General features: G+C 67.6%; 229 protein-coding genes, 1 pseudogene and 1 riboswitch (2 of these 231 only partly in view). Of the genes and pseudogenes, 114 read left to right on the top strand and 116 right to left on the bottom strand.

The genetic code is table 11. The features are described from left to right. The 6 genes in view from QF040_RS11840 to QF040_RS11815 are tightly spaced (at most 43 nt apart) and all read left to right on the top strand, a layout consistent with a single transcriptional unit that may run on beyond the window. Positions 1-1,981: the 3' portion of an alpha/beta fold hydrolase gene (locus QF040_RS11840; protein ID WP_429611194.1), read on the top strand. It extends 386 nt beyond the left edge of the window; 1,981 of the gene's 2,367 nt are visible here — the last part of the coding sequence; its start codon lies beyond the left edge, outside the window; its stop codon occupies positions 1,979-1,981. Continuing rightward, positions 1,978-3,144, top strand: a complete 1,167-nt coding sequence (locus tag QF040_RS11835; protein ID WP_429611193.1) for an alanine racemase — start codon at positions 1,978-1,980, stop codon at positions 3,142-3,144. Before QF040_RS11840 ends, QF040_RS11835 begins: the two co-directional genes overlap by 4 nt. A gap of 31 nt (positions 3,145-3,175) precedes the next feature. Continuing rightward, positions 3,176-4,042 carry a MotA/TolQ/ExbB proton channel family protein gene (locus tag QF040_RS11830; RefSeq protein ID WP_429611192.1) on the top strand — a complete coding sequence of 289 codons (867 nt, stop codon included), beginning with the start codon at positions 3,176-3,178 and terminating at the stop codon, positions 4,040-4,042. A gap of 43 nt (positions 4,043-4,085) precedes the next feature. Continuing rightward, positions 4,086-4,514 (top strand): ExbD/TolR family protein, encoded by a 429-nt coding sequence (locus tag QF040_RS11825; protein WP_429611191.1) that lies wholly within the window; start codon positions 4,086-4,088, stop codon positions 4,512-4,514. A gap of 25 nt (positions 4,515-4,539) precedes the next feature. Further along, positions 4,540-4,977, top strand: a complete 438-nt coding sequence (locus QF040_RS11820; protein WP_429611190.1) for an ExbD/TolR family protein — start codon at positions 4,540-4,542, stop codon at positions 4,975-4,977. Further along, a complete protein-coding gene (locus tag QF040_RS11815; protein ID WP_429611189.1) occupies positions 4,974-5,630 on the top strand; it encodes an energy transducer TonB in 657 nt (218 codons plus the stop codon). Before QF040_RS11820 ends, QF040_RS11815 begins: the two co-directional genes overlap by 4 nt. Positions 5,631-5,676: 46 nt before the next feature. Here the strand turns inward: QF040_RS11815 and QF040_RS11810 are convergent, their stop codons facing one another. Next, on the bottom strand, positions 5,677-6,387 hold the full coding sequence (locus QF040_RS11810) for an HD domain-containing protein (protein WP_429611188.1): 711 nt from the start codon (positions 6,385-6,387) through the stop codon (positions 5,677-5,679). A 396-nt stretch (positions 6,388-6,783) separates the two neighbouring features. Between QF040_RS11810 and QF040_RS11805 the strand changes: the two genes are divergently transcribed. After that, the gene (locus QF040_RS11805; protein WP_307504630.1) at positions 6,784-7,503 is read left to right on the top strand and encodes a hypothetical protein; all 720 of its coding nucleotides are present in this window, start codon (positions 6,784-6,786) and stop codon (positions 7,501-7,503) included. 59 nt (positions 7,504-7,562) lie between these two features. Beyond that, positions 7,563-8,036, top strand: coding sequence for a hypothetical protein (locus QF040_RS11800; RefSeq protein ID WP_306882269.1), 474 nt, complete (start codon positions 7,563-7,565; stop codon positions 8,034-8,036). A 97-nt stretch (positions 8,037-8,133) separates the two neighbouring features. On the opposite strand, the gene QF040_RS11795 is transcribed toward QF040_RS11800, so the two are convergent. Then, a complete protein-coding gene (locus tag QF040_RS11795) occupies positions 8,134-8,823 on the bottom strand; it encodes a GntR family transcriptional regulator (protein WP_429611187.1) in 690 nt (229 codons plus the stop codon). 103 nt (positions 8,824-8,926) lie between these two features. On the opposite strand from QF040_RS11795, the gene araD reads away from it, so the two are divergent. Genes araD through QF040_RS11780 form a run of 3 tightly spaced genes read left to right on the top strand, consistent with a single transcriptional unit; the run spans position 8,927 to position 12,432 of the window. Then, positions 8,927-10,654 (top strand): L-arabinonate dehydratase, encoded by a 1,728-nt coding sequence (araD, locus tag QF040_RS11790; protein WP_429611186.1) that lies wholly within the window; start codon positions 8,927-8,929, stop codon positions 10,652-10,654. A 55-nt stretch (positions 10,655-10,709) separates the two neighbouring features. Beyond that, positions 10,710-11,420, top strand: a complete 711-nt coding sequence (locus QF040_RS11785) for a ribonuclease activity regulator RraA (protein ID WP_429611185.1) — start codon at positions 10,710-10,712, stop codon at positions 11,418-11,420. A 31-nt stretch (positions 11,421-11,451) separates the two neighbouring features. Continuing rightward, positions 11,452-12,432 (top strand): Bug family tripartite tricarboxylate transporter substrate binding protein, encoded by a 981-nt coding sequence (locus QF040_RS11780; RefSeq protein ID WP_429611184.1) that lies wholly within the window; start codon positions 11,452-11,454, stop codon positions 12,430-12,432. An 81-nt stretch (positions 12,433-12,513) separates the two neighbouring features. On the opposite strand, the gene QF040_RS11775 is transcribed toward QF040_RS11780, so the two are convergent. Then, on the bottom strand, positions 12,514-12,771 hold the full coding sequence (locus QF040_RS11775; RefSeq protein ID WP_429611183.1) for a hypothetical protein: 258 nt from the start codon (positions 12,769-12,771) through the stop codon (positions 12,514-12,516). Positions 12,772-12,885: 114 nt separating this feature from the next. On the opposite strand from QF040_RS11775, the gene QF040_RS11770 reads away from it, so the two are divergent. The 4 genes from QF040_RS11770 to QF040_RS11755 all read left to right on the top strand — a co-directional run bounded on the left by QF040_RS11770 (position 12,886) and on the right by QF040_RS11755 (position 17,260). Beyond that, positions 12,886-13,401 carry a DUF1579 domain-containing protein gene (locus QF040_RS11770; RefSeq protein WP_429611182.1) on the top strand — a complete coding sequence of 172 codons (516 nt, stop codon included), beginning with the start codon at positions 12,886-12,888 and terminating at the stop codon, positions 13,399-13,401. A gap of 262 nt (positions 13,402-13,663) precedes the next feature. Then, entirely contained in the window at positions 13,664-16,084 is a 2,421-nt protein-coding gene (locus tag QF040_RS11765) for a catalase (protein WP_429611181.1), read from the top strand. Positions 16,085-16,290: 206 nt separating this feature from the next. Beyond that, positions 16,291-16,620, top strand: a complete 330-nt coding sequence (locus QF040_RS11760) for a proteophosphoglycan ppg4 (RefSeq protein ID WP_429611180.1) — start codon at positions 16,291-16,293, stop codon at positions 16,618-16,620. Positions 16,621-16,627: 7 nt separating this feature from the next. Continuing rightward, entirely contained in the window at positions 16,628-17,260 is a 633-nt protein-coding gene (locus QF040_RS11755; protein WP_429611179.1) for a L,D-transpeptidase, read from the top strand. Here QF040_RS11755 and QF040_RS11750 read toward each other — a convergent pair. Then, positions 17,244-18,455 (bottom strand): zinc-dependent alcohol dehydrogenase, encoded by a 1,212-nt coding sequence (locus QF040_RS11750; protein ID WP_429611178.1) that lies wholly within the window; start codon positions 18,453-18,455, stop codon positions 17,244-17,246. The genes QF040_RS11755 and QF040_RS11750 overlap by 17 nt on opposite strands. A gap of 266 nt (positions 18,456-18,721) precedes the next feature. Between QF040_RS11750 and QF040_RS11745 the strand changes: the two genes are divergently transcribed. Genes QF040_RS11745 through QF040_RS11735 form a run of 3 tightly spaced genes read left to right on the top strand, consistent with a single transcriptional unit; the run spans position 18,722 to position 19,985 of the window. Then, complete coding sequence (locus tag QF040_RS11745) at positions 18,722-19,057, top strand: hypothetical protein (protein ID WP_429611177.1); 336 nt, start codon at positions 18,722-18,724, stop codon at positions 19,055-19,057. A 51-nt stretch (positions 19,058-19,108) separates the two neighbouring features. Then, complete coding sequence (locus QF040_RS11740; RefSeq protein WP_429611176.1) at positions 19,109-19,546, top strand: Hsp20/alpha crystallin family protein; 438 nt, start codon at positions 19,109-19,111, stop codon at positions 19,544-19,546. Positions 19,547-19,565: 19 nt separating this feature from the next. Then, the gene (locus tag QF040_RS11735) at positions 19,566-19,985 is read left to right on the top strand and encodes an Hsp20/alpha crystallin family protein (protein ID WP_307600112.1); all 420 of its coding nucleotides are present in this window, start codon (positions 19,566-19,568) and stop codon (positions 19,983-19,985) included. A gap of 83 nt (positions 19,986-20,068) precedes the next feature. On the opposite strand, the gene QF040_RS11730 is transcribed toward QF040_RS11735, so the two are convergent. The 3 genes from QF040_RS11730 to QF040_RS11720 are packed head-to-tail and all read right to left on the bottom strand — an operon-like array spanning position 20,069 to position 21,433. Beyond that, on the bottom strand, positions 20,069-20,272 hold the full coding sequence (locus QF040_RS11730; RefSeq protein WP_429611175.1) for a hypothetical protein: 204 nt from the start codon (positions 20,270-20,272) through the stop codon (positions 20,069-20,071). Beyond that, positions 20,269-20,493 carry a hypothetical protein gene (locus tag QF040_RS11725; protein ID WP_429611174.1) on the bottom strand — a complete coding sequence of 75 codons (225 nt, stop codon included), beginning with the start codon at positions 20,491-20,493 and terminating at the stop codon, positions 20,269-20,271. The genes QF040_RS11730 and QF040_RS11725 overlap by 4 nt, the downstream gene beginning before the upstream one ends. Before the next feature lie 31 nt (positions 20,494-20,524). Further along, positions 20,525-21,433, bottom strand: coding sequence for an SDR family oxidoreductase (locus QF040_RS11720; RefSeq protein WP_429611173.1), 909 nt, complete (start codon positions 21,431-21,433; stop codon positions 20,525-20,527). Between the two features lie 258 nt (positions 21,434-21,691). On the opposite strand from QF040_RS11720, the gene QF040_RS11715 reads away from it, so the two are divergent. Further along, positions 21,692-22,849, top strand: a complete 1,158-nt coding sequence (locus QF040_RS11715) for a zinc-dependent alcohol dehydrogenase (RefSeq protein ID WP_429614644.1) — start codon at positions 21,692-21,694, stop codon at positions 22,847-22,849. Positions 22,850-22,905: 56 nt separating this feature from the next. Continuing rightward, complete coding sequence (locus tag QF040_RS11710) at positions 22,906-23,412, top strand: hypothetical protein (RefSeq protein WP_429611172.1); 507 nt, start codon at positions 22,906-22,908, stop codon at positions 23,410-23,412. A gap of 20 nt (positions 23,413-23,432) precedes the next feature. On the opposite strand, the gene QF040_RS11705 is transcribed toward QF040_RS11710, so the two are convergent. The 5 genes from QF040_RS11705 to QF040_RS11685 form a co-directional block, all read right to left on the bottom strand. Continuing rightward, positions 23,433-23,600 (bottom strand): DUF2474 domain-containing protein, encoded by a 168-nt coding sequence (locus QF040_RS11705; protein ID WP_429611171.1) that lies wholly within the window; start codon positions 23,598-23,600, stop codon positions 23,433-23,435. After that, positions 23,581-24,588 (bottom strand): cytochrome d ubiquinol oxidase subunit II, encoded by a 1,008-nt coding sequence (cydB, locus tag QF040_RS11700; protein WP_429611170.1) that lies wholly within the window; start codon positions 24,586-24,588, stop codon positions 23,581-23,583. The genes QF040_RS11705 and cydB overlap by 20 nt, the downstream gene beginning before the upstream one ends. Next, positions 24,578-26,032 (bottom strand): cytochrome ubiquinol oxidase subunit I, encoded by a 1,455-nt coding sequence (locus QF040_RS11695; protein ID WP_429611169.1) that lies wholly within the window; start codon positions 26,030-26,032, stop codon positions 24,578-24,580. The genes cydB and QF040_RS11695 overlap by 11 nt, the downstream gene beginning before the upstream one ends. 178 nt (positions 26,033-26,210) lie before the next feature. After that, positions 26,211-26,390 carry a hypothetical protein gene (locus QF040_RS11690; protein ID WP_429611168.1) on the bottom strand — a complete coding sequence of 60 codons (180 nt, stop codon included), beginning with the start codon at positions 26,388-26,390 and terminating at the stop codon, positions 26,211-26,213. Positions 26,391-26,513: 123 nt separating this feature from the next. Next, positions 26,514-28,622: an ATP-binding protein gene (locus QF040_RS11685; RefSeq protein ID WP_429611167.1), complete on the bottom strand. Its 2,109-nt coding sequence runs from the start codon at positions 28,620-28,622 to the stop codon at positions 26,514-26,516. Between the two features lie 254 nt (positions 28,623-28,876). Between QF040_RS11685 and QF040_RS11680 the strand changes: the two genes are divergently transcribed. Beyond that, positions 28,877-29,653 (top strand): GDSL-type esterase/lipase family protein, encoded by a 777-nt coding sequence (locus QF040_RS11680; protein ID WP_429611166.1) that lies wholly within the window; start codon positions 28,877-28,879, stop codon positions 29,651-29,653. 73 nt (positions 29,654-29,726) lie between these two features. Here QF040_RS11680 and QF040_RS11675 read toward each other — a convergent pair whose 3' ends face one another. Then, positions 29,727-29,948, bottom strand: coding sequence for a hypothetical protein (locus tag QF040_RS11675; protein WP_429611165.1), 222 nt, complete (start codon positions 29,946-29,948; stop codon positions 29,727-29,729). A gap of 78 nt (positions 29,949-30,026) precedes the next feature. Continuing rightward, on the bottom strand, positions 30,027-30,281 hold the full coding sequence (locus QF040_RS11670) for a hypothetical protein (RefSeq protein ID WP_429611164.1): 255 nt from the start codon (positions 30,279-30,281) through the stop codon (positions 30,027-30,029). Between the two features lie 279 nt (positions 30,282-30,560). Here QF040_RS11670 and QF040_RS11665 point away from each other — a divergent pair, with 279 nt between their 5' ends. Next, positions 30,561-30,779: a hypothetical protein gene (locus QF040_RS11665; protein ID WP_429611163.1), complete on the top strand. Its 219-nt coding sequence runs from the start codon at positions 30,561-30,563 to the stop codon at positions 30,777-30,779. 70 nt (positions 30,780-30,849) lie between these two features. Here the strand turns inward: QF040_RS11665 and QF040_RS11660 are convergent, their stop codons facing one another. After that, positions 30,850-31,098 (bottom strand): DUF378 domain-containing protein, encoded by a 249-nt coding sequence (locus tag QF040_RS11660; RefSeq protein ID WP_013541461.1) that lies wholly within the window; start codon positions 31,096-31,098, stop codon positions 30,850-30,852. A gap of 196 nt (positions 31,099-31,294) precedes the next feature. Between QF040_RS11660 and QF040_RS11655 the strand changes: the two genes are divergently transcribed. Beyond that, positions 31,295-31,591, top strand: a complete 297-nt coding sequence (locus QF040_RS11655) for a hypothetical protein (protein ID WP_429611162.1) — start codon at positions 31,295-31,297, stop codon at positions 31,589-31,591. Positions 31,592-31,645: 54 nt separating this feature from the next. On the opposite strand, the gene QF040_RS11650 is transcribed toward QF040_RS11655, so the two are convergent. Further along, a complete protein-coding gene (locus QF040_RS11650; RefSeq protein ID WP_429611161.1) occupies positions 31,646-33,406 on the bottom strand; it encodes a hypothetical protein in 1,761 nt (586 codons plus the stop codon). A gap of 1 nt (position 33,407) precedes the next feature. After that, positions 33,408-33,938: a protein-tyrosine phosphatase family protein gene (locus QF040_RS11645; protein WP_429611160.1), complete on the bottom strand. Its 531-nt coding sequence runs from the start codon at positions 33,936-33,938 to the stop codon at positions 33,408-33,410. Positions 33,939-34,169: 231 nt separating this feature from the next. Between QF040_RS11645 and QF040_RS11640 the strand changes: the two genes are divergently transcribed. Continuing rightward, on the top strand, positions 34,170-35,555 hold the full coding sequence (locus QF040_RS11640; RefSeq protein ID WP_429611159.1) for a UDP-glucose dehydrogenase family protein: 1,386 nt from the start codon (positions 34,170-34,172) through the stop codon (positions 35,553-35,555). Between the two features lie 58 nt (positions 35,556-35,613). Beyond that, positions 35,614-36,666: a UDP-glucuronic acid decarboxylase family protein gene (locus tag QF040_RS11635; protein WP_429611158.1), complete on the top strand. Its 1,053-nt coding sequence runs from the start codon at positions 35,614-35,616 to the stop codon at positions 36,664-36,666. Here QF040_RS11635 and QF040_RS11630 read toward each other — a convergent pair. Both QF040_RS11630 and QF040_RS11625 read right to left on the bottom strand, forming a co-directional pair. Further along, positions 36,585-37,541, bottom strand: coding sequence for a beta-xylosidase (locus tag QF040_RS11630; protein ID WP_429611157.1), 957 nt, complete (start codon positions 37,539-37,541; stop codon positions 36,585-36,587). The genes QF040_RS11635 and QF040_RS11630 overlap by 82 nt on opposite strands. Beyond that, positions 37,538-38,701, bottom strand: a complete 1,164-nt coding sequence (locus tag QF040_RS11625; protein WP_429611156.1) for an inositol-3-phosphate synthase — start codon at positions 38,699-38,701, stop codon at positions 37,538-37,540. The genes QF040_RS11630 and QF040_RS11625 overlap by 4 nt, the downstream gene beginning before the upstream one ends. Before the next feature lie 289 nt (positions 38,702-38,990). Here QF040_RS11625 and QF040_RS11620 point away from each other — a divergent pair, with 289 nt between their 5' ends. Genes QF040_RS11620 through QF040_RS11575 form a run of 10 tightly spaced genes read left to right on the top strand, consistent with a single transcriptional unit; the run spans position 38,991 to position 49,188 of the window. Next, positions 38,991-40,109 (top strand): NAD-dependent epimerase/dehydratase family protein, encoded by a 1,119-nt coding sequence (locus QF040_RS11620; RefSeq protein WP_013541469.1) that lies wholly within the window; start codon positions 38,991-38,993, stop codon positions 40,107-40,109. After that, entirely contained in the window at positions 40,106-41,257 is a 1,152-nt protein-coding gene (locus QF040_RS11615; RefSeq protein ID WP_429611155.1) for an NAD-dependent epimerase/dehydratase family protein, read from the top strand. Before QF040_RS11620 ends, QF040_RS11615 begins: the two co-directional genes overlap by 4 nt. 2 nt (positions 41,258-41,259) lie before the next feature. Further along, on the top strand, positions 41,260-42,213 hold the full coding sequence (locus tag QF040_RS11610; protein ID WP_429611154.1) for an MDR/zinc-dependent alcohol dehydrogenase-like family protein: 954 nt from the start codon (positions 41,260-41,262) through the stop codon (positions 42,211-42,213). Beyond that, positions 42,210-43,265: a Gfo/Idh/MocA family protein gene (locus QF040_RS11605; protein ID WP_429611153.1), complete on the top strand. Its 1,056-nt coding sequence runs from the start codon at positions 42,210-42,212 to the stop codon at positions 43,263-43,265. The genes QF040_RS11610 and QF040_RS11605 overlap by 4 nt, the downstream gene beginning before the upstream one ends. Further along, positions 43,255-44,430: a glycosyltransferase family 4 protein gene (locus tag QF040_RS11600; RefSeq protein WP_429611152.1), complete on the top strand. Its 1,176-nt coding sequence runs from the start codon at positions 43,255-43,257 to the stop codon at positions 44,428-44,430. The genes QF040_RS11605 and QF040_RS11600 overlap by 11 nt, the downstream gene beginning before the upstream one ends. Then, on the top strand, positions 44,418-45,539 hold the full coding sequence (locus QF040_RS11595) for a CgeB family protein (protein WP_429611151.1): 1,122 nt from the start codon (positions 44,418-44,420) through the stop codon (positions 45,537-45,539). The genes QF040_RS11600 and QF040_RS11595 overlap by 13 nt, the downstream gene beginning before the upstream one ends. Then, positions 45,536-46,657: a CgeB family protein gene (locus tag QF040_RS11590; protein WP_429611150.1), complete on the top strand. Its 1,122-nt coding sequence runs from the start codon at positions 45,536-45,538 to the stop codon at positions 46,655-46,657. Before QF040_RS11595 ends, QF040_RS11590 begins: the two co-directional genes overlap by 4 nt. Then, positions 46,654-47,772: a CgeB family protein gene (locus QF040_RS11585; protein ID WP_429611149.1), complete on the top strand. Its 1,119-nt coding sequence runs from the start codon at positions 46,654-46,656 to the stop codon at positions 47,770-47,772. The genes QF040_RS11590 and QF040_RS11585 overlap by 4 nt, the downstream gene beginning before the upstream one ends. 14 nt (positions 47,773-47,786) lie before the next feature. Next, positions 47,787-48,626 carry a TIGR04290 family methyltransferase gene (locus QF040_RS11580; RefSeq protein WP_429611148.1) on the top strand — a complete coding sequence of 280 codons (840 nt, stop codon included), beginning with the start codon at positions 47,787-47,789 and terminating at the stop codon, positions 48,624-48,626. Then, positions 48,613-49,188 (top strand): DUF1003 domain-containing protein, encoded by a 576-nt coding sequence (locus QF040_RS11575; protein WP_429611147.1) that lies wholly within the window; start codon positions 48,613-48,615, stop codon positions 49,186-49,188. Before QF040_RS11580 ends, QF040_RS11575 begins: the two co-directional genes overlap by 14 nt. A gap of 22 nt (positions 49,189-49,210) precedes the next feature. Here QF040_RS11575 and QF040_RS11570 read toward each other — a convergent pair whose 3' ends face one another. Both QF040_RS11570 and rpoN read right to left on the bottom strand, forming a co-directional pair. Then, positions 49,211-49,444 carry a hypothetical protein gene (locus QF040_RS11570; RefSeq protein WP_429611146.1) on the bottom strand — a complete coding sequence of 78 codons (234 nt, stop codon included), beginning with the start codon at positions 49,442-49,444 and terminating at the stop codon, positions 49,211-49,213. Positions 49,445-49,480: 36 nt separating this feature from the next. Then, positions 49,481-50,908, bottom strand: a complete 1,428-nt coding sequence (gene rpoN / locus QF040_RS11565) for an RNA polymerase factor sigma-54 (protein ID WP_429611145.1) — start codon at positions 50,906-50,908, stop codon at positions 49,481-49,483. 174 nt (positions 50,909-51,082) lie between these two features. Between rpoN and QF040_RS11560 the strand changes: the two genes are divergently transcribed. From QF040_RS11560 to QF040_RS11545, 4 genes are all read left to right on the top strand, one after another. Beyond that, complete coding sequence (locus QF040_RS11560; RefSeq protein WP_429611144.1) at positions 51,083-51,463, top strand: histidine kinase dimerization/phospho-acceptor domain-containing protein; 381 nt, start codon at positions 51,083-51,085, stop codon at positions 51,461-51,463. 112 nt (positions 51,464-51,575) lie between these two features. Continuing rightward, positions 51,576-53,030 (top strand): sigma-54-dependent transcriptional regulator, encoded by a 1,455-nt coding sequence (locus QF040_RS11555; protein ID WP_429611143.1) that lies wholly within the window; start codon positions 51,576-51,578, stop codon positions 53,028-53,030. A 43-nt stretch (positions 53,031-53,073) separates the two neighbouring features. After that, positions 53,074-57,768: a PAS domain S-box protein gene (locus QF040_RS11550; protein WP_429611142.1), complete on the top strand. Its 4,695-nt coding sequence runs from the start codon at positions 53,074-53,076 to the stop codon at positions 57,766-57,768. Positions 57,769-57,831: 63 nt separating this feature from the next. Next, a complete protein-coding gene (locus tag QF040_RS11545) occupies positions 57,832-58,872 on the top strand; it encodes a chemotaxis protein CheB (RefSeq protein ID WP_429611141.1) in 1,041 nt (346 codons plus the stop codon). 35 nt (positions 58,873-58,907) lie between these two features. Here QF040_RS11545 and QF040_RS11540 read toward each other — a convergent pair whose 3' ends face one another. Then, a complete protein-coding gene (locus QF040_RS11540) occupies positions 58,908-59,321 on the bottom strand; it encodes a hypothetical protein (RefSeq protein WP_429611140.1) in 414 nt (137 codons plus the stop codon). Beyond that, a complete protein-coding gene (locus QF040_RS11535) occupies positions 59,318-60,268 on the bottom strand; it encodes a manganese catalase family protein (RefSeq protein ID WP_429611139.1) in 951 nt (316 codons plus the stop codon). Before QF040_RS11535 ends, QF040_RS11540 begins: the two co-directional genes overlap by 4 nt. Positions 60,269-60,489: 221 nt before the next feature. Between QF040_RS11535 and QF040_RS11530 the strand changes: the two genes are divergently transcribed. The 4 genes from QF040_RS11530 (at position 60,490) to QF040_RS11515 (ending at position 62,730) form a co-directional block, all read left to right on the top strand. After that, a complete protein-coding gene (locus tag QF040_RS11530; protein ID WP_429611138.1) occupies positions 60,490-61,005 on the top strand; it encodes a CinA family protein in 516 nt (171 codons plus the stop codon). Between the two features lie 64 nt (positions 61,006-61,069). Continuing rightward, positions 61,070-61,489 (top strand): TraR/DksA family transcriptional regulator, encoded by a 420-nt coding sequence (locus tag QF040_RS11525; protein ID WP_429611137.1) that lies wholly within the window; start codon positions 61,070-61,072, stop codon positions 61,487-61,489. A gap of 25 nt (positions 61,490-61,514) precedes the next feature. Then, positions 61,515-62,417, top strand: coding sequence for an NAD(P)/FAD-dependent oxidoreductase (locus QF040_RS11520; protein WP_429611136.1), 903 nt, complete (start codon positions 61,515-61,517; stop codon positions 62,415-62,417). 103 nt (positions 62,418-62,520) lie between these two features. Next, the gene (locus QF040_RS11515; RefSeq protein ID WP_429611135.1) at positions 62,521-62,730 is read left to right on the top strand and encodes a KGG domain-containing protein; all 210 of its coding nucleotides are present in this window, start codon (positions 62,521-62,523) and stop codon (positions 62,728-62,730) included. A gap of 33 nt (positions 62,731-62,763) precedes the next feature. On the opposite strand, the gene QF040_RS11510 is transcribed toward QF040_RS11515, so the two are convergent. Next, positions 62,764-63,363 (bottom strand): hypothetical protein, encoded by a 600-nt coding sequence (locus QF040_RS11510; protein WP_429611134.1) that lies wholly within the window; start codon positions 63,361-63,363, stop codon positions 62,764-62,766. A gap of 261 nt (positions 63,364-63,624) precedes the next feature. Here QF040_RS11510 and QF040_RS11505 point away from each other — a divergent pair, with 261 nt between their 5' ends. The 3 genes from QF040_RS11505 to QF040_RS11495 are packed head-to-tail and all read left to right on the top strand — an operon-like array spanning position 63,625 to position 64,611. Then, a complete protein-coding gene (locus QF040_RS11505; protein ID WP_429611133.1) occupies positions 63,625-64,128 on the top strand; it encodes a ferritin-like domain-containing protein in 504 nt (167 codons plus the stop codon). A 16-nt stretch (positions 64,129-64,144) separates the two neighbouring features. Continuing rightward, a complete protein-coding gene (locus QF040_RS11500; protein WP_429611132.1) occupies positions 64,145-64,339 on the top strand; it encodes a hypothetical protein in 195 nt (64 codons plus the stop codon). A 17-nt stretch (positions 64,340-64,356) separates the two neighbouring features. Continuing rightward, complete coding sequence (locus QF040_RS11495) at positions 64,357-64,611, top strand: hypothetical protein (RefSeq protein WP_429611131.1); 255 nt, start codon at positions 64,357-64,359, stop codon at positions 64,609-64,611. A gap of 24 nt (positions 64,612-64,635) precedes the next feature. On the opposite strand, the gene QF040_RS11490 is transcribed toward QF040_RS11495, so the two are convergent. Together QF040_RS11490 and QF040_RS11485 are read right to left on the bottom strand one after the other, a co-directional pair. Next, positions 64,636-66,048 carry a Coenzyme F420 hydrogenase/dehydrogenase, beta subunit C-terminal domain gene (locus QF040_RS11490; RefSeq protein ID WP_429611130.1) on the bottom strand — a complete coding sequence of 471 codons (1,413 nt, stop codon included), beginning with the start codon at positions 66,046-66,048 and terminating at the stop codon, positions 64,636-64,638. After that, positions 66,041-67,162, bottom strand: coding sequence for a polysaccharide pyruvyl transferase family protein (locus QF040_RS11485; RefSeq protein ID WP_429611129.1), 1,122 nt, complete (start codon positions 67,160-67,162; stop codon positions 66,041-66,043). The genes QF040_RS11490 and QF040_RS11485 overlap by 8 nt, the downstream gene beginning before the upstream one ends. Positions 67,163-67,350: 188 nt before the next feature. On the opposite strand from QF040_RS11485, the gene QF040_RS11480 reads away from it, so the two are divergent. Next, the gene (locus QF040_RS11480) at positions 67,351-67,587 is read left to right on the top strand and encodes a hypothetical protein (protein WP_429611127.1); all 237 of its coding nucleotides are present in this window, start codon (positions 67,351-67,353) and stop codon (positions 67,585-67,587) included. Positions 67,588-67,595: 8 nt separating this feature from the next. On the opposite strand, the gene QF040_RS11475 is transcribed toward QF040_RS11480, so the two are convergent. From QF040_RS11475 to QF040_RS11450, 6 genes are all read right to left on the bottom strand, one after another. Next, positions 67,596-68,366: an OBAP family protein gene (locus QF040_RS11475; RefSeq protein WP_429611126.1), complete on the bottom strand. Its 771-nt coding sequence runs from the start codon at positions 68,364-68,366 to the stop codon at positions 67,596-67,598. A 13-nt stretch (positions 68,367-68,379) separates the two neighbouring features. Next, entirely contained in the window at positions 68,380-69,252 is an 873-nt protein-coding gene (locus QF040_RS11470) for an SDR family oxidoreductase (RefSeq protein WP_429611125.1), read from the bottom strand. A 61-nt stretch (positions 69,253-69,313) separates the two neighbouring features. After that, on the bottom strand, positions 69,314-69,562 hold the full coding sequence (locus QF040_RS11465; protein ID WP_429611124.1) for a hypothetical protein: 249 nt from the start codon (positions 69,560-69,562) through the stop codon (positions 69,314-69,316). Further along, positions 69,559-70,626, bottom strand: a complete 1,068-nt coding sequence (locus tag QF040_RS11460) for an SDR family oxidoreductase (RefSeq protein ID WP_429611123.1) — start codon at positions 70,624-70,626, stop codon at positions 69,559-69,561. Before QF040_RS11460 ends, QF040_RS11465 begins: the two co-directional genes overlap by 4 nt. A 194-nt stretch (positions 70,627-70,820) precedes the next feature. Beyond that, the gene (locus QF040_RS11455; protein WP_429611122.1) at positions 70,821-71,087 is read right to left on the bottom strand and encodes a hypothetical protein; all 267 of its coding nucleotides are present in this window, start codon (positions 71,085-71,087) and stop codon (positions 70,821-70,823) included. Further along, complete coding sequence (locus QF040_RS11450) at positions 71,084-71,392, bottom strand: hypothetical protein (protein ID WP_429611121.1); 309 nt, start codon at positions 71,390-71,392, stop codon at positions 71,084-71,086. Before QF040_RS11450 ends, QF040_RS11455 begins: the two co-directional genes overlap by 4 nt. Before the next feature lie 218 nt (positions 71,393-71,610). On the opposite strand from QF040_RS11450, the gene QF040_RS11445 reads away from it, so the two are divergent. Further along, the gene (locus tag QF040_RS11445) at positions 71,611-71,814 is read left to right on the top strand and encodes a hypothetical protein (protein WP_429611120.1); all 204 of its coding nucleotides are present in this window, start codon (positions 71,611-71,613) and stop codon (positions 71,812-71,814) included. A 21-nt stretch (positions 71,815-71,835) separates the two neighbouring features. Here the strand turns inward: QF040_RS11445 and QF040_RS11440 are convergent, their stop codons facing one another. After that, complete coding sequence (locus QF040_RS11440) at positions 71,836-72,132, bottom strand: DUF2934 domain-containing protein (RefSeq protein WP_429611119.1); 297 nt, start codon at positions 72,130-72,132, stop codon at positions 71,836-71,838. A 220-nt stretch (positions 72,133-72,352) separates the two neighbouring features. Between QF040_RS11440 and QF040_RS11435 the strand changes: the two genes are divergently transcribed. Beyond that, entirely contained in the window at positions 72,353-72,883 is a 531-nt protein-coding gene (locus QF040_RS11435; protein WP_013541506.1) for a DUF4142 domain-containing protein, read from the top strand. 130 nt (positions 72,884-73,013) lie between these two features. Here QF040_RS11435 and QF040_RS11430 read toward each other — a convergent pair whose 3' ends face one another. The 6 genes from QF040_RS11430 to QF040_RS11405 all read right to left on the bottom strand — a co-directional run bounded on the left by QF040_RS11430 (position 73,014) and on the right by QF040_RS11405 (position 76,790). After that, on the bottom strand, positions 73,014-73,289 hold the full coding sequence (locus QF040_RS11430) for a hypothetical protein (RefSeq protein ID WP_429611118.1): 276 nt from the start codon (positions 73,287-73,289) through the stop codon (positions 73,014-73,016). A gap of 22 nt (positions 73,290-73,311) precedes the next feature. Continuing rightward, positions 73,312-73,803, bottom strand: a complete 492-nt coding sequence (locus tag QF040_RS11425) for a ferritin-like domain-containing protein (protein ID WP_429611117.1) — start codon at positions 73,801-73,803, stop codon at positions 73,312-73,314. 119 nt (positions 73,804-73,922) lie between these two features. Further along, positions 73,923-74,837, bottom strand: coding sequence for an alpha/beta fold hydrolase (locus QF040_RS11420; protein WP_429611116.1), 915 nt, complete (start codon positions 74,835-74,837; stop codon positions 73,923-73,925). Further along, positions 74,834-75,733, bottom strand: coding sequence for a ZIP family metal transporter (locus tag QF040_RS11415; protein WP_429611115.1), 900 nt, complete (start codon positions 75,731-75,733; stop codon positions 74,834-74,836). Before QF040_RS11415 ends, QF040_RS11420 begins: the two co-directional genes overlap by 4 nt. 254 nt (positions 75,734-75,987) lie before the next feature. After that, positions 75,988-76,416 carry a DUF6766 family protein gene (locus QF040_RS11410; protein WP_429611114.1) on the bottom strand — a complete coding sequence of 143 codons (429 nt, stop codon included), beginning with the start codon at positions 76,414-76,416 and terminating at the stop codon, positions 75,988-75,990. Positions 76,417-76,568: 152 nt separating this feature from the next. Next, positions 76,569-76,790 (bottom strand): hypothetical protein, encoded by a 222-nt coding sequence (locus QF040_RS11405; protein ID WP_429611113.1) that lies wholly within the window; start codon positions 76,788-76,790, stop codon positions 76,569-76,571. A 176-nt stretch (positions 76,791-76,966) separates the two neighbouring features. Between QF040_RS11405 and QF040_RS11400 the strand changes: the two genes are divergently transcribed. Continuing rightward, positions 76,967-77,164, top strand: coding sequence for an aminoglycoside phosphotransferase (locus QF040_RS11400; RefSeq protein WP_429611112.1), 198 nt, complete (start codon positions 76,967-76,969; stop codon positions 77,162-77,164). Here the strand turns inward: QF040_RS11400 and QF040_RS11395 are convergent. The 6 genes from QF040_RS11395 to QF040_RS11370 all read right to left on the bottom strand — a co-directional run bounded on the left by QF040_RS11395 (position 77,142) and on the right by QF040_RS11370 (position 82,255). Beyond that, on the bottom strand, positions 77,142-78,446 hold the full coding sequence (locus tag QF040_RS11395; protein WP_429611111.1) for an NAD(P)/FAD-dependent oxidoreductase: 1,305 nt from the start codon (positions 78,444-78,446) through the stop codon (positions 77,142-77,144). The genes QF040_RS11400 and QF040_RS11395 overlap by 23 nt on opposite strands. Position 78,447: 1 nt before the next feature. Next, positions 78,448-79,875 carry a homospermidine synthase gene (locus QF040_RS11390; RefSeq protein ID WP_429611110.1) on the bottom strand — a complete coding sequence of 476 codons (1,428 nt, stop codon included), beginning with the start codon at positions 79,873-79,875 and terminating at the stop codon, positions 78,448-78,450. A gap of 161 nt (positions 79,876-80,036) precedes the next feature. Beyond that, positions 80,037-80,819, bottom strand: coding sequence for an exodeoxyribonuclease III (locus QF040_RS11385; protein ID WP_429611109.1), 783 nt, complete (start codon positions 80,817-80,819; stop codon positions 80,037-80,039). Positions 80,820-80,912: 93 nt separating this feature from the next. Further along, entirely contained in the window at positions 80,913-81,227 is a 315-nt protein-coding gene (locus QF040_RS11380; RefSeq protein WP_429611108.1) for a hypothetical protein, read from the bottom strand. 150 nt (positions 81,228-81,377) lie between these two features. Next, entirely contained in the window at positions 81,378-81,815 is a 438-nt protein-coding gene (locus tag QF040_RS11375; protein WP_429611107.1) for a PPC domain-containing DNA-binding protein, read from the bottom strand. Positions 81,816-81,868: 53 nt separating this feature from the next. Next, positions 81,869-82,255, bottom strand: a complete 387-nt coding sequence (locus QF040_RS11370) for a hypothetical protein (protein WP_429611106.1) — start codon at positions 82,253-82,255, stop codon at positions 81,869-81,871. 445 nt (positions 82,256-82,700) lie between these two features. Between QF040_RS11370 and QF040_RS11365 the strand changes: the two genes are divergently transcribed. Beyond that, positions 82,701-86,813 carry a CheR family methyltransferase gene (locus tag QF040_RS11365; protein ID WP_429611105.1) on the top strand — a complete coding sequence of 1,371 codons (4,113 nt, stop codon included), beginning with the start codon at positions 82,701-82,703 and terminating at the stop codon, positions 86,811-86,813. Between the two features lie 39 nt (positions 86,814-86,852). Here QF040_RS11365 and QF040_RS11360 read toward each other — a convergent pair whose 3' ends face one another. Beyond that, positions 86,853-87,191: a PRC-barrel domain-containing protein gene (locus QF040_RS11360; RefSeq protein ID WP_306878635.1), complete on the bottom strand. Its 339-nt coding sequence runs from the start codon at positions 87,189-87,191 to the stop codon at positions 86,853-86,855. Positions 87,192-87,436: 245 nt separating this feature from the next. On the opposite strand from QF040_RS11360, the gene QF040_RS11355 reads away from it, so the two are divergent. Further along, complete coding sequence (locus QF040_RS11355) at positions 87,437-87,817, top strand: hypothetical protein (protein WP_429611104.1); 381 nt, start codon at positions 87,437-87,439, stop codon at positions 87,815-87,817. Between the two features lie 93 nt (positions 87,818-87,910). Continuing rightward, positions 87,911-88,693 carry a MauE/DoxX family redox-associated membrane protein gene (locus tag QF040_RS11350; RefSeq protein ID WP_429611103.1) on the top strand — a complete coding sequence of 261 codons (783 nt, stop codon included), beginning with the start codon at positions 87,911-87,913 and terminating at the stop codon, positions 88,691-88,693. Between the two features lie 37 nt (positions 88,694-88,730). Here QF040_RS11350 and QF040_RS11345 read toward each other — a convergent pair whose 3' ends face one another. Continuing rightward, a complete protein-coding gene (locus tag QF040_RS11345; protein WP_429611102.1) occupies positions 88,731-89,513 on the bottom strand; it encodes a metallophosphoesterase family protein in 783 nt (260 codons plus the stop codon). 170 nt (positions 89,514-89,683) lie between these two features. On the opposite strand from QF040_RS11345, the gene QF040_RS11340 reads away from it, so the two are divergent. After that, positions 89,684-90,583, top strand: a complete 900-nt coding sequence (locus tag QF040_RS11340; RefSeq protein WP_429611101.1) for a nucleotidyltransferase — start codon at positions 89,684-89,686, stop codon at positions 90,581-90,583. A gap of 52 nt (positions 90,584-90,635) precedes the next feature. Here QF040_RS11340 and QF040_RS11335 read toward each other — a convergent pair whose 3' ends face one another. Beyond that, positions 90,636-90,917 carry a hypothetical protein gene (locus tag QF040_RS11335; RefSeq protein WP_429611100.1) on the bottom strand — a complete coding sequence of 94 codons (282 nt, stop codon included), beginning with the start codon at positions 90,915-90,917 and terminating at the stop codon, positions 90,636-90,638. 292 nt (positions 90,918-91,209) lie between these two features. Here QF040_RS11335 and QF040_RS11330 point away from each other — a divergent pair, with 292 nt between their 5' ends. Together QF040_RS11330 and QF040_RS11325 are read left to right on the top strand one after the other, a co-directional pair. Then, complete coding sequence (locus tag QF040_RS11330) at positions 91,210-91,635, top strand: CBS domain-containing protein (RefSeq protein WP_429611099.1); 426 nt, start codon at positions 91,210-91,212, stop codon at positions 91,633-91,635. An 85-nt stretch (positions 91,636-91,720) separates the two neighbouring features. Continuing rightward, positions 91,721-92,344 carry a BPSL1445 family SYLF domain-containing lipoprotein gene (locus QF040_RS11325; protein ID WP_429611098.1) on the top strand — a complete coding sequence of 208 codons (624 nt, stop codon included), beginning with the start codon at positions 91,721-91,723 and terminating at the stop codon, positions 92,342-92,344. Positions 92,345-92,393: 49 nt separating this feature from the next. Here QF040_RS11325 and QF040_RS11320 read toward each other — a convergent pair whose 3' ends face one another. After that, complete coding sequence (locus QF040_RS11320) at positions 92,394-92,642, bottom strand: hypothetical protein (protein WP_429611097.1); 249 nt, start codon at positions 92,640-92,642, stop codon at positions 92,394-92,396. 384 nt (positions 92,643-93,026) lie between these two features. Between QF040_RS11320 and QF040_RS11315 the strand changes: the two genes are divergently transcribed. Together QF040_RS11315 and QF040_RS11310 are read left to right on the top strand one after the other, a co-directional pair. Further along, positions 93,027-94,022: a Bug family tripartite tricarboxylate transporter substrate binding protein gene (locus QF040_RS11315; RefSeq protein ID WP_429611096.1), complete on the top strand. Its 996-nt coding sequence runs from the start codon at positions 93,027-93,029 to the stop codon at positions 94,020-94,022. Between the two features lie 20 nt (positions 94,023-94,042). Continuing rightward, positions 94,043-95,027, top strand: a pseudogene (locus QF040_RS11310) (D-2-hydroxyacid dehydrogenase family protein). A 20-nt stretch (positions 95,028-95,047) separates the two neighbouring features. On the opposite strand, the gene QF040_RS11305 reads toward QF040_RS11310, so the two are convergent. Genes QF040_RS11305 through QF040_RS11295 form a run of 3 tightly spaced genes read right to left on the bottom strand, consistent with a single transcriptional unit; the run spans position 95,048 to position 98,964 of the window. Then, a complete protein-coding gene (locus QF040_RS11305) occupies positions 95,048-97,168 on the bottom strand; it encodes an acetate--CoA ligase family protein (protein ID WP_429611095.1) in 2,121 nt (706 codons plus the stop codon). Then, complete coding sequence (locus QF040_RS11300) at positions 97,165-97,983, bottom strand: enoyl-CoA hydratase/isomerase family protein (RefSeq protein ID WP_429611094.1); 819 nt, start codon at positions 97,981-97,983, stop codon at positions 97,165-97,167. Before QF040_RS11300 ends, QF040_RS11305 begins: the two co-directional genes overlap by 4 nt. 12 nt (positions 97,984-97,995) lie before the next feature. Next, a complete protein-coding gene (locus QF040_RS11295) occupies positions 97,996-98,964 on the bottom strand; it encodes a tripartite tricarboxylate transporter substrate binding protein (protein WP_429611093.1) in 969 nt (322 codons plus the stop codon). A 135-nt stretch (positions 98,965-99,099) separates the two neighbouring features. Between QF040_RS11295 and QF040_RS11290 the strand changes: the two genes are divergently transcribed. Beyond that, complete coding sequence (locus tag QF040_RS11290) at positions 99,100-99,870, top strand: IclR family transcriptional regulator (RefSeq protein ID WP_429611092.1); 771 nt, start codon at positions 99,100-99,102, stop codon at positions 99,868-99,870. A gap of 16 nt (positions 99,871-99,886) precedes the next feature. Here QF040_RS11290 and QF040_RS11285 read toward each other — a convergent pair whose 3' ends face one another. Together QF040_RS11285 and QF040_RS11280 are read right to left on the bottom strand one after the other, a co-directional pair. Beyond that, positions 99,887-101,032, bottom strand: a complete 1,146-nt coding sequence (locus QF040_RS11285) for an ABC transporter substrate-binding protein (protein ID WP_429611091.1) — start codon at positions 101,030-101,032, stop codon at positions 99,887-99,889. 119 nt (positions 101,033-101,151) lie between these two features. Then, positions 101,152-102,048, bottom strand: a complete 897-nt coding sequence (locus QF040_RS11280; protein WP_429611090.1) for an amidohydrolase family protein — start codon at positions 102,046-102,048, stop codon at positions 101,152-101,154. Positions 102,049-102,127: 79 nt separating this feature from the next. Between QF040_RS11280 and QF040_RS11275 the strand changes: the two genes are divergently transcribed. Next, positions 102,128-103,831, top strand: coding sequence for a M14 family zinc carboxypeptidase (locus tag QF040_RS11275; RefSeq protein WP_429611089.1), 1,704 nt, complete (start codon positions 102,128-102,130; stop codon positions 103,829-103,831). A gap of 12 nt (positions 103,832-103,843) precedes the next feature. Here the strand turns inward: QF040_RS11275 and QF040_RS11270 are convergent, their stop codons facing one another. Then, entirely contained in the window at positions 103,844-104,089 is a 246-nt protein-coding gene (locus QF040_RS11270) for a putative hemolysin (RefSeq protein ID WP_429611088.1), read from the bottom strand. Next, on the bottom strand, positions 104,086-105,774 hold the full coding sequence (locus tag QF040_RS11265) for a hypothetical protein (RefSeq protein WP_429611087.1): 1,689 nt from the start codon (positions 105,772-105,774) through the stop codon (positions 104,086-104,088). The genes QF040_RS11270 and QF040_RS11265 overlap by 4 nt, the downstream gene beginning before the upstream one ends. A 233-nt stretch (positions 105,775-106,007) precedes the next feature. Between QF040_RS11265 and QF040_RS11260 the strand changes: the two genes are divergently transcribed. After that, the gene (locus QF040_RS11260) at positions 106,008-106,238 is read left to right on the top strand and encodes a hypothetical protein (protein ID WP_429611086.1); all 231 of its coding nucleotides are present in this window, start codon (positions 106,008-106,010) and stop codon (positions 106,236-106,238) included. Between the two features lie 80 nt (positions 106,239-106,318). On the opposite strand, the gene QF040_RS11255 is transcribed toward QF040_RS11260, so the two are convergent. The 4 genes from QF040_RS11255 to QF040_RS11240 all read right to left on the bottom strand — a co-directional run bounded on the left by QF040_RS11255 (position 106,319) and on the right by QF040_RS11240 (position 110,016). After that, a complete protein-coding gene (locus QF040_RS11255; protein WP_429611085.1) occupies positions 106,319-108,562 on the bottom strand; it encodes a hypothetical protein in 2,244 nt (747 codons plus the stop codon). Further along, a complete protein-coding gene (locus QF040_RS11250) occupies positions 108,562-109,062 on the bottom strand; it encodes a pyridoxamine 5'-phosphate oxidase family protein (protein ID WP_429611084.1) in 501 nt (166 codons plus the stop codon). Before QF040_RS11250 ends, QF040_RS11255 begins: the two co-directional genes overlap by 1 nt. Before the next feature lie 78 nt (positions 109,063-109,140). Then, a complete protein-coding gene (locus QF040_RS11245) occupies positions 109,141-109,635 on the bottom strand; it encodes a hemerythrin domain-containing protein (RefSeq protein ID WP_307600031.1) in 495 nt (164 codons plus the stop codon). Positions 109,636-109,770: 135 nt separating this feature from the next. Beyond that, positions 109,771-110,016, bottom strand: a complete 246-nt coding sequence (locus tag QF040_RS11240) for a hypothetical protein (RefSeq protein ID WP_429611083.1) — start codon at positions 110,014-110,016, stop codon at positions 109,771-109,773. A gap of 164 nt (positions 110,017-110,180) precedes the next feature. Here QF040_RS11240 and QF040_RS11235 point away from each other — a divergent pair, with 164 nt between their 5' ends. Continuing rightward, complete coding sequence (locus QF040_RS11235; RefSeq protein ID WP_429611082.1) at positions 110,181-110,459, top strand: hypothetical protein; 279 nt, start codon at positions 110,181-110,183, stop codon at positions 110,457-110,459. A gap of 28 nt (positions 110,460-110,487) precedes the next feature. On the opposite strand, the gene QF040_RS11230 is transcribed toward QF040_RS11235, so the two are convergent. The 5 genes from QF040_RS11230 to QF040_RS11210 are packed head-to-tail and all read right to left on the bottom strand — an operon-like array spanning position 110,488 to position 116,587. Further along, on the bottom strand, positions 110,488-111,813 hold the full coding sequence (locus QF040_RS11230; RefSeq protein ID WP_429611081.1) for a four-carbon acid sugar kinase family protein: 1,326 nt from the start codon (positions 111,811-111,813) through the stop codon (positions 110,488-110,490). Continuing rightward, positions 111,810-113,078 carry a ribulose-bisphosphate carboxylase large subunit family protein gene (locus QF040_RS11225; RefSeq protein WP_429611080.1) on the bottom strand — a complete coding sequence of 423 codons (1,269 nt, stop codon included), beginning with the start codon at positions 113,076-113,078 and terminating at the stop codon, positions 111,810-111,812. Before QF040_RS11225 ends, QF040_RS11230 begins: the two co-directional genes overlap by 4 nt. 2 nt (positions 113,079-113,080) lie before the next feature. Next, on the bottom strand, positions 113,081-113,620 hold the full coding sequence (locus QF040_RS11220) for a VOC family protein (RefSeq protein ID WP_101490957.1): 540 nt from the start codon (positions 113,618-113,620) through the stop codon (positions 113,081-113,083). 35 nt (positions 113,621-113,655) lie between these two features. After that, a complete protein-coding gene (locus QF040_RS11215) occupies positions 113,656-115,551 on the bottom strand; it encodes a TRAP transporter large permease subunit (protein WP_429611079.1) in 1,896 nt (631 codons plus the stop codon). A 7-nt stretch (positions 115,552-115,558) separates the two neighbouring features. Beyond that, the gene (locus QF040_RS11210; protein WP_429611078.1) at positions 115,559-116,587 is read right to left on the bottom strand and encodes a TRAP transporter substrate-binding protein; all 1,029 of its coding nucleotides are present in this window, start codon (positions 116,585-116,587) and stop codon (positions 115,559-115,561) included. A gap of 125 nt (positions 116,588-116,712) precedes the next feature. On the opposite strand from QF040_RS11210, the gene QF040_RS11205 reads away from it, so the two are divergent. Beyond that, the gene (locus tag QF040_RS11205) at positions 116,713-117,783 is read left to right on the top strand and encodes a LacI family DNA-binding transcriptional regulator (RefSeq protein ID WP_429611077.1); all 1,071 of its coding nucleotides are present in this window, start codon (positions 116,713-116,715) and stop codon (positions 117,781-117,783) included. A gap of 166 nt (positions 117,784-117,949) precedes the next feature. Here the strand turns inward: QF040_RS11205 and QF040_RS11200 are convergent, their stop codons facing one another. Genes QF040_RS11200 through QF040_RS11190 form a run of 3 tightly spaced genes read right to left on the bottom strand, consistent with a single transcriptional unit; the run spans position 117,950 to position 120,864 of the window. After that, positions 117,950-119,755: an ABC transporter ATP-binding protein gene (locus tag QF040_RS11200; protein WP_429611076.1), complete on the bottom strand. Its 1,806-nt coding sequence runs from the start codon at positions 119,753-119,755 to the stop codon at positions 117,950-117,952. A 6-nt stretch (positions 119,756-119,761) separates the two neighbouring features. After that, the gene (gene alkB / locus QF040_RS11195; RefSeq protein WP_429611075.1) at positions 119,762-120,409 is read right to left on the bottom strand and encodes a DNA oxidative demethylase AlkB; all 648 of its coding nucleotides are present in this window, start codon (positions 120,407-120,409) and stop codon (positions 119,762-119,764) included. A 41-nt stretch (positions 120,410-120,450) separates the two neighbouring features. Next, entirely contained in the window at positions 120,451-120,864 is a 414-nt protein-coding gene (locus QF040_RS11190; RefSeq protein WP_429611074.1) for a hypothetical protein, read from the bottom strand. 287 nt (positions 120,865-121,151) lie between these two features. On the opposite strand from QF040_RS11190, the gene QF040_RS11185 reads away from it, so the two are divergent. Together QF040_RS11185 and QF040_RS11180 are read left to right on the top strand one after the other, a co-directional pair. Further along, positions 121,152-121,436 carry a hypothetical protein gene (locus tag QF040_RS11185; protein ID WP_429611073.1) on the top strand — a complete coding sequence of 95 codons (285 nt, stop codon included), beginning with the start codon at positions 121,152-121,154 and terminating at the stop codon, positions 121,434-121,436. Between the two features lie 185 nt (positions 121,437-121,621). Beyond that, positions 121,622-123,166, top strand: a complete 1,545-nt coding sequence (locus QF040_RS11180) for a phospholipase D family protein (RefSeq protein ID WP_429611072.1) — start codon at positions 121,622-121,624, stop codon at positions 123,164-123,166. On the opposite strand, the gene QF040_RS11175 is transcribed toward QF040_RS11180, so the two are convergent. The 5 genes from QF040_RS11175 to QF040_RS11155 form a co-directional block, all read right to left on the bottom strand. Continuing rightward, on the bottom strand, positions 123,163-123,447 hold the full coding sequence (locus tag QF040_RS11175; RefSeq protein WP_429611071.1) for a hypothetical protein: 285 nt from the start codon (positions 123,445-123,447) through the stop codon (positions 123,163-123,165). The two genes, QF040_RS11180 and QF040_RS11175, sit on opposite strands and share 4 nt — an antisense overlap. Before the next feature lie 108 nt (positions 123,448-123,555). Continuing rightward, on the bottom strand, positions 123,556-124,062 hold the full coding sequence (locus QF040_RS11170) for a murein hydrolase activator EnvC family protein (RefSeq protein WP_429611070.1): 507 nt from the start codon (positions 124,060-124,062) through the stop codon (positions 123,556-123,558). Between the two features lie 124 nt (positions 124,063-124,186). Next, positions 124,187-124,675 carry a CreA family protein gene (locus tag QF040_RS11165; protein WP_307504858.1) on the bottom strand — a complete coding sequence of 163 codons (489 nt, stop codon included), beginning with the start codon at positions 124,673-124,675 and terminating at the stop codon, positions 124,187-124,189. Positions 124,676-124,685: 10 nt separating this feature from the next. Beyond that, positions 124,686-125,237, bottom strand: coding sequence for an NUDIX hydrolase (locus QF040_RS11160; RefSeq protein WP_306878597.1), 552 nt, complete (start codon positions 125,235-125,237; stop codon positions 124,686-124,688). Positions 125,238-125,254: 17 nt separating this feature from the next. Then, on the bottom strand, positions 125,255-125,956 hold the full coding sequence (locus tag QF040_RS11155) for a fumarylacetoacetate hydrolase family protein (protein ID WP_429611069.1): 702 nt from the start codon (positions 125,954-125,956) through the stop codon (positions 125,255-125,257). Positions 125,957-126,115: 159 nt separating this feature from the next. Between QF040_RS11155 and QF040_RS11150 the strand changes: the two genes are divergently transcribed. From QF040_RS11150 to pgeF, 3 genes are read left to right on the top strand one after another with little or no spacing between them, the layout of a single operon-like run. Then, positions 126,116-127,033 carry a tetratricopeptide repeat protein gene (locus tag QF040_RS11150; RefSeq protein WP_429611068.1) on the top strand — a complete coding sequence of 306 codons (918 nt, stop codon included), beginning with the start codon at positions 126,116-126,118 and terminating at the stop codon, positions 127,031-127,033. A gap of 22 nt (positions 127,034-127,055) precedes the next feature. After that, positions 127,056-127,694, top strand: coding sequence for a maleylacetoacetate isomerase (gene maiA, locus QF040_RS11145; protein WP_429611067.1), 639 nt, complete (start codon positions 127,056-127,058; stop codon positions 127,692-127,694). Positions 127,695-127,696: 2 nt separating this feature from the next. After that, positions 127,697-128,491, top strand: a complete 795-nt coding sequence (gene pgeF, locus QF040_RS11140) for a peptidoglycan editing factor PgeF (protein ID WP_429611066.1) — start codon at positions 127,697-127,699, stop codon at positions 128,489-128,491. Here pgeF and QF040_RS11135 read toward each other — a convergent pair. Then, a complete protein-coding gene (locus QF040_RS11135) occupies positions 128,423-128,758 on the bottom strand; it encodes a hypothetical protein (protein ID WP_429614643.1) in 336 nt (111 codons plus the stop codon). The two genes, pgeF and QF040_RS11135, sit on opposite strands and share 69 nt — an antisense overlap. 113 nt (positions 128,759-128,871) lie before the next feature. On the opposite strand from QF040_RS11135, the gene phaC reads away from it, so the two are divergent. Together phaC and QF040_RS11125 are read left to right on the top strand one after the other, a co-directional pair. Continuing rightward, entirely contained in the window at positions 128,872-130,653 is a 1,782-nt protein-coding gene (gene phaC, locus QF040_RS11130) for a class I poly(R)-hydroxyalkanoic acid synthase (protein ID WP_429611065.1), read from the top strand. 53 nt (positions 130,654-130,706) lie between these two features. Then, positions 130,707-131,885 (top strand): acetyl-CoA C-acetyltransferase, encoded by a 1,179-nt coding sequence (locus tag QF040_RS11125; RefSeq protein ID WP_013542271.1) that lies wholly within the window; start codon positions 130,707-130,709, stop codon positions 131,883-131,885. Between the two features lie 119 nt (positions 131,886-132,004). Here QF040_RS11125 and QF040_RS11120 read toward each other — a convergent pair whose 3' ends face one another. Then, positions 132,005-132,637, bottom strand: a complete 633-nt coding sequence (locus QF040_RS11120; protein ID WP_429611064.1) for a glutathione S-transferase family protein — start codon at positions 132,635-132,637, stop codon at positions 132,005-132,007. A gap of 28 nt (positions 132,638-132,665) precedes the next feature. On the opposite strand from QF040_RS11120, the gene yghU reads away from it, so the two are divergent. Continuing rightward, positions 132,666-133,544, top strand: coding sequence for a glutathione-dependent disulfide-bond oxidoreductase (gene yghU / locus QF040_RS11115; protein WP_429611063.1), 879 nt, complete (start codon positions 132,666-132,668; stop codon positions 133,542-133,544). Positions 133,545-133,760: 216 nt separating this feature from the next. Here yghU and QF040_RS11110 read toward each other — a convergent pair whose 3' ends face one another. Continuing rightward, on the bottom strand, positions 133,761-134,678 hold the full coding sequence (locus tag QF040_RS11110) for a LysR family transcriptional regulator (protein ID WP_429611062.1): 918 nt from the start codon (positions 134,676-134,678) through the stop codon (positions 133,761-133,763). Between the two features lie 148 nt (positions 134,679-134,826). On the opposite strand from QF040_RS11110, the gene QF040_RS11105 reads away from it, so the two are divergent. The 5 genes from QF040_RS11105 (at position 134,827) to QF040_RS11085 (ending at position 139,938) form a co-directional block, all read left to right on the top strand. Then, positions 134,827-135,807, top strand: a complete 981-nt coding sequence (locus tag QF040_RS11105) for a Bug family tripartite tricarboxylate transporter substrate binding protein (RefSeq protein WP_429611061.1) — start codon at positions 134,827-134,829, stop codon at positions 135,805-135,807. A 130-nt stretch (positions 135,808-135,937) separates the two neighbouring features. Further along, positions 135,938-136,837, top strand: a complete 900-nt coding sequence (locus QF040_RS11100; protein WP_429611060.1) for an FAS1-like dehydratase domain-containing protein — start codon at positions 135,938-135,940, stop codon at positions 136,835-136,837. A 14-nt stretch (positions 136,838-136,851) separates the two neighbouring features. After that, positions 136,852-138,033 carry a CaiB/BaiF CoA transferase family protein gene (locus QF040_RS11095; RefSeq protein WP_429611059.1) on the top strand — a complete coding sequence of 394 codons (1,182 nt, stop codon included), beginning with the start codon at positions 136,852-136,854 and terminating at the stop codon, positions 138,031-138,033. Further along, positions 138,030-138,890, top strand: coding sequence for an HpcH/HpaI aldolase/citrate lyase family protein (locus QF040_RS11090; protein ID WP_429611058.1), 861 nt, complete (start codon positions 138,030-138,032; stop codon positions 138,888-138,890). The genes QF040_RS11095 and QF040_RS11090 overlap by 4 nt, the downstream gene beginning before the upstream one ends. A gap of 43 nt (positions 138,891-138,933) precedes the next feature. After that, positions 138,934-139,938, top strand: coding sequence for a tripartite tricarboxylate transporter substrate-binding protein (locus QF040_RS11085; RefSeq protein WP_013542263.1), 1,005 nt, complete (start codon positions 138,934-138,936; stop codon positions 139,936-139,938). A 316-nt stretch (positions 139,939-140,254) separates the two neighbouring features. On the opposite strand, the gene QF040_RS11080 is transcribed toward QF040_RS11085, so the two are convergent. Genes QF040_RS11080 through QF040_RS11070 form a run of 3 tightly spaced genes read right to left on the bottom strand, consistent with a single transcriptional unit; the run spans position 140,255 to position 143,323 of the window. Beyond that, positions 140,255-142,132 carry an ATP-binding response regulator gene (locus QF040_RS11080; RefSeq protein WP_429611057.1) on the bottom strand — a complete coding sequence of 626 codons (1,878 nt, stop codon included), beginning with the start codon at positions 142,130-142,132 and terminating at the stop codon, positions 140,255-140,257. Positions 142,133-142,158: 26 nt separating this feature from the next. Then, positions 142,159-142,686 (bottom strand): CinA family protein, encoded by a 528-nt coding sequence (locus QF040_RS11075; RefSeq protein ID WP_429611056.1) that lies wholly within the window; start codon positions 142,684-142,686, stop codon positions 142,159-142,161. Beyond that, positions 142,676-143,323 (bottom strand): DJ-1/PfpI family protein, encoded by a 648-nt coding sequence (locus QF040_RS11070; protein WP_429611055.1) that lies wholly within the window; start codon positions 143,321-143,323, stop codon positions 142,676-142,678. The genes QF040_RS11075 and QF040_RS11070 overlap by 11 nt, the downstream gene beginning before the upstream one ends. Positions 143,324-143,677: 354 nt before the next feature. Between QF040_RS11070 and phbB the strand changes: the two genes are divergently transcribed. The 4 genes from phbB (at position 143,678) to ybaL (ending at position 147,950) form a co-directional block, all read left to right on the top strand. Then, positions 143,678-144,415, top strand: coding sequence for an acetoacetyl-CoA reductase (gene phbB / locus QF040_RS11065; protein WP_042579370.1), 738 nt, complete (start codon positions 143,678-143,680; stop codon positions 144,413-144,415). A gap of 6 nt (positions 144,416-144,421) precedes the next feature. Beyond that, positions 144,422-144,577 carry a hypothetical protein gene (locus QF040_RS11060; protein WP_429611054.1) on the top strand — a complete coding sequence of 52 codons (156 nt, stop codon included), beginning with the start codon at positions 144,422-144,424 and terminating at the stop codon, positions 144,575-144,577. Positions 144,578-144,700: 123 nt separating this feature from the next. Beyond that, positions 144,701-146,044, top strand: a complete 1,344-nt coding sequence (locus QF040_RS11055; RefSeq protein ID WP_013542259.1) for a dicarboxylate/amino acid:cation symporter — start codon at positions 144,701-144,703, stop codon at positions 146,042-146,044. A 196-nt stretch (positions 146,045-146,240) separates the two neighbouring features. Further along, positions 146,241-147,950, top strand: a complete 1,710-nt coding sequence (gene ybaL / locus QF040_RS11050) for a YbaL family putative K(+) efflux transporter (RefSeq protein ID WP_429614642.1) — start codon at positions 146,241-146,243, stop codon at positions 147,948-147,950. Between the two features lie 22 nt (positions 147,951-147,972). Here ybaL and QF040_RS11045 read toward each other — a convergent pair whose 3' ends face one another. Then, on the bottom strand, positions 147,973-148,377 hold the full coding sequence (locus QF040_RS11045) for a hypothetical protein (protein ID WP_429611053.1): 405 nt from the start codon (positions 148,375-148,377) through the stop codon (positions 147,973-147,975). A 148-nt stretch (positions 148,378-148,525) separates the two neighbouring features. On the opposite strand from QF040_RS11045, the gene QF040_RS11040 reads away from it, so the two are divergent. The 8 genes from QF040_RS11040 to QF040_RS11005 all read left to right on the top strand — a co-directional run bounded on the left by QF040_RS11040 (position 148,526) and on the right by QF040_RS11005 (position 159,450). Then, positions 148,526-148,756, top strand: coding sequence for a hypothetical protein (locus QF040_RS11040; RefSeq protein WP_429611052.1), 231 nt, complete (start codon positions 148,526-148,528; stop codon positions 148,754-148,756). 83 nt (positions 148,757-148,839) lie between these two features. After that, a riboswitch (cobalamin riboswitch) is annotated at positions 148,840-149,117 on the top strand. Between the two features lie 129 nt (positions 149,118-149,246). Beyond that, on the top strand, positions 149,247-151,451 hold the full coding sequence (locus QF040_RS11035; RefSeq protein WP_429611051.1) for a TonB-dependent receptor: 2,205 nt from the start codon (positions 149,247-149,249) through the stop codon (positions 151,449-151,451). 166 nt (positions 151,452-151,617) lie between these two features. Beyond that, positions 151,618-152,295: an energy-coupling factor ABC transporter permease gene (locus QF040_RS11030; RefSeq protein WP_429611050.1), complete on the top strand. Its 678-nt coding sequence runs from the start codon at positions 151,618-151,620 to the stop codon at positions 152,293-152,295. Between the two features lie 106 nt (positions 152,296-152,401). After that, positions 152,402-153,466 carry a cobalamin biosynthesis protein CobW gene (gene cobW, locus QF040_RS11025; RefSeq protein WP_429611049.1) on the top strand — a complete coding sequence of 355 codons (1,065 nt, stop codon included), beginning with the start codon at positions 152,402-152,404 and terminating at the stop codon, positions 153,464-153,466. A gap of 21 nt (positions 153,467-153,487) precedes the next feature. Continuing rightward, complete coding sequence (gene cobN / locus QF040_RS11020; protein WP_429611048.1) at positions 153,488-157,300, top strand: cobaltochelatase subunit CobN; 3,813 nt, start codon at positions 153,488-153,490, stop codon at positions 157,298-157,300. Beyond that, positions 157,297-158,373 carry an ATP-binding protein gene (locus QF040_RS11015; RefSeq protein WP_429611047.1) on the top strand — a complete coding sequence of 359 codons (1,077 nt, stop codon included), beginning with the start codon at positions 157,297-157,299 and terminating at the stop codon, positions 158,371-158,373. Before cobN ends, QF040_RS11015 begins: the two co-directional genes overlap by 4 nt. Continuing rightward, positions 158,370-159,026 carry a vWA domain-containing protein gene (locus QF040_RS11010; protein ID WP_429611046.1) on the top strand — a complete coding sequence of 219 codons (657 nt, stop codon included), beginning with the start codon at positions 158,370-158,372 and terminating at the stop codon, positions 159,024-159,026. Before QF040_RS11015 ends, QF040_RS11010 begins: the two co-directional genes overlap by 4 nt. Before the next feature lie 85 nt (positions 159,027-159,111). Then, positions 159,112-159,450: a DUF1090 family protein gene (locus QF040_RS11005; protein WP_429611045.1), complete on the top strand. Its 339-nt coding sequence runs from the start codon at positions 159,112-159,114 to the stop codon at positions 159,448-159,450. Between the two features lie 17 nt (positions 159,451-159,467). On the opposite strand, the gene QF040_RS11000 is transcribed toward QF040_RS11005, so the two are convergent. The 5 genes from QF040_RS11000 to QF040_RS10980 are packed head-to-tail and all read right to left on the bottom strand — an operon-like array spanning position 159,468 to position 163,791. Continuing rightward, a complete protein-coding gene (locus QF040_RS11000) occupies positions 159,468-160,010 on the bottom strand; it encodes an SET domain-containing protein (RefSeq protein WP_429611044.1) in 543 nt (180 codons plus the stop codon). Next, positions 160,007-160,855, bottom strand: a complete 849-nt coding sequence (locus QF040_RS10995; RefSeq protein ID WP_429611043.1) for a GNAT family N-acetyltransferase — start codon at positions 160,853-160,855, stop codon at positions 160,007-160,009. Before QF040_RS10995 ends, QF040_RS11000 begins: the two co-directional genes overlap by 4 nt. Before the next feature lie 29 nt (positions 160,856-160,884). Then, entirely contained in the window at positions 160,885-161,823 is a 939-nt protein-coding gene (locus QF040_RS10990) for an ABC transporter substrate-binding protein (RefSeq protein WP_429611042.1), read from the bottom strand. A gap of 22 nt (positions 161,824-161,845) precedes the next feature. Beyond that, positions 161,846-162,697, bottom strand: coding sequence for a PA4780 family RIO1-like protein kinase (locus tag QF040_RS10985; RefSeq protein WP_429611041.1), 852 nt, complete (start codon positions 162,695-162,697; stop codon positions 161,846-161,848). Continuing rightward, a complete protein-coding gene (locus QF040_RS10980; RefSeq protein WP_429611040.1) occupies positions 162,694-163,791 on the bottom strand; it encodes an N-acetyltransferase family protein in 1,098 nt (365 codons plus the stop codon). Before QF040_RS10980 ends, QF040_RS10985 begins: the two co-directional genes overlap by 4 nt. Positions 163,792-164,160: 369 nt before the next feature. Between QF040_RS10980 and QF040_RS10975 the strand changes: the two genes are divergently transcribed. Further along, entirely contained in the window at positions 164,161-166,125 is a 1,965-nt protein-coding gene (locus QF040_RS10975) for a DUF6891 domain-containing protein (RefSeq protein ID WP_429611039.1), read from the top strand. Between the two features lie 46 nt (positions 166,126-166,171). Here QF040_RS10975 and QF040_RS10970 read toward each other — a convergent pair whose 3' ends face one another. Both QF040_RS10970 and QF040_RS10965 read right to left on the bottom strand, forming a co-directional pair. Continuing rightward, complete coding sequence (locus QF040_RS10970) at positions 166,172-166,606, bottom strand: VOC family protein (RefSeq protein ID WP_429611038.1); 435 nt, start codon at positions 166,604-166,606, stop codon at positions 166,172-166,174. Positions 166,607-166,701: 95 nt separating this feature from the next. Beyond that, entirely contained in the window at positions 166,702-168,144 is a 1,443-nt protein-coding gene (locus QF040_RS10965; protein ID WP_429611037.1) for a PLP-dependent aminotransferase family protein, read from the bottom strand. Positions 168,145-168,242: 98 nt separating this feature from the next. On the opposite strand from QF040_RS10965, the gene QF040_RS10960 reads away from it, so the two are divergent. From QF040_RS10960 to QF040_RS10940, 5 genes are all read left to right on the top strand, one after another. Then, on the top strand, positions 168,243-168,986 hold the full coding sequence (locus QF040_RS10960) for an NAD-dependent epimerase/dehydratase family protein (protein ID WP_429611036.1): 744 nt from the start codon (positions 168,243-168,245) through the stop codon (positions 168,984-168,986). Beyond that, on the top strand, positions 168,983-169,516 hold the full coding sequence (locus QF040_RS10955; RefSeq protein WP_429611035.1) for a cupin domain-containing protein: 534 nt from the start codon (positions 168,983-168,985) through the stop codon (positions 169,514-169,516). Before QF040_RS10960 ends, QF040_RS10955 begins: the two co-directional genes overlap by 4 nt. An 84-nt stretch (positions 169,517-169,600) precedes the next feature. Next, on the top strand, positions 169,601-169,936 hold the full coding sequence (locus QF040_RS10950; RefSeq protein WP_429611034.1) for an SMR family transporter: 336 nt from the start codon (positions 169,601-169,603) through the stop codon (positions 169,934-169,936). Between the two features lie 6 nt (positions 169,937-169,942). Beyond that, positions 169,943-170,743 (top strand): APH(3'') family aminoglycoside O-phosphotransferase, encoded by an 801-nt coding sequence (locus tag QF040_RS10945; protein ID WP_429611033.1) that lies wholly within the window; start codon positions 169,943-169,945, stop codon positions 170,741-170,743. Positions 170,744-170,991: 248 nt separating this feature from the next. Continuing rightward, entirely contained in the window at positions 170,992-171,372 is a 381-nt protein-coding gene (locus QF040_RS10940) for a helicase SNF2 (protein ID WP_429611032.1), read from the top strand. A gap of 106 nt (positions 171,373-171,478) precedes the next feature. Here the strand turns inward: QF040_RS10940 and QF040_RS10935 are convergent, their stop codons facing one another. From QF040_RS10935 to QF040_RS10920, 4 genes are all read right to left on the bottom strand, one after another. Beyond that, complete coding sequence (locus tag QF040_RS10935; RefSeq protein WP_307504996.1) at positions 171,479-171,868, bottom strand: DUF427 domain-containing protein; 390 nt, start codon at positions 171,866-171,868, stop codon at positions 171,479-171,481. 272 nt (positions 171,869-172,140) lie between these two features. Beyond that, positions 172,141-173,100 (bottom strand): ABC transporter substrate-binding protein, encoded by a 960-nt coding sequence (locus QF040_RS10930; RefSeq protein WP_013542232.1) that lies wholly within the window; start codon positions 173,098-173,100, stop codon positions 172,141-172,143. A 54-nt stretch (positions 173,101-173,154) separates the two neighbouring features. Then, complete coding sequence (locus QF040_RS10925) at positions 173,155-174,237, bottom strand: sugar phosphate isomerase/epimerase family protein (RefSeq protein WP_429611031.1); 1,083 nt, start codon at positions 174,235-174,237, stop codon at positions 173,155-173,157. A 54-nt stretch (positions 174,238-174,291) separates the two neighbouring features. Beyond that, the gene (locus tag QF040_RS10920; RefSeq protein ID WP_429611030.1) at positions 174,292-175,350 is read right to left on the bottom strand and encodes a LacI family DNA-binding transcriptional regulator; all 1,059 of its coding nucleotides are present in this window, start codon (positions 175,348-175,350) and stop codon (positions 174,292-174,294) included. 241 nt (positions 175,351-175,591) lie between these two features. Here QF040_RS10920 and QF040_RS10915 point away from each other — a divergent pair, with 241 nt between their 5' ends. Continuing rightward, complete coding sequence (locus QF040_RS10915; protein ID WP_306878521.1) at positions 175,592-176,257, top strand: FABP family protein; 666 nt, start codon at positions 175,592-175,594, stop codon at positions 176,255-176,257. Here QF040_RS10915 and QF040_RS10910 read toward each other — a convergent pair. Both QF040_RS10910 and QF040_RS10905 read right to left on the bottom strand, forming a co-directional pair. Beyond that, complete coding sequence (locus tag QF040_RS10910; RefSeq protein ID WP_429611029.1) at positions 176,227-177,372, bottom strand: aromatic ring-hydroxylating oxygenase subunit alpha; 1,146 nt, start codon at positions 177,370-177,372, stop codon at positions 176,227-176,229. The two genes, QF040_RS10915 and QF040_RS10910, sit on opposite strands and share 31 nt — an antisense overlap. Positions 177,373-177,474: 102 nt before the next feature. After that, the gene (locus tag QF040_RS10905) at positions 177,475-178,386 is read right to left on the bottom strand and encodes a LysR family transcriptional regulator (RefSeq protein WP_429611028.1); all 912 of its coding nucleotides are present in this window, start codon (positions 178,384-178,386) and stop codon (positions 177,475-177,477) included. Between the two features lie 88 nt (positions 178,387-178,474). Here QF040_RS10905 and QF040_RS10900 point away from each other — a divergent pair, with 88 nt between their 5' ends. From QF040_RS10900 to QF040_RS10885, 4 genes are all read left to right on the top strand, one after another. Beyond that, the gene (locus tag QF040_RS10900) at positions 178,475-179,866 is read left to right on the top strand and encodes an acyclic terpene utilization AtuA family protein (RefSeq protein ID WP_429611027.1); all 1,392 of its coding nucleotides are present in this window, start codon (positions 178,475-178,477) and stop codon (positions 179,864-179,866) included. 145 nt (positions 179,867-180,011) lie between these two features. Next, positions 180,012-180,377 (top strand): AtuA-related protein, encoded by a 366-nt coding sequence (locus QF040_RS10895; protein WP_429611026.1) that lies wholly within the window; start codon positions 180,012-180,014, stop codon positions 180,375-180,377. A gap of 48 nt (positions 180,378-180,425) precedes the next feature. After that, positions 180,426-181,391, top strand: coding sequence for a Bug family tripartite tricarboxylate transporter substrate binding protein (locus QF040_RS10890; RefSeq protein ID WP_429611025.1), 966 nt, complete (start codon positions 180,426-180,428; stop codon positions 181,389-181,391). Between the two features lie 76 nt (positions 181,392-181,467). Further along, the gene (locus tag QF040_RS10885) at positions 181,468-183,564 is read left to right on the top strand and encodes an alpha/beta hydrolase domain-containing protein (protein WP_429611024.1); all 2,097 of its coding nucleotides are present in this window, start codon (positions 181,468-181,470) and stop codon (positions 183,562-183,564) included. Here the strand turns inward: QF040_RS10885 and QF040_RS10880 are convergent, their stop codons facing one another. Then, positions 183,565-184,353, bottom strand: coding sequence for an NAD(P)H-dependent oxidoreductase (locus QF040_RS10880; protein ID WP_429611023.1), 789 nt, complete (start codon positions 184,351-184,353; stop codon positions 183,565-183,567). It lies immediately after the preceding gene. Positions 184,354-184,445: 92 nt separating this feature from the next. Here QF040_RS10880 and QF040_RS10875 point away from each other — a divergent pair, with 92 nt between their 5' ends. Together QF040_RS10875 and QF040_RS10870 are read left to right on the top strand one after the other, a co-directional pair. Then, positions 184,446-185,345 carry a LysR family transcriptional regulator gene (locus tag QF040_RS10875; protein WP_429611022.1) on the top strand — a complete coding sequence of 300 codons (900 nt, stop codon included), beginning with the start codon at positions 184,446-184,448 and terminating at the stop codon, positions 185,343-185,345. 202 nt (positions 185,346-185,547) lie between these two features. Beyond that, the gene (locus tag QF040_RS10870; protein ID WP_429611021.1) at positions 185,548-186,111 is read left to right on the top strand and encodes a hypothetical protein; all 564 of its coding nucleotides are present in this window, start codon (positions 185,548-185,550) and stop codon (positions 186,109-186,111) included. Positions 186,112-186,351: 240 nt separating this feature from the next. Here QF040_RS10870 and QF040_RS10865 read toward each other — a convergent pair whose 3' ends face one another. Continuing rightward, complete coding sequence (locus QF040_RS10865) at positions 186,352-187,248, bottom strand: AraC family transcriptional regulator (RefSeq protein WP_429614641.1); 897 nt, start codon at positions 187,246-187,248, stop codon at positions 186,352-186,354. Between the two features lie 165 nt (positions 187,249-187,413). On the opposite strand from QF040_RS10865, the gene QF040_RS10860 reads away from it, so the two are divergent. Further along, positions 187,414-187,806: an ester cyclase gene (locus tag QF040_RS10860; RefSeq protein ID WP_307644161.1), complete on the top strand. Its 393-nt coding sequence runs from the start codon at positions 187,414-187,416 to the stop codon at positions 187,804-187,806. Between the two features lie 242 nt (positions 187,807-188,048). Here the strand turns inward: QF040_RS10860 and QF040_RS10855 are convergent, their stop codons facing one another. From QF040_RS10855 to QF040_RS10845, 3 genes are all read right to left on the bottom strand, one after another. After that, the gene (locus QF040_RS10855; RefSeq protein ID WP_307599927.1) at positions 188,049-188,492 is read right to left on the bottom strand and encodes a cupin domain-containing protein; all 444 of its coding nucleotides are present in this window, start codon (positions 188,490-188,492) and stop codon (positions 188,049-188,051) included. Between the two features lie 161 nt (positions 188,493-188,653). After that, positions 188,654-189,298 carry a dihydrofolate reductase family protein gene (locus QF040_RS10850; protein WP_429611020.1) on the bottom strand — a complete coding sequence of 215 codons (645 nt, stop codon included), beginning with the start codon at positions 189,296-189,298 and terminating at the stop codon, positions 188,654-188,656. 187 nt (positions 189,299-189,485) lie between these two features. Further along, positions 189,486-190,412 carry a LysR family transcriptional regulator gene (locus tag QF040_RS10845; RefSeq protein ID WP_429611019.1) on the bottom strand — a complete coding sequence of 309 codons (927 nt, stop codon included), beginning with the start codon at positions 190,410-190,412 and terminating at the stop codon, positions 189,486-189,488. A 141-nt stretch (positions 190,413-190,553) separates the two neighbouring features. Here QF040_RS10845 and QF040_RS10840 point away from each other — a divergent pair, with 141 nt between their 5' ends. The 3 genes from QF040_RS10840 to QF040_RS10830 all read left to right on the top strand — a co-directional run bounded on the left by QF040_RS10840 (position 190,554) and on the right by QF040_RS10830 (position 193,204). Continuing rightward, positions 190,554-191,993 carry an MFS transporter gene (locus QF040_RS10840; RefSeq protein WP_429611018.1) on the top strand — a complete coding sequence of 480 codons (1,440 nt, stop codon included), beginning with the start codon at positions 190,554-190,556 and terminating at the stop codon, positions 191,991-191,993. 125 nt (positions 191,994-192,118) lie between these two features. Beyond that, entirely contained in the window at positions 192,119-192,475 is a 357-nt protein-coding gene (locus tag QF040_RS10835) for a hypothetical protein (RefSeq protein WP_429611017.1), read from the top strand. A gap of 54 nt (positions 192,476-192,529) precedes the next feature. Beyond that, positions 192,530-193,204 carry a tRNA-uridine aminocarboxypropyltransferase gene (locus QF040_RS10830; RefSeq protein WP_429611016.1) on the top strand — a complete coding sequence of 225 codons (675 nt, stop codon included), beginning with the start codon at positions 192,530-192,532 and terminating at the stop codon, positions 193,202-193,204. 135 nt (positions 193,205-193,339) lie between these two features. On the opposite strand, the gene QF040_RS10825 is transcribed toward QF040_RS10830, so the two are convergent. Then, positions 193,340-194,233 (bottom strand): DMT family transporter, encoded by an 894-nt coding sequence (locus QF040_RS10825; protein ID WP_429611015.1) that lies wholly within the window; start codon positions 194,231-194,233, stop codon positions 193,340-193,342. 250 nt (positions 194,234-194,483) lie between these two features. Here QF040_RS10825 and QF040_RS10820 point away from each other — a divergent pair, with 250 nt between their 5' ends. Then, positions 194,484-195,893 (top strand): DUF2130 domain-containing protein, encoded by a 1,410-nt coding sequence (locus tag QF040_RS10820; protein WP_429611014.1) that lies wholly within the window; start codon positions 194,484-194,486, stop codon positions 195,891-195,893. A gap of 67 nt (positions 195,894-195,960) precedes the next feature. On the opposite strand, the gene QF040_RS10815 is transcribed toward QF040_RS10820, so the two are convergent. The 5 genes from QF040_RS10815 to QF040_RS10795 form a co-directional block, all read right to left on the bottom strand. Further along, entirely contained in the window at positions 195,961-196,443 is a 483-nt protein-coding gene (locus QF040_RS10815) for a hypothetical protein (protein ID WP_013542197.1), read from the bottom strand. A 126-nt stretch (positions 196,444-196,569) separates the two neighbouring features. Beyond that, the gene (locus QF040_RS10810; RefSeq protein ID WP_429611013.1) at positions 196,570-197,313 is read right to left on the bottom strand and encodes a phytanoyl-CoA dioxygenase family protein; all 744 of its coding nucleotides are present in this window, start codon (positions 197,311-197,313) and stop codon (positions 196,570-196,572) included. A gap of 478 nt (positions 197,314-197,791) precedes the next feature. After that, positions 197,792-198,178, bottom strand: coding sequence for a VOC family protein (locus tag QF040_RS10805; RefSeq protein WP_307505081.1), 387 nt, complete (start codon positions 198,176-198,178; stop codon positions 197,792-197,794). Positions 198,179-198,365: 187 nt separating this feature from the next. After that, on the bottom strand, positions 198,366-199,781 hold the full coding sequence (locus tag QF040_RS10800; protein WP_429611012.1) for an alkaline phosphatase PhoX: 1,416 nt from the start codon (positions 199,779-199,781) through the stop codon (positions 198,366-198,368). Between the two features lie 227 nt (positions 199,782-200,008). Next, the gene (locus tag QF040_RS10795) at positions 200,009-201,502 is read right to left on the bottom strand and encodes an HD domain-containing phosphohydrolase (RefSeq protein ID WP_429611011.1); all 1,494 of its coding nucleotides are present in this window, start codon (positions 201,500-201,502) and stop codon (positions 200,009-200,011) included. A gap of 197 nt (positions 201,503-201,699) precedes the next feature. On the opposite strand from QF040_RS10795, the gene QF040_RS10790 reads away from it, so the two are divergent. Further along, entirely contained in the window at positions 201,700-202,305 is a 606-nt protein-coding gene (locus QF040_RS10790) for a DUF308 domain-containing protein (protein ID WP_429611010.1), read from the top strand. 68 nt (positions 202,306-202,373) lie between these two features. Here QF040_RS10790 and QF040_RS10785 read toward each other — a convergent pair whose 3' ends face one another. The 6 genes from QF040_RS10785 to QF040_RS10760 form a co-directional block, all read right to left on the bottom strand. Next, on the bottom strand, positions 202,374-203,456 hold the full coding sequence (locus QF040_RS10785) for a hypothetical protein (protein ID WP_429611009.1): 1,083 nt from the start codon (positions 203,454-203,456) through the stop codon (positions 202,374-202,376). Between the two features lie 247 nt (positions 203,457-203,703). Continuing rightward, entirely contained in the window at positions 203,704-204,762 is a 1,059-nt protein-coding gene (locus QF040_RS10780) for a hypothetical protein (protein WP_429611008.1), read from the bottom strand. Then, positions 204,759-205,376, bottom strand: a complete 618-nt coding sequence (locus QF040_RS10775) for a hypothetical protein (protein ID WP_429611007.1) — start codon at positions 205,374-205,376, stop codon at positions 204,759-204,761. The genes QF040_RS10780 and QF040_RS10775 overlap by 4 nt, the downstream gene beginning before the upstream one ends. A gap of 130 nt (positions 205,377-205,506) precedes the next feature. Beyond that, positions 205,507-205,770, bottom strand: coding sequence for a hypothetical protein (locus QF040_RS10770; protein ID WP_429611006.1), 264 nt, complete (start codon positions 205,768-205,770; stop codon positions 205,507-205,509). A 119-nt stretch (positions 205,771-205,889) separates the two neighbouring features. After that, positions 205,890-206,177 carry a hypothetical protein gene (locus QF040_RS10765; RefSeq protein WP_429611005.1) on the bottom strand — a complete coding sequence of 96 codons (288 nt, stop codon included), beginning with the start codon at positions 206,175-206,177 and terminating at the stop codon, positions 205,890-205,892. A 433-nt stretch (positions 206,178-206,610) separates the two neighbouring features. Next, entirely contained in the window at positions 206,611-207,480 is an 870-nt protein-coding gene (locus tag QF040_RS10760; RefSeq protein ID WP_307644546.1) for a helix-turn-helix domain-containing protein, read from the bottom strand. 192 nt (positions 207,481-207,672) lie between these two features. Between QF040_RS10760 and QF040_RS10755 the strand changes: the two genes are divergently transcribed. The 3 genes from QF040_RS10755 (at position 207,673) to QF040_RS10745 (ending at position 210,745) form a co-directional block, all read left to right on the top strand. Continuing rightward, positions 207,673-208,542 carry a fumarylacetoacetate hydrolase family protein gene (locus tag QF040_RS10755; RefSeq protein ID WP_429611004.1) on the top strand — a complete coding sequence of 290 codons (870 nt, stop codon included), beginning with the start codon at positions 207,673-207,675 and terminating at the stop codon, positions 208,540-208,542. A gap of 11 nt (positions 208,543-208,553) precedes the next feature. After that, positions 208,554-209,342 carry an alpha/beta fold hydrolase gene (locus QF040_RS10750; protein ID WP_429611003.1) on the top strand — a complete coding sequence of 263 codons (789 nt, stop codon included), beginning with the start codon at positions 208,554-208,556 and terminating at the stop codon, positions 209,340-209,342. Between the two features lie 62 nt (positions 209,343-209,404). Next, entirely contained in the window at positions 209,405-210,745 is a 1,341-nt protein-coding gene (locus tag QF040_RS10745; RefSeq protein ID WP_429611002.1) for an amidohydrolase family protein, read from the top strand. 46 nt (positions 210,746-210,791) lie between these two features. On the opposite strand, the gene QF040_RS10740 is transcribed toward QF040_RS10745, so the two are convergent. Beyond that, on the bottom strand, positions 210,792-211,166 hold the full coding sequence (locus QF040_RS10740) for a nuclear transport factor 2 family protein (protein ID WP_429611001.1): 375 nt from the start codon (positions 211,164-211,166) through the stop codon (positions 210,792-210,794). A gap of 256 nt (positions 211,167-211,422) precedes the next feature. Here QF040_RS10740 and QF040_RS10735 point away from each other — a divergent pair, with 256 nt between their 5' ends. Beyond that, entirely contained in the window at positions 211,423-212,418 is a 996-nt protein-coding gene (locus QF040_RS10735) for an OmpA family protein (RefSeq protein ID WP_429611000.1), read from the top strand. 6 nt (positions 212,419-212,424) lie between these two features. Here the strand turns inward: QF040_RS10735 and QF040_RS10730 are convergent, their stop codons facing one another. Both QF040_RS10730 and QF040_RS10725 read right to left on the bottom strand, forming a co-directional pair. Continuing rightward, positions 212,425-213,054 carry a hypothetical protein gene (locus QF040_RS10730; RefSeq protein WP_429610999.1) on the bottom strand — a complete coding sequence of 210 codons (630 nt, stop codon included), beginning with the start codon at positions 213,052-213,054 and terminating at the stop codon, positions 212,425-212,427. A 50-nt stretch (positions 213,055-213,104) separates the two neighbouring features. Then, positions 213,105-213,599 carry an Lrp/AsnC family transcriptional regulator gene (locus QF040_RS10725; RefSeq protein WP_307683785.1) on the bottom strand — a complete coding sequence of 165 codons (495 nt, stop codon included), beginning with the start codon at positions 213,597-213,599 and terminating at the stop codon, positions 213,105-213,107. 65 nt (positions 213,600-213,664) lie between these two features. Between QF040_RS10725 and ilvB the strand changes: the two genes are divergently transcribed. Then, positions 213,665-215,461, top strand: a complete 1,797-nt coding sequence (ilvB, locus tag QF040_RS10720) for a biosynthetic-type acetolactate synthase large subunit (protein WP_429610998.1) — start codon at positions 213,665-213,667, stop codon at positions 215,459-215,461. A gap of 270 nt (positions 215,462-215,731) precedes the next feature. On the opposite strand, the gene QF040_RS10715 is transcribed toward ilvB, so the two are convergent. The 3 genes from QF040_RS10715 to QF040_RS10705 form a co-directional block, all read right to left on the bottom strand. Further along, positions 215,732-216,745: an alpha/beta fold hydrolase gene (locus QF040_RS10715; protein WP_429610997.1), complete on the bottom strand. Its 1,014-nt coding sequence runs from the start codon at positions 216,743-216,745 to the stop codon at positions 215,732-215,734. Positions 216,746-216,873: 128 nt separating this feature from the next. After that, a complete protein-coding gene (locus QF040_RS10710; RefSeq protein ID WP_306878464.1) occupies positions 216,874-217,350 on the bottom strand; it encodes a MarR family winged helix-turn-helix transcriptional regulator in 477 nt (158 codons plus the stop codon). Positions 217,351-217,415: 65 nt separating this feature from the next. Then, the gene (locus QF040_RS10705; RefSeq protein ID WP_429610996.1) at positions 217,416-218,402 is read right to left on the bottom strand and encodes a helix-turn-helix domain-containing protein; all 987 of its coding nucleotides are present in this window, start codon (positions 218,400-218,402) and stop codon (positions 217,416-217,418) included. 128 nt (positions 218,403-218,530) lie between these two features. Between QF040_RS10705 and QF040_RS10700 the strand changes: the two genes are divergently transcribed. Then, the gene (locus tag QF040_RS10700; protein WP_429610995.1) at positions 218,531-218,941 is read left to right on the top strand and encodes a PaaI family thioesterase; all 411 of its coding nucleotides are present in this window, start codon (positions 218,531-218,533) and stop codon (positions 218,939-218,941) included. Between the two features lie 106 nt (positions 218,942-219,047). Further along, positions 219,048-219,159 carry the beginning of an aldolase gene (locus tag QF040_RS10695; RefSeq protein ID WP_429610994.1) on the top strand. It continues 644 nt past the right edge of the window, so 112 of the gene's 756 nt are visible here — the first part of the coding sequence; its start codon is at positions 219,048-219,050; its stop codon lies off the right edge, out of view.

The raw sequence follows: 219,159 nt of genomic DNA, 5'->3' as shown, positions 1-219,159 counted from the left end.
GCCGAACGTGCCCATCGGCGTCTCGCTCGACCTGCACTGCCACCTGACGCAGAAGATGCTGGACGCGGCCGACACGATCATTTGCTACAAGGAATATCCGCACACCGACGCATTCGATCGCCTGCGCGAGCTGATCCGCATCGTGGTCGACACCGCGCAAGGCCGCGTGCGGCCGGTGACGGCGGTGCACGACTGCCGCATGGTCGGCAAGTGGCACACCACGCGCGAACCGATGGCCGGTTTCGTGCGCCGCATGCAGGCCGCCGAACAGCTGCCGGGCGTGCTCTCGGTGTCGCTCGGCCATGGCTTCCCGTGGGCCGACGTGCCCGAGTCGGGCGCCAAGATGTGGGTGGTGACCGACAACGATCCCGCGCTCGCCGCCAGGCTCGCCGAAGAACTGGGCCGCGCCTTCTGGGACCTGCGCCACGAGACCGGTGTGCCCTCGCTCTCGATCGAGGAGACGCTCGCCCGTGCCATGGCCGTGCCCGACGGCCCCGTGGTCATTGCCGACACCGCCGACAACGCCGGCGGCGGCGCCACCAGCGACAGCACCTTCATGCTGCGCGCCGTGATCGATCGCGGCATCGGCGACGTGGCCTTCGGCGGCGTGTGGGACCTGGGCGCGGTGCAGCTGTGCCGCGACGCCGGCGTGAGTGCGAGCTTCGAGCTGCGCCTGGGCGGCAAGTGCGGCCCGGCCTCGGGCGACCCCATCGACCTGCACGTGACCGTGATGAACGTGGTGGAAGCGCATTCGCAGGGCGGCCTCTCGGGCGTGCGCACGCCCATGGGCCCGTGCGTGTGGGTGCAGGCGGCCGACGGCGTGGACATCGTGCTCATCAGCAAGCGCAACCAGGTCATCGGCGCCGATCTCTTCACGGGCCTGGGCATCGATCTGGCCGCCAAGAAGCTGGTCATCGTGAAGTCGGCGCAGCACTTCCATGCGGAGTTCGGCCCGCTCGCGAAAGCGGTGCTGTATGTGTCGACGCCGTCCTCGCTGAGCACCGACTTCGCCCACCTGCCATACCGCGTGCGCGACCTCGACTACTGGCCGCGCGTGGAACAGCCGGGCCGTCCGCACCACATGGCCGCGCCCGGCGAGCTCTACACCATTGACGGCCGGCGCATGCACCTGCAGCGCAGCGGCCCCGCGCCCGCCAACGCGTCGCAGCCCACGCTCGTCATCGAAGCCGGCGGCGGCTGTGCTTCGCCGACCTACGCGCGGCTGCAGCAGGCGCTCGCGGCAAAGTACCCAGTGATCAGCTATGACCGCGCCGGCATGGGCTGGAGCGAGGCCGACGACGCGCCCTTCGACGGCGAGCGCACCGCGCACCGACTGCATGCGCTGCTCGAAGCAGCCGGCGTGACGGGCCCGGTCGTGCTGGTCGGCCACTCGCTCGGCGGCCTGCTGAACCGGGTCTATGCCGGCCTGTATCCGGAGCAGGTGACCGGCGTCGTGATGCTCGACGCGAGCCACCCCGACCAGTTCACGATGTACGACGCACCGCCCGAATCGCAGTTCGCGGCCGAGCGCGAGAAGCGCGCGAACTTCCAGGCCGGCGGTCCGCCGCCGCCGGAGCAGGCGCCCATCGAGGCGCTGTTCGCCGACATGCCGCAGGTGCTGCGCCAGATGAAGGCGACCTACACGCCCGAAGCGCTCGACACCATGCTGGCCGAGGTGCGCGGCCTGCCGCATGTCGCGCGCCAGGCGGCTGCCTCGCCTGGTTTCGGTTCGCGTCCGCTCGCCGTGCTGTGGGCCAAGCAGCAACCGCTGCCGGCCGGCGCCGACCCGGCGATTGCCGCGGTGCAGCAGCGCTGGCCCGAGTTCCAGGAATCGATTGCAGCGCTGTCGACGCAGCGCCGCCTCGCGTGCATCGATGGCGCCGCGCACATGACGCTGGTGCTGCTGCCGCCGCTGGTGCAGCGCGTGGTCGAGGAAATCGACAGCGTGATGGTGCAGATCGCGTCGGGAACCGGCCGATGACGCCGCTGGCCGAACTCACCACGCCCGCGCTGCTGCTCGACGTCGGCGTGCTCGAACGCAACTGCGAGGCGATGGCAGAGCGCGCGGCGCGCCTCGGCGTGGCGCTGCGCCCGCACCTGAAGACCGCCAAGTCGGCCGAGGTGGCGCGGCGGGCCACGCGAGGGCAGGGCGGTGGGCTCACGGTGTCGACCGTGGCCGAGGCAGCCTACTTCGCGCGCCACGGCTTCACCGACCTGACCTACGCCGTCGGCATCGACGCGAACAAGATCGAGGCGCTGCACGGCATCCAGCGCACGAGTGGCGCACGCATCACACTGCTGGCCGATCGCATCGACGCCGTGCAGGCCGCCGACTCGCGCGCGCGGGTGCTGGGCGCCACGTTCCGCCTGCTCCTCGAAATCGACACGGGCGGCGGCCGCGGCGGCGTCGCCCCGAACGACGACGAGTTGCTGTCGCTCGCGCACGAAGTGCAGCGCAGTGAATCCTTGTCGCTGGCCGGCGTGCTCACGCATGCGGGCCACAGCTACCACGCGCAGGGCGGCACGGCGATCCGCGCCATTGCCGAGGCCGAGCGCGCCGGCGCCGTGCATGCGGCCGGGCGGCTGCGCGCGGCGGGCATGCCGGTCGATGTGGTGAGCGTGGGTTCCACGCCCACCGCGGTGTGCGCGTTGACGCTCGAAGGCGTCACCGAGATGCGCCCCGGCGTCTACACCTTCTGCGACCTCGACCAGGTGGCGCGCGGCATCTGCGGCGTGGAAGACATCGCGCTGTCGGTGCTGGCCACCGTGATCGGCCACAACCCGCGCTCGCGCCGCGTGCTCATCGACGCCGGCGCGCTCGCGCTGTCGAAGGACCAGTCGGCGGCCGAGTTCCGCGGCGGCCTGGGCTTCGGCCTCGTGTGCCATGCCGGGGGCACCGTGCCGCTGCCCGGCTTGTGCGTGGCCGAGTTGCACCAGGAGCACGGGCTGATCGCTTGCGACGGCGACGACGACGGCGTGCAAGCCATGTTCCGCGCGCTGCCGGTGGGCAGCCGCGTGCGCGTGCTGCCGCACCACGCCTGCATGACCGCCGCGCCCTACGACCGCTACCACGTGGTCGAAGGCGCGGGCAGCGGCGTGCAGGCGGTCTGGGACAAGGCGAACGGCTGGTACGCCGGTGCCTGAAGCGAATCCATTTTTTTCGGAGAAGACAACGATGACGAAGACATTCCTTGCGCGGCTCGCGGCCGTGGCCGCTTTCGTTCTGGCCTTTGGCCTCGGCAGCGCGCCGCAACTGGCGGGCGCCCAGACCCAGACTCCGGCCGCACCGCAAGCCGCAGCCAGCGCTGCTGCTGCGCCGGCACCCGTGGCCGTGCCCGAGAAGCCCGCCACACCCGCTGCCGCACCTTCTGCCGCGGCCAAGGTCGACAACCCCTACGGCATCGGCGCGCTCTGGTCGCAGAGCGATGCCGTGGCCAAGGCGGTGCTCGCCATCCTGGCGATCATGTCGATGGGCAGCTGGTACGTGATCGTCACCAAGCTGCTCGAGCAGATGCGCATGGGCCGCCAGGCGCGCGCGGTCGACAGCGAGTTCTGGAATGCGGGCACGGTGCAGGCCGGCACCGCACGGCTGGCCGAGGGCAGCCCGTTCCGCTTCATTGCCGATGCCGGCATGCAGGCCACGCAGAAGCACGACGGCCTGCGCGGCAAGGTCGACTTCGCCGACTTCGTCGACCTGTGCATCCACCGCGCCACCGAGCGCGTGCAGCGGCGGCTGGGCAACGGCATGTCGCTGCTGGCCACCGTGGGTTCGACGGCGCCGTTCGTCGGGCTGTTCGGCACGGTCTGGGGCATCTACCACGCGCTCACCGCCATCGGCGTGGCGGGGCAGGCGTCGATCGACAAGGTGGCGGGCCCGGTGGGCGAGGCGCTCATCATGACCGCCATCGGCCTGGCCGTGGCCGTACCCGCGGTGCTGGGCTACAACTGGCTCCTGCGCCGCAACATCGCGGTGATGGACGACGTGCGCGAGTTCAGTGGCGAGCTGCACTCCGTGATCCTGGCCGGCAGCGCCTCGGCCTGACGCGCGCACACGCAAGCCAACAGACAAGCGAGCGAAGCGCGCCATGGCGATGAACATCCCGGCCGCCGGGGGAGACGAGGAACAGGCCATCGCGGCCATCAACACCACGCCGCTGGTCGACGTGATGCTGGTGCTGCTGATCATCTTCCTCATCACCATTCCGGTGGTCAATTACTCGGTGCCCGTCGCGGTGCCGAAGGAACGCAACGAGGTGCGCGAGAGCAAGCCCGAGACCGTCGTGATCTCGGTGGATGCCGCCGGCCGCACCTACTGGTACGACACGCCGGTGCAGGGCACGCCCGCGCTGGTCGCGCGGCTCACCAAGGTGGCGGCGATGAGCCCGCAGCCCGAGGTGCACATCCGCGGCGACTGGCATGCCGACTATGAGCCGGTGGGCCGGATCGTCTACGCCTGCCAGGCGGCCGGGATCGCCAAGGTCGGCTTCATCACCGAACCGCCCGCGCGGAACTAGGCCGAGCACACAGCGAGACAAAGCCATGCCAAGAAAAGAAAAGCAGGGGCGGCGCAGCAGCGCACCCTCGGACGAGCCCCTGATGGACATCAACACCACGCCGCTCATCGACGTGATGCTGGTGCTGCTGATCATGCTGATCATCACCATCCCGATCCAGCTGCACGCGGTCAACCTGAACATGCCGACGGGCAACCCGCCGCCCAGCGACATGAAGCCCGAGGTGCTGCGCATCGACATCGATGCGCTGGGCGTCGTGCAATGGAACGGCGAGCTGCTGGCGGACCGCGGCGAGATCGAGCGGCGCTTCGAACAGGTCGCCGCGCAGGCCGTGCAACCCGAGGTGCACCTGCGCCCCGACCGACGCGCCAAATACGAAGTGGTGGCCGGCGTGATGGCCTCGGCGCAGCGCACGGGCGTGAGCAAGCTGGGCATCGTCGGTGCGGAGCAGTTCGTCCCATGAAGCGCGCCCGCCAGGATTTCAACCCCAAGTCGCGCTTCGGGCCCGTCGGCATCGCCGTGATGGTGCTGTTCCATGTCGGCGTGGGCTATGCGCTCGTGTCGGGGCTCGCGCGCCAGACGGTCGAGGCGATCAAGAAGCCGATGGAGGCGACCATCATCAGCGAGATCAAGCCGCCACCTCCGCCGCCGCCACCACCGCCGCCACCGAAGAAGATCGTGCGGCAGGAGACGCCCAAGCCACCGCCGCCACCGCGCCCGGCCTACGTGCCGCCGCCCGCAGTGACGCCGCCGGCCACGTCCGCCCCCGCGATCACCGCCGTGCAGAACACCGAGCCCGTGTCGCCGCCGCCGGCCGCACCGCCAGCGCCGCCAGCGCCGCCCGCGCCGCCGAAGGCGACCACCACCGACATCGCGGTGGCCTGCCCGCGGCAGGTCAAACCCGAGATGCCGCGCAAGGCGCTGGACGAAGGCATCGGCGGCGTCGTGAAGGCCGAGGTGCGCATCAAGGGCGGCCATGTGCAGGAAGTGCGCATCCTGTCGGGGCCGCGTGTCTATCACTCGGCCGTGCGGGCGGCTGTGATGCGATACGAATGCCAGAGCACGGGGGATGCGGAAGTGCTGGCGACGCAGGAGTTCGTATTCCGCATCGAGTAGGCCGCATGCGATGGCCGCTTCGTTCGAGCGCGCAGGCCGCGGCGATTCATTCGTGCTTGTGTCCCGCGTCGTGGTGGCCATGACGCGCACAGCCGCCTACGGGATCGCAGCCGGCCCGGCGGTTCCAGCTCGAAGCCAGAATGACCGTGCACATGTCGATCCGTTGAAAACCCGGGTCCTTGAACGCCAGCACATCGTCGTTGAAGGTTCCGAAGGTGCTGTCCGGGCGGTGCTTCATGCCCTGGTGGAAGGCATCGATGATTCCGTGCGCAAAGTCGGTTTCCCGGGGAAACGCGGCGACGACGGCCTCGCGCTGCGCATCAGTGAACTGGTCGTAGCCGCGGCCCGCCACGTCCATGCCGGCGCCCGCCTGCACCAGCGCAATTTCGGGACGCATGAACTGCGGGATGCCGGGCGTCGTGTGGAGCGCAACGGCGTTCCAGACCGTCTCGATGTCGCGCTCCGAGATGCCATGTCCCCGAAGAAAATCGCGCGCGGCGTTCGCGCTGTCCACCTCGAAGCGAAGCTGGCTCTGTTCATAGCGCGCAGTGAGGCCGACGTCGTGGAACATGGACGCCGCGTACAGCAGCTCGGGATCGAACGTCGATCCGGTGCGTGCGCCGGTCAAGGCGCCCCAGCAATAGACACGAGCGGAGTGGTGAAAGAGCAGGTCGCTTTCGGTGTCGCGGACGAACTCGGTCATCTCGCGGGCGAGCTGGCTGTCGGGGAGGCGTATGCCGGCGATTTCGTTCTGCATGATGAATGCTCCGTGGGTCAGTCGAAAGGACGGCTCGCGATCCTGGCTTCGGTGCGTGCACTGGGCTGTCCGCTTGGACACGATCATGGGCAAACGTTGAGTCGAATGGAACTGATGTGTCTGCAACTCCACAATGCAGCGCATTCATCGGGCGCCACCATTTGCGGGCATCGACACGGCGGACTTGTGGACCTTGCCGCTGTGCTGCGATGCCGTTCGGCCGTCGGGGGAAAGGGAAGTTAAACCTTTCGTATGGCATCCATTTTTTTACTCTCAGAATGAGACACACACAGCCGCATCGAGCGTCATGAAACGCGCATTGCGCTGCTATGGTGCGCGGGCTGTTTTCCATTGCCCGCACTGCCCGTCGTTCTTGCGCCGGGTGCGACATCCCACATGAGCCACGCCAAAGTCTTTCCCCGCCATTCCTTCTATTGCGTGCTCGCCGGCATTGCTGCCCTCTACGTCTTCAGCGCCATGATGCTGGTGCCGGCCAAGGTCTACATCCTTCCGTACCTCATCACGCCGGACTTCATTCATCACAGGGGCGCGATCGTCGTTCTCTTCCTGGCCGTTCCCGCCGCGATCTACTTGATCTGCTGGCAGGGCAGCGACTTCTTCGCATGGCTGCGCGCGCCGGGGCAGCTTTCCGTGGGCGGGCAAGGCCTTCGGCTCGGCGACCGCACGCTCGCCTTCGCGGACGTCACGCGCTTTCGCCACCGCCACAACCGCAACCATGTGCTGCTCGGCACCCGCGACGGCAGGACGCTGCGCCTGCGCCTGAACCTGTGGGACGCACCGGATGCCTTGCTCGCCGAAGTGGAAGAGGCCGTCGGCGCCACGATGGCGCACGATGTCGAGCGCCGCCTGCATGCCGGCGAGACGGTGAAGTTCGGCGCGCTCGGACTGCAGGCCGAAGGCCTGGTGCACAAGGGCCAGCTGATTGCGTGGTCGAGCATCGACACCATCCGTACGCAGTCCGACGAGGAAGGCATGGAGGTGGACGAACACCTGGTCATCGTCGCGCACGGCAAGTCCCGAAAGATCGACCGCTCCAAGATCGACAACGAGCCCGTGCTGATGGCCTGCCTGATGCAGCGCCTGCCCGCGCACTGAGTTTTCCCCTCCCTCCCGCTTTTTTTCACTCCAACACGCGCACAGCGCATCAGACAAAAATGGAAATCTACAGCTCCGCCGCCCAGCAAGAGAAGACCCGCCAGGACCGCCCCGTGTTCTATTCCCGCACGCGCCTCGTCGCCGGCACCGCGCTCTGGGCGGTGGTGACCGTGGTGCTGGCGGTGCTGTGCATCCGCGCGCAGGACAAGAACATCGGCATCCTCATCGCTGCCTGCTTCGGGTTGCTCACCGCATGGCTCACGTTCAAGTGCCTCAACACGCTGCGCAACATCGACCAGCCCGCGTTCGTCATCGGCCACCAGGGCCTGACCTTCGAGAACGGCATGCTGCTGCCGTGGGACAACATCGTCGAAAACACCTGGGTCAACCAGAACTACATGGGCATTCCCATCGGCAAGCAGATCCAGATCAAGACCGACCTGCCCAAGCCGCGGGCACGCGTGCTGCGCCGGGCCATGGGGCTGGAGATTTCGGGCGACGAGTACCTGGCGCTGTGCGACGCCTATCGATAAGGCGGCGCGCTGGAACGGAGGCGTTGGCGAAAGCCTTCAGTTGTGAGTTCACGCAAGCGACTGCACCGCAGTCAAGCCTGAGGCCGGCTGCGGTCGGTCAGGCGAGCACGTAGTCTGGAAACTGCCGGCAGATCTCGTTCACCGCGCTGAGCGTGCCCGACAGATGCTTGCGAAGCGCGGCCTGGGCGGCGGCCGGGTCTTGGGCCTCGATGGCGCGCACGATGGCGCGGTGGTCGCGCAGGATCGCCTCGGTCTTGCCGGCGGTGGGAAGGTGCAGGCGCCGCAGCCGGTCGACATGTCCGGAGACGCGGCCCACGAGATCCCAGAGGCCCAGCACACCGCCGGCTTCATACATCAGGCGGTGAAACGACCGATCGGCGTTGACGAAATCGCCGTAGCGCTGCGACGTTGCAAGCGCCGCCTGCTGTGCGATGACGCCTTTCAGTTGCTCGACCAGCCCCGGCGATTCCTGCTGTGCCAATTGGTGCACCAGCTCCAGCTCGATCGACCGCCGCAGGAAGTGCGCCTCGCGCGCCGCCGCGATGTCGATGCGGCTGACCAGCGTGGCGTGCTGCGGGAACACATCGACCAGTGCTTCTTCGCTCAGGCGCAGCAGGGCCTCGCGAACGGGTGTTTGGCTCACGCCGAAACGGTCGGCCAGTTCTTGCCGCGCGAGCACGGTTCCGGGAACGAGTTCGAGCGAGAGGATGGCTTCCCGCAATTTTTCCAGCACCTGGGGTGCGGCCAGGCGGGTGCGGTCGAGTCGGATCTTGGGAGGGGCGCTCATCGCCGGCGATTGTGTCATTGACGCACTAATATACTAGTGTTTTAATTTCGATATTGCCATGGCTAGGCGGCGTCCGCCACGCGACGCCCCTGGAGACAACCTGATGAAACGCCCCTACGAATCCCTTCGCAGCGCCCGCTGGTTTGCGCCCGACGACTTCCGCTCCTTCGGCCATCGCTCGCGCGTGCTGCAGATGGGCTACAGCTATGCCGACTGGATGGGCAAGCCGGTGATCGCCATCGTCAACACCTGGAGCGACGCCAACCAGTGCCACGCGCACTTCAAGCAGCGCGTGGATGACGTGAAGCGCGGCGTGCTGCAGGCGGGCGGCTTCCCGCTCGAGCTTCCGGCCATTTCGCTGTCGGAGAGCATGGTCAAGCCCACCACCATGCTGTATCGCAACTTCCTCGCGATGGAAACGGAAGAGCTGCTGCGCAGCCATCCGATCGACGGCGCGGTGCTGATGGGCGGCTGCGACAAGACGACGCCCGGCCTCGTGATGGGCGCGCTCAGCATGGACATCCCCTTCATCTATCTTCCCGCCGGCCCCATGCTGCGCGGCAACTGGAAGGGCAAGGTGCTGGGCTCGGGCTCCGACGCCTTCAAGTACTGGGACGAGCGCCGCGCCGGCCGGCTGGGCGAGCAGGCCTGGGCCGAGATGGAGGCCGGCATCGCGCGCAGCCACGGCACCTGCATGACCATGGGCACGGCCGCCACCATGATGGGCATCGCCGAAGCGGTGGGCCTGAGCTTGCCGGGCGCCTCCAGCATTCCCGCGGCCGACGCCAACCACATCCGCATGAGCGCCGACTGCGGCCGCCGCATCGTCGAAATGGTGTGGGAAGACCTTGCGCCCTCGAAGATGCTCACGCGCGCCAACTTCGAGAACGGCATCGCCTGCGCGATGGCCATGGGCTGCAGCACCAATGCGGTCGTGCACCTGATCGCGATGTCGCGCCGCGCCGGCCATGCGGTGAGCCTGGACGATTTCGACGCCTTCAGCCGCCGCGTGCCCGTCATCGCCAACATCCGGCCGAGCGGCGACGCCTACCTGATGGAAGACTTCTTCTACGCCGGCGGCCTGCCTGCGATGCTGGAGCGCATCCGCGGGCATCTGCACACCGACGCTCGCACCGTCAATGGCCGCACGCTCGGCGAGAACATCGAAGGCGCCGAGGTCTACGACGACGACGTCATCCGGCCGCTCGCCAACCCCATCTACGCCGAAGGCGCGCTGGCCGTGTTGCGCGGCAACCTCGCGCCCGACGGCGTGGTGATCAAGCCCAGCGCCTGCGCGCCGCACCTTCTGCAGCACAGCGGCCGTGCGCTGGTGTTCGATGACTACCCCGCGCTCAAGAAGGCGGTGGAAGACCCCGACCTCGACGTGACCGCCGACGACATCCTCGTGCTGCGCAATGCCGGCCCGCGCGGCGCCGGCATGCCGGAGTGGGGCATGTTGCCGATCCCGACCAAGCTGCTGAAACAGGGCGTGAAGGACATGCTGCGCCTCTCGGACGCACGCATGAGCGGCACCAGCTACGGCGGCTGCCTGCTGCACTGTTCGCCCGAAGCGGCCGTCGGCGGGCCGCTCGCGCTGGTGCGGACAGGCGACCGCATCACCGTGGATGTGCCTGCGCGGCGCATCCATCTCGACATCAGCGACGAGGAACTTGCCGGCCGCAAGGCTCTGTGGATGCCGCCGCCGCCGCGCTACGAGCGCGGCTACGGATGGATGTTCGGCCGCCACATCCTGCAGGCCAACGAAGGCTGCGACTTCGACTTCCTGGAGACCAGCTTCGGCAAGCCGGTGCCGGAGCCCGACATCTTCTGATCGGCCCTCCAGCCCCTCATTCATTCCCATTTCATTTCAAGAACGGAGACGACACGTGAATCCCGCCACCCGCGAGCAGCTCATGAAGGTGAGCACCGCCACCCTGTGCACGGCCCTTTTCAAGCGCGGCCTGCGCAACCAGTTCATCCAGGACGTGCGGCCGCTCGACGCGGGCCTGCCCAACATGGTGGGCGAGGCCTTCACGCTGCGCTACATGCCGGCGCGCGAAGACCTGAACCCGATCAGCGTTTTTCTCGACCGCGATCATCCGCAGCGCCAGGCGGTGGAGCAGTGCCCCGAAGGTGCCGTGCTGGTCATCGACAGCCGCAAGGACGCGCGCGCCGCCTCGGCCGGCGGCATCCTGGTGACGCGGCTGATGAAGCGCGGCGTGGCCGGCGTGGTCACCGACGGCGGTTTCCGCGACAGCCCCGACATCGCCAAGCTCGGCTTCCCGGCCTACCACCATCGCCCGAGCGCGCCGACCAATCTCACGCTGCACCAGGCCATCGACATCAACGTGCCCATCGGCTGCGGCGATGCGCCGGTGTTTCCGGGCGACGTGATCGTGGGCGATGCCGAAGGCGTGATCGTGCTCCCGGCCCACATGGCCGACGAGTTGGCGGCCGAGGCTGTAGAGATGACCGCCTTCGAGGACTTCGTGCAGGAACAGGTGCTCCAGGGCCGCTCCATCCTCGGCCTCTATCCACCCACCGAAGAGCAAAGCCGCAACGACTTCGCCGCGTGGCGCCAGGCCAAGGGCCGCTGAGCCCGTCGACAAGAATCCAAGGAGACAAGACATGCGTTTCATCCGCTTCGCCGCGGCGCTGCTTTCGGCCGCGCTCGCCCCCGCAGCCGCATGGGCCCAGGCCCCCGAATGGCCGGCCGCCAAGCCCATCGTCTACGTCGTGCCGTTCACGCCCGGCGGCTCCACCGACATCGTGGGCCGCACGCTCGCGCAGAAGCTGGGCGAGAGCCTCAAGCAGTCGGTGGTGGTCGACAACAAGCCCGGCCAGGCCGGCGGCATCGGCGCCGCCTACGTGGCCAGGGCGGTGCCCGACGGCTACACGCTCTTCGGCGGGACCATCAGCACCCATGCCATCAACGCCAGCCTGTACAAGAAGCTGCCCTACGACCCGATGAAGGACTTCGAGCCCGTCTCGCTGGTCGCGCGCCTGCCCAACGTGCTCATCGTCAACAGCCAGCTCGGCGTGAACTCGGTGGCCGAACTGGTGGCGCTGCTGAAGAAGGACGAGAGCAAGCGCATCTTCGCTTCCTCCGGCGCCGGCACGTCGACGCATCTGGCCGGCGAGATGTTCGCCGACCTCATCGGCGTCAAGCTCACCCATGTGCCGTACAAGGGCACGCCGCCGGCCCTGACCGACGTGGCCGCGGGGCAGGTGCCCTTCATGTTCGATCAGGTGACGGCCGCGTTGCCGATGGTCAAGAGCGGCAAGCTCAAGCTGCTGGCCGTGACCACGGCCAAGCGCATCGCGCTGGTGCCCGACTTGCCGACCATGATCGAGTCGGGCATTCCCGGCTTCGAGATGTCGTCGTGGCAGGCGGTGTATGCGCCCAAGGGCACGCCCAAGCCAATCGTGCAGCGCCTCAACGCCGAGATCGTGAAGGCGCTCAAGGAGCCCGACGTGAAGGCCAGGCTCTCGGACCAGTTGGCGATGGAGATCGTGGGCAGCACGCCGGAAGAACTGCGCGACTTCATGGCCAGGGAAATTCCGCGCTGGGCCGAACTGGTGAAGAAGTCGGGCGCAGTGGCCGATTGAGTTTTCACAGCCCCATGGGGGGCTTTGTGGGGGCGATCCTCCCGACTCGTTGGCCTCTTGGGCTTCGAGCCGGGCTGCCGGCTACTTGCGCCGATTCAGCCAATAGCGGATCAGCCCAAGTACGCACAGGCCGACAAGCCAGCCCAGAACGGTCGGATTGATGAAATCGAGATTCAAGTGAATTCCTTGTTCCGCAACGATGCGTTTCAAATTTGAGTGAGGCGACCAGGCATTCGGATTGCCTGGCGCGGCGGCGTCGAAGAGCAGCCGCGATGAAGAATCGAGCTTGACACAAGGCAAGGCGAGATGAATCCAATGACCTACGGCACGCAGGCTCACACTGGATAGCAAGCTCGAATCCACCCCGATTCGCAGTGGTGTTCCGAGTTGACGAGTTCTCTCCACATGGCAGAGTTCGTCCCTCGCACACATCACTGCCTTGAAGGAGAACGCATGGGTCGCAAGGATTTCGAAGCGTCGCTGGCCAACGGCGTGCACGCGCAGTTGGCGCGCATGGCGGGGCAGTGGGAGGGCCGCTTCCGCCTCTGGTTCGAGCCCGGCGAGCCGGCCGAGGAATCGGTGCAGCGAGGCAGCATCCGCGTGCTGTTGGGTGGTCGGGTGCTGTTGCACGAATACACCGGCAGCTGTGCCGGCGAGCCGATGGAAGGTGTCGCACTGATCGCCCACCACCTGGACGAGCGCCGGTACGAATCGGCCTGGGCCGAGAGTTTCGGCACCGGCACTTCCATCATGTTCAGCACGGGTGACGGTGGCGATCCGCGCCTGTCGATGCTGGGCAGCTACGCCGATGGACAAGGCGGCTCGCGCTGGGGCTGGCGCACGGTCATCGAGCAGCCTGACGACAACACGCTCGACCTGCGCATGTACAACATCACGCCAGCCGGCGACGAGGCTCTGGCGGTCGAAGTGAATTACCGCCGGGTGCAGCCCCGGGCGGGGAGCGCCTGAGATGCTCTTTACAGGATGAAATAACTTTCGAGCGGGTCGCTGTGGTCGTGATCGGTTTCACACAATAAAAACGATAAAAACGTTACGCAGATCAACGGGTCGACGCCGCAAGCTCCGACCCGTTTTCTTTGGCGTGGCAACCCGCCGATGACCCGGATCGCTGCCGATCTTTCACGCCGAATTCGCTGCAGCGTCCTACAAAAAGCCCTGATTCGCCGCACTAGGTTGGAGGCTCCCTCGAACCCAACCGGACGACAGATACATGGCCAAACAACCCCGAGCGAGCGCGCCGCCTTCCGCCGCGCTCGACGCCGCCCGCTCCGCGGCACGCAACACCGACAGCGGTCCCGCGCACCCGGCGCCGCCCGCGGCAGGCAAGGGAGACATCCCCGCACAGAAGGCAATCGATACGCAGGCGCTCGCCGCGGCGATGCCCGCCAACCTCGACAAGCCGCTGGAGCACACGCCGCAGGCGCCGGTCGGCCAAAGCGCCAAGCCGCCATCGCGGCTTCCGACCGGCAGCACGCCCTCGGAATTGAACGCCTCGGCCAAGACCGGTTCGGTGGCGCCCGAGGGCATCAACGCCACCATCGGCACGCTGGACCGGGTGCGTGTGGATTCCGGCGGCCAGCGGCTCACCACCAACCAGGGCGTGCCGATCGCGGACAACCAGAACTCGCTGAAGGCGGGTGCGCGCGGCCCGGTGCTGCTCGAAGACTTCATCCTGCGCGAGAAGATCACGCACTTCGACCACGAGCGCATTCCCGAGCGCATCGTCCATGCCCGGGGCTCGGGCGCGCACGGCTTCTTCGAGTGCTACGAGCCGCTCACCGAATACACGCGGGCCGCGCCGTTCAAGGAAGCCGGCAAGGTCACGCCGGTGTTCGTGCGCTTCTCGACGGTGGCCGGCGAGCGCGGCTCCAAGGACACGGCGCGCGACGTGCGCGGCTTCGCCGTCAAGTTCTATACCGACGAAGGCAACTGGGACCTGGTGGGCAACAACATGCCGGTGTTCTTCATCCAGGACGCGATGAAGTTCCCCGACCTCGTGCATGCCGTGAAGCCCGAGCCGCACCATGCGATGCCGCAGGCCGCATCAGCGCACGACACCTACTGGGACTTCGTCTCGCTCATGCCCGAATCCACCCACATGCTGATGTGGCAGATGAGCGACCGCGCCATTCCGCGCAGCTACCGGATGATGCAGGGCTTCGGCGTGCACACCTTCCGGCTCGTGAACGAGGCGGGCGAATCGGTGCTGGTGAAGTTCCACTGGCAGCCCAAGCTCGGCACGCACTCGCTGGTGTGGGACGAGGCCGTGAAGATCTCCGGCGCCGACCCCGACTTCCACCGCCGCGACCTCTGGGAAGCCATCGACGCGGGCGAGTACCCCGAGTGGGAGTTGGGCCTGCAGATCTTCACGGAAGAGCAGGCCGCGCAGTTCAGCTTCGACATCCTCGATGCCACCAAGATCGTGCCCGAGGAGCTGGTGCCGATCCGCATCGTCGGGCGCATGGTGCTGAACCGCAACCCCGACAACTTCTTCGCCGAAACCGAACAGGCCGCCTTCTGCGCCGCGCACGTGGTGCCGGGCATCGACTTCACCAACGATCCGCTGCTCGCGGGGCGCATCCATTCCTACGTCGACACGCAGATCACGCGCCTGGGCGGGCCGAACTTCCACGAACTGCCGATCAACGCGCCCGTGGCCCCGGTACACAACAACCAGCGCGACGGCATGCACCGCCAGGCGATCCATCGCGGGCGTTCGGCCTACGAGCCCAATTCGCTGGGCGGCGGCTGTCCGTTCCAGGCCGGCGCGGCGCAGGGCTTCGAGAGCGTGGCGCGGCGGCTCGACGCGAAGGAGAGCAGTGACAAGGTGCGCGTGAAGCCCGAAAAATTTGCCGACCACTACACGCAGGCCACGCTCTTCTACGAAAGCCAGACGCCCGAAGAGCAGGCGCACATCGCCGCGGCCTTCCGCTTCGAGTTGTCGAAGGTGACGGTGCCCGCGGTGCGCGAGCGCGTGGTGGCGAGCCTGCTGAATGCGTCGCCCGATCTCGCGGCGAAGGTGGCGAAAGGGCTCGGCATGGAACTGCCCCAGCCGCTGCCCAAGGTGCTGGAAACGCCGGCCGCGCCCGAGGTCGACCAATCGCCCGCGCTCTCGCTCATGGCGCGGCCGGGCGATGGCGGCATCCGCACGCGCAAGATCGCGATCCTTGTCGCCGACGGCGCGGAAGGCACGTCCATCGGCAAGCTGGTCACGGCGCTGGTGCAGGCGGGCGCGGTGCCGCGGCTGGTCGGTCCGCGCCTGGGCACGTACCTCGGAATGGGCGGCGAGAAGATCGAGGCCGACGCCAGCATGGAGAACAGCCCCGGCTTCCTCTTCGATGCGCTGGTGCTGCCCGACGGCCTCGCGGCGGTGGAGGCGCTGGTCTCCGACGGCCACTCGATGGAGTTCGTGAAAGACCAGTACCGGCACTGCAAGACCATCCTTGCGCTCGGCGCATCGCAGGCGCTGCTCGCGGAGGCCGGTATTCCGATGAGCCTGCCCGATGGCTCGCACGACCCCGGCCTCATCCTCGCGGACGCCGCGCATGCCGACGACGCGGCCATCGATTTCATCGCCGCGGTGGGCATGCATCGCCATCTCGCGCGCGATTCCGATCCGCCGCGCGTTTAAGCGCCATCACTCGCACCGTTGACTGCGCCCCGGCTTCTCACGGCCGGGGCCAGCGGACGCGTGCGGGGCCGACGAGGTCGGCCGCCGTGCCGTGTTGCTGTTTCCTACAGCCGCCTGCGCCGTCCACCGACCCGATGCAGTCCGCGAACTTCTAGGTTGAACAGCGTCGGGCAACCGCCCGGCACAACCATCCAAAGGAGATAACCATGAACCGCACCTCCAGCCTGCTTGCAGCCCTCGCACTCGGCGCCGCCGGCGTCGCTTTTGCCCAAGGCAATCCCCCCACCACCGCACCCGCGAATCCCGCCACGGCCGCAGGCCAGCAAAGCCCTGCGGGCGGCGCGATGGGAACCACCGGCACCACGCCGCAGAACACGTCGCCTTCGGGCTCCACATCCTCGGGTTCGATGTCATCGGGGCCGTCGTCCTCGTCCTCGGGCTCGACCATGTCGCAAGGATCGCAAGGCAACATGGGCAGCGGCTCCACGATGGGCACCGAACAGCCCATGCGCCAGGCCCGCGCCGACCGCAACTGACCACCGCATGCGCTTGCCTTCATCCCAAGCGGGCATCGCGGGCCACGGGCTCGCGATGCTTCTTGCCGGCACCCTTGCCGCGGCTTGCTCCACCGCCGCGGCGGCGCAGGCCGATGCGCTCAGGCTCGCGAAGGCCGCCGTTGCAGCGGCCGACAACCAGGGCCAGGCCTTCGCAGTGGTCGACAAGAGGAACGCACGCGTCTTCGTCTTCGACGGCGCGGGAAAGCTGCGCGGCGATTCGCCCGTGTTGCTGGGCCTGGCGCACGGCGACGATTCCGTGCCGGGCATCGGCGAACGCAAGATGTCCGAGATCCGGCCCGACGAGCGCACCACGCCCGCGGGCCGCTTCGCGAGCGAGCCCGGCCGCAACCTTCAGGGCGAGGACATCGTGTGGATCGACTACGACGCCGCCGTTTCCATGCACCGCGTGCGCGCGACCAACAAGGCCGAGCGCCGCCTGGAACGGCTTGCCACGCCCACCGTGGCCGACAACCGAATTTCCTATGGCTGCATCAACGTGCCGGCCGGCTTCTACGACGCCCACATCCGGCCCGTGCTCGGTGGCCGCAAGGGCGTGGTCTACGTGCTGCCGGAGACCACGCCGATGCAGGCGCGCTTCAGCTTCATGGCACCGGGGTAGCGGCGGTAGCGACCCTGTGCTGCGCGGGGCCGGAGGGCGTGAGCACGACCTTGCGGCATTCCTCCTCGGCCTTCTCGAAGACCTCGTAGCCGCGCGCCGCGTCATCGAGCGCCATGTGGTGCGTGATGATCACCTCGGGCTTCAACTGCCCGGCCTGGATGTGCTCGAGCAGCTTGGGCATGTGCTGCTGCGCATGCGTCTGGCCCATCTTGAAGGTGAGGCCCTTCTCGAACGCATCGCCGAACATGAAGCCGTGGATGAAGCCCGCGTACACGCCCGGCACACTCACCACGCCGCCGCGCCGCGTGGCTGCAATCGCCTGGCGCAGCGCCTTGCCGCTGGAGCCTTCGAGCTTCAGGTCGGTGAGCACCGTCTCGACCGCGCTGCCCTTGGCCTCGAAGCCGACCGCGTCGATCGACGCATCGACACCGCGAAAGTCGGTGCGTTCGACGATCGCGCCGGCGGGGTCGTCGATGTCCCTGAAGTTGATCGGATCGACGCCGTAGGTGGCCTGCGCAAACGCGAGCCGGTGCGGGTGCTCGTCGACCATGAAGATGCGCTCGGCACCCAGCAACCGCGCCGACGCGGCGGCCATCAGCCCCACCGGGCCGGCGCCGAAGATGGCCACGCTCGAGCCCGGCCCCACGTTGCCGTTCACCACCGCCTGGTAGCCGGTCGGCAGGATGTCCGAGAGAAACAGCACCTGCTCGTCGGCCAGTCCGGGCGGGATCACGAGCGGGCCGGTGTTCGCCTTGGGCACGCGCACGTATTCGGCCTGGCCGCCGGGATAGCCGCCATACAGGTGCGAGTAGCCGAAGAGGCCCGCGCCCGAGCGCAGGTTCTTCTTGTTGAGGATGGCGCCGCGCCCGGGGTTGGTGGTTTCGCAGGCGGCGAAGAGGGCCTTGGCGCAGAAGAAGCACTGGCCGCAGGCGATGGTGAAGGGCACCACCACGCGGTCGCCTTTCTGCACGCGCGTCACGGCCTTGCCGGTGTCTTCCACGATGCCCATGAACTCGTGGCCGAGGATGTCGCCCGATTCCATGTCGGGAATCTTGCCGCGGTAGATGTGCAGGTCGGAGCCGCAGATGGCGGTGGCGGTCACGCGCAACACGATGTCCTCGTCCTCCTGGAGGATGGGGTCGGGCACCGTCTCCACGCGGACGTTTTTCGAGGATTGGTAGGTGAGGGCTTTCATGCGGTTTCCTTTTTTCCGGGGGTGGTGATGCGCGCACGATTTGCGCGTGCGTGCGCCGCGTGCGCGGGCACCGCGCCTGTCCACGGGTCGGACGATTTCCCGTCGTGGCGGCGTGGCGCTTGCGTCGCATCGGGCCCACATTCCCGGCCGTCGCGGCTCGCCGGACGAGCGATGCAGATGTCGAAAATTTCCCTCTTGAAATCCGCGAGGGCCCGCCTATCTTTTCTTCCGTCGGAAATTGGTCGACCGAAAAAGGAGGTATTGAAATGACCATGAACTTGCTCAAGCAAATCGCCGGCTCCCGCCTGCCAGTCACGTTCTATCGCGACGAAGACATCGACGGTGTCAGGCTGCTCCGCGCCGCCGGCCTCGTCGTGGCGCTCGTGCCATCGCCCTCGAACCCGCTGTCGCTGTCGGGCTCTCCCTCGGCCGCACAGGTGCTGGCGGTGACCCAGAAGGGACGCGAGGAACTGGCGAAATTCAGCTATCCGGAATCCCGACCGCCGCGCTGGCGGAACCGCTCCCCGCGGATCACCGCGTGGCGCCGCTCGAACGCCAGCGGCCCGCCGCGATCGGCCGATGCGCACACCTTGCCGCAATAGGCCCCGGCCCGAAACCAGTCTTTCTGATTCCAGATATTTGGAGGTTCCAACATGTACCGATCTTTCTTTCCACGCGACATGCTCGCCGAGATGGATCGCCTGCAGCGGGACATGCAGCAGGCATTCGACCTGGCACCCACCATCCGCGGCTTCGGCAGCAACGGATTTCCCGCGCTGAACGTCGGCGCGACGCCGCAGGCCGTGGAGATCTATGCGTTTGCGCCCGGCGTCGATCCGGCCACGCTCGAAGTCAACCTCGAGCGCGGCCTGCTGACCATCGCGGGCGAGCGCAAGAGCGTGCTGCCGGCAGCCGAGGCGAAGGCGGCGGTGCACATCAACGAGCGTTTCGAGGGCGCGTTCCGCCGCATGCTCACGCTGCCCGACGATGCCGACCCGGAGGCGGTCGACGCCAAGCTGCGCGACGGCGTGCTGCGCATCACCGTTCGCCGGCGCGCGTCGGCCCAGCCGCGCCGCATTTCCGTTCAGTGAGATCAAGGAGATGAACACCATGAGCAACGACATCCAGACCCAACGCGCCGGCGCGCCGGGTGCGCCCGAACAGGCCGACCGCAAGCAGGCAACGCCTCGCTATGGCAATGCGGCCTTGACGCCACCCGTGGACGTGGTCGAGGACGCGGGCGGCATCACCCTGTACGCGGACCTGCCCGGCGTTTCGCGCGAGAACCTGAACCTTCATGTGGAGGCCGAGACCCTGACCATCGAGGCGGAGTCGGGCCTGACCGTGCCCGACGGCTTGAAGACCAGCCATACCGAGGTCGGGCTCGGGCGCTTCCGCCGCGTGTTCACGCTCAGCAAGGAGTTGGACACCGAGAAGGTTTCGGCCGAACTCGCGCAAGGCGTGCTGACGCTGCGGATTCCCAAGGCCGAGCATGCCAAGCCGAGGAGGATCGAAGTCCAGGTCGCCTGAGCACCCGGCCGGTCGAGCGCCCCTCGGCGGCATCCGGCAACCTTCGACGGCGGTGGTCCTTCAGGCCGCCGCCGTCCTTGTCTTTATTTCTTCGGCGGCGCAAGCCCGCCGTCGTCCTGCATCGGTGCCGTGGCGCCTCCGGGCGGCAGGTTGCCCGGCCCCTGCTCGGGCTCCTTGAAGCCGAAGAAGAACAGCACCACCACGACGATGACCGCCAGGCAGCCCAGCAGCGTCCACATCAGGCGGCGGCCGATGTCGCCCTGCTTGTCGCGCTGTTTCGGGTTCATGCGCCGCGGCCGCGCGATTCCCGCGCGGCAAGCGCGCTGCGCCCGGCGGGCGTCAACGCCAGCACTTCGCCGAACTGGCCGTCGCGCGCGTCCGGCGGATAGAAGCGCGCCTCCACATGGCCGACGGCGGCCAGGCGGCGCAGGTGCCGCAACCGCGAGGGCGTGGTCACGAACATGGGAAGGCGGCGCGAGGCCAGCTTGGCGAGGTATCTGTGGGACATAAGGCGATTCCTTCGAGCTGCCTGGTGGTTTTCAATGCGAAGCCTCTTTCGCCGGGATGCCGTGCGTGCGCCCCGAGTTGCCCGCGCGGTACAGCGCGCCCTCGGGGTCGCGCACCCGGGCGCTCTCGTCCTTCTGCTGCCGCTCGGCCTGCTTGGCCGACATGCGGTCGGCCACCGACGGCAGCACCTTGGAAAGCACGGTGTTCATCACCGCCATGCCGCCCACCTTCACATCGCGCCCGCCGCTCACGGCGGCTTTCAGGATCGCCTCGGCGACCTGCAGCGGATCGATCATCGGCGTGGGGAGCTTGGGCTCCTTGTCCATGTAGTTGCGCGCGTGCTCGGGGTAGGGCGTGTCCACCGCGGTGGGCTGGATCAGCGTCACCGTCACACCGCTTTTGTCGACGTCTTCCAGCTCCACGCGCAGCGCGTCGGTGAAGCCCTTCACCGCATGCTTGGAGGCCGAGTACATGCCCTGCAGCGGAATCACCGCGTCCGACACTTCGCTGCCCACGTTCATCAGCGTGCCCTTCACCAGCTTGAGATAGGGCAGCGCAGCGAGCGATCCGTTCACCACGCCCCAGAAGTTGGTGTCGAACAGGCGGCGGCTGTCGGCCTCGCTCACCTCGTCGAGCCGGCCGTAGATGGAAATGCCCGCATCGTTCACCCAGGTGTCGATGCGTCCGAAGTGGCCGACCGCCAGCAGCGCGACGCGATCGAGTTGCTCGCGGTCGGCCACGTCGGCCTCGGCCGCCACGGCATGGCCGCCCTGCGCCTTGATGTCTTCGGCGAGCTGGCGCAAGACCTCGCCGCTGCGCGCGACGAGTACGAGGCTCGCGCCCTGCTGCGCGGCGAGCTGGGCGGTGCACAGGCCGATGCCGCTGGAGGCGCCGGTGATGACGATGACCTGCTGGTCGAGCGGTCGGTCTGGGTTGGACATGAGAAAGCTCCTTCGGTGAATTTCGCGATGACTTCTTCCGGCAATCGGCATTCCCGCGAGCCCTCGTCGAAGGACGGCATCGGCGCCAACAAATACAAACAACTTCGGTGATGCACGTGCGAGCGCTTCGACACGGTGCAGGCTCTGTCGCAGGCATACGCCTTGCCGGCTAAAGGCCAGGGCGCCGAGCCTCGCAGGCGGCAAGAAAAAGCCGCCGATGGCGCCTGTCCCATGCAACCCACAAGGAGCGACACCACCATGCTGGCCATGAACTACCGCGGGCCCTACCGAGTGCGCGCCGCGCACAAGGCCGAGCCCGAGATCGAGCATCCGGGCGACGCGATCGTGCGCGTCACGCGTTCGTGCATCTGCGGTTCCGATCTGCATCTCTATCACGGGCTGGTGCCCGACACGCGCGTGGGCACCACGTTCGGCCACGAGTTCACCGGCGTGGTCGAGGCGGTCGGCTCGGCGGTGCAGCACCTGAAGCCGGGCGACCATGTGCTGGTGCCTTTCAACATCTTTTGCGGCAATTGCTACTTCTGCCAGAAGGAGCTGTACAGCAACTGCCACGACACCAATCCCGAGGCCACGGCCGTCGGCGGCATCTACGGCTACTCGCACACCACCGGCGGCTACGACGGCGGGCAGGCCGAGTACGTGCGCGTGCCCATGGCCGACGTCGGCCCCACGGTGATCCCGCCCGACATGAACGTGGACGACGCGGTGCTGCTCACCGACGCGCTGCCCACCGGCTACCAGGCCGCGGAGATGGGCGACATCGAGGAGGGCGACACCGTCGTGATCTTCGGCGCGGGGCCGATCGGCATCTTTGCCGCCAAGTCGGCGTGGCTGCTGGGCGCGGGCCGCGTGATCGTGGTCGACCACATCGAGTACCGGCTCGACTTCGTGCACCGCTACGCGCAGTGCGAGGTGGTCGATTTCAAGCAGGTGGGCGACATGGCGATCCACATCAAGAAGATGACCGACGGCCTCGGTGCCGACGTGTGCATCGACTGCGTGGGCTGCGAAGCCGCGGGCAGTTTCGCGCACACGCTGCTGGGCGTGAAGCTCAAGCTGCAGGGCGGCGCGGCGACCGTGCTGCACTGGTGCATCAACTCGGTCCGCAAGGGCGGGCGGGTGTCGATCGTGGGCGTGTACGGGCCGACCTTCAATGCGGTGCCGATCGGCAACGCGCTCAACAAGGGCCTCACGCTGCGCATGAATCAGGCGAGCGTGAAGCGGCACCTGCCGCGGCTCATCGAACACATCCAGGCGGGGCGCATCCGGCCGAGCGAAATCATCACGCACCGCATCGACCTGCGCGACGTGGCCGATGCCTACCACCTGTTCTCCAGCAAGCTGGACAACTGCATCAAGACGGTGCTGGTGCCGCCTTCGGCGCTGGCCGGTTGACGGCCTGCCAACGACCGGCTGAAGGCCGGGATGCCACCCTCATTGGAGCGATCCGCATGATCATCACAGACGCACAACAGAACCCGCCGCGCAGCCAGGCCGAACGCCATGCGCACATCGTCGGCTGGGGCGCCGACCTCGACCACGCCCATCGGCCGGCCTATCCGATGGAGCGCACGCCGCCGCGGCTGCCGCATGCGATGCCGCCGCCCGAGCAGCAGCATTCGCATGCCGAAGTGCTGGTGTCCACCGAGCGCCCGCGCATCACGCCGATCTACGGCACCACGCTGCCGCCCAAGGGGCTGAGCGGCTGGCTGCGCCGCCAGGCCTTCAGGCACTCCGAGAACGACCTGCGCCACTGGATGATGCTGCTGCTGGCCGACCGGGTGAACATGGGCGAGGGCCTCATCGAAGACCTCTCGCGCGGCCACGTGCCCAATCTCTATGCCGAGATGGGTGGGCGCGCGGAGCTCATGCACAACCCGATGGGCGCGGCGCGCAAGGCCGCGATCGGCATCGCGGCGCTGGCGCTGATCGCCATCGCACTGAAGAGACGGCGCTGAAGGGAAGAGGGCGGGCGCCGTTACCGCGAGAGGCCGACCGCGGCCATCAGGAAGCGGAAGACCAGCGCCACCACGAACATCACGGCAACGCTTGCGAGCCAGATGCCCGCGAGCCAGCCGAGGCGCCGCCGCCAGGTGCGCGGTGAGCGTGGCGGGCGCGCGGGAGCTTCAGTGGTATCCGTCGCCATGCCGCACCTTGCCGCGAAAGACCCAATAGCTCCAGGCCGTGTACATGAGGATGACCGGAATGATCAGCAGCGCGCCCACCAGCGCGAAGCCCAGGCTCTCCGGCGGCCCGGCCGCCTGCCAGATCGAGATGTCCGGCGGAATCACGTTCGGCCAGAGGCTGATGCCCAGGCCCGTGTAGCCGAGGAAGAGCAGCGCGAGCGTCAGCACGAAGGGCGCGGCATGGCCGTCGCCGCGCAGCGTGTGCACCAGACGCCAGGTGACCACGCCCACCAGCAGCGGCACCGGCAAGAAGTACAGCAGGTTCGGCAGCGTGAACCAGCGCCGCGAAATGGCCTCGTGCGCGAGCGGCGTCCAGACGCTCAGCACGCCGATGACCGCGAGCATTGCCCACACCAGCGGCCGCGCGAGCGCGCGCATGCGCTGCTGCAGTTCGCCTTCGGTCTTCATCACGAGCCAGGTGGCGCCGAGCAGTGCGTACGCGGCGACCAGCGCGAGGCCGGTGAAGATCGAGAAGGGCGAGACCCAGTCGAACGGACCGCCCGAGAAGTTGCCGTCGACCACCTTCAGCCCGTTGAGAAACGCACCCAGCGTCACGCCCTGGAAGAAGGTGGCGGTGAACGAGCCGCCGATGAACGCCGCGTCCCACCAGCGGCGCTTTCCGGCCCGCGCCTTGAAGCGGAACTCGAAGGCCACGCCGCGAAAAACCAGCCCGACCAGCATGAGGATGAGCGGCAGGTAGAACGCGCTCAAGATCACCGCATAGGCCAGCGGAAACGCCGCCAGCAAGCCCGCGCCGCCGAGCACCAGCCAGGTCTCGTTGCCGTCCCACACGGGCGCGACGGTGTTCATCATCACGTCGCGGTCTTCCTTGGCGGGCACGAACGGAAAGAGGATGCCGATGCCCAGGTCGAAGCCATCCATCACCACGTACATCATGATCCCGAACAGGATGATCACGGCCCAGATCAGGGGAAGGTCAATGCCCATGGCCAGCCTCCGGTGCGGCGAGATCGCCTTCCGCATCCACGCCTTCGCGCGCGGCCGACAGCGGCCGCATCGGGTGGCGCGGCTCGCCCGGCCCGCCATGCACGGGCGCCTCGGGCGGTTCGTGGTCGTCGTCGGGCGGACCCTTGGCGATCAGCCGCAAACCATACGCAGTGCCGGCACCGAACACCGCGAGGTAGACCAGCACGAACAGCGCGAGCGTGAAGCCGACCTGTGACGCCGAATGCTGCGGCGAGACCGCGTCCGCGGTGCGCATGAGGCCGTACACCACCCAGGGCTGCCGGCCGATCTCGGTCGTGTACCAGCCGGCGAGGATGGCCACCAGCCCGGCCGGCGACAGCAGCAGCGCGAAGCGCAGGAAGAGCCGGTTCGAAAACACGCGCTCGCGCCTTCGCAGCCACAGGCCCCAGAACGCGAGCGCGATCATCAGCACGCCCAGGCCGACCATGAGGCGGAAGGTCCAGAACACGATGGTGGAGTTCGGCCGGTCCTCGGGCGGAAAGTCCTTCAAGGCCGGGATCTGTCCGTCCCAGCTGTGCGCGAGCAGCAGGCTGCCGGCACGCGGAATCTCGATGGCGTAGCGCGTCGTCTCGGCCGCCATGTCGGGCCAGCCGAACAGGATGAGCGGCACGCCTTCGCCCTCGGGCGTGCGCTCCCAGTGGCCTTCGATGGCCGCGAGCTTGGCCGGCTGGTGCTCCATGGTGTTCAGGCCGTGCTGGTCGCCGATGAGCGCCTGTATCGGCGCGGCCGCCAGCAGCATCCACAGCGCCATCGAGAGCATCGTGCGAACCCGCGTGTTGTCGTGCCCGCGCAGCAGGTGCCAGGCCGCCGCGCCGCCGACCATCAGCGCGGTCGCGATGTACGAAGCAACCACGGTGTGCGCAAGGCGGTAGGGGAACGACGGGTTGAAGATCACCCGCAGCCAGTCGACCGGCACCACCCGGCCGTCGATGATCTCGTGGCCCTGCGGCGTCTGCATCCAGCTGTTCGAGGCGAGGATCCAGGTGGCCGAGATCAGCGTGCCGATCGCCACGGCCAGCGTCGAGACGAAATGCAGCCCCGGCCCGACGCGGTCGCGCCCGAAGAGCATCACGCCGAGGAAGCCGGCTTCGAGAAAGAACGCGGTGAGCACCTCGTAGGCGAGCAGCGGCCCGGTCACGCCGCCCGCGAAGCGCGAGAAGTTGCTCCAGTTGGTGCCGAACTGGTAGGCCATGACGAGGCCCGACACCACGCCCATGCCGAAGGCGACTGCGAACACCTTGATCCAGAACTGGTAGAGGTCGATGTAGACCTTGCGCCCGGTGCGCAGCCACAGGCCCTCCAGCACCGCGAGGTAGCTTGCGAGCCCGATGGTGAGCGCCGGAAAGACGATGTGGAACGAGATCGTGAAACCGAACTGGATGCGCGCCAGCGTGAGGGAGTCCATGGCTTGTGCGTTTTCGTTGGTTGCGGCGCATCGGTTCTGTGCCTGACGTCATTGGACGCCCGGCAGCGGCATTTGGGAATAGGACAGTTCGCCCTTGGACATTTCGTCCTGCCGCGCCTGCGTGGAACGATCTCGTCGCATCCGGCGCGGCGACAGATGCGCGAGCGACCTGGCCGCGCTAGTTCTTTTCAGGCTTCAGGAAGCCGGGCGCGTTCTCACCCTTGCCGGGTCGCGTTTCGGGATCGTCGGTGTTCCCGTCCGGATCGGGCGAGGGCGTCTCGAGGTCTTCGGTCCGGACCTGAGCTTCGTCCGGGCGAACCGGGGAGGGCGAGGTGGCCGGCTTGGCATCGGTGGGCATGGCTTCTCCTTGTGCGACGGGGACCGCGAATGGCGGAACGTCGGCGCACCTTGCACAAGGCCGCGCCTGCCCGCTGTAGTCATTGGGCGCACGCCATGGTGCGAAGCCGGCTTGTCGCCGGTCTCAAGCCGCCGGCGCAGCCCCGCCATCCCCGGCCTGCGTCGTCACCTTGTTCTGGATGACGGCCAGCAGCTCTTCCGGATCGAAGGGCTTGATGAAATGCGCGTCGAAGCCCGCGGACTTCGCGCGTTCCTTGTCGGCCTCCTGCCCCCAGCCCGTGGCGGCGAGCAGAAACGCCTGCTGCCCCCACGGCGTGCGGCGCACCGCCTGCGCCACTTCGTAGCCGGTGAGCTTGGGCATGCCGATGTCCAGGATCAGCACCGACGGCTGCACGGCCTGCGCCACGGCCAGCGCCTGCGCGCCGTCGGTGGCGACGTGCACGCGATGGCCCTCCATGCGCAGCAGCTCGGCCAGCAGCGTGACCGCGCTCACGTTGTCGTCGGCCACGACGATGCTGAGCGAAGAAGTCGCCGCGCCGGCGGGCAGGGCATTGCCGGCCGCGGGAACGTCCGCGGCGTTCCCCCTGGGCAGCCGCACCACGAAACGGCTGCCTTTTCCGAGGCCTTCGCTCTCGGCCACGATGGTTCCACCGTGCGCCGTGACGATCGCCCGCGCCAGCGCGAGGCCGATGCCCAGGCCGCCCTCGGGCCGGTGCAGCACGGTGTCTTCCTGCGAGAACATCTCGAAGATGCGTTCGAGCGAGCCGGGCTTCAGGCCCATGCCGTTGTCGCTCACCACGAACTCGCAGGCCTCGCTGCCGGCGGCGGACGCGGTGATGCCGATGAGGCCGCCCACCGGCGTGTACTTCGCGGCATTCGTCAGCAGGTTGGCGATGACCTGCGCCAGCCGCACCGGGTCGGCCTCCAGCGCGAGGTGCTCCTCGACCTGCACCGTCGTCTTGTGCTTGCGGCTGCGCAGCAGCGGGCCGGCGTTCTGCAGCGCGAGCTCGACCGCCGCGCGCGCCTGCACGCGCTCCTTCTTCATGTTGAGACGGCCGCTCTTGATGCGGCTGGTGTCCAGCAGGTCGTCCAGCAGCCGCGACATCTGGTGCACCTGCGAGCGGATCAGCTCGGCGGTGCGGTGGGTGGACGCATCGGGCGCGCGCTTGAGCAATTGCGCCGCCAGGCCGATGGGCGCGAGCGGATTGCGCAGCTCGTGCGCCAGCACCGCGAGAAATTCGTCCTTGCGGTGGTCGGCCTCCTGCAGTTCGAGCGCCTGCACGCGAAGCTCGTGCTCCATGCGCTTGCGCTCCGACGATTCCTGCAGCACGCCCAGGATGCCCACCACGCGCCCCGCGTCGTCGGTCTGCGGCGTGCCCCACACCGCCAGCCAGCGCTGCGGCACCGTGCCGGCCAGGCGGTATTCCTCGCGATAGGTTTCGCCGCTCTGCAGGCTCGCCTCGACGGCGCGCACCGTGCGTTCGCGGTCGTCCTCGTGGATCAGCAGGGCCAGCTCGCGCCAGGTGATCGGCGCCGCCGGAATGCCGAAGAGCGCAGCCGCGCGCGGCGAGAGCGTCACCAGGTCGGTGGCCGAGCTCCAGCTCCAGTCGCCCATCTGCGCGGCGGCCAGCGCGATGCCCAGGCGCTCGTTGGTGAGCTGCAGCGCGTGCTGCGTGCGGGTGCGCAGCAGGCTCTCCCAGCAGCGGCTGCCCACCATCTGCACCAGTTCGATGTCGCTCTCGTGCCATTGCCGGGGCGTTCGCTGGTGCACCGCCATGGCCGCGACGAAGCGCCCGTCCTTGTGCAGCGGAATGCAGATGACGGCCTGGATCGCGGTGAGCCGGTAGGCGTCCAGGTCCATGCCGGCGGCGCGCGGATCGGTGTCGATGTCGTGCACCACGTAGGGCTCGTTGGCGCGCATGAGGCGAAGGCAATCGGCGCCGAACTGCGAGAAGCTGTAGCGGCCCACGATGGAATCCACGCCCTGGCTGTAGTCGCCGGTCAGGGTGAAGTGGTCCTCGTCGGTATCGACCTCGGCGTAGGCGCAGCGGTTCACGCCCATGTGCGTTCCGAGGAGGCGGGCGGTGAGCTGCATCACCTCGGCCGGGTCGCTCAGCGGCTGCGTCGCCTTCGCGAGGCGGTCCAGAAATTCGATCTGAAGGCCCGGACCCGGGCGTGCCGCGGCGGCGCCCCTTTCGGCAGACTGACGGGGCGGGACTGCATCAAGGGTCACGGCATGGCCTCGAAAGCTCGGAAAAAAAGAGAAAACTCAAGCGGGGCGGGGCATTCCCACTGTTGAGTCGGGACTGTCGCCGCCGTGGACATTGCGACCCTGTCAGCGAACTTCGCCCGCCGGGGGCGGCGGAGTTCCCGCGCCCGCGTGCGCCGTCTGCCCATGCCGCCACCTGTGCGCGTGGGCCGGTGACTGACACCGCATCCCATGACTTGCCGACCCTGCCAGCGGTCATCGGTGCAAGGGTGGCAGCGATGTCGAACCCACTCGACCTGCAGATACCGCCGCTCGCGCAGCGCCCCCGTTCCGCCACGGCCCTGGCCGTCGGCGCGGCGGCGCTGGCGTTGTGCGCGGCCGCCGCCTCCAGCACGCTCGTTCAATGGGCGCGCGTGCGGAACGCCTTGCGCACGGCCCCGGCGAAGCGGGCCGAGGCGCACGATGCGCCGGAGCCCGCATCGACGCCTTCGATGCGCCTCCTGCTCGTGGGCGACAGCGCCGCGCTCGGCGTAGGCGCCGGTGGCCCGCGGCATTCGCTTGCCGGACTCATCGCAGCCGATTTCCCCGATGCAGAGGTGCGCAACCTCGCCCGCAGCGGCGCGATGCTCGCCGACGTGCAGGCCCAAGTGCAAGCCGCCGGCGCCGGCTTCGATGTGGCCGTGATCGTCGCAGGCGGCAACGACATCCTGCGCCGCCGCCGCATGGCGCAGATCGCGCGCGACGCCGATGCCGTCATGGCCGACCTCGCACCGCGTGCGCGGACGGTCGTGTGGCTCGGCGTCGCGAACATGGGCCTGGCGCCGCTTTTCGTGCCGCCCTGGTCATGGTGGGTCAGCGCGCGGGTGCGCCGTGCGCGCCGGCTGTTCTTCGCGGCGGCGCAGCGCCACGACGGGTGCTATCTGGACTTTTTCCGCGAGGCGCGCGACGACGTGTTCTCGCGCGACCCGCTGCGCTATTTCGCCGCCGACGGCATTCATCCGAGCAGCAGCACCTACCGCCACTGCTACGAGGTGCTGCGCGGCAAGCTCGGTTGAAGCGAAGGATTCACGGCGTCTTCCGGCCCTGTCGGCATGCGCCACACGCTCGCCGAATGCGGTCTCGCATGAGCTAGGAGGGGCAGCTTTTGCGCGGGTGCCTTTGTTCCAGGAAGCGCTGCAGCTTTTCGGACGCGACGCGCTTGAGGCGCTGCACTTCCTCCATCTCGGCCTCGCGCTGCATCGAGGGCATCGCAAGGTGCAGGCCGAGGCTCAAGCGGAAGTCGGCCTCGGCGGCCTTGCAATGCGCTTCCTTCCAGGCGAGGAATGCGGTGTCGTCTTTGCGCTCACTCATGGTGTCTGCGTGGGTAGCGTGCCATGGCCGGCTTGCGGCAAGCGGCGTTCCTGCGCCACCGCTCGGCCATGCGAAGACTCAGGGCTCGCGCTGCGCTTTTTCCGTCCGGCTCCGATCGCCATACGGCGAACTCCCCTGGTTGTCCGTCTCGCCCACGCCGGCATCGCCGGGGCGGGTGCCCTCGGGTTTGTTGCGTTGGGTCAGCGCCGGGCCGTCGTTCGGGCCGACGGGCTCGTTGCGTTCGGCAGGTGTTTTCTGGAACTGCTTCATGGCCTTCTGCGCGGGCAGTTGGCCTGTGTTGGACGGGTCGTCGGAAGTGGGCTTGTTGCTCATGGATGCTCCAGGTGAGGTGTGCGATGTGTCTCCACGCTAGCCAGCCCTGCGCGAGCGCTGTGTAGGAGGGCGCGCTTTCGAGTTCGCATCCTCCGGACGATCGCTCCATGGGGCGCACCCGCGCGCCGAGCCCTGCGCGAGCGAGCCTTTTCCGTCGGCCGCCGTCGAAGATTTCCTACAAGGCGCGCACCAGCGAAAACTACGGTTTCTCTTGCGCGCGGCAATGGTGCGGCGCGTTTTCCTTCTTCTACTTCCATACCGAAACCGAAAGGAGCTTCCATGGCCAACAAGAGTTCGCAGGACAACAGCAACAGCCAGCAGCAGCAGCAGGGTGGCGGCACCCGCGGCGGCTCGCACGAGCAGCACGTCAAGGCGGGGCAGCAAAGCCACAAGAACAGTTCGGGCCAGCAGACCCAGCAGGAGCAGTCGGGCGGCACACGCGGCGGCACTTCGCAGCAGCATGCCGACGCCGGACGCCAGAGCCACAAGAACTCATGAGCCCGCGCGCGAGCGCAGGCAACTTGATGAAAAAAGCGGACCGGCGGTCCGCTTTTTTTTTGCGCCGCGATCAGTGCACCCGCGGTGCGAGCCGCATCGGCATGCTCAGGCCGTACAGGCCGGCGAGCCCGACCAGCACGTAGACGATGCGGCTGGCCATGGACATCTCTCCGAAGAGGGCGGCCACGAGGTCGAAGCCGAAGGCGCCGACAAGGCCCCAGTTGATGGCGCCGACGATCATCAGGATCAAGGCGATCCAATCGGCAATGCCGAGGGCGCGGGCCTCGGTCGTCGCGTTGCTGCGCAAGGTGGTGCTCATGAAATTTCTCCTGGGTGGGGTGGTGGTCGAAAAGGCCTGGTGGAACGCCGCCAGACCGACGCATGCTCTAGGCAGAAGGCGCCCGCCGCGTAGGAAGAGCGCTGATGCGCTCGTCGGTCCCGCATGCGATGCGCCGCGCCGTCCGTAGGCACGCGCGTTGCTCTGCCGTTTGCACACCAATGCAGAGGAGACCGCCATGAACACCGCCGCCTGTCTGTCGCAGCTTGCGAAAGGGCCGCTGCCCCACGTCGAAGACAACCCCGAGCGGGTCGCGATGCTGCAGGCGATGCAGCGCATGGGACACATCCGCGCGCACACCGAGCAGCGCGAGGGGCGAACGGTCGTGGTCGTCGAGGCGCTGACGCCCCTGGGCCGCAAGATCGAGAGCTGCCTGGACGGCGGCGTGCCCCGCCGGCTCACGACGGCGTTCTGGGCTTTCAGGGTTCAGGAGACCGTGCCGCGCGAGCCGACGAAGCTCGCCGGGCTTGCATGAAAGAGCGCCATCGCAGGTAAAACTTGCGGCAGCGATGCCCGCACGGGTTGCCGATCAGCGCGGCGGCTGCGCGAGGCGGGCCTGCAGCGCGCCGGTGAGCTGGCGCAACCGACGCTCCAGGCGCTCGCGGTCTGCGGCATCCGCGGTGTCGCGCGACGCAAGGCTTGCATGGCCGAGCTGGAAGGCCGGATAGGCGACCGAATAAACATCGATCAGCGCGGCGTCCACCGGGCGGCCGCGCGCGGCCATGGCCTGCAGCAACTCCCCGATTTCATCGTCGCCGAGTGCGTATTCGGTTCGCGCACCAGCCACGTCCCAGGCCACGTCCTGGCAGCCGATGAGGTCGTGGCCGGCGTGGTGGTCGATGGCGTCGGTCTTCAGCAGGCGAACGCCGTCGTCGAGCCACTCCCAAGGCTGCAGGCGGCTGTCGGTGCGCACCGGGCGCACGCGCGCCTGCAGCCGTGCGGCCGCGGCGAGATGGCGCTCCCAGGGCGCATCCGATCCGGTGCCGAGCGCTTCGACGGTGTTGTGCCGGCCCATGTCGCACAGCGCGCGCAATGAAGCGCCGCTCTGCGGCATGGCCAAGGTGCGTGCGCGGAATGCGAGGTAGTCGGCGGTGCGCGCGAGCAGCCGCGTGCGCAGGGCCGGCTCATGCAGCCGCTCTTGCGAGAGCGGCGTCATGCCGCCGTGCCAGCGCTCGATGAGAAAGCCGTGGCAGGCGCCCGCGACCTCGGGGCAGAAACCCGCGCGGGCCAACGCCTCGGCGCATGCGATCCGTTCTTCCGCGCGATGGCCGAGGCCCGCGAACTTCACGAGCCAGGTGCCGCTCTCGGCCTCTGCGAGGAACTTTCGGCGCTCCTGCCAGGGATGGACCGGCGGCCACGATGCCTCGGCCATGCGGTGCGCCTGGCGCCAGCCGCCGCCATCGATTGCGCGAAGCGGTGCGCGCAACGATCCCACGCACGCCTCCACCCAGGTCTGCAACCGGTGCGCGGGCTCGGCGGCATGCAGGATCACCGCATCGAAATCGGCCGCATGCGAAGTCGCCTGCGCCCACAGCGCACGCACCTGCGGGCTCGCCTCTGCACCGGGCCCGCGCGCATGCGCCGTGAACAGGTGGATGCGCTGCGGCGCCACGCCTTCCTCTTCGCGCAGCAGCCGGATCACCGCCGCCATCGAGGAGCCTGAGAGGCCCGGCCCTTCGTCGACGATGGCGTGGTGCAGCGAAGGTTCGGTGCGCGGCGCGGCGCGCCATGCCACCCGCCGCCCGAAGGGATGGCCCACCGGCCGCAGCGTGACCGGCCGCGGATCGCCGAGCGCCGCGGCCGCGATGGCCGCGAGGCTGGTGCCGATGCTGCGCAGGCCGATGACCCGCCACGGCCCGGCGCCCAGTTGGCACGCGGCCGCGAGATAGCACTCGGGATAAAGCGCATAGAACGCATAGCCTTCGGGCTGCCGCACCTCGATGTCCATGGCCGGCAGGTGCGCCGCCCAGCCTTCGATCGACGGCATGCGCGAAGGGAGCGCACCGCGCAAACCGCTGTGCCAGGAGTGCGCGCACAGGCGCGCGAGCATCAGCGCGATGGCCATGGCCGCGTCCACGTCCTGCGAGGGCGCATCGTGTCCGCCGTTCGCATGGAAGTGCGCATCGGCGATGCCCTGGGCGAGCTCGCCGGCCTCGATCAGCGCGGCGACCAGCCGTGCATGGCGCTCGATGCCAAGCGGCGAACCCTGCGCTTGCGCCAGCATCGTCCGCAGCCGGTCGAGCTTGCAAGCGACGGTTTCGCGCTGCGTGGCATCGCCGAAGACCAGCATCTCAGCCGGTCCGCAGGTGCCGGTAGGCGATGGCCTGGAAGGCGTCGAATTCGGGCACGCGCCATGCGGCGCGCAGCCGCATGCGGTGTTGCTCGAGCCAGCCGCACCAGCAGGCGAACTGCTCGGGCGAGGGCGACACCAGCGCGCGGCGCGTCTTCATCTGCTCCAGCGCATCGAGCGGCGCCGCGCCCCGGCTCACCATCACGCAGAGCGCGAGCGTGGCCGAACGGCCGATGCCGTGCTCGCAGTGGATGAGCACCCGCTCGCCGCGGTCGATCCATTCGCAGGCGAAGGCCACGCCGTCGTCCAGGTGCGCCGGCGCCACGCCGCACATGTCGGGCGTGGGCAGGTGCAGCAGCGCGATGCCGTGGCGGCGCATGAGCACCTCGTCGTCCTGCGCTTCACCGCGCAGGTCGACCACCGCGCGGATGCCGTGCTCGGTGGCCAGGCGCTCGGCATGCGCCGCGGGAAAGCTGCCGCCCACCGCGAGCTGCGGCGTGATCCAGCTGAAGTTGGGTGTCCAGGTGTCCATCGATGGTGTGTGTCCCTCGCAGGCAATCCGGATGCCCGCGTGCGCGATGCGCCGCTGTGTTGCGCCGATGCTGCGCTCATCAATGCGAACCCGAACGCGCGAAGGCACCGTCCTGCTTGCCGCGCGATTTTTTTCTGCTAGGTTTTTTCCATCGCGGCACAACTGCAACGCAGATGCGGTTTTGCCGGCGCAACGAATGCATCGCAACCTCTTGTCCAGGCATTGTTCTTCATGAAAATCTCGGTACTCGGCACCGGCTATGTCGGCCTCGTCACAGGCAGCTGCCTCGCGGAAATCGGCAACGAAGTGGTCTGCTTCGACGTGGACGAACGCAAGGTCGGCATTCTTCGCTCGGGCGGCGTCCCGATCCACGAGGACGGGCTGCCGCAGCTCATCGAGCGCAACGTGCGCACCGGCCGCCTGCACTTCACCACCGACGTGGCGCGCGCGGTGCACCACGGGGACCTGATCTTCATCGCCGCGGGCACGCCGCCCGGCGAAGACGGCAGCGCCGACCTGCAGTACGTGCTCGCGGCCGGCCGCAGCATCGGGCGGCACATGCAGGGCTTCAAGGTGGTGGTCGAGAAGTCCACCGTGCCGGTCGGCACCGCCGGCAAGCTGCGCGCGGCCATCGAGGAAGAGCTGTCGAAGCGCCGCAGCGACGGCGACCATGCCGCGGGCAGCGGCCTGCTCGCGCTGCCGGTGGCCATCGTGTCGAACCCGGAGTTCCTGAAGGAGGGTGCGGCGGTGGACGATTTCATGCGGCCCGACCGCATCGTCGTCGGCACCGAACCGGGCGAAGCGGGCCAGCAGGCGCGCGAGGTGATGACGCGGCTGTACGCGCCGTTCAATCGCCAGCGCGACCGCATGATCCACATGGACGTGAAGGCCGCGGAGTTCACCAAGTACGCCGCCAACGCCATGCTGGCCACGCGCATCAGCTTCATGAACGAGCTCGCCAACCTCGCGGAGAAGGTCGGCGTCGACATCGAGCAGGTGCGCCGCGGCGTCGGCTCGGACCCGCGCATCGGCTACAGCTTTCTCTATGCGGGCCTGGGCTATGGCGGCAGCTGCTTTCCGAAGGACGTGCAGGCGCTGGTGCACACCGCGGCCGTGCACGGCCAGCGCCTGAAGGTGCTGGAGGCGGTGCGCGCGGTCAACGATGCGCAGAAGCACGTGCTGGTCGACAAGATCGTGCAGCGTTTCGGCCAGGACCTGCGCGGCCGGCGCTTCGGCGTGTGGGGCCTGGCCTTCAAGCCCGACACCGACGACATGCGCGAGGCACCCAGCCGCGTGGTGGTGAAGGCGCTGCTGCAGCGCGGCGCCGAGGTGGTGGCGCACGACCCGGTGGCGATGGCGCAGGCCCGCGAGGCGCTCGCCGGCGACCTGGACGGCATGCCCGAGCTGCTTGCGCGGCTGCGCTATGTCGATGCGCCGATGGAGGCCGTGGCGGATGCCGATGCGCTGGTGATCCTCACCGACTGGAAGGTCTTCAAGAGCCCGAGCTTCAGCGCGCTCAAGGCGGCGCTGCGCCAGCCGGTGATCTTCGACGGCCGCAACCTCTACGAGCCCGAGATCCGCACCCAGGGTTTCGACTACCTGGCCATCGGTCGCTGACGCGACGCACACACCCGGCCTCACTCGCAACACACACCAACAAGAAGGAGCAAACACCATGCGTCTCTACAACAACCAACGCCGCGTGCTGGTCACCGGCGGCGCCGGCTTCCTCGGCAGTCACTTGTGCGAGCGCCTGCTCGCGCGCGGCCACGAGGTGCTGTGCGCCGACAACTTCTTCACCGGCACGCGCCGCAACATCGAGCACCTGCTCGGCGATCCGCGTTTCGAGCTCATGCGCCACGATGTGACGCTGCCGCTGTACGTGGAGGTCGACCAGATCTACAACCTCGCATGTCCCGCCTCGCCGGTGCACTACCAGCACGATCCGGTGCAGACCACCAAGACCAGCGTGCACGGCGCGATCAACATGCTGGGCCTTGCCAAGCGGGTGCATGCGCGCATCCTGCAGGCCTCGACCAGCGAGGTGTACGGCGACCCCGACGTGCATCCGCAGCCCGAGAGCTACTGGGGCAAGGTCAACCCCATCGGCGTGCGCAGCTGCTACGACGAAGGCAAGCGCTGCGCCGAGACGCTCTTCTTCGACTACCACCGCCAGCATGGCGTGGACATCCGCGTGGCGCGCATCTTCAACACCTACGGCCCGCGCATGCATCCGCGCGACGGGCGCGTGGTGTCGAACTTCATCGTGCAGGCGCTGCGCGGCGACCCGATCACCGTGTACGGCGACGGCCTGCAGACGCGCAGCTTCTGCTTCGTGGACGACCTCGTCGAAGGGCTGCTGCGGTTCATGGAGGCGGAGCCGGGCGCACCCGGGCCGGTGAACATCGGCAACCCCGGCGAATTCACCGTGCGCGAACTGGCCGAGGAGGTGATCCGCCTGACCGGCTCGACCTCGCGCATCGCCTTTGCGCCGCTGCCTTCGGACGACCCGATGCAGCGCCGCCCCGACGTGCGCCTGGCGCGCTCGATGTTCGGCTGGGAGCCGCACATCCAGCTGCAGGAGGGCCTGCGCAAGACCATCGACTACTTCGATGGCCTGCTCTCGGCCGGCGAGCTGCCGCCCGCTCAGCGCAGCGCGAGGCGCTCGGGTGTCGTGCCGGCCACCTCGACCGGCGGCGCCACCGTGCATGCGCGGCTGGACGCATAGCGCCGCACCATCCGCGCGCAGAACTCCGCGAACTCTTCGGGCTGCTGCGGCGGGCTCGTGTGGTGCGGCGCGATGCCGCGGTGCTCGGGCGTGAAGCAGAAGGTGAGCGTCACGTCGAAGCCTTCGAGCGCGCGCATCTGGCGGTCGAACCAGCGGTCGGCATCGGGGCGGAAGCTGTCGGCCCAACTCAAGCCGGTGCGCAGGCGCCGCACGCCGAGCTGGTTGAGCCAGCGCACCGCGTCGTCGAGGCGGTGGTCCTCGAAGTGGAACCACTGGCAGATGCCGAACTCGGGCGTGAAGGCCGCGAACTGGTCGCAGGCCAGCTTGGGCGTGCCGTCCTCGCGCAGCAGGCCCATGTGGAAGTGGCGGTAGTAGCTCGAGCCCTCGGCCTCGCGGTGCCGCGTGGTCGCGGGCCAGGCCGCGGGCAGGTCGTAGAGCGAATACCAGAAGATGCGCGGCACGCGGCCCATCAGCAACTGCGCGGTGCGGCGAAGGCCGAACTCCTGCACCTCCTCGGCGCCGAAGGTCGACACGCCCACCTCGGTCACCCATACCGGCAGGTGCGTGACCGCCTCGATCTCGGCAATGCGCCGCGGCCATTCGTCGATCGGCCAGTGATTCCAGTCGAGCGGAAAGCCGTGCACCGCCACCGCATCGAGCCCGTCGAGCACGCCGCGGTCGCGCAGGCTCGCCATGAACACCGCATCGATCGGCGAGATGCCGCCAAGCACCTGCGTGAGCGCGCCGTTCTCCGCACGCACCGCGGCGGAGGCGAGCGTCACCATGCGCGCGTAGGCCGACCAGTCGGGGTCGAGCTCCAGGTCCCAGTGCGACTTGTTGTTGGGCTCGTTCCAGAACTTGACGGCTTCGATCATGCGACCTTGCTCCTGCGGCGGGCATGGGCGGACGGCGCGTCGGCACTTGCAGCAGCAGCCGGACGGCCCGCGGCCGCACCCTGGCCGGCCGCATCGCCGCGGATGAAGGCCTCGACCAGCTCGCGCGCCTCGTCGTCGGTGAACTGTTGCGGCGGCGACTTCATGAAGTAGCTCGACGGCGCGAGCACCGCGCCGCCGATGCCGCGGTCGAGCGCGAGCTTCGCGCAGCGCACCGCATCGATCACCACGCCCGCGGAGTTGGGCGAGTCCCACACCTCCAGCTTCACCTCGCACTGCAGCGGCACGTTGCCGAAGGTGGTGCCCTCCATGCGGATGTAGCACCACTTGCGGTCGTCCAGCCACGGCACATGGTCGCTCGGGCCCACGTGCACGTCGCTTGCGCGCATCGGGTGGCCCAGTTGGCTGGTCACCGCCTGGGTCTTGGAGATCTTCTTGGAGAGCAGCCGCTCGCGCTCCAGCATGTTGAGGAAGTCGGTGTTGCCGCCGAAGTTCAACTGATAGGTGCGGTCCAGCCGCACGCCGCGCTTGCGGAAGAGGTCGGTGAGGATGCGGTGCACGATGGTCGCGCCCACCTGCGACTTGATGTCGTCGCCGATCACCGGCAGGCCGCGCGCCGCAAAGCGCTGCTCCCACGCAGGGCGCGAAGCAATGAACACCGGCACGCAGTTGACGAAGGCGCAGCCCGCCTCGATGACCTGCCCGGCATACCACTCGGTGGCTTTCTGCGAGCCGACAGGCAGGTAGGAAACCACCACGTCGGTGCCGGTGTCGCGCAGGATCTTCGCCACATTGCCCGCCTTGCCGCGTGCGACCGGCACCACGTTCTTCAGGTACGCGCCGATGCCGTCGTGCAGCGCGCCGCGCTGCACCGTGACGCCCAGCGGCGGCACGTCGGCAAAGCGCATCGTGTTGTTGGGGGCGGTGTAGATGGCCTCGCCGAGGTCGCGGCCCACCTTCTGTGCATGCACGTCGAAGGCGGCGCTGAACTCGATGTCGCCGGGGTGATAGCCGGCGAGGTCGGGGTGCATCAGGCCCGGAATGAAGTCGGTGCCCTTGGCATCGCCGTAGAAGTGAACGCCCTGCACGAGGGACGAGGCGCAGTTGCCCACACCGATGATCGCGACGCGTATCTTGCTCATGTTGAAGACCCTTGGTGATGCCGCGGCGCGGAGCGCGCGGCGTGGTGCCGTGGAGAAAAAAAGGAAGCTTTGTTCCTTGGCAATCTACGCGCCTGCGCGCACAAATCCGGCACTGATGCAAAGACCCAACTCAGCCGTGGCGTAACAGGGAAAAGGACCTACACACAGGTAAGTACCTTCGCACATGCGCGCTCGATGGCGGCTGCGAATTTGAAGCTTCGCCGCCGTCACAACGACCCGTTTTTTTTCCGATGGCCACGACGGCGAACTCAAAGCACGAAGGGGTTCCATGTCTCAGCACATTCTCATCACCGGCGGGGCCGGTTTCATCGGCTCGCACCTTGCGGACGAGCTGCTCTCCCATGGCTACCGCGTCCGCGTTCTGGACAACCTCGCGCCGCAGGTGCACGGCGAAGACGCGAAGCGGCCCGACTACCTGGAGCCCGACGTCGAGCTGGTGACCGGCGACGTGTGCGATCCCGCGGCGGTGCGCAACGCGCTGCGCGGCATCGACGCGGTCTACCACCTCGCTTCGGCCGTGGGCGTCGGGCAGAGCATGTACGAGGTCGCGCACTACACGCGGGTGAACAACCTCGGGACCGCGGTACTGATGGAAGCGCTGATCGAGCGGCCGGTCAAGCGCCTGGTGGTCGCGTCGAGCATGAGCCTCTACGGCGAAGGCCTCTACCGCACCGCCGGCGGCGAACTGCGCACGGTGCAGGAGCGCAGCCTGGAGCAACTGCGCCGCGGCGACTGGGAATGGCGCGACGAAGACGGCATCGCGCTGCAGCCCGCGCCCACGCCCGAGGACAAGGCGCCCGCGCTCGCCTCGGTGTATGCGCTGTCCAAGTTCGACCAGGAGCGCATGGGCCTCATGACCGGCCGCGCCTACGGCATTCCGACGGTGGCGCTGCGCTTCTTCAACGCCTATGGGCCGCGCCAGGCGCTCTCGAATCCCTACACCGGCGTGCTCGCGATCTTCGCGGCGCGCCTCCTGAACGACAGCCCGCCGAAGATCTTCGAAGACGGCCACCAGCAGCGCGACTTCGTGAGCGTGTACGACATCGCGCGCGCCTGCCGCCTCGCGCTGGAAATGCCGGCCGCCGCGGGCGAGGTCTTCAACGTCGGCAGCGGCGAGGCGCGCAGCGTGCGCGACATCGCGCAGCGCGTGGCGCAGGCCGTCGGCAAGGAGCACCTCGCGCCCGAGATCACCGGCAAGTACCGCGTCGGCGACATCCGCCATTGCTATGCCGACATCGCCAAGGCGCGCAAGGTGCTCGGCTACACGCCGCGCGTGACGCTGGAAGACGGCCTGGCCGAACTCGCCGCCTGGCTCGAAGGCCAGGCCGCCGTGGACCGCGTGGCGCAGGCCAGCGCCGAACTCACCGCACGCGGGCTCGCCATATGAACGGCCGCGATGCAATCGATTCGGCGGCGGCTTCGCGGCGTCGCGCGCTGAACGGCGGCGGGCGCGCCACGCTCATCACCGGCGGCGCGGGCTTCGTGGGCGCGAACCTGGCGCACCGGCTCTTGTCCGAAGGGCAGCGCGTGCTGGTGTTCGACAACCTCTCGCGGCCCGGCGTTGAACGCAACCTGGCGTGGCTGCAGCAGACGCATCCGCACGGCCTCGACGTGATGGTGGCCGACGTGCGCGATGCCGATGCGGTCGAGCGCGCCGTGGCTCGCGCGGACCACGTCTTCCACTTCGCCGCGCAGGTGGCGGTGACCACCAGCCTGGACGATCCGCGCGAGGACTTCGCCGTCAACGCGCTGGGCACGCTCAATGTGCTGGAGGCCGCGCGCGCGCAGCCGGCGCCGCCCTCGCTGGTCATGACCTCGACCAACAAGGTGTATGGCGGCCTGGACGACGTGGCGCTGGAACTGGACGGCCAGCGCTACGGCCCGGCCGATGCGGACATCGCCGCGCACGGCATCGCCGAGACGCGCCCGCTGGATTTCCACAGCCCCTACGGCTGCTCCAAGGGCACCGCCGATCAGTACGTGCGCGACTACGCGCGCAGCTACGGCCTGCGCACCGTGGTGTTCCGCATGAGCTGCATCTACGGCTGGCGCCAGTTCGGCACCGAGGACCAGGGCTGGGTCGCGCACTTTTTGCTGCGCGCGCTGGCGGGCGAACCGATCACGCTGTTCGGCGACGGCCGGCAGGTGCGCGACATCCTCTTCGTCGACGATCTCGTCGATGCCTTCCTGCGCGCACGCCGCGGCATCGATGCGCTCGCGGGGCGCGTGTTCAACATCGGCGGCGGGCCGGGCAATGTGGTGAGCCTGCTGGAACTCATCGACATGATCGGCGCGCTCGAAGGGCAGCGGCCCGAGACCGCGCACGAGGGCTGGCGCACCGGCGACCAGCGCTACTACGTCTCGGACACGCGCGCCTTCCAGGCGGCCACCGGCTGGCGGCCGGCGGTCGATGCGCGCCAGGGCGTGGAGCGGCTGCATGGCTGGCTGCGCGAGATGCGTGCGCAGCCGTTGCCGCAGGCGGCGTTGCGCCAACCCACGTCGCGACGGCCGACGCTGGCTGTCACGGGGAGGTGAGCATGTACGCAAGCGTCATCACCTCGCCGCGCCAGGTTGCGCTGCAACGCGTGCCGGTGCCCGAGCCCGGACCCGGCCAGTTGCTGCTCAAGCTGGAGGGCTCGGGCGTCTGCGCATCGAGCCTTCCGCTCTGGGAAGGCCGCGAATGGTTCGACTATCCGCAACCGGCCGGTGCGCCGGGCCACGAAGGCTGGGGCCGCGTGGCCGCGGTGGGCGAGGGCGTGCAGGGCGTCGCGGTGGGCGACCGCGTGGCCGCGCTCACCTACCGCGCGCATGCGGAGTACGACATCGCCGATGCGGGCGCCGTCGTGCCGCTGCCCGCCGCGCTGGCCGATGCCGCGATGCCCGGCGAGCCGCTGGGCTGCGCGGTCAACATCTTCCGGCGCAGCGACATCCGCGCGGGCCAGACGGTGGCGATCGTCGGCATCGGGTTTCTGGGCGCGATCCTCACGCGGCTCGCCGCGCGCGCCGATGCGCGGGTCATCGCGATCTCGCGGCGGCCGTTCTCGCTGGAGGTGGCGCGCAGCATGGGCGCGGCGCACACCATCGCGATGGAAGACCACCACCGCATCGTCGAGGAAGTGCGGCGCCTCACCGGCGGCGCGATGTGCGAGCGCACCATCGAGGCCGTGGGCCTGCAGTGGCCGCTCGACCTCGCGGGCGAGATCACCGGCGAGCGCGGCCGCCTCGTGGTCGCGGGCTACCACCAGGACGGCAAGCGCGAGGTCAACATGCAGATGTGGAACTGGCGCGGCATCGACGTCATCAATGCGCACGAGCGCGATCCGCGCGCCTATGTGCAGGGCATCCGCGAGGCGGTAGATCTCATGGCCTCGGGCGTGCTCGACCCAGCGCCGCTGTTCACGCACCGCCTGCCGCTGGACCGCCTCGGCGAAGCGCTCGAACTCACGCGCACGCGGCCCGATGGTTTTCTGAAAGCGGTGGTGACCGCATGAGCGCCGATCCGATCGCGGTGATGGAAGCCGCGCAACCTACTGCGAGCTCGCCCCGCACGCGCATGCCGCACCGGCCGCGTCTGGGCTTCCTCGGCGTCGGCTGGATCGGCCGCAACCGCATGGAGGCGATCGCGATGGATGGCGCCGCCGAAATCGTCGCCATCGCCGATGCCGATGCGCAGATGCGCGACGCGGCGCGCGAACTCGAACCGGGCGCCGCATCGCTCGCCTCCATCGACGCGCTGCTCGACCTGCCGCTGGATGGCCTGGTCATCGCCACGCCCAGCGCGCTGCATGCGCAGCAGGCCGAGGCGGCGCTCGCGCGCGGCATCGCGGTGTTCTGCCAGAAGCCACTCGCGCGCACCGCCGCCGAGACGCGCGGCGTGATCGATGCCGCGCGGCGCGCCGACCGGCTGCTGGGCGTGGACCTGTCGTACCGGCGCACGCAGGCGATGCAGCGGGTGCGCGAATGCGTGGAGGCCGGCACGATTGGCGAGGTGTACGCGGTCGACCTGGTCTTTCACAACGCCTACGGGCCCGACAAGCCCTGGTTCCGCGACCCGAAGCTCTCGGGCGGCGGCTGCGTCATCGACCTGGGCATCCACATGGTGGACCTCGCGCTGTGGACGCTGGGCTTTCCGCGCGTGCAGTCGGTCTCCAGTTCCCTGCATGCCGGCGGCCGCAAGCTCGTGCTGCCCAGCGCGGAGGTCGAGGACCATGCGGTCGCGCAGATCGAGCTGGCCAACGGCTGCGTGGTGCGGCTGGCCTGCTCGTGGAACCTGCCAGCGGGGCGCGATGCGGTCATCGAGGCGCACTTTCATGGCACCCGTGGCGGCGCCGCGATGCGCAACATCGATGGGTCGTTCTACGACTTCATCGCCGAACGCTTCGAGGGCACGCGCGCGCTGCCGCTCGCCGTGCCGCCCGATGCCTGGGGCGGCCGCGCGGCGGTGCACTGGGCGCGCGTGCTGGCGGCGGGCGGGCGCTTCGATCCCGAAGTCGCGCGGCTCGCGCAAGTCGCCGAGGTGCTGGATGCGATCTATGCACGCTGAATCCAACGGGCATGTGTTGATGACGGTCGATACCGTCGGCGGCGTCTGGCATCAAGGTCTGGAGCTTGCGGCGGGCCTGGTGCGGCGCGGCATGCGCGTGTCGCTCGCGACCATGGGCGCGCGGCTCTCGCCGGCTCAGCGCACGCAAGCGGCCGCGCTGCGCGGGGTGGAACTGCATGAAAGCAGTTGGCGCCTCGAATGGATGGACGATGCCCGCGACGACGTGTGCCATGCGGGCGACTGGCTGCTGGGCCTGGAGGCGCGGCTGCGGCCCGACGTGGTTCACCTGAACCAGTTCGCGTTCGGCGCCTGGCCCTTTGCTGCGCCCACGCTGGTGGTCGCGCATTCGTGCGTGCTCTCCTGGTGGCGCGCGGTGCACGGCGAGCGCGCGCCCGCGGCATGGGACGCCTACCGCGACATCGTGCGCCGCGGCCTCGCCGGCGCCACGCTGGTGGGTGCGCCCACGCAGGCGATGCTCGATGCACTGGCCTTCGAGCACGGCCATGTGCGCGGCGGGGTGGTGCTGCCGAACGGACGCAGCCCCGCGGACTTCCGGCCGGGCGAGAAGCAGCCCGTGATCCTTGCGGCCGGGCGCCTCTGGGACCCGGCCAAGAACCTTGCCGCGCTGGAAGCGGTGGCGCCGCGCCTGCCGTGGCCGGTGCGCGTGGCGGGCGCGCGCGTGGAGCCGGGGCGCACGGCGCCATCCAACGCGGCGGCGGTACGGGCCTCGGCCGTGCAATGGCTCGGCGAGCTCGCGCCGACGGAGCTGGCCGCGCAGTTCGCCGAGGCATCGATCTATGCACTGCCGGCGCGCTACGAGCCCTTCGGCCTCTCGGCCCTCGAAGCGGCGCTCTCCGGCTGCGCGCTGGTGCTCGGCGACGTGCCGAGCCTGCGCGAGGTGTGGGGCGATGCCGCCGTGTACGTGCCGCCGGGCAATGCGGGCGCCTTGCGCGCGGCGCTGATGCAGCTCATCGACGGCCCGCAGCAGCGCGAGCAGATGGCGCAGCGCGCCCGCATCCGCGCCCGTTGCTTCACGCCCTCGCGCATGGTGCAGGCCTACCTCGGCGCCTATGCGCGGCTGTGTGCGCCGAAGCAAGCGGTGGCCGATGCGGCAATGCCGGCGCCGGTGCAACGACAACCGGAGGCGATCCCATGCGATTCGTGATCTTCTGCCATTCGCTCGTGTCCGACTGGAACCACGGCAACGCCCATTTCCTGCGCGGCATCTGCAGCGAGCTGATGGCGCGCGGCCACGAGGTGGCTGTGTACGAGCCGCGCGGCGCATGGAGCCGCGTGAATCTCGAAGCCGAGCATGCCCACGCGCTGGAGGGCTTCGCGCGCGCCTATCCGGAGCTGCACAGCACCGTGTTCGACCCCGACACGCTGGACCTCGACGAAGCGCTGGCCGGTGCCGACATGGTGCTCGTGCATGAATGGAATCCGCATGCGCTGGTGCGCCGCATCGGCCTGCACCGCCGCGACGGCGGCCGCTACCGGCTGCTGTTCCACGACACCCACCACCGCTCGGTGAGCGATGCCGAGGGCATGGCCGCCTACGACCTCTCGCACTACGACGGCGTGCTCGCCTTCGGCGAAGTGATCCGCGAGCTCTACCGCCGCCGCGGCTGGGGCCGCCGCGCGTGGACCTGGCACGAGGCGGCCGATGTGCGGCGCTTTCATCCGTTGGACGACGTGGCGCCCGAGAGCGACCTGGTGTGGATCGGCAACTGGGGCGACGACGAGCGCGCCGCCGAACTGGAGGAGTTTCTGTTCGCGCCGGTGCGCGCGCTCGGCCTCAGCGCCTGCGTGCATGGCGTGCGCTATCCGGTGGAGGCGCTTGAGCGGCTGAAGAGCGCCGGCATCGACTACGGCGGCTGGCTCCCCAACTACCGCGTGCCGCAGGTCTTCGCGCGCCACCGCGTCACGGTGCACGTGCCGCGCCGGCCCTATGTGCAGGCGCTGCCGGGCATACCGACGATCCGTGTGTTCGAAGCGTTGGCCTGCGGCATTCCGCTGGTGAGCGCGCCCTGGCGCGACAGCGAAGGCCTGTTCGTGCCGGGCCGGGACTTCCTGGTGGCGAACGACGGCGCCGCGATGCAGCGCCACCTGCGCGATCTCTTGAACGACCCGGCGCTCGCACGCGCGCTCATCGCGCAGGGCCTGGACACCGTGCGCGCCCGCCACACCTGCGCCCACCGCGTCGACGAACTGCTCGCCATCCATGCGCAGCTGGACGGCGAACGCACCCACAACCTCCGGAGCATTCCCGCATGACCCAGCCAGCAAGCCCGCCCATGAACATCGCCTTCTTCGCCTCCAGCCTGGTCTCGGCCTACTGGAACGGCGCGGCCACCTACTACCGGGGCATCGTGCGCGCGCTGCATGCGCGCGGCCACCGCGTGCGCTTCTACGAACCCGATGCCTTCGGCCGACAGCAGCACCGCGACATCGACGATCCGCCCTGGGCCGAGGTCATCGTCTATCCGGGCGAGGGCGACGCGAACGCGCGCCGCATGGTCGAGCATGCGCGCGGCGCCGACCTCGTGGTGAAGGCCAGCGGCGTGGGCGTGTTCGACGAACTGCTCGAGGAAGCCGTGCTCGACCTGCGCGGCCCGAACACCCGCGTCGTGTTCTGGGACGTGGATGCACCCGCCACGCTCGACCGCCTCGCGGCCGACTTCGCCGACCCGTTCCATGCGCTGGTGCCGCGCTACGACATGGTGCTCACCTACGGCGGCGGCGATCCGGTGGTCGAGGCCTACCGCCGCTTTGGCGCGCGCGACTGCGTGCCCATCTACAACGCGCTCGATCCCGACACCCACCATCCGGTCGAGGCCGATCCGCGCTTCGCGGCCGACCTCGGCTTTCTCGGCAACCGGCTGCCCGACCGCGAAGCCCGCGTCGATGCCTTCTTCCTGCGCGCGGCCGGGCTCCTGCCCGAGCGGCGCTTCCTGCTCGGCGGCAGCGGCTGGGACGACAAGGCCTTGCCCGCGAACGTGCGCAACGTCGGCCATGTCTACACCGCCGACCACAACGCCTTCAACCGCTCGCCGATGGCGGTGCTCAACGTCAGCCGCGACAGCATGGCGCGCTACGGCTTCTCGCCGGCCACGCGCGTCTTCGAGGCCGCGGGTTCGGCCGCCTGCCTCATCACCGATGCGTGGGAAGGCATCGAGCTTTTCCTGGAGCCGGGGCGCGAAGTGCTGGTGGCGCGCAACGGCGAGGAGGTCGCGGCGCACGTCGAGCGGCTCGATCCGGTGCGCGCCCGCCGCATCGGCGAGGCGGCGTACCGGCGCGTGCTGGCGGAGCACACCTATGCGCACCGCGCCGCACAACTCGAAGCGCTGCTCGAAGGCCGCGACGCCGCGCGGGCGGTGGAGGTGGCGGCATGAGCGCGGCATCGACCGAACCGTTGAAGATCGTCGTCCTCGGGCTCTCGATCACGTCCTCCTGGGGCAACGGCCACGCCACCACCTATCGCGGCCTCGTGCGCGAACTGGCGCGGCGCGGCCACGACGTGCTGTTCCTGGAGCGCGACGTGCCCTGGTATGCGAGCCACCGCGACCTGCCCGAGCGGCCAGATTCGAGCCATGGACGCACCGTGCTCTATGCGGACCTGCCGGCGCTGCAACGCGCGCATGCACGGGACGTCGGCGAGGCCGACCTCGTGATCGTCGGCTCCTTCGTGCCCGACGGCATCGCCGTCGGCGACTGGGTGCAGTCGCAGGCCTCGGGCTGCACCGCGTTCTACGACATCGACACGCCCGTAACGCTCGCGGCACTCGGCCGTGACGGCACGAGCTACATCGAGGCGCGGCAGATCGCCGGCTACGACCTCTACCTGTCGTTCACCGGCGGTCCGACGCTGGAGCGGCTGCAGCGCGAGTTCGGTTCGCCGGCCGCGCGGCAGCTTTACTGCTCGGTCGATCCTGCCCTGTATTTCCCCGAGCCGGTGGCGCAGGACTGCGACCTCGGCTACATGGGGACCTACAGCGACGACCGGCAGCCCACACTGGAGGCGCTGCTGCTCGAGCCCGCGCGCCAGTGGCAGGGGGGCCGGTTCGAGGTGGCCGGCGCGCAGTATCCAGACGGCATCGTGTGGCCCGCCAACGTGCGCTACACCGCGCACCTGCCGCCCGCGCAGCACCGCGCGTTCTACAACCGCCAGCGCTTCACGTTGAACGTGACGCGCGCCGACATGATCCGCGCGGGCTGGTCGCCGAGCGTGCGGCTCTTCGAGGCGGCGGCCTGCGGTACGCCGATCGTGAGCGACCGCTGGGACGGCATCGAGTCGTTGCTGGTGCCGGGCCGCGAGATCTTCCTGGCCGATTCGCCGCGCGAGGTGACGCGGCTGCTGCGTGAGCTGCCCGAGGAAGAGCGGCGCGCGGTGGGCGAGCGCGCGCGGCAACGCATCCTGGCCGAGCACACGGCCGCGCACCGCGCCGCCGAGCTGGAAGCGCATGCGCGCATGGCGCTCCTGCGGATGCCGGTGCGCGAGGCGGCATGAAAGAAGGAGACCGCATGCAGCATCCATCGTCCGTTTCCCTGTCCGACACGGTGGCCGCCTTCGATGCGGCCGGCCGCGAGCCCTCGGTGCGAGAGCAGATCGAGGCGCTCGGCCCGTGGTTCCACAACCTGCACCTGCCGGGCGGCGTGCAGACGACGCCCGAGCACTTTCTGGGCGGCGATTTCCCGAACTTCAAGTGGCAGGAAATCCGCCCCTTCGTGCCCGAGGATCTGAGCGGCTGGCGCGTGCTCGACGTGGGCTGCAACGCGGGCTTCTACAGCTTCGAGCTCGCGCGGCGCGGCGCCTCGGTGCTCGGCATCGACGTCGACGAGCACTATCTCGCGCAGGCGCGCTGGGCGGCCAAGCAGCTCGGGCTGGGCGCGCAGGTGGAGTTCCGCAAGATGCAGGTCTATGACCTCGCGCGCACCGATGCGAGCTTCGACCTCGTCTGGTTCATGGGCGTCTTCTATCACCTGCGCTATCCGCTGCTCGCGCTCGACCTGCTGGCCGAGCGCACCCGCCGCATGCTGATGTTCCAGACGCTCACCATGCCGGGGGATTCGGTCTACGGGCCGGTAGAGGACTGTTCCATCGACGATCGCGCGCCGCTGCTGGAAAGCGGCTGGCCGCGCATGGCCTTCATCGAGCACCGGCTGGCCGGCGACCCGACGAACTGGTGGGCGCCCAACCATGCGGGCGTCGAGGCGATGCTGCGAAGCAGCGGCCTGCGCGTGGAAGCGCGCCCGGGCCATGAGATCTACCTGTGCGTGCCCGATGCGGAGGCGCGGCGCGGCCGGGCGATGTTCGAATCGCAGTACGCCGCGGCCACGGGAGCCATCGGTGAAGGACGCTGACCGCGAGCGCGAAGCAGGCGAAGAGAAAGAAGAGAGCGAAGGGCGGGCCCGCGAGTCGCCGGTCGGCCAGGTGGTCGACCGCAACATCGCCGCGCTGATGCGCCGTCGGCGCGAAAAGACCCAGGCCGCGAGCCTGCAGGACCGCGCGGCCGATGCGATCACAGCGTTCGCGGGCAGCATGAAGTTCGTGTACCTGCACCTCCTCGTCTACGGCGGCTGGATCGTGGTCAACCTCGGCTGGCTGCCGCCGCTGCGGCCCTTCGACCCGACCTTCGTGGTGCTGGCGATGGTGGCTTCGGTGGAGGCGATCTTCATCTCGACTTTCGTGCTCATCAGCCAGAACCGCATGGCCGCGCTGGCCGACCAGCGCGCAGACCTCGACCTGCAGATCAGCCTGCTCGGCGAGCACGAGATCACCAAGATCGTGTCGCTGGTGGCCGAGATCGCCAAGCGCATGGACATCCCGGCCGCGAACGATCCCGAACTGGGCGAACTGCGGCGCAACGTGTCGCCCGAGCGCGTGCTCGACCGCATCGAGGAGCCGGGCACCGACGCGCCTTGACGTGCCGCGATTGCGCCGCGGGTCAGCCGTCGCAGGTACTGCTGCGGCTGCCGTCCGCCAGCGCCGCGCGGCCCGCCGGCGTCACCGTGAGAAAGCGGCCCCATTCGCGGGACTCGCCATCCCGCACGGAGCGCAGCGTGAACGCGGCGACGAAGCCGGCCGCGCGCAGCACCACGAGGTTGTTGATCTCGTCGGGCTGCGTGAGCGTGAGCGGTGCCTTGGAGCGGCTCAGCCGGTCGAGGAATTCGATGCACATGGTCTTCGCGTCTTCTTTCTGCGGTCGCACACCTTGTCAGGCTGCTGTGGCCGTAAGCCGGGCGCCGCGCGCGCGGCGTCGCTCCACCGGGTCGATGTCCAGCGTCTGCCGGTATTTGGTGATGGTGCGGCGGGCGATGTGAAAGCCCTGCTGCGCGAGCTGCCGCGCGAGCGCGGCGTCGCTCAGCGGCGCGGTCGGCGGCTCGATCGCGATGAGCTCGCGAATCAGCTGCTGCACCGCCACCGGCGCGCTCGCGCCGCCGGCCGTGTGCTGCAGGCCGCGCGAGAAGAAGTACTGCAGCTCGAACACGCCCGCGGGCGTGGCGATGTACTTGTTGTTCACCGTGCGCGAGACGGTCGAGGCATGCACGCCCACCTCGTCGGCGATTTCCTTCAGGCCCAGCGGCTTCATCGCGAGCGGCCCGTGCTCCAGGAACATCTGCTGGCGCGCCACGATGGCACGCGCCACATCCAGGATGGTCGAGGTGCGCTGCGCCACGGTGCCCACCATCCAGCGCGCCTGTTCGAGGTAGGCCTTGAGTGCGCCGGTGTGGGCGCCGCGCCGCGTGTCGAGCAGTTGCGCGCAGGCGGTGTTCAGGCGCACGCGCGGCACCGCATGCGGGTTGAGCGAGGTGCGCCAGGCGCCGCGCACCTTCTTCACGGTGACGTCGGCAACGACCAGGCGCGCGCCGGTCTCGCCATGGCCCCAGCCCGGGCGCGGGTTGAGCCGCCGGATGCCGGCGACCGCGCACTGCACCTCGGCGAGCGGCGCGCCGGCTGCGCGCGCGATGCCGGCGAAGTCCTGCGCGGCGAGCAGGTCGATGTGCCGCTCCAGGATGCGCTGCGCGAGCGCGCGCACCGGCAACGGCCCGATCGCATCGAGCTGCAGGCAGAGGCATTCGGGCACGTTGCGGGCACCCACGCCGGCCGGATCCAGCGCCTGCACGCGGCGCAGCGCGGTGCGCATTTCGTCTTCGGTGTCGTCGGGGTTTTCGCCAAGGGCGAGGGCGATGTCGCCGAGCGGCATGCGCAGGTAGCCGTCGTCGTCCAGCGCCTCGACCACCGCATGGGCCAGCGCCGCATCGCGCTCGCCAAGGCGCAGCACGCCGAGCTGCGCATGCAGGTGCGCCGACAGCGACTCCGGCAGCGCCAGGCGCTGCATCGCATCGAGGCTTTCGTCGTGCGAGAGGTGGCGCGTGCCCGCGGGCGGCGCCGCGGTGATGCGGTCGAACGCGGCCTCGGCCTCGAAGCTCGCTTCAGACCGCACCGGCTCTACCACCGCTTCGGGCGAGGCGCCCGCCGAGGGTTCGTCGACTTCGAGAAAAGGGTTCAGCTCCGCCGCGTCGCGAAGGGCCTCTGCATATTCCTGCGATGAAAGCTGGAGCAGCCGCACGGCATGCTGCAGCCGGGGAGAGAAGATGGCGGCCTGCGCCTGGCGCGCCTGCATGGCGATGGATGGATTCATGGCCGTGGCCACGCGCAATGGTCGTGCCAGCCACGCGCAGGAAAAAACCCGGCGCGAAGGACGTCGAAAGTATGCAATTCGATGCGCCCGTGCCCGGCGCCCAGAACGCCTTGCAGCAAATCTTGCAACCCGCGCCGGCTGACAGCGCGGCTTCGTTGGCCCACACTCGGCGGGATGAAAAACATTCGAAACGGCATGCAAAGACCCGCGGGACCATGGGCGGCGGGCGTGTTGACCGGCGCGTTCGCGAGCATCGTCGGCGTGGCGCTCGGCACCGGCCTCAGGCGCCAGGGCAGGGCGCGGGGCGCCTCGTCCATCGAGCAGCAATTGGCCGCGCTGCGCGCGCACACGGCGCGTCAGGCGCAGGCGGCGCGGCAACTCGACCACGACCTGCGCGCACCGGTCGGCGCGATGGCCGTCGCACTCGAACTCATGAGCACCACCGACGATCCTTCGTTGAGGCAAGAGGCGATGCAGGTGCTCGAGCGGCAGATCGCGCGTATGAATACGCTGACACATCGAGTGCACGAATTCTCACGCGACTTCAACGGTTGAACCGTCGGCCGCGAGTGCCAGGCTGGAGAACCATCGGCTGAACTGGGGAGCATCGGAAAGAGCGCGAAAAACACGCAAGAAGCACGCGCCCGTTTTTGTATCTGGAGTCGGTTTGGCGCACGCATTGATCGTTGAGGACGACGAAGATTCGGCCCGCATGATGGCCGCGCTCGTCGCGCGGGAGGGGCATTCGGTGATGTGCGCGAATTCGCTCGCCGCCGCGCGCCGGCTGATGGTGATGCAGCGGCCCGACCTGCTCTTGCTCGACCTGCATCTGCCCGACGGCGACGGCTTCGCGCTGCTCGACGAGAAGAACGAGGCCTTGAGCGACACCGTGCTGGTGCTCATGACCGGCCAGGCGAGCCTGGAGACCTCGATCCGCGCCATGCGCCTGGGCGCGGCCGACTACCTCGTGAAGCCCATCAATCCGCAGCACCTGAAGGGCCTGCTCTCGCGCCTGATCGCGCCCTCGCAATTGCGCGCCGAGTTCGACGAGGTCGAGGAACTCTGGCGCGAGACCGGGCGCTTCGGCCCGCTCATCGGCCGCTCGCAGGAAATGCAGCGTGTGTACCGGCAGATCTCGCGCGTGGCGCGCACCGCGGTCACCGTGTTCATCCACGGCGAAAGCGGCACCGGCAAGGAGCTGGTGGCGCGCGCGGTGCACGACATGAGCCGCCGGCGCGACCAGCCCTTCCTGGCGGTGAACTGCGGCGCGCTGTCGCCCAGCCTGATCGAGAGCGAAATCTTCGGCCACGAGCGCGGCAGCTTCACCGGCGCCGAACGCCAGCACCAGGGCTTTTTCGAACGCGCGCACGGCGGCACGCTGTTCCTGGACGAAGTGACCGAAATGCCGCTGGAACTGCAGGTGAAGCTGCTGCGGGTGCTGGAGACCGGCACCTTCATGCGCGTGGGCTCCACGCAGGTGCAGCAGACCGATGTGCGCGTGATCGCGGCAACCAACCGCGATGCGGCCGCGGCGGTGGCGAACGGCCGCATGCGCGAGGACCTGCTCTACCGGCTCAACGTGTTCCCCATCGCCTTGCCGCCGCTGCGCGAACGCGGTGACGACATCGGGCTCATCGCGAGCGATTTCCTGCAGGAAGTGGCGCGCCAGGAAGGCGGCGGCACCAAGCACCTGAGCCGGGGTGCGCATGCGCGCCTTGCGGCCTGGCGCTGGCCGGGCAATGTGCGCGAGCTGCGCAACGTGCTGCAGCGCGCCTGGGTCATGGCGAGCGGTTCGGAGATCGACGAGGAATGGCTGCCCGCCGCCTCCGCCCAGGGAACGGCCGACGCGCCCGTTCGAACGCCGCAGGCGGCTTACGGCGACGCGGTCTTCGCCATGCCGCCAGCGGCCGCGCCAGAGCTCGGACGCGACGGCGCGCCGGTGCCGCCAGCACCCGGCGGCCAGCAGCTCGTCATCGAGATCGGGACGCAGCTTGCCGACGCGGAGCGTCAGCTCATCCTTGCCACCTACGAGCGTTGCGGAGGCCACAAGGAGCGCACCGCCGCGCTGCTGGGCATCAGCATGAAGACCCTCTACAACCGGCTCAAGGAATACCGGCAGTAGCCCGCACGGCCGCCGGGCCGCGCAAACCACACGAGGGATTGCATTGAACGATTCCACGCCCGACAGGGCCGAAGAAGAAGCCGCCACGCAGTTGGACGATGCCGTGCCGTCGTTCGGCTATGGCCTCTTGCCCCTGGTGGGCCTGGCCGGCGCCGCGGGGAGCGTCGAGGCGCTGTGCGCGTTCCTGCAGGGCACCGCGTCCGATTCGGGCATGGCCTTCGTCGCCGTGCTGCACCTGTCCGACCGCGGGCCGAAGGCGTTCGCCGACCTGGTAGAGACGCTGCGCGCGGCGACGGCGCTGCCCGTGGTGCCCGTCGACCAGCGGCTGCGCCTGGCGCCCGACACCCTCCATGTGCTGCCGCCCGGCAGGCCGCCCTACATGCGCGGCAATTTCATCGAACCGGCCGAGCTGCCGGCGCGCGGCGGGCGCCACCTGCCGGCGGACCTGTTCTTTCGCACGCTCGCGGATTCGCATGGCCCGCATGCGACGGCGGTGGTGCTCTCCGGGCCGGACGGCGACGGCACCATCGGCATCAAGCGCGTCAAGGAGCGCGGGGGCCTGACCATCGTGCAGGACCCGCGCGAGTCGGCCGAGGGCGGCATGGCGCAGACGGCCCTCGCGACCGGCATGGTCGACTGGGTGCTGCCGGCGCGCGAGATGGGCACGCGCATCGCCGCGTACTACCGCCTCGAATCGCAACTGCGCCTGCCGCCCGAACAGCCGCCGGCGCACGACGCCGCGTTGGCCGAGGCCGCGCTGACGGACCCCGGCGAAGCGGCCTTGCGCGAGGTGCTGACCTTCGTGCGCGACCGCACCGGCCGCGATTTCGACGACTACAAGCGCGCCACGGTGCTGCGGCGCCTCGGCCGGCGCATGCAGGTGAACGGCGTGGGCAACCTGCAGGCCTACCTCGACTGCCTGCGCACGCGGCCCGGCGAGGCCGGCGCGCTGGTGCACGACATGCTCATCAGCGTGACCAACTTCTTTCGCGACAGCGACAGCTTCGCGGCCCTCGAAGCGCGGGTGCCGGAGCTCTTTCGCCACAAGGGCCCGGACGACACGCTGCGCGCCTGGGTGGTGGCCTGCGCGACCGGCGAGGAGGCGTATTCGGTCGCGATGCTGCTGAGCGAACACGCGCGCACGCTGGAGCACCCGCCGTCCATCCAGGTCTTCGCGACCGACCTGGACGAGGACGCGGTGCGCGCCGCGCGCGACGGCATCTACCCGCTCGCGGCCGAGGCCGACCTGGGCGAAGAGCGCATCCGGCAGTTCTTCGTGCGCGAGCCGCGCGGCCTGCGGGTGCGGCGCGAACTGCGCGAGATGGTGCTGTTCGCGGTGCACGACGTGCTGCGCGATGCGCCGTTCGCGCGCATCGACCTGGCGACCTGCCGCAACCTGCTCATCTACCTGAACCGCGATGCGCAGGCGCGCGTGCTGGAGACGCTGCACTTCGCGATGTACCCCGGCGCGCCGCTGTTCCTCGGCGTCTCGGAGGCGGCGGACGGCGACGGGCGCCTGTTCGCGGTGGCCGACAAGCCGCACCGCATCTACCTGCGCTGCCAGTCGCGTGCGGGCGCACCGGTGCCGCCCCGGCCCGTCGGCCCGCCGAGAGCGGCCGCGGCGCGGCGTTCGCAGGCGGTGATTCCCCTGGCGGCGATTGCGCCGCCCGTCGCACCGCAGCCCATGCTGCCGACCCTGCGCGGCGGGCAAACCATGACCTGGGCCGAAATGCACCTGCAGCTGGTCGACCTGCTGGCGCCGCCCTCGATCCTGGTGGACGCCGGGCACGAGATGCTGCACATCTCGCCCGCGGCCACGGCCTTCCTGTACTTCGGCGGCGGCGAGCCTTCGCGCAACGTGATGCAGGCCATCGTGCCCGACCTGAAGGCCGAGCTGCAGACGGCGCTCCATCACGCGCACGAGCGGCACGAGCCGGTGGAGGTGGCGCCGGTGCGGGCGCGCATCGCCGGCGGCGAAGTGGAGGTGACCGTCAGCGTGCGGCCGGTGGAGGCCTTCGGCGGCGGCTTCCTGGTGCTGCTTCGTCGCCAGGACGTGCGCCTGGACGTGCGCCAGAACGCGCGCAAGGAGGCGGGCGAGGGGAGTTCCGGCGAAACCGCCCCCGCGGCCGGCGATGCCTTCGCCGTCCTGCCGCGTGTGCAGCCCGAGCCCATTGCCAGCCACCTGGAGCGCGAGGTCGAACGCCTGAAGGCGCGCCTGCGCCAGACGGTGGAGCAGTACGAGGTCTCGACCGAGGAGCTCAAGGCGAGCAACGAAGAGCTGCACGCGATGAACGAGGAACTGCATGCGGCCGCCGAGGAGCTGGACACCAGCCGCGAGGAGCTGCAGTCGATCAACGAAGAGCTGACCACGGTCAACCAGGAGCTGAAGAACAAGGTCGACGACCTGGGCCATGCCAACAGCGACATCATGAATCTGATGGACGCGACGGCCATTGCCACCGTGTTCCTGGACCGGAACCTGCGCGTGATGCGCTTCACGCCGAGCGCGGCGACCATCTTCAAGCTGATCGCGAGCGACACGGGGCGACCGCTGTCGGACCTGGTCACCGGGCTCGACTATCCCGAGCTTTCGGACGATGCGCACGCCGTTCTGCGCTCGCTGCAGCCTTCGGAGCGCGAAGTGGGCGACGCGCGGGGCAACTGGTATCTGGCGCGCGCGAGGCCCTACCGCACCATCGAGGACGTGATCGCCGGCGTGGTGCTGAGCTTCGTGGACATCACCGAGCGCAAGGCCGCGCAGGAGTCGCTCAGGCAATCGCAGGAGCGCTTCAGCGCCATCGTGAACCAGGCCTCGGTGGGCGTGGCGCAGATGCGGCTGGACGGCGAGATCACCTTCGCCAACACCTGCTACCGCGCCCTCACCGGCTACGGCGACGACGAGCTCCTGGGCCGGCGCATGCTTGATTTCGTGCACCCGGCGGACCTGCCGGCCACGCAACTGCTCTTCGAGCAGCTCGCCGCGCAGGGCAAGCCGTTCCAGGCCGAGAACCGCATCGTGCGCAAAAACGGCGAGGTCATGTGGCTGCACAAGAGCGTGACGGTGCTCACCGACGGCAGCGGCCGGCCCGACTCGGCGCTGATCGTCTGCACCGACGTGAGCGAGCGCAAGTTGGCCGAGGAGGCGCTGCGCGAGAGCCAGGAGCGCATGCGGCTGATGCTGGAGAACGCGATCGAGTACGCCATCTTCTCGGTCGACATGGAGCGCCGCGTGACGAGCTGGAATGCCGGCGCCGAGCGGCTGCTGGGCTACAGCGAGCAGGAGATCCTGGGCCGCTCGGCCGACCTGATCTTCACCGAGGAAGACCGCGCCGCCGGCGCGCCGGTCGAGGAGGCCCGCACCGCGCTCGCCGAAGGCCGCGCGGCGGACGACCGGCTGCACCAGCGCAAGGACGGCTCGCGCTTCTGGGCCAGCGGCGCGCTCATGCCGATGCACGACGGCGAGGGCAGGTCGATCGGACTGGTGAAGGTGCTGCGCGACCAGAGCGAGCAGCGCGCCGCGCAGCAGGAACTGGAGCAAAGCCGCGGCGAACTGCTCTCCGCGCTGCGCGCCAACGAGGCTGCGCGCCGCGCGCTGGAAACGGCCGACGCGGCGAAAGACCGCTTTCTGGCGGTGCTCTCCCACGAACTGCGCAATCCGCTCGCCTCGATCAGCGGCGCGGCCGAACTGCTGGTGCCCGAATCGCTCGCCACGCAGGACCATGCGCGTGCCGCCCGCGTGATCCGCCGCCAGGCCTCGGTCATGAAGGTCATGCTGGGCGAACTGCTCGATGTTTCGAGCCTGCGGCAGGGCCGGCTTGCGCTCAGCCGCGAGCGCATCAGCGCGCAGGCCATTGCGGATGCGGCGCTGGAGACGGTACGGCCGCTCATCGAGCACGGGCGCCACACGCTCGACCTGGACATCGCCGAGGAAGAGATCGCGCTGGACGCCGACCCGATCCGGCTCAGCCAGGTGCTGTCGAACCTGCTGTCGAACGCCGCCAAGTACACGCCCGCGCCGGGGCGCATCGCGCTGTCGGTGCGGGCCGAGGCGCGCGACGCGGTGTTCGAGGTGACCGACGACGGCATCGGCATGGAGCCCGAGTCGATCGAGACGATGTTCGAGATGTTCGTGCAGAGCGAGCATGCGCATGCGCGCGCCAACGGCGGCATGGGCATCGGGCTCGCGCTGGTGCGCAACATCGTGGAGCTGCACGGCGGCACCGTCACCGGTCACAGCGAAGGGCTGGGGCGGGGGTGCCGCTTCACGGTGCGGATTCCCTCGGCGCGGCCGGCCGCGGCCATGTCGCCGCTCGCGCCCGCGGCCAACGGCGAGGCGCCGGTGCGGCTGCAGCGGCTGCTGCTCGCCGACGACAACGTCGATGCGCTCTGGGGCCTGGAGCAGATGCTTTCCAGGGCGGGCTTCGAGGTCGAGACGGTGAACAACGGCATCGATGCATTGCGCGTGGCACAGGCGCTGCGCCCCGATGCGGCGGTGCTCGACATCGGCATGCCCGGCATGGACGGCCACGAGGTGGCGCGCCGCATCCGCGCCGAACCCTGGGGCAGCGAGCTGGTGCTGATCGCCGCCACCGGCTGGGGCCAGCCCGCCGACCGGGCCGCGGCGCTGGCGGCGGGATTCGACGAGCACGTCGCCAAGCCGGTGACGGCCTCCGACCTGCAGCGGCTGCTGCGCGCGCACGAGGCGGGCCGCCAGGCACACCGTTTGCCCGATGCATGAATGCCGCATCCATACCGGCGCCGACCGCGCACGGGGCCATCCACCCACTTCGCGCTTACGGCCATGACAACGAACAAGGAAAAACCTTTCCCGCCCGCGCGCACCCCGGCACGCGCCATCTTCATCGGTGCCTCGTCGGGCGGCGTGTACGCGATGCTCGAGCTCGCGGCGGCGCTGCCCGCGAACTTTCCGGTGCCGGTGTTCCTCGTGCAGCACATCGGCGCGCACCGCAGCCAGCTCGCACAGCTCCTGAGCGCGCGCGGGCCGAACCTTGCCGTGGCGGCGCGCGACGGCGATGTGCCGGCCGCCGGCACCATCCACGTCGCGCCGCCCGACCACCACATGCTGCTCGAAGGCGGTGTGATCCGCGTGACGCGCGGCCCGAAGGAACACCATGCACGCCCCGCCATCGACCCCCTGTTTCGTTCCGCCGCGCTGGAGATGGGCGCGGGCGCCATCGGCGTGGTGCTCACCGGCATGCTCGAAGACGGCAGCGCGGGCCTGCGCGCCATCAAGGACTGCGGCGGCACTGCCGTCGTGCAGGACCCGGCCGACGCCTTCGAGCCGAGCATGCCGCGCGCCGCCCTGTCGGTGGTGCAAGCCGACCACGTGGTGCCGCTGTCGCAGATGGCGGATCTGCTCCTTGCGCTGGCCCGCGAAGAACGCATGGCGCCCGCCGGCCGCAACCTCGCACCGTCGACCGCGCTGCGCCGCGAGCATGCCGTGGGCAAGGGAGGGCACACCATGGAAAACCTGAAGGAAATCGCGACGCCCTCGACCTTCAGTTGCCCCGACTGCGGCGGTGTGCTGTTCGAGCTGGACGACAAGCGCCCGGTGCGCTACCGCTGCCACACCGGCCACGCCTTCGGCCTCCGCAGCCTGGCCGCGACCCAGGAGCAGGTGACCGATGCCGCGCTGTGGACGGGCCTGCGCGTGCTGCAGGAAAAAGAAGCGATCCTCCGGCGCCTGGCCGAAGTGCAGCGCGAGAGCGACGCAGGCGCTGCCGCGGATTGCGACCGCGAAGCCGACGAAATCGCGCAGGTCGCCAACGCGATGCGCAAGCTCACGGTGAAGGCGCCCAGCCCCGCAAGCTTCGAGGCGTAGCCGCGGAGGGGGCGCGCGTTGATCTACGCGTTGATCTACGCGTTCTGAAGAAAGCGCTCCATGCGGGCAGCCTCCACCACGCGGCCGGGCTCTGCATCGAGCAACGCGAGCGGCGTGCGGTCGTCCAGCGCGCAGTGCGGCCGAACGAACCACTGCACGCGCTCCCAGTCGTCGGTCCACCCCGCCAGCTCGGCCGCGATGCGCGCGACGGCGCCGCGCTGCGACATGTCCGCCTTCTCGAACTGGAACACCGGAAACCAGAGCGCCTCCTGCCAGGTGAAGAACAGCAGGCCGCGGCAGGCGATCTGGCGCGAAAGCCACACGCAGCCGCCCGGATGCCGGTCGGCCACGCGCGGCACGATCTCGCTGTCGCGCGCCAGCCCGCCGGCGGTGCGGTAGCCGGCGAGCAGTTCGGTGAACCGCCGGTCCAGAGGCTCGATCTCGTTCACTTGCGCGGTTTGCCCTTGGCGGGGTCCAGGCCTTCGGGGACGGGCCCGAGGCCGGCGGCATCGGCGAGCAGCGCCTGCTCGCCCATGCCCAGTTCGGCGCCGGTCGTCGGATCGATGTCGCGGCGCGACTGCGTGCGGGCTGCCATCTGCTGCACCACGGGCGCTTCGGCGTCGGCGAGCGTGACGGTGGCCAGGCCGTCGCCTTCGTCCACGGGCGCGTCGCCTTGCGCAAGCGTGCGGAAGTCCCAGCGCTCGCCCTGGTTCCACGGGCCGCGAAGGTCGGGGTCGCCCTTGGACATGTCGAAGTACACGTTGGTGAAGCGCGGATCGCCCGGCAGCTTGCCCGGCGGGAAGTTCGGCTCGATGGCGTAGAGCGCCTTCTCGAACGACTTCTGGTGCGCGATCTCGCGCGTCATGAGGAAGGTCAGCGCATCCTTCACGCCGGGGTCGTCGGTGAGGTTGATGAGGCGCTCGTAGACGATCTTGGCGCGCGCCTCGGCCGCGATGTTCGAGCGCAGGTCTGCGGTGGGCTCGCCGATGGTGTCGATGTACGCCGCCGTCCACGGCACGCCGGCCGAGTTGACCAGCGGCGGCCCGCCGCCGTAGAGCACCTGCGTGAGGTGGCTGTCGTTGCCCGCGCCGGTGATGGTGCGGTACATCTCGCCTTCTTCCTCGACGCCTTCGGCCAGCCGGCCCTTGGCGCCCTTGTTCAGCATGCCGACGATGGTGCCGATGATCTCCAGGTGGCTCAGCTCCTCGGTGGAGATGTCGAACAGCATGTCCTTGCGGCCCGCATCGTCCTCGCCGAGCGCCTGGGTGAAATAGCGGCAGGCCGCGGCGAGTTCGCCCTGCGGGCCGCCGAACTGCTCGAGCATGAGGTTGGCGAGGCCGGGGTTGCACTCGCTCACGCGCACGGTGTATTGAAGTCGCTTGTTGTGAGAAAACATGAAATAGCTCCTGGATCTTGAGTGGGTTGATGAAAAAGGGAATGCGTCGGGGGCGACGGGAGGCCGCTTGGCGCGTTGCGTGCGCATCGCGGCCACCCGGTGGATGTCGCGGCAAGCGGCATGCCGGGCGACGCATGCAGGGCGCCTCATGCGCGGCGACTCCCCACAGGATCAGTCCTCGTCCGACACGGCGCGCCGGGGCGCATCCCTAAGTTGATGGCATGACTGCGAACAACACCGCGCCCGACCATCGCGAGACCGTCGGCTACCTGAAGCGGCACACGCTCGTGGTGGTCACGGCCGAGTCGTGCACCGCGGGCCTCATCGCCTCCCGCCTGGCCGCCGCGCCCGGCGCGGGCGAGGTGCTGGAGTGCGCCTTCGTCGTGTACGACCCGAAGGCCAAGCGGCGGTGCCTCGGCGTGCCCGCCGAAGTGCTGGAGCGCAACAACCTCACGAGCGAGCCCGTGGCGCTGGAGATGGCGCGCGGCGCATTGCGCCACAGCGATGCGAACGTGGGCGTGTCCAACACCGGTGTCGCCGACGATTCCGACCCCGAGATCACGCCGGGCACCCAGTGCTACGCATGGGTGTTCCGCGATGCGCGGGGCGTGCGCGAGTTCACCGAGACGCGCGTCTTCGAGGGCGAGCGCAACCAGATCCGCGAGGCCAGCGCGGACTACGCACTCGGCCGCATCGCTCACTACCACGCGCAGAGCGGCGCGCAACACCGCGCCTGACAGCAGGCCGCGAACAGCGCCGCACTTTCATGCGACGAACAGAGAGAAAGAACAAGGAACACCCATGACGTCAATCACCGACACCGACACCGAACGCGAGCGATGGCGCAGCACGCTCGACGCACGCGAGGCCGTTCTCGCGGCCGACCTGCGCACCGCCGCCGCCGAACTGCCCGATGCGCGCAACACCGACGACACCGAACGTGCGCGCGCCCCGGCCTGCGACCCCATCGACATCGCCGACGAGCGCCTGCAGAACGGCCTGCGCTATGCGGAGGCCGAGCGCGACATGGCCGAGCTGCGCGACATCGATGCGGCCCGCATGCGGCTGGAGAACGGCGAGTTCGGTTTCTGCATCGATTGCGGCACCGAGATCCCGCGTGCGCGGCTGGAGGCGATGCCCGCCGCCGCGCGCTGCATCGCATGCCAGGAGCGCCACGAAGAGGCGCATCCGGCCGAGGTGCGGCTGCCGCCGGACCTTTGAGCACACACCCGGTTCGTCCTGCGCCATGTACGACGCCCTCGTCGTCGGAGGCGGGCCTGCGGGCCTGCTGGCCGCCGTCTACCTTGCGCGGTTCCGGCGCTCGGTGGCGCTGCTCGATGCCGGGCAGAGCCGCGTCGCGCGCATTCCGCAATCGCACAACTACCCGGGCTTCGGCGATGGCGTTTCCGGCGTGGCGGTGCGGGACATGCTCCGTGAGCAGGTGGGCCGCTATCCGGTGGACCGGATCGACGGCTTCGCGGAACACGTCGAGCGGCGCGAGGAGGGCGGCTTCCGCCTGCACCTGCGCGGCCGCGCGCTCGATGTCGATGGCCGATTGCTGCTGCTCGCCACGGGCGTGACCGACATTCCGCCTCCGATGCCGCATCTGCGCGAAGCGCTCGAAGCCGGCCTGCTGCGCTACTGCCCGGTGTGCGATGCCTACGAGGTCATAGGGCAGGCGGTCGGCGTGTATTCGGACGGAGAGGCTGGCATCGGCGAGGCGCTGTACCTGCGCCACTTCAGCGCCGACATCACGCTCTTCATGGCGTCCGGAGGGCAGGCGCTGTCGCCGCCGCAGCGCCGCCGCCTCGCCGATGCGGGCATCCGCTGGAACGATGCGCCTATCGAGACCATCCGCCGCGAGGGCGGGCGGGTGGCCGTCGTGCACGCAGGCGGCACCGCGCGGTGCGACACGCTCTACTGCGCGCTCGGCGTGGCGGTGCATTCGCGGATGGCCGAGAGCCTGGGCGCCGCGCTCGACGCCACCGGCTATGTCGAGGTCGATGCGCACCATGCGACGGCCGTGCCGGGGCTCTATGCCGCAGGTGACGTCTGCACGGGGCTGAACCAGATCGCGGTGGCGCTCGGCGGCGCCGCAATCGCGGCCTCTGCGATGCACCGCGCGCTGCCGCCCGACTGGCCGCGCTGATCGCCTTCGGGCAGTGCCGGGCACGCCGGTTGCCTCGCACGCGGTGGCGGGCATTCCAGCCCGCGCCAGCACCGCGCTGCATTCGCGGACACCGAAGGAACCCATGACGACGATCGATCACGACGCACCCTCACGCCCACGGCGCGGCTTTGCCGGCATGGACCCCGAGCGCCGGCGCGAGATCGCGCGGCTCGGCGGCCGTGCCGCCCACGAACTGGGCCGAGCGCACGAGTTCACGCCCGAGGAAGCCCGCGAGGCGCGCGCCAAGAGCCTGCGCGCGCAGGATGCGGATGGCGGCGCGTCCGGTCCCTGATGTCGTCGGCCGTGCGGGTGGGGTGGTGCGGCGTCAGTCGAAAGGAATCGCCGCGCGCAGCACCTTCAGCTCGAAGGAGCGCGCCAGCACCGCGTCGAAACCCGCGGCGCTGCTGGTGGCCGGCAGGCCCCGCGTGGCCACCGCATCCTCGATGGCGATCAGCCGCCCATCGAAACCGGCGCCGCGTGCCAGCCGGCCGAGCGAGCGCGCTTCGCCGGCCGAGGTGCGCAGATCGATCACCGCGAAATCCGGCTGCTCGCGCACCAGCGCTTCATAGCCGGTCACGGTATTCACCGCGAGATCGATCCGGTAGCCCGCATGCGAAAGCAGCCCGGCAAGGCGTGCCAGGAGGTGCATGTCGTCCGAGACCACGAGCGCGCGCTCGCTCTCGGCGGTGCCGTGCCGCGCTTGCGTCATGAGTTCGCCGATGCGCTCGGCGAGTTCGTGCGCCTGCCGCGCGACCACCGCGCCGGCCTTGTGCAGCACCGCGGGCGGCGCGTCGTCGCGCGCCAGCACTTCGGTGGCGGCGGAAATGGCGGCGAGCGCATTGCGCGCATCGTGCGCGCAGCGATCGAGTCGGGTGGGAGCACGAAGAGACATCGGCGGATTCATGGCGAGGGGTATGGCGGACATGACGCGATGCTCCTGCACGCGGTGTGCCTGCCGCTTGCGGAGACGCAGAGGGCGCACCGGGCGCGCGGGCGTCAGTCTTGCGGCAAGTTTTGCCGGCACGGAAAAGACTTACAGCGGCCGTGCAGCGTGGATGACACGCGCGGCGCCGCGAGCGCCCACCATGGGATTTCAGCGGCCAGTTTGCGGCGCAGGTCCGAAGACCCAGCCGCAAGCCTCGTGGTCATTCCGGCAACCCATGTTTTTTCTGAAGGAGTCCATCCCATGCCCACCTACACCACTGGCGGCACCCCCGTTTCCACCGGCGCCACGCTCGAAGCCGACGACGTGGTCGACGTGCTCGACGACCTGCTGGAGAACGCCCGTGACGGCGAATACGGCTTCAAGGCCTGCGCCGACGAGGTCGAGTCGGCGCAACTCAAGCAGGTGTTCCGCGACCGCGCCGCGGCGTGCGCGACCGCCGCGACCGAGCTGGGCCGGATGATCGAGCGCTTCGGCGGCAAGGTCGACGACGGCGGCAGCGTGAGCGGCGCGATGCACCGCGGCTGGGTCCATGTGAAAGGATCGCTCGGCGCGGACAGCGCGGTCTCGATGCTCGAGGAGTGCGAGCGAGGCGAAGACGCCGCGGTGGCCCGCTACCGCAAGGCGCTCAAGGAGCCGCTGCCGGCCGACGTGCGCATGCTGGTCGAGCGCCAGGCGGAGGGCGCGCAGCGCAACCACGACCAGATCAAGGCGCTGCGCGACCAGTTCCGCAGCAACAAGGGCTGATGAGGAGGATCGCGCCATGGCCGAGACACCCAAGCAGTCGCCAGTGAACATCGACCAGAACCGCGCGGTCGGGCAGGACAGCCCGGCCGAGGGCAGCCACATCGGCCGCGAGTCCGACAAGAAGACCGGCTATCCCGGCTCGCCCGACATCGGAACCAACGCGGCGCAGAAGGCGCAGGTCGGCGAGAAGCTGCCGCCGTCCAAAGACTGAAAGGGAGCAAGTACGCCATGAAGGATTCGATCCGCCAGATCAAGCCTGGCGCGTTCCAGCAGTCGGTCGCGGGCGAGGAAGACCCGGGCGCCTCGATCGACCTGCCGCCCACCGCTGCGCCCCGGCGCGGCGACGAAGCGCCGGCCGGCACGCCCGGCACCGGTGAAGTGCAATGCCCCGCGTGCGGCGGCAGCGGCCGTGGCATCGGGGATGCGACCTGCCCGAAGTGCAACGGCACCGGCAAGGTGAACCGCGGCATCGGCGGCGGTTGAGCAACGTGGTGGCGCAGGGCGCCGCTACGTGCTTCCCGCGGTCCGCGCGATGCGCGCGAACCACGCGCCGAGCTTGCCGCGCGAGTACGCAAGCGCGTGATAGAGCGCGAGTGCGGCGCGCGCCCAACCCATGTAGAGCCACGGCGTGCGCGCAACCCGCGACATCGCGAAGAGTCGCCGGCTCCAGGTGCTGATCGCGGCGCGTGTGCGGTACACCAGCTTGCGCTGCCATGCGATGCCGGCATCGGCCTGCACGCGCTTGACCGGGCGCACGCTGCCCGCACGGGCGCGTTGCCAAGTGAGCCGATAGGCGAGCCCTTCGCGCCGATGCCGCAGGCCCGCCGCCTGCGTGCGCGCCACGAACGCCCCATCGACCGGCGCCAATGCGAGCCGCCCTTCGTCGATGGCGCGCGCGACCATCGCCTGCATGCGCGCGCTGCGCACGATCACGACATTGGTGCCGCGCCCGTCGGAGGTATACGGCTCCACCCAAGCGTCGCCGAAAGCGATGTCGGCGGTCTCGCTCACCACGTCGTCGCAGAAATTACAGGCCTCGTTCTGGAAGAAGCCGGAACCCCAGTCGCCTTCGGCCAGGTGGAACCAGTCGCGCTGCGCCGTGCGGCCGTCGCGCAGTTCGAAGTGCGCGGTGTACCAGTTGGCCGGGCGTTGTGCGTTCTTCAGCCGGAAGTCCACGCCGCGCACTTCGGCCATCGGCACGCCCATCTGCAGCGCGAAGCTCTCGATGAGGCGCGTGCTCTTCATGTGGCCGCAGAAGAGGCCCAACGTGGCGACGATGCGCTCGCGCATCACCGGGTCTTCGCGCCGCAGCAACTGCACCGCCTTCACGAAGCAGGGCACGCCGACCACGGCATAGCGGCCGGGTTCGCGGCGGATCGTCTCCAGCACCTCGGACATCTCCACCGGGTAATAGCGCGACTTGGCAGCCGCCGCCAGCTCATCGGGCGTGCGCGAGAGGCGGTAGCGAAAGAGGCGTTCGCCATCGGCTGGCGCCACGTGCGCGACGCCATCTACCGCGCCGGTGCGCAGCAGTTCACCGGCGGTCCAGCTCACCATGCCGCCCGAGCTGCCGCGTTCGCGAAAGCCGGGCTCCGCGACATGGCCGACATAGGCGGCACGGAAGCGCCCGACCTCGCCGTCGGCATGTGCCGTGTCCGCGAACAAGTCGTCGGCCAGCTGCGATTCGTTGGCCGCGGCCGGCGAGAACGGACAGGTGCGCGCAAACGCGGCCGGCCCCTGGCGCAGCCATTCCGGCGCGCCGCGTGGCCTGAGTTCGCCGTAGCGGTCGAGCGCCATGTCGACCTTATGCGCATCGAGCCGGCCCTGCGCAGCGCAACTGCCGCAGCCGATGCACAGCCCCGAGCGCACGATCGCATCGGGTCCCGCCGGGTTCGCGTGTTCGAGGCGGCGCTCAGGCACGGCGCGCCTCGCGCGCATCGAGCACTGCGGTCGAGGCCAGCGGCGCCAGCGCGGCCTGCAGGTAGGCCATCGACGTGGCGCGCAGCGCGGCGATGCGCGCATGCACCGCGGCCGCCACCGGCACCGAAAGCCCGACCTCCCAATTTCCCGGCGCCGTGGCCGCATCGACCAGGTGCCGCCGTGCGCCGAGCGTGACGAGCAGGTCGTCGATCTTGATGGCGCGATACGGTGACTGCTCGCAGACGAAAGGCTTGCCGTGGCGCAGCGCGAACACGCAGCCGTGAAAGAAATTGGTGGCCACCGTGCCCGCGAGCGCCATGAAGCGGGCGAAATCTTCGGGCCCGGCGGTGAGCCACTGCACATCGGCCCAGTCGTTGCGGTATCCGATGCTCACGATGTGCAGGCCGTGCCGCCGCGCATGCGCACGCACCCGCTCGGCGAACCAGCCGCTGAAGTTGTGGCCGTAGAGCGCGATGCAGCGCGACGCGGGGTTGTCGTCGCCATCGGTCTCCGGCGGCCGCAGCGCCGATGCGAACTGAAGGCAGGGGTCGAGTACCAGCGCGGGTACATCGCCCAGGCTCTGCGCGATGAGCGCGCGCGAATTGCCGTCGCGCACCGACAACGCATCGAAGCGGCGCAGCGCCGCGGCCCGGTGCGGCGGCACGCCGCGCGCCACCGGGTGGTTGCCGAAGCTGGCCGCATAGGCCACGAGGCGACCGGCGCGCAGGCCTTCGCCGAAGAAGGGCGGGCAGTCGCGGAACCAGGGATGCGCGAAGTTCCAGACCTCGTCGCTGCCGACCACCACCGCGTCGCAGCGCGGCATGTCCTGCGGGCTTTCGAGTTCGAAGGGGCGCGTCAGCGGCAGCGCCTCGATGGCGTCGAGAAAGCGCCGTGTCTTGCGCGCATACATGCGCCGGTCGGCCGGCGGTGTGGCGCCAGGCTGCGCCGGCTGCAGCGCGCAGCGCCACTCGGCGAGGTCGATGCGGCGCGAACGGTGGTCGAGCACCACTGCGCGGTACCCCAGGCCGCGCAGCCCGTCGGCCAGGCAGCGGGCCTGCCAGTACGAGCCGTAGTTGATGCAGCGATGGAAGGTGAGTACGCCGACCTGCGGCATTGGCGCGGGCTCCGGCAAGCACGGCAGGTGGCGCCGGGAGCCATCGCGGGGAGGAAGGAGCAGTGCGGGCTTTTGCATGATCGACAACGCTAGCGGCGCACGCACGGCTCCGCGTCGGACGATGCGCCGTGGCACGGTGCGTGCCGCACGCGGTGCGCGGGCACGTCGATTGCCCGTGGACCCCGGCCATGAACCACGTCCCCATGCAGGTGCAACTCGGCAACGGGTGGGCCTGCCAGATCGAGGTTCACTGCAAGCAAAACGGCGCCTGCAACGGCCGCGCGGAGGTTTCATGCAACGGCACGCGGCGCTGCGTGCTGATGGCATTGAACGTCGAAGGGTCCGACGACGTGCTCGAAAATCTGATGCAGCGCGTCCGCCTCTACATGGCGCACGCAGCCTGCCCCGAAGACGACGGCGATTGACCGGTCGATCAGCGTGCGGCACCCGCAGGCGGGTGCGCATGCGGCGTGGCCGTCGGGTCGGCGAGCTGCACGGCCTGGCCCTTCTGCCAGGCATCGGCGCCGGGCGCGATGGACGGCGCGGCGATGTCTTCGCGGTTCTTGCGCTTCTCGGCGCTCTGCACGCCGAAGCGGCGGTCGCGCTCTTCCACCATGGCGGCGTTCGCCTGCCCATCGGCGGTGAAGCCCATCATGAGCTGCGGCGTGCCGAGCGGCAGTTCCTTCTGCTGGTCGGTGTGCCAGGTGTGGAAGGTCTTGCCGTAGGTGCCGACCAGCTTCTTCATGAGCGCATGCTCGGCCGCCTGCGGAATCCCTGGTGCGATGAGCTGGCCCGACTTTACCTCGTGCACATGGCTGTGCCAGAGCGCCTTCTCGGCATCGGGCAGCGTGTTGAACAGGCGCTCGCTCACGATGTATTCCACGCCCATGAGCTTGGCCGACTTCTGGTTGCCGTCGAAGATCACGCACTGGATCACTTCGTCGTTGAGCACGGCGCAGTAGTGGTGCGCTTCCATCTGCGCATTCATCCGGCCGCTGTAGAAGTGGAAGCCGTCGAGGTAGGCGTTGAGCGCTTCGATGGGCGGCTTGTCCTGCAGCAGCGCCGCGCCGGTTTCCAGCACCGCGGTGCCGGCGCGCTTGTCCGCGCCGGGCGCCTGGACGTTCGACGGGCTGGGCTTGTCGCCGCAGCCCGCGAGTGCGGTTGCGAGCGCCAGCAGCGCCGCCCCTTGCAGCAGATGCCGCATCGCGTGGCCCGGCTCAGATGAAGGGCACGCCGCCCGTCACCGGAATCGTCGCGCCCGAGATGTAGCTCGCCTGGTCGGAGGCGAGCAGCACGTACACCGCCTGCAGTTCCGCGGGCTGGCCGGGCCGCTTCATCGGCGTCTGCTTGCCGAACTCCTTCACTTTCTCGGGCGGCATGGTCGAGGGAATGAGCGGCGTCCAGAACGGCCCGGGCGCCACGCAGTTCACGCGGATGCCTTTCTCGGCGAGCAGCTGCGCCATGCCGCCGGACATGTTCTGGATCGCGCCCTTGGTCGCCGCATAGGCCACCAGCGTGGCGTTGGGCTTGTCGGCATTGACGGAGGCGGTGCTGATGATCGAGGCGCCGGGCTTCATGCGCGCCGCGGCGGCCTTGCAGAGGAAGAAGTTCGCATACACGTTGGTGCGGAAGGTGCGGTCGAACTCCTCGGCCGAGATCTCGTCGAGCGACTTGTGCGTCATCTGGAAGGCCGCGTTGTTCACCAGCACGTCGAGCCGGCCGAAGGCGTCGAAGGCCTGGTCCACGAGCTTGCGGCAATGCGCTTCCTCGCAGATGTCGCCGGGCACCGCCACGCAGCGGCGGCCCGCGCGCTCGATCCACTCGCGGGTGACCTTCGCGTCTTCCTCTTCCTCGGCGAGGTAGGAGATGAGCACGTCGGCGCCTTCGCGAGCGAAGGCGATGGCCACCGCGCGGCCGATGCCGCTGTCGCCGCCGGTGATGAGGGCGGCCTTGCCCTCGAGCTTGCCGCTGCCGGCATAGCTCTCTTCGCCGAAATCGGGTGGCGGCGACATCTTCGACTCGAGGCCGGGCGGTTGCTGGGCGGGTGTGGAAAAGGGTGGTTGTGGGCCGGTCTGGCGAGGGTCTGTCATGGCGGGTCCTGTCTGGATCGGTGGAGTTCAGTGGAGGGTTGGAATGGATCGGCGCGGCCGTTCAGGCGCCGGCATCGTTCTCGCGCGGCGTGCCTCGGGCCGCGCGGCGCTTCTGGGTGTCCTGGCTGTCCGCATCGGGACTGGCGGCGTCGCGGTCGGCGGCTTTCTTCATGCCACGCTCGAGGTCCTGCGTGCCGGCGCTGCCGCCGATGGCGGGCTCCTCGCCGTTCACCGCGTCGGGCGCCTGCACGCGCTGACCGCCGGAGGCGGGATCAGGGGCTGGACGGGCTGGATTGCGGGGCGTGTTCATCGTGTGCTCCTTGCGTTTCTCGAGAAAAGGGCGAATGCGGTAACGGCGGCGACCGCGCCAAGGCCGAGCCACACCGCATCGGTGGGCTTCGTCTTTTTCTCGCTGCGGAAGCCGCCGTCGATGGCGCAGCCGCGCGAGGGTTCGAAGAGGTTGCCGTCGCTGTGCGCGGCGGGCGCTGCACGGCGCATCGCGGCGCCGCCGACCCAGCCGAGCACGCGCGCCATCAGGTTCGGCGCGAGCGCATGCATCAGGATGCCCGGCCGCGCCGGTGCGCCGATGTAGGTGCGTGCACGCGGCCGCGTGGCCAGCGCGACGAGCGAGGCGGCCACGCGGCGCGGATCGAGCACCGGCGGCGGCGGCGCGACGCGGTGCCCGCTGTAGTTCGCGCCATGCGACATGCCGGGCGAATCGACGAAGGTCGGAAACACCTCGCAGACATGGATGCCCGGAAATTCGGCGAGCTCCGCGCGCAGCGACTCCGAGAACCCGCGGATGCCGAACTTGCTGGCGGTGTAGGCCGTCGCATAGGGCGTGGCGACCCAGCCGCCGAGCGAGATCATGTTGACCAGCGTGCCGCGGCCGCGCTCGCGAAAGTGCGGAACGATGGCGTAGGCGCCGTGCATGTGGCCCAGCAGGTTGGCCTCGACCACGCGCCGGTGCGAGGCGAGCGGCGTCTCCTCGAAGCGTCCGACGGCGCCGACGCCCACGTTGTTGATCCACATGTCCACATGGCCGAAATGGGCGATGGCCGATTCGGCGAGCGCCGCCATCGCGGCGGGGTCGGTCACATCGGTCGGTACGGCGAGCGCGCGTGCGCCGGCCGCTTCGCACTCGGCGGCCAGCGACTGCAAGGCCTCCTGGTTGCGCGCGGCCAGCGCGAGCGAGGCGCCTTGCGCGGCGAAGGCGAGGGCGGTGGCGCGGCCGATGCCGCTGGAGGCGCCGGTGAGCACCACCACCTGCGAGCGCAGCGTGTGCGGGGTGGCATCGGCCGGGCCGTCACTGGCCGACGAAGGTGTGGATGGCGTGGTTCCTGCGGGGGATTTCGCGGCGGAAATGGGGGACACGGGGCAACTCCTGCGGGCAAATGAGGCCCCTACCTTTCGACCTCTGACGCGCCGCATGCGCGCGAGGCTTGCGCATCCGGGCGTCGGACAAAGCCCACGGGTTTCCCGCTTGTTGCGTGCATGCCGCAGCCGCGCGGGAATCAAGCAAAGGTCGCGGCCCCAAGCGCACCCGAGACGGCGTTCGGTCCTTGCGTTCAGTCGTGGCGCCGCCGCGTCAATGCCTCCAGCGCGATCAGCGCGGCATCGAGCTTGTCCGCACAGGCGCGCCACTGGTTACGTGCTCCCGGCGGAGGCAGCGGCCCGCCGTCGCGCACGGCCACCCGCACGGCTTCGAGCCACACATCGACCTGCTCGCGCGCGACCGCCTCTTCGGCGCCCTGGTGTGCGAGCGTGCTCTCCAGCCGCTCGATGCGCGCGTGCCAGTCCGCGGCGACCGCCGCCTGGTCGTTGGTGCGGGTCATGCGCCCTGCACTGAAGAGGGCGCCCGCGGAAACGAAGGCACGGCCCGCGCACTGCGCGCGAGCGCATTGCGGCCCTCGGCCGTGATGGCGGTGACCACGGCGCGCGCGATGCGCCGCTCGCCGGTGCGCAGCAGCTCGGGAGGCTCGGTCAGTGCCTCAAGCAGCGAGGCGCTGCGCAGCGCGAGGATGCGGTGGATGTCTTCCGGCGCGGAGCACACCACCGGCAACTGCCGGCGCGACAGGAGTTCGAGCAGTTGGTAGTACTCGGCCACGCGGAGGTCTCGGGGCGTCGTCTTTTTTCTCATGCGGATACCTGGATGGAGAAGGAAGGTCGATGAAGGAAACCGGACAACCTTCTCCCGGCAAACGGCATGCCCGCGTCCCGCACGCCAGGCGCGGCGGGCACTTCCCCGGCGACTGGGCGGCGTCCGACACCGGCGCGGCACCGCGCGTTCAGCGTTGGCTGCAGGCCCGCTCGTGCAAAGCCCGTGCACAGCGCGCACAACCGAAAGGAGCACACACGATGACCAAGCCACGCAAGCCAGGGGTACCCACATCGCCGCATCAAGTGCAGGCGCCGTTGGGCGATGCGAACGCAACGCAAAAGGCACCTGCGAAGAAAGAAGGACCGACCGCCACGCGCACCACGCGCGAAGGCGCGTCGGTCGGCAAAGCCGGCAACTCGACCGCCGGCGGTGCGGCCGGCCAGCTCACGCCGAAGGACTAGCGCGGCCGGCGCGGCCGAGGCTCAGCCCTTGCGGCCGTCGACCTGCGATTCGGCGTCGAGCCAGTCCTGCACCTCGTCGCCCGGTTCGCCGCCGCGTCGCACGTAGGCGTCGTAGGCGGCATTGCGAATGCGTTCTTCCCTTGCGGCCGGGTCCTCGCCCTGCATCGCCTGCTGTTGTTGCTGCTGCTGGCCGGACCCGGACGCATTGGACGCCGCGGACGAAGGCTGCGTGGCCGCCTCGCTCGCGCCTCCCGCGCCTTGCACGCTCGTGCCCAGGGGCTGCTGGTTCTCTGGTTTGCTGCTGCTGGTCTTCGGCATGGTCACCTCCTGTATGTACGCCGTTGAACACGCGGGCCAACCTACGCCGTTGCGGTGGCGCCGCCGTCGGACAAGTGCCCGATTTCGCTCGATGAATGCGAAAAGTTCGAGGCGCCGGGCGAGAGAATTCTTGGCACGCGGTTTTGATCTTTTTCCTACAGCGAACGCGTCGGCGTGCATGCGAGCCTGCGGCCTTCGATCAACTCTCTGGAGCGCACCCATGACCCTGTCTTCCCGCCATCTCGCAGCAACATTTGCAGTCAGCTTTTCGCTGCTGGCCGCCTCGTCCGCCTGGGCCGCGGACAAGCTCGCGGCCGCCGACGCCTCGATGCTCAAGGACATCGCCCAGGCCAACATGGCAGAGGTCGAGACCGGCAAGCTCGCGCTCGAGAAAAGCACCAATCCCGAGATCAAGAAGTTCGCCCAGATGATGGTCGACGACCACAGCAAGGGCCTCGCCGACGTGAAGACGCTCGCATCGGCCAAGGGCACCGAGCTGCCCGACGGGCCCGACGTCAAGCACAAGGCGACGGCGCTCGAATTCAAGGCGCTCTCGGGCGACATGTTCAACAGCCGCTATGTGAAGCAGGCCGGCGTCGGCGACCACGAGGCCACCGAGAAGCTGCTGAAGAAGACGCAGGCCGAGGCGAAGGACGCCGACCTCAAGGCGCTGGCCGGCAAGATGCTGCCGATCGTGCAGGGGCACCTGCAGCATGCGCGCCAACTGGTCGCCACCACCGACAAGAAGTAGCAACCGCAGCAGCCACCGCACCGCGGTGTGCGGAACGAAGATCGAGGGCGCGAGCTAGAAGCTCCGCCCTCGATTCGCTTTGCGCGTCCGCGCAATCAGTGCGGCCCGTGCGGCCGCGCGGCCCGTTCAATCAGTGGAGAAGGGGAGGCCTCTGCATCTCGGTGTCGGTGAGGCCGGCCACGTCGGAGGGCTCCAGCACCACGCGCTCGGCGCCGGTCTGCGCATGCACGAGCAGGGCGCGCTCGCGCAGCAGGCCCATGCAGGCGGTGAGCGTCGAGAGCTGATCGACCGGCTCGCCGCCGGCCAGGAACTCCAGCGTGGCGCGGGTCACATGCACGAACAGTCGCCGGTGGTCGAGCAGCCGGATGCTGAACTCGTAGCCGTCGCCTTCGTAGCAGTCGGACATGCGAGGCCCTCCTTGCAGCCCGTCAGGCTGTCGCTTCCTCGATCTGCGCGGCTTCGGCCAGCAGGCCGAGCCGCTGGTCGGTGGCCTGCTCCTCCGAGAGGCTGGTCTGGAGCAGCGGAAGGGCGTCTGCAAAGCCCAGCTTCTTCGCGAGCAGGCACAGCGACGTGTAGCCGGCGATCTCGTAGTGCTCGGCCTTCTGCGCGGCGCCGATGAGCGCCGCATCGAGCACCGGGCCCTTCTCGATCAGGTCGACCAGCGACATCGTCTCTTCGACCAGGCCTTCCATACCGTCGCACTTGATGCGCTTGAGCTTGAAGCCGCACTGCTCGGCGACCTGTTCCAGGCGCTCGACCTGGTTGCGCGTTTCCTGCAGATGGTCTTCGAACGCCTGCCGGAGTTCGGGGTCGGTGGCCGCGCGCGCGAGCTTGGGCAGCGAGCGCGTCATCTGCTTCTCGGCGTTGTAGGTGTCCGATATCTCGTGCACGAAAAGGTCCTTCACGGACTTGACTGGCATGGATGGCTCCTTCGTTGAGGTGGGTTGGAAAAGTGCAAAGGTGGTGGCCGTTCCGCCGGGCCCATGTAGGTCATTTGCGCTTCGATCCGACAGTGCCGCGGCATCGGATGGCGCAGGCGTCAACGGGGGTTCTTGCTGCGTGATTCCGTTGCTGCAGCGGCCGCGGCACGACCCTCGCCGAGGAACTCGACGAGCAGCGCATTCACCTCGTCGGGCGCCTCGTGGTGCAGCCAGTGCGAGGCCCGCGGAAGTCGCACGACGTGGCCGTTGCGACAGTAGCGCAGCGCGGCTTGCGCGAGGCCGGGCTCCAGCGCTGAATCGACATCGCCCCAGACGATGCGCACCGGCGCCTCGATCTTCTCGGCGCGCGGCCGCGCGAGCGGCATGGCGCGGTACCAGTCGAGCATCGCACGCAGCGCATCCGGCTCGGACCAGGCCGCGCGGTAGCCCGCGAGCTTGTCTTCGCCGAAGGTGCCGGGGCGGCTCGACTGCGTGAGCGCGGCCTGCAGCAGCGCGAAGTTGTTGGCACGCAGCAGCGCTTCGGGAATCCACCGCAACTGGAAGAAGCCGACATAGGTGCTGCGCAGCATCTGCAGCGGATGGGTCAGCGCGTACGAGAAGAACGTGGCGGGATGGGGCGCATTGAGGATCGCCAGGCGCTCCACCGCCGCCGGCTCGCGCGCCGCGAGATGCCAGGCCACCATGCCGCCCCAGTCGTGGCCGACGAGGCAAAAGCGCGGCGCGTGCAGCGCCTGTGCGATGCCCATCACGTCGTCGGCCAGCGTGTCGAGGGTGTAGGCGCCGGTGCCTTCGGGCTTCTCCGATTCGCCATAGCCGCGCTGGTCGGGAGCGGCCACGCGCCAGCCCGCATCGACCAGCGGCTGCACCTGCTGCCGCCATGCGCCCCAGTACTCCGGAAAGCCGTGCAGCAGCATCACGAGCGGCGCGCCTTCGGCGCCCGCGGTGGCGACATGGAGCGACACGCCGTTCGTGTCGAGGGTCCGGTGCATCAGCGTGGCTTCCATCGTGTTCATCCCAAGGCGGTGTCCAGGACCATCATCAGCACGAAGCCGAGCATCAAACCGGTGGTCGCATGGGCCTCGTGGCCCTTGCGGTGCGACTCCGGAATGATCTCGTGGCTGATGACGAACAGCATCGCGCCCGCGGCCATCGCGAGGCCCCAGGGCAGCAGCGCGGCGGTGAGCCCGATGACGGCCGCGCCGAGCACGGCGGCGAGCGGCTCGACCAAGCCCGACAGCACGCCGAGCCCGACCGCCGTCAGCTTGCCGTAGCCCACGCTGCGCAGCGCGAGCGCGACGACGAGGCCCTCGGGCACGTCCTGGATCGAGATCCCGGTGGTGAGCGCGGTCGCGCCCACCGCATCGGTGCCCGCGAACGCGACGCCGATGGCCAGCCCCTCGGGCAGGTTGTGCAGCACGATGGCCAGCACGAAGAGCCACACGCGCTTGAGCGCCCGCGACTCGGGCCCCTCGACGCCCTTGACGAAATGCTCGTGCGGCACGGCGCGGTCGATCGCCAGCAGCACCATCGCGCCGAGCAGCACGCCGGTGCCGACCAGCGCGCCGCTGCCCCACGGGCCGGAACCTTGCGACTTGGCCGCCGCGAGCGCGGGAATGACGAGCGAGAACGAGCTCGCCGCCAGCATCACGCCCGCGCCGAAGCCCAGCATGCTGTCGTAGGCGCGCTGCGAGAACTGCTGCGAGAGCAGCACCGGCACCGTGCCGAGCGCGGTCGCCAGCGCGGCGATGCAGCCGCCGGTGAGCGCCGCGCCGACCGGCGAGCCCGAGCGCGCGAGATTCGCGCCTTCGATCAACAGCAGCAGCAAGCCGGCGCACGCGATGCCGGCGCCGAGCCAGCGCCGCGCGGTGCGGGCCGAGAGGGCGGTCTTGGGGAAGCGGATATCAGCCATGCCGGGTACGGGTGTGAGAACAGGGAGCGGGGCGCAACAGGCACGCAGCCTGTTGGCCTGTGGCAGCCGCACTCGTAGGACCCATGCCCGCCGCGCGGGGAAAAAAGCCTACTTCCTGTTGTTTGCGCTCGCACCGGTGTCTGTGTGCGCGCAGTTGGCGCCGTCGGGTTCGTTGGCGGGATGAGCATCACCCCATGCTGCATTTGAAATTCCGAGGCTGATTCATTCAATTGAATCGCGGCCGAAACAGGAATTCAGCCGCCGCGATTTTCCTTTTCCCTGAGCGCCGCCCATCGCGGATCGGTGTGGCGGCCGCTGTATTCCTGGTCGATCTCGTCGATCACACGGTCGGCGTTCTTCGGGTCGACCGCGGCGAGGATCGCGTCGATCTTGGCCTCGACGCGGTCGTCGCCTTCCTTGGACTGCGGCGAGCCGAGGTACAGCAGGAAGGCGAGGCCGCCCACCTGCCAGAGCAGTTGAAGAAACTCGGACTGCCAGTTCTCCAGCGTGTCCCGCATCATCTCGATGAGGTAGCCGTTGACTTCCACCGGATGGCCGAACTGCGTCTGTTCGTTCACATAGGCGAACCAGCCGAAGACCCAGTGACCGATCAGCGAGATGAGGAAAAAGCCGGCCGTGACCCAGGCGAAGCTGTAGAGCTTCCAGATCGATTTCTTCTTCATGAGTGAGAACCCCTTGTTTGTTGTTCGACGAAGGGAAATTCGGCGCGCCCGGCAAGCAAGGGGCAGAAGGAGAAAACCGGCGTTGCATCGCCGGAGAGTCCTACGCGTGTACGTCCACGGCCGGCGACATCCAGCGCGTGCGGCGCTGCCCTCTATGGCTTCGCAGGCTGCGGCGCGCTCTGGCTCTGCGCGGCGGGCGGCGGTGATGGCGCCTCGCCGCGCTTGTCCACTGCATAGAAATACGCCAGCGCGCCGAGGAAGATGAGCACCGCGGCGCTCGCGCCCCAAGCGAACACGCGGCGGTTGTCGCGGTCGTCGCTTGTTTCCCGGGGCTCGCGGTGGTCGTCGCGGTGGGTGTTGGTGGGTGTGTTCATTGCCGATCTCCTTTGAGCCAGCATTCGAGCGTCCGGGGCGGCGAACTGTAGGAGCGCGCCGCCGTTGGCATGCGGTTGTCTTCTACATGTGCGGCAGCACCGGTGCCTAGCGTTGGAAACGAACGGCGAGCAGCGAACCTCGATTGCTTCGCCCCTCGTTTCACAGGAGATGACCCATGGCACAACCCGACTTCGACATTCCCGTTCCCGAAAAAGCCGACTCGCTGCGCGCCCGCCTGCAGGCGCTGGCCGAGCGGGTCGGCGTGCTCGCGCCCGGCGCGCCGCTCACCGAGGAGCTGGTGGCCTTTGCCGAAGGTGCGATCGACATGGCGCGCGACGGGAGCGGGCGGCCTACAAAAGATCGCGCAGCCTGAAATACAGCATGCCGAGCACCAGCGCCGGCGTGCGCAGCCTGGCGCCGCCCGGAAAGCTGCGGTGCGAGAGCTTCGCGAACAGGTCGAAGCGCTCGGCCTGTCCGGCCACCGCTTCGGCCGCGAGCTTGCCGGCCATGCCGCTCATCACGAGGCCGTGGCCGGAAAACCCCTGCAGGTAATACACGTTGGCGCCCATGCGGCCGAAGTCGGGCGTGCGGTTCATCGTGATGTCCGAAAAGCCGCCCCAGGCATAGGGCACGTCGAGGTCCGACAGGTGCGGAAACACCTTCAGCATGTTCCTGCGGATCTTCTGCACGAGGTTGCGCGGCGTGCTGGCGCTGTAGCTGTCGCCCGCGCCGAACAGCAGGCGGTGGTCGGCGCTCAGGCGGAAATAGTCGAGCACGAAGTTGGTGTCGGAAGCGGCGGGGCGGTGGCGGAGCAGGGCGTCGGCGCGCTCCTTGTCCATCGGCTCGGTGGCGATCATGTAGGTGCCCACCGGCATGATCCGGCTCGAGATGGAAGGCGCGAGCGAGTCGCCGTACTCCGCGAGGTACACATTGCCCGCGAGCACCACGAAACTGCAGCGCACCTGCCCCTGGCTGGTCTTCACCAGCGGCCGTGCGCCGTGTTCGATGAGGTAGGCGACGGAGTTCTCGTGCAGGCGCGCGCCCGCCGCGCGCGCGGCCTCCGCAAGTCCGAGGCAGTACTTGAGCGGATGCAGGTGGCCGGAGCGCCGGTCGAACACGCCGGCATCGAAGCGGCGGCTGGCGACCCATTCGCCGATGTCGGCCGGAGCGATCCATTCGAGCGGATGGCCGTGCAGCGCCGTCACATGGTCCATCCAATCGCGCAGCGTCTTCGACCGGGACGGCTTCACCGACAGGTTGAGGTAGCCGGCCTGCCATTCGCAGGCGATGGCGTGCGTCTCGATGCGGTGCCGGATCAGGTCGAGGCCTTCGTTGGAGATGGCCCAGGCGCGCTGCGCGTCCTCGCGCGGCAGCTGTTTCTCGATGGCGAGCTCGGCGTCGGAGCCGAAGCCGACGATCGCCTGCCCGCCGTTGCGGCCCGAGGCGCCCCAGCCGATGCGCTGCGCCTCCAGCAGCACGACCGCATAGCCGCGCCCGGCCAGCTCCAGCGCGGCGGAGAGCCCGGCGTAGCCGCCGCCGATGACGCACACGTCCGCCTCGGTTGCTTCCGCGAGCGGCGGCGTCGCGGGCGGGCGGCGCGTGCTGGCTTCGTAGTAGGAGTTCTCGATGACCCCGAGTTCTTTTTGAAGCAGCACGTCAGCCGACCCGGAAGTTGATGAATTGCCACGGGTCTTCCGCGTCCGTCTCTTCGCTGAAGAGCGGGCTGCGGTCTTTCAGCGGCGTCCAGTCGCCGTAGACGCCGGCCATCTCGCCGAGGTAGGGCAGGGCCGCTTCGAGCACCACGCGGTGGTCGAGGTCGTCGGGCTCCACCAACCCGGCATCGGGATTGCGCAGCGCCCACACCATGCCGCCCAGGATGCCCGCGACCACCTGGAGGCTGGTGGCGTTGTTGAACGGCGCGAGCTTGCGCGCCTCTTCGATCGTGAGGCGGGAGCCGTACCAGTAAACGCCGCGCGGGTTGCCCATGAGCAGCACGCCCAGTTCGTCCATGCCGGAGGCGATGTCCTCGCGCACGATGCGGCGCTCGGGCTGCAGCTGCCAGTTCTTTCCCGCCACCTCGTGCAGCGACAGCACCGCGTCGTCGCACGGGTGGTAGGCGTAGTGCACGGTCGGCCGGTAGACCACTTCGCCGTTCTCGCGCAACGTGAGGTGGTCGGCGATCGAGATCGATTCGGCATGCGTCACCAGAAAGCCGTGGTACGGCCCTTCGAGCGGCGTCCAGCTGCGCACACGCGTGCCGATGCCGGGGCGCTTCAGGTAGATGGCAGCGTCGCTGCCGTAGCCGTGGCGCGCCGCATCGGCCGGCCAGTGGCGCTCGTGCACGCCCCAGCCGAGTTCGGCCGGCTGCAGGCCTTCGTCGACGAAGCCGTCGACCGACCAGGTGTTGACGAACTCGCCGCGCGCCTTGCGCTGGGGTGTGGCCTGGGTGTCGCGCTCGGCGATGTGGATGACCTTGATCTCCAGCTTGCGCGCCAGTTCGGCCCAGCCTTCGTAGCTTTCGGGCACCTCGGCCTTCATGCGCATGTCGGCCGCCATGTTCAGCAGCGCCTGCTTCACCAGCGCCGACGCGAGACCCGGATTCGCGCCCTGGGTGATGACCGCCGTGGGCCCGTTGCGCTTGTCGAGCCGCCACGCGAGCACCTCTTCGCGCAGGCTGTAGTTGGAGCGCCGCGCGAGCGGCAGCGAGGGATCGTCGTAGCGGCCGGGCCAGGGTTCGTTGCAGGTATCGAGATAGAAGGCGCCGCGCTCCCGGCACAGGCGGATCAGCGCGAGGCTGGACACATCGACCGAAAGATTCAGCAGGAAGTCGCCTTTTTCGAGCATCGGCCCGAGCAGCGGTGCATGGTTGCCTTCGTCGATTCGCGCGACCACGACCTCGATGCCGAGCTTCTTCGCCACGCCGGAGCTGTCTTCGCTGGGTTTCACGACGCGAAGGCGCTCTGGCGTCAGGCCGAAGTGCCGCATCAGCACGGGTGCGGCCGCCTGGCCGACGAGGCCGAAGCCCAGCATGAGGATCCGGCCCTCGAATCGATCCTGCGCCTGTTCCTTTCTTTTGGTTGCCATGGTCACTCCGCCGGGAAACATGTATGGGCGCACCATTGGGCCGGCGGCCGCGGGCGCAAGTGGGACGGCGGCGCATGCGGTCGAAAGAATCGTCCTTTTTGCCAAGGCTCTTCGCGCTGCTGCGCGGGCCGGCGCCACAGTTGCACGCGGGAGGGCGGGGCCTACGCGCCGGGAACGTCGAGTTCGACCCAGGCCGGCGCGTGGTCGCTCGCACCGGTGCGCCCGCGCACGTCGCGGTCCACGCCGGCGCTGCGAAGCATCGGGGCGATTTCGGCATTCAGCAGCAGATGGTCGATGCGAAGCCCGGCGTCGCGCGGATAGCGGTTGCGCCAGTACGTCCAGAAGGTGAACGGCACGCGGTCGGGATGTGTCGCGCGAACCGCATCGGTCCAGCCTTGCTTCAGCAACTGCGCGAACGCCGCGCGGCTTTCGGGCTGCAGCAGCGCGTCGTCGCGCCACGAGGCCGGGTTGTAGATGTCGGCATCGGTCGGCACGACGTTGTAGTCGCCGGCCAGAACGACGGGCATGCCGCTCGAAAAGAGCTTCTTCGTATGCCGGTTGAAGGCCTCGAACCACTGCAGCTTGTAGTCGAACTTCGGCCCCGGCTGCGGATTGCCGTTGGGCAGGTAGAGGCAGCCGACGAGCACGCCGCCGACCACCGCCTCGATGTACCGGCTCTGCGTGTCGGCTTCCATGCCCGGCAGGCCGCGCCCGGTGTCGATCGGCTCTCGTCCGCGCGCGAGGATGGCGACACCGTTCCAGGCACGCTGCCCGTGCGCGACGATGCCGTATCCCGCACCGCGGATCGCATCGACCGGCAGGGCGGCGTCGGGAGACTTGAGCTCCTGCAGGCAGGCAACGTCGGGCTTCGATTCATCGAGCCATTCGAGCAGGCGGGCGAGGCGGCTGTTGATGCCGTTGACGTTGAATGTGGCGATCTTCATCAGGGGCAAGCCGAGGGATAGGAGGGCGCGACAAATGAGCGCTTGAAATCGTCCGCCCTTGGTCCCGGCAGTTCCGGCCACGGTGGCCGGTGCTTACCCGACGCGGTTCTCGATCGGCTCGGCAGGCGCTCGCGAACGAAGCTCGAAGGCCGGGCGCCGCCTGCGCTCGCGCTGCACCGGTGGTGCGGCCGCCACGCCGGGCTGCGCTGTTGCGCCGAGCGCGCCCCAGAGGCCGGCGAAATGAACGTCCGCCTCCTTGCGCAGCCTGGCGATCTGCTCGATGCGGGCGTCCGGAATGCCCAGGCGCCCGCCTTGCGTGCGCTGGTGAAGTTGGTGAATGGCCGTGTAGGCGGCGGTTTCCGCTGCCATCCAGGCGGTGAATGCAGCAGGGGCGGGGTCTTCGGCCATCGGTGTCCTTCGGTGGTGTCTGTCTGTCTGTCTGTCTGTGCGCGGCGACATGGAATCTAGAAGTCTTCTGGCGGTCCTTTGTAGTCCGGCGCCTTCAAGGCGCGCCGGAATACGCCCTCCCGCATCCCGCGACAGGCCAACGACGCCTGCTCAGGCGTCGATGTCGATCAGGGCCAGCCCGGTCTCGGGGTTGCAGGTCTTGCGCAGGTAGCCGGGCGACTCGATCAGCAGCACTTCGAGCGTCGGCTGCACGGTGGCCTGCAGCACATGGCCGCCGATCGTGCTGCCATCGCGCCGGCCCAGCACCGCATGCGCATGCACCTTGGGCCGATCGCCGTCGAGCGCGATGTCGCCGTTCAAGGAGAGCACCTCGACCTGCTCCTGGACCGGAATCCGCTCGTAGTCCTTCCGCTCCCAGTCGAAGTAGCCGAGCACCGCGCCACGCAGCGCGCCGATGGCGCTGAAGCGGCTGGCCGAGAGCGCGTTGTCCTCCGCGAATTTCTCCAGGAGGGAGACGACGTCGTCTCCCTTGTCGAAGACCAGCGCGATGGTGCGCTCGGGGCTCGTGTTGAGGATCTTGGATTTCATGGCGAGGTGTTCCTGTGTTCCTGTAAGGAGGTTGGGTGGTTTGGGCGCGGCGTTCAGCGCACGGGTTTCTGCTCGCAATCCTTGGCGGACGGCTCCTTGCAGCCGTCCCGCCGCGACGGGGCCGAGGGCGCTTCAGGCGTCTTGCCGGCGCCGTTCGGCTCGGCGTCCTGCACATGCGCGGGTGGCTTCTTCACCAGGCCGGGGTCCTTTCCCGCGGGGGCGGGCTTGGTGAGCGCCGGATCGACGGCGGCAGGGGGCTTCACGATGAAGTCCGATTCGCCGCCTGGCTTTGCTGGCGCACCGGCTGGCGCGGGCTGCTGGCCTTGCTGCCCTTGCGGCGATTGCGCCGCGGCAAGCCCGGCAAGAAGTGCCAGCGCACCGATCATCGACACGGCCCTTGCAGCCGACGCCATGGCTGTAGCTGAAGCTCGCGTGGGCATCGTTGTTGCTCCTTCGCTCTTGCATACGTTCAAGGCTCTACCGTTTCACCCGAAGGTTCCTGTCCGTGTAGGCGCTGTTCACCGGCGACCGAAGGGCGCATTCGCAGCCTCGGCGCCTGGCGCCGCGTTGCCATTCCCGGCCTCGAATGCCACGGCGTGACCTCCTACATCCACCATTGGATTCAAGTCGGAAACTGCGCAAATCAGGGGGAGCGACGGGCCGCGACAGGCCGCATCTGCGATGCAGCGGCCGTCCAGGATGGCGACCGGCGAGGGGAGTTTCGGCACCTCCTCAACGCGGGCAAAATCGCAATCCCGCCCATGAGCGGCTCCAGGGCCGCTTCCGCCCATCTGTAGTGAGCACGATTTGCCCGATTCCACATCTTCCGCTGCGGATGAGCCCGTCCCCTCCGAGTCCACCCCTGCCATCCCTTCCGATGCTTCCATGCCGGACTTGGATTCGGCCGTCATCCCGAGCTCGCTGAATTTCCCGGTCATCGGCGTCGGCGCATCGGCGGGCGGTCTCGAGGCGCTGCTGCGCTTCTTCGAGCACCTCCCCGCGCGTGCCGGCATGGCCTTCGTGGTGATCCTTCACCTGTCGCCCAAGCACGAAAGCAGCGCCGCCGACATCCTGCAGCGCACCACGCGCATGAAGGTGTCTCAGGTGACCGGGCCCACGCCCATCGAAGCCGACCAGGTCTACGTGATCCCGCCCGGGGTCGAGCTGACGATGAACGACGGCTACCTGCGCGTCGCACCGAGCGAGCGCGCGAAGGGCCAGCATGTGACGGTGGACGTCTTCTTCCGCACGCTGGCCGAAGCCCACCGCGAACGGGCGGTGTCCATCGTGATGTCGGGCACCGGCAGCGATGGGGCGGTCGGGCTCACGCGCATCAAGGAGCGCGGCGGCATCGCGATCGCGCAGGCGCCCGACGACGCAGCGCACACCGGCATGCCGCTGGCGGCCATTGCCACGGGCATGGTCGACATCGTGCTGCCGGCCGCGGAAATCGGCCAGCGGCTGATCGATCTCTGGACCAATGCGCGCCAGATCCGGATGCCCGATGCCGAGAAGATCGGCGGGTTCGTCGCGCCGCCCGAAACGCAGGCGGCCGCCCAGCAGGCGGAGCAGGCACTGCAGGAAATCATCGGCCTGCTGCGCACCCACACCCGGCACGACTTCAGGCATTACAAGCGGGCCACCGTGCTGCGCCGCATCGAACGCAGGCTGCAGGTGAACCGGCTGACGGACCTGCCGGCGTACCGGGATTTCCTGCGCGAGCACCCGCAGGAGGCCGTGCCGTTGCTGCAGGACATGCTCATCAGCGTGACCAACTTCTTTCGCGACCGCGAATCCTTCGAGGCGCTGGAGCGCGATGTGCTGCCGGAACTGCTGCAGCGCAAGCAGGCGGGCGACCCGCTGCGCGCGTGGGTCGCGGGCTGCGCCACCGGTGAGGAAGCCTATTCGCTGAGCATCCTGCTGCGCGAGCAGGCGGACCTGCACGCGCGGCCGCTGGAGATACAGATCTTCGCCACCGACATCGACGACCGCGCCATCGCCACCGCGCGCAAGGCGGTCTATGCACAGGGCATCGTGGAAGACATGACGCCCTCGCGGCTGCGGCAGTTCTTCATGAAGGACCATGACCAGTACCGCGTATCGACCACGGTGCGCGAGCCGGTGCTGTTCGCATCGCACAACCTGCTGCGCGATCCGCCGTTCTCGCGGCTGGACCTGATCTGCTGCCGCAACCTGCTGATTTATCTGGACCGCGCCGCGCAGGCCCATGTGCTGGAGATGTTCCGCATTGCGCTCAAGCCGGGCGGCTACCTGTTCCTGGGCACCTCCGAATCGATCGATGCGGTCGGCAACCTCTTCACGCCGGTCGACAAGAAGAACCGCATCTTCCGCGTCAATCCCGACCTGCCGCCCGGGCGCCACATGCCGCTGATCAGCGACATGCCACCCGCGCCGCAGGCCGGCGCCTTCGTGCCGCCGCGGCGGGCGTCCAAGCGCACCGGCTCCGAGCGCGCGAGTTTCGCGGAGCTGCACCAGGCGGCGCTGGAACAGTTCTCGCCGCCCAGCGTGCTGATCAACGCCGAGCACGAGGTGCTGCACCTGTCGAACGGCGTCGGGCGCTTCCTGGAGCGCGCGAGCGGAGAGCCTTCGAACAACCTTTTGAACAACGTGCGCCCGGACATTCGCCTGGAGCTGCGCACCGCGCTTTTCAAGGCGAGCCAGACGGCGCGCAGCGTGGAAACGCGGCTGGTGCAGCGGCAGCAGAACGGGCGCCAGGTCTTCCTGAACATCATCGTGAGGCCGCTGCAGCCCGCGGAAGGCGAGTCGCAGCAGTTCACGCTGGTCGTCTTCGACGAGGTCGAGGAAAGCATGCGTGCGAACGACGGCGAGCCGGTCGACGCGGCGCGCGAACTGCTGATCGGGCAGCTCGAGGAAGAGATACGCCAGCTCAAGCTGCACCTGCAGGACACCATCGAGAGCGCGGAGACCTCCACCGAGGAACTGAAGGCCTCGAACGAGGAACTGCAGGCCATCAACGAGGAGCTGCGTTCGGCCAGCGAGGAACTGGAGACGAGCAAGGAGGAGCTCCAGTCGATGAACGAGGAGCTGGTGACGGTCAACTTCGAGCTGAAGGTCAAGGTCGAGGAGCGCGGCCACATCAACGACGACCTGCAGAACCTGATCGCGTCCTCGGAGATCGCCACCGTCTTCGTGGACCGCGGCATGCACGTCAAGCGCTACACCCCGCACGCGGGCAACCTGTTCAACCTGATTCCCTCGGACCTGGGGCGTTCGCTCTTCGACATCACGAGCCGGCTGGACTACCCCGAGCTCGCGGAAGACACAGCCGCGGCCTTCAACGAGTTGCGCACCATCGAGCGCCATGTGCCGAGCACCGACGGCCGGCACTTCCTCGCGCGCATCCTTCCGTACCGCACGGCCGAGGACAAGATCGAGGGCGCGATCCTCAACTTCTTCGATGTGTCCGAGCTGCGCTTTGCCCAGGACAAGGTGCGTGCCGGCGAGGAGCGCCTGCGCCTGGTGGCGGCGACCACGCGCGACTTCGCGATCATCACCACTGATGAGGCCGGGCTGATCACCTCGTGGAACGTCGGCGCGCAGCGCATCTTCGGCTACACGGAAGAAGAGATGCTGCGCCGCCCGATCGCGGTCATCTTCACCGCCGAAGACCAGGCGCACGGCGTGCCGCAGCAGGAGATGCGCCGCGCGGCCGAGACGGGCCGCGCCGCCGATGAGCGCTGGCACCAGCGCAAGGACGGCAGCCGCTTCTTCTGCAGCGGCGTCATGAGTCCGCTGGACGACGCGAGCGGCGGCGGCTTCGCCAAGATCGCGCGGGACATGACCGGCACGAAGCAGCAGGAACTGGCGCAGGAGCACCGGCTGTTCAAGGAGAAGCAGGCCAACTTGAGCGCGCAGATGGCCAACGAGCTGAAGGACAAGTTCCTGGCCGTGATGTCGCACGAGCTCAAGCAGCCGCTGAACCTCATCCAGATGAATGCCGAACTGCTCATGCATCTGCCGGCGGCCGCGCAGATTCCGGCCGTGCAGCGCGTGGGCGAAACCATCAAGCGCGCCGTGGCGAGCCAGACGCGGATCATCAACGACCTGCTGGACCTGTCGCGCATCCGCACGGGCAAGCTGCGGCTCTCGCGTGTCACGGTCGACCTGGGCGAGCTGGTGCAGTCGGTGGCCCAGGCCGCGGTGGCCGACGCGCCGAAGAAGAAGCTGCTGCTGGAGACCCATTGCGACGAGGCGGTGCATTGCCACGGCGACCGGGTGCGTGTCGAGCAGATCGCCTGGAACCTGCTGAGCAACGCCGTCAAGTTCACGCCCGATGGCGGACGCATCAGCGTGCGCGTGGAAACCGAGGGCGACTTCGCCAGGCTCACCGTGGCCGACACTGGCTGCGGCATCGCCGCGGAGTTCTTGCCGCACGTGTTCGGCATGTTCAACCAGGCCAACGGCGACACGGCGCTGCCCAACGGCGGCCTGGGCATCGGCCTGGCGCTCGTGCAGGAACTCGCGCTGGCGCACGGCGGCCGCGCGGAGGTGAAGTCGCCGGGGCCGGGGGAGGGTGCGGAGTTCACGGTGTGGCTGCCGAGCAGCGGCGCGACGGACAGGCCGGCGAAGAACGTGCCGCACGCCGAAGTGAGCTTCGGCGGCTGGCGAATCCTCGCGGTGGACGACTATGTCGATGCGCTGGCGCCCTTTGCCGAGGTGCTGCGCCTGGAAGGGGCCGTCGTGGACGTCGCCGACAGCGCGCGCAAGGGCCTGGAACTGCTCGATGCCAACACCTACGACCTGCTGGTGTCCGACCTCGGCATGCCCGAAATGGACGGCTACCAGTTCATCGCGGAAGTGCGCAAGCGCCCGGCCACGCGCGCGCTGCACGCGATTGCCATGTCGGGCTTCGGGCGCCGCGCCGACGCGCGCCGCGCGCTCGAAGCCGGCTTCAATGCGCACCTGCCCAAGCCGGCCTCCATCGAGGAACTCAAGGCCGCCATCGCCAGGCTCTGAAGCCGCGGCGCGGACGGCTGCAGGACACGCCGTCGGGGGTCAGAAGCCGTAGTACTTGTTGATGCTGCGGGTATACGGCTCGTCGTAGTCGGGAATGCTGGCGGTGGCATACCGTGGCGCGCCTTCGAGCGTCGCCTTGTCCAGCGGCACCACGTAGCCGTCCTGGGCGGTGTCGTACTTCAGCATGTTCCACGGGATCGGATAGCGGTCGGTGCCGATGCCGAGAAAGCCGCCGAACTCCAGCACCGCGTAGCGCACCTGGCCCGACAGCTTGTCGATCATGAGGTCGTCGATGCTCCCGAGCTTGTCGCCCGCGGGGTTGTAGACCGTCGTTCCTTCGACGCGGTCCGATGAAATGACATTGGTCGTGCTTGCCATGGCCGTTTTCTCCATGCCGACGCGCCTGGGAAGCGCCGGCGCCAGTGATGCAAAGCCCAGGCGAATGGTGTCTCTTGCGCATGCGAGGCGGTTCATCGGCCATGCGCGATTCGCGTTGTAGGAATCGGGCTGAGGGCGCGCGCCGGCCCTGTCGATTTGATTGACGGCGGGCTCAGGCGATGTCCGACACGCGGAGCGTCGCAACGCGGTGATGTTGGCGCGACAAGGAGCATGAAATGACGGACATGACGACTACGACAACGACCAAGCACAGTGGCGGGACGCGCATGCGGGCTGTCTGTGCCTACGCGGGCCTGGCGGGCCTGATGATGGTCGCGGGCGCCACATTCGCGCAGGGCTCGTCGACAGGCAATCCCAAGGGATCGGTCGCGCCCAGCACGCAGGGCAATTCGGCGAGTCATCCAGCCGAGCCGGCGCGCACCGTGGACACCGGGCGCTCCGACCCCCTGGATTCCAGCAAGGGGCCGCCCGAGGTGCGAGGGAATCGCACGCAGCGGCCCGGAGGCGGGTCGGCCACCGGCGGGCTCACACGGCGCAATCCGCAGGACAACGCCACCTCCCCGGCGCCGCCTCCCAGCAACGCGAACTCCAGGCCCGGCAAGTAGCCGCTTGCCTTGTGGAGGAGGGAGCACGACCGCGTCGTTCGACATGCCCGTGCTCGACCCCGCACCGATCGGTGTGAACCGGAAAGCCCACGCATGAACACCACCACACGCACCGCCGACCATACCGCCGCCGGAAAGACCGCCACGCTGTACCGCATGGTCATGCCCGAACATGTCTGCCCGTTCGGCCTGAAGGCGCGCTTCCTCTTGCGCCGCAAGGGCTATCGGGTCGACGACCGGTGGCTGCGCACGCGAGCGCAGACCGATGCGTTCAAGGCCGAGCAGCACGTCGAGACCACACCGCAGGTCTTCATCGGCGGACAGCGCATCGGCGGCTACGACGAGCTTCGGCGCCACTTCGGCCTCGCGGTGCGGAAACCGGGCGAGGCGTCGTACCGGCCGGTGATCGCGGTGTTCGCGGTGGCGCTGCTGCTGGCGGGCGCGAGCCTGCTGGCGGCCGGCCGCCCGCTGGCCGGCTCGCAGCTCTTCCTCTCGTTCATCGCGTTCAGCATGTGCATCCTCGCGTTGCTCAAGCTGCAGGACGTGGAGAGCTTCTCGACCATGTTCCTCAACTACGACCTGCTGGCACGGCGCTTTGTGCCCTATGCCTATTTCTATCCGTTCGCCGAGTTGTCAGCCGGTGTGCTCATGGTGGCGGAGCGGCTGCCCGAGGTTGCGGTGCCGTTGGCGATCTTCGTGGGAAGCGTGGGCGCGGTCTCGGTCGTCAAGGCGGTGTATGTCGATCGCCGCGAGCTCAAGTGCGCATGCGTCGGGGGAAGCAGCAACGTGCCGCTCGGGTTCGTGTCGCTGACCGAGAACCTCATGATGGTCGCGGCGGCGTTGTGGATGGTGGTGGATCACTGGGTCCTCACCTGACGTCGAGGTCCTGCGAGGCAGGTCCCCGGTTCTTGTCTTATGCCTGGGCAGCCGCCGGCGTTCTTTCGTCGACCGGCTCGCGCGGCAACTCGAAGAGAAAGAAGGGCGGCGTATCGGGCCGGGTGCGCTGCAGCAAGGGCTTGGCCACGTTGTAGACCGGCACGCCGTTGATGGTGCGGCCCTCGGGCGTGCCGCGATGTGCGTGGCCGTGGAACACGGCGTCCATCGGGTAGCGCAGCAGCGGGGCTTCCAGCCGGCTGCTTCCGAGGAAGGGAAAGATCTCCGCCGGTTCACCCTCGACGGTGCCGACGATGGGCGCGTAATGCAGGAGTGCGATGCGGCGCCGCGTGCGCAGCTTGGCCAGCGCCGATTCGAGCTTCATCGCCTCGTTCAGCGCCTCCTGCACGAACAGCTTGATCGCGGGCTCGCCCCATGCACCGAGCGTGCCGCGGCCGAAGCCGCCGCCGAAACCCTTCACGCCTGCGATGCCCACGCCTTCGATCTCGCACGCCGAGCCGTCGAGCACGCGCACGCCCGCGTGGACCAGTATGTCGGTCACGACCTCGGGCGTGCCCGATTCGTAGTCATGGTTGCCCAGCACCGCGACCACCGGGATGTGCACCGCGCCCAGCTCCTCGGCCAGGATGCGGGCTTCTTCCTCCGTGCCGTAGTCGGTGAGGTCGCCGCACAGCAACAACGCATCGGCCGTTTCGTCGGCCTCGGCGAACAGGCTGCGCAGCGTGCCGGCGGAGTCCTTCTGGACATGGATGTCGCCGACGGCGGCAAAGCGGATGTGGGTCGAGGATTTCGGTGCAGGCATGGCGGCTCGCTTGTTCTTTCGTTTTTCGGTTCTGAAGGTTGAGCCCAGACTGGGCCGTGCCTCGCGCCACCGTCATCGGTCTCATCCCGCAGTCGCTGTAGGCGCCTGCCGACGCGCGTTGAGGCCGTTGGCTTTGCCCCCGCGCCGCCGGGCCGCGCCACCTTTCACGCATGCCATCCACGACCGCGCTCGCCCCGTCCCTCGAAGAAGAAGTCGCGCCGCATGTGGCCGATTTCTATCGCCAGAGCCTGCGCGCCCTGCGCGACGCGGGCATTCCCTTTCTGGTGGGCGGCGCCTTCTCGCTGGCCTGCTACACGGGCATCCGCCGCGCGACCAAGGACCTCGACCTGTTCATCCTGCGCGAGGACTTCGAGCGCATTGCCGCGCTGATGCAGCAGCACGGCTGGCGCACCGAGATGACCTATCCGCACTGGCTGGCGAAGGTGTACGAGGGCGATGCGTTCATCGACCTCATCTTCAACTCGGGCAACGGCGTGACGCCGGTCGATGCGCGCTGGTTCCAGGGCAACTGCCGCTCCGAGGTGCTGGGCGTGCCGGTGCATGTGGCCAATGTGGAGGACAGCCTGCTGTCCAAGGCCTTCATCATGGAACGCGAGCGCTACGACGGCGGCGACATCGCCCACCTGCTGCTGGCCCGCGCCGAGCGGCTGGACTGGGCCAGCCTGCTGGATCGCTTCGGTCCGCATTGGCGGGTGTTGCTGGCCCACCTGGTCCTGTTCGGCTACATCTACCCGGGCGAGCGCCACCGCATACCGGAATGGGTCATGACCCGCCTGAGCGATCGCCTGGCAGATGAAGCGCACGGACCCGCGGCGCCGTCGGACCGCAACGTGTGCGCCGGCACCTTGCTGTCTCGCGAGCAGTATCTCCACGATGTCCAGCAGGGCGGCTATGTGGATGGGCGCCTGACGCCTGCGAGCGGCATGACGGAGCGGGATGTGGCGACGTGGACCCAGGACATCGAGGCGCCGCCTCCGGGGCTGATGACCGGGAGCGACACGCCCGATGCGCCAGCGGGGGGAAGCGGCATCGGCGAGCCACGGAGCTGACCGGGCGATCAAGCCAATAAGTTCTTCGCTCCGCCCGTGGGGAGAGGAGCGCTCAGAACCTCGTTTCCACCCGCAGCCGGTACTCTTCGTCCGCACTGCCTTCGTCGTCGGCGACCGCGATTCTCAGCCGCGCCTGTTCGTGCCGGAGCGCAAGCTCGCAGCGCCGCTCGAGCGTGGTGGCATCGTTCGGCGTGCTGTCGTCGAAGTCGATCAGGAACTGCGACTCTTCGTGGGTGAGCCCATGAAGGACTTCCTGATTGTGGGAATTGATGGCGAGCAGGCTGTCCGCCAGAAGGCGCGCCCGCCGCTCGCTCGAAATTGCAAGTGTCTGCATGAAGAACTCCTTGGGTGGCGCTCCTTGTTCTAGGCTCTTTGAAAGGGGCGCTTCATGGTCGCGCCGCAGCTGAACGTCCGTGTAGGCAGGCATCGCCTCTTGCGCGCGATGAAGGCGGATTCGAGCGCGAAGGCGAGAGGCGCCCGCGAAAGATCCAGCGCCTTCTTTGCACCACCGGCTTTTCGGAAGTTGTCCTACACAGCGCACCGCACAGAAGACTAGACCTGTAGTTCACGCCGCGAGTGCGCGGCTGTGCTGTCTTCTTTTTTTCTTCTTCTCAAAGGATTTCCAGATGCGAAAAGTCAACGCTGTGATGACCCGTGACGTCGAGGTCATCAGCCCCGATGCAACCATCGCACAAGCCGCGCAGCGCATGCGCGACGGCGACTTCGGAATGATGCCGGTGGGCGAGAACGACCGCATGATCGGCGCGATCTCGGACCGCGACATTGCCATCCGCGGCATCGCCGAGGGACATGACGGAAACGCCAAGGTGCGGGACGTCATGTCGGACGGCATTCGCTGGGCCTATGAAGACGACGCCGTCGATCATGCGGCGCAGCTCATGGCCGAGCACCAGATCCGGCGCCTGCCCATCGTCAACCGCGACAGGCGGCTGGTGGGCATCCTGGCGCTGGCCGATGTCGCGGTGAAGGAGCCCAAGGTCAAGCCGGCCACGGAGGCGCTCTGCGGCATTTCCCAACCCGTGCCGGCCTGACCGGACGAGGCGCCCAGGGATTCGCCGACGAGCGAGTCCCTCGCGCCAGGTCCTTCGCCCGGCCCTTCCTGAGTGAGGAGCTGTCATGTACGTCACATCTTCCCGATTGCTTGCCGCCGCTGCCGTTGCGTCGAGCTTCGCCTTGGCCGGCTGCACCGTCACCCGGCCGACCGGTACGGCAGGCGGCGCCTCGGCCCCGTCGCAAACACAGACGGCGCAAACACGAACGCCCGCATCGTCGCCATCGGCCATCGATGCGCAGGTCGACGCGTCACTCTCCAGGCTCTATGAGACCGTCGCCGGCTCACGCGCGCTCGTTGCCGGCGCGCCGGGTGTGCTGGTCTTTCCGTCCGTGGTCGGCGCAAGCCTGGGCGTAGGCGCCGAATATGGCCGCGGCGTCCTGCGCAGCAATGGCCGCACGGAGGCTTACTACAGCACGACCGCCGGCTCCATCGGCTTTCAGGCCGGTGCGCAGTCGAAGGCCGTCTTCTATGTGTTCACTTCCCGCGACGCCCTGGATAAATTTCGCCAGAGCCGAGGCTGGACAGTGGGCGCGGACGCCACGGTTGCCGTGGCAAGGTACGGCGCCAATGGCGTCGTCGACACGAGCACCTTCCGGCAGCCGGTGGTGGCTTTCGTGATGACGAATGTGGGGCTGGAAGCGGGCGCTTCGCTGCAAGGGGCGAAGGTCACGGAGATCCGGCCTTGATGGTGGTAATTCCATCCGCCTGCGGGCGCCGCATGCGTCCGCCTTTTGCCTATTGAAGCGGCACGGATTCCTGGACTGAAGAAAACTGAGTCATGGACGACGAGGGCGCACTCGTCGTGGAGCCCACCAGCTGCAGATCCATCGGATCGCAGGGCGCCGAAATCGACCTGCCATCGAACCGCACCCGGATGTGCGAATGGTTTGCGCTGGCGACGGTGCCGAACCGGCCCTCGCAGATGACGCGGTCGCCTCGTTGGAACGACGCGCCGAACCGATCCCTGATGTCTTTGAAGCTCATACCTGGCCCGTGGAAATGGAGAGGCCATGGTCGCAGTGCGGGGCAGATTTTTCTGTCAGGCGCGGGGTGTTGCGAACTGTAGGACAGGCCAGCCGCCGCGCGAGAGACAGCACCGTTCGGGCAAGAAAAAGCCCGCACGAGGCGGGCAAGGGTAGCCCTGAGAAGGGGAGGAGGGAGAAAACAAGGGGCTACCGAAGTGAAGTCTAACGTACTAATTGGGGTTGTGGTGCATCGCGTTCGGATCGGATTGAAAGCAGGTCTTTCAATTCCAAGGAGTGGAATCAGCGGGATGCGGCGAGGTCACCTCCGGCCTAAGCTGGTGTATCGAAAAGCCAAGGATGCTCATCGCATGCCGCGGTGCATCCACAAGCCAAGGAGACACGCGTGCCCTCAACCTTCGCCCCCTCCCGGCGCCACTTCAATGCCATGGGAGGCGCACTCGCGCTTACGGCGCTGGCCCCGCGCGCCTGGGCCGACAACAACACCTTTCCCTCGAAGCAGATCCGCATCGTCGTGCCGTTCTCGCCCGGCGGTCCCACCGACCTGATGGCGCGCGCGATCGGCAAGATCATGTCGACGAACCTGGGCCAGCCCGTGATCATCGACAACAAGCCCGGTGGCGGCGGCGTCATCGGCATGAGCGAGGTGAAGCACCAGCCGGCCGACGGCTACACGCTGGTCTTTCCGTCGATCCTGGCGGTGACCAATCCGGCGCTGATGCCCGGCTATCCCTTCGACACCCTGCGCGATTTCGCTCCGTTGACCGTGGTGGGTTTCGTGCCCCATGCCGTCGTGGTGCGCACCGATTTCCCCGCGCCTGACCTGCAGGCGCTGGTCGCAAGCGCGAAAGCCAGGCCGGAGGGCCTGTCGTACGGCTCGTCCGGCAACGGCACCTCGGCGCACCTGGGTGCGGCGCTGTTCGCAAAGCGGGCCGGCATGCGCGCGACGCACGTGCCCTATCGCGGCGCCGGTCCCGCGGTGCAGGACCTCCTGGGCGGGCAGATCCAGTTCATGTTTCTCGACATGAGCAGCGCCTTGCCGTTCATCCAGGCCGGTAAGCTGCGCGCCCTGGCCGTCGCGACGGCCACGCGCTTCGAGGGGCTGCCTGCCGTGCGGACCGTGGCCGAGCAGGGCTACCCCGGCTTCGAGGTGCACGGCTGGTACGGCCTGCTGCTCAAGGCTGGCACGCCGGCGGCCGTGACGCAGCGCCTCTACACCGAAGTGAAACGCGCCCTCGAGACCAAGGAAGTGCGCGATCTCTTCAAGGCCCAGGGCATCACCCCCGGCGGCATGCCGCCCGAGCAGTTCACGACGCTGGTGCGCAACGACCTGGCGATGTGGAAGCGCACGGTCGAGGAACTTCACATCACGCTGCAATGAAAGCCAAGGAGCACCCGCGCATGCGCATCGCCATCCCCGACGACTACCAGGACTGTGTTCGCGGCCTCGACTGCTTTTCGAAGCTCGACGCCCACGAGACGCGCATCTTCAACGACACGGTCAAGGGCACCGACGCACTGGCCGAGCGCTTCGCCGATGCCGAGGCCATCGTGCTGACGCGCGAGCGCACGCGCATCGACGCCGCGCTGCTCGACCGCCTGCCCAGGCTCCGTCTGATCAGCCAGACCGGCAAGCTCGCGGGGCACGTCGACCTGGCGGCTTGCACCGCGCGCGGCGTGCTCGTGGCCGAGGGCAGCGGGGCGGGGTCCGCCACCGCGGAACTGAGCTGGGCGCTCGCGCTCGCGAGCCGCCGGCACCTTGTCGATGAGGCCAACCGCATGCGCCAGGGGCTCTGGCAGGGGCACCTCGGCCAGCAACTGGGTGGACAGCGCCTCGGCGTCTGGAGCTACGGCCGCATCGGTCGGCAGGTGGCCGCCTACGGCCGCGTGTTCGGCATGAAGGTCTGGGTGTGGGGCCCGCGAGGCATCGACCGCCGCGGCGCGCGCCGACGGCTTCGAGGTGGCGCCGTCGCGCGAAGCCTTCTTCGCCGAGAGCGATGTGATCAGCCTGCACGTGCGGCTCACGGCGGAGACGCAGGGGCTGGTCACGGCCGATGATCTCGCGCGCATGAAGCGCACGGCGCTGCTGGTCAACACCAGCCGCGCCGAGCTGGTCGCCGAGGGCGCGCTCGAGCAGGCGCTGCACGCGGGCCATCCGGGGTTCGCGGCCGTCGATGTGTACGAGCAGGAGCCCGTCATGGCGCAGGACCATCCGTTGCTCGCATTGCCCAACGTGCTCTGCACGCCGCACATAGGCTATGTCGAGAAGGACAATTACGAGCGCTATTTCGGCATCGCCTTCGACAACATCAACGCGTTCGCCGAAGGGCGGCTCACCGATGTCGTGAACCCCGAAGCGCTGGAGGCCGCGCGCCGCAGGACCTGATCCAACGGCGCGCGGTCAGGTCACCCGCGTGCGAGCACCGCCACGCCGTCCGCCGCTCGCACGCCTTCTCCCTTCGGCAGCACGAACACCGGGTTGATCTCCGCCTCGACGAGCCGCTCGCCGAGCGCGTCGATCATTCGCGAGAACGCGACGATCGCCGACACCAGCGCATCGACATCGGCCAGCTTGCGCCCCCTGAAGCCGTCGAGCAGCGGCCATGTGCGCAGCTCGCGCACCAGCGACAGCGCTTCGTCGCCGCTCAATCCACCGGGCGGCACCATGCGCAACGCCGTGTCCTTGAGCAGTTCGGCCGTGACGCCGCCCATGCCCAGCAGCACCGCGGGGCCCAGCGGGTCGCGATGGCAGCCGAGGATCAGCTCCACACCGCCTTCGACCATCTCCTGCACCAGGAACTGCGCCGGCCGCACGCCGGCACGTTCGCTCACCTCGGCGGCCATGCGCTCGAGCCGTTCGCCGACGCGGTCCACCGCGATGCCGACCGCCACGCCGCCGACGTCGCTCTTGTGCGTGATCTCGGACGACAGAATCTTGAGCACGACCTTGCCTGTGCCCAGTTCGCGCGCCGCCGCGACCGCCTCTTCGGCGTTGCCGACGATGCGCTCGCGCACGCACGGCACGCCGAAGCGCGTGAAGAGATTTTTCGCCTCGGCTTCGTTCAACGGGCCATCGGGCAGATCGTCGAGATGGACGGTGCCAATCGCGTCGTCGCCTCGCGCCGCAGGCGCTTTCCATTGCGTTGTTTCCAGCATCGCCGCGAGCGCGCTCGTGCAGCTTTCGGGCGCCATGAAGGCGGGCACGCCACGCCGGTTCAAGAGGCTCGCGATGCCGGGCGCATGCGGGCTCACGAACACGACCAGCGGCTTGTCGCTGCCCGGCAGGCTGTCGTGGATGGCACTGGCCATCAGGTCGGGCATCGCGAGGCCTGAAGAGCCGACGATCACCACCACCGCGTCATAGCTCGGGCTCGCCAGCAGCGAGGTGATCGCGCCGCGCAACAGGGCCGGCTGCAGGCCGGCCAGCGTGACGTCGATCGGGTTGCGGTCCAGCACCGCGTGGTCGCCGGACTGCAGCGCCCGCAGTGCGGCGGCCGTGGCTTCGTCGGGTGCCGGGGTCTCGAAGCCCGCGGTGCCGAGGCTGTCGGCCACCAGCGTTCCCGCACCGCCGGTCGATGTGAGCACCGCGACCCGGCGGCCCGCAAGGCGCCGGCCGGTGACCAATGCAGCGGGCAAGTCGAGCAGGTCGGAAAAGGTCTGCGCGCGGACGATGCCGACTTCGCGGAACAGCGCGTCGTACATGCGGTCCGCGCCTGCGAGCGCGCCGGTGTGCGACACGGCCGCCGCCGCGCCCGATTCGGAACGCCCGACCTTGAACACGACAACCGGCTTGCCCTTGCGCGCAGCCTTGAGCGCCGCGGCCTTGAACTTCGCGGGGTTGCGCACGCCTTCCATATAGAGCGCGATCACCGAGGTCGCCTCGTCGTCCGCCAGGTAGTCGATGAAGTCGGCCATGTCGAGGTCGGCCTCGTTGCTGGTGGAGATCAGCTTCGACAGCCCGATGCCGCGCGCCGCCGCCCGCGACAGCAACGCGCCGAGGATGCCGCCGCTCTGCGACACGACGCTGATGCTGCCGGCCTCGAAGTCCTGCATTTCCAGCGCGCCCGTGGCCGAGAGCGTGATGCGGTCCGTGAGATTGACCAGCCCGATGGTGTTGGGCCCCAGGATGCGCATGCCGCCCGCGGCCTCCAGCAACTGCTGCTGGCGCCGCGCGCCTTCCGCGCCTACTTCTGTGTAGCCGCTGGCCAGCACGATGGCCGCCGCCGTGCCGCGCGCGGCCAGCTCGCGCACCGCCTCGTGCGCGCGCTCGGCGCCCAGCAGCACGATGCCGACATCGGGTGCCTGGGGCAGCGATTGCACGTCGGGGTAGCTCTTGAGCCCGCCGATCACATCGGCGCGCGGATTCACCGGATAGATCGCGCCGGCGAAGCCGTGCTTCGTGAGGTAGGCGACGGGGCGGCCCGCGGTTTTGGCCGGATCGGCGGAGGCGCCGATCACGGCCACGCTGCGCGGCTTCATCAACCGTGCGATCGCGTTGTCGGGCATGTCAGGCAAGAGGGCGCTCATGCCGTTTTCTCCTTGCCCGCATTCAGGAATGCCAGCACCGCATCGCGATGCTGCTGCGTCGTGTAGCAGATGCCCTGCGCCTGGCTGCCCTTGGCGAACACCTGTTCGGCCGGCGATTCGAAGCTCTGGTTCAGGATCGACTTGCCCAGCGCGATCGCCGCCGCCGATCCTTGCGACAGCTCGGTCGCCCACGCGTGCGCATCGGCCAGCAGGTTCTGCGCGCTGGTCATGCGGTCGGCAATGCCGAGCTTCAGCGCTTCGTCGGGCTCGACCTTGCGGCCGGTGAAGATCAGTTCCTTGGCGCGCGAGAGGCCCACGCGCCGCGGCAGGAAGTACATGCCGCCGCCGTCCGGAATCAGCCCGCGCTTGATGTAGCTCCACGCGAAGCTGGCCGCGTCGGAGGCCAGCACGAAGTCGCAGGCCATCGCCATGTCGGCGCCCAGCCCGTTGGCGCCGCCGTTGACGGCCGCGATCACCGGCTTGGGCATCGTGTGCAGCAGCGACACCGAGTGGTGCACGCGCTGCTGACGGCTCCAGCCATTGAAGCCCACTTCGCCCGCGGGCGCGTCCATGCGCCGCTGCATGCCGGCCACGTCGCCGCCCGCGCAGAAGCCCTTGCCGGCGCCGGTCAGCACCAGCGCGCGCACGCTGTTGTCGGCACCGATTTTTTCGAGCGCGGCGATGAAGTCGCTGCGCATGCCGTCGGTGATGGCGTTGCGTTTCTCGGGGCGGTTCAGCGTCAGGGTCGCGATGCCGGCGCGGATCTCCAGTTCGATCAGCGACGGTGCCGCGTCGGGTGTGGTGGTGGTGCTCATGGGGAATGTTCCTCAGTCTGTGGTGATGTGGTTGTCCTTGACGACCTTGCGCCAGCGCACTTCCTCGGCGCGCACGTAGGTGTCGAGTTGCGCGGGCGCGCCGACGTCGACGGCGAGGCCTTCCGCTTCGGTCTGCTTGATGAAGGCGGGCGTCTTGACGGCTTTCTTGACCGCGGCGTTGAGCTGGTCGATCACGTCCTTGGGCGTCCTGGCCGCGACGTAGAGGCCGTACCAGCTTTCGGCCGCATAGCCGGGCACACCGGCCTCGGCGAGCGTCGGCACGCTGGCGTAGGCAGGGGAGCGGCGCGCGGTGGTCACGCCGAGTGCGCGCATCTTTCCGCTGTCGACGAAGGGGCGCACGGCCGATGCGGTGGCGAACATCATGTCGACCTGGCCGCCGAGGAGGTCGGTCATGGCGGGGCCCGCACCGCGGTAGGGAATGTGGGAGAGATCGACCTTGGCGAGGTTCTTGAAGAGTTCGCCCGCGAGGTGCGCCGAGGTGCCGTTGCCCTGCGACGCGAAGGTCAGCTTGCCCGGCTTGGCCTTGGCTGCGGCGATGAGGTCGGCGACGGTCTTGTAGGGGCTGTCGGTGCGCACCACCAGCACGTTGGGCGAGACGCCGATCAGCGCCACGGGCGCGAAGGCCTTGTCGGTGTCGTAGGGCAGCTTGGCTTGCAGCGCTGGGTTCACCGCATGCGCGAACGTGGCCATGACCAGCGTGTAGCCATCGGGCGCGCTCTTGGCGACGAAGTCGCTGCCGATGATCGTGCCGGCGCCTGGCTTGTTGTCGACGATGACCGGCTGGCCCAGCGCCTCCGACATGCCGACGCCGAGCGTGCGCGTGATCGCGTCGGTGCCGCCGCCGGGCGCGAAGGGCACCACGATGCGCAGCGGTTTGTCGGGAAAGGCGGCCCAGGTGGCGAGTGGCGCAAATGCGATCAGCGATAACGCGAGCGTGCGAATGGATGCGAATGTCGGCATGTGTGTGTCTCTCTTTGTAGGGGTTCGAAGCGAGCCTTCAGCTTAGGTCGCATACTCCCGCCGCGCACCGGCCCAATTCCACTCGGTGGAAATGAGCGGCGGTCCGCACCAATGAGAAACCAAGGAGACGACACCATGGCAAGCACGCTCAATCGTTCGCTCGAACGGGGCATGGAAATCCTTCGTGCGTTCCGGCCCGGCTCCGCCTTGCTGGGCAACAGCGAGATCGCCGAGCGCACCGGGCTTTCGCCCGCAACGGTGAGCCGCCTCACGCAGACGCTGGTGGTGGCCGGCATGCTGGCGCACGACCGGAGCGCGCGCGCCTACCGATTGGCGGCGCCGGTGCTGAGCCTGGCGCATGCCATGCGCACCGGCTCGGTCGTGCTGCAGGCTGCGGCGCCGCTGATGCGGGCGCTGGCCGAAAAGCTGCGCATCAATGTCGGGCTGGCGGTGGCCGACCGGTCGGAGATGGTCTATCTGGAGTCGATCCGCTACAACCGCCGCGCGTCGCTGCGCAATGTGGTGAGCGGGCAGCGCGTGCCGATCGAGCTGACCTCGCTGGGACGCGCCTGGCTGGCGGTTGCGCCGGCCGACGCGCGCGAGGCGCTGTTCGCTGAATTCGCCGCGCGAAGAACCGACTGGCCCCGGCTGCGCAAGGAGATCGACAAGGCCATCGAGAGCGTCGCGCAGCGGGGCTGGTGCGCCGCCTCGTGGCAGCCGGAGGTGGTGGCGCTGGCCGCGCCGCTGAAGCTGGAATCCGCGTGGGGCTACGTGCTGAACGTGAGCGTGTCGTCCACGGAATCATCGAGCGATGTGTCGGCGGAACTGAGCACGCCACTGCTGGCCCTGAGCCAGAAAATCATCCGCGCCGTCGACACGCGGGAGCCCGCCGGCGCGATGCGCTAGCGGGCGGTGGGCGATGTCAGCGACGGACCTTGCCGTCTTCCGTGAGCATCGACAGCTCGACGTAGTTCGACGCCTTGTGGTCGCGCGCGCTGAAGTCGACGTGGAAGCCGCCGAAGTCGGTGTTCTGCATGGATTCGAGCCCGGCGACGAGCGAGTCGCGCGTGGCCGGCTTGCCGGCGCGCTTCAGGCCCTCGGCGAACACCTTGGCCGCCACGTAGCCTTCCATGCTCGAGTAGTTCGGCTTGGCATCGCCGCCGGCCTTGCGCACCGCTTCCACGTACTCGCGCGAAATCGCGGTGCTGGTGGAGAACGGGGAGGGCATGACCTGGCTGATCACCACGCCGCGGGCTTCCTTGCCGAGCTCGTCGGCCAGGGCCTGCGTGCCGACGAACGACACGTTGAAGAAGGTGCCGCCGTAGCCGGCCTTGCGCGCTTCGCGGATGAAGGCGGCGCACGCCTTGTAGGCACCCACCTGGATCACGGCGGCGGGCTGGGCGGCCATGATGTCCTTCACCGCCTTGCTCACGTTGACCGAGTTGCGCTCGACGGTGCCGATGGCAACCGGCGCCAGGCCGATGGGCTTGAGCGCGCTGAGGACGCCCGAGAGTCCGGCCTGTCCGTAGGCGTCGTTCTGGTGGAACACCGCGATCTTCTGGATGCCGAGCGAGGTGAGCTGCTTGACGATGAGCGCGGTCTCGTCGTCGTACGAGGCGCGCACGTGGAACACGGTCTTGCGGAACGGATCGCGCAACGCCTCGGCGCCGGTGAAGGGGCCGAAGAACGGGATCTTCGCCGCGTCGACCAGCGGCATCGCGGCCATGCAGGTGGGCGTGCCGACGTAGCCGAAGAGGGCGAAGACGTCGTCCTTGATGAGCTTGTCGGTGTTGGCCTTGCAGCGCTCGGGCTCGTAGCCGTCGTCGAGCGTGCGCAGCTCGACGGTGCGGCCGTTGACGCCGCCGGTGGCGTTGAGCGCGTCGAAGTAGATGCGCGCGCCCTGGTTCATCTGCAGGCCCAGTTGCTCCGCGGGGCCGCTGAAGGCGGCGGATTGGCCGAGCACGATGCGTGCGGGTTGGGCGAGGGCGGGGAGTGCGATGGCGGCGCCGGCGGCGGCAACGTACTTGATCGCGTCTCTGCGGTGAAGGGAGGTTTTGAGGAAGGGCATGGGATGGCGATGCCGAGCGGTCGAAGCCTCTCCGGGAAAGCCGACAGGCCCTTCGCCGCTCGTGTGAAAAGGTAATCCAGTGTAACCGCGGGTTCGGGTAAACCCTCGGTTCAGTCGGGCTATCGCACCCCGAACAACCCCGCCGCATTCCCCCACGCCACGCGCTGCGCGATGGCCGGCGGCAGGTCGCCGAGCCAGTTGCGGTAGCCCTGCATGGTCTCGTCGTAGGAGCTCCAGCGCTGGTTGACCCAGGTGTCGGAACCGACGAGGAAGCGGTCGGGAAACGCCAGGATCAGCTCGCGCCACGGCGCGCACAGCTTGCCGCCTTCGCAGGTGAGCCCGGGGCGGTACGACAGCTCGCCCATCAGCTTCGGATAGCGCTCCAGCATCTGCCGCACCCGCGCGACGGGCGTGCCGCCGATGCCCGTGTGCGCCCAGATCAGCCGCAGCTCGCGGCCTTGCGTGGGCGAGTGCGCCATCAGCAGGTCGACCGCCTCGTCGTCCACGTGCGCGAGCACGGCGAGCTGCCGCTGCTCGGCCAGCAGCATCAGCTTCTTTGCGACCGGGCCGTTCGCGTTGGCGCTCTCGTACAGGTGAAATTCGCCAATGCCTCGGTAGGGGCCGCTCGCGGTGCCGCGCGCGAGTTCGCTCTGCACCATCTCGTAGATGGTCTCGTCGCGGAACCAGTTGGTGTAGTCGGCGCGGTTGCGGTAGAGGCGCACGAAGGGCACGACGGTGACGCCGGCTTCGCGCGTCTCGCGCAGCGCCGCGAGCGTGCGCGTGCCTTCGTTGGGCCGCGAGTTGCCGACGATGGCGCGCACGCCGTTGCGCTGCATGCGCGCGAGCGCCTCGGCCGGCGGAAACGGGCCGCTGCTGCCGTTCCAGGCTTCCTCGTTGTAGTGGAGATGGGCGTCGAAGATCGGGCCGGTGTAGTCGGCCGCCTGTGCCGAAAAAGCGAAGACCGCGCCGCAGGCCAGGAGCGCGGCGCGAAAGAGGGAAGAAGAGAAGGGAGCCATGGATGTTCCTTGCGAGATGCCCGTGGAAGACACGCGATCGTCGATGCAGAATCGGTTTCGATCAACGGAGCCTTTCCCGATGCCTGCCGAAAAAGACCGCCAGTACCTCACGCCGTACGAACACGGCAACCGCAACCAGACCACCACCTGGGCCGAATGCGTCGCCTTCTACGAACGGCTCGCGAAGGACTTTCCCTCGGTGCTGCGATGGCAGCAGATCGGCACCTCGGACAACGGCATTCCGATGCACGCGGGCATCGTCACTGCCGATGCGCAGTTCGACCGGGAGGCGCTCAAGCGCGAGGGGCGTCCGGTCTTCTTCAACAACAACGGCATCCACCCCGGCGAGCCCGAGGGCATCGACACCTGCATGGCGCTGGTGCGCGATTTATGCACCGAGCCTGCGCGGCTCGCTGCACTGGGCGACACGGTCTTCCTGTTCATTCCGGTCTACAACGTGGACGGCTGCCTCAACCGGCAAAGCACCTCCCGCGTGAACCAACTGGGCCCGGAATCGTTCGGCTTTCGCGGCAACGCGCGGCACCTGGACCTGAACCGCGACTTCATCAAGTGCGACAGCCTCGCCGCGCAGGTGTTCAACCGCTTCTTCACCGCGTGGGACCCGGACGTGATGGTCGACACCCACACCTCGAACGGTGCCGACTACGCCTACACGATGACGCTGATCCCGACCCAGCCCGACAAGCTCGGCGGTGGCCTCGGCCAGTTCCTGCGCAGCCGCATGCTGCCCGCGATCTACGGCGACATGGGCGAGCGCGGATGGCCCACCTGCCCCTACGTGAACTGCGTGGCCGAGACGCCCGACGACGGCATCGCCGACTTCCTCGACTCGCCGCGCTTCTCGACCGGCTACGCGGCCCTGCACCACACCATCGGCTTCATGCCCGAGACGCACATGCTCAAGCCCTACGCCGACCGAGTTGCGGCGATGCGGACGCTGGTCGAAGTGGTGCTGGATTTCACTGTCGCGCATGCGGCGGAGATTCAAACGCTGCGCCGCGAGACCAAGGCAGGTTCTGCGCAGCAGGCGCAGTGGCCGCTGTCCTGGCGTTCGGATCAGAGCCGGCCGAACAGCTTTCGCTTCAAGGGGTACGAGGCGGTCTACACGCCGAGCAGCCTGGGCAATTACCAGCGCCTGTCTTACGACCGCAACCAGCCTTGGGAAAAAGACATTCCGTACTTCGATCGCTTCGTGGAAGAGGTGGTCGTTGCCGCGCCCAAGGCCTATCTCGTTCCGCAGGCCTGGCGCGAAGTGATCGAGCGGCTGGAATGGAATGGCGTGGCGCTGCGCAGGTTGGAAAAAGACCAGGCCTTCGAGAACGCCCGCGTGTACCGCATCGCGCACGTGGCCCCGCGCCCCGGGCCGTACGAAGGGCACATGTTCCATGACGAGGTGTCGCTCGTTCCGCACGCCGAGACCGTTCATGCGCGCGCCGGCGATGTGTGGATTTCGCTCGACCAGCCCAAGGCCCGCTACATCGTCGAAACGCTGGAGCCCCAAGCCCACGACAGCTTCTTCCGCTGGGGCTTCTTCAACGGCGTGCTCGAAAAGAAGGAGAGCTTCTCGGCCTACGTGTTCGAAGACACGGCGCACCGGATGCTGGAAGAAGAGCCGGCGCTGAAGGCCGGCTTCGAGGCATGGAAGAAGAACAACCCCGACAAGCTCGGCGACCCACAGGCGGTACTGGGCTTTATCTTTGCGCATGGCCAGCGCCATGCGGAGGCCGGGTGGCGGCGCTACCCGGTGGTGGGATTGAGCTGACGCCGCGCCGTTCTACTTCGCGGGGTGATCCCGCCGATACAGCGCCCACTCCTCGATCTCTTTGCCATCGGGCAACTGGCAGATGCCGAACTGCCCCTTGTCGTTCGACTTCATGAGCGTCTTGCCGCCGAGCTTCTGGCAATAGACCGATGCCGGGTTCGCCATGCCGACCCGAGGCGGTTCGGGCTGAGGTTGGGGTTGCGCGCAGGCCATGAGAACGAGTGCGCAGAAGGGGAGCAGCAGGTACTTGGTGGTCATCGGGCCAGTGTAGGTGTCGTGGTCTTGGGCCTCGACGACGGCTCCCACGAATCGGGCGTGGTCGCGACCAGTCCCTTGAAGTCCTTCCACGACCGCGCGCCCGGCACGGTGCGCCCGCCGATCACCACCACCTTCGCATACGCGACCATGCGCTCGCGCAGGTAGCGGCGGTCCGATTCGGGCCAGGTCTCGATCGAATGCGGCCCGCGCGCCAGCACGATCTCCTTCACGCCGCGGATGCGGTTGTAGGCCGCGACGGTGCCTTCCAGCGTTTCCGCGCGGTCCCACAGGCCCTTGCCGAAGAAGGCCGCGGGCCAGCGGTCCATGCCCGCGAGCGGGGCGGAGTTCGGATAGAAAAGGATGTGGTGGTCCGCCGCCATGCCGCCCAGGAACAGGTTGCGGTCCGCGAGATCGGGCGCGTCGCCCACATAGCCCGCGCCGCTCGCGAACGACGACAGCAAGATCGCGCCACGGATGTTTCGCAGGCCCCGGGGCTTGGCGCAGTTCACTTCCGGCAGGTCGAAGCTGCAGGTGGCGACGTAGTTCGTGGTCATCGCCCAGGCGGTCGACATCGAGCCGCGCGAGTAGCCGCCCAGCACCAGCGGAATCTCGTTGGCCTTCATGCCCGCCAGCAGCCGGCCGCGCGCGGCGGTGCCTTCGAGCATCTCGCCAGAAGGCGTGAGCATGCGCAGCCCCCGGCCGTCTTCCAGCTGGCCTAGCGTGCGGAACACGTCCTCGCCTTGCTCTAGCGTGTTGGTGTCGCTGAAGCCGCCCGAGATGCCTTCGCCGCGCCGGTCGTAGGCCAGCACGTCGAAGCCCGCCTGGTTCAGCGCATAAAGGTTCTCGCGCCACCAGCGCTGGCCCATGGTTTCGGTGGTGGCGTTGGGGAACTGCAGCGGCGTCGTCTTGCCCGTCTTCTCGTCGATCCGGTAGGAGACCTCGTCCGGATGCTGGATCGCCGTGAGCTGCCCGCCGCCGCCCGGCGCCATGATCGCGAGCGCGCGCACCTTGCCGCCCTTGCCGTCGTCCACGCCGGCGCCTTCGATGTACCAGCCGCGCAGCTTGATGTCGGCGGTCTTCTTCAGGTCGATGCGCTCGAAGGCATCGGGCGGTACGGTGAACTCGACCGTGTAGGTACGGCCCTCGGCTTCGGCGATGCCTTCGCGGTAGGGCGCCTTCGCGAAGAAGGCGGGCCGGCGGATCTGCTTCAGGTCGACCTGCCCGTCGGGATCGATCTTTCCGGACGGATCGACCACGCCGGTGGAGCGCGTGGCGCGCGCCTTGTTCGGCGGCAGCCAGCGCTGCATCTGTGCGTTGATGCGCTTGAAGCAGGCCGCATCTTCCTTGCAGGCGCGCCAGCGGGCCTTGAGCTTGTCGTCGGTGAATTCGCTGATGTGATAGTCGCCGCCCGCGTAGCTCGCCGGCGTGGGGTTGGCCGTGAGCAGCAGCGGCACGCAGACGGAGCTGCCCGTGCCCTTGGGCCCTTGATGCAGCAGGTAGCCGGGCAGCATCGCGTTGCGGTCGGTGCCGACCCAGGCGGTGCAGTCGGTGGGCGGCGGCGTGCTGTTGTCGGCCTGTCGCTTGGCTTCGGTGCTGCCCGTGCAGGCCGACAGCGCGAGCAGGGCACCGAGGCCCAGTGCGCAGAGACTTCGTTCGAGGCGGGGCGACAGGTCGTTGAGGGTCATGCGGGCGAGAACTCGTGCAGGGAGGCGTGCCATTGTGTGCGCCGTCCGTGACCGAAGCCGGGGGGCAATGGCGCTTTGTGATGCGGGAGGGCTCCTACCGAGGGAGCAGACCTATTCAGTGGAACGCGATTTCAGTCCGACCGGCCATAAAGCAGGTCTGCGGAATTTATTGCCGCTCTGGTAATAGTTCCTTGGGGCGCACGAGCGCGAGCCACTACCCTCGACCCCCTCATATGGAAGCAACCCCCTTTGCCATCGACCTGCCGGAGCACTGGACCGGCTCCTTCAAGCTCACGCAGACACCCGCCGGCAGCTATGTCGGCATGGCCAGCCTGAGCTTCGGCGGCGATCCCCGATGGGTGCTCGTGATCACCCCGCAACTCAGCCTGGAAGCCGCCATGGAGCGCGTCAGGCTCCGGGTCGGCCACTTCATCCGCGAGCGGAACGCGAGGCCCGGCGCCTGACGTTCAAACCCCCGAGCCCGTGCAATGCGGCCCGGAAGTTTCATAGCCCCTGTATCTATCCGTCTGGGCTGATCCCGCCGCTACGACGACGGCGCGGGCGGCAACGTGGCCTCGGCGGTCGGCGAGTGCTGCAGCGCGGTGGGCAGCCGGTGGTCCAGCCAGTCCATGCGCCAGGCCAGCACCACGAGCGCCAGCGCCAGCACCGCCGCGGCGGCGACACCGGCCGCGCCGTGCCGCTCGCGGTACGGATCGCGCGCCACCCGCCGCGCGCCCGGCGGCACATGCGCGGTCTGCGACAGCATGCCGCCCAGCCGCACGTTGACCTTCATGCGCCCGTTGATGGCCCACCCGCTCGCGTCCAGGATCGGTCCGAGGCTGCGCTGGCGCAGCTTGAGCCAGGCGATCAGCATGCTCGGCCCGGAGATCGCCGCGACGATGCCGATGAGCGCCACCGGTATCCATTGCCCCAGGTCGACGAACTTGCCGAAGATCGCAACCAGCACCGCGCTGATGCTCCCGAGGGCGACGCCGATGGCGGCCACGGTGCCGACATCCACGCGGCCCGCCGTGCGGGGCGCGGCAGCGGGCGTCTTGGCCGCGCCCGCTGCTGCGGCCTGATCGGCGGTCGTGAGCTTGGTCGCAAAGCTCGTCAACGTGCCCTGGCCGGCCGCCTCGCTCGCGGCCGCGCGCTTGGCGACCTGCTCCTCGATCACCCGCACGAACTTCTTGTAGGGCGCGAAGAAGGCCTGCGCCACGCTGGTCGGGTTCTCGATCAGCTTGGTGATGGTGGCGTCCCAGTCGCGGCCCTGGCGGTCGTAGAAGACGCCGTTGCGGCCGACGAACAGAAAGTCGATGTCGCCCGCGGTGAAGGCCGCGACGATGCTCATCTTCTGTCCCTGGCGCGTGCAGTCGCAATACGCGAGGCAGGTCTTCGCAAGGCCCGCCAGCACCGCGTGCTTGGCCGTGTCCTGCACCTGCACCGTGAGCTCGCAGCTTCGGCCGTCCAGGTAGAGCGTGCCGGCCTGGAAGATCGCGCCCTCGCGCCGGTAGAAGGCCTTGAACGACACGAAGTTGTTGAGCAGCACCACGAGGTCGCGCCGCAGCCGGATCAGCTTCTCGAGGTCGACCAGCAGGTTGTTGTGCGTCTCGGCGGCTTCGTCGTCGTGAAGGAGCGCGAGCAGCGGTTCGCGCGTCTGCAGGAAGGCATCGAGTTGCGCGAGCGACAGCGCGGCGGCGGCGTTGTCGGGCCGCTCGGCCATCAACGCTTGCAGCGGCGCGAACTGCTGCTTGATGGCCTGCCACTCCGTCTCCGCGAGTTCCTCGCGCGCGCCCAGCAGCGGCGTGACGGCGCGTTCGGCGAACGCGGCGATTTCTTGGGTCCACGCGGGGTTGATGCGGTTGCCATGCAGCGGCAGCACGCAGCTTGGCGTGACGGGGGCGAGCGGCAGGTCGGCAATCGGGTCGGCGCGCAGGTCGAGCCTGTTCGCGCCCAACGCGTCATAGGCCTCGGGCGAAGGGTTCAGTGCCGCCATGGCCTGCGCATCGAACGCGGCGACGCGGCAGCGCGCGAAGTAGTCGTCGAGCTTGGCCTGCACCTTGCGCGTGGCGTCCGCTGCGGCCAGCGTGGGCTCGCCGAGCGGCATCAGCGCCTTGTCGTTCGCGTCGGCCTTGGCATGCCAGTCGCGCGCGGCCTGCACCTCGGCGAAGAAGGCTTCGATGCGCGGGCGGTCGATGCCCGGCGTGGCCTTGTGCCGGTCGGGCACGCTGCCGTGGGTGCGAATGATCTCGGCGACCGTGGCGCGCACGGCGTCGTCTTCGGCCGTCTCGGGCGTGATGACGCCATCGCCGTTGAAACGCATGGCCGCCAGCAACTCGCCGCGGTCGGCGATGTCGGCCAGCGTGAGCGTGGCCGAATCGGGCTTGCCCTGGATCTGCAGCAGGCGGCGCGCCTCCTCGATCAGGCGCGCGCCATCGGCGTTGGCGGCATCCAGGTCGTCCAGCGGCAGCACGTCGCTGCCTTGCAGCAGCACATCGGGATTGCGCAGCCGCGCACACACCCATTCGCAGGCCGCGACCACTTCGGGCGGGCGCACGCGGCCGTCCCCGTCGGCATCGATGAGATCCAGCGTGCGCGCATCGAAGTCGATGCCGCGTGTCGGACAGGCGAGGGCGACCCACAGCTTCTGGTCCAGCTCCCCGAGGCGGGCGATGTCTTCGCCCGTGCGAAAGATAACCTGGTCGGCACCCCCGACCCGGATGAACTGCCAGCGGTGCGGCGCTGTCGTGGGCGATGGTGATTGCGAATGCGTTGGCACCGCACTCATCAGGAAACGGCGACCTTCTTGTGTTCGCCCATGTCCGGTGTCTTGCCCGTCACCGCGGCCTTGGCCATCTTGAACAGCTGCACCATCTTGCTGTCGCCCACGTCCCAGTATTCGGCGCGCAGCACGCTCACGGCCAGGAGGCCCAGGTTGGGGTCGGTCGGCCCATCGGGAAACCAGGCCTTGGCCGCCGTGTTGAACAGGGCTTCCTTCTTGGCTTGGTCTTCCATCAGGGCCGCGTGGCCCGCGACGGAAACGTAGCTGTCGTCATCGGTGTTGGCATAGGAGACGTTCACGGTCGGGTCGGTTGCGACGTGCCGTGCGATCTCTCCGTCCTTCGGCACGAAGAAGTAGAGCGTCGCGTTTTCATCCACGTCCTTGTTCTGCGTGGTCAGCGGATGGCTGTGCAACTGGCCATCGGCATGGCGGTGCGTGAGCATGCCGTAGCGGGTGTCCTTGATCAGCTCCCAGAGCTTGCTGGTGTTTCCGGCGGTGGCGGTCATGGCGGGGGTTTCCATAGGTTGAAGCGTCCGGCACCGGGTGCCGGTGCCGGACGTGTGGTCGGGCTGGGGGGGAGCGTCTTACGCCGGCTCGCCCATCAGTTCGCCCATCAGCTCTTCCTTGCGTGCCATGAGCTGCTCGCGCATGGCTACGAGGTCGAGGCCGCGGGCGGCGCGCGCCTTGGGGAACATCTCGTTGCGCTCTTCCTTCACGTGGTGGTCGATGTACTCGCCCAGCACCTTCACCTTGGCATCGAACATGTCGTCGATCTCGGTGGCTTCCTGGATCTGCGCGATCAGGTCCTTGGCGCTCGCGTGTTCGACCTCGGCCTCATCGAGCAGGTCGGTTTCCTTGATCGCCTCGCGCACGGCGGGGTAGAAGATTTCTTCCTCGATCTGCGTGTGGACCGTCAGTTCCGCGCAGATCTGGTTGGCCAGCTCGCGCTTCTTGTCGGCCGCGCTCGCGGCCTTGGAGTTCGCCAGTTCCTCGTAGGCAGTGAACATCTTCTTGACGTTCTTGTGGTCCGTGTCCAGAAGGCTGCATGCATCGGGTTCGGCGCGCTTGGTGGTGGGCATCGTGGGGCTCCATGTGGTTGGTGGGAAACCTCAGGTTGCAGAGCGCACTTGCGCCGGTGCGTAGGATTTTTCCGCATGCGCATGCAGGGCGATGCAAGAGGACAAGGAGGCCAGGGCGCACCGGCCCCCCCTGCATCAATGGCCGTCCGCCTTGTCTTCGGTCTTGAAGAGACCGCGGATGTTGAGCGCGGCCAGGCACACCTGCAGCGCAATCAGCGCCCAGGCGCTCGTGTGGACGCCCCAGACCGTCCACAGCACATTGCTGAGCAGGAAGACCCAGAAGCCGGCGTTGCGCCGTGTCTTCGAGTTCGAAGCCACCAGCCAGGCGGCCGCGACCGACGCGGCGAACGCAGGCCATTGAACGAGAGAAAGCATTTCCATGGTGAGGGAATCGATGGTGATCGGAGGGGCCGCAGCCACCCTAACCCGCTGCGCCGGGTCGATGAGGTGCATCTTGCCGACGCGCGGCGTGGGCCGGTTCTCACACGGCGCCGCCTGCATGCGCCGCAGATTGAAGCCAACCGCAAACGAAAGGCACGCCCCTCATGCAAGCAACACCGACACCCTACGAAGAACGCGTGGCCACGTTCACCTACCGCGGCTGGTTCTTTCTCTGCCGCGCCGAGCGGCTGGACGAGAGCCAGACCTATCGCCCGATCGTGCGCTGCCGCGTGCGAAAGGGCGAGAAGGAAGAAGAGATCGAGTTGCCCAACGACACCGACGAGATCGCCTACGCCACGGAGGCCGAAGCGCTGCGCCATGCGGAGCAGCAGGCGATGCGCTGGGTCCATGACCGCTCGGGCGACGGGCAGGGGCAGTTCTGAACACCGGCGATGGCCGCCGCGCGGTGGCTCAGCCCGCGGCGCCGTGCACCAGGCGTTCGAACACGTCGTCGGTGCCCATCTGGCCGCCCTTCAGCATGATCTCCATGCCGTCGAGCCGTGCGTCGTCGCTGTGCACGCGGCACAGCGAGGCGCCGGCACCCATGTCGGCCACGTAGGAGAGGCCCCAGGCGTCGAGCGCCTGGACGCCGTGGCTCGAGGTGTCGCCACCGGCCACGCCCACGCGCCGCAGCGGTACGTGCGCCAGCACTTGAACCAGCAAATCTCCACCGGCGCGTGCGAGGGCTTGAGCATCGACGTCCGGCGACGGCGATGCCTGCTCGGGCGGGCGGGTGCAAGCCAGCACGTGGCGGCCACGGGCGAGCGCCTGTGCGATGTCCCGGGCGTGGCGCTGCAAGGTTGGCGCATCGCGTTGGGCGAGTCGCGGCGCATCGAGCCACACGATGTCGAATGATTGCGCGGCCGCCACCTGCCGCGCGGTAACGGGAGAGAGACTGCCTGCAAGAACGAGCACGGGGCCGGTCGCTGGCGCCACGGCGGCGGTTTGCGCATCGACGCGCGGGCCGAGCGCCGCGGCCAGCGCATCGACCACGCTGCTCGGTCCCACGGCCAGCAAGGTGTCGCGTCGGGCGTGCGCCCACAACACCTCGCCGATGGCCGCGAGTTGCGCCGCGTCGGCCACGTCGAACAGCACGGCTTCGGGCGGTGCCGCAGGCGAGGGCGGATGTAGCGCCCGCTGCAGCGCCTCGCTAAGCGCGTTGCTTCCGTTCGACGCCGCCGTGTAGGGAATGGAGCGCACATCGGCCAGGCCTTGCCCGGCCAAGTGCAGCCGCAGGTCCGACTCGTGCATCGGCGTCACCGGGTGCCGGCTCATCGTCGGATGTCGGTCGATACGAAACACCTCGCCGCCAGCGCCGGCAGCGGCGAAGAGATTGCCGAAGAGGCAATGGCGCCCGAGGTTCGGCTGCCCGCCGACGATGGCTGTCCACGGCTGCTCGACCGCGCCGCGCAATGCGCGCACTGCGGCGCCGATGGAGCCGATGTGCGGCGCGCTGTCGAAGGTCGAGCAGGTCTTGTAGTGCAGCACGCGCGCGCCGAGCGAGCGGAACAGCGCGGCGACGGGCGCGAGCTCGGCCTGCATCGCTTCCGGTGTCATGGCGCGTGCCGCGCCCGCGATGCCCAGCACGTCGAGCGGTCCGGCGCGTTCGATGCGCGCGGCATCGGGCGTCTCGAGGAACAGCAGCGCGCGCAAGCCCGCGCGGGCCGCGGTGCCGAGCGTGTCGGTCGCGCCGGTGAAATCGTCGCCGTAGTAGGCGACGGCCGGAGCCGGCGTCATGGCTTGCCGAAGAAGGCGAGGGCGCGCGCGAGTTCGGGCGCGTGCTTCGCGGCGTCCTGCAACGCAGTGCCCGCGCGCGCGGCCGACCAGGCCTGGCGGATGCTGGTCACGCCGGCCTCCGTGCCGTCGGGGTGCGCGAGGATGCCGCCGCCGGCCATGAAGAGCAGGTCGTCGCTGCCGATGGCGGCCCAGGTCGAGGGCACGGTGCCCGCCCATTGGCCCGACGAGAAGGCGGGCATCACGCGGTCGTCCGCCGCGTCGGTCAACGGCGTGAAGCAGTCGCGCGCGGATTCGATGACTTCGCTGTCGGGCTGCGAGAACTTGCCCTGCAGGCCGTGCACATGCATGTGGTCCACACCCGCGAGGCGCCACAGCGTCTGGTAGGCCTGGAACGAAATGCCCAGCAGCGGGTGCCGCGACAGGGCGCCGTACCCATTGCGGTGGCCGTGCAGTGCAAGGCCCGTGTGGCGCCGCAGCGTCTGGATGCCCGAGTGCCCACACCAGTTGAGGCTGGCCATCACGCAGGAACCGCCTTCGCGCTCGACGAGGTCGGCGTGGCGCTTCATCGCATCGGTTTCGTCGGTGATGTTGAAGGCCACCATCACATGCTTGCCGGTGCGTTCCTGGTGGGAGCGCACGACCGCCATCACGGCGGGCACGCGCTCCGCGAGCGGGGCATGCGCGGGGTCGGCGCAGACCTCGTCGTCCTTGATGAAATCGACGCCCGCGGCGCAGAGCCGGCCGACCAGTGCAGCGGTCTCGGCCGCCGACAAGCCCACGTTCGGCTTGATGATCGTGCCGACCAGCGCGCCGCTTGCAACGCCCGTGGCGCGCCGCGTGCCCGCGATGCCAACGCGCGGCATCTCGAACTGCGCGCGGTACGCGGCGGGCACGTGCAGCGCTTCGAGCCGCAGCCCGGTCACTTCGCCCAGGTCGTAGAGGTTGCCCGAGACGGTCGCTGCGAGCGTCGGCAGATTGGCGCCGATGTTCGCGACGGGAAACGAGATGTCGACATGCGCACGCCGCCACGGACCGCGCGTGCCCTTGCGTTCGAGCAGCGCGTTCGGCAGGCTCGGCGATGGCGCAGGTTCCAGCTCGGTGATCGCCTCGACCGTCGCCCGCGCACGTTCGCGCAGCGCATCGGTCTCGCCTTCGACCCGCGTGAAGGTGCCGCACGACTGCTCGCCGGCCATCACCTCGGCGACGGCCGCCGGGTCCACCGGCGTCTCGATCAGGTAGCGCGCGCGGATGCGTTCGGCCGCCATCGTCACAGCTTGCTCAGGTCGGGAAAGGGCCGCACCGGCTCGCTGCCGTCCCAGCCTTCGGAGGCGCTGCGGATCAGGTCGAACATCTTGCCCTTGGGCCCCGCCACTTCGGACAGTTCGATCACCGTGCCCGGGTGGTACTCGGTGTCGAAGTAGATGAAGCGGCCGCGCTCGCCCACCTCGCCGCTCATCACCGGCTTGAAGCCCTGCGCGGTGAGGCGCGCGAGGTCGGCGTCGTAGTCGGCCGTCCAGTAGGCGACGTGCTGCAGGCCCGTGCGGCCGGCCTGCAGGAAGTCGCGGTACATCGAGGGCACGTCGTTGCGCGTCTGGATGAGCTCGACCTGCACATAGCCCGAGTTCGCAAGCGCGACCGAGTTGTGCGGTTCGTGCGCCTCGCCGTTGTAGCGGTAGTTCTTGATGGGCACCTTGGGGTTGTAGAACCACGGGCCCACGCCCAGCGTGGTGCTCCAGTAGTCCATGGCGGCTTCGATGTCGTGCACGACATAGCCCAGCTGGCGGATCTCGCCGAGGAATCGACTCATTGCAATTGGCTCCGGTGATAAGTGTGTTGTTGTGATCAGAACTTGAGGAAGCCGGTCGAGAACCATGGGAAGGCGGCCACGATCACGAGGCCCACCAGCATCGCGGCGATGTAACCCCAGATGTGGCGGATGCCCTCGTCGGGGTTGACCTTGCTCACGGCGCAGGCGCCGTAGTAGCCGACGCCGAAGGGCGGCGCGAAGAGGCCGATGCCCATCGAGAAGATCACGACCATCGCGTAGTGCACCTCGTGCACGCCCGCGGCCTTGGCGATGGGGAACAGCAGCGGTCCGAACAGCACGATGGCCGGAATGCCTTCGAGCACGCTGCCCAGCACGATGAACGCGACGATCGACACGGCGAGGAAGCCGTACGCGCCGCCCGGCAGCGCGCCCATGATGCGCGCCAGGTCCTGCGAGAAGCCCGACTGCGTGAGGCCCCAGGCCATGGCCGTGGCGCAGCCGACGATGAAGATGATCGCGCCCGAGAGCGAGGCGGTGTCGATCAGCATCGGCTTCAGCCGCTTCCAGTCGAACTGCCGGTACACGAAGAGCCCGACCAGCGCCGAATACACGATGCCGATGGTCGACACCTCGGTGGCGGTGGCCACGCCTTCGACCACCGCAGCGCGGATCACGAAGGGCAGCAGCACCGCGGGCAGCGCGACCATCAGCAGCTTGCCGATTTCGCGCTTGCTGTAGCGCTGCACGCCGCTCAGGTCTTCGCGGCGGTAGCGCCACCACACGACCACGCACAGTGCCACGCCGAGCACCACGGCCGGCAGCAGCCCGCCAGTGAACAGCGCGGCGATCGAGATGCCGGTGACCGAGCCGATGGTGATGAGCACGATCGACGGCGGAATCGTCTCGGTCTGCGCGCCCGTGGCCGAGAGCAGCGCCACCAGGTCGCCGGGCTTGGCGCCGCGCTTGACCATCTCGGGGAACAGCACCGGCGCAATGGCAGCCATGTCGGCGATCTTGGAGCCCGAGATGCCCGACACCAGGTACATCGCGCCGATCAGCACATACGAGAGGCCGCCGCGCACATGGCCCAAGAGGCTCGCGAGGAACTGGATCATGGCGCGCGCCATGCCCGTCATCTCGATCAGCGCGCCCAGGAAGATGAACAGCGGCACCGCAAGCAGGATGAGGTGCGACATGCCTTCATCGAGCCGCCCCACCATCACCAGCAGCGGCGTGCGCGTGGTGAGCGCCAGATACCCGAAGGTGGCGAGCGCGAACGAGAACGCGATGGGTACGCCCGAGAGCACGGTGGCGGCCACCACGACCACGAAGAAGATCACGAGGTTGAACTTGCCGAGCGTCGCGAAGAGCGGCGCGGCGAGCCAGAAGGCGCCCACCAGCGCGGCCATGCCGAGCACCGCGACTGCTATCTGCTTGCCCGTGCACACGCGCACCAGCCGCAGCAGCGCCATCACCAGCATGATGCCGATGCCGGCCGGAATGGCGGCGGCGCGCCATGCGTTGCTGATCTCCAGCGCGGGTGTGACGATGAACGACTCCTCGTGCGCATAGTCGATCGAGGGCCAGATGATGAGCACGAGAAATGCGACCGATGCCGCGATGGCGAAGGCATCGAGCATCGCGCGCGTCGAAGGCGTCACCTTCTGCAGCAGCGCCGTCATGCGCATGTGCTCGCCGCGTCGCAGCGCGACCACGGCGCCCAGCATCGAGAGCCAGAGAAAGAGGATCGACGCGAGCTCGTCCGACCACACCAGCGGTGCATGGAACACGTAGCGCGACACCACGCCCGCGAACAGCACGCAGATCTCGGCCAGTACCAGCAGCGCGGCGACGGCCTCGACGGCGCCGCCGATCACGCGGTCGGCGCGCCCGGCGATGCCGCTCAGCGCATTGGCCGAAGGCCCGGCACCCACGAACGGGGCCGCCTCGAAAGTGGATTCATGCACCATGGCCCGCTCAGGCCAGCTTGCCGACGGTGCCTTCGAGCAGCGCCCAGGCCTCGGGGCCGAAGCGGCCTTTCCATTCGCCGTAGAAGCCCGATTCGCGCAGCTTCGCGCGGAAGCTGTCGGCAGTCGGGCGATTGATGGTGAGGCCCTTGGCCTGCAGGTCGCCGACCACCGATTCGTTGAGCTTCTTGATGTCTTCGCGCTGCTGCATGCCGGCGTCGTTGATGGCGCGCGCGACGATGGTCTTCAGGTCGTCGGGCAGGGCGTCCCATGCGCGGCCGTTGGCGATGAACCAGTAGCCGTCCCAGATGTGGTTGGTGAGCGAGCAGAACTTCTGCACCTCGAAGAGCTTGGCGACCTGGATGATCGGCAGCGGGTTCTCCTGCGCATCGACGATCCTGGTCTGCAGCGCGGAATACACCTCGCTGAACTGCAGGCTCGCGGGCGCGGCGCCCAGGCCCTTGAACATCGAGATCGACAGCGGGCTCACCGGCACGCGGATCTTCAGGCCGTCCATGTCCTTGGCGGTAGCCACGGCAGCCTTGCTGCTGGTGGTCTGGCGAAAGCCGTTGTCCCACATCTTCTCGAAGGCATAGAGGCGCGACTTGGCAATGGCACCGCGCACATGCGCGCCCACCTTGCCGTCCATCGCGGCCCACACCTGGCCGTAGTCGTTGAACGCGAAGCCCACCGCGTTGATGGCCGCCACCGGCACCAGCGTGGCGATGACGAGCGCCGACGGCGTGAAGAACTCGATGCCGCCCGAGCGCACCTGCGCGAGCATGTCGGTGTCGCCGCCGAGCTGGTTGTTCGGGAAGATCTTGATCTCGACCCGGCCCTTGGTTTCCTTGGCGATGCGGTCTGCGGCCTCTTGTGCGCGGATGTTCAGCGGGTGGCTGAGCGGCAGGTTGTTGCCGTACTTGTACGAGAACTCCGCGGCGCGCGCGATGCGCGGCACGGCCGACACGATGCCGGCGGCGGGGAGGGCGGAAAGGGTGCGCAGGGCACCCCGGCGGTTCAGGCGGGTCAGCGATGTCATGTCTTTTGTCTCCAGGATCTTCGGAATGCGGTTGATGCAATCTGATGCATCAGTGGATTCGGGCCACAGCGAAGATAAAAGGATGCATCATCCGGGTCAAACTCGACCATGATGGTTTTTGATGTATGCGGGATAACCCTTCACCTCCTTCCGCCGCACCTCCTTCCGAAGTGCGGCGCGCGCGCGTGGTCGACATCGCGCGCGCGGCGCAGGTGTCCACCGCCACCGTCGATCGCGTGCTCAACCGCCGGCCCGGCGTGCGCGATGCCACGGTGCAGCGCGTGCTCAAGGCCGCGGGCGAGCTCGACTACCTGCCGGGGCCCGAACTCTATGCGGCGCTGACGCCGCCGCCGCTGCGGCTCGTGTTCCTGCTGCCCGCGGGCACCAACCGCTTCATCCGCATGCTGGGCGACATGGTGGGTTACTCGCAGGAGCACTGGGCGCCGTTCAATGTGCAATGCCGCACGGTGTTCATCGAGAGCTTCAATCCGCATGAGCTGGCCAACGCGCTGCGCAAGCACGGCCAGCGCTGCGACGGCATCGCGATGATGGCGCTGGAGCATCCGGCGGTGCGCGAGGCGGTGGCCGCGCTGGCGGCCCGCGGGCTGCCGGTGGTCACGCTGATCTCGGACCTGTCGAACTCCGAGCGCGCGGCGTTCGTGGGGCTCGACAACCGCGCGGCCGGCCGCACCGCGGGCTACCTCATCGGCCGCTTCATCGGCGCGCGCGCCGCGAAGGCCGCGCTCATCGCGGGGAGCCTCAGCTACAAGGCGCACGAGGAGCGCGAGGCCGGCTTCCTTCATGTCATCGACGAGATGTTTCCGAAGCTCGAAGTCGTGGGCCTGCGCGAAGGCCAGGACGACGCGGGCAAGAACTACCGCCAGACCCGCGCATTGCTGGAGCAATACCCCGACATGGGCGGCATCTACAACATCGGCGGGGCGTCAGATGGCGTGGCGCGGGCGCTGAAGGAGGCGGGGCGCGAGCAGAAGGTGGTCTTCATCGGCCACGGCCTCACGCCCGACACGCGTGCGCTGCTGATCGACGGCAGCATGGATGCAGTCATCACGCAGAGCCCGCACACCACGCTGATGAGCTGCGTGCGCATCTTCACCAACCTGCGCGACAAGCGCGAGGCGCTGAGCGGCGTGGAAACGACGCGCAGCCAGGTGATCTTCAGGGAAAACCTGCCCTGAGAAGGTGTGAACGAATCCGCCATGCCCGCTCATCCCGCCCAGACACACCCGCTCGGCGTTGCAAATGCTCGCCATAGCCCGAGCTATGGCTGCGCTTTGCGCCTTGATCGGGCGCGCCTGGGCGGGCTGCTCGGGCACGCCGGATTCATTCACACCTTCTGAGCCCTCAGGCGGGCGCCGTCATGCGCTGCAGCAGCGGCTGACGCGCCAGCACTTCGTCGCGCGGCCCGTGGTCGAGCACGCGGCCGGCCTCCATCAGCAGGACGGTGTCGAAGCGCTCGAGCAGGCTCAGGCGGTGGATCGACGCGATCACGCAGGCGTTGGGGAATGCGGCGGCGATGCGTTCGAGCACGCGCGCTTCGGTGTTGGCGTCGAGCGCGCTGGTCGGCTCGTCGAGCAGCAGCAGCGAGCTGCCTTCGGCCGCGAGCACGCCGCGCGCGAGGCACAGGCGCTGGCGCTGTCCGCCCGAGAGGTTGAAGCCGCGCTCCGACACGGCCGTGTCGAGGTCGCCTCGGTTGGCTTTCAGCACCTCGTCGAAGGTGCTGGTGTGCAGCGCGGCGAGCAGGCGCGCATCGTCCGCGGGTTGGCCGAAGGCGAGGTTCTCGCGCACGCTGGCCTCGAAGAGCTCGGTCTCCTGCGGGATCAGCGTGGCGAGCCGGCGAAGCTGCGGCCAGTCGACCGGCTGGCCGTCGAGCGTGAGCGTGCCGGCATTCGGCGCGTAGAGGCCGGCCAGCACGCGCAGCAGCGTGCTCTTGCCGCCGCCGCTCGGGCCGACAAGGGCCACGCGCTGGCCGCGGCGCAGGGTGAGCGCGACGTCGTGCAGGCCGCTGCGCGGTGGCTCGGCCGCATCTGCGACGGGCTCGCCGCGCGGTGCGTACTTCCACTGCAGCGCCTCGACGCCGAACTGCGTCCATGTCGCACCGGCATCGATTCGCTCGCGCTCGGGCACTTGTTCCGGCGCGGTGGCGAGCACGTCGCCCGAGGGTGCCTGCCAGATCGGTTCGGCGCTCGAGTAGTCGGTGTGCATGCGCGCGAAGAAACTGAAGTTGGCCGCCACCGAAGTCACCACGCCGGCCGCCTGCTGCGCGTACTGGTAGATCATGAACACCGCACCCAGCATCACCGCCTGCCCCGGCGTGCGCGCCTGCCACACGTAGATCACGACCAGCCCCCAGGTCAGCGCGAGCCCCATCAAATCGACCGCAAACCATTTGCCCTCGTTCAGCACCACGGTGCGCTTGAGCGGCAGCGAAATCGCCGCCATGCGCCGGCGCAACAGCAGCCGCGACGCACCCTGCAGCCGCAGTCCGATCACGGTCGATGCGTTGCCCAGGAAGTCGAGCAACGCTGAGACGTAGCGCCGGTCGGCATCGTTCTCGGCGCGGGCGAGCTTCATCAGCGCGCGGTCGATGCGCACGATCACGAGGCCGATCAGCACATAGCCCACAAGGGCGGTCGCGCCGCTGGTGCGCGACAGCAGCGCCAGCGCCACCAGCGGCCCGACGAAGTTGACCGCGTTGGTGAGCCAGATGAACTGGTTCTGCGCAAAGTCCGCGAGCGCGCGGCTGGCCTGGTGCACTCGGTGCTGCAGCTCGCCCGAATGGTGGCCGTCGTGCCAGGCGAGCGGCGCGGCGGCGATGCGCGCATACAGCTCATCGGCGAGGCGCTCCCGCACCTTCAGGCCGACGTTGCGTTCCAGGATGCGGCCCGGCCCGTGCAGCGCCCACGCGCCCACGTACACCGCGGCCAGCGTGCCGATCCAGCGGCCGGCGCCGGCGAATTCGCTGCGCTGCAGCGCGTTGATGGCTTGGCCGGCAAGGTAGGGCAGCGTGAGCCGGATCAGTTGCGAGGAAGCCAGCAAGGCGGTGGCACCGAGCAACTGCCCGCGCGCACCCGCCGCGAAGTGCCAGAGCGCGGCATAGAGCGCGCGGATCGCGTTGCCGGGGTCGTTCGTCTCGGTCGTCTTCTGCATGCGTGGTCAGCCGGCCTTGCGGAATGTGAGGTTGATGCGAAGGCTGCCCAGCGCCGGATGCGGCTGGTCCTTCAGCGGCAGCACGCCGTGGTAGCGCAGCCGGTCTTCGCCGCCCCAGACCACGACGTCGCCGTGCTTCAGCGGAATGCGCACGGCCTTGTCGCCGCGCGCGTGTCCGCCGAACAGGAACACGGCCGGCATGCCGAGCGAGACCGAGACGATGGGCGCGCCGTAGTCGTGCTCGTCCTTGTCCTGGTGCAGCGACAGCCGCGCGCCGGGTGCGTAGCGGTTGACCAGGCAGGCATCGGGCGAGAAGCCGTCGAAGCCGGCGGCCGACGCGGCCTCGCGGGCGAGGCGCGCGAACGACTCGGGCATGGCGGGCCACGGCTTGCCGGTTTCGGGGTCGGTGGGGCTGTAGCGGTAGCCGCGGCGGTTGCTGGTCCAGCCGAGCGCGCCGCAGTTGGTGAGCGCGACCGACATGGTGAAGCCGCCGGGGGTGACGAGATGGCGGAAGGGCGCGTCTTGCGAGATGGCCTCGACCACCGAGAGCAAATCGTCGGCAAGGGGCAGGGCGAAACCGGGGAGGACGAAGGCGCCGGGGCCGATCGCTTCGCGCGCCTCGCGGGGTGGATCGTCGAACAGATCGAGCGTCATGCGGAAAGCCGGCCCGCTCGGGGCCGGTGCGAAACGCCTAGCTAGCGAACCGTCGACATCACCGTCGCACGGCAGCGCGGCTGGTCGCGCGGGGCGAGCAGGTTGCAGTTGTTGAGCGCGCGTTCCTGCATGTCGCTGAGCTTCGGGCGTTCCTGCTGGTACTGGGGTTGGCGCTGGTATTCGGGCACGTAGACCGGTGCGGGTTCCTGCCAGCGCTGGCGGCGCTCGTATTCGCGGCGCTGTTCGTATTCACGCCGCTCGTACTCGCGGCGGTCCTCGCGACGGTCCTCGCGCTCTCGGTCGTTCCGAAGGCGCCACATGCAGGAGTTGAAGTCCATGCCCGAACGGCCGCTCGCGCAGTAGCGGCGGTCGTTTTCATAAACGTAGTCGCCCTGGGCCATGGCGGGAACGGAGGTCATGAGGCCGAGGAAGGCCAGGAGAGCGAGTTTTTTCATGATGAGTGGCCTGTTCTGTGATTGCCGTCTGTCTGCGCAGTGTGAAAGGTCTGCCCCGGGCTGAATGTAGCCTGTCGTCCTGCGCGCACGTAGGGTCGAAGGAGCCTGCATCCGCGCCGTTGCATGCTCAACGCTCGACCGCCGCCGCGGGTCGACGCACCTGACCGGCTTGTTCGCCCCACGGCGCTGCCGCGACGGATGTACTCATAAATCCGCATATCCGCCTCACATGAATGAGTGAAGTAGGTCTAAGGAATTCACTTATTGAAGCATCCGGACAAACGCTTATGGTGACCAACATGGACACCGTTCGTCTCGACATTCGCGTGCCGGAAGGCTGGAGCTGCTGGTTCGCGCTCGCCCTCACGCCCCACGGCACCTATGCCGGGTTTGCGGAATTGAGCCACCAGGGCATTGCGCGGTGCGCACTGGTGATCACCAGGCAGCTGTCGTCGGACGCGGCGGTGCGTCGTGCGACCGCCCGCGCTGAGCACTTCGTCCGGCAGTGGATGCCGCAACGCGGCCGGGGACCGGACATCTCGGGCGCCACCACCGTTCCCGGCAACGCCTGAGCGGCGAGCGCGGCGGCCCGCGCTCATGGTAGAAACCGCGAGCCGCGGATGTCCGCCGTTGCGCTTCGTGCGCTTGCCACTCCTCTTTCGCTTCCATGCCTCCTAACCCTGGTCGCCCTGATCGGGCTGAAAAACCGTGTGCCCCGTGGTTCGCATGGCTGTTCGCCTGCCTCGCCGCGCTCTGCATGGCCGGTTGCGCGGGCCTGCCCGCCGACGTGCAGCGCAAGCCCTCGATGGCCATCGCCGACGGCGCGGACACCCTGCTCGGACGCCTCGTGAAATCGGCTGCGCCGCCCGGCGGGCCGCTGAGCGGATTCCGCCTGCTGCCGATGCCGCAGTTCTCGCTGCATGCACGCATCGAACTCGCGCGCCGCGCCCAGCGCTCCATCGACGTGCAGTACTACCTCGTGCAGAACGACGAGACCGGCCGCTACCTGCTGCGCGCCCTGCGCGACGCTGCGGACCGCGGCGTGCGTGTGCGCCTCTTGGTGGACGATCTCTACACCGCGGGCGCCGACCCGCTCTTCACCAGCTTCGCCTCGCATCCGAACGTCGAGGTGCGCCTCTTCAATCCGTTCCCCGCGGGCCGCGACCGCCTCGGCACGCGCTGGGCCGCATCGCTGTTCGACTTCGACCGGGTGCATCGCCGCATGCACAACAAGCTGTACGTGGTGGACGACACGATGGCGGTCATGGGCGGTCGCAACATCGCCAACGAGTATTTCCTGCGCGATGGCGGCTCGAACTTCATCGACATCGACACGCTGGTGGCCGGCGCGGTGGTGCACCGCCTCTCGTCGCTGTTCGACATGTACTGGAACAGCCCCTACGTCTACCCGATCGAATCGCTGGTGGCCAAGGGCAGCGAATCGCCGAAGGAACTGCGCGCGCTTTTCGACCGGCTCACCAGCGGGCCCGAAACGCTGCACCCCGAGGAGCCCGGCTCCACCGACCTCTTGGGCAACAACCCGCTGGCCAAGGACCTGGATGCGGGCACGCTGAAGCTGGTGTGGGCGCGCGCCGAGGCGTATGCCGACCCGCCGGCCAAGGCCCTCGCGCCCACCCCGGAAGGGCGCGGCCTGCCGGCGGACGAAGCGAGCGAGAGCGTGCTCTTCAACGTGCGGCGGCATCTGCGCGGCGCGCAGAGCGAGATCATGCAGACCACGCCCTACCTGATTCCCGGGCGCGGCGGCATGGAGTCGATCCGCATCATCCGCGGCAACGGCGTGAGCTACAGCATCGTGACCAACTCGCTGGCCGCCACCGACGAATCGCTGGTGCACATCGGCTACCGCCGCTACCGCGCCCAGATGCTGCGGCTGGGCGTGGAACTCTACGAGCTCAGCCCCAAGCGGGTGGAGGAGACCAAGCGCTTCGGCATGTACGGCTCGGCGAGCGGGCGGTTGCACGGCAAGTCGGCGGTGATCGACCGCAAGACGGTGTTCATCGGCTCGATGAATTTCGATCCGCGCTCGGAGCTGCACAACACCGAGATCGGCATCTTCATCTTCAGCCCGCAGATCGCGCAGCAGCTCACCAGCCTGATCGGATTCATCCGGCTCGATGGCGCCTATCAGCTGCAACTGGGACCGAAGGGCGGCATCGAATGGGTGAGCCCGGCGTCGGGCGACGCGGCCGACACCATCCTGCACACCGAGCCCGAAACGCATTTCTGGGCGCGCTGGAAACTGGAACTGCTGGCGCCGCTGGTGCCGGAGAGCCTGCTCTAGCGGACGGTGGACATGACCGTCGCACGGCAACGCGCACGGTCATGGCGGGTGGGCAGCACGATGCAGTTGTCCAGGGCGCGCTTCTGCATGTCGCTCAGCCGCGGGCCCTCGCGCGGCGCTTCGCGCTCGGGCTCGTAGTAGTAGGGCTGTGGTGGCGGCCGGCCGTAGTAGTCGTAGTCGCGATCGCGGCTGTGACGGGTGGTTTCACAACCGCCGAGGCACAGGGCCAGAAGACCACCCCAAAGAATCGGGTTCAGGCGCAAGTTCGTTCTCCATTTCAAGGTCGAGGGGAGGGCTGCAACACGCGCCCTGTCCCGGGTCTGGTGGCGAGGAGCTTAGTCCCGTGCCGGACGGGCAACCTGAAGAAATGATGAATGAACGCCGGGGCGTTACTGCTGCAGACGCCCGTTGAGGTACGGCTCGGGGTCGACGGCGGTGCCGTTCTTGCGGATCTCGAAGTGCAGCTTCACGCGATCGGTGTCGCTGCGGCCCATCTCGGCGATCTTCTCGCCCTGGCGCACGACCGCGTTTTCCTTCACGAGGATGGTCTGCGCGTGCGCATAGGCGGTGAGGAAGGTCTCGTTGTGCTTGACGATGACCATGTTGCCGTAGGAGCGCAGTTCGCTGCCCACGTACACCACGCGTCCGTCGGCCGAGGCGACGATGGGGTCGCCGAGGTTGCCGGCGATGTCCAGCCCCTTGTTGCGCACGCCATCGAAGCGGGCGATGGTAGTGCCGCTCGCGGGACGGATGAAGAGCGCAGCCGGTTTCGGCGGGGGCGGGGTGACGGTCTGGCCGGGCCGCGCCGGGGGCAGCGGCGTGGTGGTGCAGGCGGCGAGGGCGGCGGCAACCAGCGCTGCGGCGCCGGTGCGGAAAAGAAGAGTCTGAATTTGCATGGCGCTCGGTTGGAACAGGTTCGTTGCGGAGGGTTCCTTCGGTCGGCACGCCGGGCGCGCCGTGCGGGCGATGCTAGCAAACTCGTGCGCACCTGCCGCAAGAGCGGGCGCCCGAAGGCTGTCGCTATTTCAGCGGAATCGGCGTGCCGCGATCGATGGGCACCGCGGTCACGCTGTTCTTGGGCGAGCCGTCGATCAGCAAGTCGGAGTAGGTGAGGTAGACCAGCGTGTTGCGCTTGGCATCGACCATGCGTACCACGCGCAGACGCTTGAAGAGCACCGAGAGCCGCTCGCTGTACACCTCTTCGCGCTTGGGCAGCGGCTGCGTGACGTTGACCGGCCCGACCTGGCGGCAGGCGATGGACGCCTCGGCCTTGTCCTCGGCCACGCCGAACGCGCCGGCAATGCCGCCGGTCTTGGCGCGGGAGACATAGCAGGTCACGCCGTTCACCTTCGGGTCGTCGTAGGCCTCGATCACGATCTTGTGGTCGGGACCGATGAGCTTGAAGGCGGTGTCGACTTCGCCCACCGTTTCCGCCTTGGCCGCCGAGGCCGCCAGTGCAAAGCCGAGGCTGGCGCCGCAGAAGAGGACGGCGCGAAGTTGCTTGTTCATGAGGTTTGGGTCAAACGATGCTGAGTTCGTGCACGCGGTCGAAGCTGCCGCGGCGCCGGTCTTCGAAGAAATGTTCCAGCGCCTCGCGCACGGTGCGAAAGGCGATCTCGTCCCAGGGAATCTCTTCCTCGGTGAAGAGCTTCGCCTCGATGGTTTCGTGGCCCGGATCGAACTTGTCGTCCAGCAGCCGCGCGCGGTAGAAGAGATGAACCTGGCCCACGCGCACCACGCTGATCACTGCGAACAGGCCCTGCATCTCGAAGTTCGCGCCGGCCTCTTCGTCGGTCTCGCGGGCGGCGCCCTGGGCGGTCGATTCCTCAAGCTCCATGAAGCCCGCCGGCAGCGTCCACTTGCCCCAGCGCGGTTCGATGTTGCGCTTGCACAGCAGCACCTTGTCGCCCAGGACCGGGATGGTGCCCACCACGTTCAGCGGGTTCTCGTAGTGAATCGTGTGGCAGGCCGGGCAGACGGCGCGCGGCTTGGTGTCGCCGTCGTCCGGAACGCGGTAGACCACCGCGGTGCCGCAATTCTTGCAGTGCTTGATGGGGACGCGCAGGAGCATGGGCGGTGCTGCCGTCTTCAGGCGATCTTGACGGTGAGCGTCGGCAGGCCGGCGACCTTGCCCACGAGCGTGTCGCCCGAGACCACGGCCGCGACGCCTTCGGGCGTGCCGCTGTAGACCAGGTCGCCGGGCTGCAACTCCCAGGCGGCCGAGAGGTGCTCGATGGTTTCTGCCACGTTCCAGATCAGCTTGCTCACGGTGCTGCGTTGGCGATCCACGCCGTTCACCTGCAGCGAGATTTCTGCGTTCTCGGCATCGCCGGCGGCGGCCACGGGCACGATCGGGCCGATGGGCGCGCTCTGCTCGAAGCCCTTGCCGATGTCCCAGGGCCGGCCCTGCTTCTTCATCTCGCCCTGCAGGTCGCGGCGCGTCATGTCCAGGCCGACTGCGTAGCCGTAGATGTGCTTGTGCGCATCGGCTGCCTTGATGTTCTTGCCGCCGGTGCCGATGGCGACGACGAGTTCGATCTCGTGGTGCAGGTTCTTGGTGAGCGATGGGTAGGCCATGGTGCCGGTCTGGCCTTCGTCGACCACCACCAGCGCGTCGGTGGGCTTCATGAAGAAGAAGGGCGGTTCGCGGCCGGTGAAGCCCATTTCCTTGGCGTGATCTTCGTAGTTGCGGCCCACGCAGTAGATGCGGTGCACCGGAAAGCGGGCGGGCTGTCCGGCCACCGGAACCGAAACGGTGGCGGGCGGGGCGAAAACAAACTCGGAAGCCATTGCGAGGTGTCCTTTTTCAGCGGAACGGAGAGGGGAGACCGGCAGTGTGCCAGAGGCGGCGCAGGGTTGCCGCAGCGCCGGACCGGGGATTTTCGGGCGCTTCACAATAGGCGCCCTGCGTTTCCGTCACGCTCTTTCTTCGATTTTCCCCGCCACACCATGCCCATCCGAATCGGCAAAGCCGGCAAAGCCACGGCCTTCAACGAACTTGGCCGAAGGCGCAACGACGAGGGCGACCAGGACGGCGCCCTCGAGGCCTATGCCCAGGCAAGCGCCATCCATCCCGGCTGGTCGGTGCCCTGGTACAACGCCGGCCTCATCCACAAGTACCGCGGCGAATGGGCCGCTTCGCTGCAGGCCAATGCCCGCGCCGTGCAGTGCGAGCCGGGCAACGAGGGCGCGCTGTGGAACCTGGGCATCGCCGCCACCGCGCTCGGCGACTGGACGACGGCGCGGCGCGCGTGGCGGCAGTACGGCATCGACATTCCCGATGGCGAAGGGCCGGTCGATTATTTCGTCGGGCTCACGCCGATCCGCGTGCACGGCGACGAGGGCACCGAGGTCGTGTGGGCCGACCGCATCGACCCGGCGCGCGCCATCCTGCGCAACGTGCCCACGCCCGCCTGCGGGCATCGCTTTGGCGACCTGGTGCTGCACGACGGCGCGCCCAACGGCTACCGGCTGCGCGGCGAGCGCGAGGTGGCGGTGTTCGATGCGCTCGAAGTGATCGCGCCGTCGGCGCATTCGACCTACGAGGTCTCGGTGGAAGGCGCGACCGCGGAGGACATCGAGGCGCTGGTGCAGCGCTTCAAGGCCGCGGACGGCTTCGCCGAGAACTGGACCGACAGCATGGAGATGCTCTGCCGCGCCTGCTCCGAAGGCCGGCCCTTCGGCGAGGGCCGGCACAACCACGGCGCCGACGAGGCGCCCGGCACGCTCGGGCCGTGGCGCCTTGGCATCGCCTCGAGCGAGGAGGCTGGCGCCCGCCGCATCCTCGACGAATGGAAGGCCGCGACGTCGCCGGACGCCGTGCTGCACGATTTCCGCTGCGTGCTGCCGGCTACCCCACGCGCCTAGCGGGCGCTATCCTTGGAAAATCATGAAGCTGCATAACTATTTCCGCTCCTCCTCCTCGTTCCGCGTGCGCATCGCCCTCAGCCTGAAGGGCCTCGACTACGAATACGTTCCCGTGCACATCGCGCGCGGCGAGCACCGCACCGGCCCCTATGCCACCCTCTCGGCCGACAAGCTCGTGCCGCTGCTCGAAGACGAAGGCGAGCGCTTCTCGCAGTCGATGGCCATCATCGAATACCTGGACGAGACGCACCCCGAGCCGCCGCTGCTGCCAAGCGATCCGGTGGGCCGCGCCCATGTGCGCGCATTGGCGCAGTCCATCGCCTGCGAGATCCATCCGCTCAACAACCTGCGCGTGCTCAAGTACCTCGTGAAAGACCTGAAGCTCGACGACGCGGCCAAGAACGCCTGGTACCGCCACTGGGTGCGCGATGGCATGGAGGCCTTCGAGCGCCAGCTCGCGCTGCATCCGGGCGGCACCTTCTGCTATGGCAACACGCCGACGCTGGCCGATTGCTGCCTCGTGCCGCAGATCTTCAACGGCCGCCGCTTCGACTGCGACTTCAGCGGCCTGCCGCGCAGCATGGCCGCCTTCGACGCTTGCATGCAATTGGAAGCCTTCCAGCGCGCGCAGCCTTCGCAAGCCCCCGACGCGGAAGCCTGAGGTTGAACGCCGCCGTCATCGATCCGCGCTGGCTCGTGCCGGACTGGCCCGCACCGTCGAACGTGCGGGCCGTGTGCACCACGCGCGAGGGCGGCGTTTCGCACGGCCGCTACGAGAGCCTGAACCTCGGCGATCACGTGGGCGACCTGATCGCCGATGTGGCCGAGAACCGCCACCGGCTCGGGCAGGCCATCGCCGCGCGGCCGGTCTTTCTGCAGCAGGTGCACGGCACCGGCATCGTGACCCTCGATGCCGAATCTGAACCCGTGCGCGACGCCACGGTGGCCGACGCCTGCACGGCCACGGAGGTCGGGTTGGCCTGCACGGTCATGGTGGCGGACTGTTTGCCCGTGCTTTTCACCGACGAGTCGGGTCAGCGGGTGGCGGCTGCGCATGCAGGCTGGCGCGGCCTTGCGGGCGGCGTGCTCGAGGAGGCGGCTCGATGCTTTGCGCCCGAGCCGCAGGCGGGTCCGGCGCGCGGCGACAGCAGGGTCATCGCATGGCTCGGGCCGTGCATCGGGCCGAACGCCTTCGAGGTCGGCGAGGAGGTCAAGGCTGCGTTCGAGGCCCATGCGCCGGAAGCGGCGAGCTGCTTCAAGCCTGCGGGCGCGCCCGGCAAATGGCTGGCGGACCTGCCGGCCTTGGCGCGTCAGCGGTTGCGCGCGGCCGGTGTCGATGCGGTGTATGGCAATGACGGCGGCGATGCGTGGTGCACCGTCAGCAATCCGTCACGTTTCTTTTCGCACCGGCGGGACGGCGTCAGCGGACGCTTCGCCGCGCTGGTCTGGAAGGCCTGAGTCTTCCTTCGTTGTCGCTGCTGTTGCTTCTGACGCTTGCACCGCGGCTCGGCGTGCCGCTTCCTGTGCCTCGGCCTCGCGCTGCTTGATCGCGCGGCGCCGCCCCGGCGCCCCCATCAGGTAAACCACCAGTGCCACCGGCGCCAATCCGTACAAAAGAAATGTGAAGATGGCGCCCAGCACGGTGCCTGTGGTGTTGGTGGCTTCGGCCACCGACATCATCACGACGACGTAGAGCCAGCCGATCACGATCAGATGAATGAACACGGGAAGTTTCAGTCGGTAAGAGGAAAGAGCGGCGTTGTCGGTGCCGTGCGAATGCAGGATACTCAAAACACGCACCCATCCGGATTCGACTCAGGCGAGGACCAGGAGACATGATGAAGCAACAAGCGACGGGGGCGGATGCATTCGCGCCCTTCCAGAAGGCACTTTCCGAGGGCTGGACCCAGGCACTTGCTTCGTTCCAGCAGTCCGCCGCGAAGGGGGCCGCGGCCTTCGATGTCGGCGGCAGTCCTCTTTGGCAAATACCGCAGATGCCGCAGATGCCGGGGGGCGCAAAGATGCCCGATCTGCCGAAGATCGCCATCGACCCCCAGAAGCTCCAGTCCATCCAGCAGCAGTACGTGGCGGAAGCCACTGCGCTCTGGAGCCAGGGCTTCCAGGCCAAGCCCGAAGGCGACAAGCGCTTCGCCTCCGATGCCTGGGGCAGCAACCCGCTCGCCGCCTTCTCTGCCGCCGTGTACCTGCTCAACGGCCGCACCATGCTGAACATGGCCGAGGCCATCGACGCCGACGAAAAGACCAAGGCGCGCCTGCGCTTCGCGGTCGAGCAATGGATGGCGGCCTCGTCGCCCAGCAACTCGCTCGCCTTCAACGCCGAGGCCCAGAAGAAGGCCATCGACTCGCAGGGCGAGAGCATCGCCAAGGGCATCCAGAACCTGCTCAACGACGTGAAGCAGGGGCACATGAGCATGACCGACGAGAGCGCCTTCGAAGTGGGGCGCAACGTGGCCACCACCGAGGGCGCGGTGGTCTTCGAGAACGAGTTCTTCCAGTTGCTCGAATACAAGCCGCTCACCGCCAAGGTGTACGAGCGGCCCTTCCTGCTGGTGCCGCCTTGCATCAACAAGTTCTACATCCTCGACCTGCAGCCCGAGAACTCGCTGATCCGCTATGCGAACGAGCAGGGCCACCGGGTGTTCGTGGTGAGCTGGCGCAACCCCGACGAATCGCTCGCCAAGGCCACCTGGGACGACTACATCGAGAACGCCGCGATCCAGGCGATCCACACGGTGCAGGACATCAGCGGGCCAACCAACAAGTCCGGGCAGATCAACACGCTCGGCTTCTGCGTCGGCGGCACGATCCTCAGCACTGCACTGGCCGTGCTTGCGGGGCGCGGCGAAAAGCCCGCCGCCTCGGTCACGCTGCTCACCACGTTCCTCGACTTCAGCGACACCGGCATCCTCGATATCTTCGTGGACGAGCCCATGGTCGCGTACCGCGAAATGCAGCTGGGCAAGGGCGGCCTGCTGCCGGGCGGCGACCTGGCTTCCACTTTCAGCTTCCTGCGCCCCAATGACCTCGTGTGGAACTACGTGGTCGGCAACTACCTCAAGGGCGAAACACCGCCGCCCTTCGACCTGCTCTACTGGAACAGCGACGCCACCAACCTGCCGGGCCCTTTCTACGCCTGGTACCTGCGGAACACCTACCACGAGAACAAGCTCGCCAAGCCGAATGCGCTCACGGTGTGCGGCCAGAAGATCGACCTCGGCAAGATCGACATCCCGGCCTACATCTACGGTTCGCGCGAAGACCACATCGTGCCGATCGGCGGCGCGTATGCATCGACGCAACTGCTGCCGGGCAAGAAGCGCTTCGTCATGGGCGCCTCCGGCCACATTGCTGGCGTGATCAACCCGCCCGCGAAGAAAAAGCGCAGCCACTGGATTCGCGAGGACGGCAAGTTCCCGAAGACGCAAGCTGAATGGCTCACGGGTGCGACGGAGCACCCCGGCAGCTGGTGGACCGACTGGGCACAATGGCTCAAGGGCCACGCGGGCAAGCAGATTCCCGCACCCAAGGTCTACGGCAACGGCAAGGCCTACAAGGCCATCGAACCGGCGCCAGGGCGCTATGTGAAGGCCAGGGCCTGATTCCGACCGAACAACTACACCCCCGATTTCAAATCACTTCAACGGAGAACCTCATGGAAGACATCGTCATCGTTTCGGCCGTACGCACGCCGGTCGGCAAGTTCGGCGGCTCGCTCGCCGGCATTGCAGCCACCGAGCTGGGTGCCCTGGTCATCAAGGAAGTGATTGCGCGCGCCAACCTCACGGCCGAGCAGGTCGGCGAGGCCATCATGGGCCAGGTGCTGGCGGCCGGTGCGGGCCAGAACCCCGCGCGCCAGGCGTGGCTCAAGAGCGGCGGCGCCAAGGAAACCCCGGCGCTCACCATCAACGCCGTCTGCGGCTCGGGCCTGAAGGCCGTGATGCTGGCCGCTCAGGCCGTGGCCACGGGCGACAGCGAAATCGTGATCGCCGGCGGCCAGGAAAACATGAGCGCCGCGCCGCACGTGCTGCCCAACTCGCGCAACGGCCAGCGCATGGGCGACTGGAAGCTGGTCGACACCATGATCGTGGACGGCCTGTGGGACGTCTACAACCAGTACCACATGGGCATCACCGCCGAGAACGTCGCCAAGAAGTACGGCATCGACCGCGCCGCGCAAGATGAGCTCGCGCTCGCCAGCCAGACCAAGGCCGCCGCCGCGCAGGACGCCGGCAAGTTCAAGGACGAAATCGTCGGCGTGAGCATTCCGCAGAAGAAGGGCGATCCGGTCGTCTTCAGCCAGGACGAATTCATCAACCGCAAGACCAGCGCCGAAGGGCTGGCCGGCCTGCGCCCCGCCTTCGACAAGGCCGGCGGCGTGACCGCGGGCAATGCCTCGGGCCTGAACGACGGCGCCGCTGCTGTGATGGTGATGACGGCCAAGAAGGCCGCCGCGCTCGGCCTGAAGCCGCTCGGCCGCATCGCCAGCTACGCCACCGCCGGCCTCGACCCCGCCATCATGGGCATGGGCCCGGTGCCCGCATCGACCAAGGCGCTGCAGCGCGCCGGCTGGAAAGCCGCCGACCTCGATCTGCTCGAGATCAACGAAGCCTTCGCCGCGCAGGCGTGTGCGGTGAACAAGGAAATGGGCTGGGACGTGAACAAGGTCAACGTGAACGGCGGCGCCATCGCCATCGGTCACCCGATCGGCGCGTCGGGCTGCCGCATCCTGGTGACGCTGCTGCACGAGATGCAGCGCCAGAACGCGAAGAAGGGCATTGCTTCGCTGTGCATCGGCGGCGGCATGGGCGTGGCGCTCACCATCGAGCGCTGAGAAGGCGCGAATAAACCTGCTGCGCACCCCGATTCACCGTACGTGGGTACGGTTCCGGTCCTCGACGCGACCTCGGGGCGCTCGCGACGGTTTCTTCGCACCTTCTCCAGATCGCTTGCTCAGCGCGACATCGACGGGCGCTCGGCCATCGCAGCGCGCCAGCGCACGATCTCGGAGTGCTGCTCCCCGGGCTTGACCCGCACGATGCGCGCGAAATCCACCGCCACCACGGCGGTGATGTCGGCCAGGCTGAAGCGGTCGGTGGCGACGAACTCGCGGCCGGCCAGCCGGTCGTTCAACGTCTGGAAGAAATGCTGCACGCGCGCCAGTCCGCGCTGTGCCAGCTCCGGAATCTGCGCATAGTTCACCGGCCCCGGCAGCGCCCGGTCGGCCAGCGCCGGCGAGCCGTTGCGCATCGTCTCGGCGATGGCCAGCAAACCCTCGAATTCGATGCGCCAGTTCCAACTCGCGATCTCCGCTTTTTCGGCGGGCGTGCGGCCCATCAGCGGCGGCTCTGGGTATTGCGCCTCCAGCCAGGCTGCGATGGCGGCGTTGTCGGTCAGCAGGCCGTCTTCCTCGGTGCGCAGCGCCGGCACCGTGCACTGCGGATTGATGGCGCGGTAGGCCTCGCCCAATTGCTCACCACGAACCAGATCGACCTGCACCGTCTCGTGGGCAATGCCCTTCTCGGCCAGCAGGATGCGCGCGCGGCGCGGGCTCGGCGCCGTGGCGCAGTCATAGAGAATGATCATCGTCTGTCAACTTTCGGGAATTCATTGCATGAATGGCACGACCGCCTACACGCCGCCCACCGTCTGGTCCTGGAACAAGGAAAGCGGCGGTCGCTTCGCGAACATCAACCGCCCCATCGCAGGCGCCACGCATGAGAAAGACCTGCCGGTGGGCAAGCACCCGCTGCAACTCTATTCGCTGGCGACGCCCAATGGCGTGAAAGTGACGGTGATGCTCGAGGAACTGCTGGCGCTGGGCCACACGGGCGCCGAGTACGACGCCTGGCTGATCCGCATCAGCGAGGGCGACCAGTTCGGCAGCGGCTTCGTGGCGGTGAACCCGAATTCGAAGATCCCCGCGCTCATGGACCGCAGCGGCGCCACGCCGATCCGGGTGTTCGAGTCGGGCGCGATCCTGCAGTACCTCGCCGAGAAGTTCGGCAATGCGTTCTTCCCGACCGAGCCGGCGGCGCGCGCCGAATGCCTGTCGTGGCTGTTCTGGCAGATGGGCAGCGCGCCCTACCTGGGCGGAGGCTTCGGGCACTTCTATGCCTACGCGCCGACCAAGATCGAATACGCCATCGACCGCTTCGCGATGGAGGTCAAGCGCCAGCTCGACGTGCTCGACCGCCGCCTCGCCGAGAGCCGCTACCTCGCCGGTGACGACTACACGATTGCCGACATCGCCGTCTGGCCCTGGTACGGCGCGCTCGCCAAGGGGCAGCTCTACGAATCGGGCGAATTCCTGCAGGTGAGCGAATACAAGAACGTGCGGCGCTGGAGCGACGAGATCGCGCAGCGGCCCGCGGCGCAGCGCGGCCGCATGGTCAACCGCGCCTGGGGCCAGCCCGAGAGCCAACTGCACGAGCGCCACGACGCCGCCGATTTCGACACCCGGACGCAAGACAAGCTCGACACCCCGAAGTGAGCGCCGCGCAGCCTTGAATGAGCCGGAGGCGGCGCATCTTGTTCACCGCCTGATTTTTAAGCAAAGTGTGGAATCCCTTTGTAAATCAACGAGTTAAATTCGTTTTACAAGGCTCCACATGAGTTGTCCCCAAAGTTGTGCACAGAAAATGGGGATGAGATCGCAGGCCTGAGATGCCGCCTGCAAGTTGGCGCAATACCACAAGAAAAAGGCTTTTTAGGCCTTCGCCGAAGCCGTTTCGCTCGTCCCGTAGTGCCGGCACAGCGTATCGACCAACGCCTGCGCATACACCGGCAGTGCCGCCCGGCTGCGCACCAAGAGATACCGCTCCCGCACGCACCACGCATCGCTGAGGTCGATCAGCGCGAGCTGCATGCTCTCCTGGTTGCGCCGCGCCGCCGACTCGGGCACGACACCGATGCCCACGCCGCTGCCGATCATCCGGCACATCGCATCGAAGCTGCCGAGCTGGATGCGCAGCTTCTGCCGCTTGCCGAGGTTGTCGGTGATCTGCGCGAGAAAGGTCTGCAGCGTGCTGCCTTGCTGCATGCCGATGGCGTCTTCGTCGAGCGTCTCGGCGAATGAAATCTTCCGGCGCTTGGCGAAGCGGTGCTTGCGCGAGGTGACCAGCACCAGCCGGTCGGTGCTGAAGTGGATCGCTTCCAGCCCGAGCGTGTCGACGCGGCCGGCGACGATGCCGATGTCGGCGCGACCGTCGAGCACGCCGCGTGGAATCTGAGCATTCGGTTTTTCCTGAAGGTCGACGTTGATGCGCGGGTTGCGCGCAAGAAAGCCCGGCAGGATTTCGGGCAGGAAATCGGTCACCGCGGTGGTGTTGGCGAACACGCGCAGATGGCCGCGCAGGCCGCCGCCGTATTCGAGCAGGTCGTCGCGCAGTTGTTCGGTCTGGTTGAGCACGAGGCGCGCGTGGTGAAGAAAGGCTTCGCCCGGTGGCAGCAGGCGCACGCCGCGTGCTTCGCGCTGCAACAGTTGCAGGCCGGCTTGCGTCTCGAGTGCCTTGATGCGCGCACTGGCCGCGGCGAGCGACAGGTGCTGCCGTTCGGCTGCCCGCGTGAGATTGCCGAGCTCGGCGGTGGCGACGAAAAGGCGCAGGTCGGTCAGGTTGAAAAGCATGGCGCATCGTAGCCAAGCCTTCGGAAATCCAGAAGCCTGGGTTCCGAAATCGCAGATTGCGCGCGCTGCCATGGCGCACGACCATGCGGCCATGGAGACACAACACAACCCAACGACCGGCGGATCAACAGTCCGCCGCTCTGCCGACATGAGGTTCCTCGCACGCGCGCTACTGGCCTTTACCGCCGCAGCAGTGTTCATTTACACGGGCTCTGCGCGCGCCCAGCCTTATCCCTCGCGCCCCATCACGCTCGTCGTGCCGCAGGCCGCCGGCGGCACCAACGACATCGTCGGCCGCCTCGTCGGCCAGAAGCTCGGCGAGGTGATGAACAACGCCAGCGTGGTCGTCGACAACCGGCCCGGTGCGGGCGGCAACATCGGCACGCAACTGGTCGCGAAGGGGCCGAAGGACGGGTACACGCTGCTCATGACGATCAGCAGCAGCCAGGCGATCAATCCGGCGCTCTACAAGAACCCGGGCTTCGATCCGGTGAAGGACTTCAAGCCCGTCGGCCTCGTCGGCGCGGTGCCCAACGTGCTGCTGGTCAACCCCACGTTTCCCGCGAAGAACCTTGCCGAGTTCCTGAAGCTCGCGCGGGAGAAGGGCGCCAACTACCAATACGCCTCGGCCGGCAACGGCACGCTCAACCACCTGCTCGGCGAAATGCTCAACAGCATGGCGGGCATCTCGCTGCAGCACGTGCCGTACAAGGGCGTGGCGCCCGCGCTCAACGACGTGCTCGGCGGGCAACTGCCGATCGTGTTCGCGAGCCTGCCTTCGGCGCTCTCGCACATCAAGGCCGGCAAGCTGCGCGCGCTGGCCGTGAGCGGCGACAAGCGCTCGCCGGTGCTGCCCGACGTGCCCACCATCGCCGAGGCGGTGCCGGGCTACAACGGCACGCTGTGGATCGGCCTCTTCGCACCCGCTGGCGTGCCGGCCGACGTGCTCGCCACGCTGCAGGACGCGACGCGCAAGGCGCTGGCCGCGAAGGACCTGCGCGACAAGCTCGACCAGCAAGGCGTCGAGATCGCGGCACCCACCACGTCCGAGCAATTTTCGAAACTGCTGCAGGACGACCTCGCCAAGTGGGCGCGGATCGTCAAGGCCTCCGGCGCTGCGGTCGATTGATGCCGAACGCACTTCAACAACAGCCGTTCGCGCCGAGCTTGTCGAAGCGCTGCGCAAGGCTTCGACAAGCTCAGCCCGAACGGTTCGCGACCGATCGGGAATCCGTATGAACGAACTCCAGCCAGACCGGATGCAAGACAACACTTCCTCCCCCCTGATCGACGCCGACGCGCTCGCAAAGCTCCAGGCCTGGCAAGGCCGCAGCGAGACGCTCGCCGACGACATCACCGCCGCGCCCGTGCGCGCGCTCTCCGCCACGCTCGACCGCGACGACGCGCCGCCCGAAGCCGGAACGCATCTGCCCGCGCTCTGGCACTGGCTCTACTTCCTGCCGCACCACCGCCAATCGGAGATCGGCGAAGACGGCCATGCGAAGCGCGGCGGGTTCCTGCCGCCGGTGCCGCTGCCGCGCCGCATGTGGGCGGGGGGACGGTTGAACTGGGAAGCCAGCAATCCGCTGCAGGTCGGCGACAAGGTCGAGCGCACCTCGACGATCGCCTCGGTCACCCACAAGGCCGGCCGCACTGGCGAGCTGGTATTCGTGCTCGTGCGCCACGAGGTGCGCAACGCACGCGGCCTCGTGCTGACCGAGGAGCACGACATCGTCTACCGTGCCGCCGTCGCGCCCGGCGAGAAGGCGCCGCCGCCCACGCCCGCGCCGAAGGACGCCGCGTTCAGCCGCGAGATCGTGCCCGACGACGTGCTGCTGTTCCGCTACTCGGCGCTGACTTTCAACGGCCACCGCATCCACTACGACCGGCGCTACGTGACCGAGGTCGAGGGCTACCCCGGCCTGATCGTGCATGGTCCGCTGATCGCGACGCTGCTGGTCGACCTGCTGCGCCGCAATGTGCCGGGCGCGCAGCTCGCGCGCTTCGAATTCCGCGCGGTGCGGCCGACCTTCGACATCGCGCCGTTCCGCGTGCACGGCAAGCCCGCGGAAGGCAGCAGCGAGAACAAGACCTTCAGCCTCTGGGGCGAAGACGCCGACGGCTGGCTCACGATGCAGGCCACGGCCGTGCTCGCCTGAGGAAAGACACGCACATGACCAGACCTCTGGACGGCATCACCGTCATCTCGCTCGAACACGCCATCGCCGCGCCGTTCTGCACCCGGCAACTGGCCGACCTCGGCGCGCGCGTCATCAAGGTGGAGCGCCCCGAGGTGGGCGACTTCGCGCGCGCCTACGACGGGCGCGTCGGCGGCGAAGCCTCGCACTTCGTGTGGGTGAACCGCTCGAAGGAAAGCCTCACGCTCGACCTGAAGCAACCCGCCGCGCTCGCGGTGCTGCAAGAGCTGGTTGCAGATGCCGACGTGCTGGTGCAGAACCTCGCCCCCGGCGCGGCCGCGCGCATGGGGCTCGGCGCCGAAGCGCTGCAGGCCCGGCATCCGCGCCTCATCGTCTGCGACATCTCGGGCTATGGCGAAGACGGCCCGTACCGCGACAAGAAGGCGTACGACCTCTTGATCCAGAGCGAGGCGGGCTTTCTCTCGGTCACCGGCACGCCGGACGATCCGTGCAAGTCGGGCAACTCCATCGCCGACATCGCGGCCGGCATGTACGCCTACACCGGCATCCTCGCGGCGCTGCTCCAGCGCGGCAAGACCGGCAAGGGCTCGCACATCGACGTGTCGATGCTCGAATCGCTCGCCGAGTGGATGGGCTACCCGATGTACTACGCCTACGAAGGCGCGCCGCCGCCGCCGCGCAGCGCCGCCTCGCACGCGACCATCTACCCCTACGGCCCGTTCCCCGCGGGCGACGGCGGCACGGTGATGCTGGGTCTGCAGAACGAGCGCGAGTGGCGCGCGTTCTGCGAGAAGGTATTGCTGCAGGCGGGGCTCGCGACCGATGCGCGCTTCGACAGCAACGCGCGCCGCAACGAACACCGCGAGGCGCTGCGCGCGATCATCGTGGAGACCTTCGGCGCGCTGAGCACGGCGCAGGTGCTGGAGCGCCTCGATGCGGCGCAGATCGCCAATGCGCGCATGAACGACGTGGCCGGACTCTGGGCCCATCCGCAACTGCAGGCGCGTGATCGGTGGCGGCAGGTGGGTTCGCCGGCGGGCGACATTCCAGCGCTGTTGCCGGCCGGGCGGCAGAGCGCGTTCGACTACCGCATGGATGCGATCCCTGCTGTGGGCGAGCACACCGAGGCGATCCTGCGCGCGCTCGGGCGCAGCGATGCGGATATTGCGGCGCTGCGCGAGGCGAGGGCGGTTTGAGCACGACGCCGCTTGCGCTCGCGCGCACCTTTCTTTTCGTGCCCGCCGACCGCCCCGAGCGCCATGCGCGGGCGCTGGCTGCGGGCACGGGCGGCGTGATCGTCGACCTGGAAGACGCGGTGGCGCCCGAGCGCAAGGCCTCGGCGCGTGAAAGCCTCGCGGCCTCGTTTGCCGCTTTGCCTCAAGCTGGCCGCCAGCGCCTGCTGGTGCGCATCAATGCGAGCGGCACGCAGTGGCATGACGACGACCGAACGGCCGTGGCCACGCTGGTTGCGCAAGGCTTGATCGCGGGCGTTGTGCTGCCCAAGGCCGAGCGCGCCGGTGATCTGCGGCAACTGGCCGAAGCCATCGGCCCGCAAGGCCTGCTCGTTCCGCTGATCGAATCGGCGGCCGGCCTTGCGGCGGTCGATGAACTCGCAGCGGCCCCGCAGGTGCTCCGGCTCGCGTTCGGCAATCTCGATTTCCAGGCTGACGTCGGCCTGGCCTGCGATGCCGACGAAGCCGAGCTGGTGCCCGTGCGCCTCGCATTGCTGCTGGCCACGCGCCGCGCCGGCCTGCCCGCGCCCATCGACGGCGTGACTGCCGACTGGCGCGACGCGCAACGCCTCGCCGCCGACACGGCGCGCGCACGTCGCGGCGGCTTCGGCGCCAAGTTGTGCATCCATCCCGACCAGGTCGCGCCTGTGCACGCCGCACTCGGCCCGACCGCTGACGAACTCGCATGGGCTCATCGCGTGATCGACGCGGTCCGCTCCGCAGGCGGTGGCGTGGTCAACCTCGACGGCCGCATGGTCGATGCGCCGGTGGTGCGCCTCGCCGAGCGCCTGCTCGCGCTCGATGCGCAGCCGCCTTCCTGATTTCGAAAGAAGAAGACAGATCCAACAACCTAGGAGACAAAAAGTGAATCTGAAGAAGAACTGGAAAACACGAACCCTGCTGGCCGCATCGCTGGGCGCCTGCCTCATGGCGGCGCAATCGCCGGCCACCGCGCAGGCCCCCTGGCCCGACAAGCCCATCACCATGGTCGTGCCGTACTCGGCCGGCGGCCCCACCGACGTGGTGGCGCGCATGCTGGCCATTCCCATGGCCAAGTCGCTCGGCCAGCCGGTGATCGTGGAGAACACCGTGGGCGCAGGCGGCACGATCGCCCCGGCGCGCGTAGCCAAGGCGGCACCCAACGGCTACACCATCCTCATCCATCACATGGGCATGGCCACCGCGCCCGCGCTCTACAAGAAGCTCAACTACGACCCGCTGAAAGATTTCGAGTACGTCGGCCAGGTGATGGACGTGCCGATGACGCTGCTCTCGCGCAAGGACTTTCCGGCCAACAACTTCCAGGAGCTGCTGGCCTACGTGAAGACCAACAAGGACAAGGTCACGCTCGCCAATGCCGGCATCGGCGCGGTGTCGCAGCTCTGCGGCCTGTTGTTCGCGCACCAGATCGGCGTGCAGCTCACCACCGTGCCCTACAAGGGCGCAGGCCCGGCGCTCAACGACCTCATGGGCGGGCAGGTGGACCTGTTGTGCGACCAGACCACGCAGACCGCGCCGGTCATCAAGGACGGCCAGCGCGTGAAGGTGTTCGGCGTGACCACGCCGCAGCGGCTGTCGAGCATGCCCAACATCCCGACGCTCGATGAGCAGGGGCTGAAGGGCTTCGACGTGAAGGTGTGGCACGGCGTGTATGCGCCGAAGGGCACGCCGCCTGCGGTGATGGAAAAGCTCAACGCGGCCCTGCGCGTCGCGCTGCAGGACGACATGGTGAAGAAGCGCTTTGCCGAGCTGAGCACCGAGGCCGTGCCGATGGAGAAGGTCACGTCAGAGAGCCTGCGCACGCACCTTGCGGCGGAGATCGACAAGTGGGGCAAGGTGATCCGCGCTGCGGGTGTGCAGGCGGACTGAAGCCCCGCCTCGCCGATCGAAAGGCGAGCCTACTTCTTCCGGCTCCTCTCCGGTTTCAGCGTCGCTGCCATCCCCGCATGTAGGTGATCAGCGATTGCGAGAAGTGATTGGCCGCGAGGGAAAGCCGCCAGGAGTAGCTCGCGGCCAGCGTCGCGCGTGCCGATCGCAGCGACGCATCCGTGAGCGATGGCGGCCACGGCACTGGTCACCTTCGTCAATGCCTGGAATGCGTGGATGCAACGCTACATGGTGCAAGGCTTGACCACGGGCTCCGTCAAATGACGGCGGGAAACGGCAGCCGTCGCGTGAACAGGCTTCAGCTGTCCAGGAGAAGCGGGTCCCTGGGATGCCGAAAGGCACCGGGGTTCAGCGTGGCCGCGAGGGCCGTGGCATCGTCGGCCGCCAGGTCGGCCATGGCCCGCAGCAGCGCGGCGGCGCTCACGGGTTTGAACAGCATCGGCACGCCGGAGGCTCGCGCGCGCTGCAGCCGGTCGGGTGAGGTCTCGCCGGTGATCAGCAGCAAGGGCGTGGCCGGCTGAAAGCGTTCGCGAAGGCGCAGGCCGACTTCCAATCCGTCCTCGCCGTTCGCGAGGCGGTAGTCGCACAGCAGCATCGCGAAGGGGCGCTGCTGCGCCTGCGGGGCCGAGAGCGCATCGATCGCCTGCATCTCGTCGGCCACCGCCAGGACATCGATCGCGTAGGCCCGCAGCAGCTCCGCCATGGCCACGCGGATCTCCGCTTCGTCCTCGATCAGCAGGACGCGCCCCCGCAGGTTGGGCGCGACTGGTGGATGGCGCGTCGGCGGTTCGAGGTCTTCGACCATCCGATCGGCCGCCAGCACCGCGGTGGACTCGACCTTCGGCACCATCACCCGGAATCGCGTGCCCCGGTTCGGACGGGAGTGCACCAGCACCGGATGGCGCAGCAGGCGCGACAGGCGCTTGACGATCGACAGGCCGATGCCCAGGCCGTGCGCGCGGTCGCGGCCCGGATTGTCGATCTGGTAGAACTCTTCGAAGATGCGCCCGAGTTGCTCCGGCGCAATGCCGATGCCGGTGTCGCGCACCTCCACCCACACGTCCTCGCCGCGCGTTCGCGCGCACACGACCACGCCACCTTGCCGGGTGTATTTGACGGCGTTGTCGATCAGGTTCGAGAGCATGCGGTGCAGCAACTGCGCATCGCTGCGCACCCACAGTCCGCTGGCGCGCATGCGCAACTCCAGCCCCTTCTGTCCGGCGCGCTGGAAGAAGGTGTGATTGAGCGCTAGGAACAGCGTGTCGAGTTCGATGGCCTTCGGCTCGGTGGTGACCACGCCGGCGTCCAGGCGCGAGACATCGAGCATGGTGTCCAGCGATGCACCCAGGGTGTCGACCGCCCGCATCAGGCGCTCGGCATTCTTGCGCTCCGTGTGATCGCGCAAGCCGTTTTCCATGGCGGCGCCGAACAGCGCGATGGCATGCAGGGGCTGGCGCAGATCGTGGCTGGCCGCCGCGAGGAAGCGGGTCTTTTCATCGCTGGCGCGCTGCGTGGCTGAGATCTGTTCCTTCAGGCGCGCGGCCAGGGACTCGTTCTCGAAACGCAGGATCAGTGACTCGGTCAACCGCCTGTTCTGCTGCACGCCCGCGCGCAGCGTGAGCACGAGGTTGACCGTGCAGAACGCCGCAAGAAACCAGTGCAGTTCGCCGCCGTGCCATGCCAGCGCGACGATCAGGCCGGACATCATGGGAATGCCGTAGCCGAACATGGCCGCCTTGAGGGGCCAGCGCGCCTGCACGGCCCGGGTCCAACTCCCCATGATCACCACGGTTGCGATGGTGGTCACCACCGGGTTGTCCACCACCATGAGGAGGAAGACCGCGGGGACGTTCGTTGCGCTGACGAGCGTCGCGAGCCAGGTGTACTTGCGTGCCCAGTACGGGACGTCGGCCAGCGGCGTGGCGGGCTTCCAGCGCGAAGTGAGCAGGGCATACGAGTCCGCCACGATCAGCAGCGCAAACCATGCAAGCACCCAGGGGCGAAGCGCCGGTTCGATCTTCAGATAGCAAAAGAGCACGATGGCGATGGCAAAACCGAAGTGCGCGGAGATCGCCATGGTGTGGCCCGCGTAGATGGAGGCCACGTGTTCCCGCAGCACGCGCATCTGGAGCGTCGTGTCGGCGGCCGGGTCTTGCGGCGTGATGTCGTCGTTCATCGCGATGTCTGGAAGGCCCCTCTGCATCATCGAGCGGTGGCTTCGGAAGGTGTGTTCTGCGTGCGCAGTGTCTCGTCGAACAGCGCAAGCAGGAGCCGCGCGAACGCTTCCATGTTCGCGGGGCGGTCCATGTCGCCGGTCTCGACGGTCCGGCTCACGCTCGCCGCGCCGACCACAGCGAGGCACACGCGCCCGGGTAGGTCGCCATAAGGGCTGCCCGACGGGCCGGCTGCGCCGCTTTCGCTGATGCCCCAGGTCGCATGATGGTTGTCGCGCATCCGGCCGGCGACGAGCAGGGCATAGGGCTCGGTTTCTCCGCGCAGGCCGATCATGTCTTCGGCGGTCAGGTTCAGCAGCGCGCGGCCGGCGCGGCGCGAATAGACGATGGCGCCGCCGCGGAAGTAGGCCGATGCGCCTGGGATCGCGAGCAGGGCGGCCGAGACCAGCCCACCGGCCGACGATTCGACGACCGACACCGTCTGTCCCCGCGCGCGCAGCGTCTCGCCCACGCGCGCCGCGAGCACCGCCAGCGGTTCCTGAAGATCAGCCGCCATGCCGCTTGGCCCCCGGCCGCTTCACGTACGCCGGCGCCCGCTCGTGGCTGGCCGTGCTGCCGTACACCGTGTCCGCGGGGTAGTACTCCGACTGCAACTGCACGCGCGCGGCGGCTTCCTCGCCCGCGGTATGAGCGATGAAGGCAAGCATCAGGTCGGTGCCGGCCGAGACACCGGCCGAAGTCCACACGTTGCCGTCCTGCACGAAACGCTGCTCGACCACCTTCACATCGCCGAGTGCGCGCAGGCGATCGAGCGAACCCCAGTGCGTGGTCGCGGTCTTGCCGGAGAGCAGGCCCGCCGCATGCAGCACGAACGCGCCGGTGCATACCGACAGCAGCGCCTTGCACCCCGGCGCCTGCTTGGCCAGGAACTGCACCATCGCGGGGTTGTCGACCTCGCGCCGCGTGCCCATGCCGCCGGGCACGAGCAGGTAGTCGAGCGGCGGGCAGTCGGCGAACGACACATGCGGATTGATCGAAAGCCCCTTGGCGCAGACCACCGGCCCGGTTTTCTCCGCGACGATCAGGCAGTTCTCAGGTCCTGCGGCGAGCTTGCTCCACATGGTGAGCATTTCCCAGGGGCCCACGAAATCGAGTTCCTCGACGTCGGGGAATACGATGATCCCGAAATTCATACTTTCGAACTCCTTGAGGGCAACGCGTGGGCAAGAGCGCACAGACCTGAGCATATAGGTTGCACCTGTGCGTGCCTCGTGACAGCTGGTTGCAAGCTTGCTCAGAGGCTGAGAGGCAATCCGGCGTGACCGAGCAGCCTCCGCAAGCGGCCCCAATCAAGGCGCAAAGCGCAGCCATAGCTCGGGCTATGGCGAGCATTTGCAACGCCGAATGGGGGCGCTTGCGGGGGATGAGCGGTCGTGTCGGATTGCCTCTCAGCCTCTTAGTGTTTTCCTCAGAGGTCGGTGGCGTGAAAATGGCTAGAGTGAAGGCGGCCGTTCAGGCTTTTGCCAAGCAAACATCAAGGAAATTTCATGAGCAAGAAAGTTGCATATGTCACCGGAGGCATGGGTGGCATCGGAACAGCCATCTGCCAACGTCTGCACAAAGACGGATTCACCGTGGTCGCCGGTTGCGGCCCCACACGCGACCATGCCAAGTGGCTCGCCGAACAGAAAGCCGAAGGCTTCGAGTTCCACGCCTCGGTCGGCAATGTCGGCGACTGGCAATCTACCGTCGAGGCTTTTTCCGCCGCCAAGGCGGCGCATGGGCCCATCGACGTGCTGGTCAACAACGCCGGCATCACGCGCGACCGCATGTTCCTCAAGATGACCCCCGAGGACTGGAGCGCGGTCATCGAGACCAACCTCAACAGCATGTTCAACGTCACCAAGCAGGTGGTGGGCGACATGGTGGAAAAGGGCTGGGGCCGCATCATCAACATCAGCTCGGTCAACGGCGCCAAGGGCCAGGCGGGCCAGACCAACTACTCGGCGGCCAAGGCCGGCATGCACGGCTTCACGATGGCGTTGGCGCAGGAGCTGGCCAACAAGGGCGTGACGGTCAACACCGTGAGCCCGGGCTACATCGGCACCGACATGGTCAAGGCCATCCGCCAGGAAGTGCTCGACAAGATCGTGGCCACCATCCCGGTCAAGCGCCTGGGCGAGCCGAGCGAAATCGCCTCGATCATCTCGTGGCTGGCCACGGACGAAGGCGGCTACTCCACCGGGGCCGACTTCTCGGTCAACGGCGGCCTCCACATGCATTAAGAAGGTATGAACGAACTCGTCATGCCCGCTCATCCCGCTCAGGCACACCCGCTCCGCGTTGCAAATGCTCGCCATAGCTCAAGCTATGGCTGCGCTTTGCGCCTTGATCGGGCGCGCCTGAGCGTGCTGCTCGGGCACGCCGAGTTCATTCACACCTTCTGATGCTGACTGCAGCCTGATGAAAGAACCCGCTTCGGCGGGTTTTTTTGTTCCTGCGATGTGGCTTTTACGAATGGAAAGCAACCGATACGAGCCTACAGTTCTCAACCCTTCCGGAGGCAAGTCATGGAACACACAACAAACACATCCGCCAAGAAGCTCCCGCTCTACCGCTCCCTCTATGTGCAGGTGATCACCGCGGTGATCATCGGTGTGCTGCTGGGCTATTTCTACCCGGCAATCGGGGAGAGCATGAAGCCGCTGGGCGACGGCTTCATCAAGCTCATCAAGATGATCATCGCGCCGATCATCTTCTGCACGGTGGTGGTGGGCATCGCCGGCATGGAAGACATGAAGAAGGTCGGCAAGACCGGGGGCCTCGCACTCCTGTACTTCGAGGTCGTGAGCTCCATCGCGCTGGTGGTCGGCCTCGTGCTGGTCAACGTGCTCAAGCCCGGCGCCGGCATGAACATCGATGCGGCCACGCTCGACACCAAGGCCATCGCCGCCTACACCGGCCCGGGCAAGATGACCGGCACGGTCGACTTTCTGCTCAACATCATTCCCAGCACCATCGTGGATGCCTTCGCCAAGGGCGAGATCCTGCAGGTGCTGCTGATCGCGGTGCTGTTCGGCTTTGCCCTGCACCGCTTCGGCGGCCGCGGCACGCTGGTGTTCGACGTGATCGAGAAAGGCTCGCACGTGCTCTTCGTGATCGTCGGCTACATCATGAAGCTCGCGCCCATCGGCGCCTTCGGCGCCATGGCTTTCACCATCGGCAAGTACGGCGTGGGGAGCCTCTTCTCGCTGGGCAAGCTGATGGGCACGTTCTATCTCACCTGCCTCCTGTTCATCTTCGTGGTGCTCGGGCTCATTGCGCGATTCCACGGGTTCAGCATCTGGAAGTTCATCAAGTACATCAAGGAAGAACTGCTGATCGTGCTGGGCACGTCCTCCAGTGAATCGGTGCTGCCGCGCATGATGGAAAAGATGGAGAACCTGGGCGCGAACAAGACCTGCGTGGGCCTGGTGATCCCCACCGGCTACTCGTTCAACCTGGACGGCACCTCGATCTATCTCACGATGGCCGCGGTGTTCATCGCGCAGGCGACCAACACGCCGATGACGCTGGTGCAGGAGATCACGTTGCTCGCGGTGCTGCTGCTCACCTCGAAGGGCGCGGCGGGCGTCACCGGCAGCGGCTTCATCGTGCTGGCGGCCACACTGTCGGCGGTGGGCCATGTGCCGGTGGCGGGCCTTGCACTCATCCTGGGCATCGACCGCTTCATGTCCGAGGCGCGCGCGCTGACCAACCTGATCGGCAACGGCGTGGCCACCATCGTGGTGGCCAAGTGGACCAACGAACTCGACATGAATCGCCTGCAGGCGGGCCTGAACAACGAAAGCTGGGTCGAATCGCAAGAGCCCGAAGTGCTGGAAGGCGCCCGCGACAGCAAGATGGCCGGCTGAGGCTCTTGTCTTGCTCCCTCTCCCTCTGGGGAGAGGGTTGGGGTGAGGGCTGCGGCCTGTCCACCCATATGCTTTTGCTACCGCCCGAAGCCCTCACCCCAGCCCTCTCCCGCAAGCGGAAGAGGGAGCAAGACGGAAGGCCGGTCAGAGGGGCATTGACATGAAGGGCCACCCCTCGTTCCTGCAAAATGCAGCGATGCCGCACAGCGTTTCCCTCATCAACACCATTGCCGCCGGCCTCGGCCTCGCGCTGGTGTTCGGTTTCCTGGCAGCCAAGCTGCGGCTGCCGGCCCTCGTGGGGTACCTCCTCGCGGGCGTGATCATCGGCCCCTTCACGCCCGGCTTCGTGGCCGATGCAAGCATTGCCGCGCAGCTCGCCGAAATCGGCGTCATGTTGCTGATGTTCGGCGTCGGCCTTCACTTCTCCCTCGACGACCTCCTGGCCGTGCGCAAGATCGCGCTGCCCGGCGCACTGGCGCAGATCGCTGTCGCCACGCTGCTCGGCGGCGGCCTTGCGATGTGGTGGGGCTGGAGTCCCGGCGCCGCACTCGTGTTCGGCCTCGCGCTCTCGGTGGCCAGCACGGTCGTGCTGCTGCGCGCGCTCGAGAGCCTGGGCATCCTGGATTCGTTCACCGGCCGCATCGCCATCGGCTGGCTCGTCGTCGAAGACCTCGCCATGGTGCTCGTGCTGGTGCTCATGCCGCCGCTGGCCGGCGCGCTCGGCGGCACGCCCGACAACGGCGGCGGCCCCGCGGACCCGCTCTGGCAGACCCTCGGCCTCACGCTCCTGCAGGTCGGCGGCTTCGTCGCGCTGATGCTCGTGGTGGGGCGGCGCGTGTTCCCGTGGATCCTCTGGCAGGTCACGCGCACCGGTTCTCGCGAGCTCTTCACGCTGTGCGTGGTGGCCGCCGCCGTGAGCATCGCCTTTGCTTCTGCGGCGCTCTTCGGCGTGTCGTTCGCGCTCGGTGCCTTCTTTGCCGGCATGGTCATGCGCGAGTCGCAGTTCAGCCACCGGGCCGCACAGGAGTCGCTGCCGCTGCGCGATGCCTTCGCGGTGCTGTTCTTCGTGTCCGTCGGCATGCTGTTCGACCCCTCGGTGCTCATCGACCGCCCCCTGCAGGTGCTCGCGGTGGTCCTGGTGATCGTGCTGGGCAAGTCGCTTGCGGCCTGCGCGCTGGTGCTGGTGTTCCGCTATCCGCTGGCCACGGCCCTCACGGTGAGCGCGAGCCTCGCGCAGATCGGCGAGTTCTCTTTCATCCTGGCGGGGTTGGGCGTGTCGCTCGGCCTGCTGCCGGTCGAAGGGCAGAGCCTGGTGCTCGCGGGCGCGCTCATTTCCATTGCGACCAATCCGCTGTGGTTCAGCCTCATCGCGCCGATGCAGAAATGGCTGCACACGCATTCCTCGTTCGCCCGCAAGCTCGAATCGCGCAGCGATCCGCTGGCCGAACTGCCGATGACCACCGAGGCGAAGTACCTCTCCAGGCAGGTGGTGCTGGTCGGCTATGGCCGCGTCGGGCGCCGCATTGCGGCCGAACTCGAGGCGAACGACATTCCCTACGTGGTGGCCGAGCAGAACCGCGAGCTCGTCGAGAAGCTGCGCGAGGGCGGCATCGCCGCCGTGTGGGGCGATGCGGCGGACCCGGCCGTGCTGATCCAGGCGCACATCGCGCGCGCCCGCGTGCTGGTGGTGGCCACGCCCGACACCCTGAACGTGCGCCAGATGATCGAGACCGCGCGCACGCTCAACCCGGTGATCCAGACCGTGATCCGCAGCCACAACGAACAGGAGGCCACGCTGCTCAAGCAGGAAACGGCCGTCACGGTCTTCCTCGGCGAACACGAACTCGCCCAGGCCATGGCGCGCGACGTGGTGCAGCGCGCGGTGTCGATGGCCGTGCCGGCTTGAAGTCCGAAGGGCGGGCGCCGTTTCAGAGATCTTCGATGACCAGCGTGCGGTAGCGCTGCGCGATGGAGTAGGGCACGGTACGCACCAGTTCCATCATCTGGTTCGCTGCCGCTTCGTCCTTGGTTTTGACAAGAAGGCCCGTGTGGCCTTCGCGCGCCAGCTTGGTGTAGGCGCGCACCGTGGCCGCATCGGTGCCGGCGGAGGGCAGTGGGTTGTCCGAGTCGCTGACGGTCGGCGAGATTTCTCGCAGCACCGTTTCGGCGTCAATCAGGTAAACCTCGTCGCCGCTCACGCCGTTCTCGATCAACCGATGGCCGATGCGGTCGGCGTCTTCGGCGCTCGGGAACATCACCATCGAATAGCCGCTCGGATAGAACGCGCCGCCGATGCTGGCGCGCATGCTCGAGTCCAGAGTGAAGTGCTTCATGTTGCCTCCGGGTTCTTTCTTGAGGAAGGTCTCTGCAGACAACACTAGTTCGCGCCACTGGCGAGCTCTGTAGGAGAAGCCCGGAAGCTGTCAACCGCGCTCTTCGCCCATTCATTGACAGAAAACCCGCTGCATGAACCGTCTTTCCATGTCCTCATCACGAAACATCGCGCTCACCGTCCACGAACTGGAAGCGGGCGAGTTCTATTGGGTGCTCATGGAGGAAGCGACCGACGGCGATGCGGCTGACAAAGACCGGCGCCATGTCTACGTGCCGCTGGAGGCGGCGCACGATCCCTACGCCAGCTATTCGAACGCGCTGGTCGCCGGTGTCGCGGTGATGCGGCGGCTCTTCGGCGCGGAAGGAAAAACCGCCTGAGCCCCCAGGGACGACGGGGCGCCGGCCTCGCCCGGGGGGCTCCCTATAATTCCGGCCGTCGAGTTTTGTAATCTCTATTCGCAAGCTCGCACGGTTCGAAGGTGCCCCGCATGCCATTCCATGGCTTGGGGGTTAAACGGGAAGCAGGTGCGCTGCGTCTTCACGGACGCATCCATTCCTGCGCTGCCCCCGCAACGGTCAGCGGATCTGGAAAACCTCGCGTCGATGTCTCTCTTCTTTTGAGCATCGGCAGCCACTGCGCTTTTGCGTGGGAAGGCGAGGGTTTCGGCTCCGATGCGCACGCACAGTGCCATCGAAGCGCTCCGCAAGCCCGGATACCGGCCTTCGCAACCGCTTTCGGACGCTGCGGGAGTGCGGGTCCGGGCCTGCCGTTTCGCCCTCTGCGCGAACCGGCCCGCCCTCAGCCGCCTCCGTCGACGTCCTCATTCGGTCGGGAGCCTGCGGGGACGCAGGTCGGAGGAGAAGTCACATGGGTCAAGCATCGCCGGCGCGCGATCGCACGGGGGCGCCGTTGCCGCAATTGCCGCAATTGCAATGGGCACGCCTTTCACGTCTTTCATTGGGCGTGGGACTGGCCTTCGGCGCAGGCAGCGCGCTGGCCCAGTCGGCCGGAGCGACGGGTAGCGGCAACAACAACAGCCTCACACCCGTGCAGGTAGAAGCCAGCCGGCACACGCCGCTCGCGATCGACGAGCCGACCCAGACCGGCAGCCGCCTCGGCCTCACGCCGCTGGAAACCCCCGCGAGCATCGAGGTGCTGACAGGCGACACCATCCGCGCACGCGGCGATGTTTCGGTGGTCGAAGCGGTGACCCGCGCCACCGGCATCACCGCCGATTCCAGCCCCGGCAATGGCGGCACTTCGATGGCGGCGCGCGGCTTCTCGGGCCACAGCTCGGTGATGCAGCTCTTCGACGGCACGCGCCTCTACATGGGCGCGGGCACCGTGACCTTCCCCTTCGACACCTGGTCCATCGATCGCATCGAAATGCTGCGCGGCGCAGCCTCGGTGATGTACGGCGACGGCGCGATTGGCGGCGCGATCAACACCGTGCCCAAGAAGCCCACGCGCGGCCCGATCGAGAACGAGGCGCTGGTCTCCTTCGGGTCGGATGCCACGCGACAGATCGCCTTTGGCAGCGGCGGCGCGATCAACGACCGCCTCTCGTACCGGCTCGACGTGAGCCACCGGCATTCCAACGGCTTCATGGCGCGCGGCGAATCCGAGGGCCTGGCAATTGGCGCGGCGGTGCGGCTCGACGTTTCGCCCGACCTGAACATCACCCTTTCGCACGACGAGGGCCGCCAGTCGCCCGAGCGCTACTTCGGCGTGCCGCTGATCAACGGCCGGCTCGACCGTCGCAGCCTCGACCTGAACTACAACCTCGACGACGCCAAGCTCAAGTACCGCGACAGCTGGACCCGCCTCGATGCGGTCTGGACGCCCAGCAGCGCCGTCACCGTGCGCAACCAGCTCTACCGCCTCGAAACGAAGCGCCACTGGCGCGACAGCGAAACCTACGCCTACATGCCCGACAGCGGCCTCGTCAGCCGCGACGACTACCTGGAGATCGGCCACCACCAGGAACAGGTCGGCAACCGCAGCGACATCGCCTGGCGCCACGACCTGTTCGGCATGGCCAACCAGGTGCTCGCGGGCTTCGACATCAACCGCATCGATTTCCTCGGATCGAGCGACACGCCCTACGGCGGCTACTCGGAGGTGGACCCGTTCTTCTTCGCGTCGGGTCGCTACGAGTCGCCGCAAGCCTACCTGCCGCGCTATCGCGCACAGGCCCGCACGTATGCCTTCTTCGCCGAAGACCGGCTCGCGATCAACGACCGTTGGTCGGTGGTGGCGGGCCTGCGCTGGGACCATGCTCGGGTCAGCCGCGTCGACCTGACTCGGCCGGTCAACAACTTCGAGCGCACCTTCGTTTACGGCACCGGTCGCGTGGGCGTGGTGTATGCGCCCGACGCGACGCAGTCGTTCTACGGGCAGATCGCGCGCGCCGCCGATCCGTTGGGTTCGCTGCTCACCACCTCGACCTCGCAGTCGCAATTCGACCTTGCCACCGGCCGCCAGGTAGAGGTGGGCTACAAGCGCCAGCTCGCAGACAACCGCGGCGCGTGGTCGATTGCCGCCTACAAGATCGAGAAGCGCAAGCTGCTGTCGCGCGATGCGAGCGACCCTGCTGTTTCGCAGCAGGTCGGCCAGCAGTCGTCGCAGGGCATCGAGGCCACGCTGGACCTCGCGCTGACGTCCACGCTGCGCCTCGAAGCCAATGCCGCCAGGCTGCGCGCGCGGTATGACGACTTCAACGAGCGCGTCGGCAACAAGCTCATCTCGCGTGCGGGCAACACACCCAAGGAAGTGCCCGAGGCTTCGGCCAATGTCTGGCTCAACTGGCGCTTCCTGCCGCAATGGGAGGCCGGGCTGGGCGTGCGCTACGTCGGTTCGCGCCAGGCCGACGATGCCAACACGCGAAAGATCGGCTCCTACACCGTGGCCGACGCCTCCATCAGCTGGCAGGCCAGCCCGTCGCTGAAGCTCGCGCTGCGTGCCTTCAACCTTGGTGATCGCAAGTACCCCGTGTCGTTCTCGAACAGCGGCAACCAGTGGCTGCTGGGCCGGCCGCGCGCGTTCGAAGTCTCGGCGCTGGTGACGTTCTGAGGCCCCGGCGCGTGATCTCGACTGGCGCCGGTCGCGGCGCAAACCCGGATCGGCCAATGGCACCGGCATGCAGCGCGAACTCCAGCGGTCATGACGGCGCTTGCGTGATCCACCCCATCCACCAACAATCAACTTTCGCACTGCGGTGCACTACAGGAGGTGCTCGATGCACATCGAACCAGGTCTAGTCGACGGATCCAAGATTTTCCTCAGCTACGCGACGGCCGCCGCCGCGCTGGCCTACACGGGCAAGGTCGCCTTCGACACCGTTGTGAAGGACGGCATCGCCGCCCTGGCGCTGCGCTCGGCCATCGCCGTGGCGCTGGTGTTCTGCTTCTTCGAAGTGCTGCCGCACCATCCGGTGGGTGTTTCCGAGGTGCACCTGATTCTCGGCACGACGCTGCTGCTGGTGTTCGGGCTGGCGCCTGCAGCCATCGGCCTCGCGGGCGGGCTGCTGATCCAGAGCCTGTTCTTCGAACCGCAAGACCTGCCGCAGTTCGGCATGAACGTCACCACCTTGCTGGTGCCGTTGTTCGCGACAGCCGCGCTGGCGCGGCGGATCATTCCCGAGAACGTCGCGTATGTGGACCTGAGCTATCAGCAAGCCTTCAAGCTGTCGGTGGCCTATCAGGGCGGCATCGTGGTCTGGGTCGGCTTCTGGGCGCTGTACGGACGCGGCACGGGCCTCGAGAACCTGGGCCAGATCGCCAGCTTCGGCGCGGCCTACATGACCGTCGTGCTCGTCGAGCCGCTGGTCGACCTGGGCGTGCTGGCCGCCGCCAAGGGCTGGCGCCGTCTGCAGGGCACGGTCTTCGTCGAGCGTCGCCTGTACGGCGGCGTCTGACTCGAATCTCTCCATCGCCACGCGCCCGCGCCGGCAGTTCCCTCGCGGCGCGCTGCGGCGTGCCGCCATCCATCTTCGCGCCCAGGCGCTTGAACGCATCCATTCCATGACACAGAGCAACGCCAAGATCCCCGTCACCATCGTCACGGGCTTCCTCGGCAGCGGCAAGACCACGCTGCTGCGCCACATCCTCGACAACGCCGAAGGCCGCCGCATCGCGGTGATCGTCAACGAGTTCGGCGAGCTCGGCATCGACGGCGATATCCTCCGTGGCTGCGGCATCGGCTGCGACGACGAGGGCAACGAGCGCGAAGGCGCGCTCTACGAATTGGCCAACGGCTGCGTCTGCTGCACCGTGCAGGAAGAGTTTCTGCCCGTGATGCTGCAGCTGGCCGAGCGTCGCGGCGACATCGACGCGGTGATCATCGAGACCTCGGGCCTCGCGCTCCCCAAGCCGCTGGTGCAGGCTTTCGAGTGGCCGGACATCGCGAACATCTTCACCGTCGATTCGGTGGTCACCGTGGTGGACGGTCCGGCCGCCGCCTCGGGCCAGTTCGCCGAGAACCCCGAAGCCGTCGACGAAGCGCGCCGCGCAGACCCCAACCTCGATCACGAATCGCCGCTGCACGAGCTCTTCGAAGACCAGCTCTCGGCCGCCGACCTCGTGGTGCTCAACAAGACCGACCTGATGGACGACGCCACGCGCGCGCAGGTCGAGGCGTTGGTGCGCGAAGAGCTGCCGCCCGAGGTGAAGATCGTCGCCGCCACCGAAGGCAGGCTGCCGCTCGCGCTGCTGCTGGGCCAGGGCCGCGCGGCCGAAACCACGATCCACCTGCGCGAGAGCCACCACGACCACGAGGAAGACCACGACCACGACGACTTCGACTCGCTCGTGATCGACCTGCCGCCGGTGGACCGCGACGTTCTCCTGACCGCGCTCGCCGCGCTGGTCGAGCAGCACACCATCTACCGCGTGAAGGGCTTCGTCGCGATTCCGGGCAAGCCGATGCGCCTCCTGGTGCAAGGCGTGGGCCGCCGCTTTGACCACCACTTCGATCGCCGCTGGCGCGACGACGAGGCACAGCGGACGCGCCTCGTGTTCATCGGTGAAGATCTGGATGAAGCCGCGCTGCGCAAGGCGCTCGAAGGCGTGGCGGCCGTTCCCGCCTGACAGCCTGATCCGCCTCGCCACATGCACCTGCTGAGCACCCAGCCCGGACGCTTCGTCGAAGACGACAGCGTCGTCACCCGGCTCGACCAGACGCCGGGCGACATCGTGGTGCTCAGTTCCGCCGACACCACACTCGCGCTGCTGGCCGCCGCGCGCACGGCGCTCGCTGCCACCGACCCCGGCTATCCGTCGCTGCGGCTGGCCAACCTCATGTACCTGCGCCAGCCGGCCTCGCTCGACCTGTACGTCGACGAGGTGCTGCGGCATGCGCGCGTGGTGGTGGTCGATCACCTCGGTGCCGAATCGGCCTGGGCCTACGGGCTGCAGCAACTGGAGAAGCTGGCCAAGCGCAAGGGCCAGCAGCTCGCGATGTTCTCGGGCGACCTGCAGGAAGACGAAGACCTGCTCGCGCGCGCCACGGTGCCGCGTGCGGTCGGCCGCCAGCTCTGGCAGTACATGCGCGCGGGCGGTGCGGGCAACGCGATGCAGTTCCTGCGCGCGGTGGCATTCCATGGCCTCGGCCATGGCGAGGCGCCGCTGCCGCCGCGCAGCCTGCCGCAGGTCGCGCTGCATGTGCCGCGCGGCATCGATGCGGCGCACACCGTGGCCGGCATCGACGACCTGCGCGCCGGATGGCATGCGGATGCGCCGGTGGTGGCGCTGGTGTTCTACCGGTCGCATCTGCTGTCGGGCAACACGGCGGCCTTCGATGCGCTCGCGGCCGCGCTGCATGCCGAAGGATTGAATCCGCTGCCGGTCGCGCTCGATTCGCTCAAAGACCCGCTGTGTCTGTCCGCATTCCGCGGCCTCTGCAGCGAACACGATGTGCAGCTCGTGCTGAATACCACCGCCTTCGCCGCGTTGGGGCAGGGCGCGCAGGACGACACAGGCGAAGCCATCACGCTGGCCGGCGATGCCCCGGTGCTGCAGGTGATCGTGAGCGGCGGCAACCGCGAAGACTGGCTGGCCGACAGCCAGGGCCTGCGCCCGCGCGACATCGCGATGCAGATCGCGCTGCCCGAGATGGACGGCCGCATCATCACGCGCGCCGTGAGCTTCAAGGGCCTCTCGCATCGCTGCGAACTCACGCAGACCGAGGTGGTGAGCTACCAGCCCGAGCCGGACCGCATCGCCTTCGTGGCCGAACTGGCGCGGCGCTGGTGTCGCCTGCGCAGCCTGCCAGTGGCCGACAAGCGCATCGCGCTGATCCTTGCGAACTACCCCGGCAGCGAAGGCCGCATCGGCAGTGGTGTGGGGCTCGACACGCCGGCCTCGGTGATCGCGATTCTTCGTGCGATGCAAACCGAGGGCTACGTGCTCGGCGATGCCATCCCCAACGACGGCGACGCACTGATGCAGACGCTGCAGGAAGGCATCGCGAACGATCCCGCGCAATGGTCCGCGCGCCCCGCCTGGCAGAGCTACGCGCTCGCCGACTACCGCGCGCGGCTCGCAGCCTTGCCCGAAGGCATGGCCGCCGCCATCGATGCGCGCTGGGGCACGCCTGAGCAGGACCCGATGCTGCGCCAGGACCGCTTCATGATCGCGGGGCTTCGTCTGTGTCGCGTGTTCGTCGGCATCCAGCCCGCGCGCTCCTTAGGCACTCTGGGTGCTGCGGACTACGCGAGCTACCACGACGCCGAACTCGTGCCGCCGCACAGCTACCTCGCGTTCTACTTCTGGCTGCGCGATGCCTTCGCCATCGACGCGGTCGTGCATGTCGGCAAGCACGGCAACCTCGAATGGCTGCCGGGCAAGAGCATCGCGCTTTCGCAGACCTGCTGGCCCGATGCGATCCTCGGGCCGCTGCCGAACGTGTACCCGTTCATCGTCAATGACCCGGGCGAGGGCGCGCAGGCCAAGCGGCGCACACAGGCCGTCATCGTCGATCACCTGATGCCGCCGCTGACGCGTGCAGAGAACCACGGCCCACTGCAGGACCTGGAGCGCCAGGTCGACGAGTACTACGACGCGCTGCTGGTCGATGCGCGCCGCGCCAAGGTGCTGCGCGCGCAGATCCTCGCGGCCGTGCGGGCGCAGCATCTGGTCGAGGAACTGGGCATGCCGGGTGCGGAAGACGATGCGGTGCTGGCGCGCGTCGATGCGTACCTGTGCGAACTCAAGGAAACGCAGATTCGCGACGGGCTGCATGTGTTCGGCGCCTCACCGGAAGCGAGGCTGCGGCGCGACACGCTGCTCGCGCTCGCGCGCTATCCCTCGGCCGACGGCACGGGTGCGAATGCCGGTTTGCTGGGCGCGATGGCGCAGGACCTGCTGCCGGGCGAAGACTTCGATCCGCTCGACATCGACGCGGCCAAGCCATGGCAGGGCATGCGGCCTGAATTGCTGCAATCGGTGAGCGCCGACGCATGGCGGCATCACGGTGACACGCGCGAGCGGCTGGAGCTGCTTGCGCAGCGCCTGCTCGAAGAGAACGCCTGCCCGCCCGACATGCCGCACACCGCTGCCGTGATGGGCCGTATCGAACGAAGTCTCGCGCCCGCGCTCGACGCCTGCGGCCCGCACGAGCTGCATCAGCTTTCGCGTGCGCTGCAAGGCCGCTTCGTGCCGCCCGGCCCGAGCGGGTCGCCCTCGCGCGGCCGCCCCGATGTGCTGCCGACCGGGCGCAACTTCTACGCGGTTGATACGCGCGCCATTCCCACACCCACCGCCTGGATGCTCGGCCTCAAGTCCGCGGCTCAGTTGGTCGAGCGCCATCTGCAGGAGCACGGCGACTACCCCGTAGCGCTGGGCCTGTCGGTCTGGGGAACCGCCACGATGCGCACCGGCGGCGACGATCTCGCGCAGGCCTTCGCACTGATCGGCGTGCGGCCCAAGTGGGCTCCGGGCAGCCAGCGCGTAGTCGATTTCGAGGTGCTGCCCACTGTCGGGCTCGGCCGTCCGCGCATCGACGTGACGCTGCGCATCTCGGGCTTCTTCCGCGATGCATTTCCCAATGCCGTGCAGATGTTCGATGCCGCGGTGCAGGCCGTCGCATCGCAGGAAGACGAAGACGCCGAGCGCAATCCGATCCGTGCACGCATCCTGCGGGAAGCAGCCGCGCTCGAAGCAGAAGGTTCGACCGCCGAAGACGCTCGCACCCAAGCCGGCTGGCGCGTGTTCGGCTCTGCGCCGGGCAGCTACGGCTCGGGCCTGCAACCGCTCTTCGATCACGGCGACTGGCAGACCGACAACGATCTCTCCAACGCCTACGTTGGCGGCAGCGCGCACGCCTACGGGCAGGGCAGCGACGGCGTGCCCGCAACCGATGCACTGGTGCGGCGCCTGCGCGCCATGAACGTCGTCCTGCAGAACCAGGACAGCCGCGAGCACGACCTGCTCGACTCCAACGACTACTACCAGTTCCAGGGCGGCATGGCCGCCGCCGTGCGCCACCTGAGCGGCCGGCAGCCGGCCATGTACCACGGCGACCACGGCAACCCGCAGGCGCCGCGCGTGCGCACGCTGAAGGAAGAAATCAGCCGCGTGATCCGCGCACGCGTGGTCAACCCGAAGTGGATCGACGGCGTCAAGCGCCACGGCTACAAGGGCGCCTTCGAGATGGCCGCGACGGTCGACTACCTCTTCGGCTTCGACGCCACCGCGCGCGTGGTCGGCGACCACCAATACGCGATGGTGGCCGACGCCTACGTGCTCGACGCCGACACCCGCGACTTCGTGAACCAACACAATCCGCGCGCGCTGCACGACATGCTGAGCCGCCTGCTCGAAGCCATGCAGCGCGGCCTGTGGCAATCGCCTGGCGACTACCAAGCCCAGTTAGAGAACCTGTTGCTCGACCACGAGCAGCAGATGGAAGGAACCCTCCGATGACCACTGCCGCCTCGATGCCGGTGCCTTTTCCTTTTTCCGCAATCACAGGCCAACCGCACTTGCGGCAGGCGCTGCTGCTGGCCGCGGTCGACCCCGGCCTCGGCGGCGTGTTGATCGAAGGCCCGCGCGGCACCGCCAAGACCACGGCGGCGCGTGCGCTGGCCGAGTTGCTGCCGGGTGCGCCCTTCGTCACGCTGCCGCTGGGTGCGAGCCTCGAAAGCCTCGTGGGCACGCTCGATCTCGGGCAGGCGCTCGCGGGCCACGAACTCAAGTTCGCGCCCGGCCTGCTGGCGCGCGCGAATGGCGGCGTGCTGTACGTGGACGAAATCAACCTGCTGCCCGATGCGCTGATCGATTCGCTGCTCGATGCGGCGGCGAGCGGCGTCAACGTGGTCGAGCGCGACGGCATCTCGCACCGGCACGCGGCGCGCTTCGTATTGGTCGGCACGATGAACCCGGAAGAGGGCACGCTGCGCCCGCAACTGCTCGACCGGTTCGGGCTGTGCGTGCAATTGCGCAACATCGAGGACACGGCCGAGCGGCAGGCGATCGTGCGCGCGCGGCTCGCGTTCGATGTCGATCCGCAGGGCTTTCGCGCGAAGCATGCGGAGGCGGAAGCCGCGCTTGCGGCCGCGCTCGTCAAGGCGCGCGCCATCGTCGCGGATGCCTCCGCGCTGCCCTACGGCGACGACGTGCACGAAGCCGTCGGCGCGCTGTGCATCGCGTCGCAGGTCGACGGCCTGCGCGCCGATCTGGTGATGCTGCGCTCGGCGCGCGCGCTCGCGGCCTGGGAGGGCGCGGCGGACATCACCGCCGATCACGTGCAGCGCGTGGCCGAAGCCGTGCTGCTGCATCGACGCAAGCCGGAAGCCGAAGGCGCGGCGTCGGCATCGGCTCCTGTGACCTCAAACACCCAGCGCGCGCCGAACTCGAGCGGCACCGGCCAGAACAACGCAGGCGACCAGGACTGGGGCGCCATGCCGCCCGAGCCCGTCGGCATCGAACGCGTCAAGCCGGTGCGTCCGCTGATCCCTTCGCAAACCGCGCAGCAGGCCGTCCCAAAAAAAGCTTGAGCCTCCGGGACGCCGCACCCGCTGGCGCGCGCCAGGGCGACTGGAGGCAGGGCAGGCAACGGGACGCATGGCACGGCGCCGCATCGCCGGGGGCCGCGCTCGACTGGCCGCGCACGCTGGCGAGCCGAGGTGCCGACACGCTGCGCGCGGAACACCTGCGCCGTCGCCCATTGCAGGCCCGCAGCGGCGCGCTGCATTGCTTTTTGCTCGACTGCTCCGCCTCGATGCGCAACGACGGCAACCTCGCGCGCGCCAAGGGCCTGCTGCTGTCGCTGATGGAAGAGGCCTACCAGCGGCGCGACCATGTGGCGCTGCTGTGCTTTGCCGGCGAGGTGGTCGAGCTGCGCCTGCCGCCGCGCCGCGCCAGCGCCTGGAACGACGACTGGATCGCGCCCATCGCCGCCGGCGGTGGCACGCCGCTCGCGCTCGGCGTGCAGCGCGCCGACCAGTTGCTCGTGCACAGTGCGGCGCGCCAGCGCTGGCTGTGGCTCCTCACCGATGGCCGCAGCAGCGAGAGCCCGATGCGGCCCGAAGCCGCCGACTTTGCCTGCGTGGTCGATTTCGAAGCGGCGCGCGTGCCGCTGCACCGTGCGCATCAACTCGCAACGCGTTGGCAGGCGCGCTATTTTTCCGCCCCAGGGCGTTCTGAGTGAACCGCGGGTGTTCGCCGCGCCTTTTAGCCCGCACGGCATAGGGCCGAGCACCCCCGACACGAGGTGTTTCGGGTACCTTCGCGGCATGCGCTTCAAACCCTGCTTCCTCGCCCTTGCATGGGCCCTGGCCATGCCCGCCTTCGCACAGACGACGCCGCCCGAGCCGCTGGATGCGGCCGATTGCAAGGCGCAGGAAGCGGTGCTCGAGCGCGACATGGCGCTCGCCCGTTCCCGCGGCCAGATGCTGCGCCGGCGTGAACTCGGCGAGGAGCTGGCCGCACTCCAGACGCGCTGCGTGGCGCTTGCGCCCGCGCAGGGCCGCGCGGCGCGCATCGAAAAACTGGAGCAGGAAATCCGCACGCTCCGCGCGGAGCTGGAGCGGGCCGAGGAGCAACTGCGCAGCCTGAAGGCCGAGTCGCACTGACGGCGGCTTCTGTCAGCTCACCACGGCAGGTCGCTGAACGGCGAGGGCTTGGCGGGCGCTGCGTCCGTCGCGACGCCTTTTTCCCCTGTGTCGTCCACGGGTGCCAGCATCGTCCCGCGGCAGTTCGGCGAGCCGCAATGGCAGGGGTACTTCGATGGCGGCGAGCCGTCGTCGGCCGTCAGCGAGTAGTCGATGAACAACTCGTCGCCCGCGTTCACCGGCACGAGCGTCTGGAATTTCAGCACCATCTCGCCGGCCTCGTCGTACTCCTCGACGGCCTCGCAGTTCGGCTCGCAGGCGTGATTCAGGTGCCGGGTGCCGTTGCCGCCCTTGGCGCCGTCGATGGTCTCGTTGTTCGACAGCGTGAACAGGTAGGTGAGCTGGTCGTCCCAGGCCCTGGCGGCGATTTCCTCTTTCGTGTAGCGGCGGCCTTCGTAGAGGCCGAGAAACGCCTCCGCCGGCAGGTCGCGGGTCGCAAACGCGCCCAGGCCGTGGATGCCGCTCGGGCCGACGCGGATGAACGGGGTGGAAGAGGTGGGCTGCTTTTGACGGGATTTCATGGGGAGGGCCGGGCGTTGACCGGTCGGTGAATGGTCAACGCCATTTCGATCTGACGGATGACAGCCGTTGCGCCGCGCGCAGTGGCTGCATGGAAGAGCGGGCTGCCGGTGGGCTCGTCGACCAGCCGCCAGCGCGTGCCGGGGCGGGCGGCCGCGAGCGCGTCGAGCAACCCGTGGGCGGCGGCTTCGTCGATGGCCGCGGCGTCGGGCAGCGTGTTGCCGGTGGGCGGGATGACGGCGTAGGCGACGACCGCAGTGCCGCGCGTCACGCCGAGTGCGATGGCCGCCTCGTTGTCGATGGCGTCCAGCACGGTCGGCAGTTCACGGCGCCATGTGGGGCGGGAGACCGCTGCGCAAGCCGTGTGCACGGCCGCGAGGTCGGCATGGTCGAGCGTCTTCGCTGTGACGGTGCTCTGCGCCTCGAAGCTTCCTTCCAGCACGTCGAGCGTTCTGAGTTCATCGAAGCCCGCCTGGCCGTACAGCGTGCGCGCCGGGTTCTGCGCGATGACTTCGAGAAAGACGCGCTGCAGCCCCGCCTTCGACCAGGCCTCGACCTGCGCGTCGATGAGCTTCCGCGCCAGTCCGCGGCGGCGGTGCGTGTCCGCGATGCCGAAGCCCGCAAGGTAGCCGCGCAGTCCGCGCCGGCCGGCGAGCGAGATGCCGCAGGCGGTGCCGTCGACCGCGATGACGCGGGAGAGCGTCAGGTCGACCACCGCGCGCCGCAGGTGCCGCGCGAAAAGCGGCTCGTCGAAGTGGATGGGCACGAAGTAGCCCTCGTAGGCCCGGTTCCAGAGCGCCGTGAGTTCACCGTGCGTGATGTCCGAGGCGGATGGCGTGGTTGTCATGGTCATGAATCGTGCGGAAGTCGAAGCGCTCAGCGCGGCGGATTCCCCAGCGAGGCGAGGCAGTTCACGATGGCGTCGGCCGCTTCGTCCAGCCGCGGGCCGGGCCGCATCATCAGGTCGAAGCGCGCGGAGGCGAAGCTGCAGACGCGCCCGCGCTGGATGGCGCTCATGGCCGACCAGCCGGGCCGCGAAGCCATTGAGGAAATCTCGCCGAGCGCCGAGACCATCAGCACGTCCGGATCGGCGCGCACCACGAATTCGGGGCTCATCTTCGGAAACGGACCGAGCGTGCCCGGCACCGCGTTGGCGAGGCCCAGGCGCGCGAGCGTCTCGCCGATGAACGAGCTTTCGCTCGCCGCCGCCATGCCGCCGTGCACCTCGAAATAGACGCGCCGCCCCTGCCAGCCGAGCGGCACGCGGGCCCGCGCGGCGTTGAGCCGTGCATCGAGCGTGCGCCAGACCGCCTCGCCCGCGCCGGGCTTGCCGGTGGCGTGCGCCACGGTTTCCATCACCCGCCGCATGTCGGCGTGGGTCTTGGCATCCAGCGCCAGCACCTTGATGCCGAGGCGCTCCAGCGGCTCGGCGACGCGGCTGCGCGGGCGCACCAGCACGAGGTCGGGCTTGAGCGCGACGATGCGCTCGATGTTCGCGTCGTCCATGCCGCCGACCTGCGGCAGCTTCTTCACCGACACCGGCCAGTTGGCATGGCGGTCGACACCTACCAGCCGGTCGCACGCATCGAGCGCGCAGACAGTTTCGGTGAGCGAGGGCATCAGCGACACGATGCGCCTGGCCGGCGCCTGCAGTTCGAGCGTGGTGCCGCGGTCGTCTTCGAGGCGGATGCTGGCCGCGTGCGCTGCCGAGCCGACCCCGAGCGCCACGAAGGCCGCGGCCCTGGCGATCTGGCGGACGGCGGTGGTGGCGTTGAAGAAAAGCGGCTGGCGCTGGAGCAGGGCGTTGGAGGTCATCGAGGCGGGCGTGAGCAGCCCGCTATTGTCGCGGCGTCTGCATGCGCAGGAGCCGCGCCGCCTCTTCCGCGCGCGCATCGTCCACCTCGCGCAGCACGTTGCTCAGATCGACGGGGCCGGTCTCGCGCACGAAGGTGCCTGAAAGCTCCGTCTCGGGCCGCAGCAGGCCGCGCTCGTAAAGCTGCCAGATCTCGTCGCCGTAGTGCGTCTTCAGCAGCGCGGGCGCGTACTGGCCGAAGAAGTTGCGCAGGTTCTCCACGTCGCGCAGCAGCATGCGCTTGGCGTGGTTGTTGCCGGCGGCGTCCACGGCCTGCGGCAGGTCGATGATGACGGGGCCGTCTTCGGCCAGCAGCACGTTGAACTCCGAGAGGTCGCCGTGCACCACGCCCGCACACAGCATGCGCATCACTTCGCGCAAGAGGCTCGCGTGGTGCAGCAGGGCGTCTTCGGGCGAGAAGGCCACGTCATTCAGGCGCGGGGCGGCGTCGCCGTTGGCATCGGTCACCAGGTCCATCAGCAGCACGCCTTCGAGGAAGTTGTGCGGTGTCGGCACCCGCACGCCAGCGGCGGCCAGGCGGTAGAGCGCATCGACCTCGGCGCTCTGCCAGATGGCCTCGGTCACCTGCCGGCCGAATTTCGTGCCCTTGGCCATGGCGCGGGCCTCGCGCGTGTTCTTGACGCGGCGGTTCTCGGTGTAGTCGACGGCCTGGCGGAAACTGCGCTTGTCGGCCTCCTTGTAGACCTTGGCGCAGCGCGTTTCATCGCCGCAGCGCACGACATACACCATGGCTTCCTTGCCGCTCATGAGCTGGCGTACGACGGTGTCGATCAGGCCCTCGTCCACGAGGGTCTGCAGTCTTTGAGGTGTCTTCAAGCGCGTGCCTCCCGGGAAGCCGGCGAACGGGCCGAGAGGAAGGCTCTCAGGCTTTCCGTGCCGATCTGGTAGGCCCCATCATGCCTGTGCGGGACAAAGCCGAGCTGGCGGTTGATGGCGAGCATGGGCGCGTTGACCTCCGCGTTCTGCGTGACGGCCATCACCACCTCGGGGTGGCGCTCGCGCACCAGTTGCAGCATCAACGCCTTCACGCCCTTGGCCAGACCCTTGCCGCGCCAGCTGCGGGCCACGCCCGTGAGCCGCTGGAACATGCGGTCGGGGTAGAGCTGGTTCCAGCTCGCATCGCACACCGCGGCCACCTCGTCACCGTCGAGCAGCAGCACCAGGAAGTGCTCGCCGCCGCGGCGATCGATTTCGGCATACCAGGCGCGGAAGTCTTCGAGCTCGAAGCGCATGGGCGGGCGAGAGAGACCGGTGGTGGGTGCGTCTTCGAGCAATGCCGAGAGCGGCGCCATCAGCGTGGCAAGGCGCTCGAAGGGCACGCGGCCTGCGTGGATCTCCAGGCGCAGACCGTGCGCGGGCGCGAGGGCTTCGGCGCGCCAGCGGGCGAGTGCGTCGTCGTCGAGGCCGGAAAAAGCCATGCGGTTTTCCATGCTGCGGTGCTTTTCGAGTGCGCCCACGGCCGAAAGAAACGCCCGGCCCTCGGGCAGGTGAGCATTGAAAGTTGCCGTGGTCTTGCCCTGCGCATCCATCAACGCCAGCAGTTCGCGTAGCAAGAGGCTGGCGATACCTTGGCGCCGGCTGGACTGCCGCACTCCACCCCACGCATTGACGAACGGTGCGTGGGCTTCGTAGTCGGATGTGGCTTCGCGGCGCACGCCCAAGTTGATGTTGCCGAGCAGGTTGCCGTGCGCATCCCGCGCAAAGATGCGACTCACCACATGCATCGGCGTGTGCTGGCGTACGTTCTGCGCGGTGTGGGCATCGTCGGGCTGCGGTTCGCCCGGATAGTCTTCCTCGGAGCGCAGGCGCCAGTAGGCGAGGGCCTGCGCCCATTCTTCGGCGGACGCCTGCTGCGGATCAAAAACGGAAATCGAAAACTGCCGCGCATCGGCGGCACGTGTTTCAAGCATGGTTGGCCTTGATTCGAAAAAATGAACGGATCGCGCGCGGCGCGCACAGGCGTGCCAGCGGCGGCGTTTGAATCGGGCGGTTTGTCGCGGCAGAACGCCGCGAGGATCGAACCGGCTGGCTGCTATGCCTTCAGGGGCACAGGCTGCGCAGGAAGCGCTTCAGCAGCAGTTCTTGATGATCGACCCGACAACAAACCGTAGAGGGGTAGGGGCATGAATAGCAGTGTCTTCCATCGCGCACCTCCGGTCTGTGTTGTGAATCGAGGGGTCGAATGTAGCGAGGTTCGCGCGGCCTGTGAAGTGCCATGTGGCGCGATATCGCGCCGTGTGCCTGCGGCAGAATCAAAAAACCAACACACAGGGAGTGCCATGGATCCGAAGAAGATTTTCGAGGCCGCGCGTGAAGCCGATGTGCAAACCGTGCGTGCATGCATCGAAGCCGGGGCCGACATGGCCGCGGTGAACAAGCAGGGCTTCACCGCGCTGCAGTGCGCCGCGATGGGATCGAACCAGACCAAGGTCGAACCGAATCTCGCCGTGTTGCGGTTGCTGCTCGAAGCCGGAAGCCCGTTGGAATACACCGGCACCGACGGCCGCACCGCGCTCTATCTCGCAGCCGAATTCGCGCCGACGGTGGATGCGGTGCAACTGCTGCTGGATGCCGGCGCCAACGCCGACGTGAGCGACAGCCACGGCAACCACGTGATGGTGAACGCGATGATGGAAGAAGTGGTCGAACTCCTCGCGCGCGTCACGGGCAAGCCGATTCCCGAACCGCCACCGCCCGAACCCGATCCTGTGAAGATGACGACCGCGCAATGGCGCGCCGCGAAGGCAAGGATCGACGAGGTGTTCGATGCGCTGACGAAGGCTGGGCTTGTCGCGCTGCACGATGCGGGGGACACGCAGTCCGACGGATTCGACGATTGCTCCGAGGCCTTCCACGAGCGCGGCGGCGAGGCGGCCGGCGTGCACGGCTTCTGCTTCTACACGCGGCAGGATCTGAACCACGCGAAGCGCACGAGCCAGCTGTCGCTCGCGTTCTGGGGCGCGCCGGAGGGGGCCGATGCCGACATGCTGCGCGTCGGCGAACTCATCGTCGAACGCTTCCGAAAGGCGGGGTTCGAGGTGCGATGGAATGGGGCGGCGTCGATGCGGCCGGAGGTCGATCTGACGGCGTTGAGCTCGCAGCCGACGGAGCCCGCGGCCACGACGAAAGCCTCTGCTGCACCCGCCGAAAAATCAGCCGATGCGCAAGGCGCTCAATCGAGCTTTCTCTATTTCACTGGCCAGGGTTCCGACAAGGTCTACCAGGTCCACCTGCGCCCGAAGGACGACGGTTGGGTGGTCGACTACGGCAACGGCCGCCGCGGCGGCACGCTCGCCACCGGCACCAAGACCAGCAGCCCCGTCGCTTTCGAGGCCGCGCTGAAGATCTACGAAAAGGTCGTGAAGGAAAAAACCTCCAAGGGCTACACGCCGGACCAGTCGGGTGCGCTCTACACCTCGACCGACCTCGCCGGGCGCATCAGCGGCGAGCTGCCGCAGTTGCCCACCCTGATCCTCGAGGAGCAGGTGGCATGCTACTTCGACGACGCGGGCTGGGGCCTGCAGGAAAAAGCCGATGGCGAAAACCGCATCCTGCTGATCGAGGGCGAGACGGTGCGCGGCACCAATCGTCGCGGGCTCTTCGTCGACATTCCGCAGGCCTGGACTGCTGCGGCCGGTGCGGTATCGGCCGGCCGCACCGTCATCGCGGGCGAGCATGTGGGCGATGCCTTCAAGGCTTTCGACCTGTTGGAGCTCGATGGCCAGGACCTGCGCGGCGCGCCTTTCATCGAACGCTTCGGCCATCTGCAGAAGGCAGCCGGACGCCTGCCCTGGATGTTGGTGCTCGATCTCGAAACGACCGCCGAAGGCAAGCGCCGCCGCGCCGCGCAATTGCTGGCCGCGCATGGCGAAGGCTATGTGCTCAAGGCGCTCGCCGCGCCGTTCGCAGCGGGGCGCAGCACAACGAGCCTGAAGTTCAAGTTCAACCAGAGCGCGACCTGCGAGGTGATTCGAGTGAACGCGCAGCGCTCGGTGGCGGTCGGGCTGCGCGACGAGGCGGGCGCGATGGTCGACATGGGCAACGTGACCGTGCCGCCCAACGAAGCGCTGCCGGCTGTGGGCACGCTGGTCGAGGTGCGCTATCTGTACCGCTATGCGGGCGGCAAGTTCGAGCAGCCGGTCTACAAGGGGCAGCGGCCGGACATGACGGCTGAGGATGCGGTGCTGTCGCAGGTCACGCGGATCAAGGATCGCGGTGCGGTGATGGACGAGGAGGCGGGCTGAGTCAAAGCGCCTTCTTGTCGGACGGCGGAGGTTGACCTTCTGACCTTCAGCCCAGTTGCTCTGCAAGCCCCACGATGATCCCCTCAGGCCCGCGAACATAGGCAAGCCGGTACGACTCCCCGTACTGCATCTGCCCAATGATTTCCGCGCCGTGGGTCCGCATGCGCGCAACGACGTCACCGATGCCCTCGACGGCAAACATGACGCGGCGAATGCCCAGGGCGTTCACCGGCGTATCCACAGGCCCGAACCTCACGGCCTCCGGCGTGTGGAACTTGTCGAGTTCGATGCCCTGCCCATCGGGAGTGCGCAGCATCGCGATGGTGGATCGGACATCTCCAAGCCCGATGAGCTGTCCGACGGAAGGCCCTTCGACTGTGGTCTGACCTTCGAGCGTGAGGCCCAGTTCGATGAAGAACGCCTTCACTGCCTCGAGGTCGTCGACAACGATCAGGACGTTGTCCATTCGCTTGATTGCCATGTCTTTGTCTCCTTTGAATGGTGTGTGTTTGGGAGAGTCGGCGTCCACGTCGGGCCGCGCGGGTGACTTTACCGAGGCTCGCATCGCCCTGCATTTCAGCGTGAGACCAGTGCAGCGCGCAGCTTCGTCGCAAGCTGCTTCGCCTCTGCGGCCGAGCCGATGTTGGTGAAGCCCATCAGCAGTCCTTCGTCGCGAAATTTCGCAGTGCCTCGCGTCGAAAGCGGCTGGCAGTTGAGGCCCGCGAGCTGCGCGCGGCGGGCGAGTTCGGTATCCCGCTCGCGGTGCTTGTCGAAGCGCGCGATGAGATGCATGCCGCCGCTCTTCAGGTCGATGCGCACCTCGTCGCCAAAGGCCTTGAGCAACGCGGCCGCGAGCATGCCGCGCCGCCGCGCGTAGAGCAGCCGCATCTTCTTCAGGTGGCGCGGGAAAAAACCACCGCGCATGAAGTCCGCGACGACGGCCTGCGTGATCTGCGGGCTGCCGTTGGAGCCGGTCCGCGCGGCTTCGGCGAACGCGGCAGAGAGCGATTCGGGCGCCACCACGTAGCCCAGCGCCAGGCCCGGATACAGCATCTTCGAGAAGCTCCCCGCATACAGCACGCGGTCGTGGCCATCGAGGCTCTTGAGCGCGGGCAGCGGCGGGCCGGCGTAGCGGTATTCGCCGTCGTAGTCGTCCTCGACGATCCAGGCCTTGCTCCGCGAGGCCCATTCGAGCAACTGCAGCCGGCGCGCGAGCGACATCGAAACGCCGAGCGGCGCCTGGTGCGACGGCGTGGCGATGGCCATCCGCGCGGCGGCCGCCTTGCGCACGCCGCGCGCGACGACCATGCCTTCGTCGTCCACCGGCACGGGCACTGCGCGCAGGCCCTTGCTGCGCAGCACTTCCTGCGTGGGCGGATAGCCCGGGTCTTCGACCCACACCGCATCGCCTTTGTTGAGCAACGTGTGCGCGATGAGCGAGAGCGACGCGCGATACCCGCCGGTCACGAAGACCTGCGAAGGCTTGCACGACACGCCACGCGACACCGGCAAATAGGCCGCGATGGCTGCGCGCAGCGGCGCATAGCCGGAGGGGTTGCCGTAGAACATGTCGGCCGCAGTTGCAGCCCTCGCGCGGCGGGCGGTCAGGCGCGCCCAGAGCTTGCGCGGGAAAGCATCGAGCGCCGGGATGCCCAGTTGCAGCGGCGGCGGAGGCGCGGCATCGGCGAGCACTTCGCCATCGGCGGGCGCCTCGTTTCGCCGGCGCTCGCGCCGTGCCGGCCGCTGCGAAGGCAGCGAGGGCGAGACCACCGTGCCCGCCTGTCCCTGCGACGAAAAATAACCTTCGCCCATGAGCAGGTTGTAGGCCGTCTCGATGGTGCCGCGCGAAACGCCCAGTTCGCTCGCCAGGTCGCGTGCCGATGCCACGCGGTCGCCCGGGTGGAGCACGCCCTGCTCGATGGCGGTTCTGAAGCGCGCGTAGATCTGCCGATACAGCGGCGTCGGCGTGCTGCGGTCGATCTCCAGAAGGGCGGTGGAAGCGGCTTTTTCTTGGATCATGGCCTTGTCATTCTGACGAATCTTGCCTCTTTTTGATGGGACATCGAAAACCTAGGATCGAGCCATCGACCAGAACTCCAGCAAGAAAAGGACATGCGATGCGCGAGAAGATATTCGTGGCGGGCGCGGCCGGTGCCATCGGCGCCGCGCTGGTTCCGCTGTTGACCGAGGCCGGCTACGAGGTGTACGGCAGCACCCGCCGCGCCGACCGCGCAGGGGCGCTCGAAGCCCGGGGCGTGACGCCGGTCGTCGTCGATGTGTTCGACGCCGAGGCGCTTCGCGCGGCGCTGATTCGCATAAGGCCCGAGATCGTGGTGCATCAGCTCACCGACTTGCCGGCCGATCTCGATCCGAAGCTGATGACCGAAGCGGCGCATCGCAACGCCCGCGTGCGCACCGAAGGCACGCGCAACCTCGTGGCCGCGGCGCTGGCGGCGGGCAGCCACCGGCTGGTCGCGCAGAGCATCGCCTGGGCTTATGCGCCGGGGCAGAGGCCGCACGTCGAGGACGATCCGCTCGACCTCGAAGCCGATGGCATCCGCCGCGTGAGCGTGGGCGGGGTGGCGGCTCTGGAGCGCAGCGTACTGGGCGCCGTCGGCATCAAGGCCACGGTGCTGCGCTACGGGCAGATCTACGGGCCGGGCACGTCGACGGCCGTGCCCAAGGGCGTGAGCCCGGTCCACGTGGAGGCCGCGGCCTGGGCGGCGGTGATGGCGCTGCGGCATGCGCAGGGCGGCGTCTTCAACATCGCGGAGGACAACGCCGAGGTCAGCAGCGAGAAGGCCAAGCGCGAATTGGGCTGGTATGCATCGCTGCGGCTGCCCAAGGGGCTGGCGGCATGAAGGCGGCCCGACTTCCTCACCGCAACCAGGTCGGGGCCGGCGTTGCCGCGCTCTCCGTGGTGCTGGCAGCGGGCTGGGCATTGATGCCACACGGCAGCAAGCAGGGCGCCGCGCAATGGCTCGACGACGTGTGCAGTGCGGTGAGCCGGCCGATGTTCTCGTCCGCACCTGCGCCCGCGGGTTTGGGCGAGGCGGCGCGGCCTGCAACTTCGACCAAGGTGATCTCGTGCGAGGCGCTGCCGCATGTGCCGGGCAAGTCGGTGACCACGGTCATCGTCGACTTTCCACCGCTCGCTTTTTCGCCGGCACACCGTCATCCGGGCTCGGTGACGGCCATCATCCTGGGCGGCACGATCCGCTCGCAACTGGGCGGCGGTCCGGTCGGCACGTACAAGACCGGAGAGACCTTCTTCGAGCCGCCGGGCACGCTGCATGTCTTCGCGGAGAACCCCGATCCGGTGAAGCCCGCGAAGCTGGTGGCGGTGTTCGTGGCGGACGAGAACTGCGGGCCGCTGTTGCTGCCGCCTTGAATGCGGCGCGGCAGAGCCTCCAGAACTCTGTGAGGCAAAGGGATAGAACCCGCTGCCTCGAACGGCCGGCGTTAGAGTCTCTCGATGGCTCTTACCTACGTCTATCTCGCGGTCGCCATCGTCGTCGAAGTGCTGGCGACCAGCTTCCTCAAAGCCTCCGACAGCTTCACCCGCCTGTGGCCCAGCGTGGCCACGGTGGTGGGCTATGCGGTGTCGTTCTACTTTCTGTCGCTCGCGCTGCGCCTGCTGCCGACTGGCATCGCGTATGCGATCTGGTCGGGCGTGGGCATCGTGCTCATTTCGGTGGTGAGCTGGCTGTGGTTCGGGCAGTCGCTGGACGGTCCCGCGATTGCCGGGCTGGGCCTGATCATCGCGGGCGTCGTGGTGGTGAATGTGTTCTCGAAATCGGTGGGGCACTGAGTGGGCATGGCGAAGCTATTGCCGAAACTCCCGCTTGGCAAGACCTGGATTCGCGCGAGCGAAGGCGAATCCGGCGATGCCGTGTACCGGCGCAGCGATGGTGCTGCGTTCGCGAAGGTTTCGCTCGGCGAGGGCGCGGTGCAACTCGATGAAGAGCGCCGTCGCACCGAGTGGCTCGCGCCGTTCGATCTCGGCTCGGCGGCGGTGATGGACTGGCATGCATCGAACGACGGCGCATGCCTCGTCACGCGCGCCGTGGCGGGTGTGCCGGCCAGCGATCTTTCCGCGTCGGACTTGCTGAAGGCGTGGCCATCCATCGCCGAGCGGGTGAGGGCGCTGCACGAAATTCCGGTGGCCGATTGCCCGTTCGAACGCAGCCTTTCGGCGATGTTCGACCGCGCCGCGTATGTCGTCGCGCGGAATGCGGTGAACCCGGATTTCCTCGACCCCGAGCACCAGTCCATTCCGCCCCCGGTGCTGCTGGATCGCCTGCGTGCGCAACTGCCCGCACGGCTCGCGCAAGAGGCGCGCGACCTCGTGGTTTGCCATGGCGATGCGTGCCTGCCGAACTTCATGCTCGATCCCGAGACGCTGCGCTGCACCGGCTTCATCGACCTGGGACGGCTCGGAACGGCGGACCGGTACGTCGACTTTTCGCTGCTGCTCGCCAACGCGCGCGAGACCTGGACGGACGCGGCGCAACCGCTCGCGGCGCGCCAGTCGCTCTTCGAGGCGCATCGCATTTCCACCCCCGACGACGAGCGCCTCGCCTTCTATCTGCACCTGGACCCGCTGACCTGGGGATGACGCGGGATGGCGGCCGTGCAGGTCACGATTGTTTCCCAGTTGTGAACACCGCGGTTCCTTTTGTCGAGGGTTTTTACTTAGATGGCGGCGCACAATTCATCTCACGGACCAGCCACACAGTTGATTGATCCGAGTGAACAGGGCCCCGAGCGAGGTGGCCGCCCCCGGAGGGACGGTGACCCACCCAAGACCGGTTCGAAATCAACCAAGCAAGAACTTGAACTTGAACTGAACTGAAGGAAATCGAAATGAATGCCTCCAAGCTCCTCTCCGCCGTTGCTGTTGCCCTGATGGCCGTTGCCGGCGCCGCCCACGCTGAAACCTACGAAGGCGTGCAGCAAGTGAACTCCACCGTCAGCCGCGCCGATGTCGCCCGCCAGGCCGTGGTTGCCGCTCGCAGCGCGAACCCGTACGCCACCGGCGCCAATGCAGGCCCTGCACAAGTGTTCGTCTCCTCGACCAGCCGCGCCGCCGTCCGTGCCGAAGCCGCTGTCGCTTCGCGCAGCGAGAACCCGTATGCCGAAGGCGCCTCGTCGCGTGTCGCTCCGGTGCTGGCCAGCGGTGTGGACCGCGCCACGGTGCGTGCCGCAGCCCGCGCCGCCGCTCGCGGCGACGCACTGCCGCTGTAATCCACAGCACCGCGCCTTCCTCGCCGTCATCGGCGAGCGAACGTACAAAAGCCGGGCCCTGCGAAAGCGGGGCCCGGCTTTTGTTTGTCGACTCACTGAGCGGAGGCTAGACGATGCGTTCTTCGATCGGCCCCACGCGGTCCGGATAGAAGGCCACGTGGTCCTTGATCTGCGAGACCGAGTCGTAGGGCGCTTCGTAGGTCCACACCGCATTCACCGAGCGCTCGCCGCCCGCGGGAATGCTGTAGTAGTTGGCCTCGCCCTTGTAGGGGCAGTAGGTGGCGTGCTGCGTGCGCTCCAGGAGCGACATCTTCACGTCCTTGCGCGGGATGTAGTGCACCGTGCCGAAGTGCGACTCGCGCAGCGTGAGCGCCTCGCGCGTATCGGCGACGACGCAACCGTCGACCGAGACCACCACGCGGTGCGGATTGCGCGCGATGTTGATGGCATGGTCGGGGCCGGGAATCTTGATGGTTCGTTCTGCAGTGGCGAGCATGAGCAGGCTCCTTCGGTCAGGTCGGGGTGACGGCAAGAAATCGGCGGACGGGCATCTTGCTCCCATGTCGTGACGGTTTGAAGCCCCCTGCGAATCGGCCCAGTGCCGGAGTGGTTAAAGGCCATCCACTCTCGTTGATAACGAATACCGAAGTTCCAAATTCGCGGTCTCGGCGGGTCTTTCCGCGTCAGTCTTCGGCGAGCCGGAGGCCGACGGAGCCGCCGACCAGGCGCAGCGAACGCCGCGCCCCGCTCAGGCGATGCAGCCCGGGCTCAGAACGGCGAATCGGGGAAGTAGTACTTCGCCGCGTTCTCTTTGGTCACCAGTACTGAGGGAATGATCGTCGTCGCCGGCATCGCACCGCCTTCAACGCGTGACTTCGCCGTGAGATTCATCGCGTCCGCGATCATGCTTGGCGCGTAGGTCACGTCGGCCGAGACGATCTTGTCGCCGTCCATCACCTTCTTGATGTAGCCCTTGGCGCCGGCGCCGCCCACCACCAGCTTCACGTCGTCGCGCTTGGCCTGCTCGATGGCCTTCTGCACGCCCACGGCCATGTCGTCGTCGGAGGCCCACACCGCATCGATCTGCTTGAAGCGGGTGAGGTAGTCCTGCATGACCTTGAACGCATCGTCGCGGTTCCAGTTGCCGTGCTTGGCATCGAGCACCTTGATGCCGGGGTTGGCCTTCATCACTTCGTTGAAGGCGTCCACGCGCTGGTTGTCGATGACGGTCGGAATGCCGCGCAAGATGACCACGTTGCCCTTGCCGCCCATCGTCTTGGCCATGTACTCGCCCGCCACCTTGCCGAAGCCCGGGTTGTCGCCGGCCACGTAGGCGCTCTGCGCGTTGGGGTCGGTCAGGCCCCGGTCGACCACCGTCACGAACACCCCCTTGGACTTGACCTGCGCCACTGGCTTGGTGAGCGGCGCCGATTCGAAAGGCAGGATGACCAGCGTGTCGATCTTGTTGACCGTCTGCAGGTCCTGCACCTGGTTGGCCTGTTCGGTGGCCGAGCCCGCGGTCTTCACGAAGACCTTGATGCCCGGGTACTGCTTCTCCAGTTCGGCCTTGGTGCGGTTGGCCCAGTACACGACGCCGCCGGTCCAGCCGTGCGTGGCGGCGGGCACCGAGACGCCCATCACCATCGCCTTGTTCTGGGCCAGCGCGGGCATGCTCGCAAGGGCGCACACGGCCAGTGCGATGCCCGAAAAGATTCTTCTGTTCGTCATGGTCTCTTGTCTCCTTCGTTGTAAATAGATAAAGCCAGCTCGTTGGGTTGCTGACTACTTCTTCGCCGGTGTCGTCGTCGTCTCCAGACCCAGCATCCGGCGAAGCTGCTGGGTATCGGTCTCGGCGCCCGCGAAGTCGTCGAAGGCTTTCTCGGTCGTGCGGATGATGTGGCGGCGGATGAATTCCGCGCCCTCGGCCGCGCCGTCCTCGGGGTGCTTGAGGCAGCACTCCCACTCCAGCACGGCCCAGCTATCGTAGTTGTATTGCGCCATCTTCGAGAAGATGGCGCCGAAGTCGATCTGCCCGTCGCCCAGCGACCGGAAGCGCCCCGCGCGGTTCACCCACGGCTGGAAGCCCGAGTACACGCCCTGGCGGCCCGTGGGGCGGAACTCCGCATCCTTGATGTGCAGCGCCTTGATGCGCGAGTGGTAGATGTCGATGAATTCCAGGTAGTCCAGTTGCTGCAGCAGAAAGTGCGAGGGGTCGTAGTTGATGCAGCAGCGCGGGTGGTTCTTCACGCGCTCCAGCAACATCTCGAAGGTCACGCCATCGAACAGGTCTTCGCCCGGATGCAGCTCGAAGCAGACGTTGCAGTCAGCGTCTTCGAAGGCATCGAAGATCGGGTGCCAGCGCTTTGCGAGTTCGTCGAACGCGGCCTCGATCAATCCGGCCGGACGCGGCGGCCACGGATAGAGGTAAGGCCACGCCAGTGCCCCCGGAAAACTCACGTTGCTCTTGAGCCCGAGGTTGCGCGAGGCCTTCGCGGAGAACAGCATCTGCTCCACCGCCCACGCCTGCCGCGCCACCGGGTTGCGCCGATAGGCCTCGGGCGCGAAGCCGTCGAAGGCTTCGTCATACGCCGGGTGTACCGCCACGAGTTGGCCCTGCAGGTGCGTGCCCAGCTCGGTGATTTCCACGCCGTTCTCGCGCGCAACGCCGGCTATTTCGTCGCAGTAGGTTTTCGATTCGGCGGCCTTCTTCAGGTCGAAGATGCGCGCATCCCACGAGGGAATCTGCACGCCCTTGAAGCCGAGCCCGCCGGCCCATCGCGTGATCGAGTGCCACGAGTCGAACGGTGCGCTGTCGCTGGCGAACTGCGCGAGATAGATGCCTGGGCCCTTGATGTTGGTGGCCATGTCGACGCTCCTGCAAAAAGTTGGGTCAGTCGGAGGAGGGCAGCGCCGCCGCGTTCACGGCAGGTTGTCCTTGAGATAGATGTCGATGCGGATGCGCTCCTGGTCCGCATGCACCGGCTCGCGCGTGAGGCGCGAAATCGCCAGCCGAAGGGCCGAGCGGATCTCGTGCCCCGCGTCCTGGTTGATGACCGCGGCCATCGTGCCGTCGAGCAGATCGGCGCGCGCGGCGGGTGTGAGTTCGTGGCCGACGAAGACGATCTTTCCCGCGCGCCCGCTTGCCTTGAGCGTGGCCGAGATGCCCGGATTGCCCGCGCCCACGCTGTAGAGCGCCACCAGCTTCGGGTGCGCGGCCAGGAGGCGCGCCGAGAGTTGACGCGCGAGCTTCGGGTCGTCCTTGCCCTCCACCGGCGGCAGCACGCGCAACCCCGGGTACTCCGCCGCCATCACCTGGCTGAAGCCCAGGCTGCGCTCGGCATGGTCGCGCAGCGACAGGCTGCCCACGATCACGCCGACCTCACCCTTGGCAACGCCCGAGAAGCGGCCGACCAGCGTGCCCGCGGTGCGGCCGGCGGCCACGTTGTCGATGCCCACGAAATGCTGACGCTGCGACTTCGGCACGTCCGACACCAGCGTGATCACGGCGATGCCTTGCGCCACCAGCTTGTCGATGGCCGCCTGCACCAGCGGATGGTCGAGCGCCATCACCACGGCCGTGTCGCACTGGCCGCGCAGCGCGAGGATGCGGCGCGCGAGGCGCTGCGGCTCGAACACGTCGACCTGGTGCGTCTGCGCGCTCACGCGGTGGTCTTCCATCCAGCCGCTGCTGCCGGTGATCTGCTCTCGCAGCATCTCGATGAAGGTGTTGTTGCCCGAGGGCAGGAGGAAGCTCACCCGGTGCGGATGCGGCCGTGCGAGGCGGGCGGCCGCCGGGTCAGGGCGGTAGTTCAGCCGCTCGACGGCCTGCTGCACCTGCGCGATCGAGCGCGCGTGCACGCCGGTGCGTTTGTTGAGCACCCGGTCCACGGTGGCCAGGCTCACGTCGGCTTCGCGCGCCACGTCGCTGAGGGTGGCCCGTCCGGTTTGCAGGGGAAGTCGCTGGGTGCTGGAGGGCATGGGGCGGATTTTGAGGTGCGTACCTCATTTTGATGTGGGGGGAAACCCGGGAAGGGCTGGGCCTTGCTCCTTCCCCCTCTGGGGGAAGGCTGGGATGGGGGAGGGCAGAGCGCTCGATGGATGCGCCGCTTGCCCCCACCCCAACCCTCCCCCGGAAGGGGAGGGAGCAAGAAAAATCCGGAAGCCGGACGCCCTCTTTTGGCGATACTTCCGACCGTCACACCCAGATCCAGGAAAAAACATGGCCGATTATCCCCACGACATCTACACAGAACCCGAACCCGATCCGCACACGCTCTCCAACCTGGGCCCGCTCACCGGCCTCGCCGGCATCTGGACCAGCGCCACGGGCCACGACGTGGCACCGAAGGAAGACGGCCCCGAAACGGAGGCCTATGTCGAGCATGCCGAGTTCCAGCCCATCGATGCGCAGACCAACGGGCCGCAGATCTTCTACGGGCTGCGCTACCACGTGCGCATCGTCAAGCCCGACGAGGTCGAGAGCTTTCACGACCAGGTCGGCTACTGGCTCTGGGAGGCCGCCACCGGCACGGTGATCCAGACGCTGACGATTCCGCGCGGCCAGGCCGTCATGGCCATGGGGCATGCGGCGCCCGATGCGAAGTCATTCAAGCTCGAAGCGGTGCGCGGCGCCGCGACCAACGGCATCCTGTCGAACCCGTTTCTGGAGCATGCGTTCAAGACGCTGCGCTACGACATCTCCGTGACGATCCACGACAACGCCAGTTGGTCGTACGAGCAGGTCACGCTGCTCGATGTGCGCGGCAAGCCCGAGCCCTTTCGGCATACCGACCGCAACACGCTGCACAAGATCGCCGAGCCCACGCCGAACCCGACCGCGCGCGCCGCGCTGGCTCAGTTGGTCGCCGCTTCGACGTCCGCATGAAACTTCGCCGAGCACCACTCGGTGGCGCCGAAGTAGAGCGAGGCCTGCGCGCCGCTCGCCAGCGTTGACTGTGCCGACACGCCGAGCGCGAAGTCTTCGTCGAGCGCGCCCCAGAACGATTCGACGTTCTTGCGCCAGTAGTTCGTTGATTTCTCGGTCTTCGGCAGCTCGGGAATCAGCGTGCTCGCGATCACGCGCGAGCGGCCGGGCGCCTCGGGCAGCACGGTGAAAGCGTTGGCGTGGTCGCCCTCGTGCAGGATGAAGGTGGCCGGGAAGAAGAAGTAAATGATGTTCGAGTGCGGCCCGACCTGCCACTCGCTCGAAGGCAGGTCGCGCAAGCCTTCGATGCTGCGCTTGGGCAGGAACAGGCGGTGGTGCTGCCGGTCGTGGTCGGCCATCAGCAGGTTGTCGTAGAACAGCGTCGCAATGCTGTTGCGGTGCGCGTACTGGAAGTGATAGGTCTCCAGGTTCGCCTCGAACGGAATCTTCCAGTTCGCGGCGTTGTCGAAGGCGTGCTGGTGAAACGGCACCCAGCGGTCGTAGCCCCACGAGCGCAGGTCGGCGCCGAAGCGGCCGAGCCATGCATCGATGTCGAGTTCGGCGCTTTCCCCCTCGGCCAGCGCGCAAGGAACCACCCACACGAAGCCCAGCGCCTCCGCCACCGGCACGCGCGCAAGGCTGCAGGCTGAAGCGGGCGCATGCGGAAAGTCTTCGCCCGAGGGGCGGCCGCGCAATGCGCCGTCGAGCCCGTAGGTCCAGCTGTGGTACGGGCACACGAGCGCGCGCTGGTTCGACAGCCCCGCAGGCTTGAGTCGTGCGCCGCGGTGGCGGCAGGCGTTGATAAATCCGTTGAGCTGGCCGTCCTGTGTGCGCACGAGCACAAGCGGCAGGCCGGCCACGTCGATGGCGAACGAATCGCCTGCGTTGGCGAGCGAGGCCGAAGGGCAGAGCGCGAGCGGGTAGCGGCGGAAGATGCGCTCCACCTCGCGTTCATGGCGCGCCGGGTCGAGGTAGCGCGAAACGGGGCTCACGGCGGGTTCGCCGCGCTCTGTGTCGCCGGTTTCGATCAGCGCAAGGGCGCGGCGGATCAGTGCGATCTGTTCTTCTTGCTGCATGTGGCTTGTCTCCGTGCAGGTGGGCTGCGCCCATTGTGTCGAACGGACCGCACAGCGGCTTGCATCAACTGGTCGAATTGCGCCGTCGCCACATAGGCAGACTCAATCCAGCCGCAGCGACCCGAGCCGCGCCACCACCAGGTCATGCAGCGTCTGCGCCGCCACCGACAAACTGCCCTCGCGCCGCTGCACCAGATACAACGTGCGCGTGAGCGCAGGCAACGGCAGCGGCCGCGTCACCAGCGTCTCGCGCCGGAAATGAAAGAGCGTGAGCGCCGGCACCACGCTGATGCCGAGCCCGGCTTCCACCAGCCCCATCACCGTGGCCAGGTGCTCCACCTCGAACACCGCGTTCAGCCGCAGCGGGTGCAGTGCCGCATCGAGTGCCTGCCGCACGCTGCTGTTGCGCGCCATCTGGATGAAGGGCCACGGCGCGATCTTCTTGACCGTGAGGCGTGCTTCGTGTGCGAGCGGATGATCGGCGCGGCAGACGAGGTGAAAGCGATCGGTGCAGAGCTTGCGCGCAAGCAGATCGCTGTCGGCCGCCGCACCCGAGGCCGCGAGCCCGAAGTCGGCCTGGCCGCTGCGCACCAGCGCGACGCAGGCATCGGACAGCGCATCGTCCAGGTCGATGCGGATGCCGGGCCAGGCCTGCATGAACTCCGCGAACACCGTGGGCAGCCAGCCCGCCGCGAGCGAGGGCAGGGCCGCGATGCGCACGCGGCCCTTGCGGCGCTCCACGTGGTCGGCCAGGTCGCCCATCGCGCTGCCCATGTCGTCGAGCAGGCGGCGCGCCGAGCTCTCGAAGAGCCGGCCTTCGGGCGTGAGCTGCACGCTGCGCGTGTCGCGATCGAAGAGGCGCGTGCCGATGGCGTCTTCGAGCGTGCGGATCAGCGCGCTGAACGCGGGCTGCGACAGGTGGCAGGTCTGCGCCGCGCGCGTGAAGTTGCGGTGCTCGGCCAACGCGAGAAAGGCGCGCAGTTGCCGCGTGGAGAGGTCGGGCGTCTTTCTCATGTCTCTGGCCTTCTTATTTGAAATGCAGATCAATTGATCCGGATTTTCGATTTTACGGATCACGAGCGTTTGCCTACATTGCATCTCGATGAATGCCCAATCACTGCCCCCTTTGCTGATCGGCTGCGCGGCTGGTTTCTCCGGCGACCGCACCGATGCGGCCGGGCCGGTGGTCAATACGTTGATCGCGCGGCTTGCGGATGGCCCCGCCGGGCAGCGCGCCTTCCTGATCTTCGAGACGCTGGCCGAGCGCACGCTTGCGCTCGCACAACTGCGCCGCCGCGACAACCCCGAGGCGGGCTACGAACCGTTGCTCGATGCGATGCTGCGGCCGGTGCTCGCGCGTTGCCTCACGCATGGCATCCGCATCGTGAGCAACTTCGGCGCGGCCAATCCGCGTGCTGCAGCGCGGCACATCGCCCGCATGGCGCGCGAGTTGGGTGCCGATGCGCCGCGCATCGCGGTGGTGGAGGGCGATGACCTTTCCGGTACCGAGCATCGCGCGCTGCTGAAAGACGCGCTCGGCCCGCAGGTCGAGGGCTTGCGCGTCGTCAGCGCCAACGCTTACATCGGCGCCGAGCCCATCGCCGCCGCGCTCGATGCAGGCGCACAGATCGTCGTGTGCGGCCGCGTGGCCGACCCGTCGCTCGCCGTCGGCCCGGCCATGTCGCACTTCGGATGGCGCGCCGACGACTGGCATCGGCTCGGCCGCGCCACCATGGCGGGCCATCTGCTCGAATGCGGCGCCCAGGTCTGCGGCGGCTACTTCGCCGACCCGGGCTACAAGGACGTACCGGGGCTTGAAGCAGTCGGCTTCCCGATTGCAGAGATCGATGCCGACGGCCATTGCACCATCGGCAAGGCCGACAACACCGGCGGCCTCGTGAGCGAAGCCACGGTGAAGGAGCAACTGCTCTACGAGGTACACGACCCGGCCGCGTACCTCACGCCCGACGTGGTCGCCGACATCGCCGAAGCCGAAGTGCGCGCGCTGCCCGGCAAGGACCGTGTCGAACTCTCCGGCGTGCGCGGCCATGCGCGGCCTAGCCACTACAAGGTCAACGTCTGCCACGAAGGCGGCTGGCTCGCCGAGGGAGAAATCTCTTATGCCGGCCCGCGCGCCGAAGCCCGCGCCCGGCTCGCGGCGGACGTGCTGCGCAAGCGGCTCGACGGCCTCGCGCTGCGCGTCGACCTCATCGGCGCGCTGAGCATCCTCGGCGACGACGCCGGCCGCGCGCTCGCCGACACACCCGACACCGGCCTGCGCGACGTGCGCCTGCGCGTCGCCGCCACGCACGCCGACCGCGCACAAGCCGAGCGCCTCGCACGCGAGGTGATGGCGCTCTACACCTGCGGACCCGCGGGCGGTGGCGGCGTGCGCACCGCGCTCACGCCACGGCTCAACACGCTCTCGTGCCTCTTGCCGCGCGAATCGGTGCCGGTGCGGTTTGAATTAATGGGTGCGGAGGACTTGGTATGAGCAGCGCGTTGGTATTGGCTCCTTCTCCCGCTTGCGGGAGAAGGCGGGGGATGAGGGGGCATGCAGAGGCCCCGGGAGGCACCCTCACCCCAACCCTCTCCCGCAAGCGGGAGAGGGGGCAAGGCCGCCGCGTATGAACCACCCGATGTCAGGGCTCGACTCGCTCGTCGAAGTCCCGCTCTACCGCGCAGCCCACGGCCGCACCGGCGACAAGGGCGACCGCTCCAACATCAGCGTGATCGCATGGCGCGCCGAGTTCTATCCACTGCTGCTCGAACAGCTTACGCCCGAGCGCGTCGCTGCGCAGTTCCGCCACCGCGCGCCCTCGCAGGTGCAGCGCTTCGTGCTGCCCAGGCTGCACGCGATGAACTTCGTGCTCGATGCGGTGCTCGACGGCGGCGTCAACGATGCGCTGAACCTCGATGCGCATGGCAAGGCGCTCTCGTTCCTGCTGCTCGACATGCCGATCCAGATACCTCGTGCGCTCGAACCGCTGCTCGCGGGGCCGTAGCTGCAGCGTTCCCTTTTTCCTACTACTCATCCATCCGGAGACAAAACAATGAAACGATTTCCCCTCGCCGTACTGACTACCGCACTCGCGCTGGCCCCGCTGCTGGGCCATGCACAGGCCTTCCCCGAAAAGTCCATCACCTTCGTCGTGCCGTTCGCGGCCGGCACCGCCACCGACCAGATCGCGCGTGCGCTCGGCAACAGCATCACGGCCGAGACCAAGCAGCCCGTCATCATCGACAACAAGGCCGGCGCGAGCGGCTTCATCGCCTCGCAGAACGTGGCCAAGGCGCCGGCCGATGGCTACACGGTGCTCATCACCACCAACACCACACACGCCGCCAATGAGCACCTGTTCAAGAAGCTGCCCTACGACCCCGTGAAAGACTTCGCCCCCATCGCCGCGCTCGGCAAGGGCGGTCAGATCATGGTGGTGAACCCATCCTTCCCCGCGAAGACCGTGGCCGAGTTCGTCGCGCTCGCGAAGAAGGAGCCGGGCAAGTACAGCTTCGGCAGCGGCAGTTCGTCGAGCCGCATGGCGGGCGAACTGCTGCAGCAGATGGCCGACATCAAGCTCCTGCACGTGCCCTACAAGAGCAACACGCTGGCTGTGACCGACCTGCTCGGCGGGCAGATCCACATGATGATCACCGACACCGCCACGGGCCTGCCGCAGGTGAAGGGCGGCAAGCTGCGCGCGCTGGGCATGTCGAGCGCCAGCCGCTCGCCGCTCGCGCCCGACGTGCCCACCATTTCCGAAGCCGGCGTGAAGGGCTACGAGATGGGCTACTGGTTCGCAGCGTACGCGCCGGCGAAGACGCCGCCCGCCGTCGTCAAGCGTTTGAACGAGTTGCTCGTGAAGGCCGCGAAGAGCGAGTCGGCGAAGACCGGCTTCTACGAGCCCACCGGCACCGAGGTGTTCACCACCTCGCCCGAGGAATTGGCGAAGTTCCAGGCCAGCGAATCGCAGAAGTGGGGCCGCATCGTGAAGGCCGCCGGCATCGAAGCCGAGTGATGCCCACGCGGTGATGCACATGCCGTAGCGGAGATCGGCGCCGCGGAATACAGAACACCACAACAGGAGACAAACCATGAAACGCTGGAGCCTCGCGGCTGCCACGGTGGCTTCGGCCGCCCTTTTTCTGAGTGCCTGCGGCGGAAGCGGCGGTGGAGGCGGGGGCTTCGTGCTGCCGCCCATCGCCGGCAACTCGCCACCCACCACGCAACCGCCGGCTGCGACCGCGCCGAAGTTCAAGCTCGCGATCAGCAAGACCGAAGACGTGCCCGGCACCTTCGGCAGCGCAGGCGCCTACGAAAAGATCAGCGGCACCTTCACCGGCGAGGTCGACCCGAAGGACGCGCGCAACGCAATCATTCAAGACCTGCAGCTCGCACCGCTCAACGCCAACGGCAAGGTCGAGTACACGTCGGACTTCGTGCTCTTCAAGCCCAAGGACATGACGAAGGCCAGCGGCGTGCTGCGCTACGACGCGCCCAACCGCGGCAACATCGTCAACCTCGATCCGTACTTCGCCTCGCGCGGCTACGTGTTCCTCACGGCGGCGTGGCAGGGCGACGTGCCCGCAGCCCCCGGCAAGCTCACGCTGCAGGTGCCGGTCGCGAAGAACGTCGATGGCAGCACCATCACCGGCCCTTACCGCGCCGAGCTGCTGCCCACGGTGGCGACGAATGATTCGCTGCCATTGCCCGGCGGCCCCTTCAACGCCGCGATGCAAGCCTACGCGACCGCGAGCCTGGACAACACTAAGCCCGGCTACGTGCTCACGCGCCGCATCAACGAGGGCGATGCACGCCAGCTCATTCCCGCGAGCGAGTGGAAGTTCGCCAAGTGCGGCGCGAGCGCACCGTTCCCCGGCACGCCCGACGAGACCAACGTGTGCCTGAAAGACAAATGGGACCCGGCCTACATGTACGAGCTGGTCTACATCGCGAAGGACCCGAAGGTCATGGGCCTCGGGCTTGCGGCGCTGCGCGACATGATCACCTTCTTCCATCGCGACGCGAGCGATGCGGCAGGCACGGCCAACCCGGTGGCTGCGGCGATCAAGAACACCATCGCTTCGGGCGTCTCGCAATGCGGCAACTTCATGAAGACCTTCGTGCACCTCGGCTTCAACGAGGACCGTGCGGGCCAGAAGGTGTTCGACGGCGTGTTCGCACAGATCGCCGCGCGGCAGACCAACATCAACATGCGCTTCTCCATTCCCGGCGGCGGTGGAGGCGTGCGCACCGACCACACGGCCTTCGGCCAGGCCGGCACGCGCGGCCTCTCGAAGGACTACGTGGACGACGTGGCCCAGCGCCGCGGCGGCATCCTCTCGCGCTGCGAGGCGAGCGGCACCTGCCCCAAGCTCTTCATCGGCTTCAGCGGCACGGAGTTCTGGACCTTGCAGGGCTCGCCGCTGCTCACCGATGCATGGGGCACGACCGACCTCGTGCAGCCGGCCAACGCGCGCATCTACTACTACGCGAGCACGCATCACCTGCTCGGTCTTGCATCGCTGCCGGGCGCAAGCGCCGGCGCGCTCTACACGACCAACGCGAACACGAGCGTCATCCCCGTGGTGCGCGCGCTGTACCAGAACCTCGAGGAGTGGGTCGTGAGCGGCACCACGCCGCCCGACAGCCAGGTGCCCAAGATCGCCAACGCGACGCTCGTGCGCCCGGCGCAGGTCAAGTTCCCGGCCGTTCCGGGCGCGAACTACACGGGCCTCGTCAACACCTATTCGCTGCTCGACTGGGGTCCGAACTATCGCCCGCAAGACGAGACCGGTATCGCCACCCAGGTGCCGCCCGCGTACCTCGGCCGCGACTACGCGATCCTCGTGCCGCAGGTCGATGCGGACGGCAACGACATCGCCGGCATCCGCAGCATCGACGTGGCCGTGCCCGTGGGCACCAACACCGGCTGGAACTACACGAACAAGCCCGGCACCATCGACCAGGCGGGTCTCTTCGGCGCGTACTTTCCGTTCGTGAAGACGACTGCGCAACGCGCCGGCACGACCGACCCGCGGCTCTCGCTGCAGGAGCGCTACACGGACCAGGCGGGCTACGTCGCGGCAGTGACCAACGCGGCCAACGACCTGGTGGCCAAGCGCTTCATGCTGCGCGTCGATGCCGATGCGGCGATTGCGAACGCAGCGGCCAACCCGGTGCTGCCCTGATCAATCGGCCGTGCTTGCCACATGCGCCGCGAACCCGGTGCGGCCCGGCGCAACGTCGGGCCGCAGGGTGAGGGCGGGAATCTCGTAGTCGCCCGCGTTCTGCGGTCGGAAGGCGATGGGCGCCGTCGTCCACAGCGCATCGAGACGATCACCAAGTTCTTCGGTGATGCGCGCATAGGCCGCGTCGTCGACCTTGCCTGTGCGGTACACCACGTACGGCGGCAGCACGTCGAAGCCCGGGTAGTAGAGGATGCCGTGGTGAATGGGAAACAGCAGGTCGTCCATCGGCCCGTTGATGCCGCGCGGGCTGTAGTGCGGCGCCCAGCCGCCGGTGGTGACCACCAGCATCGCGCGCTTGCCCGCCAGCGTGCCTTCGCCGAAGCGGTCGCCCCAGTGCGTGTCGGAGTGCTCGCCAATGCCGTAGGCGAAGCCATAGGCATACACGCGCTCGATCCATCCCTTGAGGATCGCGGGCATCGAGTACCACCAGAGCGGAAACTGGAAGATCACCGCATCGGCCCACAGCAGCTTGGCCTGCTCGCTGGCGATGTCGTCGGGCTGCGTGCCGTCTTCGAAGGCGCGCAGCGAATCGAGCACCGGATCGAAATGCGCGCCGGGCTCGACATGTGCGAAGTCCGCCACATCGAGCGGCGCCTTCCATTGCATCGCATAGAGATCGGACACCTGCACTTCGTGCCCGGCTTGGGTGAGACGCTCCACCATGAAGTTTTTGAGCGAGCCGTTGAGCGAACGGGCTTCGGGGTGGGCGTGGACGAGGAGGACTTTCACGGTTGAATGGCCTGTGGAATGAAGAACATGCACGCAGGTTAGGAGCGGTGGCGATATATTGGAAATGAATAGTTCGAATTCCAGCCATTGCCATGAACAATTTCAGCCGCCTCGACCTCAACCTCTTGATCACGCTCGATGTGCTGCTCGCCGAGCGCAACGTCACCCGCGCCGCCGAGCGGCTGAACCTCTCGCAGCCCTCGGTGAGCGTGCAGCTCGCCAAGCTGCGCGAGGCGTTCGCCGATCCGCTGCTGGTGCCCGCGCAACGCGGCATGCGGCCGACCGCGCGCGCCGACGAACTGCGCGAGCCGTTGCGCGAAGCGCTGGAGTCACTGGGCCGCGCTGTCGCCCCGACCAAGCCCTTCGACCCCGCCGAAGCGACCACCACCTGGCGCGTGGCCGCGGCCGACTATGCGGAGTCGGCCATCCTGCTGCCAGCGCTCGCCGGGCTGCGCAAGGCAGCGCCGAACACGCGGCTGGCCGTGGTGGAGGCGGTGCCGTCGCGCATGGCGCGACAGCTGGAGCATGGGGAGATCGATCTGTTCTTTCACACGAGCGTGGGCGCGCCGGCGGGGCTGCATCGGCGGGTGCTGTTCAACGAGCGCTATGTGTTGGCGGGGAGGGTGGGGCACCCGCGGCTGAAGCGGCGGCCGACGCTCGCGCAGTTCTGCGCGATGGAGCATGTGGTGGTGTCGATAAGCGGCGGCGGTTTTATCGGGCCAACGGATGATGCGCTGGCGCAGATGGGACTGGCGCGGCGCGTGGCGCTGTCGGTGCCGCACTTTCTTTTCATGATGTCGGTGCTGGCCGAGACCGACATGGTGGCGATGCTGCCCGAGCGACTGGCGCGTGGCGCGCCAGGATTACGGGTGGTGGAGGCGCCGCTGGAAGTGCCGGGGTATGAGATGGCGATGCTGTGGCATGAAAGGCGGCATCGGGATGCGGGGCATCGGTGGGTGAGGGAGTGGATTGCGGGGAGTTGTGGAGGCTGAGATGATTGAAATTCGGTGGCGGGCAGGTCTTCGAGTGATATGCCGGGTGACGTAGATCGACTACGAGCAGACGCCCGCTTGATGTTTCGATGTCGGCTCAGATTGGTTGCGGGCGGTCGGTGCACCTATCGTGGATGGGTACTATCGGCCAGAAGCGGTCGTCCGGACCTTCGCTCTCCCAGTTGTCTTTCCCCATATTCCGATGCAATTCAGTCGCTTGTCCCTCTTGGCTCTCGCTTGTTCAACGGCTTTCCTGCTTGTTGCCTGTCAGAGCGTCAGACCGAACTACGTAGCGCCAAAGGAAGGCGGCGTTGCAAAGCTGCGGGTCACCTTCGAGGGCATTGATTCGAAGAACCTGCATGTGAATTTCCATGACGGCGATCTCTGCGACGTAAAGGGCACCAAATTTGTAGGACTGCTGAATGCGGGCGTGGCAGGCTATCCCAACGTCAAGGAGCTTGAGATCAACATCCCTTCAGGTCGGCGCATCGGAGTGTCGATGCCGCAGTACACACTCGAAGTGTTCGGGGGGACCTACCCAGGCGCTACAAATACCTTCTCTGTCGTTCAACCAATCGCGTCCTTTGCTCCAGAGCCAGGCGCAAGCTATACCGTTGTCTTTGGCCCTAAGCGCGTGCGCTTGATCGATGACGGAAGCAGACCTGCCAGCGATGTCAGCACGGCGCTTCCACATGGGTGTGAGGTGGTTTGGGAGAACCTTGCAAACAAGGAGCGTTACGAAGATTCGCACCTCCGACGCAAGTAGCCGTTCAAAGAGTTCAGCAACCGTGACGGTTGCAGCCGACAAGCGAAGACGAAGACGCCGGAGCCGTTTCGAGTGACCGCTTCGGAGAAAATCGAACAACCGGTTCGGGCCCGTTACTGCCACTCGCCACGCCAAAAAGCAGACATCTAGACAGCGCAGCTCGGGCTCGAACGCCAAGAGTCCGGTAGCTCGTGCGCGAGACCGAATGCAACGTCCGATCCGCGTCGACGGGTATCGAGACTACAACGAGACATCGAACCGACGGCGGAATTCGCCTGGCGTGCATCCTTCAATGCTGCGAAAGAACTTGGTGAAGTTGGTCGCCTCGTCAAAGCCAAGCTGCCGCGCGATGGCGGAAATCGGCATCTCCGTATGTACGAGCAGGCGCTTGGCTTCCAGCGCAAGGCGCGAGGCAATAAAGGCCTTTGCACCGACGCCGGCCACCGCACTGCAGATGCGAGTGAGAGTCCTCTCAGAACATCCCATGGCATGTGCATAGCGCGAAACGTGATGCCACTGATGCACCTTCGCGTCCAAAAGCCGTTTGAAAAGACGAAAGCGCTCCGGCGCGTCGGCCGATGCGCCAGCGGGCGGCTGTTGCTCGGTGCGAAAGATGTGCAGCCGCATCACGAGCGTTGCCAGTTCACTCTGGAGCAGCCAGTTCAGCAGCGGTTGCCGGGCTTCGAGCGCGCACTCCTCCTCGAGCCGCGCGAGCGTGTCGGCCAAGAACCGACCGGTCGACCGATCGAGGCGCAGATGACCAGGAAGCGCATCGATCAGTTCAGGCATCTGAAGGCGTTCCTCGCCTCGCGAAGCCTGCAGCAGTTCGGGTCTGAACAGCAGAAGGTTTGCGTCCCAACGGCTTCCCGGGCCGAAGCGGTGAACCTGTCCGGGCCGGATGGTCAGTAGCGATCCCGCGCCACACTCGATGTGCCTGAAATCCACCACGGCGCGGCATTTTCCGCGTTTGACGTGCACGAACATGTGAAAGTCGTAGCGGTGGTGACGCTGGAGGTGGGCTTGGGGCACCCTTCGTCTTAAGTCCGACATAGAGAAGACCTCGAGATCCAGTGTGCTCTCGGCCGAAGGCCGATATTGGACCTGCTCGATATCGATGGGTCTCGTTCCGCGCGGCATCGACCCATTCTGTCCGATATTGACCATTCAGCAACCGACTTTGATCGTGTCGAACACGCCGGCAGTTCGAACAATATGGGACGCGGGTACCGGGCGGACCAAGCTCCGGGTCCCATCCTGATAGACATTCCGAGGCGACAGATGCAATCCACAAACCGACAGTTCATGACTCGCTTCGTGGAGTTCATCAACACAGCGGACCCCCGGCTCGCCACAGAGTTGGTTTCTCCGGACGCCGTGTTTCAAGTTCCTGGGCGCGCCGAGCCCGTGCACGGGCCACAAGGCTACCTGGAGATCATCGGGATGATGCGCGGCGGATTCCCCGACGTTCAATGGACCCTCGAGGAAACCGTCATCGAAGGTGATGTCATCGCTGCGCGATTCACGATGCGTGGGACGCATCGCGGAGCTTTTTTCGGCGTGCCTCCCACCGGCAAGACGATTGCCGTGCAAGCGCTGAACATTTATCGATTCTCGACCGGGAAGATCGTCTCCGAAGTCGGGCAACCGGACCTGCTCGGACTGATGCAGCAGATCGGCGCGTTGCCCCGTTCCTGAGGACCAAGGCTGGACCAAAGGACCGCTTCTGCCCGAGAGCCGAAGCCAGCCCGCAGCTCCAACTTCTTTGCAGCAATCCTTATCCGCAGCCGCTGCTCCACACGCTAGAGACCCCCGGATGCCGCTGCGATTGAAGCGGCAGCACATCTCAGGCAGACATACGCGACGGGCCCACCGCCTGCCGTTCAGGATGCGCGGCATCCGCCGGAGCTGCGCGTATTTCTTCGAACCCAGCGCGCCGCTCAACCCGCCACAGTGACCCCATGGCGCTCGAGAACAGCCAGCAGTGCCGGCACATCAGGCGGCCCCGCCGGAACCTCGTGGTCGATGGCGGTGAACATCTGAGCAGCCAACGCGCCTTGCCCGGTGATCTCCAGCATCCGCCCGCCACCTTTGCCGTACTGAAATCCGTGCACCGTTCCGCGCGGCACATGCACGAGCGTTCCAGGGTGGCACGCGTGCACGCGCCCGTCGCAGTGAAAGTCGATCTCGCCGTCGAGGACGTAGAAGGATTCGTCCCAATCGTGGCTGTGCGGCGGCGGGCCGGTTCCCTCGCTGCCCTGTTGAAAGGTGATCCCATAGCTCTGGGTTGCCGCATTCGAAGCCAGGACGGTGACGTGCGTGCCAAGCACATTCAGAGGAACTTCGCGCTGATCGCGCGTCAGGACAAAGTACGGAATCGTCATGTTCCATCCTCCAGGTCGGGAGCGCGATTTTGCGCGCCGCACGAGGGGCGCACAAGCCATAACCCGAAGCGCTTTCACCATCTCCGCATCAATGCAGATCACGTTCTCCAGACACGTCGATACGCGGTCTCCAGAATGACCGATGCCTTCTGCTTCTCTTTCTACTTTCTCGCGAATTTCAGATGCACAACATCCGGCGTCGCGACCGTCTTCACCATCGCAAGGCCCTTCAGTGCATCTGCGTCCTCGAACAAGCGCTCACCGCTACCGAGCAGCGTCGGCGCCAAGTGAAGCTGCACTTCATCGACCAAGCCGGCCTTCAGATATTGCCGCGCAACATGGGCGCCGCCTGCGAGTGCCACGTCTTTTCCGCCCGCTGCGCGCCGGGCTTGGTCCAGCGCACTTTCGATCCCATCGGTGACGAATGTGAAGGTCGTGCCGCCCTCCATCACCAGTGGCTCGCGCGCGTGATGCGTCAGCACGAACACCGGGTGACGAAACGGTGGATTGCTGCCCCACCAGCCGTTCCACGGATCGGTCGTATTCCACGGCCCCCTCCCGCCGCCGAACATGTTGCGGCCCATGATGGTCGCTCCGATATTGGCGAGCACTTCCTCCATCACCGGCGTGCTCTCGTTGACCACGCCGCCCTCCATGCCATGCGGGCGCCGCCAGGCCTCCAGGCCGAACACCCACTTGTGCAACTGCTCGCCGCCAGTGCCGAGCGGTTCTTTCAAACTCTGGTTCGGACCGGCGACGAAACCGTCCAGTGACATCGAGATCCTCAATCGAAGCTTTGATGACATGCTGCTCACTCCTTGGTGCAGGGCGTTGCGGAAAAAATGGATGGGCGTCCTGACCTGTTCAGGTCGCGGATCGAGCGGCGAGTCTAGAAGCCGCCGGTCGACGCGGCAATGACAACGAAGCTTCGGTTTCTGCCAAGTGGGGACGGGCCACGAAGCCGACGTGCAAGGCCGAAGCGCGAACGCAGGATCACGACGCTTTCGTGGGCTCGTTCAGCGGCCGGCAAACCTCCAGCACCACCCCGCGCAGCCACCGATGCGCAGGGTCCCGGTCCAGGCGCGGATGCCACATCTGTGAGACGGTGATCTGCGCTGTCGGCATCGGCGGCGGAAACGAGTGCAGCGTGCCGTGCGCCCTCAGGTGTTCGAAGTACGAGGAGGGGATCAGCGCCACCATGTCGGTCGCGGCCGCGATCGACAAGGCCGTGCTGAAGCTGGGCACCACGACCGCCGCGTTGCGCACCAGGCCCATCGCCGCGAGTGCGACGTCCACCGGCCCCTCGGTCCGGCCGTGGCGCGACGTGACCACGTGGTCGCAGGCCGCGTAGCGCTCGACAGTGATTCCGGGCGCGGCGAGCAGGGGATGGCCTTCGCGCACCACGGCGACGAAGTGGTCGCGGAACAGCGCCTGCACCCGCACCTCCGGACCCGACTCGCCGAGCACGCCGATGTCCAGGTCGATCAGCCCCTCGCGCAGGGGCCGAACGTCCTTGTTGGGCTTGGGCGCGAAGCGCAGGCGAACACCGGGCGCCTCGTGCGCGGCGCGCGCCACCAGCTGATGCGCGAAGCCCTCGATGAAGCCGTCGTTGGCCCGAATGGTGAAGAGGTGCTGGAGCGTGCGCGGGTTGAAGTCGGCGCCGGCGGGGTGAAGCACCGCGCGTGATTCCTGCACCAACTCCCGCACGCGATCGCGCAGTGCCAGCGCATGCGGCGTGAGCACCATCGCGCGGCCCGCGCGCACCAGGAGCTCGTCGCCGGTCGATTCCCGCAACCGCGCGAGTGCGCGGCTCATGGCCGATTCGCTCAGGCCCAGGCGCTCGGCGGCTTTCGCGACGCTGCCTTCGGAAAGAAGCGCGTTCAACGCGAACAGCAGGTTCAGGTCGGTGTCTGTTGGCATGGCCCGCAAGCTATCACGGCTGCGCCAGTTTCGACAGGCGCCGCATGCAGGAACAAGCTGCGCGCCACGCGCTGGGCAAGCCGTGTGCGCGGTCCTAAGCTGACCTGACGCGATAAAGCGTGCCTCCTCCAATTGCCAATCATGTTGTCATCCACGCTTCAACCGAACGCTTCTTCTTCCACCTCGGCCCGCACCGCTCAGGCCCCAGAGGCGAACGCGGTGCATGACGCCGATGGCCTGCCGCTGCCCCGGCGCCTCGCGGCCGTCGCCGCGATCCTGGGCGCGGGTGTGCTCGTGGTGCTCGACGGCGCCATCGCCAACATCGCGCTGCCGAGCATCGCGCAGCAATTGCAGGCAGCACCCGCCGATGCCGTCTGGATCGTCACCGCCTACCAACTCGCCGTGGTGATGTTCCTGTTGCCGGCTTCTGCCATCGGGGAGCGCTTCGGGTATCGGCGCGTGTTCGCCGGTGGCGTGGCGCTGTTCACTGCCGCATCGGTGCTGTGCGCACTGGCCCCGTCGCTGCCATGGCTCGTGGCCGCGCGGTGCCTTCAGGGCCTGGGTAGCGCGGCCGTGATGCCGCTCGGGCTTGCGTTGCTGCGCTTCACCTATCCGCGCCGATTGCTGGCGCGCTCCATCGCCTGGAATGCGCTCGCCGTCGCGGCCGCTTCGGCAGCGGGGCCCACCCTTGGTGCTTTGCTGCTCTCGGTGGCAGGCTGGCCGTGGCTCTTTGCGGTGAACCTGCCGATCGGCCTCGCCGTGCTTGTCGCCTGCGCCGCGTTGCCGAGCCCGCAGCGCTCGGCGCGCCAGATCGACGTGTGGAGCATCGCGCTGAACGCGGCTCTGTTTGCTGCCTTCGTCATGGGATGCGACCGGCTCGTGGCGCATCCGCTGCAAGGCGGCGCGATGCTCGCGCTGTCGGCCATCTGCATGGTCTTGCTGGTGCGGCGCGAGATGCCCAAGGCGGCACCGTTGATTCCGCTCGACCTGCTGCGCGTGCATTCCTTTCGGGTGTCGGTGATTGCTTCCGTGTGCTGCTTCACCGGCCAGATGGCGGCCCTTGTCGCACTGCCGTTCTACATCCAGCACGAACTCGGCCAGAGCGCGGTGACCGCCGGCCTCCTGATGACCCCCTGGCCCTTGGCGGTGATGCTGGCCGCGCCGCTGTCGGCACGCCTGGCCCAGCGCATTCCGACCGCTTGGCTGTGCGCGGCGGGGAGCGCGTGTTTTGCGCTGGGCCTGGCCTTGTGCGCGCTGTGGCCGCTGCATGGCAACCCGGCCTTGCCGATCGCGGTGTTCACGAGTCTCGCCGGCCTGGGCTTCGGCTTCTTCCAGACGCCCAACAACCAGAACATGCTGCTCTCGGCACCCAAGGAACGCAGCGGCGCAGCCGGTGGCGCGCAAGGCACGGCGCGGCTCACGGGGCTGACGCTCGGCAGCCTGGGGATGAGCTTGGCATTCGCGTTGCTGTCGCCGCAGAGCGCGGTGCATTGGGGGCTCGGGATCGCGGCGCTGGCCGCGTTGGCCGGGAGCGTGGTGAGTCTGCTTCGGAGCTCCGCACGCACCGTAGTAGCCGCATGACCGATGCCGGCAGGCGAGGTGCCATCGCACATGGCGTGGCGGGCGGCAATGCGCACGCGTTGGTCGGATAGCATCCCGGCAACTCACTTGCTGCTGCCCCGCAGCAGCACAACGAATCGCTGGACATGCGCACCGTCATTTACTACTCGCTGATGCTCTTGCTCGGATTTGCCTGGTACAGGTTCGGGCAAAACCTGCTTCGGAAAGAGCGCTGGAATGCAAACAGCGAGCGCACCGAAGGAATCGTGGGGCCCGTGGGATTTCTGGTGACCGCAGTCTTGGGGTGCTGCCTCCTCTTCGCCTTGTTGCGTGCACTGGTCCTAGGCGAGGTGTCATGCATCGGCAAGGCTTGCAAGATGCAGGTCTACACCTTTGCGACGCAGCCTGGGGAGTACTGGGCCAATGTGTTCTTCCTTACGTGGGTCGTGCTTGCCCTTGGCTATGCGATGTATGTGACGCTCAAGATCTGGTTTCGGGCCTAAGAGACATCTCCTTCCACGCATTGTCCAGCCAGGCACGCTGAATAAAATTCAGCCATGTCCGCCGCTTTGGTCCCACGCCCCCAGTGCACCGCTTGCCTGCGCCCGCTCAGCGCCTGCGTTTGTCGCTGGGTCGTGCCCACCGCCCATGCGGTGGAGGTATGGGTGCTGCAGCACCCGCTGGAGGTACACCAGGCCAAAGGCAGTGCCCGCCTGCTGCACCTCAGCTTGGCGCACTGCCGCTTGGTGGTGGGTGAGGCATTTGCCGTGCCCGTCTGGCCGGTGGACGGCAAGCACACGCTGCTGCTGTATCCGGACAGTCTGCAAGATACCGCCCCGGACCTGCGGGTCCCACCTCCGCTACCGCCCGAGTGGCCGCAAGCCCCGTCGCGCCTGCGCCTGGTTGTGTTGGACGGCACCTGGCGCAAAAGCCGAAAGATGCTCTACCAAAGCCCGGCACTGCAACAGTTGCCCCGCTTGGCCCTGCGCAACCTGCCGCCTTCGCACTACCGTATCCGCAAAGCCCATGGGCCCGACCAACTGTCCACGCTGGAGGCGACCTGCTACGCCTTGGGCCAACTGGAAGGCGGTGCACCGCGGTTCCAGCCCTTGTTGAATGCCTTCGACGGGTTTGTCGAGTACCTGGAGCAGGCGGGCGGGCAGCGAAACGCGCAAACCGACGAGCCCTGCCCTCGACCCAGGGTTACGGAGTTCATTCAAGTGACCAGCTAAATGGCTGGTTTTGGCCCGCTGTAGCCGCTTACCGCATCCAGAACTCTCGGCCTCAACCCGTCATCCAGCCATTCAAGATCCGCGCTTGAACTTGCCGCAAAAACATCTGGCTTCGCACACGCGCTTCGCCGCAATTCAAGCCGCCTGCCGCTTCTTTCCCGCAGCCTTCGGCGCCTCGCTTCGCGCCAACCACAGTCCGCTCGCGATGATCAACGCGCCGCCACCCAGCGTCCACACATCGGCCGTGGCTTGCCAGAACAGCCAGTCCAGCAGGAGTCCCCAGGCGAGGGCGCTGTATTCGAAGGGGGCGATGGCAGCAGCCTGTCCGTGCCGAAAGGCTTCGGCGATGGCCAATTGGCCCAGAAATCCGCTGATGGCCAGGCCCGCAAGCACCCACGCGTGCCCGGCCTGGATCGGCACCCATTGCGGCGCCGACAGCAGACCGCCGCCGACAGCCATGCCGGCCGTGGCCCAGAAGACCAGCGCGGCGCTCGGCTCGGTGCGGCTGATGAGCCGGCCCAGCACGTTCGACAGGGCATAGCAGACGGCGGCCACCAAGATCGCCACGGCACCTGTCGAGAGGAAGGCCCCCTGTTCAGGCCGCAGCGCGATGACGACGCCGATGAAGCCCAGCCCAATAGCAATCCAGTGCCGCGGCTGAACCGACTCGCCCAGCAGCGGCACGGCGATGAGCACCATCAGCAGCGGAGCGATGAAAGTGAGCGTGTAGGCCTCGGCAAGACCCAGGGATTTCAGGCCGTAGACGAAGAGCACGAGCATCGTCATGTTGAGCACGGTGCGCAGCAGGTGCAGACGCCAGCGCGTCCGGCGGTTGAATACGCCGGATGCCTCGCGCCGCCAGGCGATGTAGAGGCACACCAAAGGCAAGGCCGTGAGACCGCGCAGTGCCATCACCTGCACCGGCGAGTAATGTCCGGCCAGGCTCTTGAGCAGCGCGTCCATGCAGGCGAAGAAGGCGCAAGCCAACAGCATCGCGGCGATGCCGCGCAGGGTTCCGGTCGAGTGCATGGGCGGGTGATGGCGGCCAGGGGAAGGGACTTGTTCTTGACCGCTGGCAGAGGCGCAGCGAGTGTCTGGTCCTGGCCGAGGCACAAGTCTAGCCTTGGCCCGCGACAGCAAGCAGCCGCTCGTCCGGGGCCTGGCGTTCGCCCTCGTGGCACGATTCGGCCCTGAGGCAATCACGGCGCGAGGGTCATGAAGCGAATCGAGGCCCGCCGCGCGCGTGCCGGTTGCACCCCACACACACGAGTAATCAGTCATGCATGAAATCATCTGCCCGCACTGCGGGAAAGCCTTCAAGATCGACGAGGCCGGGTATGCCGACATCCTGAAGCAGGTTCGCGACAGCGACTTCGACAAGCAACTGCACGAGCGCCTCGAGTTGGCCGCGCAGGACAAGCGCAATGCCGTCGAACTCGCCCAGGCCCAGGCCGCCAGCCGCTTGCAGGCGGCCGCCGCAGCCAAGGACGCCGAGATCCAGCAACTGAAGGCCAGCCTCGATGCCGGCGAGGTCGCGCGAAAGCTCGCCGTGAGCGAGGCCCTCGGCGCCGTCGAAAAGGAACGCGACGCGCTCGCCAGCGAACTCGAACGAGCCCGGCAAGACAAGCGGGCGGCCGCCGAGCTGGCCCAGGCGAAGCACGCGAGCGAACTGGAGCGGGGCGCTGCCGCCAAGGACGCGGAGATTCAGTCGCTGAAAGCCAAGCTCGATGCCATCGAAGTGGCGCAGCGGCTCGCGGTCACCCAGGCCGTGAGCGTGGTCGAGAAGGAGCGCGACGAACTCAGGAGCGGCCTTGAACGCGCCGAACTCGAAAAGCAGCTCGCCGAGAAGTCGCTCAAGGACAAGTACGAAACGCAGATCAAGGACCGCGACGACGCGATCGAGCGCCTGAAAGACTTGAAGGCGCGCCTCTCGACCAAGATGGTCGGCGAGACCCTCGAGCAGCACTGCGAAACCGAGTTCAACCGCATCCGGGCAATGGCGTTTCCGAGGGCGTATTTCGAGAAGGACAACGACGCGCGCTCCGGCAGCAAGGGCGACTACGTTTTTCGCGACGCGGACGAGGCGGGCACCGAGATCGTCTCGATCATGTTCGAGATGAAGAACGAGAGCGACCGCACCGCCACGAAGAACAGGAACGAAGACTTCCTGAAGGAGCTCGACAAGGACCGCACCGAGAAGGGCTGCGAATACGCGGTGCTGGTCTCGCTGCTGGAGCCCGACAGCGAGCTCTACAACACCGGCATCGTCGACGTGTTCCACCGCTACCCGAAGATGTACGTCGTGCGGCCGCAGTTCTTTCTGCCGATCATCACGCTGCTGCGGAACGCCGCGATGAACTCGCTCAAGTACAAGTCGGAGCTGGCGCTCTTCAAGGCGCAGAACATCGACGTCACCAACTTCGAGAACGAGCTGGAGACGTTCAAGAACGCATTCGCGAAGAACTACGACCTGGCCTCCCGGCGCTTCCAGACCGCCATCGAGGAGATCGACAAGTCGATCGACCATCTGCAAAAAACGAAGGAGGCGCTGCTCGGCACCGACCGCAACCTTCGCCTCGCGAACGACAAGGCACAGGACGTGACGATCAAGAAGCTGACGCGCGGCAACCCTACGATGGCGGCCAAGTTCGCCGATCTGAAGAAGGATGCGCCTCCCGACGCGGGATGAGCCGTCGTGTGGGTAGCCAGCGCACAGAGCGTGCGCTCGCCTGCTTCTTCTTCCCCTTCTTCTTTTTCTACTTTCTGCGCCCCTGCTTGCTGAACCCTTCGTGGTCGGTGTGCGAGACCTTTTCGCCCGCCGAGCACTGGCTGCTGAACGTGACCTTCTGCGAGTCGCCGTAGTAGGTGGCGTACAGGTGCCAGAGCTGGCCGTCCAGCCCAAAGGTGATGTGCAGCTGGAAGTTGGAGCCCCAGCGCGCGCTGCCCGTGCCGACCTTCTCGACCCACTGGTGCAGGCCCTTCACGACGATCACGTTGCGCACATCCGAATTCACATAGTCGCCCAGCCTGCTGGCGCCCACGCCGCCCGGACAGCAGTTCTGCGCGCCGGGACGCGAGAACAGCTCCCTCATCTTGGCTTCGTTGTTGTAGTCGTCGATCAGCATCTTGTCGTAGCTGCGACCCGGGTTCAGCCCCAGCAGGGCCGTGCTGTTCCACGCCCTGTGGTTCGTGTAATTCCGATAGAGCAGACTCGTTCCATCGTGGAAAGTCAGGGACATCGCGGCACTCCAGTGAAGCCGAAAGCACGGATTCTTATCGGGTTCTTTTGGCGGATGAAGTCGTCCAAACGGCCTATGTCCAACCGTGCGCAAGCCCGTCTTGCCTGCCGTGCGGCGACGGGGATTTCAGGTGCCGTTGGAGAAGAAGCAGCGGGCCGTCGCCATCATCCGCACGTTCTTCGTTGCGTTGACCGATGGCGTGTGCAAGAGCCGCAGGTCCATCAGGAACACGTCGCCCGCGCGGCCCGACATCTCGACGATGCCGATGCCCAGTTGCTCAAGACTTCGCGCCAGGTCTCCGGGCGTCTTCAACACTTCCCGGAGCCGCGAGGCCGAGGCTTGCCCCGGCGTGCCGACGCGATGCGAGCCGGCCAACGCAAGGGTTGCGCCTCCGCCGGGTGCCACGTCATCGATGAGGAAGAAAGCCTGGATACCGGGCAGCGGCCCTTGCGTCGGCGCCGACACATCGACATGCCAGTTCAATCCCTCGAGCGTCGAGGCGCCTTGGCTCGGCGGTGAGAGCAGTAGTTGTGTTTCCTGAACGGCAGAGGGCGCGCGCCCGCCAAGTCGGGTGATGTATTCGATGAGGTCGGGCGTTACGAGTGCCTGATCCAAGCCGGGAACCTTGACGAGCGCCGAGAGCTTTCCGATCTGCTGGAAAACGGGGAGCCGTTGCAGCGAGCCCGGCAGGCTCTTTCCTCCGGGCAACGCCTTCAGCCGCTTGAGCTCGTCCAGGAGCTTCTGCCTGACGCTCGCCACCTGCTTCTTCGGGTGGAAGCCTTCGAGCCGTAGATAACCTTGGTCGATGAAGAGGTCAGTTGGGGATGAATTCATTGTCCGAATGGCGTCAGAGTCGTCTAGCCATAGCATCCTACGGACAGCCACAAGCGAGACGAGTCCGCGCTCTCGTCGACTTGCGCACACTGCTCGCCGCGTGCATATGAATAGCTCGAGTCACCGCCCAACGCACGCCGGGTCCTCGTCTGCAGCCAGCCTGTTTGTTGCAAGGCGGCTCGGACTTGCGTTCCCTTCGTTCCCGACAGCGGGCATTGCACGGTGTACCCATTCTTCGAAGACCACGTGCATTTCGGTTTGACGATGGCACCTCCCGCAGAGGTTGCTATCTGTTCGACGTGCGACAGGAGGGGCAGGAAGAAGGGCGGCATCTCGCTCGACGGTTTGTAGAAGACAAACACAACCGCAACGAGTGGTCCGACAAGAAGCAGCGAGAAAATGGCCTGAGAAGCCCGGGTAGACAAGGTCATTGCCAGTTCACAAATGACTGCATCGTGCCGCAAAAATTCGGCGCCTCCCGGACGCCGTCCGACCGGCGCTCGACGCATCGCAGCTACCCCTCTGCAATCTCCTCGTGAATGCAGAGGTAGTTCCCCTCGGTGTCCTTGAACCACGCCGCCTTCTCCGAACCGAGCACGCAAACATGGTCGACGGTCTTCAGCTCGGGGTAGTCGTAGTCCTCGAACACCACGCCGGCGCGCTTCAGGTTCGCGATGCTGGCGGCAATGTCGTCGACCTGGAAGCTGATCGCCGTGTGGTCGGCCTTGGTTCCCTCCGGTTTGGGGAACAGCGACAGCGTGCTGCCGCCCACCGCGTAGACGAACTTGCCGTCGGGCCGGAGGCCTCCGGGTTTCAGGCCCAGGCAACCCTCGTAGAAGGCGCGGGCGCGGTCCATGTCCTTGACGGGGAGCATGGTCGTGACAGACGAGTCGGACAACATGGGAGGTCCTTTCGTACAAGTCGGCACAGCGGTGGTTGCTGGGGCCATCACCTTGGCTGGTCGGCCGGATTTCAGCTTACGCCGACAACCGCGGCCGCGCCATATGGCAAACGCATCGGCCGCAGGATCGACCGTTGATCAGTCTTCCTGCGCCGTGCCGGGCGAACGCCTCGCCTCTCGCCTTGTCTTACTTCGCCGCAGAAGGCAGGGTGATCTCGAAGGTGATGCCGCCTTTGCCGGTGCCGCGCTGCGAGCTGAAGTACAGCCGCTTGCCATCGGGCGACAGGGCGGGGCCGACGACCTCGCTGTCGTCGTGGCCGACCAGGCGCACGAGTGGCTGGGAGGTGCCCGATTCCATCCGCAGCACGCCGATTTCCAGGTTGCCCGCGTCTTCCGCCACCAGGATGTCGCCGAGGGCCGAGATCGTGAGGTTGTCCGGCTCGTCGATCGAGTGCGTGGCGGGGTCCTTGTTCATGCCGTCGTAGATCGCTTCGAGTGTCTGGTTCTGCGTGTCGTAGGCCCAGATGTGCGCGTTGTACGAGGTCACGAAGTACACGATGCCGTTGAAGAACCAGATGCCCTCGGCCTTCCTGAACCCGGCACCGGGCGGCGTGCGGCCTGCCGCGCGCATGCTCGAGCGCACGCCGGCCTGCGCCATGTCGGGGTCGTTGACATCGATCCACTCCACTGCCAAAGGTTGGCCGAAGTCCTTCGGATACGGTTTGGCCGGATCGGCCAGGTCGATGTCGTCCGCGATGTCCTTGACCTTGAGCACCTGCAGCCGGCCCGTCTTCATCGCAGCGCGCGGGGTGCCTTCGGGCCAGTCGCTCGCATCGCAGACGAAGCGGTAGACGCGGCCGAGGGATGCGTCTTCGGTCAGGTAAAGCGTCTTGTGAACCGGGTCCACGCACACCGCCTCGTGCGCGAAGAGGCCCAGCGCCGGCAGGCTCGGGGCGCTGCTCGCGTCCACCCAGGGCTTGGTGGGGTCGCACTCCCACACCATGCCGCTGGAATGCTCCTCGCACGACAGCCAGGTGTTCCAGGGGGTGGGGCCGCCCGCGCAGTTCGTCGAGGTGTTTTTCAGGATCGGGTACGAATCGACCACTGTGCCGTTGGCATCGAAGCGCAACGCACCGACACCGCCGCCGGCCTTGCTGATTTCCGAGTTGCTCACGTAGATCCAGCCGCCGTTGGCGGTCGGGTAGGTCGCGCCGCCATCGGGCGAGCCATGCCATGTGTAGCTTCCTGCGGCGATGGCGCCCGACTGCGCAACGATGCGCGAGGTGAAGCCCGTGGGCAGCATCACGCCGTTGGCATCGGCGGGCTGCAGCGCCGAGAACTCCGCGAAGGGGCTCTTCTTGACGACGGGCGGTTCGACCGGGGGCTGGGCAGGAGGTGTCGGTGCCGGAGCCGGCGAAGGCGCGGGCGGCACACCGGCGATCGGCGGGAAGGCAACGCCGTTGCTGCCGCCACCGCCGCAGGCCGCGAGAAAGGCCGGGAGCGTGACCACGCCCGCGGTGGCGAAGCTCTGCCGCAGGAAGGTGCGGCGCTGGGGAAGATCGAGGGGGACGGTGGGGAAGGGCGTGCTTTTTGCGGTTTTCATCGTTTGGTCAGGTCGTGTTCAGGTCTTTTGACGGCGCGATTCTTTAGTGCCGACATGAAGCGTTCGTGACGATGAAAATTTGCGCAGCGGGGCGGGCGCGATCCAGATTGCGAAGTCCTTCGACTTCGGCCCGAACCGCATCCCGGTTGCACTAGAGAAAAGGAAAAGGGCGCCACGGCGCCCTCGCAGTTCGCTCCACCCGTGCCGCTATCGGCCGGAGCCCGAGGTCAAATCAGCCCGCGAGTCGCCGCCTTCAACGTCGCGGCCGCGCGCGTCGAGCATTCGAGCTTGAGGAACACGCGCTCGACATGCGTTCGCACCGTGCGCGGGCTGATGCCCAGCGCGCGAGCGACTTCCTTGGTGTTCTCGCCCTTGCTGATGCAGCGCAGAACCTCCAGCTCGCGCTCCGACAAAGCCTGTTCGCCGCGCTGTTGTTGCGGCGCCGCGGATCTCGAAGGCGCATGCGACATCGCGCAGGCAAGCAGCGCATCGACAACGTGCTGATCGAAGCGCCCCGCCTCCACGTCTTCCTTCATGCACTCCAGCGCCTCCGCTTCGCTGAACTCCGCCCGCCACGGACGCCGCGTGCGAAGAGCAACCCACCGCTCGGCCGCCGCGACGAACTGCGCCTCCAGCGGCATCGCCGTGCCCGACCGGCCGCGGAAGTAACCCGAGCCATCGCGCCGCTCGAAAGCGAAGGACGCGATCTCCGCTTCGGCCGCGAGCCCGTCGATTTGCCCGGCGGCGCGCGAGGTCCAGTACGGCACCAGCCGCATGCGCTCCAGCGACGAAGCCGGCAGCGGCTCGGGCGCGTTCCAGATCGCGTTGGGCACCGACGCGCGGCCGATGCCGTGGATCAGCCCGGCCTTGTACGTGCGCTGGCACAGCGCCTCGTCCAGCCCCGCGTGCGCGCTGCCGTCGCGCGCCAGCTGGGCCACGCGGCGGGAGTAACCCGTCATCCAGGGCAGCTTGAGATCGATCACGTCGCCCACCAGCTCCAGCCCGACGCGCTGCAGCATCGATGCGGGCTGGTCGGCCGCGTCGGTCCACGGCGGGGTGGGGGCGTTTAGCGTTTTCATCCACGTCGCGACGTGTGGCGTGCTGGCATCGACCAGCGCGCCGGGGTACACGCTGTTCGCGCGTCCGCGGGCCAGCGTGAGCGCTTCGTCGAGCCCGTAGAGGCGGCTGAAGATTTCGAGATCGCTGGCCAGCGCCACGACGTAAGTTGCGAGCGGCACCTCGTCGCCTTGCAGCAGGCCGGGCACGCCGCCGCCGTCGTAGGTCTCGAAGATCGCGCGCAGCGCCGCTTCGGTGTCGGGGAGGAGGCCCAGCGTGTTCGCGATGTCGCCGGCGATTTCGCAATGGATGTTGGCCATGTCGAGCATCGCGCTCGGGATGGCCGCGCTGCGCGGCTGATGTTGTTGATGTTGTTGCGGTGCGCGCGGCTTCTGCGATGCGAGCATGGCTTGCCGGCCCTGCACGTCGTCGTCCAGGAAGTCCGCGAACTCCTGCGCATTGGCCGTGCAGCCCGACCAGCGCAGCAGCGCGACGTGCCGGGCGGCCTCGACCTGCGAGGGGGCGCAGCGGGCTTCTGTCGCGATCATTCCCGCGAGCCACGCGGTGCGCAGCGAATGGTCGGTCGGCTGGCCCATGCTCAGGTCGCCGATGAAGGCAAGGGCGCGCACGGCGTCGAATACGGCGATGGTGGTGTCGTCTGGCATCACGGAGGCGGTGGGGACGGGCAAAAGCACAGGATCGCACAGTCGATTTATTTCGAGGCGCCCTTGTCGGTCATTCGACCGATACCGCGATTGGGAGGGGCCAAACAGAATTGGCTGCAGCCGCTCCGTACCAGGGGCGACGAGCTTTTTCTCTTCTTCCTCTTCTTTCCAATCTCGCGGCCTCGACCGCCATTGCCATGTCAGACACCAACCAGTCGCCACTTCAACTTCAACCGCTTCTTCAACGCGCCGCGTGGCTGCGCAAGCTCTACTTCACGCGCGCCGCCTTTTCCTTTGTGTGGGTCGCGCTCGCCTTCACCGTCGCCAAGGGCTCGCCCATCGTGGCGAGCGCGCTGCTCGTCATTTACCCCGCATGGGACGCGCTGGCCAACCTGTGGGACGCGCGGATGACGGGCGGCGCCAAGGCCAACCCCACGCAGGTGCTGAACGCCTGGATCAGCGCGCTGGTCACCGTGGCCGTCGCGGTTTCGCTGGGGCTCAAGCTGCAGCTCATTCTGGCGATCTTCGGCGCGTGGGCCATCGTCGCGGGGCTGCTTCAACTGGCGACTGCGATTCGCCGGCGCAAGAGCGACAAAGGGCAGTGGGTGATGATGCTCAGCGGGGCTCAGTCGGCGCTGGCCGGCGGGTTTTTTGTGGCGCAGCAGGGGAGCGCGGCGCCTGTGGTGCAGACGTTTGCTGGGTATGCGGCGGTGGGGGCTGTGTACTTTTTGATTTCGGGGCTTGTGATCTTGGTTCGGAAGGCCAAGGGCAAGGCTGGTGGCTTCGCTTCCGAGAGCGGTTGATGCCGATGCCCGGTTGTGCCTCATCAGCAAGGTCGGATGCACTTCCGGTGGTTGAAGCGGCAGCCAAGCTACGGCGTGGGCCTGCAGCTTAGGCTTGCTACCCCGGTGTAGCGCGCGCGCGAGGGGAGCATGACGGCTATGTATTTGATCGCAATCATCTTGGTGCCGTAGATCTCGCCATCGCCAAGCATGAAGGAGACGGACCATCTGCCGGTCGTGTTGTCCGTGCTGAAGGCCGACTGCCATGACAGCGACGAGTTGAGTGGGTGGTCGCCGGTACTGAAAGGCACCGTACCTGCTTCATCGCCGGCCATGACTTTGATCGCGCCAGTGATGTGAGCCTCACCGTGGTTGAAACTGATGGCCGCAGAACCAGTCGCCGTGCCATTGAGGGGGGCGTTGCTCGGGCCACTGTCCAGATGGGTCGGGGTTGTGAAGGCGCCGGTGCTGCAAATGAGTGGCGGAGCGTTGTCCCAGGGGGGTATGTATGGAACCGCATTAAATGCGAGGTAGTGGTACGTGCGCTTGTAGTCGCCCGTGAGCACATAGTTCTTGCCGGGGCCCAGCGTGGCGGTGCCCGTCACCCAACGCCCGATCGCGAAGCTCGCATCGCCGTTGATGTTCTGTGTTGCGCCGTTGCCTGTGAGGGTGGCGTCGTTCAGACGCACCATCGCGCCATTGGTGGCCTGCTCACTTTGCGTGAGGGGCTCGAAAAGAATCCCGGTGTCGAAGGCATCTGGGCCAGAGGCGACCAATAGATAGCGCGCTGGGCTGCCGTCGGATGCGCTCCAGCTGCCGACATAGCGCTCAGGGTCGCCGCCTGGCACGAATCGCGCCGATACCGAACCGGAATCGGCACCACGCATTTGGGCGCGCTCCGAGAGCGCATCCAAGCCTTGTCCGCGCAGGGCAGCTACGCCACCTGACGAGTCTGCTTGTGCGGCTGAAAGCCCTTGAATACCGGACGAATCTTGCAGTTCCGCCTTCGCGGTTACGGCCGGAGTCGAGACTGGGTCACTGATCGACTGCGATGACGGCGACTGCCCTGCCGGCAAACCGATGGCGCTTTCTCCTCCACTGCCACCTCCGCCGCAAGAAGCAAGAGCAACCATCAGCAGCGTCGCGGTTGCCCGGCAAGCAAGTTTGTTCATCCCTCACTCCAACAATCTTTGTGAATATTTTTCGTTGATCGCGACGTTCCAAGCAAAGGCGGCTTCTGTAGGAGCGTCGGTTCCCGCGCGGCATTCTGCATGACGCGGGCTAAAGCTTCGTGTCGTGTTGCCTGGCTGTTGGTCAGTGATCCGTGCGGAGCACGTCAGCTGCCCAGATCGGTTCACCTTGAGCACGTCTCGTCGATGCCTTCCGTGTCCGTCGGATGGATCGCGAGGGACGGGGCATTCAATTAGAGGGGGCGGCGCGGGCGTTCTTGGGTCCGCCAATACGGCGACGCTTCCATATGAGGCCGTCCGCCAAATAGTGATGAAAATTAAAAATAAGGTGCGCAATAAGAACGGTCGGAAAGCCCAGCCACAGCAGGCTTTCTCCAGTCTTGTCGGCTACGACGTAAAAGATCGCGCCTAAAACAAAACATCCTGAGAAAAATACGGTCGGGCGTTTCAGGAGTTCGATCAACGATTTTCGGGGTGCTAAGGTGTTTTTCAATTCTCCCGCATCGTTGCCCTCCTTGATATCGCTTCGCCGCTGGCGATAGACAAACATCAGATATTGGATATTGTGCCAAACATTGACTACCAGCCAGCCTAGGGTAATGTCGCTGATCAATATATAGCTGACCAGCGAAACCAATAAGTGGGAGAACACAAAATTGTTAAAGAGAAAATTTTCCTGCTGTGCGCTCCTGCGATACCACAGGCGTGCGAACCAGAGTAATGCGCCAATTACAGCCACAATCCCTATTGCAAAGTCTAGCTCTTTCGGAACAGGTGGCAGCCAGATCGGATACCCCAAGAAACTATCGGGCGCCTGTGCACCGCGATGCAAATATCCCCATGCAGGGAAAATATAGATCAGAAAATAAGGCAGCCTTTGATAAGACACCTGCAGCCGGCGGTCGCAGCGCCTTGCTATTCCATAACTCTGGCGAGTCACGTGAAACGCCTGAAGCACAAAGTAGAGAGCCAGTAGCCCGGCCGCTTCATAAGCGAGAGCGATGATCGTCAAGCCTGTCCCTATTAAAACTGGGGCGGCAAAAATCAAAACCCAATGAGTTTTGATGCTCGGGGAAATCTGGCGAATGCGCGTGTAGGTTGCAACGAGATGAGGATTGGCAAACAACCAAATATCAATATAAAGCACGGCCAGCATCATTGGGGCAGACAGCGATGCCAGTGCTCCGGCTGATAAAGCTACAAATAAATTGATAAAAACAAGCCAATGCTCGTGCCGCGTCGCTGCAATGCCGGTATTGCTAAATACGTGCTGCACCTTCGTCGTCATGTCACGGCGATCGGGGTGGGCGGAGGGCGAGGTGACCCAAGAGGTGCCAATTTGGTTGGCACTGTAAATCCGGAGCGAGGTCGTAAATAGCTTTCAAGATCAATTCGCATGTTTTCGAACGCGGTACTCCTGGCGGCCGAAAATCTGGATTCCAAGGTTGCGCGATCGAAAACTCCAGACAAACCCGCGGGAGGAAGTCGCTGGTAGGGATCGTAGTTTTCAGTGATCTCACACGGATAGCAGTGTCCGTTTGCATCGAACTGGCTGTTGATTTTTAATTTGTAAACGGCGCCGCCGTCTTTGGCAGGGTCTATAGGAAAACTGAAAATCAGATCGAGTTCGGAAGATTTCTGGTTGACGTCATTCTCAATCGGCGTAAAGCCAGCACTTCGGTATGCATTGATCAGGCGCTCCTTGAGATCGGGCAAGCTGATGCCGATATAGGAGTTGCCGAATAGATTTTTTTCTCCTTTCCACTGGGGCTTGTAATTAAAGTTGAACGACGGCGCCAAATGAGTGCGACCGCTCAATTCGATATTTGAATACGCTTTGTCGATTGCCGGTAAGAGAAGCGAGGTCAGCTTGTATTGCATCATCCAGGGTAGCGCCTTCATTTCCTGCTCGTTGCTGATTTCAGCGAATCTCAAAAAGCACGGATTGCAATTTTTTCTACTGTCCAACAGCGACTCGTCAATGGACACAAGGATCGTCGGATTTATCTCCGTTTTCGGATTGACGACCAACTCAAAACGAATAACCGTGGGCTTGTCTTTTTGCGAATTTGCAGAAACGAAGGGTGAAACCCGATTCCTGAAAAGCCTTGCGTACCATTGATCTGAATTCGGTGGTGCTCATATTCCGATAAGCAGCTACGGGGAGAGCGGTTCTTGGCGTCTTGTAGCCTAAATCCAGAACATTCGGCGATGGCCATTGGGAGAAAGCAGTCGCGCCAGCTAGCAAACAGAGACTGCCAATCAAGGCTTTGCGAACACCAGAAGTAATCGTCATGTGATGCTTCATGAGAAGAGAGTGGCGGCCGGTTGAATCCGCCGCCGCATGCTGCCATAGGCGACAGCCGTTCGGGGGCTCCTGCGCATGCTCCGTCAGCCGGAGCATGCCCACATCAATCAGGCTTGCCCAGCCCGCTCGCCCAAACACCGCTGATGCAACTCCGCCGCTTGATCCACCATATCCGCCGCGAGCCAGATCACGTTCTCCAGATGCTTCGGCCCGTCGCCGTGGGACCAGTCGATGCCTTCGCTGTAGCAGCACCACAGCAGCGACTTCAACTGCTCCAGCCTGTTCTCCAGAAGGTCTGCCGCGCTGGGTCCGTCCGTGATGGTGGGGGCGGTGCCGCTGGTGGACTTGCCGCGGGGTGCCGGTGCAGGGTGCCCGGCCATAATTCGTTTAGCCATTTGTTGTGCTCTCTTTCCAAGTTGTTGCACGTCATGTGGTTAGACGGCTGGGGTGCTGACACATCCCGGCCGTCGCCTTTTGTGCCTCGCGTTTTCCATCGAGTGCGCATGGCACCGATGGCCCGCCGCGAGGCGAAGCGGTCATCCTTCAAAAAAGCGCGTCGTGTCAGCGCCTTCATTGCTCCATACAGTCCGTCGCCGAGCGACAGGGGCGTCCACTTTAGAGAGAGACAGCGCGGGCGGGGAAACTGAATCCGCTAGTAAGTCGCGGATCGCGCAGGTTTCGTTTGCTCGCTCGCTTCATCGCTGTGCGTGGCCGATATTCGATGCGCGCGGCTCAACCGATCAGCCGTCCGTTCACAAGTACGCAATGAACTTCAATCGCAATCGCGGCCTCGATCAGCCGCACACGTTTCCAAAGCCCGCAACAGCGCTAGGAAGACCGGCTCTCCCGCGGTATCCCAGTGACAGTGACCGGCGAAGGCGCGCGCGTGGCGCGCTTGAAGATCGAAGGCGAAATCCCCGTGTGCTCCTTGAAGAAGCGCGAGAAATTTCCCGGGGCCGAGAACCCGAGGTCGAGTGCAACGTCGGTGAGCTTGCCGCCATCGCTCACCCTGCGCATCGCCTCCTCGACGCGCACGCCGCTCCAGAACACCTGCGGCGTCGTGTGCAGCTGATCGCGGAACAGCGCGAAGAAATGCGCGCGCGAGAGGCCGACCTTGGCGGCGATTTCATCGATCGTGGTCTTCTCGGAAACATGCGCTCGCATGTGCGCGATGGCGGCGCGCAATCGGTGATCGAGCGTCACACCGATGCCGCCAGCCACCGGCGCCGCATCGCCGCCCGTGGCGGAAGCGGCGATGGCCGCTTCGAGCAGCCGCTCGACCTCTTTGTCGATGTGCTCGCGTGCCGCACCGGTGGAGATCATCAGATCCAGCACCCGCCAGCACGAACGCCGCAGCGCATCGCCGATGGGCACGCGCGGTGACGGAAAGCGAAAGCTCCGGTCCTTCGCCAGGCCGAGTTCGTCGAGCCAGTCCTTCTTGATCATGAAGACGATGAACAGGCTCGATCCGTTGTCCTCCAGGCGAACCATGTCGTGCGCCTCGAACGCGTTGACGCCGAGCGCCACGCTTTCGCTGTAGCCGACGACTTCGGTGCCGACGTGCGCGCAGGCCCGCGCGCCGCCCAGCCAGAGGGCGAGCTGTGTTTCGGAGTGCGCGTGCGCCACCAGGTTGGCGCTCGCCTCCAGGACGATCGCGGTGCCGAACGCGCCTTCGTGGAGTGCATAGGCTTCCTGCATCTGTGCGCGCTTCATCGGGTTGGTTTCGGGTCGGCCGATTGTTCTCCCGCACGGCGCCGGCTCGGGCAGCGCATCGGGTAAGTCCTTAGAAGCACACCAGACGATTCGATACGCCGCTGGATCGGCCGATAAGCGCCGCCGGCCCGCGATTTCTAAAGTTGGCGCATCGCTAAAACACAGGAGCAAACCTTCATGCGAATCGCCACTTTCACGAGCGAGGGCCACCGCAAGGTCGGCCTCGTTTCCGCCGACGGCAAGACCGTCACGCCACTGCAGCTCACGCCGGAGCAGGCAGACAGCGGCGTGCTGACGCTGATCGAAATTCTCGCCAGGGGCGGATCGCTTCCGGAGGCATCGGGGCCCGCAGTCGACTTGCGCGAAGTGGTGCTCGATGCACCGCTGCCCAAGCCGCGGCGCAACCTCTGGTGCGTGGGCCGCAACTACCACGCGCATGCCAAGGAGCTGTCGGCATCGGTCTTCAAGGACAACGCCGCCAAGACCGACGAATGGCCCATCGTGTTCACCAAGGTGCCCGAGTGCGTCGTCGGGCCGCATGACGAGGTGCTGGTTCCCGCGGACGTGTCGGCGCAGATCGACTACGAGGCCGAACTGGCCGTGGTCATCGGCAAGGGCGGCAAGAACATCGCGCGCGACGCGGCGATGTCGCATGTGTTCGGCTACACGGTGGTCAACGACGTGACGGCGCGTGACGTGCAGATGCGCCACGGGCAATGGGACCTGGGCAAGTCGTTCGACACCTTCTGCCCGATGGGCCCGTGGATCGTGACGGCCGACGAGTTCGACGGCACCAGGACGCGGGTGCGTTGCTGGGTCAACGGTGAACTGCGCCAGGACGGGCCGACCGAGAACATGATCTTCGACATTCCCACGCTCATCGAGACGATCTCGCGCGGCATCACGCTTTACCCCGGCGATGTCATCGCCACGGGCACGCCGGCCGGCGTGGGCATGGGCATGAACCCGCCGCGCTACCTGCGTGCCGGCGACGTGGTGCGGGTCGAGATCGACCGGCTGGGCGCCATCGAGAACAAGTTCGTTTGAAGGGGCCGCACATGACGACTCAAGTTTTGAACGGCCTGACTGTCGAGGTCGATGGCGAGGGCGAAGCGCTGCTGTGCATCCACGGGCTGGGCGGATCGTCGAACAACTGGACGCCTGTGTTGCCAGCGCTTGGCGCTTTTCGTCGCATCAGGCCCGACCTGCCGGGGAGCGCGCGGTCACCGCTGCCGGCCGATGGCGCGGCCTTGTCGATCGATGGTTACGTCGATGCGATGCTGCGGCTGCTCTCGGCACTCGACATTGCATCGGTGCATGTGATGGCGCATTCGCTCGGAACCATCGTCGCGCAGCACCTCGCGGTGCGGAGCCCCGGCGCCGTGAAATCGCTGGCGCTGTTCGGCCCGCTGGCGGCGCCGCCGGATGCGGCGCGTCCCAACATCGCGGCGCGTGCCAACGCTGCACGCGGCGGCGCGGCTGCCATGCAGGAGATCGCCGATGCGATCGTGAAGGGCGCGACGAGCACGCAGACGAAGGAGCAGCAGCCGGCGGTGCTCGCCCTGGTGCGCGAGGGCGTGATGCGCCAGCCGCCCGAAGGCTATGCGCAAAGTTGCGCGGCGCTGGCCGATGCGCAATCGGCCGCGCTCGAACGCCTCGATGTGCCGACGCTCCTGGTCACCGGCGACCAGGACGGCGTGGCCCCGGTGGCCAACGTCCAGGCGATGCAGGCACGCATCGCCGGCAGCCGCCTCGTCGTGCTCGAAGGATGCGGCCACTGGACCACCTTCGAGCAACCGCAGCGCTGCATGCAGGCGCTCGAAGCCTTCTACGCGGCGCTTCGTTGAGACGACACCCCTGCCGATTTCGATAACCCATTGCCGGCCACCAAACGCCGGAGGAGACAACGATGACCCGTATTGCATTCACCAATGTCCGCATCTTCGACGGCTCGGGCGAGGAGGCCTACGCCGGCGACCTTCTGGTCGAGGGAAAACGCATCGTCGAGGTGGCGCGCTTCCCCCGGCGCGTGAGCACCGACGACGCGCGCGTGATCGATGGCAAGGGCCGCTTTCTCATGCCGGGCATGACCGAGGCCCACACGCATTTCTCGTGGAACGACCAGCCCTCGCTCGCGGCCATCCAGTTCATGCCGCCCGAGGAACACATGCTCTGGTGCGTGCGCGTGGCCAAGCGCTACCTCGACATGGGGTGGACATCGGCCATCGGCGCGGCGGCGGCCAAGCCGCGGCTGGACGTGGTGCTGCGCAATGCCATCGACGCGGGCGAGTTCCCGGGGCCGCGCTACCTTGCGGGCAGCCAGGAGATCACCACCATCGGCGCGCTGGGCGACAACACGCTGCCGCACATGAAGTTCGAGGAGCTGAGCTTCGGCAGCGTGTGCAGCGGACCCGAAGAAATCCGCAGGTCCGCGCGCACCTTCATCAAGTACGGGGTCGACCATCTGAAGATCAACCTGTCGGGCGAATACATCGCGGGCTTGCCGGCCGAGATGTCGCCCTTTGCCGAAGACGAAGTCGCCATGCTCGCGCAGGAGGCCAAGCGCTACGGCAAGCGCATGGCGGCCCACGCGCGGTCGAGCGAATCAGTCAAGCAGTGCGTGCGCCACGGCATCGAGATGGTCTACCACGCGAGCTTTGCGGACGAGGAGGCGCTCGACATGCTCGAGGCCGCGAAAGACAAGCACTTCGTCGCGCCCGGCATCGGCTGGCTGATTCGCACGACCTACCACGCGGCCGAGTACGGCATCACCGAGGCCGTGGCGACGCAGATGGGCTACAAGCGCGAGCTGGAGATCGCATCGGCCTCATTGCGCGAGATGCACAAGCGCGGCATCCGCATCCTGCCGGGCGGCGACTACGGCTTTGCATGGATGCCGCACGGCACCAATGCCAACGACCTTCAGTACTTCGTCGACTACATCGGCATGACGCCCAAGGAGGCGTTGATGGCGGCAACGCGCCTGGGCGGCGAGATCATGTTGCGGCCCGATGAGCTGGGGCAATTGAAGGCGGGCTTTCTTGCCGACATCGTCCTCATCGACGGCGATCCGCTGCAAGACCTGTCGTTGCTGACGGACCCGGCCAAGGTGCAACTGGTCATGAAGGACGGCGTGATCCACAAGGACTGCGCGACGCCTGTACCGTCGCATGCCGCGCTGCATCTGGAGGGCGGGGACACGCCGCTGCAGGAGCAGGGTGTCAAGGAGGCGCTGGCCGAGATGCACTGATCGGGCGTTGGTCTCGGCGGCGGCGCGGGCAGGGGGCATTCAGCGCCTAAGCAGCGCCCCCGCCCTGCAACGCCCCTTCGATGACGAACGCATGCAGCCCGGCCATCTTGCTTTCACGAAAGCGCCACACATCGCAGTAAGCGTGGCGCGTTTCCTTGCCCGCTTCGTCCTTCAGCGTGATCTCGCCCAGCGCCGTGACGATGTCGCCCTCGGCGATCAAGTGATGGACGTCGAACTTGGGTGGCTCGGTGTAGGCCGTCGCCATCCACTCGCGAACGGCTTGTTTGCCGCTGAGCGTTCGGTCGCCGACGAAGGTCCATTCCGTGTCCTCGGTGCAGTGCGCGAGGAACCCTTCGTAGTCGCCTTTCTCGATGGCCGCGTTGGCCTTTTCCAGAATCGCTTTGTGTGTCGCTGCCGACATGCGGGAATCTCCTGTGTGGACTGGCTCGCTCAGGTGAGCGCGTGACTCACCACGCGATGCACCGGCGCCCTGCGAATCAGTAAGCGACATCTGGCCTCATGCGTTTGTCAGCCGCCGCCGCGTCGTGCCCGCAGAGCCGGTGCCTCGACCGACTGCTCACGGCTCACGGCATAGGCCGTCCGTCGAATGCACAACGGCTCGTGCCCGTCCTAGCATTCCGGGCGTCGCCGCTTCTTACGTCCTTTCGACGTTTCCGATGAAACAGCTCGCCTTCCTCGCTGCAACGGCCGCGCTTTTTTGCACGGCCGCCTTCGCCGCCGCGCCGCCCGAGAAAGACCACCCGCTCGTCGGCCGTTATGAAGGCGCGGTGCTCGACGGCACCAAGGTCACGGCCTACGACGAGGTCGGGCTCATCAAGGAGCCGTTCCAGAACTGGGGCGGCGGCAAGCCCGATCTGCTGAAGCTCGAGGGCAAGATTTCGCTCTATCACTACAAGCTGCCGGCCGGGCGCTCGCTCCTCGAAGTGCAGCGCAACTACGAGGCGAGCCTGAAGGCCAAGGGCTTCGATGTGCTCTTCACCTGCGGCACCGCCAACGCCTCCTGCTACCAGAAGCGCCCCAACAGCGTGGACACCAACACGCCTTACGACTTTGCGCTCGCCTTCGACGACCCCGAATGGCCGCGCCTGGGCAAGAGCGGCGACTACGTGCGCAACTACTTTTCGGTGAGCGGGCGTTACCTGCTCGCGAAGAAAACCGGCCCCACCGGCACCGTGTACGCGAGCATCGCGCTGGCCGAGCACAACGCCGATGTCGGCAGCCACGCCTTCGTGCGCGTGGTGGAAGCCAAGGCGATGGAGGGCGACAAGATCGTGTTCGTCGACGCCTCGGCCATGCAGAAGAGCTTGGCCGAGACGGGGCGCATCAACCTCTACGGCATCCTGTTCGACCTGGACAAGGACGTGATCCGCCCCGAGTCGCAGCCCACGCTGGACGAGATGACCAAGCTCATGCGCAACAACCCGCCGCTGAAGCTGTCGGTGGTGGGGCACACCGATGCGCAGGGCGAGGCGAAGCACAACGACGACTTGTCCAAGCGCCGCGCAGTCGCGGTGATCGGGGTGCTGGTGAAGGCGGGTGTGGACCCGCGGCGCTTCACCACGCGCGGCGCGGGTGCGGCCGAGCCGGTGGCGCCGAATGACAACGAGGCGGGGCGGGCGAAGAACCGGCGGGTGGAGTTGGTGCGGCTTTGAGCTGGATCAAGCCTTCAGCACCGCGAACTTCGTAGCCCAGTTCCCCGGCGCAGCATCGACCAGCGCGTTCAGGTGCGCCTGCAGGCGGTCGGCGATATCGGGCAACGTCTCGCCTTCGGCCAGCGGCCGCTTGCCACTGATGGCGTCGATCCATTCGTCGGCGTCTTCCCAGGCGTCCCATGCGCCTGCGGTGCCGAGCAGATAGCGCAGGTGATACCCGATGGCGAAGCCGGGCTCTACCGTGCCTTCGCGGCGCACGCGCGCGAGGCTCGCGACGGTCGCGGCCAGCGACTCGGTGCTGAAGGTGCGGCTTTCCGGCGCGGAAGAAAGCTCGGAGCCGTCGACGGCGTAGCCTGCCAGTTCGCGCCAGTAGGCCTCGTCGTGCGTGCCGTCGCGCTGCTCCATGTGCTGGCTCGCGAAGCGCGCCGCGAGGTCGATGTCGGCGATGAGGGGCGACAGCACGAGGTCGCTGCTGAAGTCGAAGCCGAAGAAGTACATCGTGCCGTCGAGCGTCACCGCCTCGATGGCGCCTACATGTCCCTTGCGTCCGGCTAGGGGCAGGGGAACGGCGGGGCCTGTTTCGACGAGCGCCGCAGCCGGGGCCGGCGGCTTTTTCTTCTTGAAGAAATCGAACATCCGAAGATCCTTTGGGCGGGGGAGTTCAGTGGAGCGCGATGTTCGCACCGTCAGATGACAGGCACGCTGGTCTCCTTCAGCACCCGCAGCACGAAGTGCGATTTGCTGTGCCGGATGCCGGGAATCTTGTAGAGCTTTTCGCGCAGCAGCCGCTCGTAGTCGCGCGTGTCGCGCACGGCGATGCGGATGTAGTAGTCGTAGTCGCCCGAGACGAGGTACGCCTCCTGGATCTCGGGAATGGTCGCGAGCACGCGGCCGAAGTCGTAGAGGGTTTCGTCGGTGTGGCTCTCGAGCGTGACCTGCACGATCACCGAATCGTGATAGCCGAGCTTGGCCGGATCGACGTCGACGGTATAGCGCTTGATGACGCCCTGCGCCTCCAGCTTCTTGATGCGCGTCCAGCAACTGGTGGGCGACAGGCCGACCTCGGTGCCGATTTCCTGCAGGGTCTTGCGCGAGTCGAGCAGCAGCACGCGGAGGATGGCCATGTCGATCTTGTCGAAAGATCCTTCTTCAGAAGTTGCTGTTTTCCGATTGGTTTTCATAAAATGGACCAAAAGAGCCAAAAGAATGAAGCAAATTCTGCATCAATAACGGAAGAATTGACGGCATGAGATTGCTTGATCCAAACGTTCTGCCCCTCACGGCCTCCTTGTCCCTTCACCCCGAAGCGCCGCCCCGCGTGCGCAACGGGGCGGAGGCCCTGCTCGATACGCTGGTCGAGTGCGGCGTCGACACGATCTTCGGCTACCCCGGCGGCGCCGCGCTGCCGCTGTACGACGCGCTGCATGGCGAGCCGCGGCTGCGCCATGTGCTGGTGCGCCACGAGCAGGCCGCGGTGCATGCGGCCGAGGGCTATGCGCGCAGCACGGGGCGGGTCGGCGTGGTGCTGGTCACCTCGGGGCCTGGGGTGGGCAACACGATCACGGGGCTGCTCGATGCCATGAGCGATTCGGTGCCGGTGCTGTGCATCAGCGGGCAGGTGGCCACGGCGGTGATCGGCACGCAGGCTTTTCAGGAGAGCGATGCGCTCGGCATGTCGCGCTCGGTGACCAAGTGGAACCAGCAGGTGCGCGCGGCCGACGATGTGCCGGCGCTGGTGCGGCGCGCGCTCGAAATCGCATCGACGGGCCGGCCGGGGCCGGTGCTGCTCGACGTGCCGAAGGACATCCAGTTGATGCGCCTGGGCCAGGGTGGCGCTTCGAAGCCATTGCGCCCGTTGCGCACGAGCCGGGCGGCGCTGCCGCCGAAGGCGATGCTGCAGCGCGCGGCCGACTTGCTCTCGACCGCGCGCCGGCCGGTGCTCTATGGCGGTGGCGGGCTCATCAACTCGGGGCCCGCGGCCTGCGAGGCCTTCACGCAACTGGTGAACCGACTGCACGCGCCCTGCACGCTGACGCTGATGGGGCTCGGTGCCTTCCCCGCGTCGGATGCGAAGTTCATCGGCATGCTGGGCATGCACGGCAACCTGGAGGCGAACCTCGCGATGCACGAGGCCGACCTCGTGGTGTGCGTCGGCGCGCGCTTCGACGACCGCGTGACCGGCAAGCTCGACGAGTTCTGCCCGCATGCGCGAAAGATCCACATCGACATCGACCCCACGAGCATCAACAAGGTCGTGCAGGTCGATGTGCCGATGGTGGGCGACTGCGCGGCGATCCTCGATGCGGTGCTGGCGCTGCTGCCCGAAGAGGGCTTTGCACCCGAGCGGCTGGCGCCGTGGTGGGCGCGCATCGAGCGTTGGCGGGCCGAAGACTGCTTGAAGTTCGAGCCGCGCGCGGATGCAATCTTGCCGCAGCAACTGGTGTCGTCGCTGCAGCAGGCCATCGGCCGGAGCGGGCGCGACGCGATCGTCTCGACCGATGTGGGCCAGCACCAGATGTGGGCCGCGCAGTACCTGCGCTTCGACAGCCCGCGGCACTGGCTGACCTCGGGCGGTGCGGGCACGATGGGCTACGGATTGCCCGCCGCCATCGGCGCGCAGATCGGCCACCCCGATGCGCTGTGCGTGTGCGTGAGCGGCGATGCGTCGGTGCTCATGAACATCCAGGAGCTGTCGACTGCGGTGCAACACCGCACGCCGGTGAAGCTGGTGCTGTGCAACAACGGCTACATGGGCATGGTGCGGCAGTGGCAGGAGCTGAACCACGGCAACCGGCTGAGTCATAGCTGGAACGAGGCACTGCCGGATTTCGTGGCGCTGGCGAAGGCGTTTGGCTGGGGGGCGCGGCGGGTGTCGGACCCTGCCGAACTCGAAGCCGCGCTGGCCGAGTGCCTCGCGAGCGAAGGGCCGTTCTTTCTCGACGTGCAGGTCGCGGCGCAGGAGAACTGCTTTCCGATGATGCCGTCGGGGCATGGGCATCACCGGGTGATGTTGGCGAAGGACAGGTGGTACGAGGAGAGCTGAAGTGTTGTTCCCTCTCCCCTGGGGGAGAGGGCTAGGGTGAGGGTGGCGCGTTCGATGAAGCGCGGCGCGTGATGCGAAGGCCGCTCCCTCACCCCAACCCTCTCCCCGAGGGGAGAGGGAGCAAGAAGGAGGGGCAAGCGAAGCGCGCGCTACACGCTCTGCAGCCTCACGTCGGTGTGATGGCGTCGAGCTCCACCCAACCCGGGCCTCTCAGTTCTTCGTGCTGTGCCCGAAAAACCAAGAGAGCCCGGTGGATCGCCTAGCGTTCGATCAGGATTTCACGAACGCCAGCAGGTCGGCGTTGAACTTGTCCTTGTGCGTGTCGGTCAGGCCGTGCGGCGCGCCGGGGTACACGATGAGCTTGTTGTTCTTCACCAGCTTGGCCGAGGCCAGGCCCGCGGCGCCGATCGGCACGATCTGGTCGTCGTCGCCGTGGATGATGAGCGTGGGCACGTCGAACTTCTTCAGGTCTTCGGTGAAGTCGGTTTCCGAGAACGCCTTGATCGAGTCGTAGGTGTTCTTGTGGCCGCCGAGCATGCCCTGCGCCCACCACGAATCGATGAGGCCCTGCGACACCTTGGCGCCCGGACGGTTGAAGCCGAAGAAGGGGCCCGAGGGCACGTCCTTGTAGAACTGCGAGCGGTTGGCCAGTTGGGCGGCGCGCAGGCCGTCGAACACTTCGATGGGCAGGCCGCCGGGGTTGGCGGCGGTCTTCAGCATCTGCGGCGGCACGGCCGAGATGAGCGCGGCCTTGGCGACGCGCTTGGTGCCGTGGCGGCCGATGTAGCGCGCCACTTCGCCGCCGCCGGTGGAGAAGCCGACCAGGATCGCGTTCTTCAGGTCCAGCGTCTCGATGACCGTGGCGAGGTCGTCGGCGTAGGTGTCCATGTCGTTGCCGTTCCAGGGCTGGCTCGAGCGGCCGTGGCCGCGGCGGTCGTGCGCGACGGTGCGATAGCCCTGCGAGGCGAGGAAGAGCATCTGCGATTCCCAGCTGTCGGAATTGAGTGGCCAGCCGTGGCTGAACACGACGGGCTGGCCGGTGCTGGGGCCCCAGTCCTTGAAGTAGAGCTGTGTGCCGTCCTTGGTCGTGATGATGTTGCTCATGGTCTGCTTTCCTTTGAGTGAAGAGGTGGGAACCGCGCCGGCTTTCGGCGCGGCGGTGGAAGCGGCGGATGCCGCGGACGAGAAGCCGGTGCCCACGAGGGCGCCGGCTGCAACGGAGGCGCCACCGAGCAGCAGGCTGCGGCGGGTGGCGGTGGAATTGCTCAGGCTGTTGGCGGACATGGTGCGTTCTTTCGATGACGTAGGGGAGAGGGCGGAGGTAGGAGGAGGGTTGAATTCAGATCGCATGTATTAATATCGTATGCGATATAAATGGCTTGAGAAAACAGGAAGGCGGGTGCGGCAAGCCATCACGCGTTCCTGTCGAGGTTCGAGCGCAGTGCGAGCAGCTGGTCGCGCAGGTTGCCGATGTCCTGGGGCTCCAGCGCCATCGCTTCGGCCACGCAGGCCGGCAACGCGCGGGCCTTCTTGTGCATGGCCCGGCCTTCGGTGGTGAGCGACACGATGACCTGGCGCTCGTCCGAAGCCGAGCGCACGCGCTGGATGAGTCCGCGCGCCTCGAGGCGCTTGAGCAAGGGCGTGAGGGTTGTGGTTTCGAGCGCGAGGCGCTTGCAGATTTCGGAGACGTTGACCGAATCTTTCTCCCACAGCACGAGCATGACGAGGTACTGCAGGTAGGTCAGGTCCAGGTCGCGCAGCAGGCCGCGGTACACCTTGTTGAGGCTCAGCATCGTCGAATACACGGCGAAGCAGAGCTGCTCGTCGAGCGCCAGCGGATTGGTCGCGGGGGCTTCGGCGGGTGGGGCGGCGGGGCGCTTGGAAGGCATGGGCCGAATATTAGATCGCATGCGATCTAGTTGCAAGCGATATTTTCAGGATTCCCTGCTGACCCTCAATCCGGCGACTTGCGCCAGGCCCCCGGCGGGACTCCGAACTGGCTCCTGAAACAGCGGCTGAAATGGCTCGCATCGCCAAAGCCGTTGCGGAACGCAATCTCCGAAACGCTCAGGTGATCGAGCCTGCGGTTCGCGAGCTCTTCCCTCGCGCGCTCCAGGCGGCGCGCCTTCAGGTATGCGCCGTACTGCGTGCGCTGCATCTCGAAGAGGCGGTGCGTGAGCCGCTTCGAAATGCCCAGCTCTTTCGAGACCGCATCGGCCGACAGCTCCGCATCGCCCAGGTGCGCCTCGATGTAGGCCACGAGCCGCTGCCAGCGGTCGCGCTCGCGGCGCTTGCCTTCGGCCACGTCGTCGTCCATCGACTCGCACGATTCGCAATACGTGGCCGCCAGCAGCGAGACGAAGGACTGCTCCGCGAAATACGCGAGTGCCGCCGTGCCCTGCACCGGGCCGGGGAACACATGGCCCATGTGCGTGCGCGCGGCCTCGGCCAGTCGCGAATCGGCCGCTGCGATGGAAGGCACGAAGCGCTCGTGCAGGTCCGCATGGATGCCGAAGAACCGGGCCGCCGGCACGCGCAGCATCACCAGCTTGCCGGGCGTCGCGAGCGTGCAGACCGAAGGCAGCCGCGTGGTGCGGAACGTGATGTCACCCCGGCGGAAGGGCATGCGCCGGCCGCCCTGGTCGATGGTGCCTTCGCCCTCCACGGCGATCATGGCCAGCACGTCGCCCGAGCCGCTGGGCGAGGCTAGCGCGCTGTCGTGCCGCACCGCGAGAGGCGTCGAGGTGAAGCTGATGGCGAGGCCGCCGCCCACGAGCCGGCAGGCTTCCAGGCTCATGCGCGGGTTGCTGTCCTGCACGCTGAGCTCGCCCGGGTAGACCAGCGAATCGAGCGCGCTGGAGTAGCCCTGCACGTCGCCCGCATAGAACGGGCGGAAGCGGGGCGCAAAGCTCAGTTCGGATGCGGTGTTGTCGTGGTGCATGGTGGGCTCCTGCGGTTGGCCCGCACGCTTCGTGCCAAGCGGACCGCAGTCTAGGTGCGGTGGTGGCTCGCAACGATCAAGACTTTCCACTAGGCTGTCGAACCCCAGGCAGATCGAAGGAGACATCGATGGTCGAGATTGCAGACATCCAGAAGCTGTTCGCCGGAATCTTTCCCGGCCTCATGGGCATCCGCGTGACGGTGCTGGAGCCCGACCGCGTGGTGGCGGAAATGGAGGTGCGGCAAGACCTCTGCACGGCCGGCGGCATCCTGCACGGCGGCGCCTCGATGGCCTTTGCCGACACGCTGGGCGCGGTCGGCACGCTCGTGAACCTCTCGGGCGGCAAGCGCACGACGACCACCGATTCGAGCACCAAGTTCATTGCCGGCGCGCGGCTGGGCAGCACAGTGACGGGCACCTGCGTGGCGCTGCATCGCGGGCGCACCACGATGGTCTGGCAGACCTCGATCACGAATTCGGAGGGCAAGCTCTGCAGCGTCGTCACGCAGACGCAGCTGGTGCTCGATCCGGCGACCTGACCCCGCCGGTTGGCACGCCGGGTCAACCCGCGTGCGCGCACGCACAAGAGAAAGCAGCGCCTTGCTTCTTACATTGACTCTCACGTCAATGCAAAGGAGCCACAGCGTGAGCGATACGAGCACAACAACCCACGACAACCCCGCGCCGTCACTCGACGGACTCAGCTACGGCCAGTGGAGCGAGGCTGAAAAGCTCGCGCTCAGTTGCCGCATCCTGG

The organism is Variovorax sp. W2I14 (assembly GCF_050435205.1).
Lineage (GTDB): Bacteria > Pseudomonadota > Gammaproteobacteria > Burkholderiales > Burkholderiaceae_C > Variovorax > Variovorax paradoxus_C.
This window is presented reverse-complemented; position numbering and strand designations above follow the sequence as displayed.

Excerpts from the sequence above, each read along its gene's own strand:
- QF040_RS10825 (WP_429611015.1), bottom strand. The coding sequence starts at position 194,233 with ATGCACTCGACCGGAACCCTGCGCGGCATCGCCGCGATGCTGTTGGCT.
- QF040_RS10795 (WP_429611011.1), bottom strand. The coding sequence starts at position 201,502 with ATGCCAGACGACACCACCATCGCCGTATTCGACGCCGTGCGCGCCCTT.
- QF040_RS11795 (WP_429611187.1), bottom strand. The coding sequence starts at position 8,823 with ATGAGCGCCCCTCCCAAGATCCGACTCGACCGCACCCGCCTGGCCGCA.
- QF040_RS11710 (WP_429611172.1), top strand. The coding sequence starts at position 22,906 with ATGATCATCACAGACGCACAACAGAACCCGCCGCGCAGCCAGGCCGAA.
- QF040_RS10730 (WP_429610999.1), bottom strand. The coding sequence starts at position 213,054 with ATGTTCGATTTCTTCAAGAAGAAAAAGCCGCCGGCCCCGGCTGCGGCG.
- QF040_RS10930 (WP_013542232.1), bottom strand. The coding sequence starts at position 173,100 with ATGACGAACAGAAGAATCTTTTCGGGCATCGCACTGGCCGTGTGCGCC.
- QF040_RS11595 (WP_429611151.1), top strand. The coding sequence starts at position 44,418 with ATGCGATTCGTGATCTTCTGCCATTCGCTCGTGTCCGACTGGAACCAC.
- QF040_RS11435 (WP_013541506.1), top strand. The coding sequence starts at position 72,353 with ATGACCCTGTCTTCCCGCCATCTCGCAGCAACATTTGCAGTCAGCTTT.
- QF040_RS11290 (WP_429611092.1), top strand. The coding sequence starts at position 99,100 with ATGGCAAGCACGCTCAATCGTTCGCTCGAACGGGGCATGGAAATCCTT.
- QF040_RS11180 (WP_429611072.1), top strand. The coding sequence starts at position 121,622 with ATGGCCGGTTGCGCGGGCCTGCCCGCCGACGTGCAGCGCAAGCCCTCG.
- QF040_RS11515 (WP_429611135.1), top strand. The coding sequence starts at position 62,521 with ATGACGACGATCGATCACGACGCACCCTCACGCCCACGGCGCGGCTTT.
- QF040_RS11215 (WP_429611079.1), bottom strand. The coding sequence starts at position 115,551 with ATGGTGCATGAATCCACTTTCGAGGCGGCCCCGTTCGTGGGTGCCGGG.
- QF040_RS11800 (WP_306882269.1), top strand. The coding sequence starts at position 7,563 with ATGGAAATCTACAGCTCCGCCGCCCAGCAAGAGAAGACCCGCCAGGAC.
- QF040_RS11445 (WP_429611120.1), top strand. The coding sequence starts at position 71,611 with ATGACCAAGCCACGCAAGCCAGGGGTACCCACATCGCCGCATCAAGTG.
- QF040_RS10805 (WP_307505081.1), bottom strand. The coding sequence starts at position 198,178 with ATGTTGTCCGACTCGTCTGTCACGACCATGCTCCCCGTCAAGGACATG.
- QF040_RS11105 (WP_429611061.1), top strand. The coding sequence starts at position 134,827 with ATGAGGTTCCTCGCACGCGCGCTACTGGCCTTTACCGCCGCAGCAGTG.
- QF040_RS11155 (WP_429611069.1), bottom strand. The coding sequence starts at position 125,956 with ATGGCTTCCGAGTTTGTTTTCGCCCCGCCCGCCACCGTTTCGGTTCCG.
- QF040_RS10975 (WP_429611039.1), top strand. The coding sequence starts at position 164,161 with ATGGATCCGAAGAAGATTTTCGAGGCCGCGCGTGAAGCCGATGTGCAA.
- QF040_RS10895 (WP_429611026.1), top strand. The coding sequence starts at position 180,012 with ATGTCAGGGCTCGACTCGCTCGTCGAAGTCCCGCTCTACCGCGCAGCC.
- QF040_RS11530 (WP_429611138.1), top strand. The coding sequence starts at position 60,490 with ATGACTGCGAACAACACCGCGCCCGACCATCGCGAGACCGTCGGCTAC.
- QF040_RS11470 (WP_429611125.1), bottom strand. The coding sequence starts at position 69,252 with ATGACAGACCCTCGCCAGACCGGCCCACAACCACCCTTTTCCACACCC.
- QF040_RS10940 (WP_429611032.1), top strand. The coding sequence starts at position 170,992 with ATGAATGCCTCCAAGCTCCTCTCCGCCGTTGCTGTTGCCCTGATGGCC.
- QF040_RS10780 (WP_429611008.1), bottom strand. The coding sequence starts at position 204,762 with ATGACGACGAAGGTGCAGCACGTATTTAGCAATACCGGCATTGCAGCG.
- QF040_RS11805 (WP_307504630.1), top strand. The coding sequence starts at position 6,784 with ATGAGCCACGCCAAAGTCTTTCCCCGCCATTCCTTCTATTGCGTGCTC.
- QF040_RS11240 (WP_429611083.1), bottom strand. The coding sequence starts at position 110,016 with ATGGAAATGCTTTCTCTCGTTCAATGGCCTGCGTTCGCCGCGTCGGTC.
- QF040_RS10905 (WP_429611028.1), bottom strand. The coding sequence starts at position 178,386 with ATGAGAAAGACGCCCGACCTCTCCACGCGGCAACTGCGCGCCTTTCTC.
- QF040_RS11680 (WP_429611166.1), top strand. The coding sequence starts at position 28,877 with ATGTCGAACCCACTCGACCTGCAGATACCGCCGCTCGCGCAGCGCCCC.
- QF040_RS11830 (WP_429611192.1), top strand. The coding sequence starts at position 3,176 with ATGACGAAGACATTCCTTGCGCGGCTCGCGGCCGTGGCCGCTTTCGTT.
- QF040_RS11045 (WP_429611053.1), bottom strand. The coding sequence starts at position 148,377 with ATGAAGCACTTCACTCTGGACTCGAGCATGCGCGCCAGCATCGGCGGC.
- QF040_RS11465 (WP_429611124.1), bottom strand. The coding sequence starts at position 69,562 with ATGAACACGCCCCGCAATCCAGCCCGTCCAGCCCCTGATCCCGCCTCC.
- yghU (WP_429611063.1), top strand. The coding sequence starts at position 132,666 with ATGAATGGCACGACCGCCTACACGCCGCCCACCGTCTGGTCCTGGAAC.
- QF040_RS11600 (WP_429611152.1), top strand. The coding sequence starts at position 43,255 with ATGCACGCTGAATCCAACGGGCATGTGTTGATGACGGTCGATACCGTC.
- QF040_RS11735 (WP_307600112.1), top strand. The coding sequence starts at position 19,566 with ATGAGCAACGACATCCAGACCCAACGCGCCGGCGCGCCGGGTGCGCCC.
- QF040_RS11340 (WP_429611101.1), top strand. The coding sequence starts at position 89,684 with ATGCCATCCACGACCGCGCTCGCCCCGTCCCTCGAAGAAGAAGTCGCG.
- QF040_RS11645 (WP_429611160.1), bottom strand. The coding sequence starts at position 33,938 with ATGGACACCTGGACACCCAACTTCAGCTGGATCACGCCGCAGCTCGCG.
- QF040_RS10740 (WP_429611001.1), bottom strand. The coding sequence starts at position 211,166 with ATGTCGGCAGCGACACACAAAGCGATTCTGGAAAAGGCCAACGCGGCC.
- QF040_RS11400 (WP_429611112.1), top strand. The coding sequence starts at position 76,967 with ATGGCACAACCCGACTTCGACATTCCCGTTCCCGAAAAAGCCGACTCG.
- QF040_RS11390 (WP_429611110.1), bottom strand. The coding sequence starts at position 79,875 with ATGGCAACCAAAAGAAAGGAACAGGCGCAGGATCGATTCGAGGGCCGG.
- QF040_RS10725 (WP_307683785.1), bottom strand. The coding sequence starts at position 213,599 with ATGAAAACCAATCGGAAAACAGCAACTTCTGAAGAAGGATCTTTCGAC.
- QF040_RS11345 (WP_429611102.1), bottom strand. The coding sequence starts at position 89,513 with ATGCCTGCACCGAAATCCTCGACCCACATCCGCTTTGCCGCCGTCGGC.
- QF040_RS11120 (WP_429611064.1), bottom strand. The coding sequence starts at position 132,637 with ATGATCATTCTCTATGACTGCGCCACGGCGCCGAGCCCGCGCCGCGCG.
- QF040_RS11625 (WP_429611156.1), bottom strand. The coding sequence starts at position 38,701 with ATGAGCAAGATACGCGTCGCGATCATCGGTGTGGGCAACTGCGCCTCG.
- QF040_RS11280 (WP_429611090.1), bottom strand. The coding sequence starts at position 102,048 with ATGGCTCCCTTCTCTTCTTCCCTCTTTCGCGCCGCGCTCCTGGCCTGC.
- QF040_RS11150 (WP_429611068.1), top strand. The coding sequence starts at position 126,116 with ATGCCCATCCGAATCGGCAAAGCCGGCAAAGCCACGGCCTTCAACGAA.
- QF040_RS10815 (WP_013542197.1), bottom strand. The coding sequence starts at position 196,443 with ATGTCCCTGACTTTCCACGATGGAACGAGTCTGCTCTATCGGAATTAC.
- QF040_RS10890 (WP_429611025.1), top strand. The coding sequence starts at position 180,426 with ATGAAACGATTTCCCCTCGCCGTACTGACTACCGCACTCGCGCTGGCC.
- QF040_RS11305 (WP_429611095.1), bottom strand. The coding sequence starts at position 97,168 with ATGAGCGCCCTCTTGCCTGACATGCCCGACAACGCGATCGCACGGTTG.
- QF040_RS11350 (WP_429611103.1), top strand. The coding sequence starts at position 87,911 with ATGAACACCACCACACGCACCGCCGACCATACCGCCGCCGGAAAGACC.
- QF040_RS11295 (WP_429611093.1), bottom strand. The coding sequence starts at position 98,964 with ATGCCGACATTCGCATCCATTCGCACGCTCGCGTTATCGCTGATCGCA.
- QF040_RS11205 (WP_429611077.1), top strand. The coding sequence starts at position 116,713 with ATGCGGGATAACCCTTCACCTCCTTCCGCCGCACCTCCTTCCGAAGTG.
- QF040_RS10700 (WP_429610995.1), top strand. The coding sequence starts at position 218,531 with ATGGTCGAGATTGCAGACATCCAGAAGCTGTTCGCCGGAATCTTTCCC.
- QF040_RS11615 (WP_429611155.1), top strand. The coding sequence starts at position 40,106 with ATGAACGGCCGCGATGCAATCGATTCGGCGGCGGCTTCGCGGCGTCGC.
- QF040_RS11505 (WP_429611133.1), top strand. The coding sequence starts at position 63,625 with ATGCCCACCTACACCACTGGCGGCACCCCCGTTTCCACCGGCGCCACG.
- QF040_RS11370 (WP_429611106.1), bottom strand. The coding sequence starts at position 82,255 with ATGCCCACGCGAGCTTCAGCTACAGCCATGGCGTCGGCTGCAAGGGCC.
- QF040_RS11365 (WP_429611105.1), top strand. The coding sequence starts at position 82,701 with ATGCCGGACTTGGATTCGGCCGTCATCCCGAGCTCGCTGAATTTCCCG.
- QF040_RS10860 (WP_307644161.1), top strand. The coding sequence starts at position 187,414 with ATGACTCGCTTCGTGGAGTTCATCAACACAGCGGACCCCCGGCTCGCC.
- QF040_RS10945 (WP_429611033.1), top strand. The coding sequence starts at position 169,943 with ATGGCGAAGCTATTGCCGAAACTCCCGCTTGGCAAGACCTGGATTCGC.
- ybaL (WP_429614642.1), top strand. The coding sequence starts at position 146,241 with ATGCCGCACAGCGTTTCCCTCATCAACACCATTGCCGCCGGCCTCGGC.
- QF040_RS11810 (WP_429611188.1), bottom strand. The coding sequence starts at position 6,387 with ATGCAGAACGAAATCGCCGGCATACGCCTCCCCGACAGCCAGCTCGCC.
- QF040_RS11650 (WP_429611161.1), bottom strand. The coding sequence starts at position 33,406 with ATGCTGGTCTTCGGCGATGCCACGCAGCGCGAAACCGTCGCTTGCAAG.
- QF040_RS11185 (WP_429611073.1), top strand. The coding sequence starts at position 121,152 with ATGGTGACCAACATGGACACCGTTCGTCTCGACATTCGCGTGCCGGAA.
- cydB (WP_429611170.1), bottom strand. The coding sequence starts at position 24,588 with ATGGGCATTGACCTTCCCCTGATCTGGGCCGTGATCATCCTGTTCGGG.
- QF040_RS10970 (WP_429611038.1), bottom strand. The coding sequence starts at position 166,606 with ATGGCAATCAAGCGAATGGACAACGTCCTGATCGTTGTCGACGACCTC.
- QF040_RS11200 (WP_429611076.1), bottom strand. The coding sequence starts at position 119,755 with ATGCAGAAGACGACCGAGACGAACGACCCCGGCAACGCGATCCGCGCG.
- QF040_RS11125 (WP_013542271.1), top strand. The coding sequence starts at position 130,707 with ATGGAAGACATCGTCATCGTTTCGGCCGTACGCACGCCGGTCGGCAAG.
- QF040_RS11695 (WP_429611169.1), bottom strand. The coding sequence starts at position 26,032 with ATGGACTCCCTCACGCTGGCGCGCATCCAGTTCGGTTTCACGATCTCG.
- QF040_RS11820 (WP_429611190.1), top strand. The coding sequence starts at position 4,540 with ATGCCAAGAAAAGAAAAGCAGGGGCGGCGCAGCAGCGCACCCTCGGAC.
- QF040_RS11670 (WP_429611164.1), bottom strand. The coding sequence starts at position 30,281 with ATGAGCAACAAGCCCACTTCCGACGACCCGTCCAACACAGGCCAACTG.
- QF040_RS11590 (WP_429611150.1), top strand. The coding sequence starts at position 45,536 with ATGACCCAGCCAGCAAGCCCGCCCATGAACATCGCCTTCTTCGCCTCC.
- QF040_RS10810 (WP_429611013.1), bottom strand. The coding sequence starts at position 197,313 with ATGCTATGGCTAGACGACTCTGACGCCATTCGGACAATGAATTCATCC.
- QF040_RS11255 (WP_429611085.1), bottom strand. The coding sequence starts at position 108,562 with ATGAGTGCGGTGCCAACGCATTCGCAATCACCATCGCCCACGACAGCG.
- QF040_RS11110 (WP_429611062.1), bottom strand. The coding sequence starts at position 134,678 with ATGCTTTTCAACCTGACCGACCTGCGCCTTTTCGTCGCCACCGCCGAG.
- QF040_RS11520 (WP_429611136.1), top strand. The coding sequence starts at position 61,515 with ATGTACGACGCCCTCGTCGTCGGAGGCGGGCCTGCGGGCCTGCTGGCC.
- alkB (WP_429611075.1), bottom strand. The coding sequence starts at position 120,409 with ATGACGCTCGATCTGTTCGACGATCCACCCCGCGAGGCGCGCGAAGCG.
- QF040_RS11570 (WP_429611146.1), bottom strand. The coding sequence starts at position 49,444 with ATGTGCATCGAATTCCTCGACCGGCTGAGCCGCTCCAAGGCACCGCTC.
- QF040_RS11300 (WP_429611094.1), bottom strand. The coding sequence starts at position 97,983 with ATGAGCACCACCACCACACCCGACGCGGCACCGTCGCTGATCGAACTG.
- QF040_RS11425 (WP_429611117.1), bottom strand. The coding sequence starts at position 73,803 with ATGCCAGTCAAGTCCGTGAAGGACCTTTTCGTGCACGAGATATCGGAC.
- QF040_RS11245 (WP_307600031.1), bottom strand. The coding sequence starts at position 109,635 with ATGCCCACCACCAAGCGCGCCGAACCCGATGCATGCAGCCTTCTGGAC.
- QF040_RS11160 (WP_306878597.1), bottom strand. The coding sequence starts at position 125,237 with ATGCTCCTGCGCGTCCCCATCAAGCACTGCAAGAATTGCGGCACCGCG.
- QF040_RS10935 (WP_307504996.1), bottom strand. The coding sequence starts at position 171,868 with ATGCTCGCCACTGCAGAACGAACCATCAAGATTCCCGGCCCCGACCAT.
- ilvB (WP_429610998.1), top strand. The coding sequence starts at position 213,665 with ATGAGATTGCTTGATCCAAACGTTCTGCCCCTCACGGCCTCCTTGTCC.
- QF040_RS10790 (WP_429611010.1), top strand. The coding sequence starts at position 201,700 with ATGTCAGACACCAACCAGTCGCCACTTCAACTTCAACCGCTTCTTCAA.
- QF040_RS10715 (WP_429610997.1), bottom strand. The coding sequence starts at position 216,745 with ATGTCCGCCAACAGCCTGAGCAATTCCACCGCCACCCGCCGCAGCCTG.
- QF040_RS11765 (WP_429611181.1), top strand. The coding sequence starts at position 13,664 with ATGGCCAAACAACCCCGAGCGAGCGCGCCGCCTTCCGCCGCGCTCGAC.
- QF040_RS10750 (WP_429611003.1), top strand. The coding sequence starts at position 208,554 with ATGACGACTCAAGTTTTGAACGGCCTGACTGTCGAGGTCGATGGCGAG.
- QF040_RS11070 (WP_429611055.1), bottom strand. The coding sequence starts at position 143,323 with ATGAATTTCGGGATCATCGTATTCCCCGACGTCGAGGAACTCGATTTC.
- QF040_RS11220 (WP_101490957.1), bottom strand. The coding sequence starts at position 113,620 with ATGAGTCGATTCCTCGGCGAGATCCGCCAGCTGGGCTATGTCGTGCAC.
- QF040_RS11260 (WP_429611086.1), top strand. The coding sequence starts at position 106,008 with ATGGAAGCAACCCCCTTTGCCATCGACCTGCCGGAGCACTGGACCGGC.
- QF040_RS10965 (WP_429611037.1), bottom strand. The coding sequence starts at position 168,144 with ATGATCCAAGAAAAAGCCGCTTCCACCGCCCTTCTGGAGATCGACCGC.
- QF040_RS10910 (WP_429611029.1), bottom strand. The coding sequence starts at position 177,372 with ATGCAGCAAGAAGAACAGATCGCACTGATCCGCCGCGCCCTTGCGCTG.
- QF040_RS11335 (WP_429611100.1), bottom strand. The coding sequence starts at position 90,917 with ATGCAGACACTTGCAATTTCGAGCGAGCGGCGGGCGCGCCTTCTGGCG.
- QF040_RS11035 (WP_429611051.1), top strand. The coding sequence starts at position 149,247 with ATGGGTCAAGCATCGCCGGCGCGCGATCGCACGGGGGCGCCGTTGCCG.
- QF040_RS11485 (WP_429611129.1), bottom strand. The coding sequence starts at position 67,162 with ATGCCGCAGGTCGGCGTACTCACCTTCCATCGCTGCATCAACTACGGC.
- QF040_RS11325 (WP_429611098.1), top strand. The coding sequence starts at position 91,721 with ATGTACGTCACATCTTCCCGATTGCTTGCCGCCGCTGCCGTTGCGTCG.
- QF040_RS11380 (WP_429611108.1), bottom strand. The coding sequence starts at position 81,227 with ATGGCCGAAGACCCCGCCCCTGCTGCATTCACCGCCTGGATGGCAGCG.
- QF040_RS11770 (WP_429611182.1), top strand. The coding sequence starts at position 12,886 with ATGGGTCGCAAGGATTTCGAAGCGTCGCTGGCCAACGGCGTGCACGCG.
- QF040_RS11500 (WP_429611132.1), top strand. The coding sequence starts at position 64,145 with ATGGCCGAGACACCCAAGCAGTCGCCAGTGAACATCGACCAGAACCGC.
- QF040_RS11635 (WP_429611158.1), top strand. The coding sequence starts at position 35,614 with ATGCGTCTCTACAACAACCAACGCCGCGTGCTGGTCACCGGCGGCGCC.
- QF040_RS11285 (WP_429611091.1), bottom strand. The coding sequence starts at position 101,032 with ATGCCCTTCCTCAAAACCTCCCTTCACCGCAGAGACGCGATCAAGTAC.
- QF040_RS11040 (WP_429611052.1), top strand. The coding sequence starts at position 148,526 with ATGTCCTCATCACGAAACATCGCGCTCACCGTCCACGAACTGGAAGCG.
- QF040_RS11560 (WP_429611144.1), top strand. The coding sequence starts at position 51,083 with ATGAAAAACATTCGAAACGGCATGCAAAGACCCGCGGGACCATGGGCG.
- QF040_RS11610 (WP_429611154.1), top strand. The coding sequence starts at position 41,260 with ATGTACGCAAGCGTCATCACCTCGCCGCGCCAGGTTGCGCTGCAACGC.
- QF040_RS11585 (WP_429611149.1), top strand. The coding sequence starts at position 46,654 with ATGAGCGCGGCATCGACCGAACCGTTGAAGATCGTCGTCCTCGGGCTC.
- QF040_RS11665 (WP_429611163.1), top strand. The coding sequence starts at position 30,561 with ATGGCCAACAAGAGTTCGCAGGACAACAGCAACAGCCAGCAGCAGCAG.
- QF040_RS11100 (WP_429611060.1), top strand. The coding sequence starts at position 135,938 with ATGCAAGACAACACTTCCTCCCCCCTGATCGACGCCGACGCGCTCGCA.
- QF040_RS10875 (WP_429611022.1), top strand. The coding sequence starts at position 184,446 with ATGAACAATTTCAGCCGCCTCGACCTCAACCTCTTGATCACGCTCGAT.
- QF040_RS11640 (WP_429611159.1), top strand. The coding sequence starts at position 34,170 with ATGAAAATCTCGGTACTCGGCACCGGCTATGTCGGCCTCGTCACAGGC.
- QF040_RS11835 (WP_429611193.1), top strand. The coding sequence starts at position 1,978 with ATGACGCCGCTGGCCGAACTCACCACGCCCGCGCTGCTGCTCGACGTC.
- QF040_RS10770 (WP_429611006.1), bottom strand. The coding sequence starts at position 205,770 with ATGACGATTACTTCTGGTGTTCGCAAAGCCTTGATTGGCAGTCTCTGT.
- QF040_RS11355 (WP_429611104.1), top strand. The coding sequence starts at position 87,437 with ATGACGACTACGACAACGACCAAGCACAGTGGCGGGACGCGCATGCGG.
- QF040_RS11095 (WP_429611059.1), top strand. The coding sequence starts at position 136,852 with ATGACCAGACCTCTGGACGGCATCACCGTCATCTCGCTCGAACACGCC.
- QF040_RS10735 (WP_429611000.1), top strand. The coding sequence starts at position 211,423 with ATGAAACAGCTCGCCTTCCTCGCTGCAACGGCCGCGCTTTTTTGCACG.
- QF040_RS10900 (WP_429611027.1), top strand. The coding sequence starts at position 178,475 with ATGAATGCCCAATCACTGCCCCCTTTGCTGATCGGCTGCGCGGCTGGT.
- QF040_RS10800 (WP_429611012.1), bottom strand. The coding sequence starts at position 199,781 with ATGAAAACCGCAAAAAGCACGCCCTTCCCCACCGTCCCCCTCGATCTT.
- QF040_RS11450 (WP_429611121.1), bottom strand. The coding sequence starts at position 71,392 with ATGAGAAAAAAGACGACGCCCCGAGACCTCCGCGTGGCCGAGTACTAC.
- QF040_RS10765 (WP_429611005.1), bottom strand. The coding sequence starts at position 206,177 with ATGGCTAAACGAATTATGGCCGGGCACCCTGCACCGGCACCCCGCGGC.
- maiA (WP_429611067.1), top strand. The coding sequence starts at position 127,056 with ATGAAGCTGCATAACTATTTCCGCTCCTCCTCCTCGTTCCGCGTGCGC.
- QF040_RS11415 (WP_429611115.1), bottom strand. The coding sequence starts at position 75,733 with ATGGCTGATATCCGCTTCCCCAAGACCGCCCTCTCGGCCCGCACCGCG.
- QF040_RS10845 (WP_429611019.1), bottom strand. The coding sequence starts at position 190,412 with ATGCCAACAGACACCGACCTGAACCTGCTGTTCGCGTTGAACGCGCTT.
- QF040_RS10865 (WP_429614641.1), bottom strand. The coding sequence starts at position 187,248 with ATGCCGCGCGGAACGAGACCCATCGATATCGAGCAGGTCCAATATCGG.
- QF040_RS10830 (WP_429611016.1), top strand. The coding sequence starts at position 192,530 with ATGTCCGCCGCTTTGGTCCCACGCCCCCAGTGCACCGCTTGCCTGCGC.
- QF040_RS11165 (WP_307504858.1), bottom strand. The coding sequence starts at position 124,675 with ATGAACAAGCAACTTCGCGCCGTCCTCTTCTGCGGCGCCAGCCTCGGC.
- QF040_RS10960 (WP_429611036.1), top strand. The coding sequence starts at position 168,243 with ATGCGCGAGAAGATATTCGTGGCGGGCGCGGCCGGTGCCATCGGCGCC.
- QF040_RS11015 (WP_429611047.1), top strand. The coding sequence starts at position 157,297 with ATGACCACTGCCGCCTCGATGCCGGTGCCTTTTCCTTTTTCCGCAATC.
- QF040_RS11745 (WP_429611177.1), top strand. The coding sequence starts at position 18,722 with ATGACCATGAACTTGCTCAAGCAAATCGCCGGCTCCCGCCTGCCAGTC.
- QF040_RS10710 (WP_306878464.1), bottom strand. The coding sequence starts at position 217,350 with ATGCCTTCCAAGCGCCCCGCCGCCCCACCCGCCGAAGCCCCCGCGACC.
- QF040_RS11510 (WP_429611134.1), bottom strand. The coding sequence starts at position 63,363 with ATGTCCGCCATACCCCTCGCCATGAATCCGCCGATGTCTCTTCGTGCT.
- cobW (WP_429611049.1), top strand. The coding sequence starts at position 152,402 with ATGACACAGAGCAACGCCAAGATCCCCGTCACCATCGTCACGGGCTTC.
- QF040_RS11440 (WP_429611119.1), bottom strand. The coding sequence starts at position 72,132 with ATGCCGAAGACCAGCAGCAGCAAACCAGAGAACCAGCAGCCCCTGGGC.
- QF040_RS11535 (WP_429611139.1), bottom strand. The coding sequence starts at position 60,268 with ATGTTTTCTCACAACAAGCGACTTCAATACACCGTGCGCGTGAGCGAG.
- QF040_RS11655 (WP_429611162.1), top strand. The coding sequence starts at position 31,295 with ATGAACACCGCCGCCTGTCTGTCGCAGCTTGCGAAAGGGCCGCTGCCC.
- QF040_RS11005 (WP_429611045.1), top strand. The coding sequence starts at position 159,112 with ATGCGCTTCAAACCCTGCTTCCTCGCCCTTGCATGGGCCCTGGCCATG.
- QF040_RS11385 (WP_429611109.1), bottom strand. The coding sequence starts at position 80,819 with ATGAAGATCGCCACATTCAACGTCAACGGCATCAACAGCCGCCTCGCC.
- QF040_RS10885 (WP_429611024.1), top strand. The coding sequence starts at position 181,468 with ATGAAACGCTGGAGCCTCGCGGCTGCCACGGTGGCTTCGGCCGCCCTT.
- QF040_RS11720 (WP_429611173.1), bottom strand. The coding sequence starts at position 21,433 with ATGTCCAACCCAGACCGACCGCTCGACCAGCAGGTCATCGTCATCACC.
- QF040_RS11690 (WP_429611168.1), bottom strand. The coding sequence starts at position 26,390 with ATGCCCACCGATGCCAAGCCGGCCACCTCGCCCTCCCCGGTTCGCCCG.
- QF040_RS10745 (WP_429611002.1), top strand. The coding sequence starts at position 209,405 with ATGACCCGTATTGCATTCACCAATGTCCGCATCTTCGACGGCTCGGGC.
- QF040_RS11730 (WP_429611175.1), bottom strand. The coding sequence starts at position 20,272 with ATGAACCCGAAACAGCGCGACAAGCAGGGCGACATCGGCCGCCGCCTG.
- QF040_RS10950 (WP_429611034.1), top strand. The coding sequence starts at position 169,601 with ATGGCTCTTACCTACGTCTATCTCGCGGTCGCCATCGTCGTCGAAGTG.
- QF040_RS11815 (WP_429611189.1), top strand. The coding sequence starts at position 4,974 with ATGAAGCGCGCCCGCCAGGATTTCAACCCCAAGTCGCGCTTCGGGCCC.
- QF040_RS10915 (WP_306878521.1), top strand. The coding sequence starts at position 175,592 with ATGGCCGATTATCCCCACGACATCTACACAGAACCCGAACCCGATCCG.
- QF040_RS11265 (WP_429611087.1), bottom strand. The coding sequence starts at position 105,774 with ATGACCCTCAACGACCTGTCGCCCCGCCTCGAACGAAGTCTCTGCGCA.
- QF040_RS11235 (WP_429611082.1), top strand. The coding sequence starts at position 110,181 with ATGCAAGCAACACCGACACCCTACGAAGAACGCGTGGCCACGTTCACC.
- QF040_RS11250 (WP_429611084.1), bottom strand. The coding sequence starts at position 109,062 with ATGACCGCCACCGCCGGAAACACCAGCAAGCTCTGGGAGCTGATCAAG.
- QF040_RS11750 (WP_429611178.1), bottom strand. The coding sequence starts at position 18,455 with ATGAAAGCCCTCACCTACCAATCCTCGAAAAACGTCCGCGTGGAGACG.
- araD (WP_429611186.1), top strand. The coding sequence starts at position 8,927 with ATGAAACGCCCCTACGAATCCCTTCGCAGCGCCCGCTGGTTTGCGCCC.
- QF040_RS11430 (WP_429611118.1), bottom strand. The coding sequence starts at position 73,289 with ATGTCCGACTGCTACGAAGGCGACGGCTACGAGTTCAGCATCCGGCTG.
- QF040_RS11605 (WP_429611153.1), top strand. The coding sequence starts at position 42,210 with ATGAGCGCCGATCCGATCGCGGTGATGGAAGCCGCGCAACCTACTGCG.
- QF040_RS11715 (WP_429614644.1), top strand. The coding sequence starts at position 21,692 with ATGCTGGCCATGAACTACCGCGGGCCCTACCGAGTGCGCGCCGCGCAC.
- QF040_RS10775 (WP_429611007.1), bottom strand. The coding sequence starts at position 205,376 with ATGAAGGCGCTACCCTGGATGATGCAATACAAGCTGACCTCGCTTCTC.
- QF040_RS11660 (WP_013541461.1), bottom strand. The coding sequence starts at position 31,098 with ATGAGCACCACCTTGCGCAGCAACGCGACGACCGAGGCCCGCGCCCTC.
- QF040_RS11230 (WP_429611081.1), bottom strand. The coding sequence starts at position 111,813 with ATGACGCCGGCTCCGGCCGTCGCCTACTACGGCGACGATTTCACCGGC.
- QF040_RS11360 (WP_306878635.1), bottom strand. The coding sequence starts at position 87,191 with ATGGCAAGCACGACCAATGTCATTTCATCGGACCGCGTCGAAGGAACG.
- cobN (WP_429611048.1), top strand. The coding sequence starts at position 153,488 with ATGCACCTGCTGAGCACCCAGCCCGGACGCTTCGTCGAAGACGACAGC.
- QF040_RS11760 (WP_429611180.1), top strand. The coding sequence starts at position 16,291 with ATGAACCGCACCTCCAGCCTGCTTGCAGCCCTCGCACTCGGCGCCGCC.
- QF040_RS11080 (WP_429611057.1), bottom strand. The coding sequence starts at position 142,132 with ATGAACGACGACATCACGCCGCAAGACCCGGCCGCCGACACGACGCTC.
- QF040_RS11170 (WP_429611070.1), bottom strand. The coding sequence starts at position 124,062 with ATGCAAATTCAGACTCTTCTTTTCCGCACCGGCGCCGCAGCGCTGGTT.
- QF040_RS11780 (WP_429611184.1), top strand. The coding sequence starts at position 11,452 with ATGCGTTTCATCCGCTTCGCCGCGGCGCTGCTTTCGGCCGCGCTCGCC.
- QF040_RS11755 (WP_429611179.1), top strand. The coding sequence starts at position 16,628 with ATGCGCTTGCCTTCATCCCAAGCGGGCATCGCGGGCCACGGGCTCGCG.
- QF040_RS11320 (WP_429611097.1), bottom strand. The coding sequence starts at position 92,642 with ATGAGCTTCAAAGACATCAGGGATCGGTTCGGCGCGTCGTTCCAACGA.
- QF040_RS11405 (WP_429611113.1), bottom strand. The coding sequence starts at position 76,790 with ATGAACACACCCACCAACACCCACCGCGACGACCACCGCGAGCCCCGG.
- QF040_RS11480 (WP_429611127.1), top strand. The coding sequence starts at position 67,351 with ATGAACCACGTCCCCATGCAGGTGCAACTCGGCAACGGGTGGGCCTGC.
- QF040_RS10920 (WP_429611030.1), bottom strand. The coding sequence starts at position 175,350 with ATGCCCTCCAGCACCCAGCGACTTCCCCTGCAAACCGGACGGGCCACC.
- phaC (WP_429611065.1), top strand. The coding sequence starts at position 128,872 with ATGAAGCAACAAGCGACGGGGGCGGATGCATTCGCGCCCTTCCAGAAG.
- QF040_RS11420 (WP_429611116.1), bottom strand. The coding sequence starts at position 74,837 with ATGAACACGATGGAAGCCACGCTGATGCACCGGACCCTCGACACGAAC.
- QF040_RS11275 (WP_429611089.1), top strand. The coding sequence starts at position 102,128 with ATGCCTGCCGAAAAAGACCGCCAGTACCTCACGCCGTACGAACACGGC.
- QF040_RS11060 (WP_429611054.1), top strand. The coding sequence starts at position 144,422 with ATGAACGAACTCGTCATGCCCGCTCATCCCGCTCAGGCACACCCGCTC.
- QF040_RS10925 (WP_429611031.1), bottom strand. The coding sequence starts at position 174,237 with ATGGCCACCAACATCAAGGGCCCAGGCATCTATCTCGCGCAGTTCGCC.
- QF040_RS11270 (WP_429611088.1), bottom strand. The coding sequence starts at position 104,089 with ATGACCACCAAGTACCTGCTGCTCCCCTTCTGCGCACTCGTTCTCATG.
- QF040_RS10760 (WP_307644546.1), bottom strand. The coding sequence starts at position 207,480 with ATGCAGGAAGCCTATGCACTCCACGAAGGCGCGTTCGGCACCGCGATC.
- QF040_RS11375 (WP_429611107.1), bottom strand. The coding sequence starts at position 81,815 with ATGAAATCCAAGATCCTCAACACGAGCCCCGAGCGCACCATCGCGCTG.
- QF040_RS11075 (WP_429611056.1), bottom strand. The coding sequence starts at position 142,686 with ATGGCGGCTGATCTTCAGGAACCGCTGGCGGTGCTCGCGGCGCGCGTG.
- QF040_RS11210 (WP_429611078.1), bottom strand. The coding sequence starts at position 116,587 with ATGACATCGCTGACCCGCCTGAACCGCCGGGGTGCCCTGCGCACCCTT.
- QF040_RS11740 (WP_429611176.1), top strand. The coding sequence starts at position 19,109 with ATGTACCGATCTTTCTTTCCACGCGACATGCTCGCCGAGATGGATCGC.
- QF040_RS11055 (WP_013542259.1), top strand. The coding sequence starts at position 144,701 with ATGGAACACACAACAAACACATCCGCCAAGAAGCTCCCGCTCTACCGC.
- QF040_RS11675 (WP_429611165.1), bottom strand. The coding sequence starts at position 29,948 with ATGAGTGAGCGCAAAGACGACACCGCATTCCTCGCCTGGAAGGAAGCG.
- QF040_RS10785 (WP_429611009.1), bottom strand. The coding sequence starts at position 203,456 with ATGAACAAACTTGCTTGCCGGGCAACCGCGACGCTGCTGATGGTTGCT.
- QF040_RS11620 (WP_013541469.1), top strand. The coding sequence starts at position 38,991 with ATGTCTCAGCACATTCTCATCACCGGCGGGGCCGGTTTCATCGGCTCG.
- QF040_RS10820 (WP_429611014.1), top strand. The coding sequence starts at position 194,484 with ATGCATGAAATCATCTGCCCGCACTGCGGGAAAGCCTTCAAGATCGAC.
- QF040_RS10870 (WP_429611021.1), top strand. The coding sequence starts at position 185,548 with ATGCAATTCAGTCGCTTGTCCCTCTTGGCTCTCGCTTGTTCAACGGCT.
- phbB (WP_042579370.1), top strand. The coding sequence starts at position 143,678 with ATGAGCAAGAAAGTTGCATATGTCACCGGAGGCATGGGTGGCATCGGA.
- QF040_RS11705 (WP_429611171.1), bottom strand. The coding sequence starts at position 23,600 with ATGGCGACGGATACCACTGAAGCTCCCGCGCGCCCGCCACGCTCACCG.
- QF040_RS11190 (WP_429611074.1), bottom strand. The coding sequence starts at position 120,864 with ATGAAAAAACTCGCTCTCCTGGCCTTCCTCGGCCTCATGACCTCCGTT.
- QF040_RS11545 (WP_429611141.1), top strand. The coding sequence starts at position 57,832 with ATGACAACGAACAAGGAAAAACCTTTCCCGCCCGCGCGCACCCCGGCA.
- QF040_RS11410 (WP_429611114.1), bottom strand. The coding sequence starts at position 76,416 with ATGAAGAAGAAATCGATCTGGAAGCTCTACAGCTTCGCCTGGGTCACG.
- QF040_RS11030 (WP_429611050.1), top strand. The coding sequence starts at position 151,618 with ATGCACATCGAACCAGGTCTAGTCGACGGATCCAAGATTTTCCTCAGC.
- QF040_RS10990 (WP_429611042.1), bottom strand. The coding sequence starts at position 161,823 with ATGACCTCCAACGCCCTGCTCCAGCGCCAGCCGCTTTTCTTCAACGCC.
- QF040_RS11495 (WP_429611131.1), top strand. The coding sequence starts at position 64,357 with ATGAAGGATTCGATCCGCCAGATCAAGCCTGGCGCGTTCCAGCAGTCG.
- rpoN (WP_429611145.1), bottom strand. The coding sequence starts at position 50,908 with ATGAATCCATCCATCGCCATGCAGGCGCGCCAGGCGCAGGCCGCCATC.
- QF040_RS10705 (WP_429610996.1), bottom strand. The coding sequence starts at position 218,402 with ATGCACCACGACAACACCGCATCCGAACTGAGCTTTGCGCCCCGCTTC.
- QF040_RS11580 (WP_429611148.1), top strand. The coding sequence starts at position 47,787 with ATGCAGCATCCATCGTCCGTTTCCCTGTCCGACACGGTGGCCGCCTTC.
- QF040_RS10755 (WP_429611004.1), top strand. The coding sequence starts at position 207,673 with ATGCGAATCGCCACTTTCACGAGCGAGGGCCACCGCAAGGTCGGCCTC.
- QF040_RS10955 (WP_429611035.1), top strand. The coding sequence starts at position 168,983 with ATGAAGGCGGCCCGACTTCCTCACCGCAACCAGGTCGGGGCCGGCGTT.
- QF040_RS11225 (WP_429611080.1), bottom strand. The coding sequence starts at position 113,078 with ATGGCGGCCGAACGCATCCGCGCGCGCTACCTGATCGAGACGCCGGTG.
- QF040_RS11825 (WP_429611191.1), top strand. The coding sequence starts at position 4,086 with ATGGCGATGAACATCCCGGCCGCCGGGGGAGACGAGGAACAGGCCATC.
- QF040_RS10980 (WP_429611040.1), bottom strand. The coding sequence starts at position 163,791 with ATGCTTGAAACACGTGCCGCCGATGCGCGGCAGTTTTCGATTTCCGTT.
- QF040_RS11725 (WP_429611174.1), bottom strand. The coding sequence starts at position 20,493 with ATGTCCCACAGATACCTCGCCAAGCTGGCCTCGCGCCGCCTTCCCATG.
- QF040_RS11330 (WP_429611099.1), top strand. The coding sequence starts at position 91,210 with ATGCGAAAAGTCAACGCTGTGATGACCCGTGACGTCGAGGTCATCAGC.
- QF040_RS10855 (WP_307599927.1), bottom strand. The coding sequence starts at position 188,492 with ATGACGATTCCGTACTTTGTCCTGACGCGCGATCAGCGCGAAGTTCCT.
- QF040_RS11630 (WP_429611157.1), bottom strand. The coding sequence starts at position 37,541 with ATGATCGAAGCCGTCAAGTTCTGGAACGAGCCCAACAACAAGTCGCAC.
- QF040_RS10995 (WP_429611043.1), bottom strand. The coding sequence starts at position 160,855 with ATGACAACCACGCCATCCGCCTCGGACATCACGCACGGTGAACTCACG.
- QF040_RS11000 (WP_429611044.1), bottom strand. The coding sequence starts at position 160,010 with ATGAAATCCCGTCAAAAGCAGCCCACCTCTTCCACCCCGTTCATCCGC.
- QF040_RS11525 (WP_429611137.1), top strand. The coding sequence starts at position 61,070 with ATGACGTCAATCACCGACACCGACACCGAACGCGAGCGATGGCGCAGC.
- QF040_RS10850 (WP_429611020.1), bottom strand. The coding sequence starts at position 189,298 with ATGTCATCAAAGCTTCGATTGAGGATCTCGATGTCACTGGACGGTTTC.
- QF040_RS11455 (WP_429611122.1), bottom strand. The coding sequence starts at position 71,087 with ATGACCCGCACCAACGACCAGGCGGCGGTCGCCGCGGACTGGCACGCG.
- QF040_RS10840 (WP_429611018.1), top strand. The coding sequence starts at position 190,554 with ATGTTGTCATCCACGCTTCAACCGAACGCTTCTTCTTCCACCTCGGCC.
- QF040_RS10835 (WP_429611017.1), top strand. The coding sequence starts at position 192,119 with ATGCGCACCGTCATTTACTACTCGCTGATGCTCTTGCTCGGATTTGCC.
- QF040_RS11475 (WP_429611126.1), bottom strand. The coding sequence starts at position 68,366 with ATGCGGCATCTGCTGCAAGGGGCGGCGCTGCTGGCGCTCGCAACCGCA.